Origin of the sequence: Brevundimonas variabilis, from assembly GCF_014199945.1 — a bacterium.
Lineage (GTDB): Bacteria > Pseudomonadota > Alphaproteobacteria > Caulobacterales > Caulobacteraceae > Brevundimonas > Brevundimonas variabilis.
This window is the reverse complement of the sequence record NZ_JACHOR010000002.1, coordinates 616168-809761: the sequence shown is the minus strand read 5'-3', so window position 1 is coordinate 809761 and position 193594 is coordinate 616168. Positions and strand designations below refer to the sequence as shown.

General features: G+C 64.6%; 195 protein-coding genes and 1 tRNA gene (1 of these 196 cut by a window edge). 105 read left to right on the top strand and 91 right to left on the bottom strand.

What is annotated here, in order from left to right; all coding sequences use genetic code 11:
* On the top strand, window positions 1-141 hold a 141-nt coding region (locus GGR13_RS08710; protein WP_484478986.1), incomplete at its 5' end, for an EF-Tu C-terminal domain-related protein.
* An 85-nt stretch (window positions 142-226) separates the two neighbouring features.
* Here the strand turns inward: GGR13_RS08710 and GGR13_RS08705 are convergent.
* Complete coding sequence (locus GGR13_RS08705; protein WP_183213084.1) at window positions 227-2878, bottom strand: TSCPD domain-containing protein; 2652 nt, start codon at window positions 2876-2878, stop codon at window positions 227-229.
* A 204-nt stretch (window positions 2879-3082) separates the two neighbouring features.
* On the opposite strand from GGR13_RS08705, the gene GGR13_RS08700 reads away from it, so the two are divergent.
* The gene (locus GGR13_RS08700; RefSeq protein WP_183213083.1) at window positions 3083-3475 is read left to right on the top strand and encodes an NADH:ubiquinone oxidoreductase subunit NDUFA12; all 393 of its coding nucleotides are present in this window, start codon (window positions 3083-3085) and stop codon (window positions 3473-3475) included.
* 5 nt (window positions 3476-3480) lie between these two features.
* Window positions 3481-4134, top strand: coding sequence for a DUF2155 domain-containing protein (locus tag GGR13_RS08695; RefSeq protein WP_246347743.1), 654 nt, complete (start codon window positions 3481-3483; stop codon window positions 4132-4134).
* Here GGR13_RS08695 and aat read toward each other — a convergent pair.
* The 4 genes from aat to aroQ are packed head-to-tail and all read right to left on the bottom strand — an operon-like array spanning window position 4101 to window position 7126.
* Complete coding sequence (aat, locus tag GGR13_RS08690) at window positions 4101-4793, bottom strand: leucyl/phenylalanyl-tRNA--protein transferase (RefSeq protein WP_221230579.1); 693 nt, start codon at window positions 4791-4793, stop codon at window positions 4101-4103. The two genes, GGR13_RS08695 and aat, sit on opposite strands and share 34 nt — an antisense overlap.
* Window positions 4790-6142, bottom strand: coding sequence for an acetyl-CoA carboxylase biotin carboxylase subunit (gene accC, locus GGR13_RS08685; RefSeq protein WP_183213081.1), 1353 nt, complete (start codon window positions 6140-6142; stop codon window positions 4790-4792). Before accC ends, aat begins: the two co-directional genes overlap by 4 nt.
* A gap of 4 nt (window positions 6143-6146) precedes the next feature.
* Window positions 6147-6671 carry an acetyl-CoA carboxylase biotin carboxyl carrier protein gene (gene accB / locus GGR13_RS08680; RefSeq protein ID WP_183213080.1) on the bottom strand — a complete coding sequence of 175 codons (525 nt, stop codon included), beginning with the start codon at window positions 6669-6671 and terminating at the stop codon, window positions 6147-6149.
* A gap of 2 nt (window positions 6672-6673) precedes the next feature.
* The gene (gene aroQ, locus GGR13_RS08675; protein ID WP_183213079.1) at window positions 6674-7126 is read right to left on the bottom strand and encodes a type II 3-dehydroquinate dehydratase; all 453 of its coding nucleotides are present in this window, start codon (window positions 7124-7126) and stop codon (window positions 6674-6676) included.
* Between the two features lie 98 nt (window positions 7127-7224).
* On the opposite strand from aroQ, the gene thiS reads away from it, so the two are divergent.
* The 6 genes from thiS to GGR13_RS08645 all read left to right on the top strand — a co-directional run bounded on the left by thiS (window position 7225) and on the right by GGR13_RS08645 (window position 12432).
* Window positions 7225-7422 carry a sulfur carrier protein ThiS gene (gene thiS, locus GGR13_RS08670; protein WP_183213078.1) on the top strand — a complete coding sequence of 66 codons (198 nt, stop codon included), beginning with the start codon at window positions 7225-7227 and terminating at the stop codon, window positions 7420-7422.
* 77 nt (window positions 7423-7499) lie between these two features.
* On the top strand, window positions 7500-7721 hold the full coding sequence (locus tag GGR13_RS08665; protein WP_183213077.1) for a hypothetical protein: 222 nt from the start codon (window positions 7500-7502) through the stop codon (window positions 7719-7721).
* 16 nt (window positions 7722-7737) lie between these two features.
* The gene (locus GGR13_RS08660; protein WP_183213076.1) at window positions 7738-8775 is read left to right on the top strand and encodes an SPFH domain-containing protein; all 1038 of its coding nucleotides are present in this window, start codon (window positions 7738-7740) and stop codon (window positions 8773-8775) included.
* Window positions 8776-8825: 50 nt separating this feature from the next.
* A complete protein-coding gene (locus GGR13_RS08655) occupies window positions 8826-9605 on the top strand; it encodes a thiazole synthase (RefSeq protein WP_183213075.1) in 780 nt (259 codons plus the stop codon).
* Window positions 9606-9668: 63 nt separating this feature from the next.
* Window positions 9669-11363, top strand: a complete 1695-nt coding sequence (locus GGR13_RS08650) for a tetratricopeptide repeat protein (protein ID WP_183213074.1) — start codon at window positions 9669-9671, stop codon at window positions 11361-11363.
* Between the two features lie 49 nt (window positions 11364-11412).
* A complete protein-coding gene (locus tag GGR13_RS08645) occupies window positions 11413-12432 on the top strand; it encodes an NAD(P)/FAD-dependent oxidoreductase (protein ID WP_343060322.1) in 1020 nt (339 codons plus the stop codon).
* On the opposite strand, the gene GGR13_RS08640 is transcribed toward GGR13_RS08645, so the two are convergent.
* A complete protein-coding gene (locus GGR13_RS08640) occupies window positions 12413-13156 on the bottom strand; it encodes a TonB family protein (RefSeq protein ID WP_183213073.1) in 744 nt (247 codons plus the stop codon). The two genes, GGR13_RS08645 and GGR13_RS08640, sit on opposite strands and share 20 nt — an antisense overlap.
* A 163-nt stretch (window positions 13157-13319) precedes the next feature.
* On the opposite strand from GGR13_RS08640, the gene GGR13_RS08635 reads away from it, so the two are divergent.
* The 4 genes from GGR13_RS08635 (at window position 13320) to cysE (ending at window position 16874) form a co-directional block, all read left to right on the top strand.
* Window positions 13320-14120: a transglycosylase SLT domain-containing protein gene (locus tag GGR13_RS08635; protein ID WP_183213153.1), complete on the top strand. Its 801-nt coding sequence runs from the start codon at window positions 13320-13322 to the stop codon at window positions 14118-14120.
* Window positions 14121-14193: 73 nt separating this feature from the next.
* Window positions 14194-15339 carry a SpbR family protein gene (gene spbR, locus GGR13_RS08630; RefSeq protein ID WP_183213152.1) on the top strand — a complete coding sequence of 382 codons (1146 nt, stop codon included), beginning with the start codon at window positions 14194-14196 and terminating at the stop codon, window positions 15337-15339.
* Between the two features lie 51 nt (window positions 15340-15390).
* Window positions 15391-16032 carry an NUDIX domain-containing protein gene (locus GGR13_RS08625; RefSeq protein WP_343060321.1) on the top strand — a complete coding sequence of 214 codons (642 nt, stop codon included), beginning with the start codon at window positions 15391-15393 and terminating at the stop codon, window positions 16030-16032.
* A gap of 20 nt (window positions 16033-16052) precedes the next feature.
* Window positions 16053-16874, top strand: coding sequence for a serine O-acetyltransferase (gene cysE, locus GGR13_RS08620; protein ID WP_183213072.1), 822 nt, complete (start codon window positions 16053-16055; stop codon window positions 16872-16874).
* A gap of 22 nt (window positions 16875-16896) precedes the next feature.
* Here cysE and tipF read toward each other — a convergent pair whose 3' ends face one another.
* Window positions 16897-18171 (bottom strand): flagella assembly cyclic-di-GMP phosphodiesterase TipF, encoded by a 1275-nt coding sequence (tipF, locus tag GGR13_RS08615; RefSeq protein ID WP_183213071.1) that lies wholly within the window; start codon window positions 18169-18171, stop codon window positions 16897-16899.
* Between the two features lie 122 nt (window positions 18172-18293).
* Between tipF and GGR13_RS08610 the strand changes: the two genes are divergently transcribed.
* Window positions 18294-19064, top strand: coding sequence for an SDR family NAD(P)-dependent oxidoreductase (locus tag GGR13_RS08610; protein ID WP_183213070.1), 771 nt, complete (start codon window positions 18294-18296; stop codon window positions 19062-19064).
* 10 nt (window positions 19065-19074) lie between these two features.
* Entirely contained in the window at window positions 19075-19983 is a 909-nt protein-coding gene (locus GGR13_RS08605; protein ID WP_246347775.1) for a lysophospholipid acyltransferase family protein, read from the top strand.
* Here the strand turns inward: GGR13_RS08605 and GGR13_RS08600 are convergent.
* The 5 genes from GGR13_RS08600 to GGR13_RS08580 all read right to left on the bottom strand — a co-directional run bounded on the left by GGR13_RS08600 (window position 19974) and on the right by GGR13_RS08580 (window position 23995).
* Complete coding sequence (locus tag GGR13_RS08600; RefSeq protein ID WP_183213069.1) at window positions 19974-20465, bottom strand: response regulator; 492 nt, start codon at window positions 20463-20465, stop codon at window positions 19974-19976. The genes GGR13_RS08605 and GGR13_RS08600 overlap by 10 nt on opposite strands.
* A gap of 85 nt (window positions 20466-20550) precedes the next feature.
* The gene (locus GGR13_RS08595) at window positions 20551-21360 is read right to left on the bottom strand and encodes a M23 family metallopeptidase (protein WP_343060320.1); all 810 of its coding nucleotides are present in this window, start codon (window positions 21358-21360) and stop codon (window positions 20551-20553) included.
* A 17-nt stretch (window positions 21361-21377) separates the two neighbouring features.
* Window positions 21378-21584, bottom strand: coding sequence for a DUF2093 domain-containing protein (locus GGR13_RS08590; protein ID WP_183213068.1), 207 nt, complete (start codon window positions 21582-21584; stop codon window positions 21378-21380).
* A 47-nt stretch (window positions 21585-21631) separates the two neighbouring features.
* A complete protein-coding gene (locus GGR13_RS08585; protein ID WP_183213067.1) occupies window positions 21632-23101 on the bottom strand; it encodes a sigma-54-dependent transcriptional regulator in 1470 nt (489 codons plus the stop codon).
* Between the two features lie 123 nt (window positions 23102-23224).
* Window positions 23225-23995: a tRNA1(Val) (adenine(37)-N6)-methyltransferase gene (locus GGR13_RS08580; protein WP_343060319.1), complete on the bottom strand. Its 771-nt coding sequence runs from the start codon at window positions 23993-23995 to the stop codon at window positions 23225-23227.
* A 120-nt stretch (window positions 23996-24115) separates the two neighbouring features.
* Here GGR13_RS08580 and GGR13_RS08575 point away from each other — a divergent pair, with 120 nt between their 5' ends.
* Entirely contained in the window at window positions 24116-25141 is a 1026-nt protein-coding gene (locus GGR13_RS08575; protein ID WP_246347741.1) for a polyprenyl synthetase family protein, read from the top strand.
* 3 nt (window positions 25142-25144) lie between these two features.
* Here GGR13_RS08575 and GGR13_RS08570 read toward each other — a convergent pair whose 3' ends face one another.
* Window positions 25145-26350 (bottom strand): pyridoxal phosphate-dependent aminotransferase, encoded by a 1206-nt coding sequence (locus tag GGR13_RS08570; RefSeq protein ID WP_183213065.1) that lies wholly within the window; start codon window positions 26348-26350, stop codon window positions 25145-25147.
* Between the two features lie 120 nt (window positions 26351-26470).
* Here GGR13_RS08570 and GGR13_RS08565 point away from each other — a divergent pair, with 120 nt between their 5' ends.
* The 7 genes from GGR13_RS08565 to rodA all read left to right on the top strand — a co-directional run bounded on the left by GGR13_RS08565 (window position 26471) and on the right by rodA (window position 33861).
* Complete coding sequence (locus tag GGR13_RS08565; RefSeq protein WP_183213064.1) at window positions 26471-27172, top strand: TVP38/TMEM64 family protein; 702 nt, start codon at window positions 26471-26473, stop codon at window positions 27170-27172.
* A gap of 103 nt (window positions 27173-27275) precedes the next feature.
* Window positions 27276-27728, top strand: a complete 453-nt coding sequence (locus GGR13_RS08560) for a hemerythrin domain-containing protein (RefSeq protein WP_183213063.1) — start codon at window positions 27276-27278, stop codon at window positions 27726-27728.
* Window positions 27729-27907: 179 nt separating this feature from the next.
* Entirely contained in the window at window positions 27908-28948 is a 1041-nt protein-coding gene (locus GGR13_RS08555; RefSeq protein WP_183213062.1) for a rod shape-determining protein, read from the top strand.
* A gap of 113 nt (window positions 28949-29061) precedes the next feature.
* Window positions 29062-30189: a rod shape-determining protein MreC gene (gene mreC, locus GGR13_RS08550; RefSeq protein ID WP_183213061.1), complete on the top strand. Its 1128-nt coding sequence runs from the start codon at window positions 29062-29064 to the stop codon at window positions 30187-30189.
* 8 nt (window positions 30190-30197) lie between these two features.
* On the top strand, window positions 30198-30704 hold the full coding sequence (locus tag GGR13_RS08545) for a hypothetical protein (RefSeq protein WP_183213060.1): 507 nt from the start codon (window positions 30198-30200) through the stop codon (window positions 30702-30704).
* Window positions 30701-32704, top strand: a complete 2004-nt coding sequence (gene mrdA, locus GGR13_RS08540) for a penicillin-binding protein 2 (RefSeq protein ID WP_183213059.1) — start codon at window positions 30701-30703, stop codon at window positions 32702-32704. The genes GGR13_RS08545 and mrdA overlap by 4 nt, the downstream gene beginning before the upstream one ends.
* Window positions 32701-33861 (top strand): rod shape-determining protein RodA, encoded by a 1161-nt coding sequence (rodA, locus tag GGR13_RS08535; protein ID WP_183213058.1) that lies wholly within the window; start codon window positions 32701-32703, stop codon window positions 33859-33861. Before mrdA ends, rodA begins: the two co-directional genes overlap by 4 nt.
* Before the next feature lie 6 nt (window positions 33862-33867).
* Here the strand turns inward: rodA and GGR13_RS08530 are convergent, their stop codons facing one another.
* The gene (locus tag GGR13_RS08530; protein WP_221230467.1) at window positions 33868-34539 is read right to left on the bottom strand and encodes an MBL fold metallo-hydrolase; all 672 of its coding nucleotides are present in this window, start codon (window positions 34537-34539) and stop codon (window positions 33868-33870) included.
* A 179-nt stretch (window positions 34540-34718) separates the two neighbouring features.
* On the opposite strand from GGR13_RS08530, the gene tig reads away from it, so the two are divergent.
* From tig to GGR13_RS08515, 3 genes are all read left to right on the top strand, one after another.
* The gene (gene tig / locus GGR13_RS08525) at window positions 34719-36062 is read left to right on the top strand and encodes a trigger factor (RefSeq protein WP_183213057.1); all 1344 of its coding nucleotides are present in this window, start codon (window positions 34719-34721) and stop codon (window positions 36060-36062) included.
* A 157-nt stretch (window positions 36063-36219) separates the two neighbouring features.
* Window positions 36220-36861 (top strand): ATP-dependent Clp protease proteolytic subunit, encoded by a 642-nt coding sequence (locus GGR13_RS08520; RefSeq protein WP_183213056.1) that lies wholly within the window; start codon window positions 36220-36222, stop codon window positions 36859-36861.
* A 103-nt stretch (window positions 36862-36964) separates the two neighbouring features.
* Window positions 36965-37285, top strand: a complete 321-nt coding sequence (locus GGR13_RS08515; RefSeq protein WP_183213055.1) for a hypothetical protein — start codon at window positions 36965-36967, stop codon at window positions 37283-37285.
* A 3-nt stretch (window positions 37286-37288) separates the two neighbouring features.
* Here the strand turns inward: GGR13_RS08515 and GGR13_RS08510 are convergent, their stop codons facing one another.
* Window positions 37289-37951, bottom strand: a complete 663-nt coding sequence (locus tag GGR13_RS08510) for an HAD-IB family hydrolase (protein ID WP_183213054.1) — start codon at window positions 37949-37951, stop codon at window positions 37289-37291.
* Between the two features lie 183 nt (window positions 37952-38134).
* Here GGR13_RS08510 and clpX point away from each other — a divergent pair, with 183 nt between their 5' ends.
* Window positions 38135-39403, top strand: coding sequence for an ATP-dependent Clp protease ATP-binding subunit ClpX (gene clpX / locus GGR13_RS08505; RefSeq protein WP_183213053.1), 1269 nt, complete (start codon window positions 38135-38137; stop codon window positions 39401-39403).
* A 27-nt stretch (window positions 39404-39430) separates the two neighbouring features.
* A complete protein-coding gene (locus tag GGR13_RS08500; protein ID WP_183213052.1) occupies window positions 39431-40066 on the top strand; it encodes a squalene/phytoene synthase family protein in 636 nt (211 codons plus the stop codon).
* 10 nt (window positions 40067-40076) lie between these two features.
* Here GGR13_RS08500 and GGR13_RS08495 read toward each other — a convergent pair whose 3' ends face one another.
* From GGR13_RS08495 to trmFO, 3 genes are all read right to left on the bottom strand, one after another.
* Window positions 40077-41447: an NAD-dependent succinate-semialdehyde dehydrogenase gene (locus GGR13_RS08495; protein WP_183213051.1), complete on the bottom strand. Its 1371-nt coding sequence runs from the start codon at window positions 41445-41447 to the stop codon at window positions 40077-40079.
* A 181-nt stretch (window positions 41448-41628) separates the two neighbouring features.
* Window positions 41629-42021, bottom strand: a complete 393-nt coding sequence (locus GGR13_RS08490; RefSeq protein WP_183213050.1) for a VOC family protein — start codon at window positions 42019-42021, stop codon at window positions 41629-41631.
* Between the two features lie 58 nt (window positions 42022-42079).
* Window positions 42080-43468 (bottom strand): methylenetetrahydrofolate--tRNA-(uracil(54)-C(5))-methyltransferase (FADH(2)-oxidizing) TrmFO, encoded by a 1389-nt coding sequence (trmFO, locus tag GGR13_RS08485; RefSeq protein WP_183213049.1) that lies wholly within the window; start codon window positions 43466-43468, stop codon window positions 42080-42082.
* 79 nt (window positions 43469-43547) lie between these two features.
* Between trmFO and GGR13_RS08480 the strand changes: the two genes are divergently transcribed.
* Both GGR13_RS08480 and GGR13_RS08475 read left to right on the top strand, forming a co-directional pair.
* The gene (locus GGR13_RS08480) at window positions 43548-44339 is read left to right on the top strand and encodes a hypothetical protein (RefSeq protein WP_183213048.1); all 792 of its coding nucleotides are present in this window, start codon (window positions 43548-43550) and stop codon (window positions 44337-44339) included.
* Between the two features lie 83 nt (window positions 44340-44422).
* The gene (locus GGR13_RS08475) at window positions 44423-45223 is read left to right on the top strand and encodes a hypothetical protein (protein ID WP_183213047.1); all 801 of its coding nucleotides are present in this window, start codon (window positions 44423-44425) and stop codon (window positions 45221-45223) included.
* On the opposite strand, the gene uvrA is transcribed toward GGR13_RS08475, so the two are convergent.
* From uvrA to GGR13_RS08450, 5 genes are all read right to left on the bottom strand, one after another.
* Window positions 45220-48162, bottom strand: coding sequence for an excinuclease ABC subunit UvrA (uvrA, locus tag GGR13_RS08470; protein WP_183213046.1), 2943 nt, complete (start codon window positions 48160-48162; stop codon window positions 45220-45222). The two genes, GGR13_RS08475 and uvrA, sit on opposite strands and share 4 nt — an antisense overlap.
* A 346-nt stretch (window positions 48163-48508) precedes the next feature.
* Window positions 48509-50107 (bottom strand): EAL domain-containing protein, encoded by a 1599-nt coding sequence (locus GGR13_RS08465; protein WP_183213045.1) that lies wholly within the window; start codon window positions 50105-50107, stop codon window positions 48509-48511.
* Window positions 50108-50180: 73 nt separating this feature from the next.
* Window positions 50181-50621 (bottom strand): flagellar basal-body protein FlbY, encoded by a 441-nt coding sequence (locus tag GGR13_RS08460; RefSeq protein WP_183213044.1) that lies wholly within the window; start codon window positions 50619-50621, stop codon window positions 50181-50183.
* On the bottom strand, window positions 50618-50917 hold the full coding sequence (locus GGR13_RS08455; protein ID WP_183213043.1) for a rod-binding protein: 300 nt from the start codon (window positions 50915-50917) through the stop codon (window positions 50618-50620). Before GGR13_RS08455 ends, GGR13_RS08460 begins: the two co-directional genes overlap by 4 nt.
* Entirely contained in the window at window positions 50917-52023 is a 1107-nt protein-coding gene (locus GGR13_RS08450) for a flagellar basal body P-ring protein FlgI (protein WP_183213146.1), read from the bottom strand. The genes GGR13_RS08455 and GGR13_RS08450 overlap by 1 nt, the downstream gene beginning before the upstream one ends.
* Before the next feature lie 180 nt (window positions 52024-52203).
* Between GGR13_RS08450 and GGR13_RS08445 the strand changes: the two genes are divergently transcribed.
* From GGR13_RS08445 to gltX, 3 genes are all read left to right on the top strand, one after another.
* The gene (locus GGR13_RS08445) at window positions 52204-52629 is read left to right on the top strand and encodes a flagellar assembly protein FliX (RefSeq protein WP_183213042.1); all 426 of its coding nucleotides are present in this window, start codon (window positions 52204-52206) and stop codon (window positions 52627-52629) included.
* 196 nt (window positions 52630-52825) lie between these two features.
* Window positions 52826-53242 carry an RNA polymerase-binding protein DksA gene (gene dksA, locus GGR13_RS08440; RefSeq protein WP_183213041.1) on the top strand — a complete coding sequence of 139 codons (417 nt, stop codon included), beginning with the start codon at window positions 52826-52828 and terminating at the stop codon, window positions 53240-53242.
* Window positions 53243-53304: 62 nt separating this feature from the next.
* Window positions 53305-54639 (top strand): glutamate--tRNA ligase, encoded by a 1335-nt coding sequence (gene gltX / locus GGR13_RS08435; protein WP_183213040.1) that lies wholly within the window; start codon window positions 53305-53307, stop codon window positions 54637-54639.
* Window positions 54640-54659: 20 nt separating this feature from the next.
* Here the strand turns inward: gltX and GGR13_RS08430 are convergent, their stop codons facing one another.
* Both GGR13_RS08430 and GGR13_RS08425 read right to left on the bottom strand, forming a co-directional pair.
* Entirely contained in the window at window positions 54660-54959 is a 300-nt protein-coding gene (locus tag GGR13_RS08430; protein ID WP_183213039.1) for a CC_3452 family protein, read from the bottom strand.
* Window positions 54960-55051: 92 nt separating this feature from the next.
* Window positions 55052-55657 carry an LOG family protein gene (locus GGR13_RS08425; RefSeq protein ID WP_183213038.1) on the bottom strand — a complete coding sequence of 202 codons (606 nt, stop codon included), beginning with the start codon at window positions 55655-55657 and terminating at the stop codon, window positions 55052-55054.
* 81 nt (window positions 55658-55738) lie between these two features.
* On the opposite strand from GGR13_RS08425, the gene GGR13_RS08420 reads away from it, so the two are divergent.
* From GGR13_RS08420 to purD, 4 genes are all read left to right on the top strand, one after another.
* A complete protein-coding gene (locus tag GGR13_RS08420; protein ID WP_183213037.1) occupies window positions 55739-56512 on the top strand; it encodes a hypothetical protein in 774 nt (257 codons plus the stop codon).
* Between the two features lie 103 nt (window positions 56513-56615).
* Window positions 56616-56762 carry a hypothetical protein gene (locus GGR13_RS08415; RefSeq protein WP_183213036.1) on the top strand — a complete coding sequence of 49 codons (147 nt, stop codon included), beginning with the start codon at window positions 56616-56618 and terminating at the stop codon, window positions 56760-56762.
* 2 nt (window positions 56763-56764) lie between these two features.
* Complete coding sequence (locus GGR13_RS08410) at window positions 56765-57199, top strand: PRC-barrel domain-containing protein (protein WP_183213035.1); 435 nt, start codon at window positions 56765-56767, stop codon at window positions 57197-57199.
* Window positions 57200-57247: 48 nt separating this feature from the next.
* The gene (gene purD / locus GGR13_RS08405) at window positions 57248-58522 is read left to right on the top strand and encodes a phosphoribosylamine--glycine ligase (RefSeq protein ID WP_183213034.1); all 1275 of its coding nucleotides are present in this window, start codon (window positions 57248-57250) and stop codon (window positions 58520-58522) included.
* A gap of 6 nt (window positions 58523-58528) precedes the next feature.
* Here purD and GGR13_RS08400 read toward each other — a convergent pair whose 3' ends face one another.
* Window positions 58529-59077 carry a DUF2061 domain-containing protein gene (locus tag GGR13_RS08400; RefSeq protein WP_183213033.1) on the bottom strand — a complete coding sequence of 183 codons (549 nt, stop codon included), beginning with the start codon at window positions 59075-59077 and terminating at the stop codon, window positions 58529-58531.
* Window positions 59078-59216: 139 nt separating this feature from the next.
* On the opposite strand from GGR13_RS08400, the gene guaB reads away from it, so the two are divergent.
* The 5 genes from guaB to GGR13_RS08375 are packed head-to-tail and all read left to right on the top strand — an operon-like array spanning window position 59217 to window position 64493.
* Complete coding sequence (gene guaB / locus GGR13_RS08395) at window positions 59217-60674, top strand: IMP dehydrogenase (RefSeq protein ID WP_183213032.1); 1458 nt, start codon at window positions 59217-59219, stop codon at window positions 60672-60674.
* 3 nt (window positions 60675-60677) lie between these two features.
* Window positions 60678-61094, top strand: coding sequence for an MAPEG family protein (locus tag GGR13_RS08390; RefSeq protein WP_183213031.1), 417 nt, complete (start codon window positions 60678-60680; stop codon window positions 61092-61094).
* A gap of 20 nt (window positions 61095-61114) precedes the next feature.
* On the top strand, window positions 61115-62527 hold the full coding sequence (locus GGR13_RS08385; RefSeq protein WP_183213030.1) for an RsmB/NOP family class I SAM-dependent RNA methyltransferase: 1413 nt from the start codon (window positions 61115-61117) through the stop codon (window positions 62525-62527).
* Window positions 62524-64101: a glutamine-hydrolyzing GMP synthase gene (guaA, locus tag GGR13_RS08380; RefSeq protein ID WP_183213029.1), complete on the top strand. Its 1578-nt coding sequence runs from the start codon at window positions 62524-62526 to the stop codon at window positions 64099-64101. Before GGR13_RS08385 ends, guaA begins: the two co-directional genes overlap by 4 nt.
* Before the next feature lie 32 nt (window positions 64102-64133).
* The gene (locus GGR13_RS08375; RefSeq protein WP_183213028.1) at window positions 64134-64493 is read left to right on the top strand and encodes a DMT family protein; all 360 of its coding nucleotides are present in this window, start codon (window positions 64134-64136) and stop codon (window positions 64491-64493) included.
* A gap of 72 nt (window positions 64494-64565) precedes the next feature.
* On the opposite strand, the gene cobS is transcribed toward GGR13_RS08375, so the two are convergent.
* From cobS to GGR13_RS08360, 3 genes are all read right to left on the bottom strand, one after another.
* Window positions 64566-65570: a cobaltochelatase subunit CobS gene (cobS, locus tag GGR13_RS08370; protein ID WP_183213027.1), complete on the bottom strand. Its 1005-nt coding sequence runs from the start codon at window positions 65568-65570 to the stop codon at window positions 64566-64568.
* Between the two features lie 134 nt (window positions 65571-65704).
* On the bottom strand, window positions 65705-66130 hold the full coding sequence (locus GGR13_RS08365; protein WP_183213026.1) for an organic hydroperoxide resistance protein: 426 nt from the start codon (window positions 66128-66130) through the stop codon (window positions 65705-65707).
* 82 nt (window positions 66131-66212) lie between these two features.
* On the bottom strand, window positions 66213-66881 hold the full coding sequence (locus GGR13_RS08360) for a J domain-containing protein (RefSeq protein WP_183213025.1): 669 nt from the start codon (window positions 66879-66881) through the stop codon (window positions 66213-66215).
* A 45-nt stretch (window positions 66882-66926) separates the two neighbouring features.
* Here GGR13_RS08360 and GGR13_RS08355 point away from each other — a divergent pair, with 45 nt between their 5' ends.
* A complete protein-coding gene (locus tag GGR13_RS08355) occupies window positions 66927-67226 on the top strand; it encodes a BolA family protein (RefSeq protein ID WP_183213024.1) in 300 nt (99 codons plus the stop codon).
* 81 nt (window positions 67227-67307) lie between these two features.
* On the top strand, window positions 67308-69122 hold the full coding sequence (locus GGR13_RS08350; protein ID WP_183213023.1) for a response regulator: 1815 nt from the start codon (window positions 67308-67310) through the stop codon (window positions 69120-69122).
* Window positions 69123-69176: 54 nt separating this feature from the next.
* Here GGR13_RS08350 and GGR13_RS08345 read toward each other — a convergent pair whose 3' ends face one another.
* The 16 genes from GGR13_RS08345 to bchF all read right to left on the bottom strand — a co-directional run bounded on the left by GGR13_RS08345 (window position 69177) and on the right by bchF (window position 86829).
* Entirely contained in the window at window positions 69177-69965 is a 789-nt protein-coding gene (locus GGR13_RS08345) for a DUF2189 domain-containing protein (RefSeq protein WP_183213022.1), read from the bottom strand.
* Between the two features lie 111 nt (window positions 69966-70076).
* On the bottom strand, window positions 70077-71027 hold the full coding sequence (locus GGR13_RS08340) for an alpha/beta fold hydrolase (protein WP_183213021.1): 951 nt from the start codon (window positions 71025-71027) through the stop codon (window positions 70077-70079).
* A gap of 7 nt (window positions 71028-71034) precedes the next feature.
* Window positions 71035-72288, bottom strand: a complete 1254-nt coding sequence (gene hemA / locus GGR13_RS08335) for a 5-aminolevulinate synthase (protein ID WP_281380566.1) — start codon at window positions 72286-72288, stop codon at window positions 71035-71037.
* Entirely contained in the window at window positions 72285-73112 is an 828-nt protein-coding gene (puhE, locus tag GGR13_RS08330; RefSeq protein WP_183213020.1) for a putative photosynthetic complex assembly protein PuhE, read from the bottom strand. The genes hemA and puhE overlap by 4 nt, the downstream gene beginning before the upstream one ends.
* Before the next feature lie 5 nt (window positions 73113-73117).
* Window positions 73118-74233, bottom strand: a complete 1116-nt coding sequence (acsF, locus tag GGR13_RS08325; RefSeq protein ID WP_343060318.1) for a magnesium-protoporphyrin IX monomethyl ester (oxidative) cyclase — start codon at window positions 74231-74233, stop codon at window positions 73118-73120.
* Window positions 74230-74514, bottom strand: a complete 285-nt coding sequence (locus tag GGR13_RS08320; RefSeq protein WP_183213019.1) for a hypothetical protein — start codon at window positions 74512-74514, stop codon at window positions 74230-74232. The genes acsF and GGR13_RS08320 overlap by 4 nt, the downstream gene beginning before the upstream one ends.
* Window positions 74511-74981 carry a photosynthetic complex assembly protein PuhC gene (gene puhC / locus GGR13_RS08315; protein WP_183213018.1) on the bottom strand — a complete coding sequence of 157 codons (471 nt, stop codon included), beginning with the start codon at window positions 74979-74981 and terminating at the stop codon, window positions 74511-74513. The genes GGR13_RS08320 and puhC overlap by 4 nt, the downstream gene beginning before the upstream one ends.
* A gap of 22 nt (window positions 74982-75003) precedes the next feature.
* Window positions 75004-75684: a photosynthetic complex putative assembly protein PuhB gene (gene puhB, locus GGR13_RS08310; RefSeq protein ID WP_343060317.1), complete on the bottom strand. Its 681-nt coding sequence runs from the start codon at window positions 75682-75684 to the stop codon at window positions 75004-75006.
* Window positions 75681-76463, bottom strand: a complete 783-nt coding sequence (gene puhA / locus GGR13_RS08305) for a photosynthetic reaction center subunit H (RefSeq protein WP_183213016.1) — start codon at window positions 76461-76463, stop codon at window positions 75681-75683. Before puhA ends, puhB begins: the two co-directional genes overlap by 4 nt.
* Window positions 76464-76487: 24 nt before the next feature.
* Complete coding sequence (locus tag GGR13_RS08300; RefSeq protein WP_183213015.1) at window positions 76488-77960, bottom strand: MFS transporter; 1473 nt, start codon at window positions 77958-77960, stop codon at window positions 76488-76490.
* A complete protein-coding gene (bchM, locus tag GGR13_RS08295; RefSeq protein ID WP_183213014.1) occupies window positions 77954-78664 on the bottom strand; it encodes a magnesium protoporphyrin IX methyltransferase in 711 nt (236 codons plus the stop codon). Before bchM ends, GGR13_RS08300 begins: the two co-directional genes overlap by 7 nt.
* Window positions 78661-79569, bottom strand: a complete 909-nt coding sequence (gene bchL / locus GGR13_RS08290; protein WP_183213013.1) for a ferredoxin:protochlorophyllide reductase (ATP-dependent) iron-sulfur ATP-binding protein — start codon at window positions 79567-79569, stop codon at window positions 78661-78663. The genes bchM and bchL overlap by 4 nt, the downstream gene beginning before the upstream one ends.
* Window positions 79570-79585: 16 nt before the next feature.
* Entirely contained in the window at window positions 79586-83359 is a 3774-nt protein-coding gene (locus GGR13_RS08285) for a magnesium chelatase subunit H (protein WP_183213012.1), read from the bottom strand.
* Window positions 83334-84893: a ferredoxin:protochlorophyllide reductase (ATP-dependent) subunit B gene (bchB, locus tag GGR13_RS08280; protein WP_183213011.1), complete on the bottom strand. Its 1560-nt coding sequence runs from the start codon at window positions 84891-84893 to the stop codon at window positions 83334-83336. Before bchB ends, GGR13_RS08285 begins: the two co-directional genes overlap by 26 nt.
* On the bottom strand, window positions 84884-86227 hold the full coding sequence (locus tag GGR13_RS08275; RefSeq protein ID WP_183213010.1) for a ferredoxin:protochlorophyllide reductase (ATP-dependent) subunit N: 1344 nt from the start codon (window positions 86225-86227) through the stop codon (window positions 84884-84886). The genes bchB and GGR13_RS08275 overlap by 10 nt, the downstream gene beginning before the upstream one ends.
* Window positions 86224-86829, bottom strand: coding sequence for a 2-vinyl bacteriochlorophyllide hydratase (gene bchF, locus GGR13_RS08270; protein ID WP_183213009.1), 606 nt, complete (start codon window positions 86827-86829; stop codon window positions 86224-86226). Before bchF ends, GGR13_RS08275 begins: the two co-directional genes overlap by 4 nt.
* A gap of 409 nt (window positions 86830-87238) precedes the next feature.
* Here bchF and GGR13_RS08265 point away from each other — a divergent pair, with 409 nt between their 5' ends.
* Genes GGR13_RS08265 through GGR13_RS08240 form a run of 6 tightly spaced genes read left to right on the top strand, consistent with a single transcriptional unit; the run spans window position 87239 to window position 93397 of the window.
* The gene (locus GGR13_RS08265) at window positions 87239-88120 is read left to right on the top strand and encodes a cobalamin B12-binding domain-containing protein (RefSeq protein WP_183213008.1); all 882 of its coding nucleotides are present in this window, start codon (window positions 87239-87241) and stop codon (window positions 88118-88120) included.
* Between the two features lie 31 nt (window positions 88121-88151).
* A complete protein-coding gene (ppsR, locus tag GGR13_RS08260; RefSeq protein WP_183213007.1) occupies window positions 88152-89582 on the top strand; it encodes a transcriptional regulator PpsR in 1431 nt (476 codons plus the stop codon).
* 57 nt (window positions 89583-89639) lie between these two features.
* The gene (chlG, locus tag GGR13_RS08255; protein WP_183213006.1) at window positions 89640-90557 is read left to right on the top strand and encodes a chlorophyll synthase ChlG; all 918 of its coding nucleotides are present in this window, start codon (window positions 89640-89642) and stop codon (window positions 90555-90557) included.
* The gene (locus tag GGR13_RS08250; RefSeq protein ID WP_183213005.1) at window positions 90554-91915 is read left to right on the top strand and encodes a BCD family MFS transporter; all 1362 of its coding nucleotides are present in this window, start codon (window positions 90554-90556) and stop codon (window positions 91913-91915) included. The genes chlG and GGR13_RS08250 overlap by 4 nt, the downstream gene beginning before the upstream one ends.
* Window positions 91902-93131, top strand: coding sequence for a geranylgeranyl diphosphate reductase (locus GGR13_RS08245; RefSeq protein WP_183213004.1), 1230 nt, complete (start codon window positions 91902-91904; stop codon window positions 93129-93131). The genes GGR13_RS08250 and GGR13_RS08245 overlap by 14 nt, the downstream gene beginning before the upstream one ends.
* On the top strand, window positions 93128-93397 hold the full coding sequence (locus GGR13_RS08240; RefSeq protein WP_183213003.1) for a hypothetical protein: 270 nt from the start codon (window positions 93128-93130) through the stop codon (window positions 93395-93397). The genes GGR13_RS08245 and GGR13_RS08240 overlap by 4 nt, the downstream gene beginning before the upstream one ends.
* A gap of 75 nt (window positions 93398-93472) precedes the next feature.
* Here the strand turns inward: GGR13_RS08240 and GGR13_RS08235 are convergent, their stop codons facing one another.
* The 5 genes from GGR13_RS08235 to cysG all read right to left on the bottom strand — a co-directional run bounded on the left by GGR13_RS08235 (window position 93473) and on the right by cysG (window position 98851).
* Window positions 93473-94045, bottom strand: a complete 573-nt coding sequence (locus GGR13_RS08235) for a c-type cytochrome (protein ID WP_246347740.1) — start codon at window positions 94043-94045, stop codon at window positions 93473-93475.
* A 76-nt stretch (window positions 94046-94121) separates the two neighbouring features.
* Window positions 94122-95438: a DUF3422 family protein gene (locus GGR13_RS08230; protein WP_183213002.1), complete on the bottom strand. Its 1317-nt coding sequence runs from the start codon at window positions 95436-95438 to the stop codon at window positions 94122-94124.
* A gap of 100 nt (window positions 95439-95538) precedes the next feature.
* Window positions 95539-97200: a nitrite/sulfite reductase gene (locus tag GGR13_RS08225; RefSeq protein ID WP_183213001.1), complete on the bottom strand. Its 1662-nt coding sequence runs from the start codon at window positions 97198-97200 to the stop codon at window positions 95539-95541.
* Window positions 97200-97469, bottom strand: coding sequence for a DUF2849 domain-containing protein (locus GGR13_RS08220; RefSeq protein WP_183213000.1), 270 nt, complete (start codon window positions 97467-97469; stop codon window positions 97200-97202). The genes GGR13_RS08225 and GGR13_RS08220 overlap by 1 nt, the downstream gene beginning before the upstream one ends.
* Window positions 97466-98851: a siroheme synthase CysG gene (gene cysG, locus GGR13_RS08215; RefSeq protein WP_183212999.1), complete on the bottom strand. Its 1386-nt coding sequence runs from the start codon at window positions 98849-98851 to the stop codon at window positions 97466-97468. The genes GGR13_RS08220 and cysG overlap by 4 nt, the downstream gene beginning before the upstream one ends.
* 127 nt (window positions 98852-98978) lie before the next feature.
* Between cysG and gcvA the strand changes: the two genes are divergently transcribed.
* Genes gcvA through GGR13_RS08195 form a run of 4 tightly spaced genes read left to right on the top strand, consistent with a single transcriptional unit; the run spans window position 98979 to window position 102331 of the window.
* On the top strand, window positions 98979-99908 hold the full coding sequence (gene gcvA, locus GGR13_RS08210) for a transcriptional regulator GcvA (protein ID WP_183212998.1): 930 nt from the start codon (window positions 98979-98981) through the stop codon (window positions 99906-99908).
* Between the two features lie 2 nt (window positions 99909-99910).
* A complete protein-coding gene (locus tag GGR13_RS08205) occupies window positions 99911-100657 on the top strand; it encodes an SDR family NAD(P)-dependent oxidoreductase (RefSeq protein ID WP_183212997.1) in 747 nt (248 codons plus the stop codon).
* Window positions 100654-101118 carry a DUF3429 family protein gene (locus GGR13_RS08200; RefSeq protein ID WP_221230463.1) on the top strand — a complete coding sequence of 155 codons (465 nt, stop codon included), beginning with the start codon at window positions 100654-100656 and terminating at the stop codon, window positions 101116-101118. The genes GGR13_RS08205 and GGR13_RS08200 overlap by 4 nt, the downstream gene beginning before the upstream one ends.
* Before the next feature lie 10 nt (window positions 101119-101128).
* Entirely contained in the window at window positions 101129-102331 is a 1203-nt protein-coding gene (locus GGR13_RS08195; RefSeq protein WP_246347739.1) for a cation:proton antiporter, read from the top strand.
* On the opposite strand, the gene GGR13_RS08190 is transcribed toward GGR13_RS08195, so the two are convergent.
* The gene (locus tag GGR13_RS08190) at window positions 102328-103608 is read right to left on the bottom strand and encodes an MFS transporter (RefSeq protein WP_183212995.1); all 1281 of its coding nucleotides are present in this window, start codon (window positions 103606-103608) and stop codon (window positions 102328-102330) included. The two genes, GGR13_RS08195 and GGR13_RS08190, sit on opposite strands and share 4 nt — an antisense overlap.
* Before the next feature lie 67 nt (window positions 103609-103675).
* Here GGR13_RS08190 and GGR13_RS08185 point away from each other — a divergent pair, with 67 nt between their 5' ends.
* The 4 genes from GGR13_RS08185 (at window position 103676) to egtB (ending at window position 108993) form a co-directional block, all read left to right on the top strand.
* A complete protein-coding gene (locus GGR13_RS08185; protein WP_343060316.1) occupies window positions 103676-104707 on the top strand; it encodes a cupin-like domain-containing protein in 1032 nt (343 codons plus the stop codon).
* A gap of 93 nt (window positions 104708-104800) precedes the next feature.
* Window positions 104801-105106, top strand: a complete 306-nt coding sequence (locus GGR13_RS08180) for an SCP2 sterol-binding domain-containing protein (protein ID WP_183212994.1) — start codon at window positions 104801-104803, stop codon at window positions 105104-105106.
* A gap of 107 nt (window positions 105107-105213) precedes the next feature.
* A complete protein-coding gene (locus GGR13_RS08175; protein WP_183212993.1) occupies window positions 105214-106428 on the top strand; it encodes an acyl-CoA dehydrogenase family protein in 1215 nt (404 codons plus the stop codon).
* A gap of 414 nt (window positions 106429-106842) precedes the next feature.
* Window positions 106843-108993: an ergothioneine biosynthesis protein EgtB gene (egtB, locus tag GGR13_RS08170; RefSeq protein ID WP_183212992.1), complete on the top strand. Its 2151-nt coding sequence runs from the start codon at window positions 106843-106845 to the stop codon at window positions 108991-108993.
* A gap of 67 nt (window positions 108994-109060) precedes the next feature.
* Here egtB and GGR13_RS08165 read toward each other — a convergent pair whose 3' ends face one another.
* Window positions 109061-109282 (bottom strand): con-10 family general stress protein, encoded by a 222-nt coding sequence (locus tag GGR13_RS08165; RefSeq protein WP_183212991.1) that lies wholly within the window; start codon window positions 109280-109282, stop codon window positions 109061-109063.
* Window positions 109283-109391: 109 nt separating this feature from the next.
* Window positions 109392-109706: a hypothetical protein gene (locus GGR13_RS08160; protein ID WP_183212990.1), complete on the bottom strand. Its 315-nt coding sequence runs from the start codon at window positions 109704-109706 to the stop codon at window positions 109392-109394.
* Here GGR13_RS08160 and GGR13_RS08155 point away from each other — a divergent pair.
* On the top strand, window positions 109705-109989 hold the full coding sequence (locus GGR13_RS08155) for a glycine zipper domain-containing protein (protein WP_183212989.1): 285 nt from the start codon (window positions 109705-109707) through the stop codon (window positions 109987-109989). The two genes, GGR13_RS08160 and GGR13_RS08155, sit on opposite strands and share 2 nt — an antisense overlap.
* A 2-nt stretch (window positions 109990-109991) precedes the next feature.
* On the opposite strand, the gene GGR13_RS08150 is transcribed toward GGR13_RS08155, so the two are convergent.
* The 4 genes from GGR13_RS08150 to GGR13_RS08135 all read right to left on the bottom strand — a co-directional run bounded on the left by GGR13_RS08150 (window position 109992) and on the right by GGR13_RS08135 (window position 117646).
* Complete coding sequence (locus tag GGR13_RS08150; protein ID WP_183212988.1) at window positions 109992-114128, bottom strand: translocation/assembly module TamB domain-containing protein; 4137 nt, start codon at window positions 114126-114128, stop codon at window positions 109992-109994.
* Between the two features lie 116 nt (window positions 114129-114244).
* On the bottom strand, window positions 114245-116074 hold the full coding sequence (locus GGR13_RS08145; protein ID WP_425486081.1) for an autotransporter assembly complex protein TamA: 1830 nt from the start codon (window positions 116072-116074) through the stop codon (window positions 114245-114247).
* Between the two features lie 119 nt (window positions 116075-116193).
* The gene (locus GGR13_RS08140) at window positions 116194-116445 is read right to left on the bottom strand and encodes a hypothetical protein (protein WP_183212987.1); all 252 of its coding nucleotides are present in this window, start codon (window positions 116443-116445) and stop codon (window positions 116194-116196) included.
* Window positions 116446-116533: 88 nt separating this feature from the next.
* Window positions 116534-117646 carry a CaiB/BaiF CoA transferase family protein gene (locus GGR13_RS08135; protein WP_183212986.1) on the bottom strand — a complete coding sequence of 371 codons (1113 nt, stop codon included), beginning with the start codon at window positions 117644-117646 and terminating at the stop codon, window positions 116534-116536.
* A 103-nt stretch (window positions 117647-117749) separates the two neighbouring features.
* Between GGR13_RS08135 and GGR13_RS08130 the strand changes: the two genes are divergently transcribed.
* The 4 genes from GGR13_RS08130 (at window position 117750) to GGR13_RS08115 (ending at window position 120542) form a co-directional block, all read left to right on the top strand.
* Window positions 117750-117826: transfer RNA gene (locus GGR13_RS08130), tRNA-Lys, on the top strand.
* 433 nt (window positions 117827-118259) lie between these two features.
* Complete coding sequence (locus tag GGR13_RS08125; RefSeq protein WP_183212985.1) at window positions 118260-119363, top strand: hypothetical protein; 1104 nt, start codon at window positions 118260-118262, stop codon at window positions 119361-119363.
* Window positions 119347-119703, top strand: a complete 357-nt coding sequence (locus GGR13_RS08120) for a hypothetical protein (protein WP_183212984.1) — start codon at window positions 119347-119349, stop codon at window positions 119701-119703. Before GGR13_RS08125 ends, GGR13_RS08120 begins: the two co-directional genes overlap by 17 nt.
* A gap of 329 nt (window positions 119704-120032) precedes the next feature.
* Window positions 120033-120542 carry a hypothetical protein gene (locus tag GGR13_RS08115; protein WP_246347738.1) on the top strand — a complete coding sequence of 170 codons (510 nt, stop codon included), beginning with the start codon at window positions 120033-120035 and terminating at the stop codon, window positions 120540-120542.
* On the opposite strand, the gene tgt is transcribed toward GGR13_RS08115, so the two are convergent.
* The 3 genes from tgt to GGR13_RS08100 all read right to left on the bottom strand — a co-directional run bounded on the left by tgt (window position 120539) and on the right by GGR13_RS08100 (window position 124318).
* Window positions 120539-121651: a tRNA guanosine(34) transglycosylase Tgt gene (tgt, locus tag GGR13_RS08110; RefSeq protein ID WP_183212982.1), complete on the bottom strand. Its 1113-nt coding sequence runs from the start codon at window positions 121649-121651 to the stop codon at window positions 120539-120541. The genes GGR13_RS08115 and tgt overlap by 4 nt on opposite strands.
* A 79-nt stretch (window positions 121652-121730) precedes the next feature.
* Window positions 121731-122645: a hydroxymethylglutaryl-CoA lyase gene (locus tag GGR13_RS08105; protein WP_183212981.1), complete on the bottom strand. Its 915-nt coding sequence runs from the start codon at window positions 122643-122645 to the stop codon at window positions 121731-121733.
* On the bottom strand, window positions 122642-124318 hold the full coding sequence (locus tag GGR13_RS08100) for an ArnT family glycosyltransferase (protein WP_183212980.1): 1677 nt from the start codon (window positions 124316-124318) through the stop codon (window positions 122642-122644). The genes GGR13_RS08105 and GGR13_RS08100 overlap by 4 nt, the downstream gene beginning before the upstream one ends.
* Before the next feature lie 68 nt (window positions 124319-124386).
* Between GGR13_RS08100 and GGR13_RS08095 the strand changes: the two genes are divergently transcribed.
* The 3 genes from GGR13_RS08095 to GGR13_RS08085 all read left to right on the top strand — a co-directional run bounded on the left by GGR13_RS08095 (window position 124387) and on the right by GGR13_RS08085 (window position 126981).
* A complete protein-coding gene (locus tag GGR13_RS08095) occupies window positions 124387-125118 on the top strand; it encodes a glycosyltransferase family 2 protein (RefSeq protein ID WP_183212979.1) in 732 nt (243 codons plus the stop codon).
* A 75-nt stretch (window positions 125119-125193) separates the two neighbouring features.
* Window positions 125194-125628 carry a hypothetical protein gene (locus GGR13_RS08090; RefSeq protein WP_183212978.1) on the top strand — a complete coding sequence of 145 codons (435 nt, stop codon included), beginning with the start codon at window positions 125194-125196 and terminating at the stop codon, window positions 125626-125628.
* Window positions 125629-125721: 93 nt separating this feature from the next.
* Entirely contained in the window at window positions 125722-126981 is a 1260-nt protein-coding gene (locus GGR13_RS08085; protein WP_183212977.1) for a cation:proton antiporter domain-containing protein, read from the top strand.
* Here GGR13_RS08085 and GGR13_RS08080 read toward each other — a convergent pair.
* From GGR13_RS08080 to GGR13_RS08060, 5 genes are all read right to left on the bottom strand, one after another.
* Window positions 126978-127781: an inositol monophosphatase family protein gene (locus tag GGR13_RS08080; RefSeq protein ID WP_183212976.1), complete on the bottom strand. Its 804-nt coding sequence runs from the start codon at window positions 127779-127781 to the stop codon at window positions 126978-126980. The genes GGR13_RS08085 and GGR13_RS08080 overlap by 4 nt on opposite strands.
* A 120-nt stretch (window positions 127782-127901) precedes the next feature.
* On the bottom strand, window positions 127902-128471 hold the full coding sequence (efp, locus tag GGR13_RS08075; protein WP_183212975.1) for an elongation factor P: 570 nt from the start codon (window positions 128469-128471) through the stop codon (window positions 127902-127904).
* Between the two features lie 108 nt (window positions 128472-128579).
* The gene (locus GGR13_RS08070; protein ID WP_183212974.1) at window positions 128580-129140 is read right to left on the bottom strand and encodes a tryptophan-rich sensory protein; all 561 of its coding nucleotides are present in this window, start codon (window positions 129138-129140) and stop codon (window positions 128580-128582) included.
* 47 nt (window positions 129141-129187) lie between these two features.
* A complete protein-coding gene (bfr, locus tag GGR13_RS08065) occupies window positions 129188-129688 on the bottom strand; it encodes a bacterioferritin (protein ID WP_183212973.1) in 501 nt (166 codons plus the stop codon).
* 157 nt (window positions 129689-129845) lie between these two features.
* Window positions 129846-130031, bottom strand: coding sequence for a (2Fe-2S)-binding protein (locus GGR13_RS08060; protein ID WP_183212972.1), 186 nt, complete (start codon window positions 130029-130031; stop codon window positions 129846-129848).
* Between the two features lie 119 nt (window positions 130032-130150).
* Here GGR13_RS08060 and thiE point away from each other — a divergent pair, with 119 nt between their 5' ends.
* The 3 genes from thiE to GGR13_RS08045 all read left to right on the top strand — a co-directional run bounded on the left by thiE (window position 130151) and on the right by GGR13_RS08045 (window position 133524).
* Complete coding sequence (gene thiE, locus GGR13_RS08055; RefSeq protein ID WP_183212971.1) at window positions 130151-130801, top strand: thiamine phosphate synthase; 651 nt, start codon at window positions 130151-130153, stop codon at window positions 130799-130801.
* 175 nt (window positions 130802-130976) lie between these two features.
* Window positions 130977-132545: a sensor histidine kinase gene (locus GGR13_RS08050; protein WP_246347737.1), complete on the top strand. Its 1569-nt coding sequence runs from the start codon at window positions 130977-130979 to the stop codon at window positions 132543-132545.
* 580 nt (window positions 132546-133125) lie between these two features.
* The gene (locus tag GGR13_RS08045; protein ID WP_183212970.1) at window positions 133126-133524 is read left to right on the top strand and encodes a hypothetical protein; all 399 of its coding nucleotides are present in this window, start codon (window positions 133126-133128) and stop codon (window positions 133522-133524) included.
* Window positions 133525-133526: 2 nt separating this feature from the next.
* Here GGR13_RS08045 and GGR13_RS08040 read toward each other — a convergent pair whose 3' ends face one another.
* The gene (locus tag GGR13_RS08040; protein WP_183212969.1) at window positions 133527-135008 is read right to left on the bottom strand and encodes a serine hydrolase; all 1482 of its coding nucleotides are present in this window, start codon (window positions 135006-135008) and stop codon (window positions 133527-133529) included.
* A gap of 370 nt (window positions 135009-135378) precedes the next feature.
* On the opposite strand from GGR13_RS08040, the gene GGR13_RS08035 reads away from it, so the two are divergent.
* A complete protein-coding gene (locus GGR13_RS08035) occupies window positions 135379-135849 on the top strand; it encodes a phasin family protein (RefSeq protein WP_183212968.1) in 471 nt (156 codons plus the stop codon).
* Window positions 135850-136030: 181 nt separating this feature from the next.
* On the opposite strand, the gene rpmG is transcribed toward GGR13_RS08035, so the two are convergent.
* Window positions 136031-136198, bottom strand: coding sequence for a 50S ribosomal protein L33 (rpmG, locus tag GGR13_RS08030; protein ID WP_131252530.1), 168 nt, complete (start codon window positions 136196-136198; stop codon window positions 136031-136033).
* A 127-nt stretch (window positions 136199-136325) separates the two neighbouring features.
* Between rpmG and GGR13_RS08025 the strand changes: the two genes are divergently transcribed.
* Entirely contained in the window at window positions 136326-136892 is a 567-nt protein-coding gene (locus GGR13_RS08025; protein WP_183212967.1) for a hypothetical protein, read from the top strand.
* Here the strand turns inward: GGR13_RS08025 and GGR13_RS08020 are convergent, their stop codons facing one another.
* From GGR13_RS08020 to GGR13_RS16745, 4 genes are read right to left on the bottom strand one after another with little or no spacing between them, the layout of a single operon-like run.
* Window positions 136893-137294, bottom strand: a complete 402-nt coding sequence (locus GGR13_RS08020) for a DUF5990 family protein (protein ID WP_183212966.1) — start codon at window positions 137292-137294, stop codon at window positions 136893-136895.
* Window positions 137287-137988, bottom strand: a complete 702-nt coding sequence (locus GGR13_RS08015) for an NUDIX hydrolase (RefSeq protein WP_183212965.1) — start codon at window positions 137986-137988, stop codon at window positions 137287-137289. The genes GGR13_RS08020 and GGR13_RS08015 overlap by 8 nt, the downstream gene beginning before the upstream one ends.
* Window positions 137989-137997: 9 nt before the next feature.
* Window positions 137998-140343 carry a ribonuclease R gene (gene rnr, locus GGR13_RS08010; RefSeq protein ID WP_183212964.1) on the bottom strand — a complete coding sequence of 782 codons (2346 nt, stop codon included), beginning with the start codon at window positions 140341-140343 and terminating at the stop codon, window positions 137998-138000.
* A gap of 9 nt (window positions 140344-140352) precedes the next feature.
* Window positions 140353-140475 carry a hypothetical protein gene (locus tag GGR13_RS16745; RefSeq protein ID WP_281380565.1) on the bottom strand — a complete coding sequence of 41 codons (123 nt, stop codon included), beginning with the start codon at window positions 140473-140475 and terminating at the stop codon, window positions 140353-140355.
* A gap of 75 nt (window positions 140476-140550) precedes the next feature.
* On the opposite strand from GGR13_RS16745, the gene GGR13_RS08005 reads away from it, so the two are divergent.
* Both GGR13_RS08005 and GGR13_RS08000 read left to right on the top strand, forming a co-directional pair.
* Window positions 140551-141954 carry a pyridoxal-phosphate dependent enzyme gene (locus GGR13_RS08005; RefSeq protein ID WP_183212963.1) on the top strand — a complete coding sequence of 468 codons (1404 nt, stop codon included), beginning with the start codon at window positions 140551-140553 and terminating at the stop codon, window positions 141952-141954.
* 4 nt (window positions 141955-141958) lie between these two features.
* Window positions 141959-143119, top strand: coding sequence for a cystathionine gamma-synthase (locus GGR13_RS08000; RefSeq protein WP_183212962.1), 1161 nt, complete (start codon window positions 141959-141961; stop codon window positions 143117-143119).
* A gap of 56 nt (window positions 143120-143175) precedes the next feature.
* Here the strand turns inward: GGR13_RS08000 and GGR13_RS07995 are convergent, their stop codons facing one another.
* The 4 genes from GGR13_RS07995 to GGR13_RS07980 all read right to left on the bottom strand — a co-directional run bounded on the left by GGR13_RS07995 (window position 143176) and on the right by GGR13_RS07980 (window position 146125).
* Window positions 143176-143601, bottom strand: a complete 426-nt coding sequence (locus GGR13_RS07995) for a fasciclin domain-containing protein (protein ID WP_183212961.1) — start codon at window positions 143599-143601, stop codon at window positions 143176-143178.
* Window positions 143602-143753: 152 nt separating this feature from the next.
* Complete coding sequence (locus tag GGR13_RS07990; protein ID WP_183212960.1) at window positions 143754-144332, bottom strand: fasciclin domain-containing protein; 579 nt, start codon at window positions 144330-144332, stop codon at window positions 143754-143756.
* 138 nt (window positions 144333-144470) lie between these two features.
* Entirely contained in the window at window positions 144471-145181 is a 711-nt protein-coding gene (locus GGR13_RS07985; RefSeq protein WP_183212959.1) for a TorF family putative porin, read from the bottom strand.
* An 11-nt stretch (window positions 145182-145192) separates the two neighbouring features.
* Window positions 145193-146125, bottom strand: a complete 933-nt coding sequence (locus GGR13_RS07980) for an NAD(P)H-dependent flavin oxidoreductase (RefSeq protein ID WP_183212958.1) — start codon at window positions 146123-146125, stop codon at window positions 145193-145195.
* Window positions 146126-146303: 178 nt separating this feature from the next.
* On the opposite strand from GGR13_RS07980, the gene bchI reads away from it, so the two are divergent.
* Genes bchI through bchO form a run of 3 tightly spaced genes read left to right on the top strand, consistent with a single transcriptional unit; the run spans window position 146304 to window position 150014 of the window.
* Window positions 146304-147317 (top strand): magnesium chelatase ATPase subunit I, encoded by a 1014-nt coding sequence (gene bchI / locus GGR13_RS07975; protein ID WP_183212957.1) that lies wholly within the window; start codon window positions 146304-146306, stop codon window positions 147315-147317.
* Window positions 147318-147327: 10 nt separating this feature from the next.
* Window positions 147328-149127 (top strand): magnesium chelatase subunit D, encoded by a 1800-nt coding sequence (locus GGR13_RS07970; RefSeq protein WP_183212956.1) that lies wholly within the window; start codon window positions 147328-147330, stop codon window positions 149125-149127.
* Between the two features lie 2 nt (window positions 149128-149129).
* Window positions 149130-150014, top strand: coding sequence for an alpha/beta fold hydrolase BchO (gene bchO, locus GGR13_RS07965; protein WP_183212955.1), 885 nt, complete (start codon window positions 149130-149132; stop codon window positions 150012-150014).
* Window positions 150015-150124: 110 nt separating this feature from the next.
* Here the strand turns inward: bchO and GGR13_RS07960 are convergent, their stop codons facing one another.
* Window positions 150125-151003 carry a hydratase gene (locus GGR13_RS07960; protein WP_183212954.1) on the bottom strand — a complete coding sequence of 293 codons (879 nt, stop codon included), beginning with the start codon at window positions 151001-151003 and terminating at the stop codon, window positions 150125-150127.
* A 35-nt stretch (window positions 151004-151038) separates the two neighbouring features.
* Window positions 151039-152538 (bottom strand): 1-hydroxycarotenoid 3,4-desaturase CrtD, encoded by a 1500-nt coding sequence (crtD, locus tag GGR13_RS07955; protein WP_183212953.1) that lies wholly within the window; start codon window positions 152536-152538, stop codon window positions 151039-151041.
* 209 nt (window positions 152539-152747) lie between these two features.
* Between crtD and GGR13_RS07950 the strand changes: the two genes are divergently transcribed.
* The 20 genes from GGR13_RS07950 (at window position 152748) to der (ending at window position 169606) form a co-directional block, all read left to right on the top strand.
* The gene (locus GGR13_RS07950; RefSeq protein ID WP_183212952.1) at window positions 152748-153863 is read left to right on the top strand and encodes a methyltransferase; all 1116 of its coding nucleotides are present in this window, start codon (window positions 152748-152750) and stop codon (window positions 153861-153863) included.
* Window positions 153864-153977: 114 nt separating this feature from the next.
* Window positions 153978-154901: a chlorophyll synthesis pathway protein BchC gene (bchC, locus tag GGR13_RS07945; RefSeq protein WP_183212951.1), complete on the top strand. Its 924-nt coding sequence runs from the start codon at window positions 153978-153980 to the stop codon at window positions 154899-154901.
* Window positions 154898-155890: a chlorophyllide a reductase iron protein subunit X gene (locus GGR13_RS07940; RefSeq protein ID WP_183212950.1), complete on the top strand. Its 993-nt coding sequence runs from the start codon at window positions 154898-154900 to the stop codon at window positions 155888-155890. The genes bchC and GGR13_RS07940 overlap by 4 nt, the downstream gene beginning before the upstream one ends.
* 5 nt (window positions 155891-155895) lie before the next feature.
* On the top strand, window positions 155896-157431 hold the full coding sequence (bchY, locus tag GGR13_RS07935; protein WP_183212949.1) for a chlorophyllide a reductase subunit Y: 1536 nt from the start codon (window positions 155896-155898) through the stop codon (window positions 157429-157431).
* On the top strand, window positions 157428-158909 hold the full coding sequence (gene bchZ, locus GGR13_RS07930; protein WP_183212948.1) for a chlorophyllide a reductase subunit Z: 1482 nt from the start codon (window positions 157428-157430) through the stop codon (window positions 158907-158909). The genes bchY and bchZ overlap by 4 nt, the downstream gene beginning before the upstream one ends.
* A gap of 109 nt (window positions 158910-159018) precedes the next feature.
* Window positions 159019-159222 (top strand): light-harvesting antenna LH1, beta subunit, encoded by a 204-nt coding sequence (gene pufB, locus GGR13_RS07925; protein ID WP_343060315.1) that lies wholly within the window; start codon window positions 159019-159021, stop codon window positions 159220-159222.
* Window positions 159223-159304: 82 nt separating this feature from the next.
* Complete coding sequence (gene pufA / locus GGR13_RS07920; RefSeq protein ID WP_183212947.1) at window positions 159305-159478, top strand: light-harvesting antenna LH1, alpha subunit; 174 nt, start codon at window positions 159305-159307, stop codon at window positions 159476-159478.
* Between the two features lie 132 nt (window positions 159479-159610).
* On the top strand, window positions 159611-160435 hold the full coding sequence (gene pufL / locus GGR13_RS07915) for a photosynthetic reaction center subunit L (RefSeq protein ID WP_183212946.1): 825 nt from the start codon (window positions 159611-159613) through the stop codon (window positions 160433-160435).
* A gap of 15 nt (window positions 160436-160450) precedes the next feature.
* Complete coding sequence (gene pufM / locus GGR13_RS07910) at window positions 160451-161371, top strand: photosynthetic reaction center subunit M (protein ID WP_183212945.1); 921 nt, start codon at window positions 160451-160453, stop codon at window positions 161369-161371.
* A gap of 100 nt (window positions 161372-161471) precedes the next feature.
* Complete coding sequence (locus tag GGR13_RS07905; RefSeq protein ID WP_183212944.1) at window positions 161472-161819, top strand: ArsC family reductase; 348 nt, start codon at window positions 161472-161474, stop codon at window positions 161817-161819.
* Window positions 161820-161932: 113 nt separating this feature from the next.
* On the top strand, window positions 161933-162346 hold the full coding sequence (locus GGR13_RS07900) for a hypothetical protein (RefSeq protein ID WP_183212943.1): 414 nt from the start codon (window positions 161933-161935) through the stop codon (window positions 162344-162346).
* Window positions 162347-162373: 27 nt separating this feature from the next.
* Window positions 162374-162910, top strand: a complete 537-nt coding sequence (locus tag GGR13_RS07895) for an RNA polymerase sigma factor (protein WP_343060314.1) — start codon at window positions 162374-162376, stop codon at window positions 162908-162910.
* Window positions 162900-163202 (top strand): hypothetical protein, encoded by a 303-nt coding sequence (locus GGR13_RS07890; RefSeq protein ID WP_183212942.1) that lies wholly within the window; start codon window positions 162900-162902, stop codon window positions 163200-163202. The genes GGR13_RS07895 and GGR13_RS07890 overlap by 11 nt, the downstream gene beginning before the upstream one ends.
* Before the next feature lie 135 nt (window positions 163203-163337).
* A complete protein-coding gene (locus tag GGR13_RS07885) occupies window positions 163338-163718 on the top strand; it encodes a DUF6249 domain-containing protein (RefSeq protein ID WP_183212941.1) in 381 nt (126 codons plus the stop codon).
* Between the two features lie 26 nt (window positions 163719-163744).
* Window positions 163745-164302 (top strand): RNA polymerase sigma factor, encoded by a 558-nt coding sequence (locus GGR13_RS07880; protein ID WP_183212939.1) that lies wholly within the window; start codon window positions 163745-163747, stop codon window positions 164300-164302.
* A complete protein-coding gene (locus GGR13_RS07875; protein WP_183212937.1) occupies window positions 164292-164711 on the top strand; it encodes a hypothetical protein in 420 nt (139 codons plus the stop codon). The genes GGR13_RS07880 and GGR13_RS07875 overlap by 11 nt, the downstream gene beginning before the upstream one ends.
* Before the next feature lie 92 nt (window positions 164712-164803).
* Window positions 164804-165640 (top strand): 3-methyl-2-oxobutanoate hydroxymethyltransferase, encoded by an 837-nt coding sequence (panB, locus tag GGR13_RS07870; protein ID WP_183212936.1) that lies wholly within the window; start codon window positions 164804-164806, stop codon window positions 165638-165640.
* Between the two features lie 82 nt (window positions 165641-165722).
* Complete coding sequence (locus tag GGR13_RS07865) at window positions 165723-166484, top strand: tetratricopeptide repeat protein (RefSeq protein WP_183212934.1); 762 nt, start codon at window positions 165723-165725, stop codon at window positions 166482-166484.
* Between the two features lie 10 nt (window positions 166485-166494).
* Complete coding sequence (locus GGR13_RS07860; protein WP_246347736.1) at window positions 166495-167952, top strand: PQQ-like beta-propeller repeat protein; 1458 nt, start codon at window positions 166495-166497, stop codon at window positions 167950-167952.
* A 31-nt stretch (window positions 167953-167983) separates the two neighbouring features.
* Window positions 167984-169606, top strand: a complete 1623-nt coding sequence (gene der / locus GGR13_RS07855) for a ribosome biogenesis GTPase Der (RefSeq protein ID WP_183212932.1) — start codon at window positions 167984-167986, stop codon at window positions 169604-169606.
* A gap of 9 nt (window positions 169607-169615) precedes the next feature.
* On the opposite strand, the gene GGR13_RS07850 is transcribed toward der, so the two are convergent.
* From GGR13_RS07850 to alr, 5 genes are all read right to left on the bottom strand, one after another.
* On the bottom strand, window positions 169616-170371 hold the full coding sequence (locus GGR13_RS07850) for an SDR family NAD(P)-dependent oxidoreductase (RefSeq protein ID WP_183212931.1): 756 nt from the start codon (window positions 170369-170371) through the stop codon (window positions 169616-169618).
* A gap of 6 nt (window positions 170372-170377) precedes the next feature.
* Entirely contained in the window at window positions 170378-171892 is a 1515-nt protein-coding gene (purF, locus tag GGR13_RS07845; protein WP_183212930.1) for an amidophosphoribosyltransferase, read from the bottom strand.
* Between the two features lie 25 nt (window positions 171893-171917).
* Window positions 171918-172514, bottom strand: coding sequence for a CvpA family protein (locus GGR13_RS07840; protein WP_183212929.1), 597 nt, complete (start codon window positions 172512-172514; stop codon window positions 171918-171920).
* 6 nt (window positions 172515-172520) lie between these two features.
* Window positions 172521-173885 carry a DNA repair protein RadA gene (gene radA / locus GGR13_RS07835; RefSeq protein ID WP_183212928.1) on the bottom strand — a complete coding sequence of 455 codons (1365 nt, stop codon included), beginning with the start codon at window positions 173883-173885 and terminating at the stop codon, window positions 172521-172523.
* Between the two features lie 205 nt (window positions 173886-174090).
* Complete coding sequence (alr, locus tag GGR13_RS07830) at window positions 174091-175125, bottom strand: alanine racemase (protein ID WP_183212926.1); 1035 nt, start codon at window positions 175123-175125, stop codon at window positions 174091-174093.
* Window positions 175126-175257: 132 nt separating this feature from the next.
* Here alr and coaD point away from each other — a divergent pair, with 132 nt between their 5' ends.
* The 3 genes from coaD (at window position 175258) to GGR13_RS07815 (ending at window position 177570) form a co-directional block, all read left to right on the top strand.
* Window positions 175258-175746, top strand: coding sequence for a pantetheine-phosphate adenylyltransferase (gene coaD, locus GGR13_RS07825; RefSeq protein ID WP_183212924.1), 489 nt, complete (start codon window positions 175258-175260; stop codon window positions 175744-175746).
* Window positions 175743-176606 carry a peptidylprolyl isomerase gene (locus GGR13_RS07820; protein ID WP_183212923.1) on the top strand — a complete coding sequence of 288 codons (864 nt, stop codon included), beginning with the start codon at window positions 175743-175745 and terminating at the stop codon, window positions 176604-176606. The genes coaD and GGR13_RS07820 overlap by 4 nt, the downstream gene beginning before the upstream one ends.
* 70 nt (window positions 176607-176676) lie before the next feature.
* Complete coding sequence (locus GGR13_RS07815) at window positions 176677-177570, top strand: peptidylprolyl isomerase (protein ID WP_183212921.1); 894 nt, start codon at window positions 176677-176679, stop codon at window positions 177568-177570.
* Here GGR13_RS07815 and GGR13_RS07810 read toward each other — a convergent pair.
* A complete protein-coding gene (locus GGR13_RS07810) occupies window positions 177534-178664 on the bottom strand; it encodes a Ppx/GppA phosphatase family protein (protein WP_183212920.1) in 1131 nt (376 codons plus the stop codon). The two genes, GGR13_RS07815 and GGR13_RS07810, sit on opposite strands and share 37 nt — an antisense overlap.
* A 376-nt stretch (window positions 178665-179040) precedes the next feature.
* Between GGR13_RS07810 and GGR13_RS07805 the strand changes: the two genes are divergently transcribed.
* From GGR13_RS07805 to GGR13_RS07790, 4 genes are all read left to right on the top strand, one after another.
* Window positions 179041-179280, top strand: a complete 240-nt coding sequence (locus GGR13_RS07805; RefSeq protein WP_183212918.1) for an acyl carrier protein — start codon at window positions 179041-179043, stop codon at window positions 179278-179280.
* A 147-nt stretch (window positions 179281-179427) separates the two neighbouring features.
* A complete protein-coding gene (gene fabF / locus GGR13_RS07800; RefSeq protein ID WP_183212917.1) occupies window positions 179428-180708 on the top strand; it encodes a beta-ketoacyl-ACP synthase II in 1281 nt (426 codons plus the stop codon).
* Window position 180709: 1 nt separating this feature from the next.
* A complete protein-coding gene (mltG, locus tag GGR13_RS07795; protein ID WP_183212916.1) occupies window positions 180710-181933 on the top strand; it encodes an endolytic transglycosylase MltG in 1224 nt (407 codons plus the stop codon).
* A 14-nt stretch (window positions 181934-181947) separates the two neighbouring features.
* Window positions 181948-182814: a YicC/YloC family endoribonuclease gene (locus tag GGR13_RS07790; protein WP_183213135.1), complete on the top strand. Its 867-nt coding sequence runs from the start codon at window positions 181948-181950 to the stop codon at window positions 182812-182814.
* A 164-nt stretch (window positions 182815-182978) separates the two neighbouring features.
* On the opposite strand, the gene GGR13_RS07785 is transcribed toward GGR13_RS07790, so the two are convergent.
* On the bottom strand, window positions 182979-183617 hold the full coding sequence (locus tag GGR13_RS07785) for a hypothetical protein (protein ID WP_183212915.1): 639 nt from the start codon (window positions 183615-183617) through the stop codon (window positions 182979-182981).
* 421 nt (window positions 183618-184038) lie between these two features.
* Here GGR13_RS07785 and gmk point away from each other — a divergent pair, with 421 nt between their 5' ends.
* Window positions 184039-184680 carry a guanylate kinase gene (gene gmk, locus GGR13_RS07780; RefSeq protein ID WP_183212913.1) on the top strand — a complete coding sequence of 214 codons (642 nt, stop codon included), beginning with the start codon at window positions 184039-184041 and terminating at the stop codon, window positions 184678-184680.
* The gene (locus tag GGR13_RS07775) at window positions 184680-185147 is read left to right on the top strand and encodes a hypothetical protein (RefSeq protein WP_183212911.1); all 468 of its coding nucleotides are present in this window, start codon (window positions 184680-184682) and stop codon (window positions 185145-185147) included. Before gmk ends, GGR13_RS07775 begins: the two co-directional genes overlap by 1 nt.
* Here GGR13_RS07775 and GGR13_RS07770 read toward each other — a convergent pair whose 3' ends face one another.
* The 7 genes from GGR13_RS07770 to GGR13_RS07740 all read right to left on the bottom strand — a co-directional run.
* The gene (locus GGR13_RS07770) at window positions 185148-186272 is read right to left on the bottom strand and encodes a pyridoxal phosphate-dependent aminotransferase (protein ID WP_183212910.1); all 1125 of its coding nucleotides are present in this window, start codon (window positions 186270-186272) and stop codon (window positions 185148-185150) included.
* Entirely contained in the window at window positions 186269-187081 is an 813-nt protein-coding gene (rsmA, locus tag GGR13_RS07765; RefSeq protein WP_183212909.1) for a 16S rRNA (adenine(1518)-N(6)/adenine(1519)-N(6))-dimethyltransferase RsmA, read from the bottom strand. The genes GGR13_RS07770 and rsmA overlap by 4 nt, the downstream gene beginning before the upstream one ends.
* A 78-nt stretch (window positions 187082-187159) precedes the next feature.
* Window positions 187160-188164, bottom strand: a complete 1005-nt coding sequence (gene pdxA, locus GGR13_RS07760) for a 4-hydroxythreonine-4-phosphate dehydrogenase PdxA (RefSeq protein ID WP_183212907.1) — start codon at window positions 188162-188164, stop codon at window positions 187160-187162.
* Window positions 188165-188166: 2 nt separating this feature from the next.
* A complete protein-coding gene (locus tag GGR13_RS07755) occupies window positions 188167-189483 on the bottom strand; it encodes a peptidylprolyl isomerase (RefSeq protein WP_183212906.1) in 1317 nt (438 codons plus the stop codon).
* A 77-nt stretch (window positions 189484-189560) separates the two neighbouring features.
* Window positions 189561-192035 (bottom strand): LPS-assembly protein LptD, encoded by a 2475-nt coding sequence (locus tag GGR13_RS07750; RefSeq protein WP_183212905.1) that lies wholly within the window; start codon window positions 192033-192035, stop codon window positions 189561-189563.
* A 46-nt stretch (window positions 192036-192081) separates the two neighbouring features.
* Complete coding sequence (lptG, locus tag GGR13_RS07745) at window positions 192082-193224, bottom strand: LPS export ABC transporter permease LptG (protein ID WP_183212904.1); 1143 nt, start codon at window positions 193222-193224, stop codon at window positions 192082-192084.
* Window positions 193221-193594, bottom strand: partial view of an LptF/LptG family permease gene (locus GGR13_RS07740; protein ID WP_183212903.1) — the 3' portion only. The gene runs 757 nt beyond the window's last position; only the last 374 of its 1131 coding nucleotides appear in the window; its start codon lies off the right edge, out of view — the gene reads right to left on this strand; its stop codon occupies window positions 193221-193223. The genes lptG and GGR13_RS07740 overlap by 4 nt, the downstream gene beginning before the upstream one ends.

The window sequence follows — 193594 nt, the reverse complement described above, 5'->3', positions numbered from 1 at the left end:
GAGATGATCATGCCCGGCGACAATGCCGAGCTGAACGTCGAGCTGATCACCCCGATCGCCATGGAAGAGAAGCTGCGCTTCGCCATCCGTGAAGGTGGCCGCACCGTCGGCGCCGGCGTCGTGGCCAAGATCCTGGCCTAACCTCCAGCGATCGACCGAAACAAGAAAGGCCCCCCGGTGCAAACCGGGGGGCCTTTTTGTTTGCGAAATACGGGACGGGTTGCGCTCAGCCCGACCGCGACGTCGCCACGCCACAGGCGTCGCAGATCCATCCGGCACCGCGCTGCTGCAGGGCGAAGTCGCCGCATGAAGGGCAGGCATCGGCATGGGTCGGCGCGTTGGCAGACGCTTCCGGCTCCCGGCGCTGACCGAAAGGCAGGACGACCAGATTGTCGGGGGCCGCCCCACGCGCAAAACCCTTGGAGATGAACCGGGCCGCCGGGACCGCCTCGACGTCATCCGTACCGGCCCCTAGGCCGTCTGCATTCAGGTGGTCCGGATCGGCATTCGCAAGTTCGGTCCGGTCCAGATAGGAGACACCGAGTTCGCGGAAGATGTAGTCGAGAATCGAGGTCGCCGACCGGATCGAATCGTTGCCCGTGACGCGGCCCGCAGGCTCGAACCGGGTGAAGACGAAGGCATCAACGAACTCGTCCAGCGGCACGCCGTACTGCAGGCCGATCGAGATCGCGATGGCGAAATTGTTCATCAGACTGCGGAAGGCGGCCCCTTCCTTGTGCATGTCGATGAAGATCTCGCCGAGTTCTCCGTCGTCATACTCGCCGGTATGGATGTAGACCTTGTGGCCCCCGACCGCAGCCTTCTGGATATAACCCTTGCGACGGTCGGGGAGTTTCCGCCGCTTCCGGTCGCGCTCGACGACGCGTTCGATCACCTTCTCGACCGTCCGGACAGTCGGCTCGGGCCGGGGTACGCTGACGGCCGGGGCCACAGTGTCCGGGAGGTCCAGCAGTGGGCCAGGGGGCGGCGAGGTGGGCACCAGCCTGACAACCCGATGATTCTGGCGCGCCGCCTCTCCGAGCAAGCGTGCGGCCTGGGCGGGGGTGCAGGCCCAGTCGATCGCGCGCGGTGCCAGATCGGGGGTCTCGCTGAAGGGCTCGATCAGACGGCGCAGGCTGGGTTCGCGTTCGGGATCGTCGAGCCATGCCCGAAGCGAAGCGGGCATGTCGGACCAGGCCGTCAGGTCAGGGTGACCCAGGGCATAGGCTTCGGCCGCGGCGATAGCCTCGTCTTCGAAGCCCAGCAAGGCCAGAAGGTCGGCCTCACCGGCTTCGATATCCAGCACATCCCGCACGAAGCCGGGGTCCAGTACCAGTGGGCCGAAGGCATCATCGAGTCGCTGGACGCTGTTCAGTGCAGACTCCACGGCATCAAGTTCGATGGCTGTGAAGCCGAGGGCCTGCAATGCGGCGTGGTTGATCCCCGGGGCATCCAGAAGGGTGCGACGGCCCAGCAGGTGGCGTTCCGCGGCCTCGTCGTCACCGCCGTGCGCCCGGATCGCCCGCGCCAGTGTCGCCCGCAGACACGGCACGATCTCGCCGTCGCGGGTCTGGTAGAGATCACGGGCAGACACGGCCCCGGTTCCCGCTCTCAGGGCCTGCTCCGGATCGTCAACAAAAAGGCCTATGGCAGAATGCCAGCGCCCGCGGCTGATGGCACCGGCCGCGTCCTGCAGCCTGCTGGATAGAGAGGCGTCAAACTGGCCGACCGTCCCTGCCTGTCGGAGCAGGCGCTCGGCCGCATCCTCGGGCAGGGGGTCCACGCCCTCGGAAGACCCGCCTAGCGTGGCCATTTCTGCGGAAGCGATCTGTGCTGTGGCGATGACCGTGCCGGCGATCTGCGAGAGCCGGTGTTCAATGGCCGTGGCAGTCGTCAATCCCTCACCGAGAACCACATCGGCGAGGCCGCCGAGTCCCAGCCGAAGCGCGTGGCTTGCGGACCTGTCCGCAGCGGCAAGGGCGACCGTCCAGAGTCGCACCAGATCCGAGAGGATGTCGTGCGAACCGTCTCCCGCCCTCAGGATGACCGGAAGGTTGAGCAGGACAGTCGTGGCACGCAGGTGTAGCCCCGCAGCCTCGCCATCGGCGGCATCGAATGCAAGGACGAGATCGCCGTTCAGGGCCGCCCGACCCAACAGTTCGCTGTGGGGCCCGCCGGCCGCCACCGCCTCGCGATTGGCCACGAGCACGAGGGGCGGATCGACTGGCGGGACGGCAGGATCAAGGCTGAGTCGCTCGCCGCCCATGGCCTTGAGGATGGCCGCGTCCGAAGCTCCCGTCTGACGGGCCTTCAGCGCGGCGCGGGCGAGGGCAGGGTTCTTGCGCGGCGTGGCACACTCGCCGCGCGGACCTTCACAGCGGTCGACCGCATCCGCGACGGCATTCAGGGCACGGGCGGCGGCTTCGACCACGCCCGAAGTGGCAGAGGCCAGATGACGTGCGGCGATCCTGGCCTCGATCAAGCGGACGTTCGCGGGATCGACGAGGGTGAGGACCGGACAGTCGGGCTCCACCGCCCCAATGCCGGGCGCGACCAAGCCGCAGAGCATGGTCTGGACCAGCCCCTGGGCAAGGGTCTGGGCTTCGGAAGGCCCGTCGAGCAGGCCGAGATCAATGCAGCGTCCTGCCAGCGTCTGGGCCCAGGCGTCGAGCCCGCCGAGAAGCGGTCGGTCGCCGGTGGCGAGCGGGCCGGTATTGCCGGGTTCGAACACCTGATCGTCCAGCCAGTCCAGCCAGGCCTCGATTCGAACATCGGTCCAGCCGGCGGGGGCAAGGACATCAGCGACCGTGTCCGCGCGATCGATCACGCGCCTTTCGAGTGCGATATCAAGCGTCGCAAAACGCGTCGGGATGTGCATCCGGGGCCCTCCGGCTGATCGTTGCGCAGACTAGGCCGAGGTTCGCCTGCCCATCAATAGATGTCGTGGGTTGCCGGACGTTTACCCCCAAGATGTTGATTGACGATCCCGTACTGACGCGCTGGACGCGAGCCCTTGAGGTTTCTATGCTCCGGGCGGAGCCGGGCGATCCGCCACGGCCGTTCTTCGACGGGATTTCACGACGTGCTTGGCAAGATTTTCTCCTGGACCAATGGCGCGACGATCGGAACCCTGTTCACCATCGCCAAGCGCGGCACGCTGATCGGGACCGACGAGAACGGCAATCGCTACTATCAGGCGCGCGACACCCAGAGCTATGACGGTCGTCACCGTCGCTGGGTCGTTTACGAGGGCTATGCCGAGGCGTCCAAGGTCTCGCCCGACTGGCATGGCTGGCTGCATTATACGTTTGACGAGCCACCGACCGTGGCACCGCTGGTCCGCCGCAAGTGGGAAAAGGATCATCGGCCGAACCTGACCGGTACGCCGCTGGCCTGGCGGCCGCCCGGATCGCTGGCCAATGAAGGTGTCCGTCCCGCAGCGACCGGCGATTACGAGGCCTGGAAACCCGAATGAGGCGCATGCGCGCGTTGCTGATGGGCGTGGCGGTCCTGGGCCTGCTGGGGTCGGGGGGCGTCGTGGCGGCTGCGCTCCAGGACGCGCCTCAGGATGCTCAGCCCGCGACGCCCGATCCGATCGGCGACCTGTTGCGTGATCCCCCACAGACCTCCGGGACCCCGACCACACCCGTCGAACCCGCGCCATCGGCCGATCTGGCCCCGGCTTCACCGATCGTCGTCGTACCGACCGATCCCCTTGTTGTCGCCATCCTTCCTGAGGATGGAGCCGACAAGGCGGATGCCACAGAAGAGGTGCCGGCCAAGCTAGTCGAGCCTGTCGTGCCCAATCGTCGTCAGCGGCGACGCGTCGCGATCGTTGAGGCGATCGACAAGGTCACGGCCCAGAGCATGCGGTTCGAGGTCGAGGTCGGCGGGCGTCCGGTTCGCTTCAACAAGCAACTGGTGTTCACGGCGAGGGCCTGTGAGGTTTCCGCCCCGGAAGAACTGGTCGAGGATTCCGTGGCCTATCTGGAAATCTCGGTCGAGCCGCGCGCCAGTGCGAGGAATGTCGAGACCCGTCAGGTGTTCAAGGGCTGGATGTTCGCCTCGACCCCGGCGGTCAGCGGGCTCGAGCACCCGATCTATGATGCCTGGATCGTTGGCTGCAAGGCATAGACGACGGCGTCTGACCCGCCGAGCGGTTGCGCCAGTGCGCTCTTGTCCGGCTGCACTTTCAGCGCCGATTGCAGCAGCGCCAGATAGACGGACTGCGGCGTCTCGATCGTGCCGAACTGCGTGAGGTGTTCGGTCTGGAACTGGGCATCTAGCAAGGTCCAGCCGCCGAGCCGGAGACGCGCCACCAGATGGACCAGGGCGACCTTGGAGGCATTGTCGGCGCGGCTGAACATGCTCTCGCCGAAGAACGCGCCCCCCAGCGTCACGCCGTAAAGGCCGCCGACCAGGCGCTCGGCCTTCCAGCATTCAAGGGAATGGGCGAAGCCGCGGGCGTGCAGTTCGACATAGAGCCGGCGGATCGGGCCGTTGATCCAGGTGTCCTCCCGTCCCGGTGCCGGACTGGCGCAGGCGTCCAGAACGGCGGCAAAGGCCGTATCCACCCTGACCACAAAGGGTTCCGATCGCACGGTACGACGCAGGCGCGCGGGGATGTGGAAGGCGTTCAGCGGGATCACACCCCGCTGGTCCGGCTCGACCAGAAACACGCGGGGGTCATCGCGCGCCTCGCCCATCGGGAAGACTCCCCGGGCATAGCAGCGCAGCAGTTCGTCAGGGCCGAAGCCGCCGAAAGGGCCTTCGCTGGCGGAAAAGTCGCTCAGCCCGCGCCCTTCTGTTTCTTGGCCCAGTTCTCGAGCCAGTGGATGTCATAGTCCCCGCTCAGGATATCCGGCTCGTTCAGCAGCTTCTGGAACAGGGGGATGGTGGTGTCTATGCCACCGATCACCATCTCGTTCAGGCTGCGCTTCAGCCGGGCGATACACTCGCCGCGGTCGCGACCGTGGACGATCAACTTGCCGATCAGACTGTCGTAGAAGGGCGGGATCGAATAGCCTGCGTAGATGGCGCTATCCAGCCGGACGCCGAGGCCGCCCGGGGCATGGAAGTCGGTGATCGTACCGGGCGACGGCGTAAAGGTCTCGGCATTCTCGGCGTTGATCCGCACTTCGATGGCGTGGCCTTCGAAATGGATGTCGTCCTGGGTGAACGACAGCGGCAGGCCGGCGGCGATGCGGATCTGTTCGCGCACCAGATCGACGCCAGTAATGGCTTCCGTGACCGGATGCTCGACCTGCAGGCGGGTGTTCATCTCGATGAAGAAGAACTCGCCGTCCTCCCAGAGGAATTCGATCGTGCCGACGCCGAGGTAGCCGATCTTCGCGATCGCCTTGTTGACCGTCTCGCCGATGGCGATGCGCTCCGCTGCCGAGAGGGCTGGCGAGGGTGCCTCTTCCAGCACCTTCTGGTGGCGCCGTTGCAGCGAGCAGTCGCGCTCGCCAAGGTGCACGACATTGCCATGGCTGTCGGCAATGACCTGGATCTCGATATGACGCGGCTTCTGAAGGTAGCGCTCCATGTAGACGGCCCCGTTGCCGAAGGCGGCGAGCGCCTCGGACTGGGCCGTCTGGACGGCCTCGACCAGATCGTCGGCCGTCAGGGCGACCTTCATGCCACGTCCGCCGCCACCGGCCGACGCCTTGACGATCAGGGGGAAGCCAATGGATTTCGAGGCCTCGATGGCATCCTCGACCGTCTCGACCTCGCCGGGGGAGCCCGGGACGCAGGGGATGCCGGCGTCGAGCACGGTCTGTTTCGCTGTGATCTTGTCGCCCATGACCCGGATATGCTCGGGCTTGGGGCCGATGAAGGCCATGCCATGTGCCTCGACGATCTCGGCGAACCGGGCGTTCTCGGACAGGAAGCCATAGCCGGGGTGCACGGCCTGGGCCCCCGTGATCTCGCAGGCGGCGATGATCGAGGGGATGTTCAGATACGACTTTGCCGCAGGGGCCGGGCCGATGCAGACGCTTTCGTCCGCCAGCCGCACCCACATGGCGCCCCGATCGGCTTCCGAGTGTACGGCGACCGTGGAGATGCCCATCTCCTTGCACGCCCGGTGAATGCGCAGGGCGATTTCGCCCCGGTTGGCGATCAGGACCTTGGTGAACACGCGCCTAGGCCTCGAGCATGACGAGAGGTTCGCCGAACTCTACCGGCTGGGCATCGCCCACGAGGATCTCCTGGACAACACCGTCACGCGGCGCCTGGATCGGATTCATGGTCTTCATGGCTTCGATGATCAGCAGGGTCTGGCCCTTCTTGACCGTGTCGCCGACGGAGACAAAGGCGGATGCCTCGGGAGAGGGCTGAAGGTAGACGGTCCCGACCATCGGCGACTTCACCTGTTCTCCCGACCGCGAAACGATCGTCGCGGGATCCGACGGCATGGTCGCCGGTGCTGCTGCGGCCTGGGGAGCGGCAGCCACTGGAGCCTGTGCGAGCGGCGCGGCCGCATACTGCATGACCGGCGCGGCCGTGATCTCGCGGGCGACCCGGATGCGGAGCTCGCCCCTTTCGACCTCGATCTCGGTCAGGGAGGTGTCGTTCAGGATGTCGGCCAGTTGCCGCACCAGGGACGCGTCGATCTCGACGGGTTCATTGGCAAGCTTGGTCTCGGACTTGGGCTTATCGGTTGCCATGGTCAGGTCTCTCTCGACGGACGGATCAGGCGCAGGGCAGCCTGGATCGCCAGTTCATAACTGAAGGGGCCAAAGCCCGAAACGATGCCGGCCGCAACCGGCGAAACGTAGGAACGATGCCTGAAACGCTCGCGTGCCGCCGGATTGGACAGGTGGCATTCCACAATCGGGATCGTCAGGGTCTTCAAGGCGTCCAGCAGGGCGACCGAAGTGTGTCCGTAGCCGGCCGGATTCAGGACAAGAACCGAGCCATCCCGTCGGGCCTCATGGATCCAGTCGATCAGTTCACCCTCGTGGTTGGACTGCCGGAACACCACGCGTGCGTCGCCCGCCGCGCGTTCGCAGATTGCCTGCACGTCAGCGAGGGTCTCGTGTCCATAGATTTCCGGTTCCCGCTCGCCCAGAAGGTTGAGGTTGGGGCCGTTCAGGACGTAGATGACAGGCGTTTCGGACATGAGCTCCGGGCGTTGGACCGCAGATGAATCGGGCGGGCCTTTTAACTGAGGACTGACGCGGGTCAAAGCGTCGGTCCGTATGGGATTGACGTAACGGTATGCGGCTTCAAGTCAACGGAGATACGCGAGAAGTCACGGCAAGGACGCTCCTGGCTCTCGTCGAGGAACTGGGTCTCGACCCGCGCAAGGTGGCCGTGGAACGCAATCTTGCGATCGTCCCCAAGTCGCTGCACGCCACGACAGTGCTTGACGAAGGTGACCGGATCGAACTCGTCCAGTTCGTTGGCGGCGGTTGAGTTTACCCCGGCGATAACGATCAAATCCGTTGCCTCGCTCCAGGCCTTGCTGTGAGATACCACTGAGGGGGAACGGCATGGATCGTGAAATCAAGATTGCCTTGGGCATTGCCATCGGTTGCGCGGGGCTGCTGATCGGCTTTGTCTTTCTGATCCGGTATGCGGTTCCCGCTGTGCTCGGTGCGCCGTTTTCAGGCAGCCTGATCGCGGCAACAGTGGTGGGTCTGGCCGGAATCATGGCCTTGGTGTGGGCAGGGTGGAAGCTGGCGATCTGGGCCAGTCGATCCCTGAAACGTTGACAATGGAAACCGTCGAATGACCGTCAGACCTTCGCGTGCGCTCCGGATGCCCAGTGGCGGCGGGTCCGTCGGCCGAGTGATCGGTCTGGTCTTCACGATCATCCTGCTGGTGCTGATCATGACCCTGTCGGTGTCGAGCTGCAGCGTGACCGTCGAGAGCGGCTATGTCGGCATCAAGACCACGAAATTCGGTGCGACACCGGGCGTCCAGCCCCAGGAACTGGGACCGGGTTTCCACTGGGAGGGGATCGGCGAAAAGATCCGGACCTACCAGACCCTCCAACGGACCTATAGCTACACCCGCGAACCCAATTCCGACGGCGGAGAGAATGAGGAGATTACCTTCTCCGACGTCCTCGGCCTGCCCATGACGGCCGATGTGGCCCTGACGTTCCGCATTCGCGAGGACAAGGCCGCAGACCTCTATGCGACGTGGCGTCAGGAATTCGATGCCTTCATTGACGGGCCCCTGCGGACCTCGGTGCGGGCGGCGATTGCGCGCGAGACCGAGAAACTGCCCGTAGCCTGCAATGCGCAACAGGCTAGCGAAGCGGTCGCGGCCGTTCCAGCGACCGATGCGGCACCGATCGTCCCGGGCACGCCGGATGCCCAGGATTGTCCGGGCCAGCTGATCGGCCCAGGACGCCAGATCGTGCTGCAGAAGGCCATGCAGGCCCTGCAGCGCGAGTGGTCACCCCAGGGGCTGGAGATCATCCGCATGGAGTGGGTCGGGTCGATCCGGTATCCGGAGTCCGTGCTGCAGGCGATCCAGTCGCGCACGACCGCCGAACAGAACACCCGGGCGGCGATCGAGCGGGTCAATCTGGAGCGCGCCAATGCCGATGCCCGCATCGCCCAGGCGCGTGGGCAGGCCGAGGCCAACCGGCTGCTGGCCGAATCGATCCGCTCCAATCCCGAGGTGGTGCGTCTGCGCGAGATCGAGCGGACCCTGGGTCTGTGCCCGCTGAACGCCAACACCTGCGTGATCGGTCAGGGGGTCAATCTGTCGACCCTGATCGAAAGCCGGAACGCCCAGAACGAAGGCAACCGATAAAGCGTCAGCGCCGCCTTTCGCCGGGCGGCGCTGACGCCTAGATCGGACGGATGACAAGCTCTTCCGATACCTGGACCGTCGCCGGTCGCACCTTCTCGTCGCGGCTGATCGTCGGCACCGGCAAATATGCCGACTATGCCCAGAACGCGGCGGCTGCCGAAGCCGCAGGGGCCGAGATCGTGACCGTTGCGCTGCGGCGCGTGAACCTGTCCGACCCCTCGCAGCCGATGCTGGTGGATTATGTGAAGCCCGAGCGGTTCACCTTCCTGCCCAATACGGCGGGCTGTTTCACGGGCGAGGACGCGGTGCGGACCCTGCGTCTGGCGCGCGAGGCCGGAGGGTGGGGGCTGGTCAAGCTGGAGGTCCTGTCCGACACCCCGCACCTCTACCCCGACATGGTCGAGACGCTCCGCGCGCTGGATCTGCTGGTCAAGGACGGGTTCGATGTCATGGTCTACTGCACCGACGACGTCGTGATGGCCAAACGCCTCGAGGATGCCGGCGCTGCGGCGATCATGCCGGCTGCCGCCCCGATCGGCTCGGGGTTGGGGATCCAGAACCGCGTCAACATCAGGCTGATCGTGGAACAGGCGGGCGTACCGGTACTGGTCGATGCCGGCGTGGGCACGGCGTCCGACGCGACCATCGCCATGGAACTGGGCTGTGACGCAGTGCTGATGAACACCGCCATTGCCGGCGCGCGCGACCCGATCCTGATGGCCAGCGCGATGAAGCATGCCGTCATTGCAGGCCGGGGATCCTATCTGGCCGGGCGGATGCCGAAACGCCTGTATGCCAGCGCGTCTTCCCCGATGGCCGGCCTGATCTGAGGCCGCCCTCGCCAAGCGCCGAAATCCGGGTCAGATTGCCGAAGAACGGAGGGGACCCAAGCCATGCGCCGCCAACTGCTCGCCTTTTCGGCCATTGCGGCCTGTCTGATCAGTCCGATCGCCCTTGCTGATGCGACCCGAAGCGAGACCAGGGTCGATCTGATTTCAAATCCCCAGGTCTGTGGTCGCGTGGGGTCGGCACTGGGTGCGACGCCGGTCGCCGACATGGTCATGGTCGACGGCTTCGGGAACGGCGGCTTCCGGATCGATACGGCCGTTCCCGAGGCTCAGGCCTGGTTTGATCATGGTGTCCGGCTGCGGTGGGCGTTCGAGCATTCGGAAAGCGTCAGGGCCTTTCGCAAGGCGCGGCTGCTGGACCCGACGTGCGGCCTGTGTGCCTGGGGCGAGGCCTGGGCTCTGGGTCCCAATCTGAACGGTGGCGGCAATGACGACGCCTCGATCGCCGCTGCGCGAAAGGCCGCTCAGGACGCCCGCAGGCTGGCCCGGGACGCCGCGCCCCTGCAGCGCCAGATGATCGATGCGCTGATCCAGCGGTACTCGGGCTTTCGCTCGGGTCAGGCGCTGCGCTTCGCCCGCGCCATGGACCGTCTGGCCGAGCGTAGCCCGACCGATCTGACCCTTGCGGCCGTCGCAGCCGATGCCTGGATGATCAAGGCCGATGACTGGTGGGATGAAGACGGCAAGGCCGCTGATCCCGGGATCACGCGCGCCATGAGCCTGCTGGAGCGTGCGCTGGCGCAGGCTCCAAACGATGCGGGAGCCATCCATCTCTATATCCATCTGACGGAGTGGTCGGACGATCCCCACAAGGCCATTCCCTATGGCGAGAAACTGGCCCGGCTAGCACCTTCGGCCAGCCACCTTGTCCATATGCCGTCGCATACCTTTTACCGGGTCGGGCGGTACAAGGATGCGATGCGCTCCAATGTGAATGCTGTCGCGCTGGACAAGCGTTACGACGCCCTGGCCAGACCGCCCGGCGGCATCCCGGGGATGCCCCTGCACGGCCATAACCTGCATTTCGGGATGGGCGGAGCGCTGATGGCGGGCGGTGCCGAGGATGGCGTCCCGCTCGCGGACTGGTTCCTGCGGACCTATGGCGATATCCCGGCCACCAATGTTTGGCGCCAGATCGTCACCAACAATGCCTATGCCGTCTACGGCCGGTTTGCCGGTCAGGAGGCCGTCGCGGCCTTGAAGGAGCCGCCGGCGACGCATCCCCTGCTGCGGATCAGCTGGCGTTACGCACGGGGAGAAGCCGCAGCGCGGCGCGGCGACCCGGCGGCGGTCCGGGCCGAAGCCGCGGCCATCAAGGCGCTGCGGGAGGCTGCGTCGTTCGAAGGGCCGATGGCCATGCAGCAGACCGGTTTTACGGAACTGTCGCAGCGGATCCTCGAAGGTCGCGCAGCGATGCTGGAGGACAACCCGCAGGCCGCCGTGGCCGCCTTTACCCGCGCCGCCGAAATCCAGGCCATGGGCGAGGAGGGCGGCGACCCGCCGGTCATCTGGTATCCAACCCGTCGCAGTCTTGCGGCAGCGTTGCTGGCCAGTGGCGATGCCGCCGGGGCCAAGGCCAAGGTCGAGGAACTGCTGACCGACTGGCCGAGCGATCCCTACAGCCTGTTCGTGCTGGCAGAGGCCGAGACAGCGCTTGGCAATTCCGAGGCCGCCGCGGCTGCCCGGACCCGCTCGAGGGTCGAGTGGGTCGGCGGAGAGATGTCGCTGAAGGCGGCCTGATTCAGAGAGGCCGCTCCTCCTTTGCTGCGGAAAGGTGTTAGGAGCCAGCGTGGCTCTCAAATGTGACATCGTGATCGTCGGCGGCGGTGTTCTGGGACTGTGCGTAGCGGTCGAGCTGACCGCCCGGGGGCACAGGGTGATCGTCCTCGACCCGGGAGCCGCAAATGCCTCCTCCGTCGCGGCCGGCATGATCGCCCCGGCGATGGAATCCGTGCTGGATGGAGCAACCTCCGACCGGGCCAGACTGCTGCGCGAGGCCGCGGATCTGTGGCCGGAGTTTGCGCGTCGGACATCGATCGCGCTGAAGCCGGGCCCGTCGGTCTGGCGAGGCGACTCAGCCGACGAAGTGGCCAATGCCGCGCGACGACTGGGGTTTGCGGCCGACGTCCGTGACGGCGGCGTCTGGACCGACGATCGGCAGGTCGAGCCCGAACCTGCCCTTGTCGCCTTGAGGCGACGGGCGGGGCATGTGGTCGCTGGAGAAGCCTTGTCCCTGACCCGCTCGGACGGTGGCTGGGCCGTCGGCACGGCCGAGGGCACGGTCAAGGCCAGGGCCGTGGTCTTGGCGACAGGCGCAGCTGCGCCGCCGGAGGGGGTGCCGGAATCGGTCATGACCCTGGTGAACGCCATCGTCCCCATCCGGGGTCAGATCGGCTGGACAGGCGAGCCCGCCGGTGACGTCGTCGTCCGCGGTGAGAGTGGGTACCTGGCACCCATGGGCAAAGGGACTGTCATTGGCGCGTCGATGGGCACAGGCCGGCGGGATCTGTCGGTTGACGGTATGGAAGCGGAAACCTTGCTCGCGGTGGCAGAAAGGCTGACCGCGCGAGATCTCCGCGATCGGCCCGTGGCGTGGCGTGTGGGCATCAGGGGGGCCACCCCGGACGGACTGCCCATGGCGGGTCCGTCCGGTGAGCCGGGCCTGCATCTGGCCCTTGCCCCTCGACGCAACGGCTGGCTGCTCGGGCCGCTGGTCGGTCAGAGTGTTGCAGACGGGATCGAGGGCCTGGCACCGGCGCCCCCGGCCCGGGCCCTCGATCCGCAGCGCTTCAGTCGTCCGGCAGGTTGAAGCGGATATTCACCATCACGGTTGCGCCGTCGACGGCCTGCCCGTCGATCGTCTGCGGGCTGATGCGGAAATAGCGGCTGAGACGAACGGCGGCGTTACCGAACCCGTTGCCGGTCGGAGACTCCGACGCCACCGAACAGGCTGTGATCGAGCCATTGGCCCGAACCCCACAGCGCAGGGATGCGACGCCTTCGACGCCGGCTCCCAACGCACGATCCGGATAGGCCGCCATCAACTGGGCTCCGGTCGGGCGCTGGATCCAGTCGGGTTTCTGGATTACCGGAGGGCCGCGCGGAGGATCGGCTGGCGCGGTCGTCGGCTCGGATACAGGGGCGGGTGGAGCCAGATCCGTGAGACTGAAAACCGGACCGCTGTTGGAGACGGGCGTCTCCGGTACGACGGCGGTCAGGACATCAACGGGCGTAGTCGGTGCCGGGGTCCTGTTCAACGGCAGGTTTGCGGGCGGCGAAGGCCGGGGCTTGTCAAGCGTCGGAGGCGGGGGCGGGGGTCGGGTAAACTCGACCTGGAAGCTTCGGGGTTCTGGCGGCGGCGCAACGGGCTCCTCGAGCGCAAAACGCTGGTTGTAGAGCGCCACCCCAATGCCGATGTGGATCACGGCCGAGGCCCCGATGGCGATCCACAGCCATCGCGGAACAGGAGCCTTTCGTTCACCGAAATCGATCGGATGAACTGCGCCGGGACCGCCGGCAGTCTGGATCATCATGGCCGTCTCTCCAAGGCCGCTCCCCAGCACCCCCGTCGTGAAAGAACGCGCTCTGGTTGTGGCGAAATCGAGGCGGGGATAACTGCGATTCCTCCCCAGCCGCGGCGTTGAGGAATTGTTCATATTAAGGTTCTCTTAACCACGATCTCCCACCCTCATGAGCATGACCGTCGGAGCGATTCCCTCAGGAAACGGCGTGGAAGCAGCCATCCGGCGTGCGTCCAGCGCCACCGGCGTGGACTATGATTTTCTGATCAAGACGGCCCGTCGCGAGAGTGCCTTCAACCCGGCGGCACGGGCCCGGACCTCCAGCGCCGCGGGCCTGTTCCAGTTCATCGAGCAGACCTGGCTGGCGACGGTCAAACAGTCCGGAGCCAAGCACGGCTACGGGCAGTATGCCGACCTGATCCACCGCGGCAATGACGGGCGCTGGCGAGTCGAGGGTTCGGCGCGGAATGTGGTGCTGGACCTGCGCTTCGATCCGCAGGCCGCGTCGGCCATGGCTGCCGAACTGACGGCCTCCAATGCAGCCTATCTGCGCGGCAGGACCGGACGCGAGCCCGGGGCAGGCGATCTGTATGCGGCGCATTTCCTGGGTCCTGCCGGTGCTGGCCAGTTGATGGAGGCGATGGCGTCCCGCCCGGGTGCCAATGCTGCTGCCATGTTCCCCGAGGCTGCCTCGGCGAACCGATCGATCTTCTATCGTGACGGTCGCGGCGCGACGGTTGCTGAGGTGCATGCCAATCTGCAACGCCATGCTGGCGAAGGTGCGCCTGCGATGGGGTCCGGAGGGCAGCCAAAAGCGCCTCCCACAGACGCAGAGCGCGACATACAGATGGCCGCGCGCCTCGATCGACTGAAGCAGAACCAGAGCCTCCTGACCCTGCTGCTGGGCCAGGATGGCGAGGGCAAGGGCGGCGGTTTTGGAGGGGCTTTCGCCCCGGATCCGCCGACTGCCGCCTGATGGTAAACCGGGCGTTAAGCAAACCGGCGCACTCTGGCGCAAGAGACCCCGCCGAACCCGACGAGCCCACATGATGACCGCCTACCGCGCCCGTCTGACAGAGATCGATATCCGGCGCCTGATCAAGGCAGACGACGAGGATGAACGGGCTGCGGCTGCCCACAAGCTGTGCCGCAGCATGGACAAGGTCGATCTGTCGGACGACGATCGGGAGGCGGCACAGAAAATCCTGAGGGTGCTGGCAGGCGATGCTGCCGAACTCGTTCGCCGTGCCATGGCGGTGACCCTGAAATGTTCGGACCTGATCCCGCGCGATCTCGCACGGAAGCTGGCGGCTGATGTCGACACGGTCGCCCTGCCGATCATCGGATTTTCGCCGTCATTCAGCGATGGTGACCTGATCGAAATCGTGCAGGCCGGGTCGGCGGCCCGACAGATCGCGGTTGCGGCGCGCGCCCGCGTCTCTCGCGACGTGGCAGAGGCCCTGACGGTCGACGGCTGCCAGGAAGCGGTTCGAACCCTGGCGTCGAACGATAATGCGGACATTTCCCAGGATTCGCTGGGTCGCATCGTCGACCGGTTCGGCGATGCACCCGAAGTTGTTGCCGCCATGGCCTATCGTCAGGTGCTGCCGATCCACGTGACCGAGCGGTTGGTCAATCTGGCCAGCGAGATGGTCCGTGAACACCTGATCAGCCGTCACGCCGTGACGCCGGAGACGGCGATCATGCTGGCGGGGTATGCGAGGGAGCGAGCGACCGTTGACCTGATCGACCAGGCGACAGTGACGCCCGACCTGCCGGTCTTTGTGGCCCAGCTGAATGCCCGAAAGGCGCTCAGCGCCTCTCTGCTCCTGCGCGCACTCGCAAGAGGCCAGATGAGCCTGTTCGAGCATGCCCTGGCAGAACTGGCCGGGACGCCGCACCAGCGTGCCTGGCTGATGGTGCACGATGCCGGACCCCTGGGCCTCAAGGCGATTTACGACCGGGCCGGGCTGCCACCGCGCCTGTTCCAGGCCTTCCGTGCAGGCGTCGATACCTGGCGGCAGTTGCAGGCCGAGGGAGCCGACACATCCGGCGAGATGTTCCGTCAGACCATGCTGGAGCGTTTCCTGACCCAGCGTCCGAACGCACCGCGCGAGGATCTGGCCTATCTGATGGAACGACTGGACCAGCCGGCCGAAGCCCAGAACCGATATCCGGCTGCCAACGCAGCCTGATCAGGTCCGCTTGCGCTGGTCCTTGCCTGCGGTCGGTGTCATATCGATGCCGTGACAAAAACCGAAGACGATCCTGTCCCCGAAGCGATCTGGGCCAAGGGCCTTGCACCCGTGCCAGCCTGGCAGGATCAGGAACGACAGGTGGTCTATGATAACGCCTGGCTCAGCGTTACCGAGCACTCCGCCATAGCCCCAACCGGTCTTGCCTCGACCTATGCGGTGCTGAGACCCAAGAATCTGGCGGTCGGGGTTCTGCCGCTGCATTCCGACGGGACGGTGACCCTGGTGGGACAGTCGCGGTTTGCGCTCATGAACTACTCCTGGGAGATGCCGGAGGGCGGCGCGCCTTTCGGCGAGGATCCGCTGGACGGGGCCAAGCGCGAACTGGCCGAGGAGGCCGGGCTGGCGGCGGGTACCTGGCGCGAAGTGCTCAGGATGGAAATGTCGAATTCGGTGACAGACGAAAAGGCCATCGGCTGGCTAGCTTGGGATCTGTCGCCGGTGCCCATCGCCCCCGACCCCACTGAGGTTATCGTGACCGTGCGCGTGCCGTTCATGACCCTGATGGCCGAAATCGACCGGGGTGCGGTCCGGGATGCCTTTACAGTGGCGACAGCGCTGCGGGCCTACCATATGGCGCGGGAGAGCCTGATCCCGGGGTGGCTGGTACATGCCATGCTGACCCGGGTATGATGCAGGCTGCAGGAGGCGTCATGGCCCATCTCGAAGTCGTCGTATCCCGGTCGGAGATCTGGTCGCAGCTGCGCGCCTCGGCCGAGGATGCTGCGCGGAGCGAGCCGCATCTGGGATCGCTGATGAATGCCACGGTCCTGTCCCACGGTGACCTGGCGAGTGCCCTGAGTTTTCAGATCGCACGCAAACTGGGTGACAATGAACTCGCGGCCATGAGTGTCCGCGAGGTCTGTGCCAATGCCTTTGCGACTGATGAGTCCATCGTTGCGGCGGCGGAAGCGGATCTCAAGGCCGTCGCCGAGCGCGATCCGGCGATCAAGACGCTGCTGCAGCCCTTTCTCTACTTCAAGGGGTTTCAGGCGCTTCAGGCCTGGCGGGTATCACACTGGCTGTGGGGACAGGGGCGCGAGACGCTGGCGTTCCATTTCCAGAGCCGCATCTCGGAGCTGTTTCAGGTCGACATCCATCCTGCGGCCCGCATGGGAGCGGGCATTTTCGTCGACCACGGCACGGGCATCGTCATCGGCGAGACGGCGGTGGTTGGCGATGAAGTGTCCATGCTGCATGGCGTGACGCTCGGTGGGACCGGAGCCGAACGTGGCGATCGTCACCCCAAGATCGGACGCGGCGTGTTGCTGGGCGCCGGTGCCAAGGTCCTCGGGAACATCGTTGTGGGAGACTTTGCCAAGGTCGCCTCAGGATCGGTGGTCCTCAAGGCTGTACCGCCGGGCTGTACTGTTGCCGGTGTCCCTGCACGTCTGGTCAACTGCCCGACGGAGGCGGAGCCAGCGCGGACCATGGATCACACGCTTGCCGACGTCGTCTACGATTTCGTGATCTAGCAGCCGGGTGAACGTGCGGGGATCAGGCGTAGCGCCTGCGCCTTTCGGCACTCATCAGGTTCGAGCGGACAAAGTCGGCGGGTGGATCCGTCTCGGCCAGGACAGCTTCCTTGATGGCCCTGGGTTCGCCAAACAGATGCCCCTGGCCCATCTTCACATCGAGTTCGAGGATGTCGACGATCTGGCGCTCGGTCTCGCATTTCTCGGCGATCACCTCGATGCCATAGCGGCGGGTCAGGGCAGCGAAATCAGCCGCCGTGATATCGCGCAGGCTCGGTATGGCCGGGCCGAAATCCGGGTCCAGCAGCTGTTCGATCAGCAGGTCGGCCGCGACCTTGATGAAACGAACGTCTGCACGCTGGAGGTCGGTGAAGTTGAGGTCGAGAGTCTGGACCTTGTCGAGCGAGAACCGGAAGCCGAGGTCAGCCAGCTTGGCCATGTTCCGGGCCTCGATCGCGCCGCGACTGTCGAAGGTCGCCTGGCCCAGTTCGAAGATCAGGGCCTGGTTCAGATCGCGGTTTTCGGAAAGGAAATCGAGAAACTGGGGAAAGAAGGTCTCGTCTCCGAGCGAAGACAGGGCGACATTGCAAAACACCCCGACCTTGCGGTCCTGACGGGCGAGGCGTCGGACGATCTGGGCACAGCGGAACAGGAGCAGGTTGTCGATGGCGGGAACCAGACCCTCGCCTTCGGCGATCGACAGATATTCTGCGGGCATCATCACCCGATCGGTCGAGTCGCGCAGTCGGGTGAAGCTTTCGTAGAACACCGTGCGCCGCTGCGGCAGGCTGACCACGGGCTGCAGATACAGATCGACCCGGTTCTCGCTCAGGGCATCGTGCACGGTCTTGAGCAGGATGTTGCCCTGCTGATGACGCCTCATGTCAGGACTGTCCGGAGCGACGAGGGGCGTGACCTTCAGTCGATCGTCGATGCTGCTGGACATGTCCTGGATCAGCATTTCCAGCATCCGGACCTCGCCCGTCAGTTCCTCGGTCCGGGACAGGGCACCGGTTTCGATGGCCTGGGCGAGCTCGGTCAGGGCGACTTGGGTCGCCTCCATCGCATCCGCCAGCAGACGGTGGGCCTCGCGGACGTTGCTGATTTCATGGCGCAGCGATGTCCGCTCGCTCTTGCCGGAAATGAACAGGTGGATACAGCCCATAACGCCAAGTGTGCCGACCGTGGCAGCGATGCCTGCGCCGCCACCGAGACCGGCGCGCCAAAGGAATGCCCCCACCGTCATGGCGATGAACAGGTAGCCGAAGAACAGAAAACCGGTTGTCAGCGCGCGCATGGTCACCAGACTGGGGAACGGAGAATCCGTCTTCCCGGATGGAATCGGTCGAGTATCAGTCTATCTGAAGCAAACAGCTAGGGCGTCGGCTGACAGATCCGCGCCATTTATGAGGAATACGCATGGAATTGTTCGACCTGACCGGCAAGGTGGCCGTGATCACAGGTTCGTCCAGGGGCATTGGCAAGGCGATCGCCGAGCGGATGGCCGAGCACGGAGCCCGGGTCGTCATTTCCTCACGCAAGGCGGGTCCGTGCGATGAGGTCGCTGCAGAGATCAACGCGCGGCATGGCGAGGGGCGTGCGATCGCCGTTCCTGCCAACATCGCAGCGAAGGAGGATCTCCAGCGCCTGGTGGACGAGACCAATGCCGCGTTCGGCCAGATCGACATCCTGGTCTGCAATGCCGCGTCGAACCCCTATGCGGGGCCGATGGCAGGGATTTCCGACGAGCAGTTCCAGAAGATCTTCCACAATAACGTGCTGGCCAATCACTGGCTGACCCAGATGGTCGCTCCGCAGATGCTGGAGCGAAAGGACGGTTCGATCGTGATCATCTCGTCGGTCGGTGGCTTGCGCGGCAATGCGCTGATCGGTGCCTATAATGTTTCCAAGGCCGCCGACATGCAGCTGGCGCGGAACCTCGCGGTGGAGTGGGGCCCGTCGAACGTGCGGGTCAACTGTATCGCGCCGGGGCTCATCCAGACGGACTTCGCGCGCTACCTCTGGGAGAACGAGGAGGTTCTGAAAGTGACGGTCGAACCCAACCCTCTGAAGCGGATCGGACAGCCGGACGAGATCGCCGGAACCGCCGTGTACCTGTGTTCGCGGGCAGGCTCCTATGTGACGGGCCAGACGCTCGTCGTGGACGGCGGTCTGACGATTGCCTGGTGACGTGCCTGCCCTGAGCCAGCGCCTGGTCTGGCGAATCGAGTCGGTCGCCTTTGCCGGCTTCGTCGGCCTGATGCGCTTGCTGGGGCTGGAGCGTGCCTCCGCATTCGGGGGCTGGCTGTTGCGAACGCTCGGGCCGCGAACAGGGACCCAGCGGACGGTGATGCGCAATCTGCGGATCGCCTTTCCGGATATGGCAGTTTCCGAACGCGAGAAGCTTGCGATCGCCCAATGGGAACAGACGGGGCGGACGTTTGCGGAAACCGCGATGATGGACCGGCTGACGCCGGCGTCAGGACGGATCGAGATCGTCGGAGCCGAACGACTGGCGGATATCCGGGATTCCGGGCAACCGGTCGTTTTCGTCTCGGGACACATGGCCAATATCGAGGTCATGGCGGCGGTGATCGTCGGGGCAGGGGTGCCTTGTCAGGTCACCTATCGTGCAGCCAACAACCCTTACGTCGACGCGCAGATCCGGGAACTGCGGGCGCGCTATGGGATCAAGCTGTTTGCCGCCAAGGGCGGGGAGGGCGCTCGAGACCTTCTCGCAGGGATGGCGCGAGGCGAGTCGGTCGCGCTCATGAATGATCAGAAATTCTCTGAAGGGCCGGAGGTGCTGTTTTTCGGCCATCCGGTCAATGCCGCGCCGGGGCCGTCCCGCCTGGCCCTCAGGTTCGGGACCGTGATCCAGCCCATGTCCGTCGTGCGTCTACCCGGCGTGCGGTTTCGGGTGACGGCTCACGAACCTATCCGGCTGCAGTCTACGGGTGACCGGTCTGCGGACATCGCGCGGGGTGTTCAGGCGATCACGTCCTTCGTCGAGGAAAGGGTCCGCGAGCATCCGGTCGACTGGTTCTGGGTGCACAAGCGGTGGCCCGACGCCGTCTATCAGGCCTTGCCGGCCGAACCTCAGGTCTGATCGTCGTGGCGGCGCTTCACGCCGTCATAGGCCGGCGGTGCCGATCGTCGCCGGTCGGGTCCGAAATAGGTCCGCGACTTGATGAAGGGGCGGGGGCGAACGATCACGGCCTGGATGCGGTCAAAGACGGCCTTGGCCGTGATCGGCTTGACCATGAACTCGGTCACGCCGGCGTCTCGTGCCTCTAGCACCCTGTTCTTTTCGGAATGGCCGGTCATCATGATGATCGGCAGGTAAGTGTTCGGGCTTTCAGGGCTGTTGCGCACCAGACGGGTAAACGCGACGCCGTCCATCGGCGACATGTTGAAGTCGACGATGGCAATGTCGATCGGATGCTGGCGCAGGGCTGCCAAGGCCGAAGACCCATCGGCGACCTCCAGGATCTTTCGGATGCCGGCCGCTTTCAGAATGGCAGACGTGATCGCGCGCATATGCTGATTGTCGTCGACAAGCATCACCTGCAAGGAACTGAGAGAGGACATAAAGGCGAATCGGAACCCTGAACGGCCCCGCTGGCGGGGGGACGGCTGAGTTAGACAGACCCGACGCTGCGGTCCAGAGGCGTAATCACGCCGTTCTGACCATCAATGATGGATCCAGGTTGCGGTCTCGCCACTTCATCCGCCAGCAAAGATGGGGACCGGTCGCCCGACCCGTCATGCCGACACGACCGATGGTGTCCCCCGTGCGAACCGTGTCCCCTGCGGTGACCGAGATTTCGGACTGGTGCAGATAGGCCGTGATCAGTCCCTGGCCGTGATCGATCAGGACGAGTCCGCCCTCGAAATGCATGCCTGGCTGCGCCAGAGTGACCAGGCCCCTTGCCGGAGCCCGGATAACAGTCCCCTGAGGTGCGGCAAGGTCGATGCCGAAGTGCGGTCGAGCCGCTGTACCGTTCAGGATACGCTGGCTGCCCCATGCGCTGGAGACCCGAAAACGCTCGAGCGGCCAGTCAAAGCCGTCGGAAAAGAAGTCAGCATCGAAACGGCTGGCAAAGCCCTCGGCCTTCAACACGATCTGTTGCTGGATGAGGGCCAGCAGGGCTGGATCGCTGGGTTCGACCGTCGAGGGTGGCAGACCGTCGATCCTGCTGCTCGGAAATGACCCTGGCTGGACGGCGAGTGCCCGACTTGCGTATCGAGCGCCGTCTCGGGCTTCGATACGGACGGATGCCTTGGCTTCGCGATCCAGGCCGACGATGAAAAGCCCGTTTGCCGATGCCGTCGTCAGGGCTTCCTCGTCGACGAAGATGTGGGCTCCGGCCCAGGTCCGGCCAATGATGTGGCCACCCTGCTGAAAGCGCCCCGTCAACTCCAGCGCATCGCCTGCGCGGGCCATGGACGCGACAGCCAGTGTCGCACCGGCTCCAACAAGCACAGAGCGCCGGTCAGGCCTCACGTGGGGGGTGCCATGCGGATCAGGGCTTCGACAGGGCTGGCATAGGCCTCCTGGAACTCGACCGACCAGTAGCGCAGGATCTCCAGAGGGATCGGCTTTCCGGTGACCGCGCACAGGACGTAGGGCCCGGGCTTGAGTACGGCGAACTCGCCATCGCCATAGTGAAGCGTGGCCGGGCCTGTGACGGGATCGATGGCGTTCATGACGCAAGGATAGCGGGGCTCTGCCCGCGATGCCACTGTCTCCGACGCTAGCTGGCTTCCTTCAACGCGCCTTCAAGGCCCTGCTCGCGAACCTTGCGATACAGCGTCGAGCGTCCGATGCCGAGGCGGCGCGCAATCTCCGACATATGACCGGCATAGACCTCGATGGCGTGCTGGATCAGGTCGCGCTCGATATCCTCCAGCGTCCGCAGATGTCCACGATCGTCCAGAATGCGGATGGGCTGATCCGGCAGATCCTCGGTGCTGCCGTCGACGAACGAGGGCGTCTTGCTCTCGACCCCGCGCTCCGGCTCGGCATGAGGTTGGGGCGGGAAGGGCAATGCAACCCCTGAAATGGATGGAAAATCATGGGGTTGAAGATAAGGGGCGTCGGCCAGGACGATCGCGCGATAGACGGAGTTCTCAAGCTGGCGAACATTGCCGGGCCAGTCGAACGCCGTCAGCAGCGCGAGTGTTTCGGGCGAGGCCGCGACAACGCGACGGCCTTCCTCGGCGTTGAAGCGGGCAATGAAATGGTCGACGAGTGCGGGGATATCCTCGCGACGGTGGCGAAGCGCCGGTGCCTCGATCGGGAAGACATTCAGGCGATAGAACAGGTCCTCGCGGAAATGCCCGTCCTTCACCTGCTGGGCCGGGTCACGGTTGGTCGCGGACACAATCCGGACATCGACCTTGACCGGACGTTTGGAGCCAACCGGGTCGATCTCGCCTTCCTGCAGCGCGCGCAAGAGCTTGACCTGCATGTCGAGCGGCAGTTCGCCAATCTCATCGAGGAACAGCGTCCCTCCGTTGGCCTCGGCGAATTTCCCGAGATGCTTGTCGTTTGCTCCGGTGAATGACCCCTTTTCATGTCCGAAAAGGATCGACTCGATGAGATTGGCAGGCAGGGCCCCGCAGTTGACCGCGACAAACGCCTTGCCGGCGCGGTCGGAGGCACCGTGAAGCGCCCGCGCAATGACTTCCTTGCCGACGCCGCTCTCGCCCGTGATCAGGACCGGAATGCTTGAACGGGCGGCGCGCGCCCCAAACGCCTTGACCAGGCGCATGGGCTCGCTGTCACCAACAAGGTCGTCGAATGACGTCCGGCCGGTGACATGTTTTTTCAGCCTTCCGACTTCGCGCGTCAGCTGGGTCAGTTGCAGGGCATTACGAATCCCGACGAGGATGCGCTCGGGGCTGGCTGGCTTCACGAAGAAGTCCTGGGCTCCGGCCTGCATCGCCTTGACGACGCTGTCGATGCCGCCATTGGCCGTCAGCACGATCACTGGGGCGGTGATGCCGGCGGTCCGGATCTCGGCGAGGCATTCCAGGCCGCTCATACCCGGCATGACCATATCCAGCAGGACGACATCGGCCCCGCCGCCCTTCGTCAGGCGGTCAATGGCCTCGCCACCGTTTTCGGCATGCACGACGGCGTAACCTTCCCGGTCCAGGACCGCCTGGACCAGGCGGCGTTGGGTCGGATCGTCGTCAACCACCAGAACGGTCTTGGCCATTCGGAAACACCCTTCAACACTTCAGGCCGCCTCGACTGTGCTGGCCCATTTCGGGACGTTTTTACCGTCGGCAAGGTGAAGATCGAGTTGGCGGGGGTGGTGAGCAGAGGGTTAACGCTCGCGTCACGACATCGAAAGCACTGCCCGGCCGCGCAGGATCGCCTCGGCCCATGCACTGTGTTTCCCGTCCAGTCGCTGGTGCAGGATGAGGGGAGGCAGCAGGCTCAACGGAGCCTTGCCTGCCCGGATCGCGCGGACGACGACGCGTTTGGCGGGGGTATCCGAAAAGGGATGGACCGGCTGGATCGTGATCGAGCCGCATCGTTGGCCGAGCAGGTGCAGGATGTCGGCCAGTCGATCCGCGCGGTGGATCATCACGATTCGTCCGCCGTCGTGGACGGCCCGGACCAGGAAGTCCGTCCAGACTGCGAGACCATCGACAGCCATCCATGCGCCTCGCTTCTCTGGCGCTGGCGGACGAAGGGCGGCCTCGTCATCGAAGAAGGGTGGGTTGGAGATGGCCCAGTCAAAGGTCGGCAGAGCCAATGTGCGGAACCCGGATGCAATGTCTGCATCCATGATTTCCATTCTGGCCTCGATTTCGTTCAGTGCGGCGTTCTGCCGAGCCAGCCGGGACGCAGCAGGATCAAGCTCGATTCCCGTCAGGCTGACGCCAGGGCAGCGCGCGGCGATCTGCGTCAGAACGGCCCCAGCGCCACATCCGGCCTCGATGATCCTTTCCCCGGGCTTCGCTTCCACGGCAGCGGCCAACAAGGCGGCATCCATGCCGGCGCGGTAGCCCCGTATGGGCTGCCGCAAACGGACGCGACCGTCCAGCAGCGCATTTTCAGTGGTATCCGGCGTGATTTCCGGCAATGGGGATGCGACGGTCACGCGGCTTGACCCTTCATGGCGCGAACACCATTGTCCGGCCTCTTGCAACCGTGCAAGCGGCCTTGCGTATTTCCTGTGTCTCGTCGGCTTCGACGTGACCTGACCGAGAGATGTTTTCCGTTGGATGCCGCCCTGCTGACTCCCGACCGCGCCAAGGGCGATGTTGACGCCCTGGCGCGGCTGGCCAAGGCGGATATGGCGGCGGTCGATGCGCTGATCATCGACCGGATGCAGTCCCAGGTGCCGGTGATCCCGCTTCTGGCCGAGCATATCGTTTCGGCGGGTGGAAAGCGCCTGCGACCCCTGATCACCGTGGCCGCGGCGCGTGCTGCACAGATGAAGGCGGGAGACGCCGACATGGCCGCCCCGCTCAAACTGGCGGCGGCGGTCGAGTTCATCCATACCGCAACCCTGCTGCATGACGATGTCGTTGACGGCTCGGAGCGGCGGCGGGGCAAGGTGGCAGCGCATCTGATCTGGGGATCGGCGACAAGCGTGCTGGTCGGAGACTTCCTGTTCGCCCGCGCCTTTGAACTGATGGTCGAGACCGGCACAATGCGTGCCCTGGGGATTCTGGCCCAGGCGTCCAGCGTGATCGCCCAAGGCGAGGTCCTGCAACTGACCCGGGCCCACGACCTGAATCTCGACCAGGAAACCTATCTCAGGATCGTCTCGGCCAAGACGGCCGAGCTGTTTGCGGCGGCTGCCGAAGCCGGGGCCGTGGGAGCCGGCGCTGACGAAGTCGTGGTCGTGGCGCTGAGGAACTATGGGCTCAACCTCGGGCTGGCCTTCCAGCTGGCCGATGATGCCCTGGACTATGGCGGGTCGTCCGAGGCGCTGGGAAAAAATGCGGGCGACGACTTCCGTGAAGGCAAGGTCACGCTGCCGCTGCTGTTTGCCGTGGCACGGACCCGCGGCCGGGAAGATGCGTTCTGGGACCGCACCATCAACAAGGGTCAGCGGTTGGACGATGATTTCCGCCGGGCTCGCGAACTGATCATCGGGACCGGAGCCGTATCCGCGACCCTCGACGCCGCCGGTGCCTACGCCGATGCCGCAAAGGCAGCACTCAGTGTCCTGCCGAAAAGCGACTGGCGGGCAGCGCTCGAATCCCTTGCCGATTTTGCGGTCAGTCGCGCCGCCTGAGTCCTACCTCAGGCTGGCGCAGAACCTCTGGATCCGTGCGCAGGCGTCTTCCAGCACGGCCTCGCTGGTCGCATAGCTGATGCGGAAATAGGGGCTCATGCCGAAGGCCTCGCCGTGAACGACGGCGACGCCCTCTGCCTCCAGCAAGGCAGAGGCGAAGGCCTCGTCCGTATCCAGCACAGTGCCGTCTGGAGCCGTCTTGCCGATCAATCCCTCGATCGACGGATAGACATAGAAGGCCCCCTCCGGGTTCGGGCAGCGGATGCCCGAGGCCTGGTTCAACATGGACACCACGAGGTCCCGCCGCTTCTCGAAAGCAGCACCGCGTTCAGCAATGAAGTCCTGTGGCCCGTTGAGGGCTTCGACCGCAGCCCACTGGCTGATGGACGAGGGATTGGACGTGGTCTGGCTGGCCACCTTGCGCATCAGGTCGATCAGCGGCTTTGGGCCACCGGCATAGCCGATGCGCCAGCCGGTCATCGCATAAGCCTTGGACACGCCATTGACCGTCAGGGTGCGATCGTAAAGGTCCGGGGCGATCTGGGCGATCGTCGTGTATTCGAAATCGCCGTAGACGAGGTGCTCGTACATGTCGTCGGTGAGTACCCAGACATGCGGGTGACGCCGCAGGACTACGGCAAGGGCTTCCAGCTCGGTACGGGTGTAGGCGGCACCGGTCGGGTTGGACGGCGAGTTCAGGATCAGCCATTTCGTGCGTGGCGTGATGGCCGCTTCCAGGACATCCGGCCTCAGTTTGAAACCGTCCGCTTCGAGGCCGTTGACGGCCACCGGCTCGCCGCCGGCCAGCAGGACCATGTCGGGGTAGCTGACCCAATAGGGTGCCGGGACGATCACCTCGTCGCCAGGATTCAATGTGGCGATCAGGGCGTTGAAGATGACGGGCTTGCCGCCCGGAGCGACATGGATCTGCGCCGGGATGTAGGTCAGGCCATTCTCCCGCGCGAACTTGGCACAAATCGCTGCCTTCAGTTCCGGCATGCCGTCGGCGTCGGTGTATTTCGTTTCGCCCCGCTGGATGGCTGCGATCGCCGCGGCCTTGACGTTGTCCGGCGTATCGAAATCCGGTTCTCCGGCGCCCAGACTGATGATGTCGCGGCCTGCCGCCTTGAGTGCGCGCGCCTTGGCGCTGGCGGCGATGGTTGCCGAAGGCTGGACGCGAGCGAGTGCAGAGGACTGTAGGCTGGACATGGATCACCCCGATCTTGCCGCTGTGGGGAGACACGCGGCAAAGTCTCATAAGCAGATGCGATTGCGGGGGCAAACCTCTGTCGTCTCGCCCGGGCGATTTGCCGGTGCTAGGACCGGATCATGCGCGGATTGCTCGATTTCCTGCTGAACATGGAGGCTCGCCGGTGGCGGACGCTGGTGGCCACGCTGCTGCTGTTCGGCGGCGTGGTCGCCCTGTTCGCGGTCGGGAAGTCGCAGCTTGGATTTGGGGCCGAGGCCCGGCTGGAGCATTGGCTGAACGGGTTCGGAAGCAGTCCGTGGGGACTGGTGGCGGCCATCATAGCCTTTACCCTTTCGGCCTTTCTGGGCGTGCCTCAGTTCATCCTGATTGCAGCCTGCGTCGTGGCCTTCGGGCCGTGGTGGGGCTTTGCCTACAGCTGGGTGGCCACGATCGTCTCCGCCGCCGTCACCTACTGGCTGGGTAGAGGACCTACGGCGCGGGCGGTCGAACGATTCGGTGGCCGGACGACCGAGCGGTTGAAGCGGTTTGTCGGGCGCAATGCCTTCTATGCCAGCTTCATGATCCGCAATGTGCCGTCGGCCCCGTTCATCGTCGTGAATATGGCCTTCGGAGCCGCGCGGGCATCGTTCCCGGGCTTCCTTGGCGGCTGTGCTCTGGGCGTGCTGCCGAAGACGGCCCTGGTGGCTTTCTTCGGAGGGTCGTTCATGAGCGCTGTCAGTGGTGACGGCGTCTGGACATCCCTCGTCTTGGCTGGAGTTGCCATCGTGTGGCTGATCATCATGCTGGCCGTGCGCGAGATCGTGAAGCACCGCGAATCCTGACGGGGCGTGACCAGGCAAGGTGAATACGCATTCACACCTAACCGTCTCTTCAAACGCTGTTCATCCCACCATGGTCGTATCCTTCTCGATTAGGAGACTGTGCATGATTATCCGGACCCTCAGGGCCCAGCATCGCGTTCTACTCGACAGGGCGAGTGAGTTGGCAGGTCTGGCGGGCAGGGTTCGTGTCCAGGATGACGCGCTTGAAGCCGATCACATCATTGGCGGCATGAATGCGTTGCTGGTGCGGCACCTGCAGATCGAGGACGAGTGGCTTTATCCAACCCTGATGAAGGCCAGCGAAGAGAATTTGCGGACATTCGCAACCGACAGCTTTGAAGAGATGGGCGGGGTTCTTGGAGCCTGGCAGGCCTACCGCAGGGAATGGTCAGCCGAAACGATCCACGCGCATCCCGAACGGTTTGCCCGGGCGACGCGCGGGATCGTCGAAGCTTTGGCCCTTCGGGTGGAACGTGAGGAAGACCATCTGTATCCCGCGATGGATTCCCTTATGGCAACCCAAACGGAGCCTGATCGAACATCCGCCGTGGCGTAGACGCAGGGCCGCCTCAAAGGGCTTGTAATCAGGTCGCCATAAGGGCAAACCGCCCTCAGCCGGTCAGGCGAAGACGATCAAGATGTTGCGGGCATGGGGATGGCCGCGGCGGGGCAATCGCCGAAGCCGACGACCATCAAGACCGCCCTTTGGCCTGCAAGATACGGTAGCCCGCGCCCATGATCTCCTCACTTTTCGGCGTCATCTCCAACGACATCGCCATGGACCTGGGGACCGCCAACACCCTCATTTACATGAAGGGCAAGGGTATCGTCCTGAACGAGCCTTCAGTCGTCGCGCTCAGGAATGTCGGCGGCCGCAAGATTGTTCACGCAGTCGGTCTCGAGGCCAAGCAGATGCTGGGCCGTACACCCGGTCACATGGAAGCCATTCGGCCCATGCGAGACGGTGTCATCGCCGACTTCGAAGTCGCCGAGGAAATGATCAAGCATTTCATCCGCAAGGTTCATAACCGTCGCGGTTTCGTCAACCCGAAGATCATCGTCTGTGTGCCCTCAGGCGCGACAGCGGTCGAGCGACGCGCCATCAACGACTCCTGCCTGAATGCTTCGGCCCGTCGTGTCGGCCTGATCGACGAGCCCATGGCGGCGGCAATTGGCGCCGGGCTTCCGATCCACGAGCCGACCGGGTCCATGGTCGTCGACATCGGCGGCGGGACGACCGAGGTCGCCGTTCTGTCCCTGTCCGGCATTGTCTATTCGAAATCTGTCCGCGTCGGCGGAGACAAGATGGACGACTCGATCATCAGCTACATGCGTCGAAACCATAACCTTCTGATCGGCGAGACCACGGCTGAGCGGATCAAGAAGGATATCGGCACTGCACGCATCCCTGCCGACGGCGAGGGCCTGTCGATCGAGGTCAAGGGCCGCGATCTGATGCAGGGCGTTCCGCGCGAGGTTCGCATGAGCGAGCGTCAGGCGGCTGAAGCCTTGGCCGAACCCGTGTCGCAGATCATCGACGCGGTGAAGGTCGCTCTGGAAGCCACGCCTCCCGAATTGGCCGCGGACATCTCGGACAAGGGGATCATGCTCACGGGCGGCGGAGCCTTGCTGCGCGGTCTCGATGCCGAAATCCGTGATCACACGGGTCTGCCGGTGTCGGTTGCGGACGATCCACTGAGTTGTGTGGCCATCGGTTGCGGGCGTGTTCTCGAGCATCCGCGCTGGATGAAGGGCATCCTCGACTCGGCGCTCTGATCTGCGTCACCCGATCGTGATCTGCGGTTCCCCAACGGGCCGTGTTTTGCGATAGGTTCGCCCTGTCGGCTGGGCTTTCCCGCTGATTCTGACCCTCTATCAGGAAGGTGGCCGTGGCGTTTCGCGACGGACCGTTCGAGAATATCAAGGTACCGCTGGCATGGACTGCCGCGGTCGTGGTCGTCGTCGCCCTGATTGCATCGATCGTGATGATCGTTGGCGATCGCGGGACGGCAGCGGGGCGCGGTGAAACCGGTCCGGTTCGTGCTGGCTTCGTGGCCGTCGCCGGTCCGGTGGGCGGCATCTTTGCGGCCCCGGTGCGATGGACGGGAGCCGTTGGAGATCACATCGGCGGATACTTCTTTGCAATATCGGAGAACCGGCGGCTGAAGGCCGAGAATGCCGAACTCAAGCAATGGAGGGATCAGGCCATTGCGATGAAAACCGTCAACGAACGCTACGAAGCCCTGATGGGCATACGGACCGATCCGCCTGTGCCGATGGCGGCCGGGGCCACGGTCCAGGACTCCCGGGGACCGTTTGCGCGCGCGCGACTGATCGATGTCGGTGCCGGAAAGGGCGTGCGTATCGGAAATCCGGTCATGAACGAGCATGGTCTGGTCGGCAGGGTGGTCGGCACCACGGCCGGGATCAGCCGCGTTCTTCTCCTGACGGATGTCGCCAGTCGCACACCGGTCCTGATCGAACGAACGGATCAGCGCGCACTGCTGACGGGCGATGCCAGCGCCAATCCGCGATTGGCCTATGTGCGCGGCACGGGCCTGAAGGCAGGAGATCGCGTCCTGACGTCCGGGGATGGCGGCGGTTTTCCGCGTGGCTTGCCCGTCGGTATTGTCGCCAAGGGCGTAGATGGCAGCTGGAGGGTCAAGCTGTTCAGCGACAGAGGCGCGGTCGACTATGTTCGTGTACTGCTGTTCCAGAGTTTCGGGCAACTGGCAGATCCAAATGGTCTGAATGCCCCGCCGCTTGCGGGCCTTGGCTCCGCACCGCCTCCGAACGCCAACGAGGCGGCTGCAATCTCGGATGCCATGACCCGCCGCACGGCCGCGGACGCTGCAGCGACCGCTGCCCGCGATCGTCGCATCGCCGAGGCCAATGCCGATCGTCAGACACCGCTGCCCGCGCAAACGCAGACCGCCCCATCGCCGGACTCGCGGCCGGCCCCTCTGCCGTCAGCGACGGACCAGGCACCAACACCCGTGCCGGGAGCCCGGGGGTGAGACGGTCCATGGCTGTCCGCGTGGTCGGCCCCATGTCGTGGATTGGTTGGCCAACCCTGCTGGCCATCCTGTTGACTGTCGTTCTGTCGACGCCCGTCAGCCTGTTCGGTCTCAATCTGCCTCAGCCCGTATGGCCGATGGTCCTCGCATTCGCCTGGCCGCTCATCCGCCCGTCGATGGTGGCTCCCGCCGTCCTGTTTGGTCTCGGCGTCTTCCTCGATCTTTTCTGGGGCGGCATTCTCGGGCTCTGGCCCCTGAGCCTGATCGCCGTCTATGGCATCATGCTGGCGGCCCGAAACCTGATGGTGGGTCAGGAAACGCTTTTCCTCTTTGTTCTGTATGCGGGCTCGACCCTGTTCGCCTTTTTGCTGGCCTATGTCATCGTTACCGTCGCGATCGGGAACGCTCCGAGCCTGATATCTCTGGCGAGCCAGGTTGTGCCGACCCTGATCCTGTTTCCCATTGCCGACTGGATGATCCAGCGGTTCGACGACGGTGACGTGCGCTTCCGATGAGCAGCGAGCCCTCCATCTTCTTTTCCGACGTCAACGAGCGTCAGGGCTCATTCCTGAGGCGGACATTCGTGGTCGGTGGCCTGACCGCTCTGGGCGTCGTGGCCCTGACCGGGCGGCTGACCCAGTTGCAGGTCGTTCAGGCCCAGGACTATGCGACGCTGGCCAAGGAGAACCAGTTCAACTTTCGCCTCGTGCTGCCGCCGCGCGGGCTGATCAAGGACCGCAACGGTGTTGTCATCGCGGGCAACCGGCCAAGCTTCCGGGTTCTGATCGTTCGAGACGAGACCAATGATCTGGATCAGACCCTCGATCTGCTGGGGCAGCTTATGCCTGATACCGTCGAACGTCGGCGGGCCATCATTCGTGACGTCAATGCCGCCGCACGCTTCAGCCCGGTTCCTGTCAAGAGTGACCTGACCTGGGACGAGTTTGCCAAGGTCAATCTCTATGCGCCCGAGCTGCCAGGCGTGATGGCCGACATGAATGATGCGCGATTCTATCCCTTTGGGGGGGCGTTTGCGCACGTCATTGGCTATGTCGCCAAGCCGAATGATCGTGACATCGCAGCGATCAGGGAGCGGGACGAAGAGGTCCCGCAGATTCTGTACAATCCGGGCTTCCGGATCGGGCGCCAGGGCGTCGAAAAGGCCCTGGACACCCGGCTTCGCGGCGTGGAGGGCGGCAATCGTGTCGAGGTTGACGCGCGCGGGCGGGTGGTTGCCGAGGATATCGGAGGCTCAAGGCCAGCGGTTCCAGGTGATGAAGTCATCCTCACGCTCGATGCCGATGTCCAGAACCGGGCGTTGGAGGTCTTTGGCGAGGAGGCGGGTGGCGCGGTTCTGATGGATGTCCGCAATGGCGACATCCTGTGCATGGTGTCTGCGCCGTCCTTTGATCCAAACCTGTTCGTCAGCGGCGTTCCTTCGCGCACCTATCGCGCCCTCGCGGACTACGAGCGAAGGCCTCTGCTGGACAAGGCTCTGACGGGGACATTCGCGCCCGGCTCGACGTTCAAGCCTGTTGTCGGTCTGGCGGCGCTGCGACGGGGGGCGAACCCGGAACGGCGGATCGTGTGCACCGGCGGATTTTACCTCGGTCGACGGTTCGCCTGTCACGCCACCCACGGGGTCCAGACGCTGCGGGATGCCATCAAGAATTCCTGCAACGTGTATTTCATGACACTGGCCGTCGAGATGGGGCCGGACGCGATCGCCGTCGCTGCGCGGGAGCTCGGTTTTGGCCAGACCTACGACCTTGGCGTTGGTGGCCAGAAGGCGGGTCTTGTGCCGGATACCCAGTGGCGCCGTGACAATCCTGTGCGTGGCGACAGCAAATGGTATCCCGGCGAGACCCCCAGTTACGGGATCGGGCAGGGGGCCTTGACGGTCAATGCACTGCAGCTGGCTGTCTACACGTCACGGCTGGCAAATGGTCGGAAGGCCGTGATGCCGCGGCTCATCAAGTCGATCGGTGGTGTGGAACAGCCGCCGGCCGCCGCGGTCACGGACCTGCCTTTCGATGCCGCGGCCTTCAAGGTCGTGCAGGAAGGCATGGAGGCCGTGACGGATGTCGGCGGGACCGGGTTCCGGAACAGTCAGCTGGGCCTTGGCCCGGTGCGGATGGCCGGCAAGACCGGTACCGCCCAGTCCCGCAATTACGGGTCCGGATCCCGCAAGGGTGCCGGACGGCCGTGGGCACAGAAAGACCATAACCTTTTCATCGCCTATGCGCCGATCGATAACCCACGGTACGCCGTTGCCGTCATCATCCAGCACGGCGGGATGGGTGGTGGCACGGCCGGGGCTCCCCGGGCCCGGGAGATCATGCGGGTTGCCCTTCTGAAGGATCCCGAGATCCGCGCTCGCATCGAACAGTCCGGTTTTGTCGAGACCGAAGACCCGGGTGCCCATGACGTGGCAGAGGTCACTCCGTTGCCTGCGTCGGTCGCCCCTGCCGAAGCGACGAGCCCGCCACCGGCTTCCTCGGACCTGCCGCAATGACCGCCTCGGCCCTGACACGCCCGGGCGAACGGGACCGGGTTTCGTCCAAGCTGGCCGAGATCGACTGGCGGCTGACGGGTCTGCTCTGCATCGTCGCCGGGGTCGGCACGGCCATGCTGTACTCGGTTGCGGGTGGACAATGGCAGCCCTGGGCACTGGATCACATGGTCCGGTTTGGCGTGCTGCTTGCTGCCATGCTGGGGCTGGCCATGGTGCACCCGAAATGGTGGTTCCGGGCAGCCTACCCGCTGTATGCCGTCCTGCTGGTGATGGTTCTGCTGATCGAGTTCACGCCCCTGGGCTACGAGCCCGTTGGGGCCGGGGCGAAGAACTGGTTGAACCTCGGCTTCATCCGGCTTCAGCCCGGTGAGTTCATGAAGCTGGGGGTCGTTCTGGCTCTGGCGCGCTGGTACCACAACCACACGGCCAACGACGCCCGCTTCTCCTGGAAGCTGCTGATCCCTGCCGCGATGATCGGCGTGCCGTTCCTGCTCATCGCCAAACAGCCCGACCTGGGGTCGGCGATGATGGTCGGGCTGACCGGGGCGATCATCATGTTTGTCGCGGGGCTGAGCTGGAAGATCATCGCGACCGGAGCCCTCGCCGCCGTCGTGACAATTCCGCCCTTCGTGATGTTCGGCATGCACGATTATCAGCGCAATCGCGTGCTGACCTTCCTGAACCCCGAGGCGGATCCGACAGGGACCGGCTACAACATCATCCAGTCCAAGATCGCACTCGGGTCCGGCGGTTTGCTGGGCCGCGGATATGGTCTGGGTAGCCAGAGCCAGCTGGAGTTCCTTCCCGAGCGGCACACGGACTTCATCTTCTCGACGCTGTCGGAGGAATTCGGCTTCGTCGGTTCAGTGACGGTCCTGGCCTGCTATATCGCCATCATCCTGATCTCGCTCCGGATCGCGTCCCTGTCACACAGCCATTTCGGACGGATCGCCGCCGCCGGGGCGACCGGCACCTTTGCGCTCTACGTCCTGATCAACGGAGCGATGGTGATGGGAATGGCACCGGTCGTGGGCGTGCCGATGCCGCTGCTGTCTTATGGAGGGTCGTCGATGATGACCATCATGCTCGGTTTCGGGCTTGTGATGGCGACGCGAGTGCACCGCTATGTCGAGCTGCCCAAGGGCCAGATCCTCTAGCGCGCCTCAGGTTCCTGTCAGTGCCCGGTCGGAAACGAACGGGTTGGTCCGGCGCTCGGCCCCGAAGGTCGAATGAGGCCCGTGCCCCGGCACGAAGGTAACGTCGTCACCCAGTGGCCACAGCTTCTCGACCACCGAGCGGACCAGGGCGGCGGGATCGCTTCTGGGGAAGTCCGTGCGACCGACCGAACCCTGGAACAGGACGTCGCCCACCTGGGCAAACCGGGCCTCCCGGTTGAAAAATATGATGTGGCCCGGTGTGTGACCGGGACAGTGGCGGACCTCCCACTTGGTTTCTCCCAAGGTGACTGTGTCGCCTTCGTCCAGCCAGCGGGTGGGCACGAAGCTGCGGGCCTCGGGCAGGCCATAGGCCTGGCCTTGGGACGGAATGCCGTCGATCCAGAACTGGTCTTCTGGATGGGGCCCGATGATGTCGACGCCGGCCTTTTCCTGCATCTCGGCAGCGCCGCCGGCATGATCGAGGTGGCCATGGGTGATCCAGATCTTGTCCAGCGTCAGGCCCCGGCGAGCGACCTCGGCGATGATGGCATCGACCGAGCCGCCCGGATCGATCACGGCGGCCTTCATCGTTTGTGTGCACCAGACGGTGGTGCAGTTCTGCTGAAGCGGCGTGACCGGGGTCACGAAGACACCGATGGGGGAGGGGGCTGAGGTCATGATCGAACAGATAGCCGTCCCGCGGCCGGAGGGAAACCGGCGGGCTGCGTTGACCTTTGGGCCGGTCATCGACATAAGGGCGGGCTTCGAGGTGCCGCTCCGCAAGGGCGGCCCTTCTTGCTTTATCCAACCCCCCGCGCGCCGACCGTCGGCAGCGCCCCAGAGCGTCAGACCCCGTCATGCAAGTCGTCGAAAAGTCCAGTGAAGGCCTCAGCCGCGTCATCGCGGTGACCATTCCCGCAACGGAGCTGACCGCCAAGCTCGACGCCAAGCTCAAAGAGGTCGCCCCGCAGATCAAGCTGAAGGGCTTCCGCCCCGGCAAGGTGCCGACGTCGCATGTCAAGAAGACCTTCGGCCGCGAGATGATGGGCGAGATCATCAACGAGCAGCTGAACGCCTCGAGCCAGAAGGCCCTCGAGGACGCCAAGCTGCGTCCGGCCGCCCCAGCCGAGATGAAGCTGACCTCGGACATGGACAAGGTCATGGCCGGGACCGAGGACCTTGCCTACGAAATGGCTCTGGAAGTCATGCCCGACTTCACGCCGATCGACCCCAAAACCCTGAAGCTGGATCGCCCGGTCTATGAGGCGTCCGACGCCGATCTGGACGAGGCCCTGACGGAACTCGCCGGCCAGGCCAAGTCCTATGCCGACAAGAAGGGCAAGGCCGTGAAGGCTGCCGACGGCGACCAGCTGACCATCGACTTCCTTGGCAAGCTGGACGGCGAGCCCTTCGAGGGCGGTGCCGCCGAGGACGCCGATCTGGTGATCGGCTCGAACCGGTTCATCCCTGGCTTCGAAGAGCAGCTCAAGGGTGCCAAGGTCGGTGAGGAAAAGACCATCGAGGTCACCTTCCCCGAGGATTACCAGGCCAAGAACCTGGCCGGGAAGCTGGCCACCTTTGACATCAAGGTGAAGGCCATCAAATCGGAAGCCCCCGCCGTGGTCGACGAGGACTTCGCTAAGCGGATCGGGCTGGAGTCGCTCGACAAGCTCAAGGAACTGCTCCGCAACAATCTGAACCAGCAGTACGCTGGTGCAGCCCGCTTCAAGCTGAAGCGCGCGCTGCTGGATCAACTGGACACGGCCCACAGCTTCGACCTGCCACCCAAGATGGTGGACGCCGAGTTCGACGGTATCTGGACCCAGGTTCAGGCCGACAAGGAAGCCGGCAACCTGCCGCCGGAAGATTCTGCCAAGTCCGACGATGATCTGAAGGCCGAATACCGCAAGATCGCCGAGCGCCGCGTGCGTCTTGGCCTGGTGCTCGCCGAGATCGGCCGCACCAACAACGTCGGCGTGACCGACCAGGAACTGAACAACGCCATCATGGCCGAGGCCCGCAACTATCCGGGCCAGGAAAAGGCGGTTCTCGACTTCTATCGCCAGAACCCCAACGCCGCCGCACAGATGCGCGCGCCGATCTATGAGGAAAAGGTCTGTGACCTGATCTTCGGTACTGCCGAGGTGACCGACACGCCGATCACCAAGGAAGAGCTGCTCAAGGAAGACGAAGAGGGCTGATCCGCCGCACCCTCTGGACGCCTTTCATCCCCGTCCCGGTCACCGGGGCGGGGATTTGCATTTTCAGCCGCCTTGCATACCGACGCCTGTAACGCGATATCCTGTCCGTAGAGCCGTTCGACCTGTGTCGCGGCCCAGCCCCACCGAGAAGGCCTTCATGCGCGATCCGATCGACTATCTGCAATCCAACCTCGTGCCCATGGTGGTGGAGCAATCCAGCCGGGGCGAGCGGTCCTTCGATATCTTTTCGCGCCTGCTGCGCGAGCGGATCATCTTCCTGACCGGTCCGTTCGAAGACGGCATGGCGTCCCTGATCTGCGCCCAGCTTCTGTTCCTTGAATCGGAAAATCCGAAGAAGGAAATCAGCATGTACATCAACAGCCCCGGGGGTCAGGTGACCTCGGCGCTCGCGATCTACGACACCATGCAGTACATCAAGTCGCCCGTCTCGACCGTGGTCATGGGCATGGCCGCCTCGGCCGGCTCGCTGATCCTGACGGCCGGCGAGGCGGGGGCGCGGATTGCGCTGCCCAATGCCCGCGTCATGGTCCACCAGCCCTCGGGCGGCTTCCGCGGCCAGGCTTCGGACATCGAGCGCCATGCCGAGGACATCCGCTACACCAAGCGTCGCCTCAACGAGATCTATGTCCAGCACACCGGCCGTACCCTGGACGAGGTCGAGAAAACCCTGGATCGCGACCACTTCATGAGCGCCGAGGAGGCCAAGGCGTGGGGTATCGTAGATCACGTCTACGACAAGCGCGAACAGGCTGACGCCGACGGCATCAAGACCGTCTAGACTGCCCGACCAGACACCATGGTTTAGGGGCTCGCCGGATGCGGCGGGCCCCTTTCCTGTTTGGCCTTGAACCAATCCGCCGCAGCCATGGTAGGGTGACCGCATGCAGCATACCCGAGACATGAGTGGCGTCGTCCATGTGGACGGTGAGGACTATGCCTGGGAGGTGCGTCGCCAGCCCATGCGCACCACCGGTGACCAGTGGCAGGGGATCGCCATTTCACTCCGGCTCGTCGGGGCCAAGCGGGAGGCCATCATCCAGTTCCCGATGCCGATGCGCGCCAACGGACACCCCCAGATGCTGAAGCAGCGGATCAATGTCGAGGCCGTGAAAACATCCGTGACTTCGGCGATCGCAGCCGGCTGGGACCCGACATCGCGCGGCAAGCCCGAAGTATTCGACGTCGACGCCGACGGACGCTGATCCCTAGGTCTGGTTCTTTGCCGGTCGTCCGGTGAATTCGCGAAAACCTTTGTGGTCGGCGATGGCCAGCATCTCTGTGTCGCCCGAGGTGTCGCCATAGGCTGCGGTCAAGCGAACGTCGCGCCCGTAGGCTGCTCTTAGGCGGCGGACCTTCTCCGCGGCTCGGCAGTTGGCGCTGGAAAATCGGCCCGTAACCCGGTCTTCCGCATCCATCACGAGCGTCGTGCCAAGCAAGGCATCGGCCTTCAGTCGGGCGGCGAACGGCGCAACGGTGATCTCGGGGGAGGCTGTCACGATCACGCGATGCGCACCGCGCCGCCCCCATTCCTCCCAGCAGGCCAGTGCATCGGGCCGCATGAACCGATCCCACGTCTGGTCGCAGAACGCCGCGGCGTCAGCCTCGAGCTCGGTACGAGCCACGCCCTTCAGGAAGACCCTGACCGAGGCGGCCTTGATCCGCCCCCGGTCGCGCGTCCGGGCGTAGCTCGCCACGGCCGGGGTCATTCGAGCCAGACCCATAGCCCAACCGCCGCGACCCGCCCGCCAGCGGAGAAATTCTGTGAAACTGTCTCGGATCGTCAGTGTGCCGTCGAAATCGAAGGCTACAATCGGGTCAACAGCCTCATTCCACTGGCGAATCGGCAGGTCGCTTCCCATGTCACTCATAAGCCGCGATCCACTGCCAGTTTGCACAGCCCACCCCTGAAATGACCTGACGCGTGGCGACGGGCTTGTGGCGGACGGTGGGATAGGTGATTGTCATTTTTTGAATGTCTTCGCGTCCATAGTGGTGGAATCAACGCGAAGGAAGCGTGTCCGTCTTTCCGGCACGTCATGTGAGAAGGGTCTATGACCAAAGCAGCTGGCACCGACGCCAAAAGTACCCTGTATTGCTCGTTCTGCGGCAAGAGCCAGCACGAGGTGCGCAAGCTCATCGCAGGACCCACGGTGTTCATCTGCGATGAATGCGTCGAGCTCTGCATGGATATCATCCGTGAAGAGCACAAGATCGGCTTCAAGAAGTCGACCGACGGTGTTCCGACGCCCAAGGAAATCCGTGAGGTCCTTGACGATTACGTGATCGGCCAGAGCCACGCCAAGAAGGTGCTGAGCGTCGCCGTTCACAACCACTACAAGCGCCTGAACCACGCGGCCAAGAACAACGACGTCGAACTGGCCAAATCCAACATCATGCTGATCGGGCCCACGGGCTCGGGCAAGACGCTGCTCGCTCAGACGCTGGCTCGTATCATCGACGTGCCGTTCACCATGGCCGATGCCACCACCCTGACCGAGGCCGGTTATGTCGGTGAGGACGTCGAGAACATCATCCTGAAGCTGCTCCAGGCCTCCGACTACAATGTCGAGCGTGCCCAGCGCGGCATCGTCTATATCGACGAGATCGACAAGATTTCGCGCAAGTCAGACAACCCCTCGATCACCCGCGACGTGTCGGGTGAGGGCGTGCAGCAGGCGTTGCTGAAGATCATGGAAGGCACGGTTGCTTCCGTGCCCCCGCAGGGTGGCCGCAAACATCCTCAGCAGGAGTTCCTGCAGGTCGATACGGCCAATATCCTGTTCATCGTCGGCGGTGCATTCGCAGGTCTTGAAAAAGTGATCTCGGCGCGCGGTGCTGGAGCCTCCATTGGCTTCGGGGCCAAGGTGGCCAATGTCGACGAGCGCCGGACGGGCGACATTCTCAAGGGTGTCGAGCCTGACGACCTGATGCGCTTCGGCCTGATCCCCGAGTTCATCGGCCGCCTGCCTGTGCTGGCGACGCTGGAAGATCTGGATGAGACGGCGCTGGTCACCATCCTGACCGAGCCCAAGAACGCCCTGGTCAAACAGTACAAGCGTCTGTTCGAAATGGAGAATGTCGGCCTGACGTTCACCGATGACGCCCTCAACGCCGTGGCCAAGAAGGCGATCACCCGCAAGACCGGCGCGCGCGGGCTTCGCTCGATCCTCGAAGGCATCCTGCTCGAGACGATGTTCGAACTGCCCACCTTCGAAGGTGTGGAAGAAGTCGTCGTCAACGCCGAGGTCATCGAGGGCAAGGCCCAGCCGCTGCTGATCTATTCGGAATCGAAGAAGAAGACGGCCGACGACGCCGCCTGACGACGGCTCGCCGTCCGAGGTCCGCTCATGAACGACCGTGACCGCCTGCTGGACGAACAGGTCCGGCAGGCCGATCCCGACCGCTGGCTGTCCAGCCGGTTCGTAACAGACGATGGCGCGCGCGCGGACCTCGTCGTCATCTATGCTTTAGAAGCCGAGTTGCTGGTCATCCCGACGCGTGTGACACAGCCCCTGCTGGCCGAGATGCGTTACGCCTGGTGGGGCGAGCAACTGGATGGTGTCTTTGAAGGCGTTGCTCGCAAGGGCCATCCCGTTCTGGAAGCCCTGACCGATATCGTGGCGCGGCATCGGCTGGAACGCGGCCCGTTCGATGCCCTGATCGAGGCACACATTGGCCGGGTGCATGGCGAGCCGCACGATCTGGACGCCTTCTACGTCGGACCGATGCAGGTCGCGGCCACCATCCTTGCCGGATCGGACAAAGCCATGGCGGTCAGCGACGCGGGCAGGGTCTGGGGCATGATCCAAACCGGCCAGTTCGAGGCCGCGCGGGCCTTGCGGACCCAGGCGAACAGGTCGTTGGCCGGATTGCCGGCCGGCGCTTTTCCTGCGGTTGCCCATGCCGCGCTTCACCGACCCACGGATAGTGAGCCGGTGAAGCGCCTGAAGTTGAGCTGGGCCGTGCTGCGCGGCCGTATCTAGGCTGCCGCGGTCAGGACGCGATGACCACCAGCTTCTTGTTCACGAACTCCATGATCCCCAGGCTGCCGAGTTCCCGGCCATAGCCCGAGCGCTTGATGCCGCCGAATGGCAGCTCGGGCCGCGAACTCGTCGGGGTGTTGATGAAGACCATGCCGGTTTCGATCCGCGAGGCCAGTTTCCGCGCCCGGTCCGTGTCGCCCGAATAGATTGAGCCGCCAAGCCCGTAGGGAGAGTCGTTCGCCAGCGCGACGACCGCATCGTCATCTGCAACCACGTAAAGCTGGGCGACGGGGCCAAAAAGCTCCTGGGCATAGACCGGATTGTCCGGGGTGATGTCTGTCAGGACACCGGCCTCGAAGAAGAAGCCAGGCCGATCTGCGGGCTTGCCGCCGAACAGCAGCGTCGCTCCCTGATCCACAGCCTTGGCCACCTGTTCCGCCAGATCGTCCACGGCGGACTGCGACGACATGGGGGCCAGGGTCGTGGCGGGATCGGTCGGGTCACCAAGGACATAGCCCTTGATCTCGCGTGTGAAGGCCTCGGTGAAGGCATCGGCGACCGCGGCCTGAACGATGAAGCGCTTGGCAGCGGTACAGGCCTGGCCGGCATTCGACAGGCGCGCGGATGCGCCCTCCTTGGCGGCCTTCTCGATATCTGCATCATCCAGCACGACGAAAACGTCGCTGCCGCCGAGCTCGAGCGTGGACTTCTTCAGCATTTCGGATGCCCGCGCGCCTACGACACTGCCGGCGCCTTCGGAGCCGGTCAGGGCAACGCCCTGGATGCGGGGGTCACCAATGAGCTCTGAAACCGTGTCTGAACTGATGAAGAGATTGGTGCAGGCCCCTTCAGGTGCGCCCGCATCGCGGACCAGGGCTTCAAAGGCGGCCGCACACTGCGGGACAATGCCGGCGTGTTTGAACAGGACCGGGTTGCCGACGGCGATGGCCGGGCCGATGACCCGAATGAGCTGATAGATCGGGAAATTCCATGGCTCGACGGCCATCAGGACGCCGACCGGTCGATGCTCGACCCAGGCTTCTCCCATGTCGGTCTCGCAGGGCTGGGGCTTCAGCAAATCGGCAGCGTTCTCGGCATAATAGGCTGCGATGCCGGCGCACAGCTTGACCTCATCCTCGGCTTCCGACGTCAGCTTGCCCATTTCCAAACTCATCAGCCCGGCCAGCTCGGTCGACCGTTCGATCATCAGCTCCGACAGGCGCGTGAGCACCGTCAGTCTGGGTTCGATATCGCCCTGGCACCAGTCCGAGTGAAAGAGGGCATCGGCTGTCGCCAGGGCCGACTCGACCTCGGCCGGGGTGTGCATCGGAAAGGTCTCGACGCGTTCGCCGGTGGATGGGTTCGTGGTTTCATAGGCCATGGCAGTTCCTTGACGACAGTCGTTCGCGAGAGATGCGGAGGAGGGGACCTTCGATAAGTCCTGTCGTGCCGGGGCGTTCCGGCCATGCGTCCGTATGCAACAGCGTGCACGTGATTGAGCGGCTGTAAGGGACCCGCGCGGTCTGGAATCCTTGGCGCAAAGAGCCGGCCGCACGCCTAGGCTAGCGATAGGCTCCGGGCACAAGGCGCTGGGAAATCCACCAGATGTTTCCCGCAGGGTCACGCACACCGCCCTGGCGGTCCTCATAGGGCATGTCGGCCACAGCCAGTATTTCCGTGGCTCCGGCTGCCACCGCCCGCGCCATGGAAGCATCGGCGTCGGCGACGTAGAGGTAGTGGGCCGCTCGGCTCGCCGGATAGTCCGGCGATGCCTCGCTCAGCATGATCATCGTGCCGGAAAAGCTGAGCTGGGAATTGGCAATGCGGCCATCGCCCCGAAGCGTCCGGTCTTTCTCTTCGGCACCAAAGGCCGTGGTCAGGAACGCGACATAGGAGACGGCGTCGTCGACAAACAGATAGGGCGAGACGATGCCATAACCCGGTGGAACATACATCGGCGCGGTTTCCTGCTGGGACCACGAGACTACCAGAACTGACGGTGCAATGCGACCGTCAGGCCGCGTCGCGCCAGGCCTTCAGGTCATTGAGGGCGCGGATGCTCATCAGCCGCTTCTTGGCCCGGCCGCGCTCCTTCAGCGGGATTTTCACGCCGGCCTCGTCGACCTTCGGGGCCTCCAGCGGCGGCAGCAGGCCGTAGTTGATGTTCATCGGCTGGAATTTCGAGCCCGCCATGTGGCCGCCTGTGATGTGTTCGACCAGGGCTCCGATCGCCGTATGAGCCGCCGGCGCGTCCAGAGGATGACCGAGGCGTTCGGCGGCGGCCAGCCGACCGGCCAGCAGGCCCGTCGCTGCGCTCTCGACATAGCCTTCCACACCCGTGACCTGACCGGCAAACCGCAGCCGCGGCATGGCCTTCAGACGCATTTGGCGGTCCAGCAGCCGGGGACTGTTCAGATAGGTGTTTCGATGCAGGCCACCGAGGCGGGCAAACTGGGCGTTCTGCAGGCCCGGGATCATGCGGAAGACGTCGGCCTGGGCCCCGTGCTTCAGCTTGGTCTGGAACCCGACGATGTTGAACAGCGTGCCCAAAGCATTGTCCTGGCGCAGCTGCACGATGGCATGGGCCTTCACCAGCGGGTCGCGGGGATTGGTCAGGCCGACGGGCTTCATCGGGCCGTGTCTCAGGGTCTCGCGCCCCCGTTCGGCCATGACCTCGATCGGCAGGCAGCCGTCGAAATAGGGGACATTCTCCCATTCCTTGAACTCGGCCTTGGGGCCGGTGATCAGGGCCTCGATGAAGGCGTCATACTGCTCCTTGTTCATCGGGCAGTTGACGTAGGCGGCAGCGTCACCGCCCGGGCCTTCCTTGTCATAGCGGGACTGACGCCAGGCGATGTCGAAATCGATGGACTCGGCGTGAACGATCGGGGCGATGGCGTCGAAGAAGGACAGCTCCTCCTCGCCGGTCAGCCCCAGGATGGCCTCTGCGAGCGAAGGCGAAGTGAGGGGCCCTGTCGCGATGATGACATTGTCCCAGTCTTCCGGCGGCAGGCCCGTGAGTTCCTCACGAACCACGGTGACCAGCGGATGCGCCTCTAGGCGAGCCGTGACCTTCTGCGAGAAACCGTCGCGATCGACGGCGAGAGCACCGCCTGCAGGGACCTGATGGTCATGAGCGCTGGACATGATGATCGAACCGAGCTCGCGCATCTCGGCGTGCAGCAGGCCCACGGCATTGTGCTCCCAGTCGTCCGAGCGGAAGGAGTTGGAACAGACCAGCTCGGCAAGGCCATCGGTGTGGTGGGCGTCCGTCCGGACGCCGGGGCGTCGCATCTCGTGCAGGATGACGGGGACACCGGCGCTCGCGATCTGCCAGGCGGCTTCCGAGCCCGCAAGACCGCCGCCGATGACGTGGATTGGTTTGAGATCTGAAACTGTCATGCCGGCTTCATAGTCGCACCCGGGCGATCCGTCAGCCTTCCCCTTCGCGGGCGAACCGTCGCGGGTTAAGGACGGGGTCATGAGTCAGGAACATCCACCGCGTCCCCGCCTGTCGCCCGCTACCGTCCTGCCAGAGGTCGTCGGTATGTTGCCACGCGTCTGGCTTGGCGCGCGATATGCGCTGGGCCTATGGGCGGCGCTTGGCGCGATCGCAGCCCTTGCGCCGCAGGGGTTTATCGGCATCGTCCTGGCGGGACTGGGTGCTGTCGCCGGGCTGGTGGCCATCGGGGCCAGCCTGCGGATTACTGTCGCGGATGATCTGGAAGGCGCGAAGGTCCTCGGTCTGGGGCCGGGCGGGTTGCAGATCGGTCGTGCCGAACTCCAGTTGTTCGGGGCCGCCGCCCTGTGCCTGCTGTTCTGGGCCATTGTGGCGTCGCTGGTCGGGCTGACGGTGCTGGCCCTGTTCGGCGGGTCGGAGCTGGACGTGGCGGCGATCCAGGCGCGGGACTGGGGCTCGGTCGGCCCGGCCTGGCGGGTCGCGGTCGTCGCCATTGTCGGTGTCGGTGCAATCGTCATTCCCGTGATGCTCGCAGCCAGGCTGGCGATGGCGGGACCCGCTACGGTGGCGCAGCGGCGAATGGTATCCCTGCCGGCCATGGCGATCAGCCGGGGGAATGTTGCGTTTCTCGTGCTCGGGCTGGTCCTGACCAGCCTCCCCGCGCTGCTGGTGCTGGGTATTCTGGCCGCGATCGGAGGTCCAGTGGCGGCGATCGGGTCTTCCGTCGCCGTCGTCTGGCTGCTGCTCCCTGGGTGGCTGGCGTTCCTCGGCGTGGTCTATCGCGGAGTCCGAATCGCAGCCGACGCGACCTGACGCACCGGATGCAGACAAAGCGCGCGACGCCGGGGCCGGGGGTGCGCTATGGCAGGCCATCGCGATCCGGAAACGACCAGACAATGCAGACTCCCGCGCCATTCTCGGCAAGCCAGGCCGCCTTCGAGGGCTTTCGCCTCACCCGCACCCAGCCGATGGCCGTGCTCGCCTGGGGTGGCGTCTGGCTGATCGGGTTGCTGGCGATGGGCGCTGCCATGATGCCGGCGATGCTGCCGTTTGCCGAAGAGATCACGGCCGCGGCCGGTAACCCTGATGCCCTGTCAGCCGAAGCCCAGGCCGCGATCCTGTCGGCCGTCTGGTACATGGCTCCGATCGGCCTTGTGATTCAGGCCTTGCTGGCCCCCGCGCTGTACAGGGCTGTGCTCAAGCCGGAAGCCCGACGGTTCGCCTATCTGAGGGTCGGCATGGACGAGCTCCGGGCCCTGATCATTTTCGTTGCCACGGCAGCCATCTCTTTCGCGCTAAGCTTCGGCGGTGACGCGCTTGAATCCCTGGCCTCCCAAACCATCGGGTCGTGGCTGGCCATCATCATCGGCACGGCGGTCTCGATGGCGTCGATCTATCTGGCTGTGCGCTTCAGCCTGCTGGCTCCGCGCAGTGTCAACGAGGGCCGGTTCGTCATCAAGTCAGCGCTGGACACCACGCAAAGGCTGTTCTGGCCCCTGCTGGGCATGGGCGTGATCGCCGGAGTGATGGCGGTGCTGGTCGTCCTGTTGCTGGTCGTCGTGGCCCTGCCGCTGACGTCGCTCGGAAACACCAATCCCGTTGCCGCGCTTGCTCTGCTGGCCTTGGTCGGCGTGGGACTGGCCATGGTCTCGACCGTGGTCTGGGCTCCGTTCGCGCTGGCGGCCCGAGGCGACTAGGCGGTCTTTTTCGCTCTTGCAGGCTTGGGCTTGGCTGACGTGACGCCAGGCAGCGCGGCAACGCGGGCCTTGCGCCGTACCTCGTGGCGGTCGAGCACCTCTTTCAGATACCGACCGGTCCAGCTCGCGGGATTGTCCGCCACCTGTTCCGGGGTGCCGACCGCGACGATTTCCCCGCCGCCGTCACCGCCTTCCGGACCGAAGTCCAGCAGGTAGTCGGCGACCTTGATGACATCCAGATTGTGCTCGATCACCACGATGGTGTTTCCGGCCTCGACCAGTTCCTGCAGCACTTCCAGCAGCTTGCGGATATCCTCGAAATGCAGGCCGGTGGTGGGCTCGTCGAGGATGTACAGGGTCTTGCCCGTCGCCCGTTTCGACAGCTCCTTGGACAGCTTGACCCGCTGGGCTTCGCCGCCGGACAGCGTCGTGGCCGACTGGCCGACCTTGACGTAGTCCAGGCCGACCCGGGACAGGGTCAGCATCTTGTCGCGGATGGGCGGCACCGCCTTGAAGAAGGCTCCTGCCTCTTCGACCGTCATGTCCAGGACGTCGGAGATGCTCTTGCCCTTGAATACGATCTCCAGCGTCTCGCGGTTGTAGCGCTTGCCCTTGCAGACGTCGCAGGTGACGTAGACGTCGGGCAGGAAATGCATCTCGATCTTGATCAGCCCGTCGCCCTGGCAGGCTTCGCAGCGGCCACCCTTGACGTTGAAGCTGAACCGGCCGGGCCCGTAACCCCGGGCCTTGGACTCCGGCAGACCGGCATACCAGTCGCGAATGGGGCCGAAGGCTCCGGTGTAGGTCGCCGGGTTGGACCGCGGCGTCCGCCCGATCGGGGACTGGTCGATGTCGATGACCTTGTCGAAATGCTCCAGCCCTTCGATGCGGTCGAAGGGGGCAGGGGCGTCGCTGGCATTGTGCAGCCGGCGGGCGGCCGCCTTGTACAGGGTCTCGATGGTGAAGGTGGACTTGCCCCCGCCTGAGACCCCGGTGATGCAGGTGAACAGCCCCACGGGGACTTCACCGGTCACGGTCTTCAGGTTGTTGCCCGTCGCGCCGCTGATCTTGAGCATCTTCTTGCGGTTGATTGGGCGGCGGCCCTCCGGCGGCAGTTCGATCTCCCGCTCGCCGGTCAGGTATTTTCCGGTCAGCGATTTCGGATTGGCCATGACCTGTTCGGGGGTGCCCTCGGCGCAGATCTCGCCGCCGTGCACGCCCGCAGCCGGGCCCATGTCGATGACGTAGTCGGCGGTCAGGATCGCCTCTTCGTCGTGCTCGACGACGAGGACCGAGTTGCCGAGGTCGCGCAGGCCCCGCAGGCTTTCCAGCAGGCGGGTGTTGTCGCGCTGGTGCAGGCCGATCGACGGCTCGTCCAGCACATAGAGCACGCCGGTGAGGCCTGACCCGATCTGTGACGCCAGCCGGATGCGCTGGCTCTCGCCGCCGGACAGGGTCCCCGACGATCGTGACAGGCTCAGATAGTCGAGGCCGACATTGTTCAGGAACCGCAGACGGTCAGTGATTTCCTTGAGGATGCGTCGGCCGATTTCCAGCTGCTTGGCTGTCAGCCGCTCTTCCAGCGTGGACACCCAGAGGAAGGCCTTCGAAATCGAGAGGGCATTGATCTCGGAGATGTCAGACCCATCGATCTTGACCGCCAGGGCCTCGGGCTTGAGACGTTTGCCACCGCAGGCCTCGCACGGCGTCTCGGCCTGGAACCGGCCAAGTTCCTCGCGGACCCAGGCGCTGTCGGTTTCGCGCCAGCGGCGCTCGAGATTGGGCAACACGCCTTCGAAGGCCTTGGAGACCTCGTATTTCCGGGCGTTGTCGTCATAGGTGAATTTGATCTTCTCGGCCTTGGTGCCGTCCAGGATCACCTTGCGGGCCTCGTCCGGCAGGTCGCGCCAGGGCACATCCATCGAGAAACCATAGTGTGCCGCCAGTGACTGCAGCGTCTGGGTGTAGAGCGGCGAGGGGCCGCGCGACCAGGGTGCCACCGCCCCCTTGTGGAGAGACTTGTCGCGATCCGGGATGACCAGATCGGCATCGAACGCCAGCTTGACCCCGAGGCCGTCGCAGGTCGGGCAGGCTCCGAACGGATTGTTGAACGAGAACAGCCGGGGCTCGATCTCGGAGATTGTGAAACCCGAGACCGGGCAGGCGAATTTCTCGGAGAAGACGATGCGGCGCGGCTCCTCGCCCTCGGCAGCCGACGCCCATTCGGCCACGGCGATGCCGTCCGCCAGGTTCAGCGCGGTCTGGATGCTGTCGGCATAGCGGGGCTCGAGACCGTTCTTGGTGACGATCCGGTCCACCACGATGTCGATGTCGTGCTTGAACTTCTTGTCCAGCACCGGCGCATCCTCGATGGCGTAGAACTGCCCGTCGATCTTGAGGCGTTGATAGCCCGAGCGCTGCCATTCGGAGATTTCCTTGCGATACTCGCCCTTGCGACCGCGAACGACCGGGGCCAGCAGTAGAATACGCTCGCCTTCCGGCAGGGCCGTCAGCTTGTCCACCATCATCGAGACCGTCTGGCTCTCGATCGGGAGCCCGGTCGCCGGCGAATACGGCACGCCGACGCGAGCCCAGAGCAGGCGCATGTAGTCGTGGATTTCCGTGACCGTTCCGACGGTGGAGCGGGGGTTCTTGGACGTGGTCTTCTGTTCGATCGAGATCGCAGGCGACAGACCCTCGATCAGGTCCACGTCGGGCTTGCCCATCAGTTCCAGAAACTGGCGCGCGTAGGCACTCAGCGACTCGACATAACGGCGCTGGCCCTCGGCATAAATCGTGTCGAACGCGAGCGAGGATTTCCCTGACCCGGACAGACCCGTCATGACGACGAGCTGCTCGCGCGGGATATCGACATCGACACCCTTGAGGTTGTGCTCGCGAGCGCCACGCACGCGGATGAAGTTGTGCTTTTCAGTCATGCTGTCCGGAAAACGCAGGGGGGCCGGACGAGGTCCGGAGCAACGACGCTATATGGTGATGGAATCGGCCGGCTTCAGCAAGAACAATATAGGAACGCGATACTGGGCGGTGCGACGGATGTGCACGACGATGCTCGCGGCCGCCCTCCTGGCCCAGAGCGCGACAAGGCGGACCTTGCGGTCAACACATTTCGTGCCCACTCTCGAATGGTCTTAGAGTTTCAGGAGCGTCAACCATGTTGCTGGTAATCGGTTTGGCCTTGTCTGCCGGGATCGCGGCTGTTGTCGTTGCCCAAGCGCAACCCAAGCCAAAACCCGTGCCCGTTCGCGCCCGCCGGCCACGGGTTTAGCCCCAGGCTTCGACCACGCCCTTGCGCCTGGCGGCAGCAGGCTGAGCCAGGACCGTCTGAGGTTCAGGCTCAGCCCGGCCGTAAAGCCAGCCTTGACCGTGTGTGACGCCTAGACCCTTGATGATGCTTGCAGCAGCATCGGTTTCGATCATCTCGGCAATGGTCGTGAGCTTCAATGATCCGCAGAGATCAATCAGGTGTTTGACAAGGGTTTGCGAGCGCTCGTCACGTTCGATCCCTCTCACGAAACGGCCGTCAATCTTCACGGTGTCGACGGACAGCCCATGAAGATAATCATAGCTGGATGAGCCGGACCCGAAATCGTCGATGCAGGCGCGAATACCGACGCGCCTGAGGGCGGAAAGCCGCCGGTTTGCGGCTTCGATGTCCGCGAGTGCAGCCGTCTCGGTGACTTCCACGATCAGCCGCTTGCGGATCTCCGGGTCGGCGGAGGTCATCTGAAGCAAGGCCTCGACATAGGCGTCGTTTGCGAGACTCGCCCCCGAAATGTTGATCGCGAATTTGAGCAAGCCGGCACCGGGCTGACGGAGACGCCCGATCGCCTTTGCCGCGACCGCGAGGTCGAACGGCTCGATCAGCGCCAGCTCCTCTGCCATGTGGATGACGCCGGTCGGAGTGCTTGTCTTGGAAAAGCGCGCCAGAGCTTCGAAATGCTGAACCGCGCCTGTGTGAAGGTCGACGATCGGCTGATAATGCAAGTCGAATCGTCGCTCGCGGACGATCGCACGGAAGGTTTCGGCATCTCTCAGAGTGCTGGCGAGAGACGCGCTGAAGGCGGCGTCGGGGCTCTGAAGCCCACCATCCTTCAGGCAGCTTTCGACCGCAAACCGCATTGCCCGCAACGTATTCAAGGGGCTGGGGTCGTCGGGCAGCGCCTGTTCTGTCGTGCTGACGTCAAGCATCAGTCCGTCCTGTCTCGCCGTCTCGCGAACATCGCCAGCGATGTCCCGCTTGACCTTGGGGTCGTGCAGAAGGGCGTAGCGTTCGGTCGTCAGGCGCGCTGCGGAGCTTCCATCAATGGAGGCGGACTGGAGACTGGCCTCGATCCGCGCCAGAGCGGAGTCGGTGGCTTCGCCGGTGGCAAGGGCTGCAGCCAGGCCACCCATGTCGACGAACGTGACCGACATGTCGCCCGGCTTGCGGGACTCATCGGTCAGGATTGCACGGGCCCGTGCGAGGAGCGCGGTTGCGGTCAGAACAGGCGGAACGGCTTGCGGCGCGCAACTGAAGGCCGGGCCCTCGTAACGGAGCGAGCACGAGACGGCTGGCGCGAGGTCGGGCAGCATGAACAGGCTGACCACGGCATGCCGGGCGATGGCGTCGCCACAGGTCATGACGATTGCAATCGGATCTGAGCGGGTACCGGGGCGAAGCGCCTTCAATGTCGCCGCCAGAGCCAGGGCCGAGTCAGGCGTCAGCAGGTCGTGAAGTCGCCGCCCCTGCATCTGTGGCAGACCCAGTTCCGGGGAGGGGCCAGACCCGAGGACCAGCGCAATGCGGTGCTCGCCATCGATCTCCAGCAGGAGGTCAGAAGACGCAAATGCGAGGCCGAGAAGTCGGGTCTTGACGGACATGCCAACGCTATCCCACGCCAAGCGTTAAGACAGCGTCACAGCAGAGCCGTTCCTGCCATTTTCTTGAGTAGGATCAGGCGGTCCGGTTGAACGTGATTGCCCGCCCGTCACCGAGTGCGGCCTGACCCGTCGCGCCATAGCCAGTGCCGAGGGCCCGGGCGGCAGACACTTCATGAGCAATCGTCTTGACGAGACCCTCAGAGATCGTCCGCGCAGCTTCGACGGCCCTGCCATGCGTTTCCAGAATGGCCTCGAACGTTTCCGTGGCGCGAATCAGAGCCATGCGCTCACTGGCCGGGGCAGCCGTCAGGATCGCCCTGTTGGCCTTCAACTGGGCGGATTCGCGCCGGTACTGGTTGGCAAGGTCCTGGGTTTCGGACAGGCTGGCGGCGACGTCCTGAGGCCTACGTGCAGCAAAGGCCGCTGTCTCGGCTCTCAGGCGTTCGGAAAGCCTTTCGGTCAGCAGGATGAGGCGGCGGATTTCGGCGCTGCCGATCGCGGCTTCGGAGGTCAAGTCGACTGCTCCTGCATCTTGAGCATTTCAGCCATGACCGTGTCGGTCAGGCCGATCCCTCCGGCCTGCACAGTCTGTTTGGCCATCGCATCGAGGAGAAAGCTGCGCCAGGTCGCCTCGGCCTCGCCGCCGCCGAAAGGCGCTTCAGTCGAAAGCCCCTCGAACATCGGTTTCATCATCTGAGAAAGAAACGACGCCTCGAAGGCCTCCGCCGTCTCGCGCAGGCGGGCATCGGCAACGCGAGGCGGCTGTGGTGCCGACTGCAGCAATCCCGGGGAAACAGTGAGATCGTTCATCACAGAACCTCGATTTCGGCCTGAAGGGCACCAGCAGCCTTTACCGCCTGCAGGATGCTGATCATGTCGCGGGGGCTGACGCCGAGCGCGTTCAGCCCGTTCACGAGCGTGGACAGGGAGGATGCGCCTTCCACGATGCGGATTTCCTTCCCGAGTTCTTCCTCGATGGTGACGTCGGACTGGGGCACGACCACCGTCTCACCGCCCGACAATGGTGCAGGCTGGCTGACGAACGGCTGTTCCTGGACCGAGATGGTCAGGTTTCCCTGAGCAATGGCCACGGTCGAGACCCTGACATTCTCGCCCATCACGATGAGGCCGTTGACCTCGTCGATGATCACCTTGGCCGGCGTGTCGACGGTCACCGGCAGGTTCTCCACCCTGCTGATGAAGCTCGCCATGCCCATCTGTGCCGGTGCGCGCAACGCAACGACCGAACCGTTCTCGGCCAGGGCCGTATTTGGATAGGTACGATTGATCGCTGCGGCGACGCGCTGGGCGGTGGTGAAGTCTGGGTTGCGGAGCGTGAGTCGCACCTCGGTCATCGAGTCGAGGTTGAAACCGGTCTCGGCCTCGACCGTCGCGCCTGAAGCAATGCGGCCGGCGGTGGGTACGCCGCGGGTCACCGATGATCCCGAACCGCCCGATCCGGACACAGACCCGGTCTGGACGGACCCTTGGGCCACTGCATAGATCTGGCCATCTGCCCCCTGGAGACTCGTGACGATCAAGGTGCCGCCCAACAGGCTCTTGGCGTCGCCCATGCTGGAAACGGCGACATCGATCCGAGCGCCCGGTGTCGAGAAGGGCGGAAGCTCAGCGGTGACGAGTACGGCGGCCATGTTCTTGGTGTTGGCGTTGGCACCGCGGATGTTGACCCCGAGCCGCTCGGTCATGCCCTCGAGCGACTGGCGGGTGAAAGGCGCATTCCGCAAGGAGTCGCCCGTACCATTCAGGCCGACGACAAGTCCGTATCCGACCAGCTGGTTGGCACGCACGCCCTCAATCGCGGCGATGTCCTTGATCCGTGATTGAGCCGATGCCACGTCTGCCGTGCCGGCGAGGGCCGCAAGGCTGGTCATCAGGGCCAGGAAAATTTTTCGCATCATTCGGACGTCCACTGCACTGGGCGTATTTTGTGATGCGAGGATCGTGCCGAACGAAAACAACGTAAAAACAATAGCGTGATGATCGATGTGGCGGGCTGGGCGGCAGATTGTGCCGTGTCATTAACCAAACAGTGACGCTCAGCAGCGATCTTGCCCCATGTTCCGGAGTCTGATGCGATGAAGGTGACCGGCCCCGCTGGCCCCGTGACGGGCAGTGCTCCCAGAGCATCACGTCCTGCTCCGGGTTTTTCTGTTGCAAGTGGCAGTGCGCCTACAGGGCCGGCTGCAACGGCCTCGGCGTCGACGCTCAGCGGCGTTGCCGGCCTCTCGTCTCTGGTTGCATTGCAGGGTGTGGACGATGTCGCCGAGCGCCGACGCCGCGCGATCCGTCGTGGCGGAGGACTTCTCGATCGTCTCGACGAGCTGAAGCTGGCCATGCTGAGCGGGGAAGCGGGAGAGGGCGCTCTGGATCGTCTGTCGCGTACGTTGCGCGAGGTGCGGGACGACGCCGCCGACGAGGGTCTGAAGGCCCTGCTGGATCAGATCGATCTGCGTGCTGCGGTCGAACTCGCCAAGGCCGAAGTCCGCCGCAACGCACCATAAGCGACAGCAATCGCAGCAATTTCTCCCCGCGCGCGAACTGGGTGATGGAGAAATGTCACGTTGTCCATGATCGTGCCATTTTGTCGTACAACAGGCGCGCGATCTTCATTGTGCCGACTCGTCAGTCTGACTATAGGGCTCCTACGCCACGGGGGCGTCTGGTGAGAGTGTGAGTGCGATGAACGCATTGGCCTCGATGACAAATGCGGAACCGGTCCAGTACCGGCCATCCGACGACGAGCCGTTCATGAATGAGCGGCAGCTTGCCTATTTCAAGCACAAGCTGTTGGCTTGGCGGGATGATATCCTGCGGGAGTCCAAGGGCACGGTGGTCAATCTCAAGGCCGAGACCGAAAACCATCCAGACCTTCTGGATCGCGCGTCCTCGGCTTCAGACCGGGCGCTGGAGCTTCGGACGCGGGATCGCCAGCGCAAGCTGATCTCCAAGATCGAGGACGCCCTGCGCCGGATCGAGGATGGCAGCTATGGCTATTGCGAGGATACCGGGGAGCCGATCGGGCTGGGTCGCCTAGAGGCTCGCCCGACCGCGACCCTGTCAGTCGAGGCCCAGGAACGCCACGAGCGCCGCGAGCGCGTCCACCGGGACGACTGAGTTCGGCTTGACTTGAGCGGGCGGCGGCGCGACCTACGCGCCTCGCTTTCAAGGTCACCCGTATGTCCGTCAAGGTTCGTTTCGCCCCGTCGCCCACCGGCAAGCTGCATGTCGGCAATGTTCGCACGGCGCTGGTCAATTGGCTGTTCGCGAAGGGGCAGGGCGGCAAGTTCGTCCTGCGCATCGATGACACCGATCTCGCGCGGTCAACGCCGGAATTCGAACAGGGGATCGAGGACGATCTGTCCTGGCTGGGACTGGTCTGGGACGAACGCTACAACCAGTCGAAGCGGTTCGATCGCTATGAGGAGGCGTCCGCGCGTCTGAAGGCGGCCGGACGGCTCTACCCCTGCTACGAGACGGGCGACGAACTGGATCGTCGTCGCAAGGTGCAACTGGCCCGCGGGTTGCCACCGATCTACGACCGCGCAGCACTGGAGCTGACGGAGGCTGACCGGGCCGCGCTTGAAGCCGAGGGCCGCAAACCGCACTGGCGCTTCAAGCTCGAGGGGAAACGGGTCGCCTGGGAGGACCTGTCCCGCGGGCATGCCGAGGTCGATACCGCGTCGATGTCCGATCCGGTGCTGATCCGCGAGGACGGCCTGTTCCTCTACACCTTGCCGTCCGTGGTGGACGATATCGACATGGCCATTACCCACGTCATCCGGGGCGAGGACCACGTCACGAACACCGGGGCCCAGATCGAGATCTTCGAGGCGCTGGGCGCGACCGTACCAGGTTTCGCCCATATGCCGCTTCTGGTTGGTGCGGATGGCCAGGCGCTGTCGAAGCGTCTTGGCTCGCTGTCTATCGCGGAGATGCGCGATCAGGGCTACGAACCCATCGCCATCACCAGCCATCTGGGCCGGATCGGAACGTCGGATCCATTGGAAGTCGCAGAGTCCGTCGAGGCGCTCGGCAACAGTTTCGCCTTTTCAAAAATGGGGCGGTCGCCGGCTCGATATGACACGGCCGATCTGGATCGCCTGAACGCCCAGGCTCTGCATGCCATGCCCTACGACACTGCCAAGCCGCGGCTCGACGCGCTGGGCGTTGATCTCGGCGAAGCCTTCTGGACCGGGGTGCAGGGTAATCTGCAGACGTTTGGCGATGTCGCCGAAATGGCCAGGATCGTTCAGGGGCCGGTGGTGCCAGTGATCGAGGACGCGGCCTTCGCCGGGGCGGCGCTTGCCGTCCTTCCGCAGGCCATCGACGCCGATGCCTGGTCCGTCTGGACGACGGCCGTGAAGGAAGCGACCGGGGCCAAGGGCAAGGCGCTTTTCATGCCTCTGCGGTTGATCCTGACAGGTCAGGCCCACGGACCGGACATGGCCACGATCGTGCCCCTGATCGGGCGCGATCGGATCGCGTCACGGCTGAAGGGCGAGACGGCCTGACCGCCTCGCCCTGCTGATCCTCAAGCGTTGCAGACGGCCAGTTGCTCTGCCGTCAGGACCTCGCCCTTCCAGGAGAACTCGGTCAGCGGACCAAGCTTGGCCTTGACGCGGCGGCAGGCCCGGGTGGCGGGCTGGGCTGCACCGCCGTTGGCCGTGCAGGTCGTACCCTCGCAACGCCAGTTGGCTCCGTCGACGATCGTGCGACCGCGCGGGGCCTGGGCGGCATCCGCGAGCACCGCGCGAGTGGCCGGGGCGTCGGATGGCTGGGCGAAGGCAGGGACTGCGGCGAAGAGTGCGGCAGCAACCAGGATGGCACGCATGAGAGAGCTCCGATCTGTTCGGGGCCTGTGCCCCTTCACGTCAAAGAGCGTCTTTTTAAAAAACGGTCAAGCAATAAGTTACTAGTGTTCACTTATCGCCGATCATGTTTCAGTTCCGGCGTGGCCTCTGCGGTGCCAAGCACGGCGATCGCCGCGTCGACCGTGTCGCAGACCACCCAGGCGTCCAGGAAGGACGGCGGGGTGAACCCGGTTTCGACGCTGTGCCGCATCAGGGCGAAAAATGTCTCCCAGAAGCCGTTGATATTCAGAAAGATGACCGGCTTGGCATGAAGGTCCAGGCGCTTCCACGACAGGAGTTCGACCACTTCTTCCAGCGTGCCGACCCCGCCAGGTGCCACCACGAAGGCATCCGACTGGTCGTACATCAGCTGTTTGCGTTCGTGCATGGAGGTGACGACGATGGTCTCGACCTCGTCGAACAGTCTTTCCCGACTGCGCAGGAAGGCGGGCATGATGCCGATGACGCGGCCACCAGCAGCATGCGCTGCGCGCGCGGAGGCTCCCATGAGGCCGACACCTCCGCCGCCGTAGACCAGCCGCCATCCCGCCTGAGCCGTTGCTTGCCCAAAGGCGCTTGCGGCCTCGGTATAGACGGGATCGGCCACGTCGGACGAACCACAGAAAAGGCATACGGACGGGCCGTCGAATGGGGCAATGGAAACGGGCGGTGTGGACATGGGACCTCAGGACAGGGCGTAGAAGACAGGCCGCGCGCGCCGCGCTATCTCCGTCGCATGTCTAACGTGGTGAAAGTCGGAATGACACGACCGATCGTGATCCTGATGCTTGCGATCGTCCTGTCGACACCCGCGAGCTGCGGACGGGACCCACAGGGCAGCACGGTCGCGGACAGCCAGGCCGAAGAATGGGTTGAAGCGCCCATGATCGACAGGGCCACCCGCGATGCAGCGGGCCTCCAGGTCAGTGGGCAGGCGTCTCCGGGCAGCCGGATCGTTATTCGGGGTGACACACGCACAGCCTTTGCGGTCGGTACCGGCAGTGACGGTCGTTTTGATCTCCGGGTCCCGGCTCCGGAAAGGGATTCGCTTTATGTCGTTGAAATCCAGACAGGCGAACACGCGGTCCCTGCGGCCACTCGATTGCTTGTCGCGGGAGATCCGTCTGGGCCGGTCGCCCTGATCAGCCCGGGATCGCCTTCGAAAAGGCTGGACCCCGGAACCGGTCTGGACGTCGTCGACAGTGACGGGCGGACCCGAATTGCTTCAGGACGCGCGGTCGCGGGCAAAAAGGTGGCCATTTCAGTCGACGGCGGCGAGGCCCGGATCGTCACCGCCAGCCCAGCCGGTCGCTGGACCCTGAACCTCGGAGCGATCCGCGCTCCCTCTGCCACGATCACGGTTGATGGGACGTCACATGTCTTTCCCGGCGAGGGGGGCACGGACGCACCAATCGACCGTCTCGTGCGAAGCGGAGACGGTATGGCCTTGCGCTGGAAGCTTTCCGACACCGCTCAACAGAGTAGCTGGTTCACGATCTCCAGCCCGGGCCCATCGGCTAGGCCGTCGCGCTGATCGGCACGGGATCGACAACTGCCCGTGTCCGGGCTGACGGATTGAGGACGCCTGAAGGCAGGGCATGCTGGAACGACCTCGCCAAGCCGCCGTTTGAAACGCCATGACCGTTGGCGACCTGTTCGATCGCATGGTGCCTGACCGTTCGATCAAGGTCGTTCGCGGCACCGCGCTGGGCTTGCCATCGCTCTTCGGCGCGGCGCTGATCTGCGGCGCGTCGGGCATTTTCAAGTCTATAAACAAGGAATAACGATGACCCGACTTCTACTGGCTGCTTCCGCGCTTGGCCTCTTTGGTCTGGCTGCCTGTGACAACACGACCGACGATGTCGTTCAGGCACCCGCCCCGGGCGCAGCGCCCGTTGCCGTTTCGGACATACAGGCCCAGACGGCGCAGACGACAGCCGCGCTGGCGTTTGGCATGACCCGGGCCGAACTCGAGGACGCCGATGTCCTGTCGCCAGCCAACACAGACCTCGGTGATGTGGAAACCCTCGTCCTGAATGCGAATGGCGACGTTGAGTCGATCGTGGTCGAACTTGAGGGACCCGGTGATCGGGAAGTCGTTGTTCCCATCGCGCAGTTCAGCTCGATCAGTCAGGGTAACGACAAGGACCTGACCACCACACTGTCAGCCACCGAACTGGCGGCCCTGCCGGTGTGGACCGGTGCCGCAGCCACACGATAGACCGAAACCTGTCTTGACCGGCCTTCTCGGGCCGGTCATTGGCCGGATATGAATATTCTGCTCGTTGGGTCGGGCGGGCGCGAACACGCCCTGGCCTGGAAGATCGCCCAGTCACCGCTGGTCAAAAGGCTGATCTGCGCGCCCGGAAATCCCGGGATCGAGACCTATGCAGAGTTGGCTCCGGTGAAGGCCGATGATGCCCAGGGTTTGGTGGTGCTTGCCCGCGAGATGAGGGCCGATCTGGTGGTGGTGGGCCCTGAAGCTGCGCTTGCCAACGGTTTGGCCGACCGCCTAGCGGCTGCGGGTATCCTGTGTTTCGGCCCTACATCGAAGGCGGCACAGCTGGAAACCTCGAAAGCCTTTTCCAAGGCCTTCATGGAACGCCATGATATTCCGACGGCAGGCTACGGGGTCTATGACAGGGTCAAGGATGCCCGCGAGGCCCTGAACGTCTTCAAGCCTCCCTATGTCATCAAGGCCGATGGCCTTGCCGCCGGCAAGGGCGTTGCGATCAGTCCCGACAAGCCGGATGCCGAGGCCGAGATCGAGCGGATGCTCGGCGGGCGGTTCGGACAGGCCGGTGCACGGGTGGTGATCGAAGAGTTCATGGACGGCGAGGAGGGTTCGCTGTTTGCCCTGTGCGACGGACAGCGGGCGGTCCTGTTCGGGGGGGCGCAGGACCACAAACGCGTCTTCGACGGAGACCTCGGGCCCAATACGGGCGGGATGGGGGCCTACTCGCCCGCGCCTGTTTTCGACGAGAATCTGGTGTTCGCCGCAGAGAAACAGGTGGTCCTGCCGACGATGGCTGCGATGGCGGCGGAGGGCATGCCGTACCGCGGCGTTCTCTACGTCGGTCTCATGGCTACGTCAGACGGGCCCAAGGTCGTCGAATACAATGCCCGTTTCGGAGATCCCGAATGCCAGGTGCTGATGATGCGACTGGCCGGAGACATCGTCCCCTATCTGCTGGCCTGCGCCCGGGGCGACGTTTCGCAACTCCCGAGTCCGGCTTTCAAACCCCAGACCGTCGTCTGTGTCGTCATGGCCGCCAAGGGGTATCCCGACAGCCCGCTCGAGGGGTCCATAATCCGCGGCGCAGAACAGAATTTCGGGCCGCACGTGCAGGTCTTCCACGCCGGAACCCGTCGGCGCGATGACGGTCAACTGGTCGCAGCGGGCGGTCGGGTACTGAACATCTGTGCCGAAGGCGACGACATCACACAGGCGCGCGAACGGGCTTATGAGGCCGTGCAGAAGATCGACTGGCCAGGCGGATTCTGCCGAAGCGATATAGGCTGGCGAGCGCTGGATCGGGGCTGAAGCCCGTCAGGCCGATGCCGCCGTGCCGCGACGCAGGGCCTTCCGCGCATCGATCCGGGTCCATATCCGGTCGTGAACGGTGAAAAAGACGGTCTGGACCAATGGCTCGATCAGGCCGATCGCCAGCGCAATGCGCCAGTTCCCAGTCAGCGCCATGGCGACTGTGACGGCCACCACGAAATGCATGACCCCGTAGGTGACGGTTTTCAGCGCGATGTCGCGGAAAGACCGGGGCAGGGCGTGTGAATGACCATCGTGACCGTGCGCCCGGTTCTGCTCGGCAGCGTCCATGACCTCCAGGCGGGCGGTGAAAGCCTCGGCGCTTTCCTCGATGCCGGACAGGCGACGCCGGCGTTCGATCCGGTGCCAGATCCGGTCATGAAACGAGTAGGCGATCGTCTGGAAAAAAGGTTCGACGACACCAACTGCCAGTGCGAGGCGCCAGTCACGCGTGATGGCAAACGCCACCAGAATGGCGACGATGAGGTGCATGACGCCGTAGCTTGCGATCTTGAGCGCAAGTTCACGGACTGAACGGACGATGGCGGTGACCATGCTCTATATACTCGTGTGCCCGGGGAAAAGTTTCAACCTCACTCCGATTTTTTAGCCAAGGCTAAAGCTGGGCCGTATTCGAGCGGTTGACTTCGCAGCCGCGAAAAGGGATATGCGGCCCGCAAAACGGAGACTCCTCATGGAGATACGCGAAGGACTGACCTTCGATGATGTTTTGCTCGAACCCGGCCCGTCGGAGACCATGCCCGCAGATGCGGACGTCACGACGAACCTGACGCGCGACATCAAGCTGAACATCCCGCTGACCTCGTCGGCAATGGATACGGTGACCGAAAGCCGGCTGGCGATTGCCATGGCTCAGGCCGGTGGTCTGGGTGTGCTCCACCGCAATATGACGGTCGAGCAGCAGGCTGAAAAAGTCAGGCAGGTCAAACGCTTCGAGAGCGGAATGGTCATCAATCCGGTGACCATCCATCCGGAAACGACCCTGGGCGAGGTGCGGGAGATCGTAGCCCGCCGCAAGATTTCCGGCTTTCCGGTGGTCGACGGGGCAGGGCGTCTGGTCGGCATCCTGACCAATCGCGACATGCGGTTCGATACGGACCCGAATCGCAAGGCGGCCGAGCTGATGACGACCGGGGACCTGGTCACGATCCGTGAGGGTGCAGGGCGTGACGAGGCCCGTGCCCTGCTGCGCGATCGCAAGATCGAGCGGGTCATTGTCGTCGACGCAGATTACCGCGCAACCGGCCTGATCACGATGAAGGACATCGAAAAGGCCCAGGCGCATCCGCATGCGGCCAAGGACGAACAGGGCCGTCTGCTGGTCGGCGCAGCCTCTACCGTCGGTGATACAGGTTTCGAGCGTTCGATGGCTCTGGCCGAAGCCGGCGTGGACGTCATCGTCATCGACACCGCCCACGGCCACTCGATTCAGGTCTCGCGGGCCGTCGAGCGGATCAAGCGCGAGTCCAACCGCATCCAGATCATCGCCGGCAATGTCGCCACCTATGATGCAGCGCGGGCCCTGATCGATGCCGGTGCGGACGCGGTGAAAGTCGGGATCGGTCCGGGCAGCATCTGCACCACCCGGATCGTGGCCGGTGTCGGCGTGCCTCAGCTGACGGCGATCATCGACGCCGTGCGGGCAGGCAAGGCCTCCGGCGTCCCGATCATTGCCGATGGCGGGATCAAATATTCCGGTGACCTGGCCAAGGCGATCGCAGCCGGGGCATCGGTCGCCATGATGGGATCGATGTTCGCGGGCACGGACGAAAGCCCCGGCGAGGTCTTCCTGTACCAGGGCCGGTCCTACAAGTCCTACCGTGGCATGGGTTCCGTCGGTGCCATGGGGGCCGGTTCCGCCGACCGCTATTTCCAGAAGGATATCGAGGACACCCAGAAGCTGGTGCCCGAGGGCATCGAGGGCCAGACCCCCTACAAGGGTCCGATCGCGCCGGTGCTGCACCAGATGATCGGGGGCCTTCGGGCCGCCATGGGCTATGTCGGTGCACCGACGATTGCCGATTTCCAGGAGCGGGCACGGTTCGTGCGCATCACGGGTGCCGGACTGCGCGAGAGCCATGTCCATGATGTGATGATCACGCGCGAAGCCCCGAACTACAGACAGGGATAAATCATGAGCGAAGGCTGGATCCTGGTCACGACACCCGAACTGACCATGCTGGCGGCAACGCTGGTCCTGGCCTTCGTCCATATCTTCCTGCCTGCCGCGGGTCGGACACTGGCCAACGGGATCGAATGGAATGCCGGTCCGCGCGACACGACCCCGAAGGAGCCCGGTCCGATCACGCGCCGCCTCGAGCGGGCGCAGGCCAATCTATGGGAGACCCTGCCACTGTTCATCGGCGCGGTCCTGACAGCCCATGTCGCGGGCGAGGACGGTCTGCTGACCTTCTGGGGCACCCAGGCCTATTTCTGGGCACGACTGATCTATATCCCGATCTATGCCTTTGGCATTCCCATGGTGCGTTCGCTGGTCTGGCTGGTCTCAGTCGCCGGACTGGTCGCGATCTTCGCCGCCCTCTTCACCTGAACCAGAACTGTAAGCCCGATTTGACCCCCGCCGCCCGTCTCGCCGCCGCCGCCTCCGTTCTCGACCGCATCTCGGCGGGCAAACAGCCGGCCGAGACCGTGCTGAAGACCTGGGGGACCGAGAACCGCTATGCCGGGTCCAAGGACCGGCGGGCCATTGCCGATCAGGTCTACAAGGTGATCCGGGCGCGCGGCCGGCTGGTCTGGGCCATGGGCGGGCGTGAGGATGGCCGGGCCCTGGTGATCGGGTCGCTGAGCCTCATCGACGGCCTGTCGGTCGAGGAGATCGAGGCCCTGCATTCCGGGGACGGATACGGGCCCAAGCCCCTGTCCAAACAGGAGCGGGGACGGATCAGCGCAACAGCGGACGATCTGCCCGGCTGGGTGGCTGCGGGCCTGCCCGAGTTCGTCGTCGAGGATTTCAAGAACACCTTCGGCGAGCGCTGGGCCGACGAGGCCGAGGGCCTGATGGTGCCGCGGGCCCCGATCGACCTGCGGGTCAATGCCGCCAAGGCCACGGTCGCCGAGGTCATGGCCGAGCTTCGCGAAGCCGGGTTGTCACCCGAGCGGACGCCCTGGTCGGCCTGGGGCCTGCGTCTTTCGGCCGAGCCTCCGCCCAATGTTCAGGCGCTGGAGGCCTTCAAGGCCGGCCGGATCGAGATCCAGGACGAGGGTAGCCAGATCGTCTGCTGGCTGGCCGGCGTCCGGCCCGGCATGACGGTGGTCGACTATTGTGCGGGCGGGGGCGGCAAGACGCTGGGTCTCGCCATGCAGGGACTGGCCGTCGGCGCGGCCCGTGCCGTTCCAGCCGCCGAGCCCGAACGCATCTGGACGCCCACGGGCTGGGTGGACGGGCCGAAGACGGCGTCCAAGCCGTCGGGACCTGTGGAGTCCGAGGGCCGTCTGATCGCCTATGACGTGGTTCAGAAGCGGCTCGACAATATCCGGCCCCGGCTGCAGCGCGCAGGCGTCATGGCCGAACTGATCCAGCTGGGCCCCAACGGCGGCGGTGTCGAGGACATGGTCGGACAGGCCGATGTGGTGCTGGTTGATGCGCCCTGCACCGGATCGGGCACATGGCGGCGTCGGCCCGAGGATGCCTGGCGGCTGAAACCCGAAGAGGTCGACCGGATGCACAGTCTGCAGATGTGCATCCTGGCCCGGGCGGCGAAGCTGGTGAAGCCGGGCGGCCGGCTGGTCTATGTGACCTGTTCGATGCTGCGCAGCGAGAACGAGGCCACGGTCGATGCCTTCGAGGAAGATCATCCGACGTTCCGGCCAGTCGCCATCGCGGACGCCGCCGTCAGCGATGCCATCACGCCGGCCGGGCACACCCGTCTGAGCGAACTGGCGCAGGGTCACCGCCTGCGCCTCAGCCCCGCCAGCGCCAATACGGACGGCTTCTTCGCCGCCCTCTACGAGAGAGACGCATGACACAGACAGGATCCGCAAGAACGGGCGAGCATCAGAAGGTTCTGATCGTCGACTTCGGCAGCCAGGTCACGCAGCTGATCGCGCGGCGTCTGCGCGAGGCCAATGTCTATTGCGAGATCCATCCCTATGCGAAGGCGGAGGCTGCGATGGCGGCCATGACGCCTGCGGCCATCATCCTGTCGGGCGGTCCCGAGAGCGTGCACGAGGAGGGCAGCCCGCGCGCGCCGCAAGCCGTGTTCGAGGCTGGCGTGCCTGTTCTCGGCATCTGCTACGGCGAGATGACCCTGTGCGAACAGCTGGGCGGCAAGGTCGAGGGCGGTCACACCCGCGAATTTGGCCGGGCGGAGATCACGGTCCGGAAGACATCGCCACTGCTGGCCGGTCTGGCCCCGGTCGGCGAGGACGAAACGGTCTGGATGAGCCATGGCGACAAAATCGTCGCCATCCCCGAGGGTTTCGACGTGGTTGCGAGTTCGGCGGGGTCACCCTATGCCGTGATCGCCGATGAGGACCGCCGTTTCTATGGCGTCCAGTTCCATCCGGAAGTCATGCACACGCCACGCGGCCACCAGATGCTCAAGAATTTCACCCACGGCATCGCCGGGCTGAAGGGCGACTGGACAATGGCCGCCTATCGCGACGCGAAGATCGCCCAGATTCGGGCACAGGTCGGGTCGGCAAAGGTGATCTGTGGCCTGTCGGGCGGGGTCGATTCCTCGGTGGCCGCGGTCCTGATCCACGAGGCGATCGGGGATCAGCTGACCTGCGTGTTTGTCGACACCGGACTGCTGCGCAAGGACGAGGCGACGCAGGTCACCCAGCTGTTCAGAGAGCACTACAACATCCCGCTGATCCACGTTGATGCATCAGAGGAATTTCTCGGTGCCCTGGCGGGCCAGTCGGACCCGGAGACCAAGCGCAAGACCATCGGCCGGGTCTTCATCGAGATCTTCGATCGCGAGGCCGGCAAGATCGAGGGTGCGGAATTTCTGGCCCAGGGGACGCTGTATCCCGACGTGATCGAGAGCGTCTCGTCATCGAGCGGCAAGGCCCATGTCATCAAGAGCCATCACAATGTCGGCGGCCTGCCCGACTACATGAAGCTGAAACTGGTCGAGCCGCTGCGCGAACTGTTCAAGGACGAGGTCCGGGCCCTGGGCCGCGAACTGGGTCTCACCGATGCCTTTGTGGGTCGTCACCCGTTCCCCGGGCCGGGTCTTGCGATCCGCATTCCCGGCGAGATCACGCGCGACGCTGTCGAGACACTTCAGCAGGCCGATGCCATCTATCTGGACGAGATCCGCAAGGCCGGCCTGTACGACAGCATCTGGCAGGCGTTCGCCGTCCTGCTGCCGGTGAAGACGGTCGGCGTGATGGGTGATGCCCGGACCTATGAGAAGGTGCTGGCGCTGCGGGCCGTGACGTCCACGGACGGCATGACCGCCGACTTCTTCGAGTTCCCCTGGGACGTGCTCGGCAAGTGCGCGACGCGGATCGTCAACGAGGTCCGGGGCGTGAACCGCGTCGTCTATGACGTGACGTCGAAGCCGCCCGGGACCATCGAGTGGGAATGACGCCCGACTAGCGCCATCCGCCGGAGACGCCGATGCCCCTTACCGCGCCGACGATCATGCCGATCCTGCTACTGATCGCCTCCAACATCTTCATGACCTTCGCCTGGTACGGCCATCTGAAGTTCGAGAACAAGCCGCTGTGGATCCTGATCCTGGTCAGCTGGGGCATCGCCTTCTTCGAATACTGCCTCGCAGTGCCGGCCAACCGAATCGGCCATGCGGTCTATTCCACCGCCGAGCTGAAGACGATGCAGGAGGTGATCACCCTGATCGTGTTCGCCGTCTTCTCGGTGATCTATCTCGGAGAGAAGCTGACGCTGAACCATGCGGTGGGCTTTGGGTTCATCGCTCTGGGGGCGTTCTTCATCTTCAAGGGGCCGCTGGGTTCGTGACCATGCAGCCGTTACGGCTAGAAGGATGAGGCGAGATGGATGGCAGTTTGAAATCCGTCCATCTCGACTGATCTACCCCACCTTCACCCGCGTCGCGGCTTCCGGGAGGTCCTCACCGAAGGCACGCTGGTAGAACTCGGCGATCGTCGGGCGTTCCAGCTCGTCGCACTTGTTCAGGAATGTCAGGCGGAAGCTGAGGCCGAGGTCGCCGCCGAAGATGGAGGCGTTCTGGGCCCAGGTGATGACCGTACGCGGGCTCATGACCGTCGAGATGTCGCCGTTCATGAAGGCGTTGCGGGTCATGTCGGCGACACGGACCATGGCGGCGATCTTGCGACGACCCTCGGCGTCGGACCATTCCGGCACCTTGGCGGAGACGATGTCGGCCTCCACGTCATGGTCGAGGTAGTTCAGGGTGGTGACGATGTTCCAGCGGTCCATCTGGCCCTGATTGATCTGCTGGGTGCCATGATACAGGCCCGAGGTGTCCCCCAGACCGATGGTATTGGTCGTGGCGAACAGGCGGAACCACTTGTTCGGGCGAATGACGCGGTTCTGGTCCAGCAGGGTCAGGCGGCCCTGCGCCTCGAGCACACGCTGGATCACGAACATCACGTCCGGACGACCAGCATCATACTCGTCGAACACCAGGGCGATCGGCCGCTGGATGGCCCAGGGCAGCATGCCCTCGCGGAACTCGGTGATCTGCTTGCCATCTTTCAGCACGATGGCGTCCTTGCCGACCAGATCGATCCGGCTGACATGGCTGTCGAGGTTGACGCGGACGAGGGGCCAGTTGAGGCGGGCAGCGACCTGTTCGATGTGGGTCGACTTGCCGGTGCCGTGATAGCCCTGAACCATGACCCGGCGGTCGTGGGCAAAGCCGGCGCAGATCGCAAGCGTCGTCTGTGGATCGAATTTGTAGGCGGGGTCGACCTCCGGCACGTGGCTGTCGACCGTGTCGAACATCGGCACGACCATGTCGGCGTCGATGCCGAAGGCGTCGCGCACCGACACCTTGCGGTGCGGTTCGAAGGTCAGGAGGGGATCGGGGGTCGCGTCGAGGAAAGAAGCCATGGGCAACCCTTAGAAAACCGTTCGGTCCGGGTCCAGAGCGGCAGCGCTGCAATGCGTCATGACGACGTTTCGACGCAAGCCGGGCCGACGGTAAAATCCATCGGCCCGGGCAGTGTCAAAGGGAAGGGCTGGCGTCAGCCTGCGCTCAGGGCAACGTCGACATTGTTGCGCGTGGCGTTCGAGTACGGACAGACCGCATGTGCCTTCTGGATCAGGTCCTCGATCACGGCAGCGTCCAGGCCATGGTCGGTGACCTTCAGCGAGATATCCAGATTGTATCCCTCACCCCTGGTATTCGGACCAAAGCCGACTGTGGCGTGGACCTGAGTGTCCGGACCGACCGGTGTTCCCGCCTTGCCGGCAACAAGGCGCAGGGCCCCGAGATAGCAGGCAGCATAGCCCGTGGCGAAAAGCTGTTCGGGATTGGTGCCGGGGCCGTCGTCGCCGCCCATGGCCTTGGGCACCGACAGGCTGACATCGACCTTGCCGTCGTCCGTGTGTGACCGACCGTCACGACCGCCGCCGGAAGCCGTCGCGCGGGCTGTGTAGAGAACGTCCATCGAAAACTCCTTGAATGGGGAGCCAGAGATGGTGTGCAGCGCAGGGCCTGCAACAATTTAATCGCCATCTGCCCTCAGGGCGTCAGGCGATCCCGGCCTTCTTGAGAATTTTCCAGGCCTTGATGACGCGAACCAGCTTGGCCTCGGCACCACGGTCGCCCTGGTTATGGTCCGGGTGGCAGCGCTTGAGCAGGTCGTGATAGGCGGCCTTGATGGCTTCCTTGGATGCGCCAGGCTCCAGATCCAGATCGGCCAGGGCTCCGCGCTCGATCTTGCCGACGCGCCGGTCCTCGGTCGGGGACTGAGGGGCCTGATCGCCCTTGCGACCGAACAGGCCATAGCTGTCGCGCCATGAACCCGCGCCCGCCGTATTAGCCGTGCCCATCTTGGCAGCGAAGGCGGCGGCTTCGCGACTGTTCTTGCCCGCCTTCATTTCCCAGGTCGGGCGACCGCCCGTCATGGCCTCGTTTTCCTTGGCCGCGCGGATCTGGGATTCGGTCATGCCGGAATAGAAGTCCCAGCCCTTGTTGTACTCGGCCGCATGGCCCTGACAGAAATCGTAGAAGTCATTCAGCCGCTCGCGCGACTTGGGCGCACGCGCGGTCGCGGCCTTGACGCAGTCAGGCCACTGGCACGGCTTCTCGCCAGGCTTCAGATGCAGGACGTCAGCCTTCGCCTCAGCCTCTCCGGCCTTGGGCGGCTTGATCCGCATATCTTTGAAACGGGGTTTGTATTCGAACGACGCAGGCATTGGGGACAGTGTAAGGTCGATTTGGTCTGCATCAAGGAAGCGATCATGTCACAGGGCCCAATCGGGACGATTATCCTCGAAAAACTGACAACAGCGTTCGATCCGGTGTCGATCTCGCTCGAGGATGACAGCTGGAAGCATGCCGGACACCATCATGAGGGCGGGATGGATGCCAAGGCTGGAGGCGAGAGCCATTTCAATCTCTCGATTGTCTCCTCGTCGTTCGACGGCCAGGGACGAGTCGCGCGTCAACGCGCCATCAATGCCGTCCTCGCAGAGGAACTGGCCGGGCCCGTCCATGCCCTCTCGATCAAGGCCATGACGCCGGCCGAAGCATCTGGTTGAACCCGGTATCGGCGTTCACCCCGTCTTAGAATGTTCGCCCTAGTGTCACGCTCGGGCCTGTTCAATGAACCGGGGGAATAGATGGTTGGATCAGACGGCATTGGCAAAAGCCTGGCCAGCGGGCAGACCGCCGGCGAGGCTGCTCAAGCCCTGACGGCCATCCTGCAGACCCAGTACCTTCGCTATATGATCATCGCGAGCTGGGCGATTGGGCTGTTGGCTACGGTCGGGGCTCTCAACGCCTTTGTCTGGTTCGTGGGAACGGTCGGGGCCGGCATTCTGCGAGGCTCCGTAGAAAAGAGGGTCAGCCATCGGGTGGGTGCCGGCTGGGGGATGGTGTTTCCGCTCGTTGCCACAGTGACGACCGCCGCCTGGGCTGCTGCGCCGCTGATGGCTTGGTTCTCCGATGCGCCGTTCGGTCAGGAGTTGGCTCTTGCGCTGCTGGTCTCGGGCTATGTGCTGGTGTTTGCCCAGCTGCGAAGCTCGCCGCGGCAGGCCATCCTGATTTCTTCCCCTTATGGCCTGGTCGCATTGGCGATTCTTGTAAGCCTGTGGGGCGGCCCGCTTTTCTGGCCCTTCCTCGCCGTCGTCCCGTTCACAGCTGCCGGGCTGTTCGTGCTGGTGACGATGACGGTGCTGCGCGAGGAGCGTATCCGGGCGTTTCAGGAGCATCAGGCCCATCTCATCGAGGAACTGCAGACCGCGCGTGACAAGGCCGATGCTGCCAACGCCGCCAAGTCCAACTTTCTGGGTGTGATCTCGCATGAACTCCGGACCCCGATGAATGGTGTTCTGGGCGCCGCCCAGCTGCTGGGCGCGACGCGACTGGAAGACACCCAACGGGAATACCTGTCGATCATCCGGAACTCCGGTGACAATCTGCTCAGCCTGCTCAACGACATCCTCGACATGACCAAGATCGAAGCCGGCAAGATGACCTTCGAGGTCGTCGACATCGCCACCGACGAGCTTCATCGTCGCGTGATCGGTCCCTTCACAGCCCAGGCTGAGGCCAAGGGGTTGGCCTTCGAAAGCACCTTCACCGGTGCCATCCCCGCCGTTGTGCGTGGTGATCCGCTGCGGGTATGCCAGGTGCTCCAGAACCTGTTGTCCAATGCGGTCAAGTTCACAGAGACCGGGACGATCGCCTATCGCGTGCATGGGGAGCCGATTTCCGATCAGCGTGTCAGGCTGGACTTTTCGGTCATGGACAGCGGGACAGGCATTGCCAAGGATGACCTTGAGCGGCTGTTTCAGCCCTTCACCCAAGTCGATGCGTCATCGACCCGCCGGTTTGGCGGGACGGGTCTGGGCCTGACAATTGCGCGTCGCATGGCCAACATCATGGGCGGAGACATCGGCGTCACCTCGACGCTCGGGAGCGGGTCAACATTCACCCTTTCGATCGAGGCCGAGGTTGTCGAATGGGAGCGTCTTCAGCCCGCAGAGGCCATCCGGGCCGAGGTTGGCGATGGCAACAGCCTGAGCGTGCTGGTGGTCGAAGACCATCCGGTCAACCGCATGATTCTCGAAGCCTGGCTCGGCTCGTCAGGTCACACGACCGCCTCGGCCGAGAATGGAAAGGTCGCGATCGACATGGCGGCTGGCCAGACGTTCGATCTCGTCATCATGGACGTCAACATGCCCGTGATGGACGGGCTGACCGCTACGCGCTTGATCCGGACGTCCGGACACAACCGCGAGACCCCGATTGTCGTACTGTCTGCATCGGCGCGTCACGAGGACCACCAGGCCGGTCTGGACGCCGGTGCCGACGCCTATCTGAACAAGCCGATCGATTTTGCCAGCCTTGCCGAGATGCTCGCGAGGGTCAGCGGCGGGCGAACATCCGTCAGCCAGGCTTCAAATCAGGTACAGGCGTCACGGGCAGCCTGAGTCCGGTATCCGGTCACAGTGCACGCCCCTTATCGAGGGCCGTGCGTGCCCCGGTCAGCGCTCGACCATCCGTGTGTAGAGGTGCCAGGTGGCATAGCCCAGAAGCGGAAGCACAACGGCAAGGCCCACAAAGGCGGGCAACGTACCCAACACCAGCAAGGCTACGACGCGGATCCCCCACGACGCGGTCGCCGCAGGATTGGCCCTGACGGCACGGATAGAGGTCCCGATCGCCGTCATTGCATCGACCGGCTTGTCCACGACCATCGGAAACGAGACCAGCGTCAGTACGATGGTCAGGATTCCGAATCCAAGGCCAACCAGATTCCCGACCACGATCATTGCCCAGCCTTCCGGCGTCATGAACACGCGCTGCAGCAGATTGCCGGTCGTCAGCGGGTCACCGGTTCCTATGGTCAGCGAATAGATCACATAGGCCGCGACGAGCCATGCGATGAACAACGCAATCAGCATGCCCGACAGGGTGACCAGGCCCGAACGACTGCGACCCCGGACTGGATCCAGAAAGTGCCGCCAGCTCGAGCTCAGTCCCAGTTCCCTGCGGCGCGCGATTTCGTAGAACCCTGACGCGACCGCCGGACCCAGCACCGACAGGCCGGCAACGAGCGGGAAGAACAGGGGCAGCAGCGCATCGTTCATAAAGACGACGGCCGACAAAAGCCCGGCCAGAGGATAGATGAAGGCAAGGACCAGAATGTCGCCTCGCTTTGCCTTGAAATCCTTCCAGCCCTCTGAGAGCGCCCAGGTCAGATCCGCTTCGGCTATCCTCAGTACAGGCGGTGGCGCTGCAAGTGGCAGTGACGGCGAAGGAATGCTGGTCATGACGGATCCTGGCGAGTTGTAGCGGTCTGATGTCTCTGCGTTAGAAGGCGAGGAAGGGTGTACTGACGACACGCTACACCCCATTTCGCAGACCACGCTACTGCCGTTACGTCACGACCCCGTGATGGGCGCAGCTTGCAAGTCAGCAAGGAAGGCGCGAACAGGCGGAAGGGAGTCTACAGGGGCCTCTTCATGCGGCAGGTGTCCGAGCTCTGCAAAGGACACCAGGCGGACGTCGGCGATGTGGCGCTGATAGTCCGCAGCATTGCTGAACGGGATCATGGCGTCTCGTTCCCCCCAGATCAGCAAGGTTGGCGCCGTGATTTGCTCCAGTAATGGAACCGGGTCGGTCAGAATGGTCTGTTCCATTCGCGCGAGCATGGCATCGCGGGCGCCGGGTGCCAGCATGAGGTCGTGATAACGTTCGACGGCAGCGTCCGTCAGGGCAGCGGGATCGGCATAGCCCACGGCAATGTTCGACCTCAGCATGAAGCGGGGCAGGGCATAGCGCATCAGCTTCATGATGGCAGGCACCTCCGGAGGCTTGCCGTATTCGAAGCCCGGGCTCGCAAATCCGTCCGGCGAAATCAGCACCAGCCCTTCGACACGGCCGGGATGACTGGCCGCGAATGACCAGGCAATCCGGCCACCCACGGAGTTTCCGACAAGCGAGGCCTTGTCGATGCCGCCTCTGCTCATCAGGCCCTGGATCAGGGCCATCGCGCGCGCGTCGGTATAGTCGCCAGTGCTATCGGGCGGGGACAGTCCGGAGCCAGGCAAGTCAAAGCGGATGACCCGGAAGCGGTCCTGCAAGCCTTCGGCCCAGGGTTCCCAGGTATGAAGACTGGCACCGAAACCATGGAGGAGGATCACGGTCGGGGCATCACGCGGACCCGTATCCCTGACATGGATCAGCGTGCCCTCAACATTGACCATATCGTCCGGCGAGCGGAGGTATTTCGCTTCGAGTGCCGGGCGGGTCTGGTCTGGCGTCCAGAGCCAGACGCCAAGCGCGATCAGAATGACAAGAAGGCCGAATGCGACCAGCAGAATCAGCCTCATTCAGGCATCAGGCCGCTACTGCCGTCCGGGCGAGCGCGCAGTGCGACCAGATTTCCGACAGGGCGTCGACCAGTAGGTCGATATCGTCGTCCGAATGGACCGGCGAAGGCGTCAGGCGGAGCCGCTCGGTGCCCTTGGGCACAGTCGGATAGTTGATCGGCTGCACATAGATCCCGTGGTGTTCCATCAGCCAGTCGCTGATCATCTTGCACTTCTTGGGGTCACCGACCATCACCGGGATGATGTGGCTGTCATTTGCCATGGTGGGAATCCCCGCCGCAGCCAGGCGCATGCGCACCTTTGCCACGCGCTCCTTGTGACGGAATCGCTCGATCTCGGAGGCCTTGAGGTGTCTGACGCTGGCGCAGGCACCCGCTGCGACCGCAGGGGGCAGGGCGGTCGTGAAGATGAATCCAGACGCAAAGCTCCGCACGAAATCGCACAGGGCGCTGGAGGCGGCGATATAGCCACCCATGACGCCGAACGCCTTGCCCAGTGTTCCCTCGATGACCGTGATCCGGTCCATCAGGCCTTCGCGCTCGGCGACGCCGCCGCCGCGCGGGCCATAGAGGCCGACGCCATGAACCTCGTCGAGATAGGTCATCGCCCCATATTTGTCGGCGACGTCGCAGATCTCCTTGATGGGGCCGATGTCACCGTCCATCGAATAGACGCTCTCGAAGGCGATCAGCTTGGGCCGTGACGGGTCGATCTTCGACAGCAGCTCATCCAGATGCGCAGGGTCGTTATGGCGGAAGATCTGGCATTCGGCGCGGCTGTGGCGAATGCCCTCGATCATCGAGGCGTGGTTGCAGGCATCCGAAAGGACCACGCAGTTTGGCAATTTCGCCGCGAGGGTCCCGAGAGCCGCCCAGTTGGAGACATAGCCGGAGGTAAACAGCAGGGCTGCTTCCTTGCCATGAAGGTCGGCCAGTTCGCGCTCGAGCAGCACATGGTGATGGTTCGTTCCCGAGATGTTGCGTGTGCCGCCTGCGCCGGCACCACAGCTGTCGAGGGCATCGTGCATGGCCTGCAGCACATCGCGGCTCTGGCCCATGCCAAGATAGTCGTTCGAGCACCACACCGTGATGTCGGCATTGGCATCGCCATCGTAATGGCGCGCTCGCGGGAATGCCCCGGCCTTGCGCTCAAGCTCTGCGAAAACCCGATAGTTGCCGTCGTCACGGAGGCCCTGGAGCTGGGACTGGAAAAAGCTTTCGTACATCGTGGCGGTCCCCCCGGTGGTGGTCGTGTCAGTCATCGATCCCGCTCCCCTGCGGCCGCGAGGACAATGTCCGCGCGCGATTGTTTGTTGTCGTCGCCCAGCGCCCAGCCCCACAGGGTGCGGTCGGGAGAGGGCGTCATGAGAAAGGCGTGTTCCAGAAGCCCCAGAAGGGTCAGGGCCAGCATCAGGCTGGCTCCGATGGCTTCTCCGGGCGGCGTGCCGGCGTCGGTCGCGACATGGCGCAGAAGGATCGCCGCGATCACGGACAGTGCCAGCGAAAGCGGGAAAAGCGCATTGAAGCGGGCGCGCCTGAAATAGGTCTGAAGATAGGTGAGGTTCGTCGGAAGGAAGGTGATCGGCGGATTGCGGACACCGAGGTAGATGTTGAGCTTGGTCGACAGTCGCATGCCCAGAAGCAGGACAAAGGTCAGCGTTCCGGTCTGGTTCGGCTGACCCCAGGCAAGAGCGACGACCAGGACGGCCGTGAGCGCGAGGGCGATTTCGTGGTGGATGACTGTCTCGGCCGAAACCCGAAACCGCGTCCAGCCGGTCGCGGTTGGAGGGCAAGGCGTCCGGCGCGGACCTGTCACCTTGCCCATCAGAAACCCCAATTCGTGCCAGCCCCACACGGTCAGGGCGAAGCCGAATGCACCGTAGGCACCCATCACGCTCGTATCCCGAGCCGACAAAACCAGCCCGATCAGTGCCAAGAGTGCCACGACACTTGATACCCCGAGGGTCCAGCCCGCTGCAGCGCGCGGCAGGCGAACCAGCCACAGGATCGCACCTGTGCTGAACCACCAGAGCAGCAGAGAGGTCGCGAGAGCGACCGCAATCTGGGACGTGCTGACCGGCTCCATCGACCCTACCAGGTCGGCGCGAGGCGGATGTCGGCGGGCGGCGTGTTCTTCTCGACGGGTTCGAAGTAGAGGCCCGCCAGGATCGACGCTACCTTCAGGGCCATGCCAACCCGTCGGACGCCGTTCACGAGGCCACCGGCGCTCTTGGCCGCTGCCATGGCGTCGGCTGTCATCCGCAGGCGCTCCAGCCCCTTGCGGAACCTTGGCGTGTCCGTCTTCAGGACGACCGGATAGACCTGTTTCGAAATCTCGGAGCAGATCCGGAACACCTCGTGATCATACTCGGTGATGTCGACGCCAAGGGCCTTGTGAAAGGCCGGGCGGTTGTGATCGCGAACGTACATCGTCGCATAGACCGACAGGAGGAAGAACCGAATCCACCAGACGTTCGGTCCCTTCAGCAGCTTCGGATCCGTCCGCATCAGCAAGGCGAAGGCCTCGCCATGGCGGAACTCGTCGTTGCACCACTTCTCGAACCATTTGAAGATCGGATGGAAGCGCTGGTCCGGATGCTTCTCGAGGTGCCGGTAGATGGCGATGTAGCGGGCGTATCCAATCTTTTCGGACAGGTAGACCGCGTAGAAGATGAATTTCGGCTTGAAGAACGTGTATTTCTTGGTCTTCGTCAGAAAGCTGAGATCAACGCCGATGCCTGAATCCTTCAGCGTATCATTGATGAAGCCGGCATGCCGGGCTTCGTCGCGGCTCATGTATTTGAACAGGGCCTTGATGTCCGGGTTCTGAACCCGTTTGGCGATCTCGGCATACAGGACGCAGCCCGAGAATTCTGACGTCAGCGAACTCACCAGGAAATCCACGAACTCCTTTCGCAGATCCTCCGGCAAGGCTTCGATGACACCCTCGAACGAGGCATCGCGCTTGAAGTGGTGCTTGTTCAGGTCGGCGGCCATCTCGGCCATGAGGCCGTCCCAGACCTCGCGGACGGGGCTGACGTCGATGCGGTCCATGGCCTCGAAATCGGTCGTGTAGAACCGGGGGCTCAGGACCGTGTCCTGCTGGGCCAACGCCGTCGTCTCTGCCGAGCGAACGGAATCCCGTGCCGTGTGCCGGGGATCCGGACGCATCAGCTCATGGGAGGGATCAAGCGCGAGGGCGGTCACAGGCTTCTCCTTGGCGTGAAGCTGACATCGTAGAGTTCAGAGAGTTCGAAACGGGCCGTGACCTTGGTCCACAGCCGTTCCAGCGGCGAGGCCCGCCGGACGGTCGCGAACCGTCGAAAGGTGCGGCGCTGGCCGAAGGCGACATGGATCGGGTCGCCATGCACCAGGACCTGATCGCCGGGCCGGATGTCGGGATCGCCGTCGAGCGCGACGTGCGCGTGCAGGCTCTCGTCGGAGTGCTCGACCTCGATCGTGCAGGGGGTCTGAAGGTGCCGGTTCATGCCTGGGTCTCCGGTGCGCGCATCAGATCGATGAAGGCCTGCCGATTGGTGGGCCCGAAGGCATTGAGCGTCAAAACGTGGGCCGTGGCCAGATCCTCAATCGTCACCGTGCCGTCAGACCATTCGGTGACGCGGAACGCCGCCTCCGGGCCCAGACCGCGGGCCCGCCGGTCGCGGACCATGCTGCGCAGGATGCCACGAAGAAATCCCCCGGTCCCGGGCGCGACGGCCCGATCCGGCTGCCCCACGACCTCGACCCGGATACCGCCATCGTCCAGGTCATGAAAACGCATGTCCCGGCTGATGACCTGCGAGGCAGAGCTTGGAGCCGCTGTCGCGGCTGCGGAGGCCGGGGTTTCGATCAGACCCAACCGGGCAGCCCCCACCATGAAAAGGCTGGCGCCGACCAGCACGAAGGCACCGATCAAAGGCGCTTTTGGAAAGGGCTTGTCGTCGAGGGCAGACATCGGAGGTTTCCTTGGATGACGATCAGGCGGTTGCGGGTTGGCCGTCGCTGGACTTGGCGCGGGTCGGACGGGCAGCCGCGGGGCGAGCCGGTTCGGCGATGAACGGCTTGTCGGCAGCGCGGGCAGCGATCTGCAACTGGGTGCTGAGACGTTCAGCTACCGCAGCCGCATCCGGCAGTGCCCGCATCATCGGTTCGGGGCTGACGAAACGCCAGGGTCGGGCATGAGGCCAGAGGTGCGGGTAGGCGATCTTTGCACCGCCACCGAGGCTGATCGGAATGTCGCCCACGCCCTTTGCGTCCACCTTCAGCTGGGCCGAGGCAATGGTCGGATAGGGGATGTTGAAGCATTTCGAGAGCGCCACGCCATGGCGCAGCACGAACCGCTTGTTGGTCATGGTGTAGACCGTCGTGCGGGCATTGGCCCAGGCGTAGAGGATGAGCAGGCCGACGCAGACGGCGCCGGCGAGGACGCTCAACACAGCTGTCAACGCCACCTGGTCCAGAGGCTTGGCCGTGATCAGTCCATTGACCAGGTTCCAGGTGGTGAGGCCCCCGAAATACAGGGCCACCCAGTGGGCCTTCATGGCCGAGCGGGCCAGGGTGCGCCAGTCGGGCGAACCCTGCCACAGGATGTGTTCGCCGGCCGGAAGGTGTCCAGGCAGCCCGCGGATGGGCTCGCCGTCATGTTCGTTCTCGCTCACAGCCATGGCTCCTGACGGTCACGGGTGGCGTACAGGAGGCCACCGCCGAAATAGCCCATGACGCGATCTTCTTCGTAAAGGGTGATCTGGTCCGTGCTTTCCAGTGCCGGAGCATCGGCGAACTGCGCGGCCGTAACCGTTTGGGTTTTAACCGTGTTTTTCGATCCGCTGACGACGACCATGGTCATTGGAATGACAACCTTGCGGCCGGCCTCGCCGCCGACGGCGACTTCGAGATAACGGATCAGGACTTCGGACCGGTCCACCCAGGCATCGGTGACGATGCCCGCAACCTTTCCGTCGCAACCGATCATCTTCATGCCGCGAGGATCGGGATCCTGGGGGCTGAGATGGAAATCACCGGCGATCCGCATCGGCACGATCTTGGCATGGCCCTCGACCGTAGCGTCGGGATAGCGCGGGCGCTCGGCATAGGAACCCGGCCCGATTCCGTCGACCAGAGGATTGCCGGTCGGCTCGATCGGTGACCCGTCCATCGGCGCACTGCGACGGGCCGCGAGAGGCCGTTTGTCCCGGTTGCCGGGGTTCGGATAGCTGCGGGTGCCGTGACCATGAGGCAGGACGAAGGTCTTTGGGCTGGCCGTGAAGAACAGGCCGCCCAAAGGCTCCTGCCGCCCGGTGACATCGTTCTCGAGCGGATAGCCCTCGCGACGGTCTTCCCGGCGCAGATAGAAGATCAGCCCCGCGAAGAAGAGGAAAAAGGCGATGAGGCAGAACTCTGCCACATCGAAATCACCGAAAAGGTACGGGCTGTCCATGTCAAAGGCTCCTTTGAACCGGGGTCAGGCAGGCAGGTCGGCAAGGCCGAACCGGGGGGTGGATAGGGCAGGCGAGGCGGGGGTAGGCGAGTAGCGAGCCAGGGGCCCGATCGCGACAAGCGCAGCAAACAGCAGGCCGATCTCGAGATGATAGACAACGATGTATCCCGTTGCGGGCGTGGTCATCGCGGCTCCCAGCAGGCCGGCATCGGCGAGGCTGGAAACGAGGTCGCGCAGGCCGCCGCCGACCAGGATCGCGAGACCCACGGCCGTGGCCTGAACGGCGCCCCAGGCTCCCAGAGCGATGCCTGATTTGCCGTCGCTGGCCAGGGCCATGGCGGAGGTCAGGGTTCCGACCGAGAACAGGCCGCCGCCCAGTCCGATCAGAACGACACCGAAACAGAAGACCGGCGTGATGGAGAAGGCACCGCCGCAGATCACCGCCACGAAAGCCAGGATGCCCCAGATGAGCCCATGGCCGGCCAGCCGATGCGGCTCGCCACCCTGAGCCAGCCGGCGTGCCGCGAACGCCAGCCCCGCCAGGGTGCCTGCCGACCACAGTGCCGTCAGGGCCGTCGTCTGACCCACGGACAAATCGAGGACCTTGCCGCCATAGGGCTCCAGAAGCACATCCTGCATCGAGAACGCTGCGGCACCCAGGCCCACGGCGATCAGCAGGCGGCTCGCGCGACCTCCCGCCGAGAACTCGGCCCAGGCGGCCTTGAACTCGGGCCGGGGCTTGTCCTTGGCGGTGAGTGCCAGGTTCTGGGCCTCCTGTTTCCACAGGGCGGTCATGTTCAGGATGATGGCAAGAACAGCCGCGCCCTGGACGACCCCGACCAGCTTGACCTCCTGGAAGTCGGCCAGGATCAGCCCCATCAGGACGCCGGAAATCAGCATGCCGACCAGCAGCATGACATAGAGGAGGGCGACCACCCGGGGCCGGGCATGTTCGGGGGCCAGATCATTGGCCAGTGCCAGACCCGCGGTCTGGGTGGTGTGGATCCCTGCTCCGACCAGCAGAAAGGCTACCACGGCGGCGATGTGGCCGATCCACTCTGCACCGACTCCGCGGCCGCCACTGATCAGCAAGGCAAAGGGCATGATGGCGAGGCCGCCGAACTGCAGCATGCTGCCGAACCAGATGTAGGGGCCCCGCCGCCAGCCGAGATGTGACCGGTGCGTATCCGACCTGTGTCCGATCAGGGCACGAAGCGGGGCAAACAGGAACGGTATGGCGACCATGGCGGCGACCATGACCGCAGGCACGTTCAGCTCGACGATCAGGACCCGGTTCAGGGTTCCCGTCAGCAGGACAGTCGTCATCCCGACCGAAATCTGGAAGAGCGAAAGCCTCAGCAGGCGGCTGAGCGGCAGTTCGGTTGTTGCTGCATCGGCAAAGGGCAGGCAGGCGGTTATCAGGCGCGCCCACTGTGCGCGGGCGTCGCCTCTCGCCGCCTTCTCTGCCTTCCAGTCGAGCAGCAGTTCGTTCAGCACCGGCGCAGCTCCATCGCCTGCGATGTGTAAAATCCACCCTGGACCCGACGACTGCGACCGACAGAGCAGCCGGGCAGGCGCGAAAGGCGCATGGCCAGGGCCGCCAGATCAGCGGGGGCGATCGCGGGGGCTCTGTCGGCGCGCGGAAAGACCTTGCCCATCGTCAGCATCAGCATCAGTGCCGGTGTTCGAGGCGTGATGGTGAAGATCACCGATCCGCGCGTACGGGCCGAAAGCGAGGCGAGGACCCCCACGATGTCGTCTGTGCGGTAGTGGATCAGGCTATCCATGGCGACGACGTGGTCAAACTCGCCGAGGTCCGGCGACATCATGTCCCCGGCGCGCCAGTCGATCGTCCCGGCCAAATCCTGAGGTGCGCGCTCGCGAGCGATATCGACCAGACTTGCGGAGACATCGATGGCAACGACGTCCGCACCGCGTCTGGCCGCCTCGACAGCCAGGGCTCCGGTGCCGCAACCGGCATCGAGGATGCGCAGGCCCCTCATGTCGTCCGGCATCCAGGACAACAGGACATTGCGCATCTCGTCCCGGCCTGCTCGGACGGTGGCGCGGATCCTCGAGACCGGTGCGTCACTGGTCAGCTGCGCCCAGGCGTCCAGGGCCGTGCGGTCGAAATACTCTTCAAGCCGGCCGCGATACTGATCCCAGGTCGCGCTGGTCCTTTGATCGATCGTGGCGGTCATTGGTCAAATCCCAGGAACTCGAAGATGTCGCGGTCGCGCATGGGCTCGGCCTCGATCGGGTCCATGCCGTCCCAGAGGGACTGGGCCAGGCGCATGTATTCGGCCTTGGCGGCTTCCAGCTCGGGAGAGCCGTCCATCTCGAACACGACCGACTTCTTGAGGCGGCTGCGGCGGATTTCGTCGAGGTCGGCGAAGTGGGCGATACGCTTCAGGCCGATCGCTTCATTGAACCGGTCGATCTCGTCGGTGCCGGCGCTGCGGTTGGCGATGATGCCGCCGAGGCGGACCTGATAGTTTTTGGACTTGGCCTTGATGGCCGCGACGATGCGGTTCATCGCGAAGATGCTGTCGAAATCGTTGGCCGTGACGACCAGCGCCCGCTCCGCATGCTGCAGGGGGGCTGCAAAGCCACCGCAGACGACGTCGCCGAGGACATCGAAGATCACGACATCGGTGTCTTCGAGAAGGTGATGTTCCTTCAGGAGTTTCACAGTCTGGCCGACAACATAGCCGCCGCAGCCAGTGCCAGCGGGGGGGCCGCCAGCCTCGACGCAGCGGACCCCGTTGAAGCCCTCATAGACATAGTCCTCGGGGCGGAGTTCCTCGGAGTGGAAATTCACGGTCTCCAGCACATCGATGACCGTCGGCACGAGCCGCTTTGTCAGGGTGAAGGTACTGTCGTGCTTGGGGTCGCAGCCGATCTGCAGCACCCGTTTGCCCAGCAGTGAAAAGGCTGCCGACAGGTTGGAGCTGGTGGTCGATTTGCCGATCCCGCCCTTGCCATAGACGGCAAAGACCTTGGCTGTGCCGATGTTCAGCGTTGCGTCCATCTCGACCTGAACCGATCCGGCACCATCCGGCGGACGGCGCTTCAGGGTCTGGGGCATTTCGAGGGTAATGGTCATTGTCAGTCCTTGATCCTCAGGCCGCAACTGCGGGGGTGAGGCCTTCGAGGCGATCTTCGAGTTCGTCGGCGGCGTCGCGGAGCGCCTGTAGCGTCGCAGGATCCGGGGCCCAGTAGGCGCGGTCCGAAGCTTCCAGCAGCCGGTTGGCCATGCGGGCCGACGCCTTCGGGTTCAGCTTTGCCATGCGGGCCCGCATCTCGGGGTCCAGCACGAAGGTCTCCGAGATTTCCTTGTAGACCCAGGGCTGGACATCGCCGGTCGTGGCGGACCAGCCGAGGGTATTGGTCACCTGGGCCTCGATCGCGCGAACGCCTTCGGATCCGTGCTTCAGCTGACCCTCGAACCAGCGCGGGTTCAGGACACGGGTGCGGCTTTCCAGGGTGACCTGTTCTGCGAGGGTCCGGACCTTGCCTTCGCCCTGGGTCTGGTCGCCGATATAGACCGGCGAGGCCTTGCCGCGGGCCCGCTCGGCCGACTTGGCGACGCCGCCGAGGGTGTCGACATAGTGGTCGATGGTGGTGACGCCGAGATCGACCGAGTCGAGGTTCTGATAGGCCAGGTCGATCCCGGCCAGGGCGCTGGTCAGCAGGGCGGGTTGCTTCAGCGGCTTCCCGTTGCGGCCATAGGCAAAACCCTTGCGGGATTCGAAGGCATCAGCGAGTTCGCCCTCTTCGGTCCAGGCACCCGAGTCGATCAGAGAGTTGACCGAGGCCCCATAGGCACCCTCTGCATTGGAGAAAACGCGCAGCGCCGCAGTCTCGAAGTCGCAGCCCAGTTTGGCCTGATGCTCAAGCGCACGCTTGCGCACGAAATTCTGCTCGATCGGCTCGTCGGCGGTGGCGGCCAGCCAGGCGGCGTCGGCCAGCATCTTCATCTGCAGGGGAAGAAGGTCGCGGAAGATGCCGGAGACCGTGGTGACCACGTCTACGCGGGGCCTTCCCAGCTCTTCCAGCGAGACCAGTTCGGCTCCACAAAGGCGACCGTATCCGTCGAAGCGCGGGCGGGCACCCATCAGGGCCATGGCCTGGGCGATCGGGCCGCCTTCGCTCTTCAGATTGTCGGTACCCCACAGGACAACGGCCATGGATTCCGGCAGCAGACCCGTTTCTTCGCGGTGCTTGGCCAGCAGCCGATCGGCCTGACGCATGCCATCGGCGACGGCATAGGCGGAGGGAATGCGGAAAGGGTCGAAGCCATGGATATTGCGTCCGGTCGGCAGCATCTCCGGCGTCCGCAGCAGGTCGCCGCCGGGCGATGGCATGACATAGCCTCCGTCCAGTGCCGCGATCAGGGCTTCCATCTCGGGGTTTGTCGAGAGTGCTTCGTTTGTCGTGTGCAGGTGTCGGAACAGATCGATGCCGGTGGCATCGGACGCCAGGCCGCTGATACCCAAAGCGGTACGGGCGTCGGCACCATCGACAAGAGCCTGGACGGCCTCGCGGCCGGGCTTGGGACCTTCGCGGGCCTCGGCGACAGCCAGCAGCAGATCGACGCGTTCGTCTGATGTGAAAGGCTCGCCCAGCACATGCAGGCCGTTCGGGATCAGCGTCTGTTCCAGTTCCTGCAGGTTCGCGATCAGGGCATGGACGCGGGCATCGTCCGAACCTTCGGTCAGCTCGAGGTTCAGCGTGATGGCGGCCTCGAAGATCATCGGGGCCAGCTGAGCGCGCTCTGCACTGGCCTCGATCTCTGTCCCGCGCCAGCGTTCGAGCAGGGCCTTGAGGTCGAGGAGCCCCTTGTAAAGGCCGGCATCGTTGATGGGCGGCGTGATGTAGCTGATCAGGGTCGCGTTCGAGCGCCGCTTGGCGATCATGCCCTCTGACGGGTTGTTTGCGGCATAGAGGTAGAGGTTCGGCAGATCGCCGATCAGCCGGTCGGGCCAGCAGGCCTGCGACAGCCCGGTCTGCTTGCCGGGCATGAATTCCAGCGCCCCATGGGTGCCGAAATGCAGCACAGCGTGGGCACCGAAATCCTCGCGGATCCAGCGATAGAAGGCGCTGAACGCGTGTGTGGGGGCGAATGTCCCCTCGAACATGAGGCGCATCGGATCGCCCTCGATGCCGAAGGGCGGCTGCAGGCCGACGAAGACGTTGCCGAACTCGGCACCCAGCACGAAGATCGACGATCCGTTGGCCAGGGACTTGCCCGGGGCTGGGCCCCAGACCGCCTCGATGTCCGCCAGCCAGCGCTCGCGCAGGACATGTTCGTTGGCCGGGATGCGCACGTGAACATTGCCGTCGGTGCCGAAGCGCGCGGCATTGCCCTCCAGCAGCTTCTCGCGCAGCGCGTCGATGCTTTCAGGGACCTCGACGGTATAGCCCTCGGCAGCGAGACGGCTAAGGGTCTTGTGCAGGCTGGCCCAGACCGACATCTGGGCGGCTGTTCCGGCAGCCCCGGCATTGGGCGGGAAGTTGAACAGGACGGCGGCGATCTTGCGATCGGCGCGTTCGGAGCGCCGCAGGGTAATCATCTTGCCGACGCGATCGGCCAGGCTTTCGGCGCGTTCGGGGCACCCGACCATCGACTTGGCGTCACGACCGGGGAACGTGCAACGCCGGGTACATCCCGTGCACGGCGCGTCCGAACCATCCGTACGGCCCCCGAACATGACGGGGGCGATACCGCCGTCGAGTTCGGGTATGGAGACCATCATTGTGGCCTCCAGCGGAAGCAGGCCCTGTGACCCTGCACTCCATTGCTGGAAGGACTGGAACTCCAGCGGATGGGCCGAGACGTAGGGAACGTCGAACTTGCCGAGGACCTCGGCGGCGGCTTGCGAGTTGTTGTAGGCGGGCCCTCCGACCAGGGAGAAGCCGGTGAGGTTGATCATGGCGTCGACCGTCGGACGGCCGTCCTTCATGAACATCGCGTCCATCGCCGGGCGGGCATCGAGTCCGTTCGCGAAGGCGGGGATCACCCGAACGCCCCGGGCTTCGAACGCCTCGATGACCCCGTCATAGTGCGCTGCGTCCCCGGCCAGCACGTAAGACCGCAGAATGACCAGACCGACCGTGCCGTTGCGTCCTTCATGGGTCGGCAGTGCGTCGGGCCGTTCCGCCATGCGAGCGGCGACCGTGGTGCCCATGCGCGGGTGATAGACTCCGATTTCCGGATACTCGACCGGTGCGGCGGCCTTCATGGCTCCGCGCAGGACGCGGCGTTCGCCATCGGCATATCGGTCCACCAGGAAGCGGACCATCGACACCATGTTTTCGCTCGAACCGGCGAACCAGTACTGCAGGGTCAGGAAATAGGCGCGGACGTCCTGGGCTGTGCCCGGTACGAAGGCGAGGATCTTGGGCAGGCGGCGCAGCATGGCCATCTGCTTCTCGCCGGGGACGCCGCCTGTGGCCTTGGTGTTCCCGCGCAGCTTCTTGAGCATCGCCAGCGGACCCTTGGTCGACCCGTCCATGCGGTAGGGACCCATCTTGGTCAGCTTCACGACCTCGGCCGCCGACATCATGCAGACCATGGCATCGCAGGCTTCGTTCCGGGCCTTCAGCGCCGGCAGGACCATCTGGATATGGTCATCGACGAACAGCATCGAGGCGATGACCAGATCACCCCGGGCGATGTCGGCTGTGCAGGCGTCCAGGGCTGCGGGATCGCTGCCGAACTCCGACGCGGCGTGCAGGGCGATGGTCAATCCCGGAACGGTCCGGCGCAACTCTGTCTGGGCCTGGGCCACGGCACCGGCGAGGTGGTTGTCCAGGGTCACGATCACGACGCGCACCTGTGGCCCGAGCACGGCGGCCTGCGAGGGATCAGCGGCTGTAATGCGATTTTGCATCGTACAACGTCTCCACCCCGATGGTCGCCATGCCGTGCTCGGCGGCGAAGCGTTCCGTGTTTTTTCTGGCCTTGCCGCGAACGAAGAAGGGGATCTTCTTCAGTTCGGCTTCCGCATCGGCGGCCCAGACGATCTCGGACGAGACCAGGGCGATTTCTGTGGACGCTACGCTTTCGCTCGATTGATCCGGGCGAGCAGACCCGGCCCCGTGTCCGCCCAGATGCGAGGCACCGGCCTCGTCGCTGAACTCGAAATCGTCGCGGAACATGTGCAGCAGGTGCTCTTCCAGCCCCATGACGAGCGGGTGAACCCAGGTGTCGAACAGGACGTTGGCGCCCTCGAAACCCATCTGCGGCGAGTAGCGGGCCGGATGGTCCTGCACGTGGAACGGGGCCGAGATGACCGCGCAGGGGATGCGCAGGCGCTTGGCGATGTGGCGCTCCATCTGCGAACCCAGCACCAGCTCGGGCTGCAGGGCGGCGATGGCGTCCTCGACTTCCAGATAGTCGTCAGTAATCAGGGCAGTCAGGCCCAGGCTGGCGGCCGCTGCCCGGACCTCGCGAGCGAACTCGCGATTGTAGCAACCCATGCCAACGACTTCGAAGCCGAGTTCCTCGGACGCCACGCGGGCCGCTGCGATCACATGGGTCGCGTCACCGAAGACGAAGACGCGCTTGCCGGTCAGATAGGTCGAATCGACCGACCGTGACCACCAGGGCATCCGCGACGGGACACCCTCGAGAACGGGCGCGGGATCGAGGCCCGTCAGGGCGCAGACCTCGTGGATGAAATCCAGGGTGGCTCCGTAGCCGATGGGCACGGTCTTCACCGAAGGCTGGCCGCACATCTTCTGGAGCTGCAGGGCGGCCTCGCCCGCGATCTCCGGATAGAGCACCACGTTGAAGTCGGCAGCGCCCATGCGGACGATGTCGGCCGGGGTGGCACCCAGCGGGGCCGTCACATTGATGTCGACGCCGATCCGCTCCAGCAGCCGGGTGATTTCGACGACATCGTCGCGGTGACGGAAGCCGAGGGCCGTGGGGCCCAGGATGTTGCAGGACGGGCGGCGGCTCTCCATCGGCGTCCGCTCGACCACCTTCGTCAGTGAGCGAACCAGCTGGCGGAAGGTCTCGGCGGCGCCCCAGTTTTCCTTCTTCTGGTAGCTGGGCAGCTCCAGCGGAATGACCGGGATCGGCAGGCCGATGGCCAGGGCCATGCCCGCCGGATCGTCCTGGATCAGTTCGGCGGTGCACGAAGCCCCGACAATCATGGCCTGGGGCTGGAAGCGCGCGTGGGCGTCGATGACCGCGGTCTTGAACAGTTCAGCCGTGTCGGTGCCGAGATCGCGCGCCCGGAAGGTCGTGTAGGTGACGGGCGGGCGGGCTCCGCGCCGTTCGATCATCGTGAACAGCAGGTCGGCATAGGTATCGCCCTGAGGGGCGTGCAGGACGTAGTGCAGTCCGGTCATCGCCGTTGCGATCCGCATGGCACCCACATGCGGCGGCCCTTCATAGGTCCAGACCGTCAGTTGCATGCCACAACCTCCCGCCGGGAGGGACGCGCGGGGACAATGGCATCCGACAGGCGGTCACGGCGGTTCATCGGACGGGCAAACAGTTCCGCCAGATCAGCCGCCTGGTCGAAGCCGTGAACCGGGGAGAAGACCAGCTCGATCGACCATTTGGTCGTCAGGCCTTCCATCTCCAGCGGATTGGCGAGACCCAGACCACAGACGGACAGGTCCGGGCGCGCATCGCGGCAACGGTCCAACTGGCGATCGACGTCCTGGCCCTCGCTGAGCCGGGTCGAGGATGGCAGCAGCGGCAGTTCCTTCGCCAGATGCGTCCGGTGCAGATAGGGCGTTCCGACTTCCAGCGGGATCATGCCGAGCTCGCGCGACAGGAACCGGGCCAGAGGCACTTCAAGCTGCGAGTCGGGGAAGAAGAAGATCGATTTGCCTTCCAGACGGGCGCGAACCTTTTCCAGCGCGCGGGTGGCACGTTCGCGGCCGGGGGCCACGACGGTGCGGAAGGTCATCTCGTCGACCCCGAAGGCAACGGCAGCGGCATGCAGCCAGTCGGTCGTGCCCTCGGCGCCGAACGGGAACAGGGCATCGAGACGGACAGCGCCACGGTCCTCGAGGGCACGGGCCGTGTCACCGAGGAAGGGCTGGGCCAGAAGGAAGCGGGTGTTGGGACCGACCGATGGCAGATCGCTGATTCGGCGGGCGGGCAGGGCTTCGACACGCTGGATGCCCATGGCCGCGAACAGGCGACGGAACTGGTCCTCGACCACATCGGGCAGGGCGCCGACGATCAGCAGGGTCTGTTCGGCGTTGGCCGGGGCCGCTGCCATCTGCGGCACGAGCGCTGCGAGGCACGCGTCCTCGCCCTGGGTGAAGGTCGTCTCGATCCCGCTGCCGGAGTAGTTGAGCACGCGGACATTGGGGCTGTGCTTTTCAGACAGGCGACCGGCGGCGCGGCTGAGGTCCAGCTTGATCACTTCTGACGGGCATGAGCCCACCAGAAACAGTAGCTTGATGTCGGGACGGCGGGCCAGCAGGCGGTCGACCACCCGGTCCAGCTCGTCATTGGTGTCGGTCAGACCCGCGAGATCCTTCTCCTCCATGATGGCGGTGGCGAAGCGGGGCTCGGCAAAGATCATGACGCCCGCAGCCGACTGGATCAGATGTGCGCAGGTGCGCGAGCCGACGACGAGGAAGAAGGCGTCCTGCATCTTGCGATGCAGCCAGACGATTCCGGTCAGGCCGCAGAACACCTCGCGCTGTCCCCGCTCGCGGAGCACCGGTGCGTCGGCACAGCCGCCGACGGACGCGGAAGGTTCAAGCAGGCCAGCCGAAGCGCTCATGCAGGCACACCCGAGGCCGGGGCTGCGCTGGGGCGGGCAGGGGCCTGCAGCCGTGCCATCCGGAGCTTCCAGATGAACTGCGCGGCGTTGATGGCGTAGGTCGCGTAGGCCGCCAGGGCGACCAGCAGCTGTTCGCGTGGCGAGCCGACCGACAGCAGGACCATGCCAAGGTAGAGGGTGTGCAGGGCCAGGACGACCATGCTGAACACGTCTTCCCAGAAAAAGGCGGGGGCGAACAACCAGCGCCCGAACACGACCTTCTCCCAGATGCAGCCCGTGATCATGATGGTGTAGAGAAGCACCGTCTTGACCAGCACCGAGATGGTGGCGGCGTTCGCGCCTTCGCCTGTGCTCAGATAGCGCAGCACAAAGCCAAGGCTGATCAGGAACGCCAGGAACTGGACAGGAGCCAGGATACCCTGAACCAGGGTCCAGGCACTGGAATCCCGACGAATGCGTTCCTCAGGCGTATAGAGCGGGGCCGAAACGCGGTGATCGACCCGATGCGTCTCGAGGCTGTGCCGTCCGGTGTGAGCGGGCCAGGGGCAGGGTGAGATGCGGTCAAGAACCGCAGCCAGATGCTGTTCCAGAAAGGGTTTCATTCCGTGATGGCCCGTCTGGTCTTGGTGTCCCAAACCGGATCCTGGGTCGTATGTGTGCGATGACATCGCTCGACTCCGTCACCTCCCGATAGAGGCGCTGAGACAAACCTAGGTCGATGCGACCCAATGTGTCAAATCGATTTGACGTCCAAATAAATTGACACTCGACAGGTCGTCGAGAGGGTTGACTCCGGTCGCGATCAGGCAGCCTATTCTCTCTGTTTGGTAATAAGGATGAACCAGCACCCTCGCCGCCGCCTTCGCTCGTTCAGCGACAGACCAAGGGGATCAGCGCAGGTTTATCCGACGGTCGGACGTGAGGTCCGGTCGGTTTTTGAGCGAGCGCTTCGCCGGGTGGATGGGGATCACGCCTGACGTACGAATGATCGAACTCCGGGGAGGAGGGTAGATGGCTTACGTCCACCGTGCACTGAGCACACAGGATTCACTCGAGGAGATGAACGCCTCAGGGCTCGTCGTGCCGTTCGAGGCGTCGGAGCGAGAACTGCTCGCATCACCCTCACCGGCAGCCCTGGCCCAGTTGATCGAAGGCGAGATCATCCCCCGCCTGCTGATGGCTCATCAGGCCGGAGGTCGGAGCGAAGTCATTCCCATGACGACCGGCGTCATCGCGCCATCCGAACTCAGCCGGTTTGCGCGCCAGGTGATGACCGAGGATCTTTCGACCCTGATCGACCATGTCGACCTGCTGATGCGGCGTGGCGTGGCCGTTGAAACCATCTATTTCGACCTGCTGTCCCCGACTGCCAAACTGCTCGGCGTCATGTGGGAAGAGGATGCCTGCACCTTCAATGATGTGACCATCGGCCTGTGCCGGTTGCAGCAGATCGTCTACGAATTTGCCGACCGGGTACATCTTGGTACCGGGGGTGGCGACGGGCGAACCGCGCTTTTCTCTCTGACGCCCGGTGACCAGCATTCCTTTGGCCTTGTCCTGGTCGTCGAATTCTTCCGGCGCGCAGGATGGCGAACCGTCTGCATGACAGATGCCACGGCGGAAGACCTGGCCGAGACGGTGCGGCGTGACCATTTTGACCTCATCGGGTTCTCCATGGCCGATCACAACTGGCTGGAAGGCCTGCAACCCGTCATCGCCAACCTTCGATCGGTCTCTCGCAATGCAGGTGTCCGGGTGATTGTGGGGGGCAAGGCCTTCACGGACGATCCCTCTCGCGTGGCTTTCGTCGGGGCGGACGAGACCGCCGAAGATGCGCGTACCGCCGTAAAGACCGCCGAACGACTTGTAACGACTTCCATCGCCGTCGCTTGAAGTAGCGACCCCGGACCGATACTGCGCATCGATGACCATTCTTTCGACCCCGTCGGCATCGATGCCCTTCCAGCACCCTGAGCGGGTCTTGGGAGCCATGTCATCCGATGCGGCAGCCGGTCTTGTTGCTGCCGCCAGTGATATCGCGATCGTTCTCGATCGGGATGGGGTCGTTCAGGACCTTTCCGTTTCCAGCGACGACCTGGTTCGCAGCGGGCTGGGCGACTGGCGGGGCCAGCCGTGGATCGACACGGTCGACTCGAGCAGTCGTGCGAAAGTCAGCGACATGCTGAAGGATGCTTCAGCCGGGCAGCCGTCGCGTTGGCGCGAGATCAATCATCTGGGCGAACATGGTTCCTCGGTTCCTGTTCGTTACTTTGCGCTGGGCGGCGCGTCCGACGGGCGCGTCATCGTCATAGGACGCGACCTTCAGGCCAGTGCGGTCCTGCAGCAGCGGCTGCTTCAGGTTCAGCAGTCGGTGGAACGGGACTACCTGCGTCTCCGCCAGGCCGAGTCGCGATACCGGCTGCTGTTTCAGTCGGCGTCCGAGGCTGTGTTGATTCTCGATGCGGCCACGCGCCGGATCAAGGAAGCCAATCCTGCCGTTTGCCGGCTGACCGGCCTGACGGATACCACCGTCGCGGGGCAGGCGTTCCTTGCCCTGCTGGATCCAGCCAGTGTGGAAGCCGCCTCGCGTCTCCTGAACGCCGCAACCAGCGTCAGTACGCCCGACCCTGTGCCGGTCATGTTGATCGACGGTACACCGTGTCTGCTGGCCGCCTCCATGTTCCGACAGGATCGATCGGCTTCCCTCCTGGTTCGCCTGATGACCGATCAGCCGGTCGTCGCAGTTTCTGATTCTCACGCGACATTGACGGCCGTTCTGGACCGGATCTCGGATGCCTTCGTCGTCACCGACACCGATCTTCGCATCCTCACTGTCAATCCGGCCTTTCTGGAACTGACGCACCTTTCGAGCCGGGAGGAAGCGACCCGGCTTTCGCTTGATCAGTTCCTCGGGCGTCCGCAGATCGATCTGAAGATCATGCTGACCCAGCTGAAGGAGCATGGAACGCTCAGGAACTTTGCGACAGTCCTGCGTGCCGGCTTTGGCGAGATGGAGGAAGTCGAGGTATCGGCCGTTGCCGTGCCGGACGATGCTCAGCCCACCTATGGCTTCAGTATCCGCAATGTCGCACGTCGGCTTGCCCCGGCGCAGGCCGCCGGGACCGCCTTGCCGCAGTCCATCGAGCAGTTGACCCAGTTGATCGGGCGGGTGCCGATGAAGGAGATCGTCCGCGAGTCGACGGATCTCATCGAAAAGCTGTGCATCGAGGCGGCGCTGAACCTGACGTCGGACAATCGTGCCTCGGCCGCTGACGTGCTGGGGCTCAGCCGGCAAAGCCTCTATTCGAAGCTTCGTCGATACGGTCTGGGGAATCTGGACGATATCGACGAATAGACCACGAAAAGTGTCAATCTGAGTTGACGCTTTCTACTGTCCAATACACTGTGCGGTATGGACAGAACGCTCGCCGTCGTGCCCGCCAGTCGCCTGCCGTCTCCGGCGGCGGTTCTGGCCCTGTTCAAGCCCATCACCTGGTTTCCACCCATGTGGGCCTTCATGTGCGGGGTTGTGTCTTCGGGCGAGTCGTTCGAGGGGCGATGGCTGTTCCTGATCGCCGGCATCGCCCTGACCGGGCCTCTGGTTTGCGCGACGAGCCAGGCCGTCAATGATTGGTTCGACCGTCATGTCGATGCGATCAACGAGCCGGACCGTCCGATCCCGTCCGGACGCATCCCGGGTCGCTGGGGTCTGGCGATTGCCATCCTCTGGACCGGGTTATCCGTCGTCGTAGCGGCCTTCACCGGTCCGTGGGTGCTCGGAGCGACATTGCTGGGTCTGGCTCTCGCCTGGGCCTACAGCGCCCCGCCATTGCGGCTAAAGATGAGCGGTGTGGCAGGGCCTTTTGCCGTCGCCCTATCCTATGAGGGTCTGACCTGGTTCACGGGGGCCGCCGTCATGGCCGGTGCCCTGCCGGGCGCGCCGGTGCTGATCCTCGCAGCCCTCTACAGCTTTGGGGCCTATGGAATCATGGTCCTGAACGATTTCAAGGCCGTGGAAGGAGACAGGCTGATGGGCGTGCGATCGCTTCCAGCCGAGCTCGGAATCGCGCCTGCCTCATGGATCGCCTGCGCCGTCATGGCGGCCCCCCAGGTGCTGGTGGTCGCTCTGTTGTTTGTGGCCTGGGACCGTCCCTGGCACGGCGCGGTCGTGGCCGCGCTTCTGGTGGTCCAGGGCTTTCTCATGAAGCGGTTGATGGGCGACCCCGTCCGTCTGACCCCCTGGTACAACGGGACCGGTACGACGCTCTATGTTTTAGGAATGCTGGTGTCGGCCTTTGCCGTCGGCAGCCTGTCGGGAGTCGGCGCATGACACGGAAACCCCTTGGCTGGGTCGGTATCGTTCGCTTGGGTCTGGTGCAGAGCGCCTTGGGTTCGATCGTGGTGCTGACCACATCCACCCTGAACCGGGTGATGGCAGTGGAACTGGCCTTGCCGGTCATGCTGCCCGCCGCGCTGGTGGCCTGGCATTATGTGGTCCAGCTGTCGCGGCCTCGCTGGGGGCATGGCTCCGACATGGGCCAGCGTCGAACCCCCTGGATCGTGGGCGGCATGGGCGTGCTGGCGCTTGGTGCCCTTCTGGCTACCAATGCGACAGCCATCATGGCGAGTTCGCCTGCGGTTGGGATCATCCTGGCCCTGATCGCCTTTTCGATGATCGGCGGCGGTGTCGGTGCTGCCGGCACCTCGCTTCTGGCGCTTCTGGCCACCCGGGTCGTCCCCGCACGCAGACCGGCCGCAGCGGCCATCACCTGGATCATGATGATCGTAGGCATCGTCATCACCGCCGGCGTGGCGGGAGCCCTGCTTGATCCGTTCTCGATGCAGCGACTGGCCATGATCGCGAGCGGCATCGCCTTCATTGCCTTCACCGTGACCCTGGTTGCCGTGATGGGTGTCGAGGGCACCGCAGAGGCAGTCGCCGTCGCGACTGGGACCGAGCCCAGGCCATCGTTTGGTGTGGTCCTTCGCGAGACTCTGGCGGACCCGCAGGCCCGTCGTTTCGGCATCTTCGTCTTCGTCTCCATGCTGGCCTACAGCGCGCAGGACCTGATCCTCGAGCCTTTCGCCGGGCTGGTATTCGGGATGACTCCCGGCCAGTCGACCCAGATGTCCAGCGTCCAGCACGGTGGCGTGCTGCTTGGCATGATCCTGGTCGGGGCCGCAGGCGGGATGATCGGTGGGCGGGGTTCGGGATGGATGCGCGGCTGGACCGTGCTGGGCTGTGCTGGATCCGCGGTCGCGCTGTTTGGTCTCGCCATGGCGGCCGAGGCCGGGCCGGGCTGGCCGATCCGGCAAACCGTCTTTGCCCTGGGCTTTTTCAACGGCATCTTCGCCGTCGCGGCCATTGGCTCAATGATGGGCCTCGCGGGCGCCGGTCAGGACGGCCAGACCAGTGGCGGGCGCGAAGGCATCCGCATGGGGGTCTGGGGCGCGGCGCAGGCCATAGCCTTTGCTGCCGGCGGATTTTTTGGCGCCGTGGGCGTCGACGTCGGTCGCCAGGTTTTCGCTGAAACCTCGACGGCCTTTCTGACAGTGTTTGCGGTCGAAGGCCTCCTGTTCATCGTATCGGCCGGGATTGCCCTGACCATTGGCGGCGCAGCCGCTGCTACTCGCACAAGCAAGAATTTCACCCCGCCCGTTGGAGACACCGGTCATGTCCAGGCTTGATACCCATACTCTGGCGGAGCAGTTCGACTGCGTCGTCGTCGGCGGCGGACCATCCGGTTCGACCGCAGCACGCCAGCTTGCCGCTGCTGGGCGCTCCGTCCTGCTGCTGGACCGGGCCGGCCGGATCAAGCCGTGCGGCGGCGCCGTGCCGCCACGGCTCATTCGCGATTACGACATTCCAGACAGCTTGATCTGCGCCAAGGCCAGTGAGGCGCGCATGATCGCGCCGTCCGAGCGGCGCGTGCACATGCCGATCGACGGCGGATATGTCGGTATGGTCAACCGCGAGACGTTCGACGAATGGCTTCGCGACCGGGCCGCACGTGCGGGGGCCGAACGTCGTGCGGGAACATTCGAGACGGTGGAGCGCGACGCCGACGGCATGGCGCTGGTTACCTATCGACCGGCCGGTGCCGCCAAGACCGATGCTCCGGTTTCGGTGCGGGCGCGAACGATCATCGGAGCCGACGGTGCCCGGTCCCAGGTCGCGGCCCAGACGGTCAAGGGTTCGGATCGGCAGCGCTACGTCTTCGCCTATCACGAGATCATCCGTTCGCCGGGCATCGGTGCCGCCGACTACGAGCCCGCCCGTTGCGACGTCTATTACCAGGGACAGCTTTCACCCGACTTCTATGCCTGGATCTTCCCGCATGGTGACACCGCCAGTATCGGCGTCGGCAGCATGCAGAAGGGCTTCTCCCTGCGCACCGCGGTGACCGAGTTGCGGAAATCCAGTGGTCTGGCGAACTGCGAGACGGTTCGGACCGAGGGAGCGCCAATCCCGCTCAAACCGCTGAAGCGATGGGACAACGGGCGAGATGTCGTGCTGGCGGGCGATGCCGCAGGCGTCGTGGCCCCGGCGTCCGGGGAGGGCCTCTATTATGCGATGGAGGGCGGACGGCTGGCCGCTGATGCGATCGAGGCAACGCTCGCCACCGGGAATGCGAAGGCGCTGGGGATCGCGCGCAAGCGGTTCATGAAGGCGCACGGGCAGGTGTTCCTCGTCCTCGGGGTCATGCAGCATTTCTGGTATCGCTCGGACAAGCGTCGCGAGCGGTTTGTGGCCATGTGCGATGACCCGGATGTCCAGGCCCTGACGTGGCAGGCCTATATGAACAAGGAACTGGTCCGGGCCCGACCGGCCGCACATGCCAAGATCTTCTTCAAGGATCTGGGCCACCTGTTCGGGATAGGCGAGACGACCGGAGCCCGATGAGCGCGCTGTTCAGCAGCGGCCATGTCGTCGATCTGATCCTGATTGTGATGGTGATCGAAGCGGGATGGCTGCTGACGCGCAAATCGCGCTTCGGGCGAGACCGTATGCAGCCGCTGGATATCGCCCTGGCGTTCCTACCAGGGGTGTGCCTTCTGCTCGCCCTCCGAGTTGCATTGACGGGTGGCCCCTGGCCCTGGGTGGCCGTGGCGGTCACGGCGTCCTTTCCGTTTCACCTGCTGGATCTGGCCCGGCGACGGGCACGTTGAAAACCGATTGAGCGGATAACAAAAAGGGCCCCGGTTTCCCGGGGCCCTTTCCTGTCGTTTCACCGAACCTGATGATCAGGTGTTGGCCTTGAGATAGGCGATGACATCGGCGCGCTGTTGCGGCTGCTTCAAGCCGACGAAGCTCATGTTCGTGCCGGGCATGAAGCCACGCGGGTTTTCGAGATACTGGAACAGAACCTCTTCAGTCCAGACAACGCCGCTAGCCTTGTTTGCGGCGGAATAACGGAAGTTCGGCACGGAACCGGCAGTGCGGCCGATGATGCCGTGCAGAGACGGACCGACCTTGTTCTGGCCTTCTTCGATCGCGTGGCAGGTGCGGCACTGGGCGAACACGCGTTGACCTGCGGTGGCGTCGCCGGTCAGACCTGCGAGTTGAAGGGTCGCGCCAGCAGCGGGAGCGGGAGTCGCTGCCGCGGGGGCCGCGGCCGGTGCGGCGGCGGGCGCTTCGGCCGGCGGGGTCGCAGCAGGGGCCGGGGCTGCCGGTGCGGGCGCTTCAGCCGCAGGGGCCTTTTCCTCGCCACCGCTGCAAGCGGATAGCGTGAGCGCGGCGGTTGCCGCCATTACGCTGAACAAACCTAATTTACGCATCTTGGCAGCCTCGCATTTCCCTGTTGGTGGAGGGGACATTAGACCCCACCTGACCCCTGTCAACTGTGGTCATCGACGGACTTTCGACTGCGACGGCCGGTCGCGGCGACCGGGCTCAGGACCTTCGCTCGCTCCGTGACGTGCCCTCATCCTCGAGTTTTCGCCGCCACGAGTGGAGGCTGCGCCAGACAACCAGGACAACCAGAGGTGCTGCGATTCCGACCGCGACGGTCGCGCTGAAAGCGTGCCAGACCGATTCGATGGCCTTCAGCGGGAAGCTCAGCAGGCCCACGGCATAGTAGGCGATAGCGGCAGTAGACAGCCCTTCGACGGTCTGTTGCAGCTTCAGCTGTGTCCCGGCCCGTTTGTCCATGGAGGCCAGCAGCGCAGCACTTGTGGCTTCAGCGGCAACCTCGACCCGGGTGTTCAGCATCTGCGCCATGCGGGCGATACGATCGATCGTAGCTCTCTGGCGCTCGGCGGTGGCGTCACAGGTACGCATCGCCGGATCAAGCCGCCGCTGCATGAACTCGCCCAGCGTCAGCAGACCATCGATATGGGTCTCGCGCAGCATGTCGATCCGTTCGCGAACAATCCCGTGATACGCGGAGGCCGCTCCGAAGCGGAAGCTGGTCCGGCCGATCAGAGCTTCGGTCTCGCCAGCGAGAGCGGCCAGGCGATCAAGAAGCAGGCGATCGGCTTCCGGGTCGGCATCCTCGGCCAGCTTGTGCGCGAGTTCTGCCGCCGTGGCCTCGATGGTGCCCAGTGCGCTGGCCGTCTGACCGGCAACGGGAAACGCCAGGAGCGCCATCAGACGGTAGGTCTCGATCTCCAGCAGACTCTGGACCAGACGACCGGTCAGGGCTGCGTCCCCGGCATGAGCCAGCATCAGATAGCGGGTCATGCCCTGAGCGTCCGGCCGGAAATCCGTCAGAGCGATCGCCGCCCCATCGGCGAGGCGCGCACCGACGACCTCCAGCCCGAACAGGGCCGCAGCGGCGCGCTCGTCGACTTCCGGCCAGACTTCCAGACGGGTTGCGACCAGCACCTCACCGGGAAATGCCGACAGCCAGTCTTCCGGTGCGAGGTCCAGGGCCGATTCAGCGAATGGCGTCGTGCCCGATGGCGCGCGGAAGAAGGTCCAGGTCGACAGTTCGGTATGCCGTTCCCAGCGGACCCGCCAAAGTCCGGCGTCAAGCACGCACCAGCGCGAGGTCGGTCCTGGCTCCGGTTGACCCAGGCGACGACACAGCGCGGCCATGTGAACCCGGTCAGCTTCTTCCCCAGCCTGACCCGACAGGGTCGCAATCCGGGTAATCAGGGCGGGGCCGACGAGGGGTGTGAACGGGCGAGCATGCGCCTCAGCGATGAGTACGTCCCGCTGGGGATGGTAACGCCACCGCGTGGTGGCAGCCGATGTCGACTGGCTCATTCCCGATCCCCCTGCAGACCCGATCCACGTTAGGCGAAGAACGAGCGCCCATCAAATGAGGCAGGTTTTCCTGTCGCCGCACCCGCGGCGGCAGGCCATCTCAGGCGTCCAGAGGCGCGTAGATGGCCTCCCGGAACGGGCTGGCTCCGACGCGGCGAACCGTATCGATGAAGCGCTCGCCGTCCGTCCGGATATCGAGGTAGCGGTTCAGGGCACGCTCGATGGCGAGGGGGGTTTCGTCAGCAGACAGGCTACGCCCGACGATCTCGCCCAGCGCCGCCTTTTCGTCCGGAGAACCGCCGACGGTGATCTGGTAGAATTCCTCGCCTTTTCGGTCGACGCCCAGAATGCCGATGTGCCCGACATGGTGGTGACCGCAGGCATTGATGCAGCCGCTCATGTTGATTCGTACCGGGCCGATCCTCTCCTGATGGTCGAGGTCGGCGAGGCGCCGGGACAGGGCCTGGGCGACCGGGATGGATCGTGCATTGGCCAGACTGCAGTAATCCAGACCCGGGCAGGCGATGATGTCGGTGGCCAGATCGGCATTGGCCGTGGCCAGACCGGCCGCATCCAGCGCGCGCCAGATCGTGGGAAGTTCATCCAGCCGGACGTGCGGCAGGACGAGGTTCTGCTCATAGGCCGCGCGCACTTCGTCGAACCCGAAGCGTTCGGCCAGATTGGCAACAGCTTCCATCTGGGCGGCCGTGATGTCGCCAGGCACGCCGTCGACCGGCTTCAGCGAGATGATGGCGCTGGCATAACCGGCCACCTTGTGGCGGCGGACATTGTTGCGGGTCCAGCGGGCGAACTCGGGCTCCGCGAGGACAGCGCGGTCGAAGGCACCTGAATGCCGGGTCAGGGTTTCGAACGGCGGCGGAGCGAAACTGGCCCGGATACGCTCAAGTTCATCCGTCGGCAGGATCAGGTCCTCGAGCCGGAGTTCGGCGTGATGTCGTTCCACCTCCTCGCGGAAGGCCTCGATGCCGATGGCCTCGACCAGGATCTTGATCCTGGCCTTGTGGATGTTATCGCGCCGTCCCAACAGGTTGTAGGCGCGCAGGATGGCCGTCAGATAGGCCAGGATTTCCCGCCCGGGCACGGCCGATGCAATCTCCTTAGCGATGTGGGGCAGGCGGCCCTGACCGCCGCCGACGAAGACCCGGAAAGCCGTCTGTCCGTCAGCGCCCTGCACGATCTGCAAGCCAACGTCGTGGGTCCGGATGGCCGCGCGGTCCGTCTCTGACGCGATCACGGCGATCTTGAACTTGCGCGGCAGGAAGGAAAACTCGGGGTGGATCGTGGACCACTGGCGCAGGATTTCGCACCAGGGCCGCGGATCCTCGATCTCGTCGTCGGCCGCGCCTGCGAAGACATCCGTCGTCACATTCCGGATGCAGTTCCCGCTGGTCTGGATAGCGTGCATCTCGACCATGGCCAGGTCTTCCAGAATCGTCGGGATGTCGGTCAGGGCTGGCCAGTTGAACTGGATATTGGTCCGGGTCGTGAAATGGCCGTAGCCCTTGTCATAGGTCCGGGCGATATGGGCCAGCTTGCGCATCTGGGCCGATCGCATCACGCCATAGGGCACCGCCACCCGAAGCATGTAGGCATGCAATTGCAGGTAGACGCCGTTCATCAACCGCAGCGGCTTGAATTGATCCTCGGTCAGGGCTCCAGACACGCGGCGGGCCACCTGATCGCGGAACTCGGCGATGCGGTCCTGCACCAGCGCTGAATCGAACTCGTCATAGCGATACATCAACGGGCATCCAGACTGTGACCGACGGTCGGGCCGGTCGCGCGGATGGTCTCCTTCAGCCGGTCCCTGCCCGAAGGCGTCTGGCCGCGCACCTCGACGAGATATGGATTGACGAAGACGTCGGGGCGCGCGGCCGCGCGTCCCAGGGCGGCATCTGCCTGATCTTCGTCGAAAGATGCAGCCTGGAGCATGGCGTCGACCGCGCCATCATCAGCCCCGACATAGATGACACGACCGTCCGACAGGCGATTGGCGGTGATCAGCTTCATGCCGCCACCTCTGCCCGCACATCCAGTTCGGCAGCACTGAAGGCGGCGCACTCACCGACGAACAGCAGAGCAGGACCGGTCAGGTTCGATCGCGCGACCATTCCGCCGAGATCGCCCAGCGTGCCCGTGATGACACGCTCGTCCGGGCGGCTGCCGTTCTCGACGATTGCCACCGGCGTGGCCGGAGCCCGGCCCGCCGAGATCAGGGAGGCTGCGGTTTGACCAGCCCGGTCGGTCCCCATGTAGATGGCCAGCGTCTGGTTGGCCGCCGCCAGCCGGGTCCAGTCCGGAGCGATGCCACCGGGTTTTTCCTGGGCCGTGACAAAGGTCACAGACTGGGCGTGATCCCGATGCGTGAGCGGAATGCCCGCCGACGCCGCACAGGCGAGGGCCGCCGTCACGCCGGGAACGACAAACACAGGCACGCCGGCCTTGCGCATGGCCTCCAGTTCTTCGCCACCGCGGCCGAACACGAAGGGATCACCGCCTTTCAGGCGCACGACACGCTGGCCGGCGCGGGCCTCGGCGATCATCAGGGCCTCGATCTGGTCCTGGGGCACGGAATGGTCACCCCGGCTCTTGCCCACATATAGACGACGGGCGTCGCGCCGGGCTCGCTCCAGCACGGCCTCGGGCACCAGCCGGTCGTAGATGACGACATCGGCGTCCTGAAGGATCCGCAAGGCCTTCAGGGTCAGCAGTTCCGGGTCGCCGGGGCCGGCACCGACGATATGAACAACGCCTGTCTCGGGCGCGGCGGCATTCAGCAGGCGCAGCATCTCGCGTCGCGCCTCCAGTGGCTTGCCGGCCGCGACAAGGTCGGCGGCATGCCCGCGAAAGGCCCGCTCCCAGAAACGGCGGCGGGCCAGAAAGTCGGGGACACTGGCCTTCACCGTGTCGCGAATGTCTCCGGCCAGTCGGGCGAGGGGGCCCGTAGCCGCCGGGATGATGGCCTCGATCTTCGAGCGGATGTCGCGGGCCAGGATGGGGGCGGACCCTCCTGTCGCAATGCCGATCACCACGCTGTCACGATCGACGAAGGCTGGAGTCTGGAAGTCGGCCAGCGCAGGCTTGTCGACGACATTGACGAGGGCTCCTGCAGACCGGGCGAGCGATGCCAGCCGCGCGGCCTCGACCTCATCCTCGATCGCGATGAAGACCAGCCGCGCGTTGCAGAAATCCTCAGCCACCGGACCGCGCACGATCGGGGTCGGACCACCGCGGGACTGCTCGTTCTCGGGGGGTGGGCCGTCCGGTGTGAACCAGGACAGTTCGGCCGGGCTGGACAGGAACAGGCGCAATTTGGCAAGCGCGGGCTCACCGCTACCGACCACGACCACGCGAGCGTTCTGGAGGGGAATTGAGGCGAGGAAAACTTGCATCTGCGGTGAGGCTCCCGCATCGCCGACGCCCCTTGCGACGCGCGATCCGAGCCCCGCTTATGAAGAAATCGTCCCTTTGCTCACAAACCAGATTGTTTTGTTCGCGCTGATAGGATTTCTGACGACGATGGCCAGACCGTTGCTTCCCCTGAACGCCCTTCGTGCCTTCGAGGCTGCGTCCCGACACCTGAGTTTCTCCAAGGCGGCGGACGAGCTTTCGGTCACGCCCGGCGCCATCAGCCAGCATATCCGCCTGCTGGAAGACACCATTGGCCAGCCATTGTTCCGGCGCGAGGCCAAGGGCCTGCAGTTGACCGATCTTGGCCGGTCGGCTGTTCCGCTGCTGCGCGACGGCTTCGAGCGGCTGATGGACGGCTCGGCCATGCTGCGTGAGCCGGTTCGCAGGAAACAGGTCTCCGTCAGCGTGGCGCCGTCGTTTGCCGCCAAATGGCTGATGCCCCGCATGGATGATTTCCATGCCGTGCACCCCGAGATCGAGGTCTGGATCAGCGCGGACATGGAGCCGGTCAGCCTGTCAGACGGCAATGTCGATCTGGCCGTCCGCTACGGGCCCGGGGGTTATGCCGGGACGATCGCGGACCTTTTGATGTCGGAGACCGTGTTGCCGGTGTGCGCTCCATCGATGGTTCAGGGTGACCACCCGATCCGCACGCCGGCGGACCTGATTCACAAACCGCTGCTGCATGACGTGTCGGCCGATGCAGACCCCAGCCGACCGGACTGGGCGATGTGGCTGAAGGCCCGCAAGGTGCGTCACCCGGATCCGCGAAAGGGTTCACGATTCAATCAGTCCAGCCTGCTAATCGAGGCGGCGCTCGCAGGGCGGGGTGTTGCCCTGGCCAAGCGCGCCCTGGCGCAGGCCGATCTGGCGTCCGGGCGGCTGGTGGCCCCGTTCCCGGACGGTTCGGAAGCGGTTGGCTTCGCATACCATGTCATCCTGCCACGCGATCGACCGGCCTCGCAGAGCGCAAAGGCCTTTGTCGCATGGCTGAACAAGCAGGCCGTCGATCACGACAATACCATGGGACAGCTGTGAGCATGAAAACCGTCTTCATCACCGGGGCGACCTCGGGCATCGGCGAGGCCGCCGTCTACGCGTTCGCGAACGCGGGCTGGAAGGTCGTGGCCACCGGTCGCCGGGCTGACCGGCTGGAGGCCCTTGCTGCTGCCGTTGGGCCGGACAAGGTCCACACACTGGCCTTTGATGTGCGCGACGAGGCGGCGCGCGACGCCGCGATCGCCAGCCTGCCTAAGGATTTCGCGACGATCGACCTGCTGATCAACAATGCCGGTCTGGCGCTGGGCGTGAACCCGGCGCAGCAGGCCGACCTCGATCAGTGGAAGACCATGATCGACACCAATGTCACGGCGCTTGTCTCGATGACGCACAGGCTGTTGCCGGCGCTGATCGCGGCGAAGGGAGCCATCATCAATATCTCGTCGGTGGCGGCGACCTATCCCTACCGGGGCGGCAATGCCTACGGCGGGACCAAGGCCTTCGTGCACCAGTTCTCGCTGGGGCTCCGGTCGGACCTTCACGGCACGGGCGTTCGCGTGACCTCGATCGAGCCGGGAATGGTCGAGACCGAATTCACCCTCGTCCGGACAGGCGGAGACCAGTCGGCATCCGATGCCATCTATGGCGGGGCCGACCCGATGACCGGTGCAGACATCGCAGCCACCCTGCTGTGGGTCGCTGAACTGCCGCCGCACCTGAACATCAACACATTGGAGCTCATGCCGGTCAGCCAGTCCTTCGCGGGTTTCCAGGTCTCGCGCGCGTGACTTTGCAATCCGATCGACCCGTCCTGCCGCCGCTCGCCCGGGCGCTAGGATTTGCCGGTTTGCTGCCTCAACTGGCTGTCGTCACCATACTGATCGGAGGCGGGCCGGACGTCCGTTTTACGGCCCTGAGCGTCGGCTACGGCTATGCGGCCCTGATCTTCAGCTTCCTCGGCGGCGTCTGGTGGGGACTGGGGGCCATGGGGGGGAGCAGGACGCCGGGCTGGGTCTGGGTCGCATCGGTGGCGCCGTCTCTGCTGGCCCTTGCAACGGCTTGGCCCTGGGCGACAGGCGGCACCTGGCCGGGCCCCTCGATGATCGTGCTCGGGCTCTGCCTGATGGGCAGCGTCCTCGTCGATCTGCGGCTGGCAGGGCTTGGCCTGACTCCTGGCGGGTGGATCGCCCTCCGCGCGCCTCTGTCGGTTGGCCTGGGGCTGCTGACGCTGACCGCCGGGCTGCTCTGACATGCACGCCATGACCACCACCGAGGTCTTCCTCCTGGCCCTGCTGCTGATCTTTACCGTGCCGTGGCTGCTCTGGCGCGGACTGAAGACCGACTATTATGCGCCCTTGGTCGTGGTTCAGATCGTGAGCGGAATCCTGCTTGGGCCCGGCGTGCTTGGAGCCATCTTCCCGGCATACTACGCCTTTGTCTTCAATCCTCAGGTCGTGACCGCGCTCAACGGGATCGCCTGGTGGGCGGTCATGATCTTTGTCTGGGTGGCCGGGATCGAGCTGGACCTCAAACAGGCCTGGAAACACAGGGTCGAAACAGGGATCACCTCGGGTCTGGCCCTTGCCGTGCCGCTGGTCTTCGGCAGCCTGGCCGCGCTGATCATGCTGCAATCGCCGGGCTGGGCCGGAGAAGCGGGGCAGCCCTGGCAGGTGGTCATCGGGATCGGCATGGCCTGCGCGGTGACGGCCCTGCCGATCCTGGTCCTCTTCCTGGACAAGCTGCAGGTTCTGCGGGAGCCGCTCGGTCAGCGTGTGCTGCGCTATGCCAGCATCGACGATATCGCCATCTGGGCTGTCATGGCCCTGATCCTGCTGGACTGGGAGAGGGTCGGTCGGCAGGGCACGTTCCTGGTCGCCTTCGGTCTTGCCGCGTTTGCCGTACGGGCCCTCATGCGCAGGCTTGAGCCAAAGGATCGCTGGTATTTCGGTTTGATCTGGCTTGCTGCCTGTGGCCTGGCCGCCGACTGGGCTGGACTTCACTACATGGTCGGGGCCTTCCTTGCCGGGGTCGTGCTGGACAGCGACTGGTTCGATCGCAAGTCGCTGGATGCGTTCCGCGACCATATCCTCCTGGCGATCATGCCGGTGTTCTTCCTTTCAACAGGCTTGAAAACCCAGTGGGGCGTTGGCGGTTTGATGGTCTTTGGTGCGGCAGGTCTGCTCCTCGCAGCGTCGGTGGCGGGCAAGCTGGCGGGGGTGCACCTCGCGAGCCTTATCCTCAAATGGCCGAAAGGCGAGGCCTCGATCATCGGCTGGCTGCTTCAGACCAAGGCCCTGATCATGATCATCTTTGCCAACATCCTTCTGGACAAGGGGATCATTACGAACGACGCCTTCACGGCCCTGTTGCTGATGGCCGTGGGCTCCACGATGCTGACCATCCCGATGGTCACGCCAAAGCTGAAGCGAGCGTCTTCGAACGTCGCGCCGGCGGCACCCTAGCGGTTGCCTTCCGGGCCGGGCTGGGAGGCGGGCGGGACGTCAGACGGCGGTCCCGCGACCATGGCCGTCAGGGCCTTGCTGCGAAGGGCAACCCACATCGCGGAGGCCAGCAACACGGAGTTGGCAACAAACGGGGCAGGCTCTGACCATTCATAAAGAGCGACCCCGATGACCGGTGGGGCCAGAAAGCTCAGGCCAGCGATGGACATGATCAGACCGGCAACGGCTCCCTGCTCGTGCCCTTCAACGGCGAGGGACGATCCCGCGGTAAAGCCCGGGCGGGCGAAACCGATGCCCATGGACACGATCGCATAGCCGACGACGACGCCGTAGTAGCCGGGTGCCGCAATGCTGATGAGATTGCCAACAAGGGCCAGCCCCGCGCCCCAGCGCATCAGGGCGCCGGGCTGAAGCCTGAGCAAGGGGATCAGTCCCCACTGGACCATCAACGTTGCAGCAGCCCCTGCAAACATGGCGACGGCGATGAAGGGCTGAGCTTGGGTCAGCCCCGTGCCCGTCTCGGCCATTTCGTCGATGATGTGAAAGCCCAGCACAGAGATATTGACGGCCTGGGCCCCAGTGACCAGCAGGCCGTAGAGCAGGAAATCTCGCACCCTGCGATCCTTCCAGAGCCCCTTGCCGACGTCGCTGCGCTGGCCACTGGCCGAGGGGATGCGGACGACGTCTCCGCTGGGCAGCTTTATCCAGACGATTGCGAGCACGACCGCGCCCATCAGCGCAAAGGCATACATGGGACCTGCGAGTCCGATGATTGGCAGAATGAACAATGGCGAGAGGACAGGCCCGATGACGGTTCCCAACCCCTGTGCCGAGGCCAGCAAGGACATCGCCTGGGTCCGCTCCTCCGGAGAGGTGCGATCGGCAACATAGGCCTGGGACGCGATCGGAGCGGCCGAGCCGAACACGCCATAGACGCAACGGGCCACCGCCATCAGGGAAAAGGCGGCCCCGCCGGCGAGCCAGCCTTCCAGTCCTGACGTAGCAGCCAGGCCAAAGCTGCTCATCGACACAACGAAGCCGGAAAGGCCGATGAGAATGACCTTCTTGCGCCCGAGCCGATCCGACAGTCGGGCCCAGACCGGCGAAGCAAAGGTCCAGAGCAGAGCCGAAATGGCAAAGGCTCCGGCCACAAGGGTGTCTGAGAGGTCGAACTGCCGACCGATCGCCGGCAACACCGACTGCAGCCCCATGTTTCCCGCCGCTGCGATCAGGCTGACAGCGAACAGGATCGCAAAGGCGGAAGAGGTCGGGCGCACGTCGTTTGCTTACGCCGCGTCGTCACCGGTTGCCAGACAGAGATGGCCGGCATGCGGATTGCCACGCGTGACCCTTGCCCGGCTTGGCGCTAATCTGTTCGCCATGCCCATCAACCTGCCAGTCCCTCGCAATGTCGAATCCGTTTCCGGCGAGGTCGACATATCGACCCTGTCCGCCCAGGGGCGGCCGGTCGTTCTGAGGGGTGGGGTCTCGGATTGGCCGCTGGTCAAGGCCGGTGGCGGTCTGCCCGCTTATCTCAGGCAGTTCGAGAGCACCCAGCCCGTATCGGCCTTTGTCGGAGCACCGGGCATGAAAGGGCGGTTCTTCTACGGGGAGGATCTGAAGGGATTCAATTTCGAGCGGATACGCCTGTCCCTGTCGGATCTCCTGGACCGCCTGGCGGTGAAGGGCCCGGATTATCTCTATGCAGGCGCGATTCCTGCACCTTCACATCTGCCGGGGCTGGCGGAAGCCAATCCGCCGCCGCTGCTTGATCCGTCGGTCGAGCGTCTGACCTCGCTCTGGCTCGGCAACCGGACCCGAACGGCCGCGCACTGGGATCTGGCCCAGAATCTGGCCTGCGTTGTCGCCGGTCGGCGACGGTTTATCCTGTTTCCGCCGGATCAGGTGTCCAACCTCTATATCGGGCCCCTCGAAAACACCCTCGCGGGCCAGCCGGTCAGCCTTGTCGACTTCGCCGAGCCCGACCTCGAACTGCATCCGCGGTTTGAGCAAGCCATGGCAAATGCCCTCGTTGCTGATCTGGAGCCTGGCGACGTGCTCTACATTCCCAGCCTTTGGTTTCACCACGTGGAGTCGCTCGACGACTTCGGGGCGCTGGTCAATTTCTGGTGGCGGGACGGTCCAGAGTGGATGGTGACCCCCCTGTTCACCCTCTACCACGCGCTGCTGACAATCCGGGACCTGCCAGCGGCAGAACGCGAGTCATGGCGTGCCTTCTTCGACCACTACATTTTCCGGACCGGCGGCGATCCGATGGCGCATCTGCCGGTCGAGGCCCAGGGATTGATGGGGCCCGTCACGCCGCAATCCCTTGCAAGGATAAAGAGTTTGCTGATGGGGCCCCTGAGCCGATAACGCCTGCCTCCCGGAACCTTACGCAACGTGATCTTGGCAGGCGTGGCGGCTGGGGCTAGGTCTGCTCCCATAACTCGAACAAGGGAAACGACCATGGCTGATCTGGCTCAAGTCACCGAACACATCCGCGGTGCTGTCGGCGACAACTCCGGTCTGGGGAAGACCGTCAAGCTTGACCTCGGCGACAGTGGCAAGATCTACATCGATGGAGCCTCGGTGCCGAACACCGTGACCAACGACGACAAGCCTGCTGACGCGACCGTCTCGATGAGCTGGGACGACTTCATGGCCCTGTCCGATGGCAAGCTGGACCCGATGATGGCGTTCATGCAGGGCAAGCTGAAGATCGCCGGCGACATGATGATCGCCCAGAAACTGGCACCGCTGCTCAAGCGCTAGTCGCATAATCCTCTCCCGGCGGGAGAGGAGACGCGGCACGCTCCTGTGTCGTGACGCGGGGGTTCACGATGATCGGGTTCCCCCATCCCCTTGGGGAAGGTTTATCCATGGACTTCAAGCACTCCGACAAGGCCCTGCATTTCCAGGATCGGGTGAACCGCTTCATTGACGAGCGCATCCAGCCTCGCGCCGCTGAATACTGGGCCGAGGTCCATGCCGATCACACGGTGCAGCCGCCGACTATGGAGGCGCTGAAGGCTGAAGCTCGCGAGGCCGGGCTCTGGAACATGTTCCTGCCGGGCGATCACGGCGCAGGGCTGACCAACCTGGAGTATGCGCCTCTCGCCGAGGCGATGGGCCGGGCGGGTCTCTGGACGCCCGAGGTGTTCAACTGCAACGCTCCAGACACCGGAAACATGGAAGTCCTCCATATGTACGGCAATGCGGCCCAGCAGGACCGCTGGCTGAAGCCCCTGATGGCCGGCGAGATCCGCTCGGCGTTTCTGATGACCGAGCCGGAGGTCGCTTCTTCGGATGCGACCAATATCCAGACGTCAATCGTACGCGACGGCGATCATTATGTGATCAACGGTCGCAAATGGTGGTCAACCAATATGGGCCACCCCAATGTTGCGATCTCCATCGTCATGGGCAAGACCGACACGGGCGCGGCAACCCATCAGCAGCAATCGCAGATCCTTGTGCCGACCGACACGCCGGGCTTTCGTGTCGAAAGAATGCTGACGGTTTTTGGCTACGACGAACGTCCCATTGGCCATGCCGAGGTGGTCCTGGACAATGTCCGGGTACCGGTCGAGAACCTGATTGCGGGAGAGGGCAGGGGCTTCGAGATCGCCCAGGGGCGCCTCGGCCCGGGCCGCATTCATCACTGCATGCGAGTGATTGGAGCGGCTGAGAAGGCGCTCGAACTCATGTGCCAACGTCTGTTGACGCGGACAGCGTTCAGGAAATCCCTGGCCGAGCATTCTGTCTGGGAGCAGCGCGTCGGGGATGCCCGGACCAACATCGAGATGTGCCGGCTGATGGTGCTGAAGGCTGCGTGGATGATCGATCAGGCCGGGGCAAAGAATGCCAAGTCCGAGATCGCACAGATCAAGGTGGCAGCACCACGCATGGCGCTGCAGATCATTGACGACGCCATCCAGGCCTTTGGCGGAGCCGGGGTGTCCAGTGATACGGTTCTTGCCGAGATGTACGCTACAGTCCGTACACTGAGGATCGCTGACGGCCCGGACGAGGTCCACAATCGCACGATTGCTCGTCTCGAATATGCGAAACACGGTGGGCGGCCCGTTCGATAGGGACATCGCTTTCCATGAAAATGCCTGGCCCCGGCCAATCAGTCGGGGCCAGGCTCGCACATGTCGTGAGTCACTCACGGCGTCTGGGAGCACTCAGGTGTTTCCTCCCAAATGGAGCTGACGGCGTCTTGGTGCGCGCGGTCATGCAAGTCGCGTCGATCCGTCGCGGTGGTCTTCTGGTCCCCGATTGCAGTGACCTCGAACGGTCAGAAAGCATATGAAGGCCAGCCGCTGAGGGCATGTCGTACGGTTCAGGCCGGTCCCGGCAACCCGCACCGTGACACCTGTTTTCACCGGCGCGGGCTGTTGGTCCGCGAATCCGCGCTAGCTATCGGGAACGAACGCTAGGACCCTTCATTGGGTACACCACGAGATGCCTTATTGGCGGCATCACACTTAGAGCAGCGACCGCCCATGAACGCATCCGTCCCCACCGTCACTGTCGAAAGCGACGACATCGCGCGCTTTCGCGCTGTTCGGTCGGGGATGTTGGCCCTGGCGGAAGGCCTGTCGCCCGAAGACCTGTCGGCCCAGGCCATGCCTGATGCCAGTCCCGGAAAATGGCATCTCGCGCATACGAGCTGGTTCTTCGAAGCCATGATCCTGAGCACAGAGCCAGGTTATGAACCGGTCGACCCGCGGTTCCAGCAGATGTTCAACTCCTACTATGAGGCCCTTGGCGAGCGCGTGCCGAGACATGAGCGAGGGCTCATGACGCGACCTTCGATCGGCGACGTGATGGCCTATCGCCAGGAAATCGACCGGCGGATGATGGATCGCCTCTCGCGCGGGCTGATGAGCGGGCACGAGCGGTATCTGTTCACGCTCGGGCTGCATCACGACGAGCAGCATCAGGAACTGTTTGCAATGGACATCCTGAACCTGATGTCACGTTCGCCCCTCGAGCCGGCGGCCTATGCGGTTGAGCCGCGACAGACAACGCCGCAGCCCGCCGTCGGTGGTACGCAGGCGTTTCGCGGGGGGCTGGTCACGATCGGCCACACCGATGGCTTCGCGTTTGACAACGAGGGTCCGGCGCACCGAGTTTGGCTGGAGCCCTATGCGCTCGCCCGCGATCTGGTCACCAACGGGGATTGGATCGCCTTCATCGAGGACGGCGGCTATCGCCGGTCCGAACTCTGGCTGGCCGATGGCTGGGCAGCGGTGAATCGAGAGGGCTGGATGGCCCCGCTTTACTGGCGATGTGATGACGGCCAGTGGACGGTCATGAGCCTGGCGGGCCGCAAGCCGGTGGATGCGTCTGCGCCCGTCCGGCATATCAGCCATTACGAGGCCGATGCTTATGCCCGCTGGGCCGGCAAGAGACTGCCAACCGAGGCAGAGTGGGAACATGCCGCCATCACCGATCCAGATGGCTTCACGAACCTGTTCGGCGAGGTCTGGCAGTTTACGTCCAGCGCCTATGCCGCCTACCCGGGGTTCAGGCCGACGGACGGGACTGCGTCCGAGTACAACGGAAAATTCATGGCCAATCAGTCGGTTCTGAGAGGGTCTTCGTTTGCGACGCCTGAAGGGCATGCACGGCCGACATATCGAAACTTCTTTTACCCGTATCAAAGGTGGGCGTTCATGGGCTTGAGATTGGCCGAGGACTTCGCGTCGGCATCCGTGAACGACGACGATCCGGAGGTCGCCCGTTTCCGGGCTGAACTAGGCGAGGGGCTGTCGAAGCCCCAGAAATCGTTATCGCCGAAATGGTTTTACGATGCCACAGGGTCCCGTCTGTTCGAGGACATCACGCGTCTGCCGGAATACTATCCCACGCGTCAGGAAGCCCTGCTCCTGCGAGAACATTCACCGTCAATCGCCGCGCGCTTCGGTGACGATGCTGTTCTGGTCGAGTTTGGTTCCGGCGCGAGCGAGAAGACGCGGATACTGCTGGACGCAGCGCCCAGCCTGGCTGCCTATGTGCCCATCGACATCAGTCCGGATGCCCTGGCAGAAGCCGCGGATCGAATCCGTGCGTCGTACCCAAATCTGGAAGTGGCTCCACTAGTCGGCGATTTCCTGAACCTGACAGCCTTGCCGGAACTCGGGCGCGGTCGGCGGATCGGGTTCTTCCCGGGGTCGACCATCGGCAACCTTGGTCCGGCCGAGGCCGTAGAGTTCCTGAGAGAAGCCCGCGAATTCCTGGGTGCTGGATCGCTCTTCATCCTGGGCATCGACCTGGTCAAGGAACCCGAAATCCTTGTGGCGGCCTACGACGATGCGCAGGGAGTCACAGCAGACTTCAATATGAATGTCCTTGTCCGAGCGAACCGAGAACTGGATGCAGACTTCGATTTGTCGGCGTTCGAGCACGTGGCGGTCTGGAATGCCTCCGAATCCCGGATGGAAATGCATCTCAGATCCACGCGTGACCAACGCGTCACGATAGGTGACCAAAGCTTCCTCTTCTCGGCCGGCGAGACAATCCATACCGAAAGTTCTCGGAAGTTCACGCGAGACTCCATCGCAGAGATGGCTCAGGCCTCGGATTGGACGCTCGTTTCGTTTGTCAGTGGTGCCAAACCTTCAGTGGCGCTCGCTGTTCTGAGCACCTGAACCCCATAGCAAAACGGCGGGACCATGAAGGTCCCGCCGCAAACTGCGTGTATCTAAATGATCGCCCTCAGCTGTTGGCCTCGTCCTCGGGACGCCGGCTTCCGTGCGAAGCTTCTCCGCCCTTGCGGCCAGCCTGAGCAGCCAGGCTGCGGTCCTGCGAGAAGCTGCGCTTTTCGCTCGGAACGCTCGCTCCGCCCTTGCGCGCAATCTCGCGCTGTCGTTCGGGGTCCATGGAGGCGAATCCTCGTTTGGATACACCCGACGGGCGGTTTGTCTGGGTTTCAGCCATTCGGTGTTCCTTTCCTGTTCTCTTGAAGGGGTTAACGGATAAACCCGACGCTGCAGCCAAGGTTCCAATCAAGGTTGATTTCTGGTCTGCGCGGCAGGGTTTCAGACCCTCACGCGCGCGCCGGGTTGCCAGGCTCCGTTCCAGGAGCCTCGCTGCTTCCGTACTGCGGCATTTCCTGCGGAGCGTCTCCGGGTGCGATCTCGGGCTCGTAGGCGGGGGACGGATCGATATCTGGCGAAGGCTCGGGACGGTCGTCGGGTATTTCAATCGGGGGTGTGGGGTCGGTCATGTTGGCATCCTTATCTGCCTTCTCAACGTCGGCATGGGTGCATTGTTCAGTCACGTTTGCGTTGATCGGCTGGAACCGCCTCGTCAGCCTGCGGTTCTGAAAGACGTCAACCCGCCGCTTCAGGAATCCCTCCATGACCGATGCCTATGCCAATGAATCTCTTGTCGACGACCTCGATGACTCGACCGATTCCATGTCTGCCCGCCTGTCTGGACAGGCCGACGCGATCCTGCAGGAAAGGTCGGCAAACCGGCCAGACACCCTTCGCAAGGCTTTGCGGGACGACCTGAGCCACGGCCGCGACTGGGCGAACGAGCGCGCGCTGCGTGCACGATCCGTCATTCAGGAAGAGCCGATCCGGACAGCGGCTTACGCCGTTGGCGTCGGCATCCTGATCGGACTTTTGCTCCGACGTTGAGGCTACTCGGTCCGGTTCGGTCGCGTGTCTTCGCGGTTCGTGCCGGGCTGCCGGGTCTGGCGGCGCCAGCGGATGGAAATGCTGGCGTCGCCCTGGCCGCCGAATTTGGAACTGACCGTCAGGTTCCGGCGCACCTGCCACTCAACATTGACTGCTGCGCCGCCCTCGCCACCCCCGATCACCTCCAGGTAGATGTCATCCGTCAGGTAGCGGCCGCCCGCAACGGTGAGGCCCGAGGCCTCGCCGCCAAATGACAAGCGATCGAGCCCGGCGAGCTGCCTGAGATTTCCAATCACATCGAATCCGCCTCCGCCGGCGAGTGAGGCCACCCCGGCAGCAAGCTGGGCGGCCTCGAAACCGGACAACTGCGATGCCGACCGGCCGAACAGGACCTGAGACAGGATCTCGTCCTGCGGCAGATCGGGAACGGATGTCAGGGCGATATCCGGAGATGCGGCCGTTCCTGTCACCCTGATCGTGGCTGTCAGCGCCGGGTCCTCGCGCACGGCAGACAAGTTCAGGCGGATCTGCTCGGGATTTGTCGAGAGCGAGATCGTGCCCCGCGGGTCGAACACAAAACGCTTGCCCGCAAACTCGTAGTCCCCACGAACGATCCGTGCCGTTCCTGACAGCACCGGCGCTGCAATGGAACCGGTGACCGTGGCGGTCACCCCCAGTTCCACATTGAGGCCTCGCCCGACCACCACGACGTCGCCGCCTGGTGAGCGCAACTGGACATTCAGATTGATCTGCGGGCCGCCGCGCGGTCCGTCGTCGGTGTCTTCTTCAGGATCCCCGCCTGGACGGTTGATTTCCACCACGTCCATGCCGACAATTCCGGTGGAGCCTGGAAGGTTTGCCTCGATGCGTGCGTCATCGATGTCGATCGGGCCGGCCAGCAGGATGTTGCCATCCTCGGCCCGCGTGACGGTGATCGGTCCGGATGCCCGGGCTTGCGCAATATCGTTGTCGATGATGCGGAAGCGGGTGAGGGCAATTTGGAGGCTCGATGCCGAACCCTGCCTCAGGCCAATGCGGCCATTGCCGCTGACCGTACCACCGGCTCCATCGCTGGCTGAAAACGTCTCGATCAGAGCCGTCGTATCGTCGAACCGGCTGGCAACCGTCAGGCCGTTCAGAACAATGCCGGTGCCGGTATCACGGAACGTCCCTTCGGCAACATTCAGCCGGCCATTGATGCGGGGCGCGTTGAGCGTACCGTCCAGAGTTGCCTCGCCGTCGACTTGTCCTGTCAGAGAGCGCTCACCACCGAGAAAAAGGTCCCAGATGGGCTGGATCTGGCCCTTGATCGACACCTCGCCCGTCATGGGTTGGGTTCGGGCGATGGCGAGCCGCAGGGGCGATGCTGTGGCCTCGACAGGCAGAGTCACGTCTGCGACGGCCCGGACGTTGGTGCCATCCGCAGCATTGGCCTGTATGCGGAGCCTGTCGTTTGCGAGCGTAGCGTTGACAACGCCATCGACCGCAAGGCCCCGCGGCGCATCGATCGAACGGATCTGTGCCAGCGTTACATTGGCTGATCCTGCCAGGTCATCGCCGGATCCGCGCACCGACACCTGTCCGGTCACGCGGCCACGCATGTCCGGCATCAGGGATCCGAGCTCAACGGATGTCAGTTCAGCTTCAATCACCGCAGCCGTACTGTCCTGACGCAATTCTCCCGTCAGGACGCCGCCTCCGATGCCCAGATCGAGTCGAGCGACGCGACCGTCTCCGTTCAACGCGATCACAGCCGGCGTTCGCGTGGTGAAGGCGATTTCCCGGACCCGACCGCCACCGCTAAGCGTGACGCTCTGACCAGACCCGACCCGAGAATACACGCCCGAGCCGTCGAACTTCACGGGGTTTTCGCCGCCAACATCAGCATTCAGACGGAATGGCAGCCGCTCGAGCGTGCCTCGACCGTTCAGATCGAAACTGCGAACCAGCAAGTCGTCCTGGCCAACGAAACGGACATTGCGGCCCGTCACGTCCAGAATGGCGTTATCGGCCCCTCCGCCCTCTGTCAGGCGAATGCGGCCATCAGCGCTACCGGAACGGAGGAAGGCACCCTGACGGGCAGTAAACGTCAGGTCGGCACTGGAGGGAATGTTGTTCGAGAGGGCCACGGACCCCTGAGCCGTCACGCCTCCGGCATCCAGGTCAACACTCGTGAGGCGGATACTGTCACCGCCCAGATAGAAGCTGCCCGCTGCTCGCGCGGGGCCATAGTTGGAACCGCTGGTCAGCACAATGCGCCCATCAGAAGCATCGGCTCCCCTTCGGAAACTGAGCACCAGATCAGCGTCGGTCAGGGTCAGTGGGCCTGCGGCCACCTTGCCGAACGCGGCTGTCAGATCGGCACGGGGCTGGGCCAGCGTCCCCGTCAGGGCCCCCTTGCCGGTCATGGCGCCATCGATCTCGACAGGACCCACGCCAAACGGTCCACGGGCGTCCCACTCGAGCGCAAGCCTCAGCCGTCCGCCGGTTTCGATCAAACCCCTGGCGGAGGCTTGACCCGCCGCTCCGGTCAGGAGCCCCTGGTTGATATTGATGCGCCCGCCATCCAGAAGGCTTGCCAATTGCAGGCGCGGCGCAGGACCCAACAATCGATCCAGTTCAGCCATTCCCGTGCCCAGACGGGTGCCTCGGCCATCGAAGCGTATATTCCACGGGGCACCTGAACGGGCTGACGAGGCCTGGATCGGGCCGGCAAAGGTGCCACGCGCACCGGGGCGGATCGCGGCGAGATCGGTCAGGTTGGCCCGACCCCGGAAGCTGAGACCTCCAAGCAGGTTACGGGAGCCTGACCCTGTCAGGTCAAGCGCCTGGCCGCGCGCGTCGATACGCTCCAGCAGTAGGGCTCCATCGGCCATCCGCGCGACCGCAAACTCGGCACGCGGTGTCGCACCAAGCAGGGCCCCGATGATTCCCTCCGCTCGACCGCCGGCCGCGCGAAGGTCACCTTCGGCATTGAACCGTCCGTCACGCGACACGATGCTGAGCGGTCCGGAAATTCTGGCTGCATTGTAGCTTGCCAGAGCTGTGTTCTGGAGGCTGACCGCACCGTCCAGCCGCCAGGCCTCGGGCGTGCCTGTGAACTTGCCGGTGTAGGCGGCTGGGCCGGCGAGGGGCGTTCCGGCGAGCCGGGTCAGCGACGATGTCGAGACCTCGATCAACACGCCCTCGGGCGCCGTCCTGTCATCCGTCCGGATCAGGCCTTCGGCACGCGAGTTGAGATTGTCCGAGTACAGCCGCCAGGCGACGCCCTGGATTCCCTCCCGCCCGGCATCCGGTACGGCCGCGAAGCCGAAGCGCGCGGTCTGGCCAATCCTCTCGATGAATGGCTCCAGCAGGTCCGAGCCGCGGAAGTCGGCATAGCCAGTGATCCGGGCACCATTCTCGCCATACCGACCCTTGATGCGCAGGGGGCTGAAGGTGCCCGTCCGCACGGTGGCCTCGACCACCTCTCCGGTTACAATCGCGACGGCAGAAAAGGGTTGATCGGGCGAATAGCCAAGCGCCCCGGCCAAGGGTCCGCCGCGCGCTTCGCTGGCGCGCAGGTTCAGACGAAGATCCTCGATCTTGTCGCCCAGGGTCGCGGTTGCGCGGAGATAGTCCCCCTTGCGGTTCAGGCTGTAGGCATTGACGCTGGCCGTCTTGTCGCCCGTGCGGGGGACAAAGGCATCCCCGGACAGCCTCCAGCGACCGTACTCCTGGCTGAAACCTTCTAGAAGTTCGACATTGGCGGCAAAGCGGTCGATGTCGAACGTCAGCGGCGAGGGGCCCCCCGGCTCATCGGACGGTTCAAGCGCCGGACGGCGGATCAGGCGGATCGTATCGGCGGAGATTTCGTCGGCGTGGAAACGGCGGGTCAGCAAGGGCAGATACGACCAGTCGACGCGGACATTGATGGCCTCAAGCCAGACGCCGTCGGCGTCCGTGACCGTGACCCTGCGGATACGAAAGTCGTCAAACAGGTCGCCTGACAGCCCCTCGACATTGATCCGTCCGTAACGACTGATCTGCTTTCCCGACACGAAGCTTGTGACTAGGTCGCGCCCGGGCCCGGACACCAGGTACATTCGTCCGCCAACAAGTGCGACGACAAGCAGGACAATCAGGCCAGCAACAGCCATGCCGCCAAAGAACGCGAACGCCTGAAGTCGGGAGCGCTTTTTCCGGGCAGCGGTCGCGGGTGTGTCCTCACCGCTCGTTTCGCCATTGGGTTGGGGTTCAGGCGGGCTGGAATCGGTCAAAATGCCTGACCGATGCTGATGTAGATCTGGAACGCAGCGTCGCCCTCACGCTTGTCGAGCGGCATGGCGATGTCGAAACGCACAGGACCAAAAGGCAGTTTGTAGCGGACACCTGCGCCGACAGCGTAGCGCAGATTGCTGAAGTCCGGAGTCTCCGATGACCCGATGGCTCCGGCATCGACGAAGGCCACGGCCTGGAAGCTTTCGCCGATATCGCGCCGCACCTCTGCCGACACCTCAAACAGCGACAGGCCCCCACGTGGCGTATTGTCAGGCAGGCGAGGACCCACGCCCTGATATTCGAATCCGCGCACAGAGCCGCCACCGCCCGAATAGAACAGGCGGTCAGCAGGAATGGTCAGTTCCTCGCCGCCGACGATGGACCCCAGCTTAATACGGCCGGCCAGTACGGTTTTCGCATCGTCCTGGACAGGTAAATAGGCGGTGACCTGTGTTTCTGCCTTCAGGAAAAGGAGACTGTCCTCGCCTGTCACTGCCGTGGGCTGGACATTGGCCGTGAAACGGTAACCGCTCGTCGGGTTCAGGGCGTCGTTCGATCGGTCCATGAAGGCAGCGCCCCGCGCTGTCAGAATGGCGAGGTTTCGGCTGACGTCGATGGGGGCCTGGGTGATCGGATCAAACCGGCTCTCGTCGTACTGGCCTGCGTCAAGGCCGACGCCGTAACTGTAGTAGGATGTGCGGCCCAGCCTTTGGCGCAGATCCGCAGCGGCAGTGAAGGCCAATCGACGATAGGCATCGGTATCCTCGTTGACGATAGCGGTGGCAAGCGCAAGCGTCTGGCCTGGACGGCGCCAGTGGGGAAGGGACAGGTTCACCCCGAGACGGCTGTCTAGATCGGTAAGCCGGGCTTCGAACCGCAAGGTGTCAGCCCGTCCGAACCGGTTGTACCAGGTCCACAAGGCGTCGATGCCGGAACCGCCCGCCGTCGTCAGTGTGGCTGCCGTGGCGGTCGGCGAGGCCGTCGCCGTCGATGCCGTGATGCCGGCCTCAAGGATCCTGCGTGGTCGGTCAGTCAGGCTGACGATGACCGGCCGGTTTCCCTCCACCGTCGTTTGATCGATTGGCGAAAGGGCCACGCCAACGCCGTCATATACCCCGGTCTCGAGAAGGCGACGCTCAAGTTCGGCAACATCTTCAGGGTCATAGACCTCACCGGAAACCCAGGGTGCCAGTGCGGCCACCCAGTCGGGATTGGTCGGCCCCCGTGTTTCCAGCCGGACACCGTCCAGCCTGACCAATTCGCCTGAGACAATCGCGTAGGTCGGCTGCACAGTATAGGCCGCGTGGTCCACAACGACGCGACGAGGTTGGGTTTCGGCATCGGCATAACCGCGGCGCGTCAGGCTTGCCACGATCCGGCCCTCGGCTGCGATGACATCCACGGACCGGCCCGGGCTACCGGGCTGCAGATCGATTTCTGCCGCAACTTCTGCCGCTGTGGCCGGGTCGGGCTCGGGAGCGATGTAACGGATCGCCGGCGGGGCGATCAGAAATCGCTGTCCGGGAATGACAGTGATAATGGCGACCGGAGCCGTATCTCCCTCAACGAGGTCTTCGAGCGTCGACTGGTAATAGCCTTCCGATCGCAGCAGGGCCTCAGCTGACTCCATCGCGGCCCTTGCGCGTCGGCGGGCTTCGAAGCGGTTCGCAGGCGGACCGTCGACCTCACCGATGGCGCGCTCGATCTGGGTCCGCAGCGGGCCGTCGAGTTCCCCCCTGACCTGTGCCCGGGGATCAGCCACTGCCGTGAATGGCGACGCCAACCCGAGCATAATGATGACGACTGTCGTGGCCGCGGACGTCACCAGCCTCGATCGTCGTGAAGGCGGGGATGCCGGTCTGGTCTGCAAAAATCGTACTTTCGTCCGTGGCAGGCGGTCATTCGCCCACGAAGGCGGCGATCGGAGGGCATCGCCCCGATGACTCAGTAAAAGAGCGTCTCGCTCTCGGGCGTAACGCTTTCCTGCGAGGTTGCGTCGTCGGGGGGCAGGACTGGAACGGGGTCAACCGGCACCACGACTTCGGGCTCGGTCTCGACCACATCGGCGGCGACGTCCTCTGCGGCGGGCGCGGCCTCTACCATCATGGGTGAAGCGTCGGATTGGTCATTGCCGGGATCATCACAGCCGACGACGACAAGGGCCGTAAGGCCAAGGGCCAGCAAAATGGGCTTCATCGTCTTCCTCCCCGGATCGGCTGCCGAACGCGCCGGATTTCAGGATGTTCCATAGTCGGTGTCGGGCTGGCTGGGCAACGTTGCAGAGTTAGCTGGCGTCTGCTGACGAACCAATTCGATCTACGGACCATGCGGACAGTGCGGCGTCCAATGTCTTCCTCGTCCCCGGACCGGGCATGATGGCGGCTTTGCCGAAACGCGGGGCTGGGGAAGGCTGGATCGGTGGCCCGGCAGAGAACGTGTCGCGCGCGGCGTTGTGCGGGTGCAGGGGGGCCTCAGCCATGGTCAGGACCGGGGTGACACATGCTTCTGTGCCCGAGAAATGGGTAGCCCAATCATCCCGGTCGCGTGTCATGAAGATCGCTTCGAAACGGCCGTGCAAGGCTGGCCATTGGGTCACGGGAAACTGCGGCACTTCCTCTGTCGCGAGGCCCAATCCTTCTACAAGAGCCGCATAGAATCTGGGTTCCAGGGCACCCACCGCAACAAAACGGCCGTCACGGCACCTGTAGCAGCGATAAAAAGGTGCACCGCCATCCAGCAGGTTGGTCCCGGGCGTGTCGTTCCAAAGGCCCAGCGGCCGGAAGGCGTGGAACAAGCTGGTCAGAAGGGCTGACCCGTCGGTCATGGCCGCATCGACGATCCGCCCGTGACCGGTGGTTCGGGCCTCGATCAGGGCTGCAAGCAAGCCGGTAACCAGCATCATGGCGCCACCCCCGTAATCCCCGAGCATGTTCAGGGGTGGGCGTGGCGGACGCTCCGCGTCGCCGAGCGCATGCAGGGCACCGGACAGGGCCAGATAGTTGATGTCGTGACCGACCTCGCTCGCCAGCGGCCCTGACTGGCCCCATCCCGTTACCCGTCCGTACACAAGGCGCGGGTTCTGAGCCTGCAAGGCCTCGGGACCGAGGCCCAGACGTTCCATCACTCCGGGTCGGAAGCCCTCAATGACTGCGTCTGACCGCGATACCAGATCAAGGATGCGGACTCGATCCGCCTTGTCCTTGAGGTCCACCGGCACGGCCGCGCGCCCACGGTGAAGGATTTCGCCCCCCACCTGATCGAAAACAGCCGCTCCAGCCGAGGCCGCCCGGGTCAGCCGGACAATGTCCGCGCCGAGGTCCGCCAGCATCATGCCGGCAAAGGTCACGGGCCCAAGGCCGTCGAATTCGACGATACGAATGCCTGAGAGTGGTTTCATGTGCGGTGCCTAGCCCCGAAGGGCGATTTCGTCGAGGACAGTGCTTGACCTGACGCCCGCAATGCAACAGAAGGCGCTCCTTCGCGGGCCCGCCCTACGATGTGCGTCCTTAGCTCAGTTGGTTAGAGCATCTGACTTTTAATCAGAGGGTCCTCGGTTCGAGCCCGAGAGGACGTACCATGGCGCGCTGTTTGCCCTCAAACACAGCATGCCGAAAATCGGCGCGCCGTCGCGATCCCAGATGAATTGCTGTTTCTGACGCCGTGGTTTGTCCGTTGCTGAGCTGTCAGCCCGGTTCGAGCTTGTCCTGCGTCGTACCGACTCGCGCGCACTTGGGACCAGAATCTGCAGAACCGCTCATTTCGAACCTCGATTGAAATTCGAGTGAGAATCTAGATAATTCTTGAGAACCAAGACTATTCATGTTGAGTGCTGCGTTAATTCAATAAATCTAAATCATAATATAAAAATCCAGTACTGTATTCTCTCAGTAAAATCTAACAATGAGGTTACTTTGCCGTTTTCTTTAATTTGATGATTTTAAGCAAGCCGCATTACATATGCATAACCAACATTGATTATCCATGGTCCCCGAATAGAGGCGGGGAAAATTTTGTCAGATCGCGCATTCCGGAGCCTTGAAAGTCTGGAGAAGTCCGCCTCTACAGCGCGTGTTCTGAACCTTCTGCAGGTTGCACGCGATTATCGGCTCACACCAGATTGGGTCGACCGGCCATTGTTTCGGACCCCGGAGCTGAATGCATGTCTGTTGTTGAAGCACAGATTGCGTCGCAATGAATATGACATCTTCAGAGTTCCTAGGCAGGTCGCCACCAAGATTGTGGTGCCGATCGACCGCTGGGACCTCAAGACAGGTGGGCGATATGTGTTTGTGGGACAGATAAACTACGAACGGACCATGGCGCAGGTTTTCGGCGTCACCGCTGATCATCCTGATTTTATCGTCCTCGGAATGATCGACAGGCTCCCATCGCTCGACCCCTTTCTATTGAGGGAAAGGCTGAGTCGCGCGGGACTGAACCCTGCCCCGTGCTATTTTCAGATCAGCGATGCCGATCTCCAGGACATGCTTGATTTTGTGAAACTCGAGATCAGTCCGCTTGTGCACCTCAGTCTTCGCCGATCCTCTGTGGGACCGAGATCGATAGAAGGTCTAGCATTGAAGATATTATCGAACGCGCCCGGGGATGAGTCGGACGCGCTGAGGAGCGCGCTAAATCTTCGTGCTGATCAGTATCAAGAGTGCGTGTTTTGCTGGAGAGGCCTGCTATACTATAAATGGGTGATGGTTAGCGTCCTGAAACGTGTTGCAGGCGTATTGGACAGCATCAGGCTCATAAAGCCCATCGGACCATTGGACATGATTTCTCGAGAGTACATAGTGCGCAGTCGAAAAGTGCTTCGCACGCAAATCGCTCGAACATGTCTCGATGTTCAAAACACGCTGCAGATTTATGACCTTGCCTATGCAGATCTGACGAAACAGGGAAATCCTGCAGAGTTCAAAGGGTTTCTATTGGCTGCTCCCTCACTTTTCATGCGACTGGGTGAGCAGCTTGGGGCCATTCAGCATATCGTCAGTTTTTCAAGTTATCGATTTGGCGCAAAGGCAGCCCCGCCAGGTAGCGAGGAGCTGATGGATATTCTGATGGATTTCGAGGTCAGCCTACGGATACGTGATGTCGATGCAGTTTGAATATGAGCCCCGTTCGGACGAGTGGGCGAGTGAGGACGAGGAAGGTGGATCCGACGGGGTCAAAACCACTCTGAAAGTGGTGGCTGCTGTCATCGGAACCATAGCCCTCGGGGTCGCTTTGACGCCTGCACTCACGGGCTACAAACCTGTCGTTTCACAGCGTCTGATCTCACCCGGACAGACCTATGTGACAAAGGACTACGGCGATCTCGGCGCGAACAGTCGGGGTTCGCTTGTTTGCACCTATTTCACCGGAAGGCGGTTCGTTCAGCGCGTCTACTGGCACTCGCGGGAGAACCTGTTCGGCAAGGCCAACTGTCCGTTGATCCTTGAGGGCTGACAGTTGTCTCTGGTTCGGAGACCTGTCGCTCAGATCGCGAGAGATGCCGCCTGAGTTGGGCAAGCGCTTCAAGATGCCGACCACGTTGCTGAACGCGGGTTGGCCTCTAAGGTCGCAGCTCTGAACAGTGGCAGCATGGTCTCGCTCCGCCTCTCTCAGGGGGCGGAGGCAGATGCGTGGTTCTGGCCAACAAAAAATAGGTGCCCTGTTGCGCTTATCCTCGCGTCGGGCGTTGTACGGATATGACCGGACGTTCTGCTGCTTGCTCTTGTATCCTTGTTGCCGCGCTCGCCACAGGATTGGGGAGCTGTGCGACCGGCCGCGCCGCTATGGATGGTGCAGGACAATTCGGCCGGGGATTTGGAGGAGCCGCGACTGCGCCGCTTGATGATTTCAATCTCCGACGGGAGACGATTCCGACGGTCCTGCTGCAGGCCCGGAACAATCCCTATGACATGCGCAATCTTGGCCGGTGTTCGACGATCGCGAGGGAAGTCGCCCGTCTCGACGACGCTCTGGGGCCCGATACCGACGAGCCGCCGCAAGGGCAAGGCACGACCCGGAGTGAGCAGATGGCCGATGCGGGGGCAGACCTTGCCCTGGATATGGTCCGGGACGGCGTGCGGGACTTCATTCCCGGCCGTAGCTGGATCAGGCGTCTGAGCGGGGCCGAGCAGCACAGCCGCGAGGTTCAGGCCTCGATCCAGGCAGGCCTGATGCGGCGGTCGTTCCTCAAGGGCATGGGCATGCAGCAGAACTGCGCCCCGCCGGCAGCGCCCCGCTGGTTCCGGCCTGACACACGGCGCCTGACACACGGCGTCAGCCGGGGTGATCCCTAATTCGAAGTGTGCCGGGCGTGGAATTCCCGCCGGAAGGCCTCGAACCGGCCATGGGCAATGGCCTCACGCATGGCCGCCGTCAGTGCCTGATAGAAGGCGATGTTGTGCCAGCTGAGCAGGGTCTTGCCGAGGATCTCGTCGGCACGGATCAGATGGTGCAGATAGGCTTTCGAATAACCGCTGGAAGCGGGACATGCGATCGTAGCGTCGAGCGGGTCCTGGTCTTCGGCAAAACGGGCGTTCTTCAGATTAATGGGGCCATCCCAGGTCCAGGCCTGACCATGGCGACCGGCACGTGTCGGCAGAACGCAGTCAAACATGTCCACACCCCGCCAGACCGCTTCCACCAGGTCGACCGGCTTGCCGACCCCCATCAGATAGCGGGGCCGGTCCACGGGCAGCATGTCCGGAGCATAGTCCAGAACCTCGCACATGGCCTGATGGCCCTCGCCCACAGCCAGCCCGCCAATGGCATAGCCATCAAAGCCGATCTCCTGCAGTCGGTCCGAGGATTCCCGGCGAAGGGGTTCGAAGGTCGAACCTTGCTGGATCCCGAACAGGGCCTGGGTTTCCCGCGTGCCAAACGCGGCCTTTGAACGGGCGGCCCACCGCGCAGACAGTTCCATGGCCTGACGGGCTCGGTCCTGCTCGGCCGGCCAGGCAACGCACTCGTCCAGCTGCATCGAGATGTCAGCCCCGATGCGGTCGGCCTGGATCTCGATGGACCGTTCCGGCGACAGGATGTGCTTTGACCCGTCGATGTGACTGGAAAAGGTGACGGCCTCTTCCTTCACCTTTGAAATTCCGGCCAGCGACATGACCTGGAAACCGCCGGAGTCCGTCAGGATCGGCTTGTCCCAGCCCATGAACCTGTGCAGCCCGCCCAGTCGTTCCATCCGCTCGGGTCCAGGGCGCAGCATCAGGTGATAGGTGTTGCCTAGAAGGATATCGGCGCCAGTCGCCTTCACCTGGTCCACGGTCATGGCCTTGACCGTGGCCGCCGTGCCGACGGGCATGAAGGCGGGCGTGCGGATATCGCCGCGAGAGGTTTTCAGCACCGCAGTGCGCGCGCGGCCTTCGGTGGCCTGGATTTCGAACGGGAATGGCAAACGGGGTCTCCGGAGAGCGGGCGATATAGGCCGCAGTGCCGGGATTGAACAGTCAGGACTCGGTCAGTGCGCCGGACCGTCAGCCTGGCCAGCCACCCGCGCGGCTGAGGGCGCTCGGCGCAGGGCGGCCGATCCTGTCTCCAATCCATCGCGCCGTAGCGATCAGGGCATCGAGATCGAAGCCGGTTTCAAAACCTGCCCTGTGCAACATGTAAACCAGGTCTTCGGTCGCGATATTGCCTGTGGCTCCGGGTGCAAAGGGGCAGCCGCCGATGCCGCCGACCGAGGCGTCCAGCACATCGATCCCGGCCTCGATACCGGCGTGGGCATTCGCAAGACCGGTATTGCGGGTGTCATGGAAATGCAGTCGCAGGGTCGTGTCCGGTGCGGCCTGCCTGGCGGCTTCGACCTTGCGCGTGACCGCCCAGGGATCGCCGGCGCCGATGGTGTCGGCCAGGGCGATCTCTGCAACGCCCATCGCGGCAATCTCGCCGACCAGATCCGCGATCTGACCGACCGAAACTTCGCCGTCGAATGGGCAGCCCCAGACGCAGGACAGAGTGGCGGACAGGGACGGCGTGCCGGGCTGCCCTTCCGAATTTCGTCGCCCGGCCAGGATGTCGGACAGCATCGAGACCTGCCCCCGAACGTCGAGACCCTGATTTTTCAATCCAAAGCCGTTTGTCGCTGACATTGCGATGTTCACCTCGTCGACAGAGGTGCCAAGCGCGCGGTCATAGCCCTTGCCGTTCAGGACCAGTCCGATGCGACTGTGGCCCGCAGCGGAGGGGAGGGCAGACATGACCGCTTCGGCGCCGGCCATCTGCGGCACATATTTCGGGTGAACGAAGCTCACGGCTTCGATCCGTCTGGCCCCCGCCCGTTCCAGACGGGTCACGAGTTCGGCCCGGACGGCGGGGTCCAGCACGACCTTCTCGTTCTGCAAGCCGTCGCGCGGACCGACCTCGACGATCTGGATGGATCGAGCGGTCACTCGCCAGCCTGGGGGAGTGTGGCACCGGAGGGGGCATAGACGGTCAGGCTGACATCGTCGCCATTGGAATAGTTATGACCCGTCACGGTCCCCACCGCCCGGCCCACCGCACCCGTCGGGGCGAGGGCCTGCCGGAAGTCCTCGGCATCACCGGCCTCGACGATGGCCGGCCGGCCCTCCGCCAGGGCTCTGGCCGCTCCGGCCGCGTCGGTCAATTCGGTGTCCCGACCCGTAAGGAAGACAAAACTGGGCTCATGATAGGTCGTTATGGCGACCGGCCCTGGCACGCGCCCCTGCCGCGGATGCAGGCCGGCCTGTTCCAGGGTCTTTTCCAGTTGCGGCGAGACCGACAACGGCCTGAGCTGTCGCAGCGTGCCGGCAAGGGCAGCGTGCGCCAAAATCCCGAATGCCAAGGAGATCAGCACGGCCGATACTGCGGCCCGGTTGATCAGTAGAAACGCGCCGGCCATGGCACCGACGAAGGCGGACACGATGGTGATCGTCGCCCAGGTCTGGGCAGTGGAGCGACCGAACTCGGTCAGACCGTACACCGTGATCACGCAGAGGAGCACGCCCGCCAGAACCATCAGTCCTGCACCCAGTCGCCGTGACAGCGTCCCGATCGGCTGTGTCAGGGCGGCGGCGGAGAGGAGGGCGATCGCTCCGAAGGTCGGCAGCGTGTAGTGCCAGAGCTTTGTAGGGGCGATCTCGAAGATCAGCCAGGCCGGCACCAGCCAGCACACCAGAAAGCGGATCGCGGGTTCTGCCCGCCGGTGCCAGCCCGCCGACAACGCAGCCGGCAGCATCAAGGTCGCCGGAAACAGCAGCAGTGGCGCGAGGGTCAGATACATGCCGGGGAAGCCCGAATGGCCCTCATCCGCCCCGGTGACCTTCTGACCGAGGTCACCGCCGATGGCTTCTCGCCAGAATCCGCCATCGGTGACGATGGTGATGGCGATGGCCCACGGGCCGACAATCAAGGCGACAAGGGGCAAGCCCCAACCCCACCCCAGACGGCGCATCCATTTGATGTCCCGGTCCCAGATCGAAAGCATCAGCATGGCGGGAACGACGACAATCAGACCGATCGGACCCTTGATCAGGATCGAGAGTCCCAGCGCGGCCCAGAAGATGAATTTGTGATGCCTGCGCGGATCGGTGCCGGCGCGCGTCGCCATATAGATCCGGGCCAGGGAGGCCATGGCCAGGGTCACCGCTCCGCAGAGCATGGCGTCGGTCTTGGCAATGCCAGCCTCGGACGAGAGGAGGAAGCTGGCACCCAGCATGGCCCCGGCCAGGAATCCGGCACGTCGCCCGAACAGGGCGGCTCCAGCCCAGGCCGCCGCGCCGGCCGCCAGCATGGCCCCCAGAAGAGACGGTATGCGATAAGCGGCGATGTCGCGTGCCTCTACGGTCGATGTCGCGGCGACTGTGACAGCCTGCATCCAGTAGATGCCGATCGGCTTCTTCCAGCGAGGATCGTCCTGAAAGCGGATGTCGACATAGTCGCCGCTCTCAAGCATCTGGGATGTGGCCTGGGCGTAGCGGCTTTCGTCGCGATCAAGTGGCGGCAACAGCAGAAGGCCCGGAAGACCGGCAATCATGGCCAGCAGGGCTGCGAGCAATGGGCCGCGCCAACCGGCGATGTATCGATCCAGGTTCGGGCGCGTCATGGGGGATGCTTACCATGGTCGCGCGGCGAGCCAATAGCGTGGCTTGTCCGCGTGCGTTAAGAGGCCGGATGGATACCGTTTCTGCGCCCCTGATTTCCGTGGTCGTGCCCGTGCACAACGAGGCGGGCAATGCTGCCGCATTGGCCCGTGATATCGCCACAGCCTTTTCGGGTCGGCCGTTCGAGATGATTTTCGTCGACGATGCATCGCGCGATTCGACATTGGCCGAACTCCGCGCCGTGATGGGTGATCTGCCGACGCTGCGCGTTCTGAGCCACGGCTCCAATGCGGGCCAGAGCCGTGCGGTGCGGACCGGCGTGCTGGCAGCGAGGGGCGAGATCATCGTGACCCTGGATGGCGATGGTCAGAATCCTCCGGTTGACGCTCCGAAGCTCGTTGATCTGCTGTTGAACGCGCCCGCTGACGTGGCCCTGGTCGGCGGCGTCCGTGCGCGCCGGCAGGATTCGGAAGCCAAGCGTCAGGCCTCGGTCTGGGCGAACCGAATCCGGCGAAGGCTCCTGAACGACGATGCCGACGACACGGGCTGCGGCCTGAAGGCGTTCCGACGAGAGGTGTTTCTGCGGCTCCCTTACTTTGATCATATCCACCGCTATCTGCCGGCGCTGGTGATCCGGGAAGGATATCGCAACCTGTACGTCGATGTCGGCCACCGTCACCGCGAGGTTGGCCAGTCGAAATACACCAACTGGGGCCGGTTGATGGCCTCCGTTTCCGACCTGCTGGGCGTGATCTGGCTCAAGACCCGGTCCCGCCAGCCGGGTGGCATCAGCGAATACTAGACCGGGCTACACCGCTCGGGCGAAGCGCGTTAAGCAGGGTGAAGCGGCGCTGTGCCGTGCTGGAACGATTCGACCATGCTGATCGCCATTCCCCTGCTGATCGTGCCGGTGGTGATCTACAACATCGTGATCATCTTCATCGGTCAGGATGCGAGCAATGGTCTCGCTGTGGCCAGCGATGTGCTGTCCGATCCGCTGTTCGCTGTGACCATGGCCTCGGGTGCGCGATGGTCGGTTTCGGTCGGCGACCTGATCCTGTTCCTGTCGCTGATCCTGCTGTTTTTCGAGCTCCTGAAATCGACGACCAGCCAGAAGGCGGCCATCGTCAATCATGCCCTGTCCATGGTGCTTTTCGTGGTCTGCCTGATCGAGTTCCTGCTGCTGGGCGGGTTCGCGACGTCAGTCTTCTTCCTGATCATGACCATGGTGCTGCTGGATGTTCTGGCCGGGTTCATCGTCACCATCATTGCGGCACGCAAGGATTTCGAATTCGGCCAAGGGCGCAGTTAAGCCAACCAAGCCTTGCCGTTGGGGGCACCAAACCCCACATCTTGCGTTCAACACAGACCGCAATACTGCCCATACACTCTGCAAGGAGCGTCGATGCCGCACGCCGACAGCCTGATTCTGACCCTTGTTGCCGGCTTCGTGCTGGCTTTCGTGTTCGGGATGCTGGCCAATCGGCTGAAGCTGTCGCCCCTTGTTGGTTACCTCGTCGCTGGTGTCGTCGTCGGGCCTTTTACGCCGGGCTATACCGCTGACACCGAGCTGGCCCCCCAACTCGCAGAGGTCGGCGTCATCCTTCTGATGTTCGGGGTCGGACTGCATTTCTCGCCCGCTGACCTGATGAAGGTCCGCAAGGTCGCGATCCCGGGGGCCCTCGTCCAGATCAGCGTGGCCACCGTTCTGGGTTGGGGCCTGGGACGCCTGCTGGGGATGGGTGACCTTGAGGCCGCCCTCATGGGGTTTGCCCTGTCGGTCGCCTCGACCGTCGTCCTGCTGCGGGCACTAGAGGAGCGCAAACAGGTCAAGGGCGAGATCGGGCGGATCGCCGTGGGCTGGCTGATCGTCGAGGACCTCGTCATCGTCATTGCCCTGGTTCTGCTGCCCCTGATCGTAATCCAGCCGGGCGAGAGTCTGACCGCCGGCGAACTGGCCGGATCGATCGGCCTTACCCTGGTGAAGGTGGCGGCGTTTGTCGGTCTGATGCTGGTGGTCGGGGGCCGGGTTCTGCCCTGGCTGCTGGTCCGCATCGCCCACACACGGTCGCGCGAATTGTTCACGCTCGGTGTCCTGGCTATCGCCCTAGGCATTGCCTGGATCGCCTATGCAGTGTTCGGCGCATCGTTCGCGCTGGGGGCCTTCGTTGCCGGCCTGGTGCTGAACGGCACGCCGCTGGGCCACAACGCCGCCGAGCGATCCCTGCCGCTGCGGGACGCCTTTGCCGTCCTGTTCTTCGTTTCGGTCGGAATGCTGTTCGATCCGACGATCCTGATCCGCGACCCACTGGCGGTTCTGGGTGTCCTGGGAATTGTCATCATCGGCAAGTCGCTGGCCGCCCTGGCCATCACCTTTGCCTTCAGACTGACACGCGAGACCAGTCTGACGGTGGCTGCAAGCCTTGCCCAGATCGGGGAGTTCAGCTTCATTCTGGCGGCGCTGGGTGTCTCGCTCGGGGCGATGCGACAGGAGACGCACGACCTGATTCTTGCGGCCGCGTTGCTGTCGATCGCGCTGAATCCGTTCGTCTTTGCCCTTTGCGACCGCTTCGGTGGCCGCCCCAAGGCGGGTACGGACGGGGCGCGGGCCTTGGCCGTGGCGGCCGAAGCCGATGCAAAACGGCCTAACCCGGCAACGGCCTAGCCCAGCAGAACCTTCCGAAGCGCAGGGTGCAGTTCGGTGTTGGTCGACAGTATCGACGAGCCGGTCTTGGGATCGCCGTCGGCCTCGATTGTCGTGACCGTCCCACCGGCCTCGGTGACGAACAGGATGCCGGCTGCCACATCCCAGGGCTTCAGATTGCGCTCGTAGTAGGCGTCGTAGCGACCGCAGGCGACCCAGGCGAGGTCCAGTGCCGATGACCCGAGACGCCGGATCCCGGCCACCCGCTGCCCGACGGCGTGGATGTCCTTGATCGACTGGGCGTGGCCCGTCTTGCCGATGAAGGGCAGGCCCGTTGCGATCAGGCTGTCGGCAAGGTCGCGGCGGCCGGACACGCGGATGCGAGCATCGTTCAGATAGGCTCCCTTGCCCTTTTCTGCCCAGAACAGCTCGTTCATGACCGGGTTGTAGGTGACGCCCGCGACAATTTCGGAGCTCCCGTCCGGCGACGTGCGCTGAAGGCCGACCGTGATGGCGAAATGCGGCATGGCGTGCATGAAATTCGTGGTGCCATCGATCGGGTCGACGATCCACATGTGGGACTTGTCGGTCCCCTCCATCAGGCCGCGTTCCTCGCCCAGGAAACCGTAGCCCGGACGGGCCTTCATCAGCAGCTCGTAAAGGGTGTCCTCGGCCTTGATGTCGGCGGCCGTGACGAAATCGCCCGGTCCTTTCCGCGACACCTGCAACTGGGCGACCTCGCCAAAGTCGCGCAGCATCGGGCGCGCCGTCTTGCGGACGGCATCGATCATGACGGTAAGGAGGGCAGAAGAAAGAGCCATGGGAATCTCCTGGTCCGCGTGTCCTGAAAAGGCTTGCGGCCCGGACAGACGGAGAAGTTCAAACAAAACAGGGAAGGGCCAGCACGGTCGCCGGCCCTCACCCTCGGCAATAAGGCTCGATCAGTCCGCGCGGCGGACGTATTCACCGGTCGAGGTGTCGACAACGATCCGCTCACCAACACCCATATAGGGCGGGATCATGATGCGGACGCCATTGTTGGCACGGGCTGGCTTGTAGGACGATGAGGCGGTCTGGCCCTTGACGGTCGGTTCAGTCTCGACAACTTCCAGCGTGACCTGATCGGGCAACGACAGACCGATCGGACGGTCCTCGTGCATTTCGATGACGACCTTCATGCCGTCCTGCAGGTAGGCGACGCGGTCTTCGCCCACCCAGTCCTTCTGCAGTTCCGTCTGTTCGTAGGTGGCGTCGTCCATGAACACCAGGGCATCGCCCTGCTCATACAGGAACGAGAACTCCTTCTGTTCCAGCGTGACCCGCTCGACCTTGTCTTCAGAACGGAAACGTTCGTTGAGCTTGTTGCCGGTCTCGAGGTTCTTGGCCTCGACGTTGGCAAAGGCACCGCCCTTGCCGGGCTTGACGTGGCTGGCCTTGGTAACCACCCACAGGCCCTTGTTATGCTCAAGCACCATGCCGGGCTTGATGGTGTTGCCGTTGATTTTCGCCATGGGATCACTGGGTCTGGATTGCGCAGCCGGTCCCGTTGACGGGCGCGCGAAACGGGGGCGATGCCTAGAGGAAGCGTCGCCAAAGGGCAATGGGGGGCAGGGGCCGCCCTAGTGCAGCGTGGGGGAAGGCGTGTCCCTGGCCTTGCGATCGAACAGATTGCCGAGGCGAATGCCCACGCCCGTTGGCGAGGCGAGCTTTCCGGCCCGGTTGTCCAGTTTACGCGCCTCATGCGCAAAGGCGGCAGCAAGGCCGGCGCTGGTCATCGCAGCGGCGATCTGCATGCCGCGGCTGGCCGGGCGAAGCGCGATCCAGATGGCATTGATGGCCTGTGCGCCGGCCCAAAGACCCATCGCGGCTGTCCGGGTCGAGGTTGCCGGTGCATTCCAGACCCGTACCGCAGACAGGGTCGTTGCCGAGAACACAGCCGGCAGAACCAGGCTGAATGCGCCAAGCGGTCGCTCCGTCACTGGTGCTGCACCCTCGCGGAGTTGCCGGACCGAACGCCGCCGGGGACCGATCGCCCCTGTCGCTGCGGCCGTGGCCAGCAGCGCAAACCCCACGGTGATGGCGACACCCAGCACGACATGCCCGACATCGCGTTCGTCGGCATTGAGGAAGTCTGCGGCGGCGTCGATGGCGTCATCGATCGAGGCGGGAATATCGGTCATGTCGTTCTTCCTGAGGCGTTCAGGATCCCAATGGGCGGCGACGGTTGTCAGTTCCCGGTCGCGCTCTTGTCGACCGCGATCTCGGTCATCGCCGACTGCAGATAGTTCTGCTCGCCGATCTGATTGATCAGCAGGAACTGGGTCTCAAGGAAATCGATGTGTTCCTCGGTATCGGCGAGGATCTCCAGCAGGATCTGGCGGCTGATGAAATCCGAAGCTGCCTCGCACTCGGCGATCGCAGCCAGCTGACGAGCCCGCCCATCGATTTCAAGCTGCAGGTCGGCCCCGAGGCATTCGATACAGGTCTCGCCGATCTTCAGCTTGTTCAGGTCCTGCATGTTCGGCAGGCCGTCCAGAAACAGGATGCGTTTGATCAGCTTGTCGGCGTGTTTCATCTCGCCGATCGACTCTTCGTAGACGATCTCGCCGAGGTGCTTCAGCCCCCAGCTTTCGAACATTCGCGCATGCAGGAAATACTGGTTCACCGCCGTGAGTTCGTTCGTCAGAACGGCGTTGAGGGTTCGGATGATCGCGGGATCGCCCTTCATGATGCTGCCTTCATGTCTGAACGGGGCGCCCACGATGGGTCAACCTCGTCTTGTCCAGTCGAATCTTACCATGCAAATCGCCGTTCGGATCAGTTGCGACTGTCTTTCAACGTATTGATAGTGCGAATGATTGTCGTTTCTCGCCCGATCTGCGAGACTATTCTGCCGCGATTGCAAAGTCCAAGCGCGCGTCGGAAATCATCTGGCGCATTTCGCAAACACATTTGGCGCATTGCGCCGTGCACTGGTGGCGCGTGAAAACGTCGCGGGGCCTCGTGGCACCGGCCTCGATCGCGAGGGCGACGTCGCGCTGCCGAAGGCCATTGCAGTTGCAGACGTACACGGCAGATGCCTTCCTGGACGAAACTGATAATGGTTCGCTATAGCAGTATCGCCGCGATTGCAAGGCGTTCTCATTCGTTGTGATTGACCATTTTGCCGCCCTGTCGCAGGGCAGGGCTCATGACCGATCACCGCTGCCGTCTCTACCTGATCACGCCCCCGCAGATCGACGATCTCGAGGCCTTTGCCGGACTGCTCGAGCATGCTCTGGGTGCAGGAGATGTGGCGGCCCTTCAGCTTCGGCTGAAGGACGCATCGGACGACCGGATTCGCGAGGCCGTTGATCGCCTGATCCCGATCACCAAGGCGAGGGATGTCGCGCTGATCCTCAATGACCGGCCCGATCTGGCGGCAGCGACGGGCTGTGATGGCGTCCATGTCGGCCAGGATGATGCGACGGCGGCCTCTGCGCGCAGGATCATGGGGCCGGGCGCCATGATCGGCGTCACGTGTCACGACAGCCGTCATCTTGCCATGGAAGCTGCTGAGGCCGGTGCAGATTATGTCGCCTTCGGAGCCTTCTTTCCGACGTCGACCAAGACAGTTGTCCACCGGGCAGATCCCGAGATCCTGACGATCTGGCAGCAGACGATGGAAATCCCTTGTGTGGCCATCGGCGGGATAACCCTCGAGACCGCGCCAGCGATGATTGAAGCCGGCGCAGACTTCCTCGCGGTCAGCGCCGGCATCTGGTCCTTTTCGGAGGGTGCCGCTGCGGCCGTGCGGGAATTCAATCGTGTTCTGCAGGCTACCCAGTTCAGGGGATATTAGGACGCGCGTGGTTTCATCCCGTGTCCGGGATGCTTTGAGTTTCGTTTTTATGCCGATCAGTCAGGTACTGCGAGCGAGCCAGCCCTCCGGGAGTCCGGCTGTGACGGCACAGGTCCCTTCACGACCGGCCTACACTGCGCAGCGGGAGTCCGGTGGGCTGAAGTCGCTGACACCGATGTTGACGGCCGTTTTCGTGGCCTTGCTGACAATCGTGGCCGTTCAGACCGCGCGTTCGGTTGATCTGATCGTGGCGCTCTGGCTGGCCAACGCGGTCGCTGCCGGCATGTGGCTGAAGACAGGACGCGGTCTGGCGCACGATTTCAGCTTCGGTGCCCTGATGACCATGGGGGTGCTGGCTGGCGAGTTTCTCGCGGGGAATGACACCAGTACCTCGCTGATTTTCACCGCAGCGAACATGATCGAGATCATTGGCGCGGTACTGCTGGCGCGCCGGTTTTCGCCTTCCCTGATCCTCAGCGGCGTCGACGGAACGGTCCGCTTCGTCATGGCCACAGCCATACTCGCCCCGATCCCGGCAGCCCTGCTGGCCTCCATCGCCATGATCATGGTCAGGGATGCCCCATTCCTGATCAGTTTCCAGACCTGGTGGTTTGGTCATGCACTTGGCCTGGCGACTGTCACGCCCCTCATTCTGGCCATCGACCGGACATCGCTGATTGTGTTCAGGGATCCCTGGCGGGCTGCAGAGGCGGTCCTGTTGTTTGGCCTTCTGGCGGCAGCCGCCTATTTCGCCTATTTCTATCTCCCCGTACCGGCCCTGTTTCTCGTGGTTCCGATCCTGATCGTGATCGCGGTAAGGATGCGCATCACGGGCATTTCGCTGGCACTCGTCTTTGTTTCTATATGCTCGATCGCTGCGATCCTGGGCGGCTATGGCCCGCCTGCGTTTGACGATGTGCCGGTGTCAGAGCGGATCCTGCTGGCCCAGCTGAATCTCCTGTTCGGTTGCTTGCCCATAATGCTGGTCGCCTCACTCCTTCAGGAGCGCGACCGGTTTTCGGCACGGGCCAAAGCCGGGCAGTTGCGCGCGGAACAGGCCTCTGAAGCCAAGTCACGCCTCCTGGCGAACGTGGCTCACGAGATCAAGAGCCCGGTCGGCGGCGTGATCGGCATTGGCGATCTGTGGTCCTCGGGCCAACTGGGTCCGGTGACGACCACGCAGAAGGAAATGGCCGACATGCTGGTCAAGACCGCACGCCAGGTCGAGGCGCTGGCTCATGATCTCCTGGATGTCGCTCGGGCGGAGTCTGGTACGGTCAAGGTTGAGTTGCGACCGACCGATGTCACGGGCGTGCTCGAGGACGTGAGGCGTTCCACGGCGCTGCGTCCCGAGGCCGAGCACCTCCGGCTGAGCGTCGTTTGCGAAGGGGATGGATTGGTGGTTCTGGCCGACTCTCAGCGGCTGGTGCAGATCATCGATAACCTCGCCACCAATGCCGTGAAGTATGGCGGTGCGGGTGGGGTCATCCTGTTCCGGGCATCGCCGATTTCCGATGGCGTGCGGATCGAGGTGACGGATCGAGGCCCGGGCCTGTCCGAAGCCAAACAGGCGCAATTGTTTGAACCGTTCAACCGTCTTGGGCTCGAGCGAACGACCGTCGAGGGGCACGGCATCGGCCTCGCCCTGGCCAAACGCATGGTCGAGTTGATGGGCGGAAGCATCGGAGTGACATCGAAGCCCGGGGAGGGTGCCACCTTCTGGATCGAGCTTCCAGCACCCTGATCCTGAATTATTCTGTCGAAGCTGACGGGGGATGTTGCCCAACGTCCGGATAAGTCTTCTTGCCGTTCGGAGGACCTGGCGCGAGGATGGGATCATGAAAATCGCTGTCTGTTCGATCGTCGCCCTGTTCACGACCACGTCTGCACTGGCCCAGACTGCGCAGGACCCTTCCGCGCAAAGGGGCAGTGAGCTGACCCGCAGCCTGAACGCTGCACCGCCTTCCACGTCCGTGCCGGTGACGTCTCCGGTGACTGTCCCTGTGCCGCCGCGGGGACCGACGGTGCCTCCCGCTCCAGCGCCAACCGTCGGGCCCGTCGCGCCTCGCGCCGAGACCCCTGGGACAAACGTAGCCGCGCGCCAGCCCGCATCGACCCGAACCCCGCCGCCCGGATCAGCACCGATTGATACAGCGAGCCCTTCGACCGGAGTTTCCCCTGCACCGGTCCGGGCAACGAACCCGGTGGTGACTTCAGGTCCGGCCAGTCGCCCGACGCCGGCTCTGGTCCCAGCAGCAAGAATTCCAGCCCCGATACCGCCCGCGGGCGCAGGCTCATCACCGGCGAACACGGTCTCTGGCACAGTGGCTGCGCCGGTCGCTGCTCCGCCAGCCCCGCCGATTGCCCTGAACGCGACGGCCTTGGCTGCGCTCCCGTTCACGGTTGTCCTGCCAGCGGGATTTCAGGTGACGTCCGGGCGTCCGGGTCCAGATTTCAGCGTTTACACGGTGCGGCGAGGGACCCAGCCATTCGTGATGATCTACACCGGCCCGGCCTCTCAGTTTCCGATCTATAGCGGTGAGATTGTGCAGGCTGCCGGTCGGGCATCGGTCGTGACGGTCGAGGGCAACCAGCGTCGTGCGGTCGAGCATCTTTTCCAGCGCAGCACGTCACCTGGCGAGGTGCATATCTGGGTCTCCAGCCTCGACGGCGCAGACCGACAGATCGCCGAACAGATCGCTCAGTCGGTGGATGTTCGCTGACGTTACCGGCCCGGTCGGATGACCAGACAGGTGACGCGGCGCTCTGAAAGCGCGGAACAGGCTTCCTGCGCCGCTGCCTCGGTGAGGCCCGTAAACCGCGAACGATGCCAGCCGGAGGCGGTGTCGACCGTCTGGCGCGCGGTGCTGAACTGTGCCCTGAACCGCCGATTGACCTCTGTCAGCCAGTCCTGTGCCACACTCGCTTCACGGAACGCGCCGACCTGAACGGACCATCCGCTCCCCGCCGGTGGTATCGACGCCCGAGGTGGGGCAATGGCTGCCGAAGAGGCCCCGACAACAGTGCCAGATGCACCGTTCAGGGAGGCTGTCAGGCTTACCGGAGCGCGAGGGGCCGAGCGGGGAGAGGGCGCGATCGCCCTATCGGCAGACCGGGGCGCGGGTTGCGATGCGACTGCGACGGGGGGGACGGGTGCTGGTGTTGCCGCGGCAGGCGGCGGTGTCACCGTAGCCGCGGCCAGACGGGTGGGTGTGTCGAGCGAAGTGTAGGAAATCTCGTTCCCGCTCGTGTCCATCTCCGCTCCCTGATCCTCACCCCCGTTGATCGAGGCGTACTCGAGGGCAGGGGAGGGATCGAGCGCACTGTTGCCGATGCCAAATCCGCGCTGCTCGAAAAAGGTCTGGGCCACCTGGATAGGCTCGCCCTGGCTGCGCCGGCGCTGGACCTCGAACCCGGTGTTCATCAGTTCAGCAACATGGGCATTGCGACTGGCACTGGAGCGTCCGCCCATGACAACAGTGATGACCCGTTTGCCATCCCTGACCGCAGAGGCTGCAAGATTGTATCCCGATGCGTTGATGTAGCCCGTCTTGATGCCGTCATAGCCTTGCCCGCTCAGCAGAAGGCCATTGGTGTTACGGTAGTCGCGCCCCTGATATGCCCAATCATGGAGGCCGAAGTAGCTGTAATATTGCGGGAAATCGCGCATGACCGCGCGAGCCAGGATCGTGAGATCCCTTGCCGATGTCGTCTGGCGGGTGTCCGGCAGACCGTTCGGATTTACATACCGTGTCTGGGTCATGCCCAGTTCCTGGGCCTTGAGCGTCGCCATGGCGGCGAACCGGGCTTCGGAACCCCCGACATGTTCTGCGATTGCAACCGCCATGTCATTGGCTGAGCGAACGGCGGTGGCTCGCATGGCGTCGTCAAGCGTGATGCGCTGGCCGGCGGCGAGCCCGAGCTTCGAAGGCGGCTGCGATGCCGCGCGCGGCGAGACAACGATCACATCGTCCAGCTTGACCTTGCCCTGCTGAAGGGCGTCAAACGCCAGATACAAGGTCATGACCTTGGTGATCGACGCCGGGTACCGCCGGCTATCGGCGAACCGGCCGAACAGGACTTCGCCGGATGCCGCATCCACGACGATCGATGCATAGCGACTGTTGTCCGAAGACTGAGCGACCGCCGGCGCAAGCCCGGGGGTTGGCACTGCCATCAGGACGAGCAGGGCGGTGCCGCCGGCCATCGTGCGACTGACCGTTCGACCGCGGGAGGACCTCGAGAAAAGAGCGATCATCGTCAAAGCGATAGCCTCGGTACTTGGGCGCCACCACGGCGCGGACGTAGCATTTCCCCGCGCTGCAATACAGGACGCTAGCATGCGATGGGAGAGTTTCGAGATGGTTAACAACCTGTCAACGCAGAATTGATCGGACAGAATCGCGACCGTTCTGCTGTCCGAAGCTGTCCGTGAACAGGGCGGCCATGTTGCAGTGCACAACGGGGGCTTGACGTGCGTTCGCACTTGCACCATATGCACGTCGTCGCCGCAGGACTCGCCTGCCGCGAGAAAAATCAACGCGGTCCCAAATGGACCCGACCCAGGAGAACTGATCATGACCGACGCCGTCGAAACCGTGAAGAAATCCGTCGAAAAGAACACCGCTGCTGCCCAGGTCCAGGCCGAGAAGGTTCAGGCAGCAGGCACCAAGGTCCTGCGTGAGGGCCTGGAAAAAACCACTGCTTCGATGACCGAGCTCAGCGCCCAGTCCAAGCAGAACCTCGAAGCCCTGACCGCATCTGCCACGGCTGCCCAGAAGGGTGCGGAGGCCCTGTCGAAGCAGGCCCTCGAATACTCCAAGACAAGCTGGGAGCACAGCGTTGCCGCTGCCCAGACGATCGCCCAGGCCCGTTCGGTCCAGGAAATGATCGAACTCCAGACCAACTATGCCAAGTCGGCCATGGAAGTTTACATGTCGGAAGTCACCAAGATGACCGAGATCATGACCTCGTCGGTCAAGGACAGCTTCAAGCCGATCAACGAGCGCATGACCGCTTCGGTCGAGAAGCTCCAGGCCGCGCGTTAATCCAGCAAGCCCCGGAGGGCGCGCCCTCCAGAGCAATGTGCGACATCAGCCCCCCGGATCCGTCCGGGGGGCTTTTTCGTCCCCTGGCCTCGAAACGCAAAACGCCCGGTCATCGCTGACCGGGCGTTTCAGAAGCGGGGCATTCGCCCCGCTGTAAGCGGAGCCTCAACCAGGCTGATGCCTACTTGATCTTGCCTTCCTTGAACTCGACGTGCTTGCGGATCACCGGGTCGTATTTGTTCACGACCATCTTTTCCGTCTTGGTACGGGCATTCTTCTTGGTGACGTAGAAGAAGCCGGTGTCGGCAGTGGAGTTCAGGCGGATCTTGATTGAAGCTGGCTTGGCCATCGGAGTTACCTTTGCGACGGCGAAAGCCGCTTAAAATGAGAGGCGCGGAACATACTCAGGAACGCTGCCAAGTCAACCTGCAACATGGCGGGTTGAGCCTTTCCCGCCAACCGCTACGGTGACGGTCATGAAAGCCCATGTCGTGCTGGCCATCGCGGCCTCCAGCCTTGCCCTGTCGTCCTGTGCCACCGTCCCGAAGGCATCGGTCCAGCAGGACCAGTTCTTTTCCAATCTGACTGCGCTTTGTGGCCTGCGATTCGAGGGAAAGGTCATCACGACCGATGCGGCAGATGCGGACTTCCGGGCTCAGCGTCTGTTGATGCATGTGCGAGACTGTTCGGCTGATGAAATCCGGATCCCCTTCTGGGTCGGCCAGGACCGCTCGCGAACCTGGGTCATCACGCGATCCGCAACGGGCCTGACCCTGAAACACGACCATCGCAACCCGCAGGGGCAGCCAGACGGCCTGCACTGGTATGGCGGCGACACACGATCCGAAGGGACGGCAACACGTCAGGAGTTTCCGGTCGACGCGTTCTCGATCGACCTGTTCAACGCCAGCGATGCCTCGGTATCCACGACCAATGTCTGGGCCGTCGAGGTCAATCCCGGCGAGAGCTATGTCTATGAGCTGTCGCGCCCGAACCGGCTTCTTCGGGTATCGTTCGACCTGACGAAGCCGGTCGCGGAATAGTCAGACCCGTCGCCATCCCTCAAGCGGACGAACTGTGGCACAGGCGGGTGTGCCATCCTTTCCCCGGCCCGGCAGTCGGATCTCCAGCAAGGCACCCGCTGAACGCAGTTCCATAGGGATGTCGTGGACGTCGATCTTTGCCCGACGGGTCCAGGGGCTGGTACAGTCTCCGGCAGCCTGGCCGATGCGAATGTAGACGAACCGCCGCTCGGGACCCTCGCGTCGGATGAAGGGGCCCAGCAGGCGACCGTCGGGTGCCAGCTTGACAGGGACATCGAACGACAGGGGCTCATCTGCCGCCAAGCGCGGGTCCAGAGGCAGGTCATCCTTTTGCAGGCTGTAGCGAACACCCGGAACCGGATCGACGATGGTCAGCCTCAGGGTGAGCGTCTCGTCAGCCATGGGTCACCTGATGTCGGCCGCGGACCATGCGAACGAACGGGATGGCTCGGTCTGGATGTTCAAGCCGGTCGGCCACTTCGCCCAGCACAAACCGGGTGATCGCAGGCAGGTCCAGCGCTCTCGCCTCGGCGAGGGGCAGCCAGGCGATCTCGTCCAGTTCGCCAGAGCCCGCGGTAGGTTCCGGTTTCAGCAGGGCCGTGGCGTCCGTCAAGAAGAAGCGGGCGTCGAACCGTCGTGTACGGCCCGGCGGGGTGATGGCGCGAGCGATGTAGCGCAAGGCGGCGAGGTCGGGCAGGGCACCGGCGGCCCGGAACTCGCGCCAGGGCCCGGCAACATGGGTTGGCGAGGCGGACTGGCCCAGGATCAGGCCAGTTTCCTCGAAGGTCTCGCGCATGGCTGTCAGCATCAGGGCCCGCGCCCGGTGGGGCAGCATCTCGCGTCCCAAGGCAGCAGCGGTCAGGGGATGCGCCTCATTGGCGGAGGCGGCAGCGAAGTCCGAACGATCGATTCGGCCGCCCGGAAAGACCCATTTCGACGCCATGAAGACATGGCCGGGCGCCCGGCGACCCATCAGGACCTGCGGAGTTTGTCCGCCTCTGACAATGATCAGTGTGGCGGCGTCCCTGGGGCGCTGGCGCTCGCCCGTTCTCAGAGCGTCAGAGAGATCGGCAGCGGCGTCAAACGGTGTGGTCACAGGCCAGTCCTAGCGCCGCTTGCCTTTGCGGACGCCTTTCAGCCCGCCGGACGGCCGGCCACCCGAGGGTGGCTTGGGTCCGCCGGGGCGTTTGGTCCCACGTTTGGGCGGACCATTGCCGCCTGGGCCACGATCGCGCGCCCGCACGCCGAGGCGCGGGGCCTGTGCATTGGGATCGCGCGGCTCCGGGTCGCTGAGCATCTCGAACAGAAGGCCGCCCGTGATCGGTGTGGCTTCCTTGAGCTTGACTTCAACCCTCCGTCCGAGCGTGAACCGCTGGCCAGAACGCTCGCCGACCAGGGCGTGAGCGCGATCGTCATGCGTGAAATACTCGTTGCCCAGCGAAGAGACCGGGACGAGCCCATCGGCCCCGGTCTCGTCCAGCCGAACGAACAGGCCGAAGCGGGTCACGCCGGTAATCCGTCCCTCGAACGTCGCCCCGACACGATCCTCAAGGAAGGCTGCAACATAGCGGTCCATGGCATCGCGCTCGGCAGCCATGGAGCGGCGCTCGGTCGCCGTCACCTGTTCGGCGATGGCCTGTAGCTCGGCGATCTCGCGATCCGTCAGCCCGTCAGTGCCCAGCTTCAGCGCACGGATCAGGCCACGATGCACGATCAGGTCCGAATACCGGCGGATCGGCGAGGTGAAATGGGCATAGCGGTCAAGGTTCAGGCCGAAATGTCCGACATTGTCCGGGCTGTAGATCGCCTGCATCTGGCTGCGCAGGACCACTTCGTTGACGACCTCGGCATGGGGGCCGTCACGGGTCTCGTCCAGCAACTTGTTGAAGCGTTTTGTCGTTGGCGATTCGCCCTTGTTCCACGGTTTTGCGATCGTCGACAGGAAATCGGCCAGGTTGAAGATCTTCTCCTGGCTGGGGGTCTCGTGAACCCGATAGATCAGCGGTGTCTTCTTCTGCTCGAGCGTTTCGGCCGCGCAGACATTGGCCTGGATCATCATCTCCTCGATCAGGCGGTGCGCCTCGAGGGACTTGCGCGGCACGATGGCGGCAATGCCCCCGTCCGGGGCCATCAGGATGCGGCGCTCGGGGCTCTCGATGGCCAGCGGGCTGCGCTTCATGCGGCCCTTGAGCATGGTGTGATAGGCGTTCCACAGTGGATAAAGGATGGCCTCCATGATCGGGCCCGTCGTGTCGTCCGTACCGCCGCCGTTCTCGATGCCGTCGATAGCGGACTGGGCCTGCTCGTAGGACAGTTTGGCGTGGCTGCGCATCAGGCCGCGATGGAACTTGTGCCCGGTCTTCCGGCCGTCCTTGTCGAAGACCATGCGCACGGCCAGCGTCGCGCGGTTCTCGCCCTCCTTGAGGCTGCACAGGCCATTGGACAGGCGCTCGGGCAGCATGGGTTCGACCCGGTCCGGGAAATAGGTGGAGTTGCCCTTGGCGCGGGCCTCGCGGTCGAGCGATGAGCCGCCCTGGACGTAGGCCGCAACGTCGGCGATCGCGACCCAGACGATCCAGCCGCCTTCGTTCTTCGGGTCGTCATCGCGCATCGCATAGACGGCGTCGTCGTGGTCACGGGCGTCGGCCGGGTCGATGGTGATGAAGGGAATGTCGCGCAGGTCATCGCGTCCCTTAAGCGTCGGCAGTTCGACCGCCTCGGCCTCGCGCTCGACGGCTTCGGAGAAGCCGGTGGGGACGCCATGCGCATGGATGGCGATCAGGGAGGCGGCGCGGGGATCATCTTCGCGTCCAACGTTCTCGAGGATTTTCCCGCGCTTTGGTCCGTACCGGTTGTCGGAGCGCTCGATCGAGGCGAGGACCAGGTCGCCGTCCCGCAGATCGCCGGCCAGTAGTTGCGGAATGATCAGCACATCCTTCGATCGCCGATCGACGGGCTCGACCCGGGTTTCCTTGTTGGATTTCCGGATCACGCCAAGGACGCGGTTCGTCCCGACGTCCAGCTTCTTGACCATCCGGGCTTCCCAGCCGTCGGGGCCGCGCTCGAACTTGACCAGCATCCGGTCACCCATGCCTGGCGCGGCACCAGCCTGGCCGGTGCGATCGGGCACCAGCAGGGCGCGCGGTGCGTCGGCCGCGGCATCGACCAGCCGGACATACATCTCGCCATCGACATCGCGCTCGACGACATCGACCACGCCGACGGGGGGGAGGGCACCGGCTTCAGAAAAGCCCTTGCGGCCCCGTTTCCCCAGCTTGCCCTCGGCCTCCAGCTCGCGAAGCATTTCACGCAGGGCGCGGCGGTCCTCGCCCTTCAGGCCGAAAGCGCGCGCCAGATCGGACTTGTCCGCCTCACCGGCCTCCCGAAGGAAACGCAGCAGGGTTTCCTTGTCGGGCAGACCGGAGGCAGGGCGGCGGGGAGGCTTGGGCATTCAGGTCTTTCAGACCGCCGCGATATCGGCGGGATGGATACAGGGCACGCCGTGCAGGGATGCCTCACGGGACATGCCACGATCCAGCGTTAAAATCGTGACGTCCAGTCGCCGCGCTTCTGCCGGACGCATTTTTGCCCCGGGTCGCAATTGGAGGCGATCGGCCCTAGATCGTGCACCAACCCATTCGCCTTCGGAGTCCCCCTCATGTCGATGACAGACATACCCGCACTCAGCCGTCCGTCAGGATCGCTGCTGGACCTGATCGGCAAGACGCCGATGGTCGAGGTGACGCGGATGGATACCGGACCCTGCCGGCTGTTCCTGAAGCTGGAGGCCCAGAACCCGGGGGGCTCGATCAAGGACCGCATCGCCCTGTCGATGATCGCGGCAGCGGAAAAGGAAGGCTACCTGAAAGAAGGCGGCACCATCGTCGAGGCGACGGCCGGCAACACGGGACTGGCCCTTACGCTGGTCGGACAGGCCAAGGGCTACAAGGTCTTGCTGGTCATTCCTGACAAGATGTCGAAGGAGAAGATCCAGCACCTGCGGGCCATGGGGGCCGATGTCCGGCTGACGCGATCGGACGTGCCGCACGGCCACCCCGAGTATTACACCGACATGGCCGAGCGTCTCAGCCAGCAGATCCCGGGTGGCTTCTATGTCAACCAGTTCGCCAATGAGGCCAATTCGGCCGCACACGTTGCAACCACCGGCCCCGAAATCTGGGAGCAGATGGGGCATGACGTCGATGCCTTTGTGGCCGGTATCGGCTCCGGCGGGACGATCACCGGTGTCGCCCGTTACCTGAACAGCGTCGGGGCCAAGACCGAGATCATCCTGGCCGACCCGGTCGGATCGACTCTGGCTGGCGTGGTCAACGACGGGGTCCCCGGACCCGAAGGCAGCTATACGGTCGAGGGCATCGGCCAGAATTTCGTGCCGGACACGGCGGACATGAGCCTGATCCACCGCGCCTATTCCATCCCCGATGCCGAGGCCATCGCAACCGTCCGCGAACTGCTTCTGAAAGAGGGCATTCTGGCGGGGTCATCATCCGGCACACTGATCGCATCGGCTCTGCGCTATTGCCGCGAACAGACGGAAGCCAAACGGGTTGTGACCTTCGTCTGCGACACGGGCGCGAAGTATCTGTCCAAGGTCTACAACGATGCCTGGCTGGCCGATCAGGGGCTGGGAGAGCGGGATATCCAGGGCAATCTGGCCGATCTGATTTCCCGAAAATACAGCAAGGGTGACGTCGTCGTGGCAGGGCCGGATGACACGCTGGACACCGCCTTCAAGCGGATGCGGGGAGCCGATGTATCGCAGTTGCCGGTAATCAAAGACGGTCGTCTGGTCGGCATCCTGGACGAGAGCGACATCGTTCACGTCATGAACACCGACGAGATCACGCGTCAGGAGCGATTCAAGAAGAGCGTCGGCTCGGTCATGACGACGGCGCTGGACACCATCCAGGTCAATGAGCCGCTGGATGCCCTGATCCCGCTGTTCGACCGTGATCGTGTTGCCATCGTTCTGGACGGCGAGCAGTTCGTCGGTCTGATCGCGCGGGTCGACCTGATCAATCACCTCAGCCTGAACCGGTAAGCTTATGTCTGTGATCAAGAACCAGCAGGGCTTCTCGACCCGCGCCATCCATGCCGGACAGCGACCGGACCCGACCACGGGTGCGGTGATGACGCCGATCTATGCGACCTCGACCTATGCCCAGGAGAGCCCGGGCGTGAACAAGGGCTATGAATATGCCCGGGGCAAGAACCCGACACGAGAGGCCTTCGAGGCCTGTATCGCCGACCTCGAGGGCGGGGTTCAGGGATTCGGCTTTGCCAGCGGCATGGCGGCGACGTCGACGGCGCTGGAGCTGCTTGATGCCGGTTCGCACATCGTCACCGGCGACGATCTTTATGGCGGATCCTGGCGGCTTTTCGAGCGGGTCCGGCGTCGGTCGATGGGGCTGGATTTCAGCTATGTCGACCTCTCTGACCTTGCCAGCGTCGAAGCAGCCATCACACCAAAATCACGGATGTTGTGGGTCGAGACGCCGACCAATCCCCTGATGAAGATCGCCGACATTGCGGCCCTGTCGAAGATCGCCAAAGCCCACGGGCTGCTTCTGGTGGTCGACAACACCTTCGCCACGCCCTTCTGCCAGCAGCCGCTGGCTCTGGGTGCCGACATCGTCATGCATTCCGCGACCAAATACCTGAACGGCCACTCAGACATCATCGGTGGTGTGCTGGTGGCGGGGAACGTGGAGATCGCGAAGGAGATCAAGTTTCTCCAGAACTCCGTGGGTGGCGTCATGGGCCCGTTCGATGCGTTCCTGGCCAATCGCGGCCTGAAGACATTGGGCCTGCGGATGAAAGCTCACTGCGAAAGCGCCCTCGAGATCGCGCGCTGGCTGGAAACGCGGGCAGGGGTCGCAAAGGTCATCTATCCGGGCCTCATCACGCATCCCCAGCATGAACTGGCTGCGCGCCAGATGCGCGGGTTTGGCGGGATGGTGTCCGTGATGATCGACGGCGATCTCGAGCGGACCAAGCGAGTTCTCGAACGGGTGCAAGTGTTCACCTTGGCCGAGTCGCTCGGTGGGGTGGAGAGCCTCGTCAATCACCCGGCCATCATGACCCATGCCTCGGTCCCGAAAGAGGTGCGGGAGGCCGGTGGGGTCACGGACAATCTGATCCGCCTGTCGGTGGGGGTTGAGGACGTCGCCGACCTGATTGCTGATCTCGACCAGGCGCTGGCCTGAACGAAAAAAGGGCGACCCTCGCGGGTCGCCCTTTCTGTTCGTTCACACCGCGACGCTTAGCCTTTGGGCAGGAGCACGGTGTCGATGACGTGGATCACGCCGTTGGTGCAGGCGATGTCGGCGGTCACGACCTTGGCACCGTTGACGGTGACGCCATCCGTGCCGTCAACGTCCAGCGTCTCGCCGTTTACCGATGCCGGCGACAGTGTCTTGCCAGCGATGTCGGCGGCATGGACGGCACCAGACAGGACGTGAAGCGTCAGGATTGCCGTCAGCTTGTCCTTGTTCTCCGGCTTGACCAGATCCTCGACCGTGCCAGCGGGCAGGGCGGCAAAGGCTTCGTCTGTCGGGGCAAAGACCGTGAACGGGCCAGCGCCCTTGAGCGTGTCGACCAGACCTGCAGCCGTGACGGCAGCGACCAGGGTCGTGAACGAACCGGCTGCGACGGCAGTGTCGACGATGTCGTGTGTTTCAGTTGTCATGGCGACGTATCCTTGGTTTTAAGGAAGCCATAACTGGCATTGCGATTACGATTTACAATGGAGGCGCGGCTAAGTGACCGTTGCGACACCATGACATGTAACAAATAAAGAAAAGGCGGAGGAATCCGAAGAATTCCTCCGCCATCTGATCTTTAGTTCGGCAGCGAAACGGCGTCGGTGACGTGGATCACGCCATTCGACTGGAACACGTCGGCTTGTGTCACGGTGGCAACGCCGCCCTTCTCGTCGGTCAGGATGACCGAGCCATCGCGCAGCGACGCCGTCAGGGTGTCGCCCGACACCGTCGTGATGGCTGCCGATCCGCCGCCGGCCTCGATCAGTGCGATCACGTCAGCAGCAGCCACACGACCGGCAACGACGTGATAGGTCAGGATCTTGGTGAGGGTCGCCTTGTTGGCAGGCTGGACAAGCGTCTCGACCGTGCCAGCGGGCAGGGCCGCGAAAGCAGCGTCAGTTGGCGCGAAAACGGTGAACGGTCCCGGGCCCGACAGGGTGTCGACCAGACCGGCAGCGGTGACCGCAGCGACCAGCGTCGTGTGGATCGGCGAGGCAACGGCGTTCTCGACGATGGTCTTGGTCGGATACATGGCAGCACCGCCGACGGTAACGGTCTGATGATTCATGCCAGAATGCTGGTCAGCAAAGGCGGCGGGAGCAGCGGCGAGCAGGGCGGCGGCCGAGACGGCACCGGCGAGGGCGGAGAGTTTCATGGTCGTTTCCTGACATGCGATCGCTTGTTGCGATCGTTGCAGTAACGGGTCGAACCCCACCCCGGATGCGATCCGGCCTGTCGCGCGTCAAGCTGCCGCACTGTGGCAAGCCCGTCGAAGAGCAGGGCGTCCCTGGCGCTAGAAGTCAATCAGGATCGAGGCAACGAGCGCATCCTCATACTGTTCGCCTTGGGCCTCGGCCGTGGTGCCGTGCCAGCGCACGTCGATCGCGGTCGTGTCGGTCAGGCTCCAGGCGGCACCCAGGTTGCCGCCAGTATAGTCGGGTGCGTTGTCCTGCTCGCGTCGTCCAACCGTGGCGCTGATGTTGAGGCGGTCGGCCAGAGCCCAGCGCAGCCGGGCCTCGACCCAGGTCGTTTCCCGTGTCGAGCCAAGGCCATCGGGCGAATGCTCCAGGCGGAGGCGGGCATCCACCGGGCCGAAATCGCGCAGGATATCGAACTGGTACTCCCAGGCCTCGTCATCCTGACCCGGATCGGCCTCCAGCCGCCATTTCCTCGAAATGGATATATCAAAGTCGAGGCCAGCAGCGGCGAATTGCCAGCCGGCCTCGACCTCGGTTTCGACCTTCGATCCAGAGGAATCGATCGTCTCGAACTCGGCGTCGGCATAGAAGCCGCGCTCGGTCGTCCACTGTACCTCGCCGAAAACATAGGGAGCGTCGCCGCTCTTGGAGGCACCTTTGGACCGGTTGTCAGTCCCGGCCCCGACCTCAAACGACCAGGCCGACGCGCGGTCGGCGCTGTATCGAGCGTTATCCCTGTCCTGGGCGTGGCCCGAGGCTGGAATCAGGATGGCGAGGGTTAAGCAAGCAAAGAGCGCACGGGACATCCGTCCATCATCTAGGCGACGCCGACCTTGCTGGCGAATTGCTTTGTGGCGTCGGCATACTCGGACCGCAGCCGCGCAATCAGGTCTGCGGCCGGCATGACGTCGTGGACGGCACCGGCACCCTGTCCGGCAGACCATACGGTCTTCCAGGCCTTGGCCTCATCACCCATGTCCAACTTGTGCTCGGGCAGTTTTTTCGGGTCGATACCGTTGTCCATCAGCGACTTGGTCATGAAATTTGCAGGGATGCCCGAAACAGCGGCGGTATAGGTGATGTCGGTCGCGCCGCTGTCCACGATCATCTGCTTGTAGGCGTCCGGGGCCATGGCCTCGGTCGTGTTGATGAAGCGCGTTCCCATATAGGCGAAGTCGGCCCCGAGCATGAGGGCGGCGGCCACGTCCTGGCCGGTCGAGAGGCATCCTGACAGGATGATGGTGCCGTCAAAGAAGCTGCGCACCTCATTGACCAGGGCAAAGGGATTGACGACCCCGGCATGTCCACCCGCACCGTTGGCCACCAGGATGAGGCCGTCGACACCCGCCTCGGCGGCCTTCCTGGCATGGCGGACATTGGCGATGTCATGGAAGACGACGCCGCCATAACCGTGGACGGCATCGACGACGTCGCGCACAGCCCCCAGCGAGGTGATGATCAGCGGGACCTTCTCCTCGACGGTGACCATCATGTCAGCCATCAGGCGAGGATTGGTCGGGTGGACGATGTGGTTGACGCCGAATGCCGCGGCATCAGGGCTCAGCCGACCCTTGATCTCGTGCAGCCACTCCCGATAGCCCTCGGACGTACGGGCATTCAGCGAGGGAAAGGTGCCGATGATCCCGCTGTTGCAGCACTCGACCACCAGATCCGGTCCCGACACCAGGAACATCGGGGCCTCGATGACCGGAAGGGTCAGGCCCTTCTGCAGGGAAGCGGGAATGGCCATGGACGTCTCCTGGGTTTTGTTTGACTACGGATAGCGGGACGCGACCGGGATTGGCAACAGCCTGAACGCCGCTGCTGCCCCGGCAGGTGCCCCCGCTGCCTGATGTCGGGGCGCTCCCGCGTTGACCCGGACCGCGAGGCATGAAACGACAGGTGTCCATTTCGTTGGACAGGTTCGGATGCGCGTCGTCTTTCCATTTTCGGCCATCGTCGCTCAGGACGAAATGAAGCTGGCCCTCCTGCTGGCCGCTGTCGACCGGACGCTGGGCGGGGTGATGGTGTTCGGGGATCGTGGGTCAGGCAAGACCACCGCAGTGCGCGGTCTGGCGGCGTTGCTGCCACCTTTGAAGGTGATTGCGGGGTGTCGCTTCAACTGCGAACCCGGCACGCCATGCGAGGCCTGTGTCGGCGTCTGCCGGCATACCGGCAAGGCCGGAGAGGCTCCAGCGCCCGTCGTTGACCTGCCGCTGGGAGCAACAGAGGACCGTGTCGTCGGCGCGCTGGACCTCGAACGTGCTCTGACACTGGGGGAGAAGGCTTTCGAGCCCGGTCTGCTGGCACGGGCCAACCGGGGCTTCCTGTATATCGACGAGGTCAATCTGCTGGAGGACCATCTGGTCGACCTGCTGCTGGACGTGGCCCAGTCGGGTGAGAACGTCGTTGAACGGGAGGGCCTCAGTATCCGCCACCCGGCGCGTTTCGTCCTTGTCGGAAGCGGAAACCCGGAGGAGGGCGAGCTGCGTCCACAGCTGCTCGACCGCTTCGGCCTGTCGGTCGAGGTGACGACGCCGGATCGGCTCGCGGATCGGGTGGAGGTGGTCAAGCGGCGCGACGCCTTCGACCGCGATCCTGCAGCCTTTGTGGAGCTCTGGAAGGCCAAGGACACGGCGGTCCGACGCAGGATCAAAGCGGCTCAGGGTCGGATCGGAGACATCGTTGTGCCGGACGCCGTACTTGAGCAGGGGTCGCGACTGTGTATGGCGGTCGGGGCTGACGGGCTGCGGGGGGAACTGACCCTTTTGAGGGCTTCGCGGGCTTTGGCAGCACTGGAAGGACGCGAGGCTGTCACGGATGCCGATCTGAGGAAGATTGCACCCATGGCGCTCAGACACCGGCTGAGAAGAGGTCCGCTGGACGAGCAGGCTTCGACAGCCCGCATCGACCGTGCGCTCGATGAGCTGAAGGCGGCGTGAGGCCCCTGCCGTGAAGGACGCGGCGACCGTCTGGGCCGAGGCCATGCTGGCGGCGGCCCTGCTGGCGGTCGACCCGCGACTGGGCGGGGTCGTGGTGCGGGCCGGGCCGGGACCCGTGCGTGATGCCTGGGTTTCCGGCTTTCGGGCCCTGTTTGATGTCGAGACGCCGTGGCGAAGGTTGCCGCCGGGAATCGGCGATGAGCGGTTGCTGGGCGGGCTGGATCTCGGAGCCGCACTGGGCAGCGGCCGCAAGGTGCTGCAGCGCGGACTGCTGGCCGAGGCCGATGGCGGGGTCGTGATTGCGCCCATGGCCGAGCGTCTGACGTCGGGGACGGCTTCCCGTCTGGCGGCTGCGCTGGATTCGGGCGTCATTAGCCTGGAACGTGACGGTATGGCCGAACGTCTGGGCGCGCGGTTCGTGATGGTTGCGCTGGACGAGGGGGCGGACGACGGAGAGCGGGTTGGGCCAGGATTGTCCGAGCATCTGGCATTCGCGATCGATCTGGACGGCGTCGGGCATCGCGATGCCCTGCCGATCAGCGCGACGGTGGCCGACGTGGCAGAAGCGCGAGAGGCCCTTACGCACGTTGGAGCGCCTGACCAGGCGATGGTCGAAGCCATCTGTGGGGCCGCCGAGGCCTTTGGTATTGGCTCGATACGAGCCCCGCTGCTGGCCTTGCGGGTCGCTGCCGCTCTGGCGGCGCTCGAAGGGCGAGACGTGATCGACCCGGAGGACCTGAGCACGGCTGCACGGCTGGTCCTGGCTCCTCGCGCGACGCGGATGCCTGACGTCACGGCCGAGGCTGAACCGGAGTCACAGCCTGACGATATCCCGCCATCAGAGCCCGAGGCCGAACAACGCGAGCCGGATGCGACGCCGCCCGAAGATGAATTGGACACAGCCGAAAACGACGACATGGCGGCGATGCTGGACGATGTCGTGCTGGACGCCGTGCGGGCCGCCCTGCCGGACGGACTGGACGCCCTGTGGATGGATCAGGGCCGGGCGGCACAGTCGGCGGCGATGTCCTCGGGGCGATCGGGAGCCCGGCGGGCCTCGCCGGACCGGGGGCGGAGGATCGCCTCGCGTCCGGGATTACCGAAACAGGCGTCGGGGCTGGATGTCGTCGAAACCCTCAAGGCGGCCGCGCCCTGGCAAAAGGTTCGCGGTGCGTTGCTGGGCCTTGATCGCGGGCCGATGCGGATCCGGCGCGATGACTTCCGGGTCCGGCGCTTCGAGCAGCGTTCGGAATCAACCGTCATCTTCGTTGTGGATGCGTCGGGCTCTGCCGCGCTTCAGAGGCTGGCGGAAACCAAGGGGGCTGTCGAACTGCTTCTGGCCGAGGCCTATGTGAAGCGAACGCAGGTCGCGCTGATTGCCTTTCGCGGGACGGCGGCCGAACTGCTGCTCCCGCCCACGCGATCGCTGACGCGGGCGCGCCGGTCGCTTGCCGAGCTTGCCGGGGGCGGAGCAACACCCCTGGCCGCAGCGCTTGAAGCCGCGGCGATCCTTGGCGTGGCCGAACGCGCCAAAGGGCGGACACCGGTGCTGGTGATCATGACCGATGGTCGGGGCAACATCGCCCTGGACGGCGCGGCCTTCCGCACACGAGCCGAGACCGATGCCCTGAATGCCGCGCGGCGCATTCGCGGGACCGGCATGGCTGTAGCCTTGATCGATATCTCGCCTCGCCCGCGCGGAGATGGTCAGAAGCTGGCCGAGGCGATGGGAGCCCGGTTCGCGGCCTTGCCCTATGTCGAGGCTGGCCGTGTCCGCGACGTGGTGCGATCGCTGGAAGGCGTGGGCTGAAAATGGGCCGTGAACCCGAATGGGAGATCGAGGGGCGGGGCTGGCCTCATCGCTCGGCCAGCCGGTTCGTCACGGCCGGCGATCTGCGCTGGCATGTGCAGGTCATGGGGCCGGAGACCGCACCGGTGCTCTTTCTGCTGCACGGTGCCGGAGCTGCAACGCACAGCTGGCGCGGGCTGATGCCGATCCTTGCCGAGAGATTTCGGGTCGTCGCGCCCGATCTGCCGGGACATGGCTTCACGGCGACACCGGTGGGAAATGGTCTGTCCCTGCCCGCGATGGCACGACGGGCCGGCGGGTTGCTGGAGGCACTGAGGCTCAAGCCTGCCCTGGTCGTGGGTCATTCCGCAGGTGCTGCCATCGCGATCCGCATGTCGCTGGACGGACGACTGGGACCCGCACCGATCGTTGCCATCAACGGCGCGCTGAAGCCTTTCGGGGGCGCGGCGGCACCCTTGTTCCAGGGCGTTGCGCTTGGCTTGTTCGCCAATCCACTGGCCGCGCGGCTGTTCGCGGCCAGTGCCGGTGACGCGGGGCGGATCGTCCGGATGATCAAGGGAACGGGATCAACGATCGAACCCGAGGGCATCGAACTCTATGCCCGCCTGTTTCGCAAACCTGGCCATGTCGCCGGGACGCTGGGAATGATGGGCAACTGGGACCTGCGCGCGATGGTGCGCGAGATGCCGCGCCTCCGGGCGTCCTTGACACTTGTGGTTGGATCGCAGGATTTGGCTGTGCCACCGTCCGTGGCAGCAAGCGTTCAATCGGCCGTGGCAGGAGCTTCGCTGTTAACGTTGCAGGGCCTCGGGCATCTGGCCCATGAGGAGAACCCCCAGGCCGTGGCGGATGTCATCTTGAGTGTCGCGAACAGAGCAGCGACATGAGCAGCTGGGCCATCGGGATCATCGAGCTGATGCTACTCTTTGTGCCTGTCCTTGGCTGGGGCCTTTGGGAACTCTGGTCCCTGAATCGGGAAAAGAAGCGCGATTTGGCCTCAGCGGAGCGAGCGCGGCATGCGGAAGGGCAGCATGGTCCGGACGATCGGGGACCGCAGTCGCCCTAGCGAAAGGCTCTCGTGAACACCGTGGGCATCGTCGTTCAGCAGCCGCGTCTTCAGGGCGGACCGCGAATAGAACGGCGTATCCTCCCAGGTTTCCGTCACGCCCGCCATGCCGCCGGGATCGGACCGGGTGAATCGCTTCATGCCCCACCCGGTGTTGGGAAGACGGACGATGGCCGGTGGCTCGAACGGCTCGGGTACCGCATCGGCGCCAAACCGCATCGCCAGGCTGACCGCCGATCCGTCACGCCGCATCAGGTCATACAGAACAGCACTGTCGCTGCTGAGATGGACGCGGGACCAATCCCAGTGTTCGAACGCCTGCTCCAGTGGTTCAAGGCCGCGGTTGTGGTCGAGATAGCCTTCGCCTGTCCACGACAGGCCTGGCTCGATCAGGCTCACTGAAACATCGGCGCGCGGAGCGAGCGGGTGCCAGACATGGCCGCCGGCCTCATCAAGGGTGAAGGCGCGCGTATTCATTGCACGCGGCCGCAAGCGAACCTCGCCCCGCACCGGGCGAGGCATGCTGGGCATGGGTGGCACCGGAGCCGTGATCTCGTCTAACTGAATGACCAGTTCGTCGCCCTCCCACGAAAGGGCGCTGGGGCCGATCGACAGGCTGCCGGCATCGCGGCTGACGGCCTTGCGACCACGCTCGGTCATGGCCCAGCGCGCACAACCCGGACCATACAGGGCGACGTTGACGGCGCAGTGGTTCTCAGGATTGCCTCGACCCGACCAACCGTACCAAGGCGAAAAGACGCTGCCGACGAAGGCAATGACGGTCAGGCCGAAGCGCCGATCGGCGCTCATGGCGTCGACATACCACCACGCATATCCGCCGGGGCCTACCGCCGCATCGAAGCCCCATCCTGCATCACCGCCTTGGCCGCCAGTCGGCCGGACAGCGCCGCCATCGGTACTCCCGCGCCCGGATGGGTCGCGCCCCCACACAGGTAGAGGCCGGGCATCCTGGTACGGGCTCCGGGTCGACGGAAGGGCGAGTCCCAGCCGTGGCCCGCCAGGCCATAGAGCGCTCCTCCCGTCGCCGGAAAGCGGCGCTCGAAGTCGGTCGGGGTCGTGATGGCCATCTGGATCGACGCCGGGTCGATCTTCAGGCCGCCGCGTTCCATGGACGCGAAGGTTCGCGAACGACATAGGTCGATCTCCTGGGGTGAATAGGCGTGGACGTCGCCGTCGGACGGCGCATTGACGATGGCGAAGAAGCGCTCGGCACCAGGCTTCGCTCGCCCGGGGTCGGTATCGTGGCGGTCCTGGGCGCAAAGATAGACCGTCGGGATTTCCGGCATCCTGCCCGCATGCAGGGCATCGAACTCGGCCGTATAGTCCGGTGAAAAATAAAGATTGTGCCTGACAAGTTCGGCGGGCGTGTCGGCCGTGAAGGAGAATGTGACAGCCGAAAGGGATCGCTTGCCAGGCCCGGCAGCCGTGACGGCAGGCGCGACCCCTGGACCAAACCGGCCGGACGCGATCGCGGCGGGATCCCCGTTGCAGAGGACGATGTCTGCCTCCAGTTGCTCACCAGAAGCCAGAACCACGCCGGAGACCCGACCCTGCCTGGCCTCGATCGCTGCGACAGGTGCACCGCAACGGATCGTGGCTCCGAGTGAAGTGGCCAGTGTGGCGAGGGCCTCGGGAAGTTTCTTCATTCCCCCTTCGACAAGCCACACACCTTGCTGCTCGACATGGGCGATAAGCATCATGGTGGCGGGAGCCTTGAACGGAGACGCTCCGCAGTAGGTGGCGTAGCGACCGAACAACTGCCGCAGGCGCGGGTCGTGGAAATAGGTGCCCAGTTGATCCCACATCGACCGATAGGGAACGATGGCCCAGGCATCCTTCGAGCGATGAAGGCCGATGTCGAGCATGAACTGGAATGTGTTCGGCTTGTCCGCCTTCAGGAATGGCCCTTCCAGCACGCGATAGATCAGGGCTGCGTGCTGGGAGAAGGCGCGAAACCGCCTCGCCTCTGCCGCTCCAGCCAGGATCCCGACAGCATCGATCGAGCGTTCCAGATCGGTGAACAGGTCGAAGGTCGACCCATCAGGCCAGCTATGGCGCGCCAGTGTTTCTGCGCGGGTCAGCGTCAGGTGATCGGACAGATCCTGACCGACGGACGCGAACAGCTCCTCGAACACCCAGCGCATCGTGAAGACCGTTGGACCGGAATCTATGCCCATCCCGCCGACTTGAAGCTGGCTTAGCTTGCCGCCGGGCTGGTCAGCAGCTTCGATGATGGTCACGTCGTGGCCCTGGCCGCACAGGCTGATCGCGGCGGTCAGGCCGCCAATCCCGGCTCCGACGACAATGACCTTGTTGCGCCGCATGAGGGACGCGCTCCTGTGTTCTGTTGACACGACAGTAAAGGAGTCCAACCTGATTGACACAAGGGGTATTCCTCTCCCGTGCGCAACGGCGCGATCTGAGGTCGTGGGGATAGCGCAATAAGGCGTTGACCCTGGTGCCGAGCCTGAGGCTTTTTCGCCTGGAAGTGACCCTGCAGTCTTGCTGATCCGTCGGCATTAGGAGTGATTGGATGCCTGATGAACGTGCGGATCGCGCGACCACCCTGCGGGACCGATGGCGAGATTGGCGCAATGGCCTGAGCATCAACCCCGCGTTTCAGCGATGGGCGGCTCGGTTTCCGCTGACGCGGCCGGTCGCCCGGCGGCGGGCACAGGCTCTTTTCGATCTGACGGCGGGGTTCGTCTATTCCCAGATCGCCTATGCCTGCGTCACGTCCGGCCTGCTGGACGCGCTGGCGAAGCGCCCGCATTCCATCAGCGATCTGGAGCGCGTCGTCGATCTGGACATGGCGGGCACAGAGCGTCTGGTGAAGGCGGCGGTTGCGCTCAAGTTGGCGGAACCGGCTGGAGGCGACGTTTTTGCCTTGGGAGTCGAGGGAGCGGCCCTGCTCGGCGCACCGGGCGTTGCTGCGATGATCGAGCATCACCGTTTGCTCTATGCCGACCTTGCGGATCCGATCGGCCTATTGCGTCGCGGTGGCGGGGGTGGGGCGCTTTCAGGTTACTGGCCTTACGCTGAAGGCGGAGAGGGGGGAACGAGCGGCCCTTACTCCGGGCTGATGTCCGCTTCGCAGGCCATGGTCGCGGCCCAGGTGCTTGAGGCCTACCCCATCCGGCGGCATCAGCGCGTCATGGATGTCGGGGGCGGCGACGGCACCTTCCTGCGCGCGGTCGCCGGTCACGCACCCCAGCTTGCGCTTGCGCTGTTCGACCTGCCGCCCGTCGCCGAACGGGCACGCGCCCGATTCGCGGCGGAAGGCCTAGCCCTGGAAGCGACGGGCGGCAGTTTCTTCACCGATTCCCTGCCTCAGGGTGCCGACATCATAACGCTCGTGCGGATCCTGCATGACCACGACGACGACAAGGCCATGATCCTGTTGAGAGCGATCCGGGCTGCGCTGGAGCCCGGTCGCACCCTGCTTATTGCCGAGCCTATGGCCCAGGTATCAGGCTGCGAACGCGTAGGAGATGCCTATTTCGGGCTGTACCTGCTCGCCATGGGCTCTGGCCGGCCGAGATCGGTGGCCGAAATCCGGAAAATGCTAGGCGTGGCGGGATTCACGTCAAGCAGAGAGGTCCGCACACCGCTGCCCATGATCGCCAGTCTGATCGTCGCGCGCGCCTGACAGGCCGAATAGACACCAGAAAGTGTAATCAAGATTTGACAACTCCATCTGTCAATCTAAGCTGACAGTCGGGGAGGGGATCAATCTGGATCGCTGCCCTCCCGAGGCGAGCAGATGCACACCCTGGCTGTCGTACTGGAGGAACCCCGGCGTCTCGCGGTCCGTCCGCTCGACCTGAAGCCGGCCGGTCCCGAAGACGTGGTCGTCACGGTGGACTGGAGCGGCATCTCGACCGGGACCGAAAGATTGCTGTGGGACGGGCGGATGCCCCATTTCCCCGGCCTCGGTTATCCCCTGGTCCCCGGCTATGAGGCCGTGGGCACGGTGGTTGACGCGGGAGCCATGGCGCAGTCGCGTATCGGAGACCGGGTCTTCGTTCCCGGCTCATCCAGTTTCATTGACGCGCGCGGCCTCTTTGGTGGCGCTGCCCGGACCCTGATCGCACCGCAGTCGCGGACCGTCACCTTGCCGCAGGGCGTGGATGACCAAGGCGTCCTGCTGTCCCTTGCTGCCACGGCCTATCATGCCATCGTGGGCGGCACGGCTCCGGACCTGATCGTCGGACATGGTGTTCTGGGTCGACTGATTCTTCGGATTACCGAGGCCATGGGCGCCGAGCGCCCGACGGTCTGGGAGACCAACCCGACCCGCAGACATGGGGTGGCGATCCATCCCGACGCCGACGACCGGCGCGATTACCGCAGCATCTACGACGCCTCTGGCGCCGAAGACCTGATGGACTTTCTGGTCGCCCGCCTTGGCCGTAGCGGCGAGATCGTACTGGCCGGCTTCTATGAAGCGCGCCTGTCCTTCGCGTTCCCGATGGCCTTCATGAAGGAGGCGCGGTTCCGGATCGCTGCCGAGTTCCGGCCAGAGGACGTGACGGCTGTGACCGCACTGATCGCTGACGGGCGCCTGAGCCTCGATGGCCTGATCACCCATCGCCGGCCGGCTGTTGAAGCCAATGACGCCTACCCTGTCGCCTTTGGCGACGCGGATTGTCTCAAAATGATCCTCGACTGGAGGAACTGTGCATGACCATCACCCTGATTTCCCACAAGGCTTTGCGCGAGGAAGCCAAGGTCGAGCCGGATCCCGTGCATACGGGCGAGGTCACCAAGGAGACCCAGATCATCGCCATCTATGGCAAGGGCGGGTCGGGCAAGTCGTTTGCCCTGTCCAACCTCAGCTACATGATGGCCCAGCAGGGCAAGCGGGTTCTGCTGATCGGATGTGATCCCAAGTCGGATACGACGTCGCTGCTGTTCGGCGGCAAGTCCTGCCCGACCATCATCCAGACCTCGGCCAACAAGAAGCTGACAGGCGAGGAGGTCCGGATCGAGGACGTCTGTTTCCAGCGCGACGGCGTCTTTGCGATGGAATTGGGCGGCCCCGAGGTCGGTCGCGGTTGCGGCGGACGCGGCATCATCCATGGCTTCGAACTGCTCGAGAAGCTGGGCTTCCACGACTGGGGCTTCGACTACGTCCTGCTGGACTTCCTGGGTGACGTGGTCTGTGGCGGCTTCGGTCTGCCGATCGCGCGGGACATGTGCCAGAAGGTGATCGTGGTCGGCTCAAACGACCTGCAGTCGCTCTATGTGGCCAACAATGTCTGCTCGGCGGTCGAATATTTCCGCAAGATGGGTGGCAATGTCGGCGTGGCTGGCATGGTCATCAACAAGGACGATGGCACGGGCGAGGCTGCGGCCTTTGCCGAGGCCGTGGGCATCCCCGTGCTGGCCTCGATCCCCGCCAATGAGGACATCCGCCGGAAGTCCGCCAACTATCAGATCATCGGCACACCCGACAGCGAGTGGGGCGGACTGTTCGCCGGGCTGGCCCAGGCCGTGGCGGACTCGCTGCCTCAGCACCCCCGGCCCCTGACCCAGGACGGGCTGCTGGGGCTGTTCAGCCCTGAACAGACGGGCGGCGCGGTCAATCTGATCCCTGCGAGCCAGAGTGACATGCGCGGCACCTCCTATGTGCCCAAGGCTTCGCTTGAAGTCGTCTACGACGAGGCTGTGTGACGGCCATGCTCGAGGACACTGCCATCATCGACGACACTGCCGCGGAACCTGTTTCTGCCGAAGGATCCGGCTGCCACGGCGGCAAGGCGGAACTGGCAGCGGCTGCGTCGCGAGCGGGCAAGTCCGAGATTCTGGCGCGCTATGCCAAGGATTATCCGGTCGGCCCGCATGACCAGCCCCAGTCGATGTGCCCCGCCTTCGGTTCGTTGCGCGTCGGCCTGCGAATGCGGCGGACGGCGACGATCCTGTCCGGCTCGGCCTGCTGCGTCTACGGCTTGACGTTCACCAGCCATTTCTACGGGGCCCGCCGTTCGGTGGGCTATGTCCCCTTCAATTCCGAGAGCCTGGTCACCGGCAAGCTGTTCGAGGATATCCGCGAAGCGGTGTTCAAGATGGCGGACCCGGAGCTTTACGACTCGATCGTCGTGACCAACCTGTGTGTCCCGACAGCGTCGGGCGTGCCGCTGCAACTCCTGCCTAAAGAGATCAACGGCGTCCGGATCATTGGCATCGATGTTCCGGGCTTCGGCATTCCGACCCATGCCGAAGCCAAGGATGTGCTGGCCGGCGCGATGTTGAATTACGCCCGCAAGGAAGCCGAGCAGGGCCCTGTTCCTGCACCACAATCGAAACTCGCAAGTGGTCCGGGCAAGCGGACAGTGACCTTGCTGGGCGAGATGTTCCCGGCCGATCCCATGATCATTGGCCGGATGCTGGAGCCGATGGGTCTGGCCGCAGGACCGGTCGTACCGACCCGCGAATGGCGCGAACTCTATGCCGCCCTCGACTGCGCCGTCGTGGCCGCTATCCACCCGTTCTATACGGCCAGCGTGCGCGAGTTCGAGGCCGCCGGCCGCAAGGTCGTCGGATCGGCTCCGGTCGGTCGTGATGGCACGGCCGCCTGGCTTCAGGCCATCGGAGAGGCTTGCGACGTTCCCCAGGCCCAGATCGACGGCATCAAGAACGCCATGGTCGGTGCCATCGGCGCTGCCCTTGCCGGGTCTCCCATCAAGGGCAGGATCACGGTTTCGGGCTACGAAGGCTCCGAGCTTCTGGTCGCCCGGCTGCTGATCGAGAGCGGAGCCGAGGTCGACTATGTCGGCACGGCATGTCCCCAGACGAAATGGTCCGATCCGGATCGCGAATGGCTGGAGTCAAGGGGCGTCACGGTCAACTACCGCGCGTCGCTGGAGCAGGACCTGTCGGCCGTCGATGCCATCCGCCCGGATCTGGCGATCGGCACCACGCCCGTGGTCCAGCATGCCAAGTCGCTTTCCATCCCGGCCCTCTACTTCACTAACCTGATCTCGGCGCGGCCCCTGATGGGCCCGGCCGGCGCGGGATCGCTGGCCCAGGTCATCAATGCCGCCATCGGCAACAAGGCCCGGTTCGACAAGATGAGCGCCTTTTTCGAGGGCGTCGGCACAGGCCATGCGACCGGAATCTGGGAAGACGTCCCGACCGACCGCCCCGAGTTCAAGGCCCGCTACGCCAAGACCATGGCGGCCAAGGCCAAGGCCGAGGAGCACGTCGGAACATGACGCTGATCCTCGATCACGACCGGGCCGGTGGCTACTGGGGTGCCGTCTACGCCTTCACCGCCATCAAGGGCCTTCAGGTCATCATCGACGGCCCGGTGGGCTGCGAGAACCTGCCGGTCACCTCGGTGCTGCACTACACCGATGGCCTGCCTCCGCATGAGCTGCCGATCGTGGTGACCGGGCTTGGCGAAGACGAGCTCGGCCGTCATGGCACCGAGGGTGCGATGAAGCGGGCCTGGAAGACGCTCGATCCCGAACTGCCTTCCGTCGTGGTCACCGGCTCGATCGCCGAGATGATCGGCGGGGGCGTGACGCCCGAAGGCACAAACATCCAGCGCTTCCTGCCGCGGACCATCGACGAGGATCAGTGGCAGGCGGCCGATCGGGCCCTGACCTGGCTCTGGACCCAGTTCGGCCCGAAGAAGATGCCCCGTCCTCGCCCGCTGGCGGAGGGCGAGAAGCCCCGGGTCAACATCATCGGCCCGATGTACGGCACCTTCAACATGCCGTCCGACCTCGCCGAGATCCGGCGTCTGGTCGAAGGCATCGGTGGCCAGGTCAATATGGTCTTCCCGCTGGGAAGCCATCTGGCCGATGTGCGCAATCTGGCCGACGCCGAAGTCAATATCTGCATGTATCGGGAGTTCGGACGCGGCCTGTGCGAGGCGCTCGAGAAGCCTTACCTGCAGGCCCCGATCGGCCTTGAGTCGACGACGCTCTTCCTGCGCATGCTGGGAGAGATGACAGGCCTCGATCCCGAGCCGTTCATCGAGCGCGAGAAGCACACCACGATCAAGCCGCTGTGGGACCTGTGGCGGTCCGTGACGCAGGACTTCTTTGCCACCGCCAGCTTTGCGATCGTGGCCAACGAGACCTACGCCCGTGGCGTGCGGAAATTCCTCGAGGACGACCTCGGCCTGCCGTGCCAGTTCGCCATCTCGCGCTGTGCCGGCACCAAGTCCGACAACGAGGCCGTCATCAAGGCGATCGCGGAAACACCGCCCCTCGTTCTGTTCGGCAGCATCAACGAGCGCATCTATCTGGCCGAGGCTGCAGCACGGTCGGGCGGCGGCGGGCATGGTCCGCAGGCCGTCTGGGTTCCGGCATCCTTCCCCGGAGCCGCGATCCGCCGCCATACGGGCACGCCGTTCATGGGCTATGGCGGTTGCACCTTCCTGGTTCAGGAGGTCTGCAACGCGCTGTTCGATGCCCTGTTCAACATCCTGCCGCTGGCCTCCCAGATGGACAAGGCCGAGCCGACCCTGTCGCGCATCCATGACGAACTTCACTGGGAAGACGAGGCGATGGAGCAGCTGGACAGGCTGGTCGCCGCCCAGCCCGTGATCGTTCGGATTTCTGCCGCCAAGAGGCTTCGCGATGCTGCGGAACGCGCCGCGCGAAATGCCGGCGAGGAGCGGGTCACGCTGGATCGACTGATCGCTGCCAATTCGCTGGTCCTGCAGGGGAGGGCGGCATGAGCCGGCATTCCCCACCAGCCTTTCCCATTGTCCAGGCCGTCTCTCCCGGCCTGGACACGTTTTTCGTCGACGGGTTCGCCCGGTGTCGAAAGCGGTCACGAACTCTCTCGTGGCCGACGTCCGCGATCACCTTGAAGGAGGAACAATGACGCATTTACCTGATAACGGGCCCAGCGAGTCATTGACGGGCCTCACCCCGGAGGCAGCCAAGGAACTCCATGGCCTCTTCGTGGTCAACACCATCAGCTTCACGCTTATTGCGATCGTCGCTCATGGTCTGGTGTGGTTCTGGCGCCCGTGGCTTGGGGCCTGATAGCCCTTTCCACCCATCCAGGATGGCATCTTCCAGATGACATCTAAGCAAGGCCGAGCTTCGGCCATGGAGGACTACGACTATGTGGAGAATCTGGCTTACGTTTGATCCGCGCAGGATCTTCGTCGCTCTTGCCGTCTTTCTGTTTACTCTCGCGCTGCTGATCCATTTCATCCTGCTCAGCTCGCCCCGGTACAACTGGATTGACGGTGCAGAACGGGCTCAGATCGCCGCGGCAGCCGCCGCAGCGCCCTGATCTCGCATCTCGCCAATGGGCGTTCGGGCGGAGGACGAGTGATCGGCCTCCGCCCCCAACGTCCCGGCGGCATTCTGTTTCAATCCTGATGACATCAGCGACGCGCGAGGCGTCGGCTGACCGGAGGCGGTCATGGCTCTTTTGAGTTTTGAGAGAAAGTATAGAGTTCGAGGGGGCACGCTGATCGGCGGCGACCTGTTCGATTTCTGGGTCGGGCCCTTCTACGTCGGCTTCTTTGGCGTCACGACGGCCTTTTTTGCAGCACTGGGAACGGCGCTGATTTTTCTGGGCGCGTCGCAGGGCGATACCTGGAACCCATGGCTGATCACCATCAATCCGCCGGCGCTTGAGTATGGCCTTTCGCTGGCACCAATGCGCGAAGGCGGCATCTGGCAGATCGTCACGATCTGTGCGGTCGGCGCCTTCGTCTCATGGGCGCTGCGCGAGGTAGAGATCTGTCGCAAGCTGGGCATGGGACTGCACGTTCCCATCGCTTTCGGCGTCGCCATCTTTGCCTATGTCACGCTCGTCATCGTTCGACCCGTTCTGCTCGGTGCCTGGGGCCACGGCTTCCCCTATGGCATCTTCAGCCACCTGGATTGGGTCTCGAACGTCGGCTACCAGTATCTGAATTTCCATTACAATCCGGCACATATGATTGCCGTCTCCTTCTTCTTCGCGACGACCATGGCGCTGGCGCTGCACGGGTCGCTCGTGCTGGCAGCCACCAATCCAGGCGGAGGCAAGCCGGTTCGGCAGCCCGAGCACGAAGATACCTTCTTCCGCGACTTCATCGGTTATTCCGTCGGGACGCTGGGTATCCACCGGGTCGGCCTGTTCATGGCCCTTCAGGCCGGGATCTGGAGCGCGATCTGCATCGTCATCAGTGGTCCCTTCTGGGACAAGGGCTGGCCCGAATGGTGGGACGGCTGGCGCAACCTGCCGATCTGGCAATAAGGGGAGGGAGAAATCATGTCTGCCTATCAGAACATCTTCACCCAGGTTCAGGTGCGGTCGCATCCGGAAGCCGGGGTTCCCACGACCGAAAGCGATGACTGGCGCATCGGCACGCCGTTCTTTTCCTACTGGATCGGCAAGATCGGCAATGCCCAGATCGGCCCCATGCACCTCGGATGGACGGGTATCATCTCGCTGTTCAGTGGCTTTCTGGCCTTCGAGATCATCGGGCTGAACATGTTGGCCTCGGTGAACTGGAATCCCATCCGGTTCATTGGCGAACTGCCCTGGCTTGCGCTCAATCCGCCGTCCATTGAACAGGGGCTCAACATTCTGCCGCCCCTGAACGATGGAGGATGGTGGCTGATTGCCGGCTTCTTCCTGACGCTGTCGGTGATCATGTGGTGTGTCCGCAGCTATCTGCGGGCAAAGGCTCTCGGGCTCGGTACCCATACGACCTGGGCTTTCGCTTCAGCCATCTGGCTCTATCTGGTGCTGGGCTTCATCCGCCCGATCATGATGGGATCGTGGAGCGAGGCCGTGCCGTTCGGCATCTTCCCGCACCTTGACTGGACCGGGGCGTTCTCGATCACCTACGGCAACCTGTTCTACAACCCCTTCCACTGTCTCTCGATCGTCTTCCTCTACGGCTCGACCCTGCTGTTTGCCATGCATGCGGCGACCATCCTGGCGACCAGCCGCTATGGCGCAGATCGCGAAGTCGAGCAGATTACGGACCGGGGTACGGGTTCGGAGCGGGCTGCCCTTTTCTGGCGCTGGACCATGGGCTTCAACGCCACGATGGAATCCATCCACCGCTGGGCCTGGTGGTTCGCCGTGCTGACGACCCTGACAGGCGGCATCGGCATCCTTCTGACCGGTACTGTGGTCGACAGCTGGTACGACTGGGCTATCGCGCACAACTACGCGCGCTGATCGAACGATCCACGAGAACGGGCCGGTCGCGAATCTCGCGGCCGGCCTTTTCACGTCTGTCGCCCTGGCCTAACGAAACGCAGAACGCTGGGAGACTGAAATGGCGACGATCTATGGGATCAAGGCCTGTGACACGATGAAGAAGGCGCGCGCCTGGCTGGATGCCCATCAGGTTGAGGTGACGTTCCATGACTACAAGGTCGCCGGGATTGACCGTCTGACCCTCGAACGCTTCGTCGACGTCCATGGCTGGGAAACGGTCCTGAACCGTTCCGGAACCACTTTTCGAAAACTTGCGGAGTCAGACCGTGACGGCTTGGACCGCGACAGGGCCATCGACCTGATGCTGGACCAGCCCTCGATGATCAAGCGGCCCGTGCTCGATCTCGGCGACCGGACGATCGTCGGCTTCAAGCCAGACATCTATGCGGATGCCATGCGCCGGTGATTTGCGGGACGCCGACGCAGCCTTTTTCGGTGGGCCCTGCATCCGTCTGGCGTTTCGGTGACGACTACCTTGCGAAGACGCGGCAACGGGTTGCGTGGTGAGGGGCTCTGACAATGTACGATCTGTTCGCAAATTTCTGGTGGGTGCTTTTTCCGCTTTCAGGCTTTGCCTTCGCCGGTTGGGGGATGTTCCTGCGCTACAAGCGTCAGAAGGCTGTCCTCGATCTGATCCGCAGCTATGTCGAGAATGGCCGTGAGCCACCGGAAAGCCTGTTGGCGCAGATCGAGACGCTGGACGAGGGCCAGTCGGGCTGGATGAGCGGTGGACAGGGGCGGGGGCGAGCACCCACCAACTACTGGTCGCTGGTCGGTCTGTTCACGATGATGGCGGGCGGGTTCGGGATTGCCGCCCTGATGGGGGTTGACGGAGGGTCGGGCGCCTTCGTGATCGTGGCCATGACCATGGGGGCAGTGGCCGTGTGGGCCCTGATCTGTGCTCTGACCCAGAAACGGGACGGCGTGTCCTGAGAGCGTCCGGCGCCGGGAAGCGATCAGGTGGTGGTCCCAACCGATGCCGAGCTTGTGCGCGCAGCGCGCGCGGGATCAGATGCTGCCTTTGGGCGACTGGTTGAACGCCACCAGTCGGTTGTGCGCGGCTTTCTTCGCCGCACTCTCGGTGGGGAGTGGACCGAAGCCGACGACGTGGCGCAGGAGACCTTTTTGGCAGGCTGGCAGTCGCTGAGGTCGCTGAAGGATCCCGCCGGTGTGCGCTCCTGGTTTCTGGGAATCGCCTGGAGGCGGGCACAGGATCGGCTTCGCAGCGGCCGTCGCGCCGCCGAGCGGGATCGATCTTGGCTGGAAACCATCGTCCTTCCCGAAGGCGTATCCCATGAGGATCGGATGGCTTTGGCTTCGGCTCTCGGAGCCTTGCCGCCGGACCAGCGAGCGTGTGTCGCCCTGTGCCTCGCGGACGGTCTTTCGCATTCTGAAGCCGCCGTTGCGCTGAACCTGTCGCTTGGTACGGTCAAATCTCATGTCGCACGGGGACGAACCCGCCTGCTCGCAGCCCTTGGAGGGTCCAGTGTCGCCTGAACAAAAGCTGGACCAGTTGTTGGGGCGTGCCGCGCCTCCGGTGCGGGATATCGGGTTCCTGACCGAAGTCGCGCAGCGGGTCGCCCTGCGGCGCGCATGGTTGGGAGCGGCCGCCATGCTGCCGTGGCTGGTGATCAGCTGTGTGCTGATGTGGGCGATCGCGCCCTCCATGCTCGAACTCTGGCCGGACCTGTCTGCGGTGATTGCCATGCCGGTCGGGGCTTTGGCGGGATCGGCATGGCTTGCGATCAGCGCAGTGTGGCTGACCCGGAGGCTGAGCCGGACGCACTGAGACACCTGGATCGTGTCCAGGTGACACCTTACGAACATTTCATGTCGATTGGCGCATCTGCTGGCGCATCCCGACGCCTCTTGTTGTCAGAAGGCCGGGGCATCAGGCCCGGGTCGGGACCTTGAGGACAAGATTATGGACGGAAGTTTTCTGATACCGATCGCGATGTTCGGAATGATCGCGCTGATCGTGATTGTGCCGGCATGGCTCAAGAGCCGTGAGCGGCGCGAAATGCAGGCCACCCTGCGGACCGCCATCGACAAGGGCCAGCCCCTGCCGACGGATGTGGTCGAGGCCCTGAGCCGTGAGAACATCAAGCCACCCGCCACGGCGACACGAGACCTGCGGGTGGGCGTCATCCTGCTGGCCGTCAGCATCGGTATCGCCCTGATGGGCTATCTGATCAGTTTCGAGGAGATGGACGCCTTCTACCCGATCAGCGGCATGGCTGCGATCCCGGGCATGATCGGACTCGCATTCGTCGTCCTGAGCGCCTTCAACAAGAACAAGGACTGAGTCTGGGTCAGACAGGGGGATCTGTAATGACCAAGGCCTTGATCGACCTGCACGATGTCGAACTCGCCGCCCTTGCGGCGGCGGGTGGACGTCGCGAGTTCGGCGAACTCGTCCGTCGGCATGGCTCGGCGGTCAGAGGGCTGCTGCGTCGCATGGGGGCCCAGCCTTCTGAAGCCGACGACGTGGCCCAGGACGCCTTTCTGCAGGCGTTTGAGAAATGTGCCGAGTTCCGGGGCGAGGGGACATTCGCCTCCTGGGTCAAGCGGATAGCGGCGCGGCTTTATCTGAAGCGCAAGGCCCGAAACGCCCGTTACGTCGCCGAGGTCGAGACCGAGGAGACGGCACCCTTGGTCGATACGCCGGGTCTGGTCGATCTGGACGAGGCGTTGAAGGCCCTCAGCGAAACCGAAAGGCTGTGCGTGTCCTTGTGTCATGGTGCCGGCCTCTCACATCCGGAAATCGCGGCCGCCTTGAAACTGCCGCTGGGTACGGTGAAGTCTCATGTCAAACGTGGTCTGGATAAACTCCGCGTCCGGCTTCAGCCGGAACCGGCATCCTACGGGAGGACGTCTCATGTCGGCTGACGAGTTTGATCCGTTCGTGGAACGCGCTTTCGCTCGCAGTCCGAGGATGGCTGACGAGGCCCTTTTCGCGGCCGGGATCGAGGCGAAGCTGGCATCGAGCACGCGGCTCCGCACCTTGGCCCTGACCCTGGCTGGACTGACGGGTGGTATCGTGGCCGTTCGACAGTCCCTGAGTTCGGCGGTCGATCTGGGAACCGCTGCGGTCACGGCCCCCGTCCGCTCACTGGGGCAGGGACTCCAGAACGCCAATCAGGATGCGCAGCTTTCAATGCAGCCCGTGCTGGATCAGGTGGGGCTTTCGGACATGGTGTTCGGGTCCATGGGCGGCATGTCGCTCTTCTGGATCGGCACGGCGGCCCTGGTCGCTGTGGCCATTGCGGGCGCGATGAAGCTGTCCCAGGAAATCTGAGCCAGCGTTCGGTCCGGTCGGTTGCTCCGCGCCGGAGGATGACGAAGGGCGCGCATTGCTGGTATCGGTCGCACTCGCCTAGGAGACCGCCCATGTCCGCCCAGACCCCGCAGACCACCCGCCGCCTTGCCGCGCCCGACATCATGAAGCGCAAGGGCGGTGAGCCCATCGTCTGCCTGACGGCCTATGATGCCCCGACGGCCGCGCTGCTGGACGATCATTGCGATCTGCTGCTGGTCGGCGACAGCGTCGGCATGGTGGTCCATGGCATGCCCAATACGGTCGGCGTGACCCTGGATATGATGATCCTGCATGGCCAGGCCGTCATGCGGGGCTCGAAGCGGGCCATGGTCGTGGTCGATATGCCATTCGGTTCCTACGAGGGCGGCAAGGAAATCGCCTACGAGAATTGCGCCCGCGTGATGAAGGAAACCGGGGCCCAGGCGATCAAGCTGGAGAGCGGGCCCACGGTGCCGGAGACGATCGCCTATCTGGTCCAGCGCGGTATCCCGGTCATGGGTCATGTTGGGCTGCGTCCTCAGGCCGTGCTCACCGAAGGCGCCTTCAAGGCGAAGGGGCGGACGGATGACGAACGCCTGCGTGTGATCGCCGAGGCCGAAGCGACGGCCGACGCCGGCGCGTTCGCCGTCGTGATCGAAGGGACAGCAGAGGGCGTCGCGCGCGAGATCACCGAAGTCATCGACAAGCCGACGATCGGCATCGGAGCGTCCGCAGCCTGCGACGGACAGATCCTCGTGACGCCCGACATGCTGGGGCTTTTCGACTGGACCCCGAAATTCGTGCGCAGATACGCCGACCTGAGAGGTGAAATCGACCGTGCCGTCGCCAGCTATGCCGAAGATGTCCGTGCTCGCCGTTTTCCTGCCGAAGTCGAGACCTACTTCTCCAAAAAGCACGTCACGCCGTAATCCCTTTACGTTGCGGCGCGGAAGCTGACCCTCTAGGGTCCGCGCCGATTGGCTTTGCAGCGATTTTTGGGGCAACGTTTCCGTGGTTGATGTCTTCGAACAGGTCGAGGAGGAGCTTCGCTCCGAACGCTACAAGCGTCTGGCGAGGACCTGGCTGCCCGTTGTGGGTGGTGTCCTGCTGGTGGCACTGATCGGTGCCCTTGCATGGTGGGGCTGGCAGTCCTGGGAAACCTCCAAGGCCGAGAAGGCCGCGGTGGCCTATCAGACGGGGCTCGAGGCTCTGGAAGCCGGTAACCCTGCCGCTGCCGACGTTGCCTTCACCCAGGCGGTCGATAACGGAAACGCGGCCTACAAGTCGCTGGCGCTCCAGCAACGCGCTGGCGTGGCCGTGGCCAACAACAAGATTCCCGAAGCGATTGCCTTCCTCGATGAGGCCGCCAAGGCCGATGGCGATGAGCTTCTCGCTGATCCGGCGCGGTTGAAGGCCGCGATGCTGCTCATGGACACTGGCACGCTGGCGGATATCGAAGCGCGCCTGACCCCCTTGACCCAGGAGGGGCGTCCGTTGCGTCCCTTTGCCCAGGAGGCGCTGGCCATGGCGCGCCTGCAGAACGGTCAACTGCCGCAGGCTCGCGAACTGTTCGTGCTGCTGAGCCTCGGCCAGGACATTCCGGAATCCATTCAGCAAAAAGCCTCTGCGGCGATCGCCATGATCGATTCCGGTGCAGCCGCCGGCCTGGCCGATATCGTCAAGGCTCAGGCCGCCTTGCCGGTTCAGACGCCGGGTGCAGCAGCCCAGGTTCCTGCCGCGGGTCCGCCGACAGCCCCGCAGACGGCTCAGTGATTCCCCAGTGATGATTTCCACGACCGGAGACCGGATGACGACCATGAACCGCGCGCTGAAGGTCGCCCTCATCTGCGGCGTAGCGCTGAGCGTCACCGCCTGCGGCACCGTCCGCCGCGTCCTGCCTTTCGGCCTGGGTGGCGCGGACGCGCCCGCCGCAACGGCCAGCGAGGGCACGCGTGTTTCCGTGCTGGAGTTCGAGCAGGCGCTCACACCGTCGGCCGCCCTCAGTGGGCGTGACTTCTTCCTGCCCGGGCCTGTTGCGGCCACGGCCTGGCCGCTGCCCGGTGGTAATGCCGGGAACAATGTGGAGCATGTGATTGCCGCGCCGGCGTTCACGGTGGCCTGGCGTCGCGACATCGGGGCCGGCTCGGCCAACAGTCGCCAGGTCATGGCCCCCGTGGTTGCCGATGGGGGGCGCGTGTTCGTCATGGATGGCGAAGCCCAGGTTTCGGCGGTTGACGCCAACACCGGCCAGATCGTCTGGCAGGTCGACGTCAAGCGAACCGAGCGCGAGGCTGGTCGCTCGATCTTCGGCATCGGTCTTGGCGGTGGTGGAACCGGCAGCGGAGGTTTCGGCGGCGGTGTGGCCGTTGGCGCTGGACGGGTGTTCGTCGCATCGGGCTACCGGTCCATGACAGCGCTGGACGCGGCCACCGGCGCGGTGATCTGGACCCAGACGGTCGACTCACCCATCCACGGTGCGCCGACCGTATCGGGCAACCGGGTCTATGTCGTCGATGTCGACAACCAGATCATCGCCTTCAACACCGCCAATGGGCAGCAGGACTGGTCCTATCGCGGGATCGTCGAGCCTGCCCGCATCCTGCGGGCCTCGTCGCCGGCGGTGAGCGGTGACACGGTGATCGCACCCTTCTCTTCGGGAGAGGTCGTCGCCTTGCGAGCCGCCAATGGACAGCCTGTCTGGTCCGAAGTCCTGTCGCGCACCAGCCGTACCAGCGCCCTGTCCGAGATTCGCGACATCGCCGGCCGGCCCGTGATTTCACGGGGTTTCGTCTATGCCGTCAGCCACTCCGGCGTCATGCAGGCCATGGATATCCGTTCGGGCCAGGCGAAATGGTCTCTACCAGTCGCGGGGGTCAACGCGCCTTTGCCAGCGGGTGATGTGGTCTATGTCGTGTCCAAGTCGGGAGAACTGACCCTGGTCAACCGCGACACCGGAGCGATCTACTGGACCCGCGATCTGAACGAAGGCCTCGTGCGTCAGGAGGGGGGGCTGTTCGGCTTCTTCGACCGGACGGTGAGACCGGAATGGTCAGGGCCGGTGCTGGCTTCCAACCGGCTGGTGCTCGTGAACTCGGACGGCAATCTGGTCGGGTTTGATCCGAAGACGGGTCTCCAGACGGCCTCTGTCAATGTCGGCGGAGCCTCGTACATCGCGCCAGCGGCCTACAATGGTGCGCTCTACGTCCTGACCGACAAGGGTCAACTCGTCAGCATCCGCTGACGTTACTGTATTTTTGGGTTAGAACGCCGACATGGCCTTGAAGCTCGCCATCGTCGGCCGTCCCAATGTGGGCAAGTCGACACTGTTCAACAGGCTGGTCGGGAAGCGCCTTGCGCTGGTCGACGATCGCCCGGGCGTGACCCGTGACCGACGCTATGCCGACGGCCATATCGGCGACATGGATCTGACGCTGATCGACACCGCCGGCTACGAGGACATCAACGATGACAGCCTCGAATCGCGGATGCGCGAGCAGACGGAGGCGGCGCTGGAAGACGGTGATCTAATCCTGTTCATGATGGATGCCCGTGAGGGTGTCACGTCACTGGACCGGATCTTCGCCGAGCGGCTGCGCAAGCAGCACAAGCCGGTCATCTTGCTGGCCAACAAGTCCGAGAGCCGCGAGAGCGGGGGTGGAATCGGCGAGGCCTACAGCCTGGGCTTCGGCGAGCCCTGCGCCATCTCGGCCGAGCACGGCGAGGGCATGGCGGATCTGTATGCCGCCATCCGCGACGCTTCGGTCGATATCTTCGTCGAGGAAGTCGACGAGCCCGACAAGCCGATCCGCATCGCCATCATCGGTCGCCCCAATGCCGGCAAGTCGACCCTGATCAACCGCCTGATCGGCGAGGATCGCCTGCTGACCGGGCCGGAGGCTGGGATCACGCGGGATTCGATCTCGGTCGACTGGGAGTACGAGGGGCAGAACATCCGCCTGGTGGACACCGCCGGCATGCGCCGCAAGGCACGGGTGCAGGAGAAGCTCGAGAAGCTGTCTGTCGCCGACACCATACGGGCCATCACCTTTGCCGAGGTGGTCGTGCTGGTCATGGACAAGGACAATGCCTTCGATGTGCAGGACCTGCAGCTGGCCGATCTGGTGGAGCGGGAGGGCCGGGCGCTGGTCTATGTCGCGGCCAAGTGGGACCTCGAGGAAGAGCCCCAGGCCAAGATGGCCGAGCTGAAGCGGCTGGCCGAGGACAAGCTGCCCCAGCTGAAGGGCTCGCCCTTCGTGGCACTGTCGGCTCACTCCGGACGTGGGGTCGAGCGGCTGATGCCGGCCGTGCTGGCCGCGCATGCGACCTGGTCGGTGAAGGTCAAGACCAAGGACCTCAATGACTGGCTGTCCATGGCGACCCAGAGACATCCGCCCCCCGCCGTCGATGGCAAGCGGATCAAGACCAAATACATGGCCCAGATCAAGGCGCGGCCGCCGACCTTCGTGCTGTTCGCCAGCCGGGCCGCGTCCCTGCCAGAGCACTATATCCGCTACCTGACCAACAGCCTGCGCGAGAGCTTCGACCTGCCCGGCACACCGCTGCGGCTGACCATCAAGGGCGGCACGGCCAACCCCTATGCCGAGGGCGGGGCCAAGTCGGGACCTGAACGCTACAAGGGCGACGCCAAGACGGCTCCGCGCAAGGTCCGCAAGGCCGAGGCTGCGGCCGAGACCCTGTCGAACCTGCCCGGCAAGGCGCTGGAGCAGAAGAAGACCCGTGTGGCCAAGCCCCGGGTCATCGGAGCGGTCAAGTCCAGCGCCTCCAAGAAGGCGGGCTCGTCCGTGGCGATCCAGAAGGGTGCCCGTGGCGGCGCCCGGCAGGTGTCACGCTCGGGCCGCGTCCGCGTCGGCCAGAAGCACGCCCCGAAGAAATAGGGCGCTGCCTCAGATCAGCGCGGCGCTCGGCAGGCCCGATTTCCAGTCCTTGAAGGACTGCAGCAGGGGCGGGGTCAGGTCGGGCCTCGCCAGTTCGACGATCAGCGGCCCGATCTCTGACGGATGGATCAGGGTCATGGGGTCCTCGCCCGGATAGGCCTGGGCCCGGAGCTTGGTGCGCATGCGGCCGGGGTCGAGGACCGTACCCCGGATCGGGGTCGACTCGATCTCGTCCAGCCAGCAGCGGACCAGGGTTTCAGCCCCGGCCTTTGTCGCGGCGTACATGCCCCAGAAGGCGCGCGGGACCTGGGTCAGGCTGGTGGTGATATGGATCATCCGCCCGGCGTCCGAGGCCCGCAGCAGTGGCTCCAGCGAACGGATCAGGCGATAGACGGCCGTCAGATTGGTCTTTTCGATCTTGGCGAAGGCGCGGGGTTCTGCGTGGGCGACCGGCGTCAGACCGGCCTCACCCATGGTCGCAGCGGCCTGGACCCAGATATCCAGCTTGCCGAACCGCTCGAAGAGGGCTCCGCCCATCCGGTCGATGCCACCGCCGTCCACCAGATCGAATGGAACGAGGGAGGCGTGTTTTCCGGTGGCGGCGTAGATAGCGTCATCCAGCTCTTCCAGCCCGCCCTGGGTCCGGCCCGTGGCGACCACGTGGGCCCCGGCCTTGGCCAGAGCGAGGGCGCTTTCATAGCCGATGCCACGCGAGGCTCCGACGACAAGGGCGATGCGGTCGGCAAGCGGAAGGGTGTCGGTCATGCGATCCTAGGCGCTGACGAGCAGCGAGAGCTGGCGTGCGACAGGGTCGCGCCCGCCGGCCTCGATCTCGCGGTCGACCAGACGGGTCGGATAGTCGCCGGTGAAGTAGTGGTCCGTGAACTGCGGGGTCTTCTCGTCGCGACCGGTCTCGCCCATGGCCTGATAGAGGCCATCGACCGACAGGAAGCCCAGGGAATCGACCTCAAGGAACTCGCGCATTTCCTCGAGCGTCTTGTTGGCGGCGATCAGCTGGTCTCGTTCCGGCATGTCGATGCCGTAGAAGTCTGGCCACAGGATGGGCGGGCTGGCCGAGCGCAGGTGGATCTCGGTGGCGCCGGCGGCGCGGACGGCTCGGACCAGCTTGACCGATGTGGTGCCGCGCACGATGGAGTCGTCGATCAGGACGACGCGCTTGCCTTCCAGCACGGCCCGGTTGGGGCTGTGCTTCATGCGGACGCCTTTCTGGCGGGTGGCCTGGCTGGGCTGGATGAAGGTGCGGCCCAGATAGTGGCTGCGGATGATGCCCATTTCGTAGGGGATGCCGCTCTCCTGGGCATAGCCCAGAGCTGCCGGGACGCCCGAGTCGGGCACGGGGACAATGACGTCCGCTTCAATTGGGAACTCGCGGGCCAGACCCTGACCCATGCGCTTGCGCACGCCATAGACCGACCGGCCGTTCACGACACTGTCGGGTCGTGAGAAATAGACATATTCGAACAGGCAGGGGCGGGCGGCGCGGGCCGGGAAGGGCTTGATCGACTGCAGGCCGTGACGGTCAATGACGACCACCTCGCCATGCTCGACGTCGCGCTCGAAGGTCGCACCGATCGTGTCGAGAGCGCAGGTTTCGGAGGCCAGCACCCAGGCGTCACCGATCCGGCCCAGCACGAGGGGACGAATGCCCAGCGGGTCGCGGGCGCCGATCATCTTGGAGCGCGTCTGGGCGACCAGGGCATAGCCGCCTTCGATCCGCGCGAGGGCGTCGATGAACCGGTCCACGACCTTGGCCTTCCGGCTGCGGGCGATCAGGTGAAGGATGACCTCGGAGTCCGAGGTGGACTGGAAGATCGAGCCTTCGCCGACCAGCTGGTTCCGCAGGAACAGGAAATTCGTCAGATTGCCGTTGTGGCCGATGGCGATGCCGCCAGTGTCGAGATCGGCGAACATCGGCTGGATGTTGCGCAGAAAGCTGCCGCCAGCCGTCGAATAGCGGGTGTGTCCGACCGCAGCCGTGCCGGGCATGCGGGTGGGCAGGTCCGAGCCTCCGAAGGCTTCGCCGACATGGCCCATGTGGCGTTCGGTGTGGAAGCGGGTCTCATGCACCGAGGCGATCCCGCAGGCTTCCTGACCGCGATGCTGGAGCGCATGCAGGCCCAGGGCCACGATGGCGGAGGCTTCATCCGCTTCTGCCCCCCAGACGCCGACGACGCCGCATTCCAGACGCGGACGATCATCGTCGGCGTCACGGTGATGCTCGCGGTGGATGACCGGAGCGGCAATAGCGTGGTCGAGCGTGCTCATCGTGGGCTCCGATGTGCGGTGGCGACTAGTCGTTGGGGGCAGCGGGCGAAGTATTGCCTGTTTGGGGCGTCTGCAAGGCGTCTTCGTCGGAAAACCCTCGGCGGACGGATGAATCCACAACAGGTGTGACTGCATCCATGCCCCGGCCGATGCCGGGGAGGGCCCATTGGATGGTGCGAGCGGCACCGGCGGTCAGTGGCTGAAGGGTGGCCTCGGTCAGCCAGCGCGGGGTGCGCTCGCCCGGCACTACGGCGACGACGACCAGGTGAATGGCCCCCAGCAGGACGAGCGCCCGGCCCGTGCCGACCAGAATGCCGAACAGGCGGTCGATGCCGCCCAGCGTGGGATGAGCCTGTGCGCGTTTGGAGATCGTCGAGCCCAGCAGGCGGATTCCGAAATACAGGATCAGGAACGAAAGGATGGCGGCGAAGACCGAACCGATCCAGTCGGGGTCGATCAGCGCCCGGCCCAGCGGTGCGGTAAACGGCAGGGCCACCAGGGCCACAAAGGCGGCGAGGATGAAGCTGAGCAGGGTGATCAGCTCGCGCGTGCCGCCGCGCACCCAGCCGGCTGCGGCCGAGGCGAGGATCACGAGAATGGCAAAGGCGTCAAAGCCGGTCATTCGCGCCTAGTAGCGGTTCTGCGAGATTCGATCGACCGCTTCCGTCAGGCGGCTGATGGATGTCAGGGCCACGCCGTGACCCTTGACGGTCAGGGGCGGGGTCAGGGCGTTGTCGAAGCCCAGTTTCTGGGCCTCTCTCAGGCGGGCCTCGGCGCGGCCGACGGCGCGGACTTCGCCCGACAGGCTGATTTCGCCGAAGACCACGCAACCCTGCGGCAGGGGCACATCGACGGCGGAGCTGATCAGGGCGGCAGCCGCTGCGAGATCGGCGGCGGGCTCGTTGATGCGCAGACCCCCGGCGACGTTCAGATAGACGTCCTTGTCACCGAAGCCGACGCCGCAGCGCGCCTCCAGAACGGCCAGCACCATGGCGAGGCGCCCCGTGTCCCAGCCGACGACGGCCCGGCGCGGTGTGCCATAGGCGGCGGGAGCAACCAGGGCCTGCATCTCGACCAGCACGGGGCGACTGCCCTCGATTCCGGCAAAAACGGCAGCACCGGGTGCGCGGTCTTTGCTGTCGCCGAGGAACAGGGCGGAGGGGTTGTTGACCTCCGACAGGCCCGCATCGCCCATTTCGAAGACACCGATTTCGTCGGTCGCCCCGAAACGGTTCTTGCCGGCGCGCAGGATGCGGAACGGATAGCCACGCTCGCCCTCGAAGGTCATGACGGCATCGACCATATGCTCGACCACACGGGGGCCTGCGACCTGGCCATCCTTGGTCACGTGCCCGACGAGAATGACGGCCGTGCCCTGGGACTTGGCCAGACGGACCATTTCCCCGGCACAGGCCCGGACCTGGGTGACGGAGCCGGGTCCGGCCTCATGCGCGTCGGACCACAGGGTCTGGATCGAATCGACGATAACAATGTCGAATTTCTCGCGCTTCAGCGTGCCCACGATTTCGCGAAGGGCCGTGGCGGATGCGAGGTTCACGGGGGCCTCGGCCAGACCCATCCGCTTGGCGCGGACACGGATCTGTTCGATGGCTTCCTCGCCCGAGATATAGGCGACCCGGACCCCGCGCAGGGCTGCCCGACCGGCGACATCCAGCAGCAGGGTCGACTTGCCGACACCGGGGTCACCGGACAGCAGGATGGCCGAGCCGGGGACCACCCCGCCGCCGCAGACGCGGTCGAATTCGGTCACCCCGGTCACGATCCGGGGCGGCTCGGGCGTGTCGGACTGCAGGGTTTCGAACTGGATGCCCCGGGCCCGGGAGGCGCTGACGGGCTTCAGGGCACCCGGAGGGGCCGCACGGCTCTCCTCGACGATGGTGTTCCACTGGCCGCAGGCCCCGCACTGGCCGGACCATTTTCCGTGCACAGCCCCGCAGGACTGGCAGACATATATCGCGCTGTCTTTGGCCATGACCGGGCTCTAGCAGGAGTCGTCGGGGGCGGGGCAGGGGCAGGTCGGATGGATACGACCGGTTTTGTCGTTTCGCAGCTCCGGAACCGCTTCGTACCCGACAATCCGTTGTCTGGATTGTCTGGATTGTCTGGAATCCGGAGCGGGCGGGTGCCAGACGACGGCGTCGAAAAGGTGGGTATGGCAACGCTTCGCGCAAGACCTGTCAGGCGTAATTACGCGGCACCCGGGCGGTGACCGAGGTCAGAAGCTCATAGCTGATGGTGCCGGCGGCGGTCGCGGCATCGTCGAGAAGACGATCGGGGCCGAACAGCTGGACGGCATCCCCCGCGCGAACATCAAGGTCGGTGACGTCGACGGCGATGACATCCATCGAGACGCGACCGAGGATCGGGCGAAGTCCGCCGGCGACCCAGACCTGGCCGGCCGGGCTGTTGGAGCGGGCGATGCCATCGGCATAGCCGGCACCGCAGGTGGCGATGCGCCGGGGCGTCTCGGCGACGTACCCGCGCGAATAGCCGACGCTTTCGCCCGCCGGGACGTCCCGGATCTGCAGGATGTCGGCGCTGAGCGTTGCGACAGCCCTCAGCCGGGCATCGGGACGGCCTTCGGGGCCTCCGCCGTAAAGACAGATGCCCGGCCGAACGGCGTCGAAGGCATAGTCCGGGCCGAGGAAACAGCCGCCGGAGTTGGCGAAGGACTTCAGGGCCTGTGGATAACGGCTGGAGGCCCGGGCGAAGGCGTCACGCTGGGTTCTGTTCATCGGCTGGGCCGGGTCATCGGCGCAGGCCAGATGGCTCATCACCAGGGACAGGTCGTCGAAGGGTTCGGGGGCGTCCTCGGGGCGGAAACCGAGACGGTTCATCCCCGTGTCGATCTGCAGCCCGCAGGGGCCCCCGCCAGCACCCAGCCAGGTTCCCAGCTGATCGGCATGGTTCAGGATCGGGCGCAGGCTGGCCGCCTTCAGGTCAGCCGCTGTGTCGCCGACGCAGCCGTCCAGCACATAGAGGACAGGCTCGGGACCGAGGGCACCGCGCAAGGCGATCCCTTCGGCGGCGCGGGCGATGAAGAAGGTCCGGGCCCCTTCCTGCATCAGCCGACGCGCGCAGGGCACGGCCCCGAGGCCATAGCTGTCGGCCTTGACCACGGGATGAACCGGCACGCCCGTCTGCGCCTCCAGCGCATGAAAGTTGTGCGCAAGGGCGTCGAGATCGATGTGAAGGGTCGCAGTGGCGGTCATCACGGCCTTATGCCGCAAGTTTTGTGCGGCGCACGCAAAATCTGGGGCAGCGGCTGGTCGAACGGCACCCGCGGCTGGACCCTGTCCCGCAACGGATGCTAGACGGCGGGTTCGGCGGGGGAGAAAAACGCCATGCGTATCGGGCTTTATCCGGGGACCTTCGATCCCGTCACCAACGGCCACATCGACATCATCGGTCGGGCCATGAAGCTGGTCGACCGGCTGGTGATCGGCGTCGCCCAGAACGACGCCAAGGGACCGCTGTTCACAACCGAAGAGCGCGTCGAGATGGTCAGGTCCGAGGTCGCCCCCCTGAACCGCGATATCGTGGTCCAGCCGTTCTCGACCCTGCTGATGCATTTTGCCGAGAGCCTGGACGCCAATGTGATCGTGCGCGGGCTGCGGGCCGTCTCGGATTTCGAATACGAATTCCAGATGACGGCGATGAACCAGCGCCTCAATGACGACATCGAGACCGTGTTCCTGATGGCCGATCCGCGCCATCAGGCGATCGCCTCCAAACTGGTGAAGGAGATCGCCCGTCTGGACGGGGATATCGGCAGTTTCGTCAGCCCCGCGGTCGCCGCCCGGGTTCTGGCAAAGGTCAAGGGACAGGCATGAAATTCAAGATCGGTCTTGCGGCTTTTACGGTGGCCCTCGCGTTCGGCGGCGCGGGCCTTGCTCAGACGCCTGCTGCGCCGGCCACGGCTTCCGACTGGCGCGTGATTGCCCCTGAAAATCTGTGGGTCATCGACACGACGCAGGGTCGGGTCCTGGTCGAGCTGGACCCGCGTGTCGCCCCTGGTCACGTCGAGCGCATCCGCACCCTGACCAGTCGGGGTTTCTATGACGGGCTGAAATTCCACCGGGTGATCCGGGGTTTCATGGCCCAGACGGGCGATCCGCTCGGGACAGGCGAAGGCGGTAGCGATCTGCCGGACCTGCCGCCGGAGTTTTCATTCCGACGCGGGAGCGCGGCAGGCTTTGCACCGATCCGGACCAATGCCCCGGGAATCCAGGGTCTGGTGGGGTCGGTGCCGGTCGTGACCCAGCCGGATGCGCAGATGTTCGTCACGGCGGATTTCAAGGTCGATGCGACCGGACTGTTCTGTCCCGGCGTGGCGGGCATGGCCCGGTCTTCGGGCGTCGACAGCGCCAACAGCCAGTTTTTCCTGATGATGGGCCAGAACGACAATCTGAACGGCAGCTACACGGTGTTTGGACGGATCGTGGCCGGACTGGACGTGGTCGAGAAGCTGAAAGTCGGGGATGACGCCAACAATGGCGCGGTCACCGATCCCGATGTGATGACGCGGGTCCGGATCGCCTCGGCCTTGCCGGAGACCGAGCGTCCCGTGGTGCGGGTCATGGACCCCCGATCCGCCGCCTTTGCCGCTCGCGTCGATGCCGTGCGCGCCGCGAAGGGCAATGCCTTCAAACTGTGCGATGTTCAGCCGGTCGCCGAGGTCACGGGCGGCTGATTCCAGGACGGGCAGGGGCGCGATGACGACAGGACGCAGCAGGACGGTATGGATTTCGGCGGGGCTCGCGATGGCTCTCGCGCTCTCAGGCCAGGCGGCAGCGCAGACGGCACCGGTGGCTGCCGCCGATGTCGCCATGCCGGACGTGCCACCGCCACCCGCGCCACCGGAGCCCACGGCCTGGCGCACGGTGCCGGCCGAAGACCTGATGGTCATCGACACGACCAAGGGCCGGATCCTGATCGAACTCCTGCCAGAGATCGCACCCCTGCATGTCGAGCGGATGCGGCTGCTGGCCCGGGCCGGCTTCTTTGACGGCATCGTCTGGCACCGGGTGATCGACCTGTTCATGGCCCAGACCGGCGACCCGCTGGGCACAGGCGAAGGCCAGAGCCCCTATCCCGACCTGAAGGGCGAGTTCACCTTCCGACGCGGGCCCGAGATGGCCTTCACCACCGTGGCTGCGCCTGCTGGGGCTGCCGTGGGCTTTTTCCGCTCGCTGCCGGTCCAGACCCAGCCAGACAGCCTGATGGCGACAACCTCGGACGGCAAGGTGCATGGCTGGGGGCTGTACTGCCCCGGCGTTGCCGGCATGGCGCGCGACGAAGGCGTCGATACGGCCAACAGCCAGTTCTTCCTGATGCGCCAGCCCTATCCGTCGCTGGACAAGCGCTACACCATCTGGGGAAAGGCGGTGTCGGGGCTTGAGGTCGTGCGGGCGATCAAGGTCGGCGAAGGGGCCGGCGGGATCGTGCCCGGCCAGCCCGACCGGATGACCCGGGTCCGGATCGCCTCCGACCTGGCCGAGGGGGACCGGCCGGTCGTCGAGGTGCTGGATACGGCCTCGCCGCGATTTCTGGCGCTTGCGGCAGAGACGCGGGCATCGCGGGGCGCGGACTTCTCGATGTGCGACATCGAGCTGCCGGTTCAGATCTCCGGAGCCGCCGCGCCCGCCTTGCCCTGAACCCGATGACGCCGGCGACGGCGCTGGGGCTCGCGGTCGGCACGCATCTGCTGCAGCAGCAGGCCCTCGCGCAGACCCCGGTCGGCGACCCGGACCCTGTCGCAGGGCCAGGCGCGCTGGACGGCTTCCAGGATTGCGGCTCCCGCCAGCACCAGATCGGCCCGGTCGGGTCCGATGCAGGATTCAGCCGCCCGGCCCGCAGGCCGCAGGGCCTTGAGCCGTTCGGCTGCGGCCTCGCAGTCCGCCCGGGTCATCCACAGGCCGTCGACAAGGTCGCGCTGATAGCGTTTCAGGCCGAGGTGGATGCCGGCGAGGCTTGTGATGGCTCCGGATGTTCCGACCAGATGTCCCTTGCCGGACACCAGCAGGCGGCGAAGCTCTGGCTCCTCGATACCGCCGTGGGCAATGGCCTGGCCCATGTCGGCGACCATCGCCTCATACCAGGCCTCGCCGGAGTCCGCGGGCTCCGGGTGACGGTCGGCGAGGGTGACCACGCCGAGCGGGGCCGACATCCAGGCCACAGTGACCATCTGCTGGCCTTCGCGCCTGAGCCAGGAGAGTTCGGTCGAGCCGCCGCCGACATCGATGACCAGCACCGCCTCGGCATTGGGGTCGAACAGGTTGAGACAGCCCTCGACCGACAGCCGGGCCTCCTCGATCGGGTCGATGATGCGCAGGCGCAGGCCGGTGCCGAGCCGGACCCGTTCGATGAAGGCCTCGCCATTCTCGGCCTGGCGACAGGCCTGGGTGGCGACAGCGCTCAGGCGGCGTGATTCGAGCCCGCGCTTGACGACCCGCTCGGCACACAGGGCGAGGGCGTCGTAGGCCCGGTCCATGGCCCGGTCGTCGAGACGACCCGTATGGGTGAGCCCCTCGCCGAGGCGCACGATGCGGCTGAAGCTGTCGACGACCCGAAAGCCGTCGCGGGCCGGCCGTGCGATCAGCAGCCGGCAGTTGTTGGTCCCCAGATCCAGTGCGCCATACAGCGGCGCACCCTGACCATTCGCCCCTGGACCCCCCGCGTCTTGCGAGCGGCGTCTGTCGGGCTGGGACCGGTCGTCACGCCGGGAAGGCGCGTCGTCGATCTCCGGCATCGGCCGAGCTTTCGGTTTGGGCACATCCATAACGGGCACCCGTCCGGATCAGGGTAACGCCCGCACGAGCCCTTCGACAAGCGATTCTGTCACAAACATGAACAGGACTGACGGCATCCCCTGTATCAAGCGCGGGTCCCGGTCGGCGAAAATGGCCGTCAGCCGCCGCGGGCCCGGGCTCCGCATTGAGGACGACAGGGGTTTGCCATCATCAAACCCTGTGTCAGGCTATTTTCAGCCGCTTCGCCTGTGCTAAAGGCGGGGGGTCAACGGAACCGTCGATCCCTTCGGGGCTTGCGCAACCGTCGCTGTCGTGAGACGGCAAAACCAAGATCAAGAGCCGTCGCCACGGCAACTTTAGAAGGCTGAGAGTCCCATGTCCGACACGCTCGAACGCGTCCGCAAGATCGTCATCGACCACCTGGACGCCGATCCGGACAAGGTCACCGAAAAGGCCAGCTTCATCGACGACCTCGGTGCCGACTCGCTCGACAACGTCGAACTGGTCATGGCCTTCGAGGAAGAGTTCGACATCGAAATCCCCGATGACGCAGCCGAGCACATCCAGACGGTCGGCGATGCCGTGAAATTCATCAACGAAAAGACGGCTGCCTAACGCCGTCAGGTCTGTTTCGGTCGACCGGTCCAGCAGGATCGGCGGCCGGGGACCCTCGAGACAAGGGCCGTCGGGCGCTCCTAGCGGAAGCGTCCGGCGGCCCTTATCATTTGTGTCATACGATTCTTGGGGTTGAGGAGCGCCGCCATGCGCCGCGTCGTCGTTACGGGTCTGGGTCTGGTGACGCCTCTGGGCACCGGGGTCGAACACAGCTGGAAGCGGTTGCTGGACGGACAGTCCGGGATCCGGCCGATCACGGCCTTCGATACCGAAGGCTACGGCTGCACGATCGCAGGCGAAGTGCCGTCCGTGGATGGCCGCGGCGGCGGGGGGCCGGACGTTCCGGGCAGTTTCGATCCCGATGCGATCATGTCGCCCAAGGAGCGCAAGCGGGTCGATGACTTCATCCTGTTCGGCATTGCGGCGGCTGACGAGGCGCTGAACGACGCCGGCTGGCATCCCGAGACCGATGAGGACAAGGAGCGAACCGGGGTCATGATGGGTGCGGGCATCGGTGGCCTCGGCCCCATTGCCGACACGGCCCAGATCCTGAAGGAACAGGGTCCGCGCCGGGTCAGCCCCTTCTTCATTCCCTCGGCCCTGATCAATCTGATTTCCGGCCAGATCTCGATCCGTCACGGGCTGAAGGGTCCGAACCATGCCGTCGTCACGGCCTGCGCCTCGGGTGTTCATGCGATCGGCGATGCCGCGCGCATGATCGCCTTCGACGACGCCGATGTGATGGTGGCCGGCGGGGCCGAGAGCTCCATCGTGCCGATCGGCATTGCGGGCTTCCTGGCCTGCAAGGCGCTTTGCACGGCTTTCAACGATACGCCGGAGAAGGCGTCGCGTCCCTATGACCGCGAGCACGCGGGATTTGTCATGGGCGAAGGGGCGGGGGTGGTCATTCTCGAGGAGTACGAGCACGCCAAGGCGCGCGGTGCCCGGATCTATGCCGAGGTCATAGGCTACGGCATGTCCGGCGACGCCTATCACATCACTGCGCCGTCCGAGGACGGTGACGGGGCCTATCGCGCCATGAAGGCGGCTGTGAAGCGGGCCGGGATCGATGTCGCCGACATCGACTATGTCAACGCCCACGGCACTTCGACCATGGCGGACTGGATCGAGCTGCGGGCCGTCGAGCGGCTGATGGGCGACCATGCCGGGCAGGTCGCCATGTCATCGACCAAGTCCATGACAGGCCATTTGCTGGGCGCAGCCGGTGCGATCGAGGCGGTGTTCAGCGTGCTGGCCATCCGCGACCAGATTGCGCCGCCGACGATCAATCTCGACGACCCCGAGCACGAGACGGTCATCGATCTGGTAGCGCACACGGCCAAACCCATGGAGATCGACGTCGCCATGTCGAACAGTTTCGGGTTCGGCGGCACCAATGCCTCCATCCTGTTCCGCAAGGTGAGCTGAGATGCTGCGCGGCTCTGACGGCAGGATCCGGGGGCCGATCCGGGGGCCATCGCCGGCCAGGGGGCCGAAACAGGCCGGAACGATGGCGGCGATCGTGTCGGCGTCGGCGACGTTCAGCGTCTTTCTCGTGGCAGCCCTGATCGCCGGGTGGGTGATCTATTTCGGTCCGGGCCCCGCGGCGCGCGCGGGTGAGGCCACGGTCGTGACCATTCCCAGCGGCGCAGGCGTGGCCGCGATCGCCGCGCGGCTGAAGACGGCCGGGGTGATCCGCTCGACCGACCTGTTCAAGGCCTCGGCAGCCGTGACAGGGGCAGCCACGAAGTTGCGGGCCGGAGAATACGAGGTCCCGTCGGGTGCGTCGGTGAAGGATGTCCTTGCCCTGCTAACCGACGGGCGGGTCGTCCGCCATTTCGTGACCATCCCCGAAGGCTGGTCCTCGGCCCAGGCCGTGGACATCCTGATGAAGGAAGACATCCTGACCGGCACGGTCGAGGTGCCGGAGGAAGGCTCGCTCTGGCCCGAGACCTATGAGGTCACGCGCGGCGAGAGCCGGGCTTCGGTGATTGCGCGCATGCAGCGGGCCCAGCAGGACGGGCTGGCCGAACTGTGGGCCCGGCGCGGACCGACCAGCGTCGTTCGCACGCCGGACGAGGCCGTGATCCTGGCCTCCATCGTCGAGAAGGAAACCGGAATCGCCGCGGAGCGGCCGCAGGTGGCGGCCGTGTTCTCGAACCGCATCCGCCAGGGCATGCGGCTGGAGAGTGATCCCACCATCGTCTACGGCATCACCAAGGGGCGGCCACTGGGGCGCGGGATCCGCCAGTCGGAGCTGGCTGCGGACACGGGCTACAACACCTATCTGATCGACGGCCTGCCACCGACCGCCATCGCCAATCCGGGCCGCGAGGCCATTGCCGCCGTCCTGAACCCGCCGCGCTCGGAGTATCTGTTCTTTGTCGCGGACGGGACCGGCGGCCATGTGTTCGCCCGGACCTATGAAGAGCACCGCTTCAATGTGGCCCGCTGGCGCGAGATCGAGCGGCGCAAGGCGGGGCTCCCACCCGGTCCGATGCCGGATGCGCCGGCCGTCCTGACCGGAGAGGATCCGGCCGTGATCGCCGGCGAGGCCCCGCTGCCCGGCGGTCAGGCGGTCATCACCATGCAGGCACCTGGAACCCTGACCCCGCGCGCCCCGTCTGCCACGCCCGCTCCGGTGGCGCAGTGAGTGCGCTTTCGGGCATGACGGGCTTTGGCCGTGCTGACGGAGCACTGGACGGCTGGAGCTGGTCGGTCGAGGCGCGATCGGTCAACGGCCGCAATCTGGAGGTCCGGTTCCGCGGTCCGCCCGGCTTCGATGCGCTGGAACGGCTGGCCAAGACGTCGGCCCAGGCCCGGCTGAGCCGGGGACAGGTCACGATCGGCGTGCAGGCGAAACGCCCGGACGCGGCGACGGGGGCATTGAAGATCAATCAGGCCGTACTCGACCGGTATCTGGAACTGGCCAATGCCCTGGCGGAGGAGGGGGCGACGCCCCCGTCTGCGGACGGGCTGCTGGGGCTGAGAGGCGTGCTAGAGGTGCCGGACGAGGACGACGACGCCGAGGCCAGGGCTGCCATCGAGGCCGCCATAGCCTTGTCGCTGGATCAGGCGCTGGATGCGTTGAAGCTGTCGCGCGAGCGGGAGGGTTCGCAGCTGCGACCCGTGATCGTCGATTTCATCGACCGGATCGAGGCCATGGTCGCCGTCGCCGAGGCCGAGGCGGGTGCCCAGACCCTGGCAATCCGCGAGCGCTTTACCCGCCGGATGACCGAACTGGCCCCTGACGCCCCCGGTCTTGAGGACCGGATCTTCCTCGAGGCCGCCGCCCTGGCGACAAAGGCCGATGTGCGCGAGGAGCTGGACCGGCTGACCGCCCATGTTGCCTCGGCCCGCACCCTGCTGGACCAGCCGCCCTCGGGTCGCAAACTGGACTTCCTGATGCAGGAGTTCATGCGCGAGGCGAACACCCTGTGCTCGAAATCGGCCACGACGCCGCTGACCGCCGTGGGTCTCGACCTCAAGGCGGTGATCGAGCAGCTTCGCGAGCAGGTCCAGAACGTCGAATAGGGGTCTGACTCGGCCAAAGTCTGGTTCCGGGCATTAGGCAATGGTCGTGATCCGACCCCTAACGGCGGTTCGGAAGGTCCGCATTCGGGCATCGGATCGAATGTCCGGTTTCTGCCTGCCAGATCATGTCCGATCTCGACCCGTTGCGGACGTCCGTTAGGCAGTCAGGCCCTCGGCGGTGGGGTACGGGTCCAACACGGGAGGAGCCGTTTGAGGCTCTCGGCAACGATGGGCGCGAAGGGGGCTGATGAGCCTCCGGTGACCTCAAGCCTGTCGGTATAAGTCCCACCAGCAAAAAGGCCCCTTAGCCGGATTTGATAGGTATTATCGTGCAGATAGCCGCCAAAATCCCAGAAGGTCGTCGCCTTTGGGTCTGGGAGAGACGGCACACGAGGATCCAATGCCGGAAGATCATTGAGTTCGGCCAAGGATTGCTCGACACCCGGACAAAGGTGGGAGTCCGAAAAGCGTTCGATTGCTTTGTCCCGGTATGCGGCGCGCAACCGAGCAAACCAAACCGGACGACGATCTTGACCCTCGCCAAGCCAGACCCAGTTAAATGCGATGGAGAGTGAGATTGGTCTCATATCTTCGCGAGCCGTCATCTCTACCTGTGGGGGGGTGATGGGCAGATCATCCTCGCTGCCAGCCTGCACGAACAACAATGGATTTTCTCCACCCGCGCGGTCGTCCTCGGTGATTGGCGGCAAGTGTTCTTGCAATCTGATGAGTGGATGAAGGGTCTGTTCGGGTTCCACCTGCGCCGAAAGGGCAAGTGAAAAAATCAAGCTCGACAGGAACATAGTCGCCTCCAGCCGACGACTGTTGGGCATGGCCAGCCACACAGTCAATGCGCCACGACACATCGATTGCCGCCTCAATCGCGCGTGAGTTGGAGTGGCGCAGTTGCTCATGTCAGCTTCCCACCCATAGCGGCGGTTCAGAACGTCCGCTTGCGGCGGTGAATGACCGGCGATGAGCAGACGGCCGAGCGAGGTCTGGCAGGATCGATGACCAACGGGACGAGATGTCTCGCCGCCGGAGCCTCCTTCAGGGGCGCTTGGGCCGGATCCGGGGCACAGCGGGGATATATTGCGTGAAGATATCGGCATCGGCCCCTCTTTCGTTGTAAAGGCCGCAGGACATTTCAAGACGTGGGGTTGCGCCCCTGACGAGCTTTAAAAAACATGCATCTGAACAACACCTTCCCTGCGAGTGGCGAACATGTCGAATGACCGTACGCCCCGCCGGGGTGTCCTCCTGATCGTCGCCAGTCCCTCGGGGGCCGGCAAGACCAGCCTGTGCCGGCGCCTGATGGCCGATCATGGCGGGCTGGAGCTGTCGATCTCGATGACCACGCGCGCCATCCGGCCGGGCGAGGTGGCGGATCGCGACTATCATTTCGTCAGCGACGACGAGTTCCAGGCCCTGATCGACGCCGACGCCTTTCTGGAGTGGGCCCATGTGCACGGGGCCCGCTACGGCTCGCCGCGCGCCCCCATCGACAAGGCTTTGTCGGAGGGGCGGGACGTCCTGTTCGACATCGACTGGCAGGGCGCGCGTGACGTGGCCACGAAATGCCCCGACGACGCCGTGCGGGTGTTCATCCTACCGCCCAGTCTGGAGGAACTTCGCCGCCGGCTGGTGACCCGGTCCCAGGACGCCGACGCGGTCATCGAGCGCCGCATCGCCAACGCCAAGGGCGAGATCCAGCACTGCGGCGAGTTCGACTACGTCTTCGTCAACGACGATTTCGACCGCAGCTATGCCGAACTGGCGCATATCTATCATGCCGAGCGGTCGCGGCGGTTCCGCAATACGTGGGTCGATGCCTATCGCGAGACCCTGCTGGCAGAGGCTGTGTGATGACGGTCCGGACGGGTGTCCTGTTGATGTCTGCGGCTCTGGGACTGACGGCCTGTGCCGCCGGACAGGGCACAGGGCCTGATCTGAGCGAATACACCGGAGCCGGCATGACGGTTCAGCAGGCACAGGTCGATCTGAATGCCGACGGGCGCGACGAGGTCATCGTGCATGTCACCGGACGCGATGTCTGTGGCAGCGGTGGTTGTCTGACGCTGGTGTTCACGCCGGCGGGCGAAGGCTATCGCCAGATTATGCGCGCGACAGTCTCGCGGATGCCGATCGGCGTTGCGGTGACCCGCAGCAACGGATGGTCGGATCTGGTGGTCGGCATCCGAGGCGGCGGCATCGGCAGCGATCGTGCCGTCATGGCCTTCGACGGCACGGCCTATCCGTCCAATCCGACCGTTCCGCCTGCGCGGCCTGCAACCCCGGGCATGGCCGAGACGATCGTCATCGCCGCCGAGTGATCAGCGGGCCGCGAACCAGGGCTGCATCCGGCGGATGGCTTCCTCGACCTCGGCCGTCGAGACCGCAAAGCTGAGGCGCATGTGGGTCTGGCCCCGGACAGGATCGAAATCGACGCCGGGGGCGGTCGCGACGCCCGTATCGCGCAGCAGGTCCTGACAGAAGGTGACGCTGTCGCCGGTCAGATGGGCGATGTCGGCCCAGATGTAGAAGGCTCCGTCCGGTGGCGCGATCGAGGCCAGCCCCAGCGATGGCAGGGCCGCCAGCAGTAGCGCCCGGTTGCGGCGGTAGGTGTCGATATGACCCTCCAGCACATCGTGCTCGTCCATGGCGATAAGGCCAGCATGCTGGGCCAGGGACGGCGGGGTCAGGAACAGGTTGCCGATATAGGCCTTGGCCGTCGCGATCCTGTCGGGCGGCACCAGCAGCCAGCCCAGCCGCCAGCCGGCCATGCTCCAGTATTTCGAGAAGCTGTTGATCACCTGGGCGTCCGGGGCGAACTCCAGCATGGAGCGGCAGGGGGCCTGATAGGACAGGCCGTGGTAGATTTCGTCCGAGACGATCCGGATGTCGCGCTGGCGGCAGACCTCGGCGATGGCGGCCATCTCGGCATCGTCGATGATCGTACCGGTCGGGTTGGCCGGGCTGGCGACGATCAGGCCGGCGGGGGCGGGGTGAAGGGCAGCGATGGCGTCGGCGGTCAGCTGGAACCGGACCTCGGGGCCACAATCGATCTCGACCGGCACCATGTGCAGAGCCTTCAGCGTATTGCGGTAGGCGACATAGCCGGGGCGGGCGAGGGCGATGCGGTCGCCGGGCCGGAAGGTCGAGCTGAGCGCCAGAACCAGGGCCGGGGACGCCCCGCAAGTCAGAAGGATGCGGTCCGGGTCGATGTCCAGCCCATGCCGCTCGTCATACAGCCGGGCAATGCGCTCGCGCAGCGGTGTGCTCTCCCAGTAGCCCAGGGCTTCGGTATCCAGAATCCCGTGGGCCCGTTGAATGGCGGCGGGCGGGGCCCCGGTCGAAGGTTGGCCGAACTCCATATGGATGACGCTGCGGCCCTCGGCCTTCAAGGCATGGGCGAGCCGGCTGATGCCAATGGTCCGGAAGGGCTCGATCATCGTCATGCCAGGGCGTCCGCAAGTCTCAGGAAACCGGCCAGATCGATGGTCTCGGCCCGGGCGTCGGGGTCGATGCCGGCGGCTTCGCACAGGGTGGCCCCGCCCAGGGTCTTCAGGCTGGAGCGAAGCATCTTGCGGCGCTGGCCAAAGGCGGAGGCGGTGATGGTCTCCAGCCGCTTGAGAGTCGCAGGCTCGGGCCGGGTTGCGTGCGGGATCAGGTGCACCACGGCCGAGGCCACCTTGGGCGGCGGGGTGAAGGCGGCGGCCGGCAGATGCATGACAATGCGCGCCTCGCAGACGGCCTGGGCGATGATGGCCAGGCGGCCATAGGCGTCATCGCCCGGAGACGCCACGATCCGCTCGGCGACCTCCTTCTGGAACATCAGGGTCAGGGCATGCGGCAGCCATGGTCCCGTCAGCCATTTGATCAGCAGGGCGGTGCCGACATTGTAGGGCAGGTTGGACACCAGATGCGCCGGGCCGGTGACCAGCTCCGCCTCGCGGACCTTGAGCGCATCAGCCTCGATGATCGCCAGGCGGCCATCGCCGGTGTCGAGCTCGCTCAACAGGGGGATGAAGCGGGGGTCCTTCTCGATCAGGACCACCGGGCCTGCATCGCTCTCCATCAGGGCGCGCGTCAGGCCACCGGGACCCGGGCCGACCTCGATCACGGCGCGACCTTCGAAGGGTCCGGCCAGCCGGACGATCTTGCGGGTGATGTTCAGGTCCAGCAGGAAATGCTGGCCAAAGCTCTTCTTGGCCAAAAGGCCGTGGGCTTCGAGCGATTCGCGCAGGGGAGGCAGGGTAGGGTTCAAATCAATTCCGCTCGTCCAGGCGGGCACCTGAACCCAGTTCTGTCGTGAGGCAACCGGCCGGGCCGGAGTGGTCGCAGACTAGAGGGGATTGCGGTTTGCCGCCATCTCGGATGCCAGCCGGATCGCCGCGATCAGGCTGTCGGGGCGGGCGATGCCGCGACCCGCGATGTCAAAGCCGGTGCCGTGATCGGGCGAGGTGCGGACGATGGGCAGGCCGAGGGTGGCATTGACCCCGCCCCAGAAGTCCAGCGTCTTGACCGGGATCAGGGCCTGGTCGTGATACAGGCAGATGGCAGCGTCATAGGTCTGGCGGGCGTCGTCGTGGAACATGGTGTCGGCAGGGAGGGGGTCGGTGATCGTGATCCCCTCCATCCGCAGGATCTCGACGGCCGGTCGCAAGACCTCGATCTCCTGCAGACCCAGCGAACCGCTCTCACCCGCATGGGGGTTGAGGGCGGCGAGGGCGAGGCGCGGGGCGGCGATGCCGAAGTCGCGCTTCATCGATTCGTGGACGACGCGGGCCGTCCGACAGATTCGCTCGGCGGTCACCAGCTCGGGCACCTGGTCCAGCGGGACATGGATGGTCACCAGACAGGCGCGCAGGTTCCGGGCGGTCAGCATCATGACCGGCCCGCGCGTGCCCCGGTAAGGTGCGTCGGCGGTCAATTCGGCAATGAACTCGGTATGGCCCGGGAAGCGGAAGCCGGCCGCGTAGAGGGGGGCCTTGGCGATCGGGGCGGTCACCAGCCCCGAGGCCTCGCCCGACAGGACCATGTCGACGCCGCGCTCGATCCAGTCGGCCACGGTTCCGGCATTGGCGGGATCGGGCTGGCCGATTGTCACCGGAGCAGGGGTGGGATGGTGGATGACGGGCAGGGCACGACCAAAGGCAGGTCCTGCTTCGGATGCCGAGAGGACCTCTGAAACGGGCACGCCCTGCGTTGCCAGCAACCGGGCGTCGCCGATAATCGCGAACGCGTGACCAGTTTCTCGCAGCGCGGTCCAGGCCTTGGCGACGATCTCGGGGCCCACCCCGGCGGGTTCGCCGAGGCTGAGGACTAGCGGCAGGGCGGCCGCCGTCATCGCTATTCCTTCAGTTCGATCAGGGCGTCGGCGCGCAGGTCGCGAATATAGCGACGCGCCAGGTTGGCCAGGTTCTGGGTCCGAAGACGGTTCTCGACCTGCTGGAAGGTCGGCGCATCGGGGCTGCCGTTCCGCTTCCCACATACGCCCAGCAGGTGGACGCCCAGCGGGGTGCGGATCGGGGCGCTGACAGAGCCGACGGTCGCGGACTGGGCCACGGTCTGGAACTGCGGTGCGAGGTTGGCGATGTCGCTCTCGCCGAGGTCCGAGCCCAGCAGGCCCTGCTCCGAGGTTGCGCGCTGCAGCATGTTATCGCACGTCAGCTGGGGCTGGATGGCCTGCAGGCGGGCGGTCGCCGCCGCGACAGCATCGGCCGGCGCATCCTGCGGGACCTCAACCATGATCTGCTTCAGGGCGACAAGATTGGTGTCCGCGCCCGAGCGCTTGTCGCGCATGTAGATGATATAAACGCCGCCCTCGACCGGGATCGGCTGGGACAGCTGGCCGACCTGCAAGGCATCGAGGGCCGCTTGCAGCGCGGGCTGGACGGTGCCGGACACGATCCAGCCAGCGTCGCCGGGGATGCGGGCCGAGGCTGACGGTGCAGCCGAGAACTGGCGTGCGACAGCCTGGAAGGGAGCTCCCTGCTGCAACTGAGCCACCAGCTGGCGTGCGCCGTCCAGCGCGGCCTGCTGTCCACCGACGCGTGCGGACTCCAGATAGATCTCGCCGATCAGGTACTGGGGCTTGGCCGCGGCTTCGTTGAGCTGGCGCATGGCCTGTTCCACCTGGCCCCGCGACACGGCCGAGCGGCTGTTGAACCGGCCGCCGACCAGGGCCCGCCAGCCGATCTCGGTCCGGAGTTGCTCGATCATGTTGTTGCGCCGGATGCCGCCCTGTTCGAGGAAGGCCATATATTGTTCAGGCGTCGTTCCGGCCTGCTGGGCCATGTCGGCGATCTCGCGCGCGACCTCCTCGTCGCTGATCTTGAGGTCTTCGTAGTTGGTGATCTCCTGGGCCTGGAGACGTTCCTCGATCAGGGCGGCAAGGGCCTGCTGCTGGATGGCCGGAATGTTCTCGTCGGTCGGCTGGACCTGGCTCATGGCGATGATGGTCAGCATGCGCTGGCGCAGATCAAAGCCGGTGATGACCTGATCGTTGACCGTCGCGATGATGCCATCGGCCAGGGTGAACTGGGGCGCGGGTCGAGCCGCAGCGGCTGCGGCGGGGGCCTGTGGAGCGGGGGCCGTCTGGGCGAACGCACTACCGGCGATCAGCGCGGCTATGGCGACGCCAGTCGAGCAACGAGTCAAACGCATGGTCAATCCTGAGTTCCCTAAGGTGGCGTGGTCTCGACCCCGACGGCGGGGAGGCCACACCCCGTCAAGCAGCCCGCTCAACGCGCGCCACCCGCCCCATAACCTGACCCTCCAAAAGTGGCTAGGTTTAGACGCACGAAGATGCCGTCGGAAGGACCGGACGGACGAACCCGCGTGTTGTCGCGGCGATAGCCGATCTCGAACCGGAAACAGTCGTCGTCGAACAGCAGCCCGACCTCCGAACGCGTGATCACGTCCCGCTCCAGATCTGCGATGCCGGTGACGGTGACGCCCCAGTTGCCATAGACAAATTGCTGGCCTGCCAACTGGACGAATTCATAGTTGCGATTCAGGGGGCCATCGACCGGGTTGGACCGGTCGATGATGTAGCTGACGGCCGCAAGGTTGCGACGCCCCCAGCGCCCATCCACGGTCGCCTCGGCGCGACGGATGTCGCCGGAGCCGTCGACGGTGGCGTGTCCCCAGCCGCGAATTGCATCGGACGGCGAGAACGTGCCCTGAACGACCCAGTCCGAGGTCTGTGACGCCAGACCCGCCGGGTCGTAGAGCCGGGTCGGGGCATCGGGGATCGGGAACAGGAAGGTCGGGTCGTCGTCGGCCCTCATGCTGCGGCCGACGAACAGGCTGGCATTGCGACCGCCCTCCCACCGCAAGGTGGTGCGGGCACCGGCCGTGAAGCGCGCGCCGCCCTCGTACAGGTCAAATCCAGGCAGTCGATCGATGCGGAACAGCGAGCTCTCGTCCAGCTCGAAGGTCTGGGTGTCCTCGATCGGGATGCGGCTGTCGACATCGGACGGGTTGGAGACCGAGATCTGGGCCAGGGGCTCGATGATCAGGTCCGACGTCGGGCTGAGCCTGCGGATCAGGGGATAGCTGACGTCCAGTCCGACCGTTGCACGTCCCCGCGAGATCATGTCGTCCGCCTGGCCCAGGAAATCGGGCAGATCAGATACGGAATACAGGTCGAAACGGGCATCCACGAAGGGCTCGTAGCGAATGCCCGCAGCCGAGATCAGGGTGCGCCGCCACTCGCCCTGACCCGTGATCCGGCGGCTGTCGACACCATCGAGGCCGGCCGTCGGACCGGTGGGAACGACTTCGGGTCGAAGGATCGGGGCTCCGACGAATTGGTCCCGATACAGCGATGCGGCCGACCCGTGGAAACGCAGACGCCCGCCGAGCACCTTGCCCCGAGGCTCGAGCCGGTAGTCGATCAGGGGAGCGACGAGCGGCAGGGTCCCGTCATCCTCGAAGACATTGAGCGCCGCCGTGACGTCGTCGAACTGGGTGACGCGCAGACTCTGGAAGGTGAAGGCCGCGATCGAGAAATAGGAGCGTTCGGTCTGACGCTCGGCATACAGCTGGCTGATCAGACGCCGCTGGTCGCCGTAGTAGAGCCCGTTGTCCTGATAGGGATCGTCGATGTCGTAGCGGTCGAACAGGGTCTTGTCCGAGGTCCGCTCGGCGGTGAACCCCCAGCGCCAGGGACCGTCCGGATCGAAGCGACCGTTGGCCAGGAAGTAGCTGCGGCTGGTCTCGTCGCCAAAGTCGACATTGGTCTCGGCATCGCCATCGCCGTCCAGGTCGAAATCGCCGAAATTCTGGGCATAGGTGTAGCCACCCCGAGCCACGATGGTCCCCGTCGAGAAACGCCGCCGCCACTGCAGATTCAGCAAGGGTGCCACGCGGGTGTTGAACTGGGGGCTGATCAGCCAGTCCTCGGACGGCGAGACGACGCGAAGATAGGGGATCTCGACCGACAGGCCGCGGCCCTCGTCATAGTTGCCGTCGGGCACCAGAAAGCCCGAGGCGCGCTCGACCGTCGGATCCGGCAGGGCGAAGGCGGGCAGATAGAAGACGGGCACCCCGCCGACCTTGAACACGGCATTGCGGAACAGGATCGCCCGCAGTTCGGTGTCCTGGACGGCCTTTTCGGCCTGGACCGAGATCGAGGGTGTCTTGGTGTTCCCCGTCGCGTCGCAGATCGGGCAGGGCGTGAAGATCACATAGTTGAGTTCGTTGACCTTTTCCGACCGGCGCGCGGCGGTTGCGGCCATCAGGCTGGAGCCGTCGGACAGACGGGTCGCGAAATCGACGGCGACGCCCGCCTTCAGATCCGAAGCGAGTTCGAGGTGGCTGGCGTAGATGACGTCGCCTTCGGCCCCGACCAACTCAACACGGTCATCGGCGATCGCGAGGCGCTGACCCAGGTCGTAGGTGAATTCGCCGGCGCGCAGGGTGTTGTCCCGGAAGCGGGCCAGGACACGGGCCTCGGGGCTGCCCTGGGCCGAGATGAGATCGCCCGTGCGCGTCACCGAGGCGGCATCCAGATAGACGGCGTCGGGCGTCAGTCCGTCGCTGCCGGACGTCTGCGGCGTAATCGCCGGTGCGGGGGGCAGGGGGGCGGCGGGCGAGGTCTGGGCCAGTGCGGGCGCGGCGGTCATCAGCGGCGCGCAGACGATCAGGGCTGCGCCGGTCAGGAGTCGGGTCCGAAAACCCTGTGCCGAGGGGGCGCTGCGATCACGCGTCATGCAAACTCTGTCCGTTCTCGCCGAGGCCCCCCGGTCGGCAGACCGCTTAGCCGTCTTCCGTATAGAACAGCAAGGTGAAGGCGGCGAGTGCCGTCAAAACGGGCGGCAGCCAGGCAGACAGGAACGGGGGCACGACCTCGGCCGAGCCCATGGCGGCCGAGAACTGGTTCAGGAAAAAGAAGGCAAAGCCCAGCACGACGGCCGCCACGGCCATGCGCGCCAGGTCTCCCAGACGCATCAGGCGCAGCGAGAAGGCGGCCGCGAGGATGGACATGGCGGCAAACAGGAGGGGCGTGGCCAGAAGCTGCTGCAGCCGCAGACGATAGGCGGTGGACGAAAAGCCCGCGTCCGTGATGCGCTGGATCTGGCCGGGCAGGGACCAGAAGGGCGTCGACTGCGGGCGGGCGAATCGCTCGAACGCTTCGTCGTCAGCAAGGCTGGAGGGCAGGTCAAGCGTGGCATAGCTCATGGCGCGCTGCCCGGTCCGGGCCCCCTGCGCATTGGTCAGGCGCCAGAAGCCGTTGGACAGGCTGGCGGTTTCGGCATCGATCCGCTCGCTGAAGGCGCGGCGGCCGTCCTCGTCGGTCGTGTAGATGAAGAAGCTGACGTCCAGCAGCCGGGCATTGGCGCGGTCCTGGCGCGCGGCGCGGATGACGATCTGGCGCTGGTCCTGACCCTCACGCAGCCAGACAGCCTCGGGTGCCTCACTGGACATGACCGAACCCGAAATGCGCTGGCGCTCGCGCTGGAACAGGCCATCGGCCGACGAGGCCAGGGGGCCGATCACGGTCACGGTCACGATGCCGAGGACCAGCGCACAGCCGGCAGCGGGCAGGACGAACCGCCAGGCCGAGACGCCGGCCGCCCGCATGGCAATCAGCTCGCTGCGGCGGTTCAGGCCGACGAAGGCCGAAAGGGTGCCGAACAGGAAGACGAAGGGCAGAAGCTGAACGATCACGGCGGGCGACTTCAGCAGCATCAGGCCGAGCACCCGCAGGCCGGACAGGTCGGTGTCCGAGCCCAGCCCGCGCGAGATCTCGACAAAATCGATCAGCATCACCAGCGCCGAGATCACCCCCAAGGCGACGCCGAGGGCCCCCAGCTGCTGGACCAGGACATAGCGTTCGATCCGGCCCAGACGCAGGGCAGGGACCGGCAGATCGACGGAGCGGAGGGAGATCCGGCTCATGCCAGACGCGCCTTCAGCCGGGCGATCGGACCGCTGGGTCGCCGGTGCGGCTTCAGCGCCCGGAACAGGACCCGCAGCGACACGGCCGTGGCCACGATCGGCAGGACATACTGGAACACATTCAGCCAGCCATTCCAGGCGCTGGCCGGGACCAGACCATAGCCGGCAATCCGGACCAGCAGAAAGAAGGCCGCCGCCTTCGCGATTCGCCCGCCATAGCCCGTGCGGCTGAAGGAGCCTCCGAGGATGGCCGCCAGCGCCATGGCCATCGCGACGAAGGCATAGAGGGGGGAGGAGAGCCGCGAATGGGCCTCGGCCAGCAGCTCTCCGCGAGATCCGCTGTCGGCGATTCGCTGGGCCGTGGGACTGA

Bases quoted from the DNA above. Each gene is read 5' to 3' on its own strand.
- GGR13_RS08705 (WP_183213084.1), bottom strand. From the start codon at position 2,878: ATGCACATCCCGACGCGTTTTGCGACGCTTGATATCGCACTCGAAAGG.
- GGR13_RS08695 (WP_246347743.1), top strand. From the start codon at position 3,481: ATGCGCGCGTTGCTGATGGGCGTGGCGGTCCTGGGCCTGCTGGGGTCG.
- accB (WP_183213080.1), bottom strand. From the start codon at position 6,671: ATGGCAACCGATAAGCCCAAGTCCGAGACCAAGCTTGCCAATGAACCC.
- aroQ (WP_183213079.1), bottom strand. From the start codon at position 7,126: ATGTCCGAAACGCCTGTCATCTACGTCCTGAACGGCCCCAACCTCAAC.
- thiS (WP_183213078.1), top strand. From the start codon at position 7,225: ATGCGGCTTCAAGTCAACGGAGATACGCGAGAAGTCACGGCAAGGACG.
- GGR13_RS08665 (WP_183213077.1), top strand. From the start codon at position 7,500: ATGGATCGTGAAATCAAGATTGCCTTGGGCATTGCCATCGGTTGCGCG.
- GGR13_RS08660 (WP_183213076.1), top strand. From the start codon at position 7,738: ATGACCGTCAGACCTTCGCGTGCGCTCCGGATGCCCAGTGGCGGCGGG.
- GGR13_RS08655 (WP_183213075.1), top strand. From the start codon at position 8,826: ATGACAAGCTCTTCCGATACCTGGACCGTCGCCGGTCGCACCTTCTCG.
- GGR13_RS08650 (WP_183213074.1), top strand. From the start codon at position 9,669: ATGCGCCGCCAACTGCTCGCCTTTTCGGCCATTGCGGCCTGTCTGATC.
- GGR13_RS08640 (WP_183213073.1), bottom strand. From the start codon at position 13,156: ATGATGATCCAGACTGCCGGCGGTCCCGGCGCAGTTCATCCGATCGAT.
- GGR13_RS08635 (WP_183213153.1), top strand. From the start codon at position 13,320: ATGACCGTCGGAGCGATTCCCTCAGGAAACGGCGTGGAAGCAGCCATC.
- spbR (WP_183213152.1), top strand. From the start codon at position 14,194: ATGACCGCCTACCGCGCCCGTCTGACAGAGATCGATATCCGGCGCCTG.
- cysE (WP_183213072.1), top strand. From the start codon at position 16,053: ATGGCCCATCTCGAAGTCGTCGTATCCCGGTCGGAGATCTGGTCGCAG.
- tipF (WP_183213071.1), bottom strand. From the start codon at position 18,171: ATGCGCGCGCTGACAACCGGTTTTCTGTTCTTCGGCTACCTGTTCATC.
- GGR13_RS08610 (WP_183213070.1), top strand. From the start codon at position 18,294: ATGGAATTGTTCGACCTGACCGGCAAGGTGGCCGTGATCACAGGTTCG.
- GGR13_RS08600 (WP_183213069.1), bottom strand. From the start codon at position 20,465: ATGTCCTCTCTCAGTTCCTTGCAGGTGATGCTTGTCGACGACAATCAG.
- GGR13_RS08590 (WP_183213068.1), bottom strand. From the start codon at position 21,584: ATGAACGCCATCGATCCCGTCACAGGCCCGGCCACGCTTCACTATGGC.
- GGR13_RS08585 (WP_183213067.1), bottom strand. From the start codon at position 23,101: ATGGCCAAGACCGTTCTGGTGGTTGACGACGATCCGACCCAACGCCGC.
- GGR13_RS08570 (WP_183213065.1), bottom strand. From the start codon at position 26,350: ATGTCCAGCCTACAGTCCTCTGCACTCGCTCGCGTCCAGCCTTCGGCA.
- GGR13_RS08565 (WP_183213064.1), top strand. From the start codon at position 26,471: ATGCGCGGATTGCTCGATTTCCTGCTGAACATGGAGGCTCGCCGGTGG.
- GGR13_RS08560 (WP_183213063.1), top strand. From the start codon at position 27,276: ATGATTATCCGGACCCTCAGGGCCCAGCATCGCGTTCTACTCGACAGG.
- GGR13_RS08555 (WP_183213062.1), top strand. From the start codon at position 27,908: ATGATCTCCTCACTTTTCGGCGTCATCTCCAACGACATCGCCATGGAC.
- GGR13_RS08545 (WP_183213060.1), top strand. From the start codon at position 30,198: ATGGCTGTCCGCGTGGTCGGCCCCATGTCGTGGATTGGTTGGCCAACC.
- mrdA (WP_183213059.1), top strand. From the start codon at position 30,701: ATGAGCAGCGAGCCCTCCATCTTCTTTTCCGACGTCAACGAGCGTCAG.
- rodA (WP_183213058.1), top strand. From the start codon at position 32,701: ATGACCGCCTCGGCCCTGACACGCCCGGGCGAACGGGACCGGGTTTCG.
- GGR13_RS08530 (WP_221230467.1), bottom strand. From the start codon at position 34,539: ATGACCTCAGCCCCCTCCCCCATCGGTGTCTTCGTGACCCCGGTCACG.
- tig (WP_183213057.1), top strand. From the start codon at position 34,719: ATGCAAGTCGTCGAAAAGTCCAGTGAAGGCCTCAGCCGCGTCATCGCG.
- GGR13_RS08520 (WP_183213056.1), top strand. From the start codon at position 36,220: ATGCGCGATCCGATCGACTATCTGCAATCCAACCTCGTGCCCATGGTG.
- GGR13_RS08515 (WP_183213055.1), top strand. From the start codon at position 36,965: ATGCAGCATACCCGAGACATGAGTGGCGTCGTCCATGTGGACGGTGAG.
- GGR13_RS08510 (WP_183213054.1), bottom strand. From the start codon at position 37,951: ATGAGTGACATGGGAAGCGACCTGCCGATTCGCCAGTGGAATGAGGCT.
- clpX (WP_183213053.1), top strand. From the start codon at position 38,135: ATGACCAAAGCAGCTGGCACCGACGCCAAAAGTACCCTGTATTGCTCG.
- GGR13_RS08500 (WP_183213052.1), top strand. From the start codon at position 39,431: ATGAACGACCGTGACCGCCTGCTGGACGAACAGGTCCGGCAGGCCGAT.
- GGR13_RS08495 (WP_183213051.1), bottom strand. From the start codon at position 41,447: ATGGCCTATGAAACCACGAACCCATCCACCGGCGAACGCGTCGAGACC.
- GGR13_RS08490 (WP_183213050.1), bottom strand. From the start codon at position 42,021: ATGTATGTTCCACCGGGTTATGGCATCGTCTCGCCCTATCTGTTTGTC.
- trmFO (WP_183213049.1), bottom strand. From the start codon at position 43,468: ATGACAGTTTCAGATCTCAAACCAATCCACGTCATCGGCGGCGGTCTT.
- GGR13_RS08480 (WP_183213048.1), top strand. From the start codon at position 43,548: ATGAGTCAGGAACATCCACCGCGTCCCCGCCTGTCGCCCGCTACCGTC.
- GGR13_RS08475 (WP_183213047.1), top strand. From the start codon at position 44,423: ATGCAGACTCCCGCGCCATTCTCGGCAAGCCAGGCCGCCTTCGAGGGC.
- uvrA (WP_183213046.1), bottom strand. From the start codon at position 48,162: ATGACTGAAAAGCACAACTTCATCCGCGTGCGTGGCGCTCGCGAGCAC.
- GGR13_RS08465 (WP_183213045.1), bottom strand. From the start codon at position 50,107: ATGTCCGTCAAGACCCGACTTCTCGGCCTCGCATTTGCGTCTTCTGAC.
- GGR13_RS08455 (WP_183213043.1), bottom strand. From the start codon at position 50,917: ATGAACGATCTCACTGTTTCCCCGGGATTGCTGCAGTCGGCACCACAG.
- GGR13_RS08450 (WP_183213146.1), bottom strand. From the start codon at position 52,023: ATGCGAAAAATTTTCCTGGCCCTGATGACCAGCCTTGCGGCCCTCGCC.
- GGR13_RS08445 (WP_183213042.1), top strand. From the start codon at position 52,204: ATGAAGGTGACCGGCCCCGCTGGCCCCGTGACGGGCAGTGCTCCCAGA.
- dksA (WP_183213041.1), top strand. From the start codon at position 52,826: ATGACAAATGCGGAACCGGTCCAGTACCGGCCATCCGACGACGAGCCG.
- gltX (WP_183213040.1), top strand. From the start codon at position 53,305: ATGTCCGTCAAGGTTCGTTTCGCCCCGTCGCCCACCGGCAAGCTGCAT.
- GGR13_RS08430 (WP_183213039.1), bottom strand. From the start codon at position 54,959: ATGCGTGCCATCCTGGTTGCTGCCGCACTCTTCGCCGCAGTCCCTGCC.
- GGR13_RS08425 (WP_183213038.1), bottom strand. From the start codon at position 55,657: ATGTCCACACCGCCCGTTTCCATTGCCCCATTCGACGGCCCGTCCGTA.
- GGR13_RS08420 (WP_183213037.1), top strand. From the start codon at position 55,739: ATGACACGACCGATCGTGATCCTGATGCTTGCGATCGTCCTGTCGACA.
- GGR13_RS08415 (WP_183213036.1), top strand. From the start codon at position 56,616: ATGACCGTTGGCGACCTGTTCGATCGCATGGTGCCTGACCGTTCGATC.
- GGR13_RS08410 (WP_183213035.1), top strand. From the start codon at position 56,765: ATGACCCGACTTCTACTGGCTGCTTCCGCGCTTGGCCTCTTTGGTCTG.
- purD (WP_183213034.1), top strand. From the start codon at position 57,248: ATGAATATTCTGCTCGTTGGGTCGGGCGGGCGCGAACACGCCCTGGCC.
- GGR13_RS08400 (WP_183213033.1), bottom strand. From the start codon at position 59,077: ATGGTCACCGCCATCGTCCGTTCAGTCCGTGAACTTGCGCTCAAGATC.
- guaB (WP_183213032.1), top strand. From the start codon at position 59,217: ATGGAGATACGCGAAGGACTGACCTTCGATGATGTTTTGCTCGAACCC.
- GGR13_RS08390 (WP_183213031.1), top strand. From the start codon at position 60,678: ATGAGCGAAGGCTGGATCCTGGTCACGACACCCGAACTGACCATGCTG.
- guaA (WP_183213029.1), top strand. From the start codon at position 62,524: ATGACACAGACAGGATCCGCAAGAACGGGCGAGCATCAGAAGGTTCTG.
- GGR13_RS08375 (WP_183213028.1), top strand. From the start codon at position 64,134: ATGCCCCTTACCGCGCCGACGATCATGCCGATCCTGCTACTGATCGCC.
- cobS (WP_183213027.1), bottom strand. From the start codon at position 65,570: ATGGCTTCTTTCCTCGACGCGACCCCCGATCCCCTCCTGACCTTCGAA.
- GGR13_RS08365 (WP_183213026.1), bottom strand. From the start codon at position 66,130: ATGGACGTTCTCTACACAGCCCGCGCGACGGCTTCCGGCGGCGGTCGT.
- GGR13_RS08360 (WP_183213025.1), bottom strand. From the start codon at position 66,881: ATGCCTGCGTCGTTCGAATACAAACCCCGTTTCAAAGATATGCGGATC.
- GGR13_RS08355 (WP_183213024.1), top strand. From the start codon at position 66,927: ATGTCACAGGGCCCAATCGGGACGATTATCCTCGAAAAACTGACAACA.
- GGR13_RS08350 (WP_183213023.1), top strand. From the start codon at position 67,308: ATGGTTGGATCAGACGGCATTGGCAAAAGCCTGGCCAGCGGGCAGACC.
- GGR13_RS08345 (WP_183213022.1), bottom strand. From the start codon at position 69,965: ATGACCAGCATTCCTTCGCCGTCACTGCCACTTGCAGCGCCACCGCCT.
- GGR13_RS08340 (WP_183213021.1), bottom strand. From the start codon at position 71,027: ATGAGGCTGATTCTGCTGGTCGCATTCGGCCTTCTTGTCATTCTGATC.
- hemA (WP_281380566.1), bottom strand. From the start codon at position 72,288: ATGACTGACACGACCACCACCGGGGGGACCGCCACGATGTACGAAAGC.
- puhE (WP_183213020.1), bottom strand. From the start codon at position 73,112: ATGGAGCCGGTCAGCACGTCCCAGATTGCGGTCGCTCTCGCGACCTCT.
- GGR13_RS08320 (WP_183213019.1), bottom strand. From the start codon at position 74,514: ATGAACCGGCACCTTCAGACCCCCTGCACGATCGAGGTCGAGCACTCC.
- puhC (WP_183213018.1), bottom strand. From the start codon at position 74,981: ATGTCTGCCCTCGACGACAAGCCCTTTCCAAAAGCGCCTTTGATCGGT.
- puhA (WP_183213016.1), bottom strand. From the start codon at position 76,463: ATGGACAGCCCGTACCTTTTCGGTGATTTCGATGTGGCAGAGTTCTGC.
- bchM (WP_183213014.1), bottom strand. From the start codon at position 78,664: ATGACCGCCACGATCGATCAAAGGACCAGCGCGACCTGGGATCAGTAT.
- bchL (WP_183213013.1), bottom strand. From the start codon at position 79,569: ATGACCATTACCCTCGAAATGCCCCAGACCCTGAAGCGCCGTCCGCCG.
- GGR13_RS08285 (WP_183213012.1), bottom strand. From the start codon at position 83,359: ATGCAAAATCGCATTACAGCCGCTGATCCCTCGCAGGCCGCCGTGCTC.
- bchB (WP_183213011.1), bottom strand. From the start codon at position 84,893: ATGCAACTGACGGTCTGGACCTATGAAGGGCCGCCGCATGTGGGTGCC.
- GGR13_RS08275 (WP_183213010.1), bottom strand. From the start codon at position 86,227: ATGAGCGCTTCGGCTGGCCTGCTTGAACCTTCCGCGTCCGTCGGCGGC.
- bchF (WP_183213009.1), bottom strand. From the start codon at position 86,829: ATGAAACCCTTTCTGGAACAGCATCTGGCTGCGGTTCTTGACCGCATC.
- GGR13_RS08265 (WP_183213008.1), top strand. From the start codon at position 87,239: ATGGCTTACGTCCACCGTGCACTGAGCACACAGGATTCACTCGAGGAG.
- ppsR (WP_183213007.1), top strand. From the start codon at position 88,152: ATGACCATTCTTTCGACCCCGTCGGCATCGATGCCCTTCCAGCACCCT.
- chlG (WP_183213006.1), top strand. From the start codon at position 89,640: ATGGACAGAACGCTCGCCGTCGTGCCCGCCAGTCGCCTGCCGTCTCCG.
- GGR13_RS08250 (WP_183213005.1), top strand. From the start codon at position 90,554: ATGACACGGAAACCCCTTGGCTGGGTCGGTATCGTTCGCTTGGGTCTG.
- GGR13_RS08245 (WP_183213004.1), top strand. From the start codon at position 91,902: ATGTCCAGGCTTGATACCCATACTCTGGCGGAGCAGTTCGACTGCGTC.
- GGR13_RS08240 (WP_183213003.1), top strand. From the start codon at position 93,128: ATGAGCGCGCTGTTCAGCAGCGGCCATGTCGTCGATCTGATCCTGATT.
- GGR13_RS08235 (WP_246347740.1), bottom strand. From the start codon at position 94,045: ATGTCCCCTCCACCAACAGGGAAATGCGAGGCTGCCAAGATGCGTAAA.
- GGR13_RS08230 (WP_183213002.1), bottom strand. From the start codon at position 95,438: ATGAGCCAGTCGACATCGGCTGCCACCACGCGGTGGCGTTACCATCCC.
- GGR13_RS08225 (WP_183213001.1), bottom strand. From the start codon at position 97,200: ATGTATCGCTATGACGAGTTCGATTCAGCGCTGGTGCAGGACCGCATC.
- GGR13_RS08220 (WP_183213000.1), bottom strand. From the start codon at position 97,469: ATGAAGCTGATCACCGCCAATCGCCTGTCGGACGGTCGTGTCATCTAT.
- cysG (WP_183212999.1), bottom strand. From the start codon at position 98,851: ATGCAAGTTTTCCTCGCCTCAATTCCCCTCCAGAACGCTCGCGTGGTC.
- gcvA (WP_183212998.1), top strand. From the start codon at position 98,979: ATGGCCAGACCGTTGCTTCCCCTGAACGCCCTTCGTGCCTTCGAGGCT.
- GGR13_RS08205 (WP_183212997.1), top strand. From the start codon at position 99,911: ATGAAAACCGTCTTCATCACCGGGGCGACCTCGGGCATCGGCGAGGCC.
- GGR13_RS08195 (WP_246347739.1), top strand. From the start codon at position 101,129: ATGACCACCACCGAGGTCTTCCTCCTGGCCCTGCTGCTGATCTTTACC.
- GGR13_RS08180 (WP_183212994.1), top strand. From the start codon at position 104,801: ATGGCTGATCTGGCTCAAGTCACCGAACACATCCGCGGTGCTGTCGGC.
- GGR13_RS08175 (WP_183212993.1), top strand. From the start codon at position 105,214: ATGGACTTCAAGCACTCCGACAAGGCCCTGCATTTCCAGGATCGGGTG.
- egtB (WP_183212992.1), top strand. From the start codon at position 106,843: ATGAACGCATCCGTCCCCACCGTCACTGTCGAAAGCGACGACATCGCG.
- GGR13_RS08165 (WP_183212991.1), bottom strand. From the start codon at position 109,282: ATGGCTGAAACCCAGACAAACCGCCCGTCGGGTGTATCCAAACGAGGA.
- GGR13_RS08155 (WP_183212989.1), top strand. From the start codon at position 109,705: ATGACCGATGCCTATGCCAATGAATCTCTTGTCGACGACCTCGATGAC.
- GGR13_RS08160 (WP_183212990.1), bottom strand. From the start codon at position 109,706: ATGGAGGGATTCCTGAAGCGGCGGGTTGACGTCTTTCAGAACCGCAGG.
- GGR13_RS08150 (WP_183212988.1), bottom strand. From the start codon at position 114,128: ATGGCTGTTGCTGGCCTGATTGTCCTGCTTGTCGTCGCACTTGTTGGC.
- GGR13_RS08140 (WP_183212987.1), bottom strand. From the start codon at position 116,445: ATGAAGCCCATTTTGCTGGCCCTTGGCCTTACGGCCCTTGTCGTCGTC.
- GGR13_RS08135 (WP_183212986.1), bottom strand. From the start codon at position 117,646: ATGAAACCACTCTCAGGCATTCGTATCGTCGAATTCGACGGCCTTGGG.
- GGR13_RS08120 (WP_183212984.1), top strand. From the start codon at position 119,347: ATGTCGATGCAGTTTGAATATGAGCCCCGTTCGGACGAGTGGGCGAGT.
- GGR13_RS08115 (WP_246347738.1), top strand. From the start codon at position 120,033: ATGGATGGTGCAGGACAATTCGGCCGGGGATTTGGAGGAGCCGCGACT.
- GGR13_RS08100 (WP_183212980.1), bottom strand. From the start codon at position 124,318: ATGACGCGCCCGAACCTGGATCGATACATCGCCGGTTGGCGCGGCCCA.
- GGR13_RS08095 (WP_183212979.1), top strand. From the start codon at position 124,387: ATGGATACCGTTTCTGCGCCCCTGATTTCCGTGGTCGTGCCCGTGCAC.
- GGR13_RS08090 (WP_183212978.1), top strand. From the start codon at position 125,194: ATGCTGATCGCCATTCCCCTGCTGATCGTGCCGGTGGTGATCTACAAC.
- GGR13_RS08085 (WP_183212977.1), top strand. From the start codon at position 125,722: ATGCCGCACGCCGACAGCCTGATTCTGACCCTTGTTGCCGGCTTCGTG.
- GGR13_RS08080 (WP_183212976.1), bottom strand. From the start codon at position 127,781: ATGGCTCTTTCTTCTGCCCTCCTTACCGTCATGATCGATGCCGTCCGC.
- efp (WP_183212975.1), bottom strand. From the start codon at position 128,471: ATGGCGAAAATCAACGGCAACACCATCAAGCCCGGCATGGTGCTTGAG.
- GGR13_RS08070 (WP_183212974.1), bottom strand. From the start codon at position 129,140: ATGACCGATATTCCCGCCTCGATCGATGACGCCATCGACGCCGCCGCA.
- bfr (WP_183212973.1), bottom strand. From the start codon at position 129,688: ATGAAGGGCGATCCCGCGATCATCCGAACCCTCAACGCCGTTCTGACG.
- thiE (WP_183212971.1), top strand. From the start codon at position 130,151: ATGACCGATCACCGCTGCCGTCTCTACCTGATCACGCCCCCGCAGATC.
- GGR13_RS08050 (WP_246347737.1), top strand. From the start codon at position 130,977: ATGTTGACGGCCGTTTTCGTGGCCTTGCTGACAATCGTGGCCGTTCAG.
- GGR13_RS08040 (WP_183212969.1), bottom strand. From the start codon at position 135,008: ATGGCCGGCGGCACCGCCCTGCTCGTCCTGATGGCAGTGCCAACCCCC.
- GGR13_RS08035 (WP_183212968.1), top strand. From the start codon at position 135,379: ATGACCGACGCCGTCGAAACCGTGAAGAAATCCGTCGAAAAGAACACC.
- rpmG (WP_131252530.1), bottom strand. From the start codon at position 136,198: ATGGCCAAGCCAGCTTCAATCAAGATCCGCCTGAACTCCACTGCCGAC.
- GGR13_RS08025 (WP_183212967.1), top strand. From the start codon at position 136,326: ATGAAAGCCCATGTCGTGCTGGCCATCGCGGCCTCCAGCCTTGCCCTG.
- GGR13_RS08020 (WP_183212966.1), bottom strand. From the start codon at position 137,294: ATGGCTGACGAGACGCTCACCCTGAGGCTGACCATCGTCGATCCGGTT.
- rnr (WP_183212964.1), bottom strand. From the start codon at position 140,343: ATGCCCAAGCCTCCCCGCCGCCCTGCCTCCGGTCTGCCCGACAAGGAA.
- GGR13_RS16745 (WP_281380565.1), bottom strand. From the start codon at position 140,475: ATGCGTCCGGCAGAAGCGCGGCGACTGGACGTCACGATTTTAACGCTG.
- GGR13_RS08005 (WP_183212963.1), top strand. From the start codon at position 140,551: ATGTCGATGACAGACATACCCGCACTCAGCCGTCCGTCAGGATCGCTG.
- GGR13_RS08000 (WP_183212962.1), top strand. From the start codon at position 141,959: ATGTCTGTGATCAAGAACCAGCAGGGCTTCTCGACCCGCGCCATCCAT.
- GGR13_RS07995 (WP_183212961.1), bottom strand. From the start codon at position 143,601: ATGACAACTGAAACACACGACATCGTCGACACTGCCGTCGCAGCCGGT.
- GGR13_RS07990 (WP_183212960.1), bottom strand. From the start codon at position 144,332: ATGAAACTCTCCGCCCTCGCCGGTGCCGTCTCGGCCGCCGCCCTGCTC.
- GGR13_RS07985 (WP_183212959.1), bottom strand. From the start codon at position 145,181: ATGTCCCGTGCGCTCTTTGCTTGCTTAACCCTCGCCATCCTGATTCCA.
- GGR13_RS07980 (WP_183212958.1), bottom strand. From the start codon at position 146,125: ATGGCCATTCCCGCTTCCCTGCAGAAGGGCCTGACCCTTCCGGTCATC.
- bchI (WP_183212957.1), top strand. From the start codon at position 146,304: ATGCGCGTCGTCTTTCCATTTTCGGCCATCGTCGCTCAGGACGAAATG.
- bchO (WP_183212955.1), top strand. From the start codon at position 149,130: ATGGGCCGTGAACCCGAATGGGAGATCGAGGGGCGGGGCTGGCCTCAT.
- GGR13_RS07960 (WP_183212954.1), bottom strand. From the start codon at position 151,003: ATGAGCGCCGATCGGCGCTTCGGCCTGACCGTCATTGCCTTCGTCGGC.
- crtD (WP_183212953.1), bottom strand. From the start codon at position 152,538: ATGCGGCGCAACAAGGTCATTGTCGTCGGAGCCGGGATTGGCGGCCTG.
- GGR13_RS07950 (WP_183212952.1), top strand. From the start codon at position 152,748: ATGCCTGATGAACGTGCGGATCGCGCGACCACCCTGCGGGACCGATGG.
- bchC (WP_183212951.1), top strand. From the start codon at position 153,978: ATGCACACCCTGGCTGTCGTACTGGAGGAACCCCGGCGTCTCGCGGTC.
- GGR13_RS07940 (WP_183212950.1), top strand. From the start codon at position 154,898: ATGACCATCACCCTGATTTCCCACAAGGCTTTGCGCGAGGAAGCCAAG.
- bchY (WP_183212949.1), top strand. From the start codon at position 155,896: ATGCTCGAGGACACTGCCATCATCGACGACACTGCCGCGGAACCTGTT.
- bchZ (WP_183212948.1), top strand. From the start codon at position 157,428: ATGACGCTGATCCTCGATCACGACCGGGCCGGTGGCTACTGGGGTGCC.
- pufA (WP_183212947.1), top strand. From the start codon at position 159,305: ATGTGGAGAATCTGGCTTACGTTTGATCCGCGCAGGATCTTCGTCGCT.
- pufL (WP_183212946.1), top strand. From the start codon at position 159,611: ATGGCTCTTTTGAGTTTTGAGAGAAAGTATAGAGTTCGAGGGGGCACG.
- pufM (WP_183212945.1), top strand. From the start codon at position 160,451: ATGTCTGCCTATCAGAACATCTTCACCCAGGTTCAGGTGCGGTCGCAT.
- GGR13_RS07905 (WP_183212944.1), top strand. From the start codon at position 161,472: ATGGCGACGATCTATGGGATCAAGGCCTGTGACACGATGAAGAAGGCG.
- GGR13_RS07900 (WP_183212943.1), top strand. From the start codon at position 161,933: ATGTACGATCTGTTCGCAAATTTCTGGTGGGTGCTTTTTCCGCTTTCA.
- GGR13_RS07885 (WP_183212941.1), top strand. From the start codon at position 163,338: ATGGACGGAAGTTTTCTGATACCGATCGCGATGTTCGGAATGATCGCG.
- GGR13_RS07880 (WP_183212939.1), top strand. From the start codon at position 163,745: ATGACCAAGGCCTTGATCGACCTGCACGATGTCGAACTCGCCGCCCTT.
- GGR13_RS07875 (WP_183212937.1), top strand. From the start codon at position 164,292: ATGTCGGCTGACGAGTTTGATCCGTTCGTGGAACGCGCTTTCGCTCGC.
- panB (WP_183212936.1), top strand. From the start codon at position 164,804: ATGTCCGCCCAGACCCCGCAGACCACCCGCCGCCTTGCCGCGCCCGAC.
- GGR13_RS07860 (WP_246347736.1), top strand. From the start codon at position 166,495: ATGATTTCCACGACCGGAGACCGGATGACGACCATGAACCGCGCGCTG.
- der (WP_183212932.1), top strand. From the start codon at position 167,984: ATGGCCTTGAAGCTCGCCATCGTCGGCCGTCCCAATGTGGGCAAGTCG.
- GGR13_RS07850 (WP_183212931.1), bottom strand. From the start codon at position 170,371: ATGACCGACACCCTTCCGCTTGCCGACCGCATCGCCCTTGTCGTCGGA.
- purF (WP_183212930.1), bottom strand. From the start codon at position 171,892: ATGAGCACGCTCGACCACGCTATTGCCGCTCCGGTCATCCACCGCGAG.
- GGR13_RS07840 (WP_183212929.1), bottom strand. From the start codon at position 172,514: ATGACCGGCTTTGACGCCTTTGCCATTCTCGTGATCCTCGCCTCGGCC.
- radA (WP_183212928.1), bottom strand. From the start codon at position 173,885: ATGGCCAAAGACAGCGCGATATATGTCTGCCAGTCCTGCGGGGCTGTG.
- alr (WP_183212926.1), bottom strand. From the start codon at position 175,125: ATGACCGCCACTGCGACCCTTCACATCGATCTCGACGCCCTTGCGCAC.
- coaD (WP_183212924.1), top strand. From the start codon at position 175,258: ATGCGTATCGGGCTTTATCCGGGGACCTTCGATCCCGTCACCAACGGC.
- GGR13_RS07820 (WP_183212923.1), top strand. From the start codon at position 175,743: ATGAAATTCAAGATCGGTCTTGCGGCTTTTACGGTGGCCCTCGCGTTC.
- GGR13_RS07815 (WP_183212921.1), top strand. From the start codon at position 176,677: ATGGCTCTCGCGCTCTCAGGCCAGGCGGCAGCGCAGACGGCACCGGTG.
- GGR13_RS07810 (WP_183212920.1), bottom strand. From the start codon at position 178,664: ATGCCGGAGATCGACGACGCGCCTTCCCGGCGTGACGACCGGTCCCAG.
- GGR13_RS07805 (WP_183212918.1), top strand. From the start codon at position 179,041: ATGTCCGACACGCTCGAACGCGTCCGCAAGATCGTCATCGACCACCTG.
- fabF (WP_183212917.1), top strand. From the start codon at position 179,428: ATGCGCCGCGTCGTCGTTACGGGTCTGGGTCTGGTGACGCCTCTGGGC.
- mltG (WP_183212916.1), top strand. From the start codon at position 180,710: ATGCTGCGCGGCTCTGACGGCAGGATCCGGGGGCCGATCCGGGGGCCA.
- GGR13_RS07790 (WP_183213135.1), top strand. From the start codon at position 181,948: ATGACGGGCTTTGGCCGTGCTGACGGAGCACTGGACGGCTGGAGCTGG.
- GGR13_RS07785 (WP_183212915.1), bottom strand. From the start codon at position 183,617: ATGTTCCTGTCGAGCTTGATTTTTTCACTTGCCCTTTCGGCGCAGGTG.
- gmk (WP_183212913.1), top strand. From the start codon at position 184,039: ATGTCGAATGACCGTACGCCCCGCCGGGGTGTCCTCCTGATCGTCGCC.
- GGR13_RS07775 (WP_183212911.1), top strand. From the start codon at position 184,680: ATGACGGTCCGGACGGGTGTCCTGTTGATGTCTGCGGCTCTGGGACTG.
- GGR13_RS07770 (WP_183212910.1), bottom strand. From the start codon at position 186,272: ATGACGATGATCGAGCCCTTCCGGACCATTGGCATCAGCCGGCTCGCC.
- pdxA (WP_183212907.1), bottom strand. From the start codon at position 188,164: ATGACGGCGGCCGCCCTGCCGCTAGTCCTCAGCCTCGGCGAACCCGCC.
- GGR13_RS07755 (WP_183212906.1), bottom strand. From the start codon at position 189,483: ATGCGTTTGACTCGTTGCTCGACTGGCGTCGCCATAGCCGCGCTGATC.
- GGR13_RS07750 (WP_183212905.1), bottom strand. From the start codon at position 192,035: ATGACGCGTGATCGCAGCGCCCCCTCGGCACAGGGTTTTCGGACCCGA.
- lptG (WP_183212904.1), bottom strand. From the start codon at position 193,224: ATGAGCCGGATCTCCCTCCGCTCCGTCGATCTGCCGGTCCCTGCCCTG.